This is a genomic window from Streptosporangium sp. G12 (assembly GCF_052983175.1).
Genome location: NZ_JBRIQO010000023.1, coordinates 1 through 183,552, shown reverse-complemented (window position 1 = coordinate 183,552; position 183,552 = coordinate 1). Strand labels below are relative to the sequence as shown.

158 protein-coding genes and 1 pseudogene are annotated in these 183,552 nt (G+C 72.3%); 71 read left to right on the top strand and 88 right to left on the bottom strand.

Features of this window, described 5'->3' with window-relative positions; translation table 11 throughout:
* Positions 1 to 929 precede the first annotated feature (929 nt).
* The 13 genes from ACVCAG_RS32400 (at position 930) to ACVCAG_RS32340 (ending at position 13,293) form a co-directional block, all read left to right on the top strand.
* Positions 930 to 1,844 carry an RNA polymerase sigma-70 factor gene (locus ACVCAG_RS32400; RefSeq protein ID WP_440086987.1) on the top strand — a complete coding sequence of 305 codons (915 nt, stop codon included), beginning with the start codon at positions 930 to 932 and terminating at the stop codon, positions 1,842 to 1,844.
* Positions 1,845 to 1,969: 125 nt separating this feature from the next.
* Positions 1,970 to 2,398: a pyridoxamine 5'-phosphate oxidase family protein gene (locus tag ACVCAG_RS32395; RefSeq protein WP_440086988.1), complete on the top strand. Its 429-nt coding sequence runs from the start codon at positions 1,970 to 1,972 to the stop codon at positions 2,396 to 2,398.
* Between the two features lie 423 nt (positions 2,399 to 2,821).
* A complete protein-coding gene (locus ACVCAG_RS32390; RefSeq protein ID WP_440086989.1) occupies positions 2,822 to 3,706 on the top strand; it encodes a Scr1 family TA system antitoxin-like transcriptional regulator in 885 nt (294 codons plus the stop codon).
* Positions 3,703 to 4,488, top strand: coding sequence for an SAM-dependent methyltransferase (locus tag ACVCAG_RS32385; protein ID WP_440086990.1), 786 nt, complete (start codon positions 3,703 to 3,705; stop codon positions 4,486 to 4,488). The genes ACVCAG_RS32390 and ACVCAG_RS32385 overlap by 4 nt, the downstream gene beginning before the upstream one ends.
* Before the next feature lie 218 nt (positions 4,489 to 4,706).
* Positions 4,707 to 4,835, top strand: coding sequence for a hypothetical protein (locus ACVCAG_RS32380; RefSeq protein WP_440086991.1), 129 nt, complete (start codon positions 4,707 to 4,709; stop codon positions 4,833 to 4,835).
* On the top strand, positions 4,832 to 5,614 hold the full coding sequence (locus ACVCAG_RS32375; protein ID WP_440086992.1) for a GDSL-type esterase/lipase family protein: 783 nt from the start codon (positions 4,832 to 4,834) through the stop codon (positions 5,612 to 5,614). The genes ACVCAG_RS32380 and ACVCAG_RS32375 overlap by 4 nt, the downstream gene beginning before the upstream one ends.
* Before the next feature lie 456 nt (positions 5,615 to 6,070).
* On the top strand, positions 6,071 to 7,741 hold the full coding sequence (gene mdcA / locus ACVCAG_RS32370) for a malonate decarboxylase subunit alpha (protein WP_447191016.1): 1,671 nt from the start codon (positions 6,071 to 6,073) through the stop codon (positions 7,739 to 7,741).
* Positions 7,742 to 7,748: 7 nt separating this feature from the next.
* Complete coding sequence (locus ACVCAG_RS32365; RefSeq protein ID WP_447191015.1) at positions 7,749 to 8,651, top strand: triphosphoribosyl-dephospho-CoA synthase; 903 nt, start codon at positions 7,749 to 7,751, stop codon at positions 8,649 to 8,651.
* Positions 8,639 to 8,932 (top strand): malonate decarboxylase subunit delta, encoded by a 294-nt coding sequence (locus ACVCAG_RS32360; protein ID WP_440086995.1) that lies wholly within the window; start codon positions 8,639 to 8,641, stop codon positions 8,930 to 8,932. The genes ACVCAG_RS32365 and ACVCAG_RS32360 overlap by 13 nt, the downstream gene beginning before the upstream one ends.
* Positions 8,929 to 10,686, top strand: coding sequence for a biotin-independent malonate decarboxylase subunit beta (locus ACVCAG_RS32355; RefSeq protein WP_447191014.1), 1,758 nt, complete (start codon positions 8,929 to 8,931; stop codon positions 10,684 to 10,686). Before ACVCAG_RS32360 ends, ACVCAG_RS32355 begins: the two co-directional genes overlap by 4 nt.
* A complete protein-coding gene (locus tag ACVCAG_RS32350) occupies positions 10,677 to 11,288 on the top strand; it encodes a malonate decarboxylase holo-ACP synthase (RefSeq protein ID WP_440086997.1) in 612 nt (203 codons plus the stop codon). Before ACVCAG_RS32355 ends, ACVCAG_RS32350 begins: the two co-directional genes overlap by 10 nt.
* Complete coding sequence (locus ACVCAG_RS32345) at positions 11,285 to 12,388, top strand: acyltransferase domain-containing protein (RefSeq protein WP_440086999.1); 1,104 nt, start codon at positions 11,285 to 11,287, stop codon at positions 12,386 to 12,388. Before ACVCAG_RS32350 ends, ACVCAG_RS32345 begins: the two co-directional genes overlap by 4 nt.
* Entirely contained in the window at positions 12,385 to 13,293 is a 909-nt protein-coding gene (locus tag ACVCAG_RS32340; protein WP_440087000.1) for an alpha/beta fold hydrolase, read from the top strand. The genes ACVCAG_RS32345 and ACVCAG_RS32340 overlap by 4 nt, the downstream gene beginning before the upstream one ends.
* Positions 13,294 to 13,385: 92 nt before the next feature.
* On the opposite strand, the gene ACVCAG_RS32335 is transcribed toward ACVCAG_RS32340, so the two are convergent.
* Complete coding sequence (locus tag ACVCAG_RS32335; protein WP_447191013.1) at positions 13,386 to 13,664, bottom strand: hypothetical protein; 279 nt, start codon at positions 13,662 to 13,664, stop codon at positions 13,386 to 13,388.
* Between the two features lie 110 nt (positions 13,665 to 13,774).
* Complete coding sequence (locus tag ACVCAG_RS32330; protein ID WP_440087001.1) at positions 13,775 to 14,674, bottom strand: LysR substrate-binding domain-containing protein; 900 nt, start codon at positions 14,672 to 14,674, stop codon at positions 13,775 to 13,777.
* A gap of 87 nt (positions 14,675 to 14,761) precedes the next feature.
* Between ACVCAG_RS32330 and ACVCAG_RS32325 the strand changes: the two genes are divergently transcribed.
* Positions 14,762 to 15,607, top strand: a complete 846-nt coding sequence (locus ACVCAG_RS32325; protein ID WP_447191012.1) for an LLM class flavin-dependent oxidoreductase — start codon at positions 14,762 to 14,764, stop codon at positions 15,605 to 15,607.
* Positions 15,608 to 15,662: 55 nt separating this feature from the next.
* Positions 15,663 to 16,511 (top strand): alpha/beta fold hydrolase, encoded by an 849-nt coding sequence (locus ACVCAG_RS32320; protein ID WP_447191011.1) that lies wholly within the window; start codon positions 15,663 to 15,665, stop codon positions 16,509 to 16,511.
* Between the two features lie 92 nt (positions 16,512 to 16,603).
* On the opposite strand, the gene ACVCAG_RS32315 is transcribed toward ACVCAG_RS32320, so the two are convergent.
* Positions 16,604 to 16,999, bottom strand: coding sequence for a RidA family protein (locus tag ACVCAG_RS32315; RefSeq protein WP_440087143.1), 396 nt, complete (start codon positions 16,997 to 16,999; stop codon positions 16,604 to 16,606).
* Positions 17,000 to 17,135: 136 nt separating this feature from the next.
* On the opposite strand from ACVCAG_RS32315, the gene ACVCAG_RS32310 reads away from it, so the two are divergent.
* Positions 17,136 to 18,110, top strand: coding sequence for an HTH domain-containing protein (locus ACVCAG_RS32310; RefSeq protein ID WP_440087005.1), 975 nt, complete (start codon positions 17,136 to 17,138; stop codon positions 18,108 to 18,110).
* 46 nt (positions 18,111 to 18,156) lie between these two features.
* Here ACVCAG_RS32310 and ACVCAG_RS32305 read toward each other — a convergent pair whose 3' ends face one another.
* Positions 18,157 to 18,693, bottom strand: coding sequence for a dihydrofolate reductase family protein (locus tag ACVCAG_RS32305; RefSeq protein ID WP_440087006.1), 537 nt, complete (start codon positions 18,691 to 18,693; stop codon positions 18,157 to 18,159).
* 200 nt (positions 18,694 to 18,893) lie between these two features.
* Positions 18,894 to 19,706 carry a phosphotransferase gene (locus tag ACVCAG_RS32300; RefSeq protein WP_447191010.1) on the bottom strand — a complete coding sequence of 271 codons (813 nt, stop codon included), beginning with the start codon at positions 19,704 to 19,706 and terminating at the stop codon, positions 18,894 to 18,896.
* A 219-nt stretch (positions 19,707 to 19,925) separates the two neighbouring features.
* Between ACVCAG_RS32300 and ACVCAG_RS32295 the strand changes: the two genes are divergently transcribed.
* The 3 genes from ACVCAG_RS32295 to ACVCAG_RS32285 all read left to right on the top strand — a co-directional run bounded on the left by ACVCAG_RS32295 (position 19,926) and on the right by ACVCAG_RS32285 (position 22,399).
* Entirely contained in the window at positions 19,926 to 20,504 is a 579-nt protein-coding gene (locus ACVCAG_RS32295; RefSeq protein WP_440087008.1) for a thioredoxin domain-containing protein, read from the top strand.
* A 102-nt stretch (positions 20,505 to 20,606) separates the two neighbouring features.
* Positions 20,607 to 21,515: a LysR family transcriptional regulator gene (locus ACVCAG_RS32290; RefSeq protein WP_447191009.1), complete on the top strand. Its 909-nt coding sequence runs from the start codon at positions 20,607 to 20,609 to the stop codon at positions 21,513 to 21,515.
* Complete coding sequence (locus tag ACVCAG_RS32285; protein WP_440087144.1) at positions 21,497 to 22,399, top strand: serine hydrolase; 903 nt, start codon at positions 21,497 to 21,499, stop codon at positions 22,397 to 22,399. The genes ACVCAG_RS32290 and ACVCAG_RS32285 overlap by 19 nt, the downstream gene beginning before the upstream one ends.
* Positions 22,400 to 22,455: 56 nt before the next feature.
* On the opposite strand, the gene ACVCAG_RS32280 is transcribed toward ACVCAG_RS32285, so the two are convergent.
* From ACVCAG_RS32280 to ACVCAG_RS32270, 3 genes are all read right to left on the bottom strand, one after another.
* Positions 22,456 to 23,400 (bottom strand): hypothetical protein, encoded by a 945-nt coding sequence (locus tag ACVCAG_RS32280; RefSeq protein WP_447191008.1) that lies wholly within the window; start codon positions 23,398 to 23,400, stop codon positions 22,456 to 22,458.
* Between the two features lie 23 nt (positions 23,401 to 23,423).
* Positions 23,424 to 23,945 carry a SigE family RNA polymerase sigma factor gene (locus ACVCAG_RS32275; protein ID WP_440087011.1) on the bottom strand — a complete coding sequence of 174 codons (522 nt, stop codon included), beginning with the start codon at positions 23,943 to 23,945 and terminating at the stop codon, positions 23,424 to 23,426.
* Between the two features lie 218 nt (positions 23,946 to 24,163).
* The gene (locus tag ACVCAG_RS32270) at positions 24,164 to 25,669 is read right to left on the bottom strand and encodes a condensation domain-containing protein (RefSeq protein ID WP_447191007.1); all 1,506 of its coding nucleotides are present in this window, start codon (positions 25,667 to 25,669) and stop codon (positions 24,164 to 24,166) included.
* A gap of 367 nt (positions 25,670 to 26,036) precedes the next feature.
* Between ACVCAG_RS32270 and cseB the strand changes: the two genes are divergently transcribed.
* The 6 genes from cseB (at position 26,037) to ACVCAG_RS32240 (ending at position 31,618) form a co-directional block, all read left to right on the top strand.
* Positions 26,037 to 26,759, top strand: a complete 723-nt coding sequence (gene cseB / locus ACVCAG_RS32265; protein WP_440087014.1) for a two-component system response regulator CseB — start codon at positions 26,037 to 26,039, stop codon at positions 26,757 to 26,759.
* Position 26,760: 1 nt separating this feature from the next.
* Positions 26,761 to 28,029, top strand: coding sequence for a sensor histidine kinase (locus ACVCAG_RS32260; RefSeq protein ID WP_447191006.1), 1,269 nt, complete (start codon positions 26,761 to 26,763; stop codon positions 28,027 to 28,029).
* Positions 28,030 to 28,299: 270 nt separating this feature from the next.
* A complete protein-coding gene (locus ACVCAG_RS32255) occupies positions 28,300 to 29,397 on the top strand; it encodes an acyltransferase family protein (protein ID WP_447191005.1) in 1,098 nt (365 codons plus the stop codon).
* On the top strand, positions 29,394 to 29,675 hold the full coding sequence (locus ACVCAG_RS32250; protein ID WP_440087018.1) for a zinc-binding dehydrogenase: 282 nt from the start codon (positions 29,394 to 29,396) through the stop codon (positions 29,673 to 29,675). Before ACVCAG_RS32255 ends, ACVCAG_RS32250 begins: the two co-directional genes overlap by 4 nt.
* Positions 29,676 to 30,238: 563 nt before the next feature.
* On the top strand, positions 30,239 to 31,390 hold the full coding sequence (locus ACVCAG_RS32245; RefSeq protein ID WP_440087019.1) for an RNA-guided endonuclease TnpB family protein: 1,152 nt from the start codon (positions 30,239 to 30,241) through the stop codon (positions 31,388 to 31,390).
* A 12-nt stretch (positions 31,391 to 31,402) separates the two neighbouring features.
* Complete coding sequence (locus tag ACVCAG_RS32240; protein ID WP_447191018.1) at positions 31,403 to 31,618, top strand: zinc-binding dehydrogenase; 216 nt, start codon at positions 31,403 to 31,405, stop codon at positions 31,616 to 31,618.
* A 71-nt stretch (positions 31,619 to 31,689) separates the two neighbouring features.
* Here ACVCAG_RS32240 and ACVCAG_RS32235 read toward each other — a convergent pair whose 3' ends face one another.
* From ACVCAG_RS32235 to ACVCAG_RS32215, 5 genes are all read right to left on the bottom strand, one after another.
* Positions 31,690 to 32,085 (bottom strand): hypothetical protein, encoded by a 396-nt coding sequence (locus ACVCAG_RS32235; RefSeq protein WP_440106259.1) that lies wholly within the window; start codon positions 32,083 to 32,085, stop codon positions 31,690 to 31,692.
* A 114-nt stretch (positions 32,086 to 32,199) separates the two neighbouring features.
* Positions 32,200 to 33,522 carry a hypothetical protein gene (locus ACVCAG_RS32230; RefSeq protein ID WP_447191004.1) on the bottom strand — a complete coding sequence of 441 codons (1,323 nt, stop codon included), beginning with the start codon at positions 33,520 to 33,522 and terminating at the stop codon, positions 32,200 to 32,202.
* A 157-nt stretch (positions 33,523 to 33,679) separates the two neighbouring features.
* Entirely contained in the window at positions 33,680 to 34,642 is a 963-nt protein-coding gene (locus ACVCAG_RS32225; protein WP_447191003.1) for an alpha/beta fold hydrolase, read from the bottom strand.
* Positions 34,639 to 35,073 carry a helix-turn-helix domain-containing protein gene (locus ACVCAG_RS32220; protein WP_440087023.1) on the bottom strand — a complete coding sequence of 145 codons (435 nt, stop codon included), beginning with the start codon at positions 35,071 to 35,073 and terminating at the stop codon, positions 34,639 to 34,641. The genes ACVCAG_RS32225 and ACVCAG_RS32220 overlap by 4 nt, the downstream gene beginning before the upstream one ends.
* A gap of 96 nt (positions 35,074 to 35,169) precedes the next feature.
* Positions 35,170 to 35,880, bottom strand: coding sequence for a TetR/AcrR family transcriptional regulator C-terminal domain-containing protein (locus ACVCAG_RS32215; protein ID WP_440087024.1), 711 nt, complete (start codon positions 35,878 to 35,880; stop codon positions 35,170 to 35,172).
* Between the two features lie 145 nt (positions 35,881 to 36,025).
* On the opposite strand from ACVCAG_RS32215, the gene ACVCAG_RS32210 reads away from it, so the two are divergent.
* Together ACVCAG_RS32210 and ACVCAG_RS32205 are read left to right on the top strand one after the other, a co-directional pair.
* On the top strand, positions 36,026 to 37,684 hold the full coding sequence (locus ACVCAG_RS32210; RefSeq protein ID WP_440087025.1) for an ATP-binding cassette domain-containing protein: 1,659 nt from the start codon (positions 36,026 to 36,028) through the stop codon (positions 37,682 to 37,684).
* Positions 37,685 to 37,747: 63 nt separating this feature from the next.
* Positions 37,748 to 38,623: a hypothetical protein gene (locus ACVCAG_RS32205; protein WP_440087026.1), complete on the top strand. Its 876-nt coding sequence runs from the start codon at positions 37,748 to 37,750 to the stop codon at positions 38,621 to 38,623.
* Positions 38,624 to 38,724: 101 nt separating this feature from the next.
* Here ACVCAG_RS32205 and ACVCAG_RS32200 read toward each other — a convergent pair whose 3' ends face one another.
* Positions 38,725 to 39,231, bottom strand: a complete 507-nt coding sequence (locus tag ACVCAG_RS32200; protein WP_440087027.1) for a hypothetical protein — start codon at positions 39,229 to 39,231, stop codon at positions 38,725 to 38,727.
* Between the two features lie 110 nt (positions 39,232 to 39,341).
* Positions 39,342 to 39,788, bottom strand: coding sequence for a MarR family transcriptional regulator (locus tag ACVCAG_RS32195; protein WP_440087028.1), 447 nt, complete (start codon positions 39,786 to 39,788; stop codon positions 39,342 to 39,344).
* A gap of 206 nt (positions 39,789 to 39,994) precedes the next feature.
* On the opposite strand from ACVCAG_RS32195, the gene ACVCAG_RS32190 reads away from it, so the two are divergent.
* Both ACVCAG_RS32190 and ACVCAG_RS32185 read left to right on the top strand, forming a co-directional pair.
* Positions 39,995 to 40,582 carry a DinB family protein gene (locus ACVCAG_RS32190; RefSeq protein ID WP_440087029.1) on the top strand — a complete coding sequence of 196 codons (588 nt, stop codon included), beginning with the start codon at positions 39,995 to 39,997 and terminating at the stop codon, positions 40,580 to 40,582.
* 9 nt (positions 40,583 to 40,591) lie between these two features.
* Positions 40,592 to 41,608, top strand: a complete 1,017-nt coding sequence (locus tag ACVCAG_RS32185) for an NAD-dependent epimerase/dehydratase family protein (protein WP_440087030.1) — start codon at positions 40,592 to 40,594, stop codon at positions 41,606 to 41,608.
* Between the two features lie 118 nt (positions 41,609 to 41,726).
* On the opposite strand, the gene ACVCAG_RS32180 is transcribed toward ACVCAG_RS32185, so the two are convergent.
* Positions 41,727 to 43,082 (bottom strand): hypothetical protein, encoded by a 1,356-nt coding sequence (locus tag ACVCAG_RS32180; RefSeq protein WP_447191002.1) that lies wholly within the window; start codon positions 43,080 to 43,082, stop codon positions 41,727 to 41,729.
* A gap of 91 nt (positions 43,083 to 43,173) precedes the next feature.
* Here ACVCAG_RS32180 and ACVCAG_RS32175 point away from each other — a divergent pair, with 91 nt between their 5' ends.
* The 4 genes from ACVCAG_RS32175 to ACVCAG_RS32160 are packed head-to-tail and all read left to right on the top strand — an operon-like array spanning position 43,174 to position 45,480.
* Positions 43,174 to 43,374 carry a hypothetical protein gene (locus ACVCAG_RS32175; RefSeq protein ID WP_440087032.1) on the top strand — a complete coding sequence of 67 codons (201 nt, stop codon included), beginning with the start codon at positions 43,174 to 43,176 and terminating at the stop codon, positions 43,372 to 43,374.
* Entirely contained in the window at positions 43,371 to 43,982 is a 612-nt protein-coding gene (locus ACVCAG_RS32170; protein WP_440087033.1) for a methyltransferase domain-containing protein, read from the top strand. Before ACVCAG_RS32175 ends, ACVCAG_RS32170 begins: the two co-directional genes overlap by 4 nt.
* The gene (locus ACVCAG_RS32165) at positions 43,961 to 45,061 is read left to right on the top strand and encodes a molybdopterin-dependent oxidoreductase (protein ID WP_447191001.1); all 1,101 of its coding nucleotides are present in this window, start codon (positions 43,961 to 43,963) and stop codon (positions 45,059 to 45,061) included. Before ACVCAG_RS32170 ends, ACVCAG_RS32165 begins: the two co-directional genes overlap by 22 nt.
* Positions 45,058 to 45,480, top strand: coding sequence for a hypothetical protein (locus ACVCAG_RS32160; RefSeq protein WP_447191000.1), 423 nt, complete (start codon positions 45,058 to 45,060; stop codon positions 45,478 to 45,480). The genes ACVCAG_RS32165 and ACVCAG_RS32160 overlap by 4 nt, the downstream gene beginning before the upstream one ends.
* Positions 45,481 to 45,540: 60 nt before the next feature.
* On the opposite strand, the gene ACVCAG_RS32155 is transcribed toward ACVCAG_RS32160, so the two are convergent.
* The 4 genes from ACVCAG_RS32155 to ACVCAG_RS32140 form a co-directional block, all read right to left on the bottom strand.
* Positions 45,541 to 46,305 (bottom strand): SDR family oxidoreductase, encoded by a 765-nt coding sequence (locus ACVCAG_RS32155; protein WP_440087036.1) that lies wholly within the window; start codon positions 46,303 to 46,305, stop codon positions 45,541 to 45,543.
* A 77-nt stretch (positions 46,306 to 46,382) separates the two neighbouring features.
* Positions 46,383 to 49,511, bottom strand: coding sequence for a BTAD domain-containing putative transcriptional regulator (locus tag ACVCAG_RS32150; RefSeq protein ID WP_447190999.1), 3,129 nt, complete (start codon positions 49,509 to 49,511; stop codon positions 46,383 to 46,385).
* Positions 49,512 to 49,712: 201 nt separating this feature from the next.
* Complete coding sequence (locus ACVCAG_RS32145) at positions 49,713 to 50,270, bottom strand: Ig-like domain-containing protein (RefSeq protein ID WP_447190998.1); 558 nt, start codon at positions 50,268 to 50,270, stop codon at positions 49,713 to 49,715.
* A gap of 332 nt (positions 50,271 to 50,602) precedes the next feature.
* Positions 50,603 to 51,319: a polyprenol monophosphomannose synthase gene (locus ACVCAG_RS32140; protein WP_447190997.1), complete on the bottom strand. Its 717-nt coding sequence runs from the start codon at positions 51,317 to 51,319 to the stop codon at positions 50,603 to 50,605.
* Positions 51,320 to 51,641: 322 nt separating this feature from the next.
* Between ACVCAG_RS32140 and ACVCAG_RS32135 the strand changes: the two genes are divergently transcribed.
* On the top strand, positions 51,642 to 52,667 hold the full coding sequence (locus ACVCAG_RS32135) for a DUF3800 domain-containing protein (RefSeq protein WP_440087041.1): 1,026 nt from the start codon (positions 51,642 to 51,644) through the stop codon (positions 52,665 to 52,667).
* 177 nt (positions 52,668 to 52,844) lie between these two features.
* On the opposite strand, the gene ACVCAG_RS32130 is transcribed toward ACVCAG_RS32135, so the two are convergent.
* Positions 52,845 to 54,341, bottom strand: a complete 1,497-nt coding sequence (locus ACVCAG_RS32130) for an aldehyde dehydrogenase family protein (protein ID WP_440087042.1) — start codon at positions 54,339 to 54,341, stop codon at positions 52,845 to 52,847.
* Positions 54,342 to 54,606: 265 nt separating this feature from the next.
* Here ACVCAG_RS32130 and ACVCAG_RS32125 point away from each other — a divergent pair, with 265 nt between their 5' ends.
* Positions 54,607 to 55,152, top strand: coding sequence for a DoxX family protein (locus tag ACVCAG_RS32125; protein WP_440087043.1), 546 nt, complete (start codon positions 54,607 to 54,609; stop codon positions 55,150 to 55,152).
* Positions 55,153 to 55,251: 99 nt separating this feature from the next.
* Here the strand turns inward: ACVCAG_RS32125 and ACVCAG_RS32120 are convergent, their stop codons facing one another.
* The 4 genes from ACVCAG_RS32120 to ACVCAG_RS32105 form a co-directional block, all read right to left on the bottom strand.
* Positions 55,252 to 56,055, bottom strand: coding sequence for a (2Fe-2S)-binding protein (locus ACVCAG_RS32120; protein ID WP_447190996.1), 804 nt, complete (start codon positions 56,053 to 56,055; stop codon positions 55,252 to 55,254).
* Positions 56,056 to 56,304: 249 nt separating this feature from the next.
* On the bottom strand, positions 56,305 to 57,669 hold the full coding sequence (locus ACVCAG_RS32115; RefSeq protein WP_440087045.1) for an FtsX-like permease family protein: 1,365 nt from the start codon (positions 57,667 to 57,669) through the stop codon (positions 56,305 to 56,307).
* Positions 57,666 to 58,328, bottom strand: a complete 663-nt coding sequence (locus tag ACVCAG_RS32110) for an ATP-binding cassette domain-containing protein (protein WP_440087046.1) — start codon at positions 58,326 to 58,328, stop codon at positions 57,666 to 57,668. Before ACVCAG_RS32110 ends, ACVCAG_RS32115 begins: the two co-directional genes overlap by 4 nt.
* On the bottom strand, positions 58,321 to 58,845 hold the full coding sequence (locus ACVCAG_RS32105; protein ID WP_440087047.1) for a helix-turn-helix transcriptional regulator: 525 nt from the start codon (positions 58,843 to 58,845) through the stop codon (positions 58,321 to 58,323). The genes ACVCAG_RS32110 and ACVCAG_RS32105 overlap by 8 nt, the downstream gene beginning before the upstream one ends.
* Before the next feature lie 509 nt (positions 58,846 to 59,354).
* Between ACVCAG_RS32105 and ACVCAG_RS32100 the strand changes: the two genes are divergently transcribed.
* The gene (locus tag ACVCAG_RS32100) at positions 59,355 to 60,182 is read left to right on the top strand and encodes a nitroreductase/quinone reductase family protein (protein WP_447190995.1); all 828 of its coding nucleotides are present in this window, start codon (positions 59,355 to 59,357) and stop codon (positions 60,180 to 60,182) included.
* A 42-nt stretch (positions 60,183 to 60,224) separates the two neighbouring features.
* On the opposite strand, the gene ACVCAG_RS32095 is transcribed toward ACVCAG_RS32100, so the two are convergent.
* Positions 60,225 to 60,815, bottom strand: a complete 591-nt coding sequence (locus tag ACVCAG_RS32095; RefSeq protein WP_440087049.1) for a helix-turn-helix domain-containing protein — start codon at positions 60,813 to 60,815, stop codon at positions 60,225 to 60,227.
* An 83-nt stretch (positions 60,816 to 60,898) separates the two neighbouring features.
* Between ACVCAG_RS32095 and ACVCAG_RS32090 the strand changes: the two genes are divergently transcribed.
* The 3 genes from ACVCAG_RS32090 (at position 60,899) to ACVCAG_RS32080 (ending at position 64,327) form a co-directional block, all read left to right on the top strand.
* Positions 60,899 to 62,563 carry an FAD-dependent oxidoreductase gene (locus ACVCAG_RS32090; RefSeq protein WP_447190994.1) on the top strand — a complete coding sequence of 555 codons (1,665 nt, stop codon included), beginning with the start codon at positions 60,899 to 60,901 and terminating at the stop codon, positions 62,561 to 62,563.
* Between the two features lie 200 nt (positions 62,564 to 62,763).
* Positions 62,764 to 63,678: an alpha/beta hydrolase gene (locus ACVCAG_RS32085; RefSeq protein WP_447190993.1), complete on the top strand. Its 915-nt coding sequence runs from the start codon at positions 62,764 to 62,766 to the stop codon at positions 63,676 to 63,678.
* Between the two features lie 259 nt (positions 63,679 to 63,937).
* The gene (locus ACVCAG_RS32080) at positions 63,938 to 64,327 is read left to right on the top strand and encodes a hypothetical protein (RefSeq protein WP_447190992.1); all 390 of its coding nucleotides are present in this window, start codon (positions 63,938 to 63,940) and stop codon (positions 64,325 to 64,327) included.
* Positions 64,328 to 64,445: 118 nt separating this feature from the next.
* On the opposite strand, the gene crcB is transcribed toward ACVCAG_RS32080, so the two are convergent.
* The 4 genes from crcB to ACVCAG_RS32060 form a co-directional block, all read right to left on the bottom strand.
* Positions 64,446 to 64,832, bottom strand: a complete 387-nt coding sequence (crcB, locus tag ACVCAG_RS32075; protein WP_440087054.1) for a fluoride efflux transporter CrcB — start codon at positions 64,830 to 64,832, stop codon at positions 64,446 to 64,448.
* On the bottom strand, positions 64,829 to 65,170 hold the full coding sequence (locus ACVCAG_RS32070) for a DUF190 domain-containing protein (RefSeq protein ID WP_440072199.1): 342 nt from the start codon (positions 65,168 to 65,170) through the stop codon (positions 64,829 to 64,831). The genes crcB and ACVCAG_RS32070 overlap by 4 nt, the downstream gene beginning before the upstream one ends.
* A complete protein-coding gene (locus ACVCAG_RS32065) occupies positions 65,167 to 65,796 on the bottom strand; it encodes a fluoride efflux transporter FluC (RefSeq protein ID WP_447190991.1) in 630 nt (209 codons plus the stop codon). Before ACVCAG_RS32065 ends, ACVCAG_RS32070 begins: the two co-directional genes overlap by 4 nt.
* Before the next feature lie 324 nt (positions 65,797 to 66,120).
* Positions 66,121 to 67,689, bottom strand: a complete 1,569-nt coding sequence (locus ACVCAG_RS32060; protein WP_440087056.1) for an acetyl-CoA acetyltransferase — start codon at positions 67,687 to 67,689, stop codon at positions 66,121 to 66,123.
* 486 nt (positions 67,690 to 68,175) lie between these two features.
* On the opposite strand from ACVCAG_RS32060, the gene ACVCAG_RS32055 reads away from it, so the two are divergent.
* Positions 68,176 to 71,937, top strand: a complete 3,762-nt coding sequence (locus ACVCAG_RS32055) for a S8 family serine peptidase (RefSeq protein WP_440087057.1) — start codon at positions 68,176 to 68,178, stop codon at positions 71,935 to 71,937.
* A 121-nt stretch (positions 71,938 to 72,058) separates the two neighbouring features.
* Here the strand turns inward: ACVCAG_RS32055 and ACVCAG_RS32050 are convergent, their stop codons facing one another.
* A complete protein-coding gene (locus ACVCAG_RS32050) occupies positions 72,059 to 72,898 on the bottom strand; it encodes an NmrA family NAD(P)-binding protein (protein WP_440087058.1) in 840 nt (279 codons plus the stop codon).
* 62 nt (positions 72,899 to 72,960) lie between these two features.
* Between ACVCAG_RS32050 and ACVCAG_RS32045 the strand changes: the two genes are divergently transcribed.
* The gene (locus ACVCAG_RS32045) at positions 72,961 to 73,938 is read left to right on the top strand and encodes a WYL domain-containing protein (protein ID WP_440087059.1); all 978 of its coding nucleotides are present in this window, start codon (positions 72,961 to 72,963) and stop codon (positions 73,936 to 73,938) included.
* A 342-nt stretch (positions 73,939 to 74,280) separates the two neighbouring features.
* Positions 74,281 to 76,434: an RICIN domain-containing protein gene (locus ACVCAG_RS32040; RefSeq protein ID WP_440087061.1), complete on the top strand. Its 2,154-nt coding sequence runs from the start codon at positions 74,281 to 74,283 to the stop codon at positions 76,432 to 76,434.
* A gap of 109 nt (positions 76,435 to 76,543) precedes the next feature.
* Here ACVCAG_RS32040 and ACVCAG_RS32035 read toward each other — a convergent pair whose 3' ends face one another.
* On the bottom strand, positions 76,544 to 77,278 hold the full coding sequence (locus ACVCAG_RS32035; RefSeq protein WP_440087062.1) for a helix-turn-helix domain-containing protein: 735 nt from the start codon (positions 77,276 to 77,278) through the stop codon (positions 76,544 to 76,546).
* A 278-nt stretch (positions 77,279 to 77,556) separates the two neighbouring features.
* Between ACVCAG_RS32035 and ACVCAG_RS32030 the strand changes: the two genes are divergently transcribed.
* Positions 77,557 to 78,741 carry a globin domain-containing protein gene (locus ACVCAG_RS32030; RefSeq protein ID WP_440072190.1) on the top strand — a complete coding sequence of 395 codons (1,185 nt, stop codon included), beginning with the start codon at positions 77,557 to 77,559 and terminating at the stop codon, positions 78,739 to 78,741.
* A 104-nt stretch (positions 78,742 to 78,845) separates the two neighbouring features.
* On the opposite strand, the gene ACVCAG_RS32025 is transcribed toward ACVCAG_RS32030, so the two are convergent.
* Together ACVCAG_RS32025 and ACVCAG_RS32020 are read right to left on the bottom strand one after the other, a co-directional pair.
* Complete coding sequence (locus ACVCAG_RS32025; RefSeq protein ID WP_440087063.1) at positions 78,846 to 79,196, bottom strand: PRC-barrel domain-containing protein; 351 nt, start codon at positions 79,194 to 79,196, stop codon at positions 78,846 to 78,848.
* 168 nt (positions 79,197 to 79,364) lie between these two features.
* Positions 79,365 to 79,850, bottom strand: a complete 486-nt coding sequence (locus ACVCAG_RS32020) for an NUDIX domain-containing protein (protein ID WP_440087146.1) — start codon at positions 79,848 to 79,850, stop codon at positions 79,365 to 79,367.
* A 123-nt stretch (positions 79,851 to 79,973) separates the two neighbouring features.
* Between ACVCAG_RS32020 and cobF the strand changes: the two genes are divergently transcribed.
* The 3 genes from cobF (at position 79,974) to ACVCAG_RS32005 (ending at position 82,907) form a co-directional block, all read left to right on the top strand.
* Complete coding sequence (gene cobF, locus ACVCAG_RS32015) at positions 79,974 to 80,759, top strand: precorrin-6A synthase (deacetylating) (protein ID WP_440087064.1); 786 nt, start codon at positions 79,974 to 79,976, stop codon at positions 80,757 to 80,759.
* A gap of 320 nt (positions 80,760 to 81,079) precedes the next feature.
* Complete coding sequence (locus ACVCAG_RS32010; protein WP_440087065.1) at positions 81,080 to 81,985, top strand: putative protein N(5)-glutamine methyltransferase; 906 nt, start codon at positions 81,080 to 81,082, stop codon at positions 81,983 to 81,985.
* A gap of 82 nt (positions 81,986 to 82,067) precedes the next feature.
* Complete coding sequence (locus ACVCAG_RS32005) at positions 82,068 to 82,907, top strand: pentapeptide repeat-containing protein (RefSeq protein ID WP_440087066.1); 840 nt, start codon at positions 82,068 to 82,070, stop codon at positions 82,905 to 82,907.
* 39 nt (positions 82,908 to 82,946) lie between these two features.
* On the opposite strand, the gene ACVCAG_RS32000 is transcribed toward ACVCAG_RS32005, so the two are convergent.
* From ACVCAG_RS32000 to ACVCAG_RS31985, 4 genes are all read right to left on the bottom strand, one after another.
* Positions 82,947 to 85,067 carry an MMPL family transporter gene (locus ACVCAG_RS32000; RefSeq protein WP_440087067.1) on the bottom strand — a complete coding sequence of 707 codons (2,121 nt, stop codon included), beginning with the start codon at positions 85,065 to 85,067 and terminating at the stop codon, positions 82,947 to 82,949.
* Positions 85,068 to 85,300: 233 nt separating this feature from the next.
* Positions 85,301 to 85,963, bottom strand: coding sequence for a response regulator (locus ACVCAG_RS31995; RefSeq protein WP_440087147.1), 663 nt, complete (start codon positions 85,961 to 85,963; stop codon positions 85,301 to 85,303).
* The gene (locus tag ACVCAG_RS31990; protein ID WP_440087068.1) at positions 85,960 to 87,159 is read right to left on the bottom strand and encodes a histidine kinase; all 1,200 of its coding nucleotides are present in this window, start codon (positions 87,157 to 87,159) and stop codon (positions 85,960 to 85,962) included. Before ACVCAG_RS31990 ends, ACVCAG_RS31995 begins: the two co-directional genes overlap by 4 nt.
* Before the next feature lie 239 nt (positions 87,160 to 87,398).
* Complete coding sequence (locus ACVCAG_RS31985; protein WP_440087069.1) at positions 87,399 to 88,337, bottom strand: alcohol dehydrogenase catalytic domain-containing protein; 939 nt, start codon at positions 88,335 to 88,337, stop codon at positions 87,399 to 87,401.
* 190 nt (positions 88,338 to 88,527) lie between these two features.
* Here ACVCAG_RS31985 and ACVCAG_RS31980 point away from each other — a divergent pair, with 190 nt between their 5' ends.
* Positions 88,528 to 89,436, top strand: a complete 909-nt coding sequence (locus tag ACVCAG_RS31980; RefSeq protein WP_440087070.1) for an alpha/beta fold hydrolase — start codon at positions 88,528 to 88,530, stop codon at positions 89,434 to 89,436.
* A 17-nt stretch (positions 89,437 to 89,453) separates the two neighbouring features.
* Here ACVCAG_RS31980 and ACVCAG_RS31975 read toward each other — a convergent pair whose 3' ends face one another.
* Together ACVCAG_RS31975 and ACVCAG_RS31970 are read right to left on the bottom strand one after the other, a co-directional pair.
* Positions 89,454 to 89,879, bottom strand: coding sequence for a deaminase (locus ACVCAG_RS31975; RefSeq protein ID WP_440087071.1), 426 nt, complete (start codon positions 89,877 to 89,879; stop codon positions 89,454 to 89,456).
* An 11-nt stretch (positions 89,880 to 89,890) separates the two neighbouring features.
* The gene (locus tag ACVCAG_RS31970) at positions 89,891 to 90,727 is read right to left on the bottom strand and encodes an LLM class flavin-dependent oxidoreductase (protein WP_440087072.1); all 837 of its coding nucleotides are present in this window, start codon (positions 90,725 to 90,727) and stop codon (positions 89,891 to 89,893) included.
* 111 nt (positions 90,728 to 90,838) lie between these two features.
* Between ACVCAG_RS31970 and ACVCAG_RS31965 the strand changes: the two genes are divergently transcribed.
* Positions 90,839 to 91,294, top strand: a complete 456-nt coding sequence (locus ACVCAG_RS31965; RefSeq protein ID WP_440087073.1) for an AsnC family transcriptional regulator — start codon at positions 90,839 to 90,841, stop codon at positions 91,292 to 91,294.
* A gap of 157 nt (positions 91,295 to 91,451) precedes the next feature.
* Here ACVCAG_RS31965 and ACVCAG_RS31960 read toward each other — a convergent pair whose 3' ends face one another.
* The 7 genes from ACVCAG_RS31960 to ACVCAG_RS31930 form a co-directional block, all read right to left on the bottom strand.
* The gene (locus tag ACVCAG_RS31960) at positions 91,452 to 92,615 is read right to left on the bottom strand and encodes an ice-binding family protein (RefSeq protein ID WP_447190990.1); all 1,164 of its coding nucleotides are present in this window, start codon (positions 92,613 to 92,615) and stop codon (positions 91,452 to 91,454) included.
* Positions 92,616 to 92,907: 292 nt separating this feature from the next.
* On the bottom strand, positions 92,908 to 95,211 hold the full coding sequence (locus ACVCAG_RS31955; protein ID WP_440087075.1) for a hypothetical protein: 2,304 nt from the start codon (positions 95,209 to 95,211) through the stop codon (positions 92,908 to 92,910).
* A gap of 4 nt (positions 95,212 to 95,215) precedes the next feature.
* Positions 95,216 to 97,543 carry an AAA family ATPase gene (locus ACVCAG_RS31950; protein ID WP_440087076.1) on the bottom strand — a complete coding sequence of 776 codons (2,328 nt, stop codon included), beginning with the start codon at positions 97,541 to 97,543 and terminating at the stop codon, positions 95,216 to 95,218.
* Between the two features lie 101 nt (positions 97,544 to 97,644).
* The gene (locus ACVCAG_RS31945) at positions 97,645 to 99,267 is read right to left on the bottom strand and encodes a hypothetical protein (protein WP_440087077.1); all 1,623 of its coding nucleotides are present in this window, start codon (positions 99,265 to 99,267) and stop codon (positions 97,645 to 97,647) included.
* Positions 99,248 to 102,709, bottom strand: a complete 3,462-nt coding sequence (locus ACVCAG_RS31940; protein ID WP_440087078.1) for an AAA domain-containing protein — start codon at positions 102,707 to 102,709, stop codon at positions 99,248 to 99,250. Before ACVCAG_RS31940 ends, ACVCAG_RS31945 begins: the two co-directional genes overlap by 20 nt.
* Positions 102,706 to 104,076 carry a protein kinase domain-containing protein gene (locus tag ACVCAG_RS31935; protein WP_440087079.1) on the bottom strand — a complete coding sequence of 457 codons (1,371 nt, stop codon included), beginning with the start codon at positions 104,074 to 104,076 and terminating at the stop codon, positions 102,706 to 102,708. Before ACVCAG_RS31935 ends, ACVCAG_RS31940 begins: the two co-directional genes overlap by 4 nt.
* Positions 104,073 to 104,738, bottom strand: coding sequence for a vWA domain-containing protein (locus ACVCAG_RS31930; protein ID WP_440087080.1), 666 nt, complete (start codon positions 104,736 to 104,738; stop codon positions 104,073 to 104,075). The genes ACVCAG_RS31935 and ACVCAG_RS31930 overlap by 4 nt, the downstream gene beginning before the upstream one ends.
* Before the next feature lie 527 nt (positions 104,739 to 105,265).
* On the opposite strand from ACVCAG_RS31930, the gene ACVCAG_RS31925 reads away from it, so the two are divergent.
* The gene (locus ACVCAG_RS31925) at positions 105,266 to 106,900 is read left to right on the top strand and encodes an alpha/beta fold hydrolase (protein ID WP_440087081.1); all 1,635 of its coding nucleotides are present in this window, start codon (positions 105,266 to 105,268) and stop codon (positions 106,898 to 106,900) included.
* A gap of 174 nt (positions 106,901 to 107,074) precedes the next feature.
* Here ACVCAG_RS31925 and ACVCAG_RS31920 read toward each other — a convergent pair whose 3' ends face one another.
* From ACVCAG_RS31920 to ACVCAG_RS31895, 6 genes are all read right to left on the bottom strand, one after another.
* Positions 107,075 to 108,232: a DNA glycosylase AlkZ-like family protein gene (locus tag ACVCAG_RS31920; protein ID WP_440087082.1), complete on the bottom strand. Its 1,158-nt coding sequence runs from the start codon at positions 108,230 to 108,232 to the stop codon at positions 107,075 to 107,077.
* Positions 108,233 to 108,392: 160 nt separating this feature from the next.
* Complete coding sequence (locus ACVCAG_RS31915; RefSeq protein ID WP_440087083.1) at positions 108,393 to 108,701, bottom strand: transcriptional regulator; 309 nt, start codon at positions 108,699 to 108,701, stop codon at positions 108,393 to 108,395.
* Positions 108,698 to 109,183, bottom strand: a complete 486-nt coding sequence (locus ACVCAG_RS31910; protein ID WP_440087084.1) for a hypothetical protein — start codon at positions 109,181 to 109,183, stop codon at positions 108,698 to 108,700. The genes ACVCAG_RS31915 and ACVCAG_RS31910 overlap by 4 nt, the downstream gene beginning before the upstream one ends.
* Positions 109,184 to 109,256: 73 nt before the next feature.
* A complete protein-coding gene (locus ACVCAG_RS31905) occupies positions 109,257 to 110,072 on the bottom strand; it encodes an MmyB family transcriptional regulator (protein WP_440087085.1) in 816 nt (271 codons plus the stop codon).
* Between the two features lie 104 nt (positions 110,073 to 110,176).
* Positions 110,177 to 111,541: an ATP-binding protein gene (locus tag ACVCAG_RS31900; RefSeq protein ID WP_440087086.1), complete on the bottom strand. Its 1,365-nt coding sequence runs from the start codon at positions 111,539 to 111,541 to the stop codon at positions 110,177 to 110,179.
* A complete protein-coding gene (locus tag ACVCAG_RS31895; RefSeq protein WP_440087087.1) occupies positions 111,535 to 112,458 on the bottom strand; it encodes an MmyB family transcriptional regulator in 924 nt (307 codons plus the stop codon). Before ACVCAG_RS31895 ends, ACVCAG_RS31900 begins: the two co-directional genes overlap by 7 nt.
* 285 nt (positions 112,459 to 112,743) lie before the next feature.
* Between ACVCAG_RS31895 and ACVCAG_RS31890 the strand changes: the two genes are divergently transcribed.
* Both ACVCAG_RS31890 and ACVCAG_RS31885 read left to right on the top strand, forming a co-directional pair.
* The gene (locus ACVCAG_RS31890; protein WP_447190989.1) at positions 112,744 to 113,748 is read left to right on the top strand and encodes a sensor histidine kinase; all 1,005 of its coding nucleotides are present in this window, start codon (positions 112,744 to 112,746) and stop codon (positions 113,746 to 113,748) included.
* A 17-nt stretch (positions 113,749 to 113,765) separates the two neighbouring features.
* The gene (locus ACVCAG_RS31885; protein WP_440087089.1) at positions 113,766 to 114,653 is read left to right on the top strand and encodes an MmyB family transcriptional regulator; all 888 of its coding nucleotides are present in this window, start codon (positions 113,766 to 113,768) and stop codon (positions 114,651 to 114,653) included.
* Positions 114,654 to 114,769: 116 nt separating this feature from the next.
* Here ACVCAG_RS31885 and ACVCAG_RS31880 read toward each other — a convergent pair whose 3' ends face one another.
* Positions 114,770 to 116,077 carry a DUF2716 domain-containing protein gene (locus tag ACVCAG_RS31880; RefSeq protein WP_447190988.1) on the bottom strand — a complete coding sequence of 436 codons (1,308 nt, stop codon included), beginning with the start codon at positions 116,075 to 116,077 and terminating at the stop codon, positions 114,770 to 114,772.
* A gap of 438 nt (positions 116,078 to 116,515) precedes the next feature.
* Complete coding sequence (locus ACVCAG_RS31875; RefSeq protein ID WP_440087091.1) at positions 116,516 to 116,809, bottom strand: hypothetical protein; 294 nt, start codon at positions 116,807 to 116,809, stop codon at positions 116,516 to 116,518.
* A gap of 203 nt (positions 116,810 to 117,012) precedes the next feature.
* Between ACVCAG_RS31875 and ACVCAG_RS31870 the strand changes: the two genes are divergently transcribed.
* Positions 117,013 to 117,666, top strand: coding sequence for a hypothetical protein (locus ACVCAG_RS31870; RefSeq protein ID WP_440087092.1), 654 nt, complete (start codon positions 117,013 to 117,015; stop codon positions 117,664 to 117,666).
* Between the two features lie 12 nt (positions 117,667 to 117,678).
* On the opposite strand, the gene ACVCAG_RS31865 is transcribed toward ACVCAG_RS31870, so the two are convergent.
* Positions 117,679 to 117,867 carry a DUF6203 family protein gene (locus ACVCAG_RS31865; protein ID WP_440087093.1) on the bottom strand — a complete coding sequence of 63 codons (189 nt, stop codon included), beginning with the start codon at positions 117,865 to 117,867 and terminating at the stop codon, positions 117,679 to 117,681.
* 176 nt (positions 117,868 to 118,043) lie between these two features.
* Here ACVCAG_RS31865 and ACVCAG_RS31860 point away from each other — a divergent pair, with 176 nt between their 5' ends.
* Positions 118,044 to 118,529 (top strand): hypothetical protein, encoded by a 486-nt coding sequence (locus tag ACVCAG_RS31860; protein ID WP_440087094.1) that lies wholly within the window; start codon positions 118,044 to 118,046, stop codon positions 118,527 to 118,529.
* Positions 118,530 to 118,556: 27 nt separating this feature from the next.
* Here ACVCAG_RS31860 and ACVCAG_RS31855 read toward each other — a convergent pair whose 3' ends face one another.
* Positions 118,557 to 119,348: a TetR/AcrR family transcriptional regulator gene (locus ACVCAG_RS31855; RefSeq protein WP_447190987.1), complete on the bottom strand. Its 792-nt coding sequence runs from the start codon at positions 119,346 to 119,348 to the stop codon at positions 118,557 to 118,559.
* A 76-nt stretch (positions 119,349 to 119,424) separates the two neighbouring features.
* Between ACVCAG_RS31855 and ACVCAG_RS31850 the strand changes: the two genes are divergently transcribed.
* The 3 genes and pseudogenes from ACVCAG_RS31850 (at position 119,425) to ACVCAG_RS31840 (ending at position 123,098) form a co-directional block, all read left to right on the top strand.
* Complete coding sequence (locus ACVCAG_RS31850; RefSeq protein ID WP_447191017.1) at positions 119,425 to 121,821, top strand: ATP-binding cassette domain-containing protein; 2,397 nt, start codon at positions 119,425 to 119,427, stop codon at positions 121,819 to 121,821.
* Between the two features lie 145 nt (positions 121,822 to 121,966).
* Positions 121,967 to 122,047, top strand: a pseudogene (locus tag ACVCAG_RS31845) (IS5/IS1182 family transposase); the annotation flags it as partial.
* 559 nt (positions 122,048 to 122,606) lie between these two features.
* Positions 122,607 to 123,098 carry a hypothetical protein gene (locus ACVCAG_RS31840; RefSeq protein ID WP_440087096.1) on the top strand — a complete coding sequence of 164 codons (492 nt, stop codon included), beginning with the start codon at positions 122,607 to 122,609 and terminating at the stop codon, positions 123,096 to 123,098.
* A 248-nt stretch (positions 123,099 to 123,346) separates the two neighbouring features.
* Here ACVCAG_RS31840 and ACVCAG_RS31835 read toward each other — a convergent pair whose 3' ends face one another.
* On the bottom strand, positions 123,347 to 124,093 hold the full coding sequence (locus ACVCAG_RS31835) for a DUF6069 family protein (protein ID WP_447190986.1): 747 nt from the start codon (positions 124,091 to 124,093) through the stop codon (positions 123,347 to 123,349).
* A 5-nt stretch (positions 124,094 to 124,098) separates the two neighbouring features.
* Positions 124,099 to 125,097 carry an RNA polymerase subunit sigma-70 gene (locus ACVCAG_RS31830; protein ID WP_447190985.1) on the bottom strand — a complete coding sequence of 333 codons (999 nt, stop codon included), beginning with the start codon at positions 125,095 to 125,097 and terminating at the stop codon, positions 124,099 to 124,101.
* A gap of 298 nt (positions 125,098 to 125,395) precedes the next feature.
* Here ACVCAG_RS31830 and ACVCAG_RS31825 point away from each other — a divergent pair, with 298 nt between their 5' ends.
* From ACVCAG_RS31825 to ACVCAG_RS31795, 7 genes are all read left to right on the top strand, one after another.
* Positions 125,396 to 126,157: a Mut7-C RNAse domain-containing protein gene (locus ACVCAG_RS31825; protein ID WP_440087099.1), complete on the top strand. Its 762-nt coding sequence runs from the start codon at positions 125,396 to 125,398 to the stop codon at positions 126,155 to 126,157.
* Between the two features lie 461 nt (positions 126,158 to 126,618).
* Positions 126,619 to 127,401 carry an SAM-dependent methyltransferase gene (locus ACVCAG_RS31820; protein WP_440087100.1) on the top strand — a complete coding sequence of 261 codons (783 nt, stop codon included), beginning with the start codon at positions 126,619 to 126,621 and terminating at the stop codon, positions 127,399 to 127,401.
* A gap of 42 nt (positions 127,402 to 127,443) precedes the next feature.
* Positions 127,444 to 128,661, top strand: a complete 1,218-nt coding sequence (locus tag ACVCAG_RS31815; protein WP_440087149.1) for a BTAD domain-containing putative transcriptional regulator — start codon at positions 127,444 to 127,446, stop codon at positions 128,659 to 128,661.
* A 500-nt stretch (positions 128,662 to 129,161) separates the two neighbouring features.
* Positions 129,162 to 129,809 carry a glycosyltransferase gene (locus ACVCAG_RS31810; protein ID WP_440087101.1) on the top strand — a complete coding sequence of 216 codons (648 nt, stop codon included), beginning with the start codon at positions 129,162 to 129,164 and terminating at the stop codon, positions 129,807 to 129,809.
* Positions 129,806 to 130,462 (top strand): TIGR04282 family arsenosugar biosynthesis glycosyltransferase, encoded by a 657-nt coding sequence (locus ACVCAG_RS31805; protein ID WP_440087102.1) that lies wholly within the window; start codon positions 129,806 to 129,808, stop codon positions 130,460 to 130,462. Before ACVCAG_RS31810 ends, ACVCAG_RS31805 begins: the two co-directional genes overlap by 4 nt.
* A 164-nt stretch (positions 130,463 to 130,626) precedes the next feature.
* Positions 130,627 to 130,827, top strand: coding sequence for a hypothetical protein (locus tag ACVCAG_RS31800; RefSeq protein ID WP_440087103.1), 201 nt, complete (start codon positions 130,627 to 130,629; stop codon positions 130,825 to 130,827).
* 30 nt (positions 130,828 to 130,857) lie between these two features.
* Positions 130,858 to 131,529, top strand: coding sequence for a haloacid dehalogenase type II (locus ACVCAG_RS31795; RefSeq protein ID WP_440087104.1), 672 nt, complete (start codon positions 130,858 to 130,860; stop codon positions 131,527 to 131,529).
* Between the two features lie 240 nt (positions 131,530 to 131,769).
* Here the strand turns inward: ACVCAG_RS31795 and ACVCAG_RS31790 are convergent, their stop codons facing one another.
* Positions 131,770 to 132,825 (bottom strand): DUF3466 family protein, encoded by a 1,056-nt coding sequence (locus ACVCAG_RS31790; protein ID WP_440087105.1) that lies wholly within the window; start codon positions 132,823 to 132,825, stop codon positions 131,770 to 131,772.
* A gap of 295 nt (positions 132,826 to 133,120) precedes the next feature.
* Between ACVCAG_RS31790 and ACVCAG_RS31785 the strand changes: the two genes are divergently transcribed.
* Positions 133,121 to 134,074 (top strand): cyclase family protein, encoded by a 954-nt coding sequence (locus ACVCAG_RS31785; RefSeq protein ID WP_440087106.1) that lies wholly within the window; start codon positions 133,121 to 133,123, stop codon positions 134,072 to 134,074.
* Positions 134,075 to 134,417: 343 nt separating this feature from the next.
* Here ACVCAG_RS31785 and efeB read toward each other — a convergent pair whose 3' ends face one another.
* From efeB to ACVCAG_RS31710, 15 genes are all read right to left on the bottom strand, one after another.
* Positions 134,418 to 135,677 carry an iron uptake transporter deferrochelatase/peroxidase subunit gene (gene efeB / locus ACVCAG_RS31780; protein ID WP_440087107.1) on the bottom strand — a complete coding sequence of 420 codons (1,260 nt, stop codon included), beginning with the start codon at positions 135,675 to 135,677 and terminating at the stop codon, positions 134,418 to 134,420.
* Between the two features lie 35 nt (positions 135,678 to 135,712).
* Positions 135,713 to 136,873 (bottom strand): iron uptake system protein EfeO, encoded by a 1,161-nt coding sequence (gene efeO, locus ACVCAG_RS31775; RefSeq protein WP_440087108.1) that lies wholly within the window; start codon positions 136,871 to 136,873, stop codon positions 135,713 to 135,715.
* Between the two features lie 21 nt (positions 136,874 to 136,894).
* The gene (efeU, locus tag ACVCAG_RS31770; RefSeq protein ID WP_440087109.1) at positions 136,895 to 137,773 is read right to left on the bottom strand and encodes an iron uptake transporter permease EfeU; all 879 of its coding nucleotides are present in this window, start codon (positions 137,771 to 137,773) and stop codon (positions 136,895 to 136,897) included.
* A gap of 342 nt (positions 137,774 to 138,115) precedes the next feature.
* Entirely contained in the window at positions 138,116 to 138,694 is a 579-nt protein-coding gene (locus ACVCAG_RS31765; protein WP_440087110.1) for an OmpA family protein, read from the bottom strand.
* Positions 138,678 to 139,100, bottom strand: coding sequence for a hypothetical protein (locus ACVCAG_RS31760; RefSeq protein WP_440087111.1), 423 nt, complete (start codon positions 139,098 to 139,100; stop codon positions 138,678 to 138,680). Before ACVCAG_RS31760 ends, ACVCAG_RS31765 begins: the two co-directional genes overlap by 17 nt.
* A 326-nt stretch (positions 139,101 to 139,426) precedes the next feature.
* The gene (locus ACVCAG_RS31755) at positions 139,427 to 140,071 is read right to left on the bottom strand and encodes a TetR family transcriptional regulator (RefSeq protein WP_440087113.1); all 645 of its coding nucleotides are present in this window, start codon (positions 140,069 to 140,071) and stop codon (positions 139,427 to 139,429) included.
* Positions 140,061 to 140,846: an SDR family NAD(P)-dependent oxidoreductase gene (locus ACVCAG_RS31750; RefSeq protein WP_440087114.1), complete on the bottom strand. Its 786-nt coding sequence runs from the start codon at positions 140,844 to 140,846 to the stop codon at positions 140,061 to 140,063. The genes ACVCAG_RS31755 and ACVCAG_RS31750 overlap by 11 nt, the downstream gene beginning before the upstream one ends.
* A 52-nt stretch (positions 140,847 to 140,898) precedes the next feature.
* Positions 140,899 to 141,102 (bottom strand): hypothetical protein, encoded by a 204-nt coding sequence (locus ACVCAG_RS31745; RefSeq protein ID WP_440087115.1) that lies wholly within the window; start codon positions 141,100 to 141,102, stop codon positions 140,899 to 140,901.
* Complete coding sequence (locus tag ACVCAG_RS31740) at positions 141,099 to 142,253, bottom strand: inorganic phosphate transporter (protein ID WP_440087116.1); 1,155 nt, start codon at positions 142,251 to 142,253, stop codon at positions 141,099 to 141,101. The genes ACVCAG_RS31745 and ACVCAG_RS31740 overlap by 4 nt, the downstream gene beginning before the upstream one ends.
* Before the next feature lie 175 nt (positions 142,254 to 142,428).
* A complete protein-coding gene (locus ACVCAG_RS31735) occupies positions 142,429 to 143,298 on the bottom strand; it encodes a sulfotransferase (protein ID WP_440087117.1) in 870 nt (289 codons plus the stop codon).
* Positions 143,299 to 143,408: 110 nt separating this feature from the next.
* Positions 143,409 to 144,566, bottom strand: a complete 1,158-nt coding sequence (locus tag ACVCAG_RS31730; protein ID WP_440087118.1) for an alkaline phosphatase PhoX — start codon at positions 144,564 to 144,566, stop codon at positions 143,409 to 143,411.
* A 449-nt stretch (positions 144,567 to 145,015) separates the two neighbouring features.
* The gene (locus tag ACVCAG_RS31725) at positions 145,016 to 145,321 is read right to left on the bottom strand and encodes a hypothetical protein (protein ID WP_362691486.1); all 306 of its coding nucleotides are present in this window, start codon (positions 145,319 to 145,321) and stop codon (positions 145,016 to 145,018) included.
* Positions 145,322 to 145,450: 129 nt separating this feature from the next.
* Positions 145,451 to 146,725, bottom strand: a complete 1,275-nt coding sequence (locus tag ACVCAG_RS31720) for a SidA/IucD/PvdA family monooxygenase (RefSeq protein ID WP_440087119.1) — start codon at positions 146,723 to 146,725, stop codon at positions 145,451 to 145,453.
* Positions 146,726 to 146,824: 99 nt separating this feature from the next.
* Complete coding sequence (locus ACVCAG_RS31715) at positions 146,825 to 147,856, bottom strand: ABC transporter substrate-binding protein (RefSeq protein WP_440087120.1); 1,032 nt, start codon at positions 147,854 to 147,856, stop codon at positions 146,825 to 146,827.
* A gap of 91 nt (positions 147,857 to 147,947) precedes the next feature.
* Positions 147,948 to 160,103, bottom strand: a complete 12,156-nt coding sequence (locus tag ACVCAG_RS31710) for an amino acid adenylation domain-containing protein (RefSeq protein WP_447190984.1) — start codon at positions 160,101 to 160,103, stop codon at positions 147,948 to 147,950.
* Between the two features lie 139 nt (positions 160,104 to 160,242).
* Here ACVCAG_RS31710 and ACVCAG_RS31705 point away from each other — a divergent pair, with 139 nt between their 5' ends.
* Positions 160,243 to 161,643, top strand: a complete 1,401-nt coding sequence (locus ACVCAG_RS31705; protein ID WP_447190983.1) for a salicylate synthase — start codon at positions 160,243 to 160,245, stop codon at positions 161,641 to 161,643.
* Between the two features lie 101 nt (positions 161,644 to 161,744).
* Here the strand turns inward: ACVCAG_RS31705 and ACVCAG_RS31700 are convergent, their stop codons facing one another.
* Positions 161,745 to 163,376 carry an AMP-binding protein gene (locus tag ACVCAG_RS31700; RefSeq protein ID WP_440087124.1) on the bottom strand — a complete coding sequence of 544 codons (1,632 nt, stop codon included), beginning with the start codon at positions 163,374 to 163,376 and terminating at the stop codon, positions 161,745 to 161,747.
* A 3-nt stretch (positions 163,377 to 163,379) separates the two neighbouring features.
* Entirely contained in the window at positions 163,380 to 163,787 is a 408-nt protein-coding gene (gene panD, locus ACVCAG_RS31695) for an aspartate 1-decarboxylase (RefSeq protein ID WP_440087125.1), read from the bottom strand.
* Between the two features lie 78 nt (positions 163,788 to 163,865).
* Between panD and entS the strand changes: the two genes are divergently transcribed.
* Entirely contained in the window at positions 163,866 to 165,107 is a 1,242-nt protein-coding gene (gene entS / locus ACVCAG_RS31690; RefSeq protein WP_440087126.1) for an enterobactin transporter EntS, read from the top strand.
* A gap of 45 nt (positions 165,108 to 165,152) precedes the next feature.
* Here entS and ACVCAG_RS31685 read toward each other — a convergent pair whose 3' ends face one another.
* The 3 genes from ACVCAG_RS31685 to ACVCAG_RS31675 all read right to left on the bottom strand — a co-directional run bounded on the left by ACVCAG_RS31685 (position 165,153) and on the right by ACVCAG_RS31675 (position 167,736).
* Entirely contained in the window at positions 165,153 to 165,854 is a 702-nt protein-coding gene (locus ACVCAG_RS31685) for a hypothetical protein (RefSeq protein ID WP_440087127.1), read from the bottom strand.
* A 71-nt stretch (positions 165,855 to 165,925) separates the two neighbouring features.
* Positions 165,926 to 166,576 (bottom strand): response regulator, encoded by a 651-nt coding sequence (locus ACVCAG_RS31680; protein WP_440087128.1) that lies wholly within the window; start codon positions 166,574 to 166,576, stop codon positions 165,926 to 165,928.
* Positions 166,567 to 167,736, bottom strand: a complete 1,170-nt coding sequence (locus ACVCAG_RS31675; protein WP_440087129.1) for a histidine kinase — start codon at positions 167,734 to 167,736, stop codon at positions 166,567 to 166,569. The genes ACVCAG_RS31680 and ACVCAG_RS31675 overlap by 10 nt, the downstream gene beginning before the upstream one ends.
* A gap of 311 nt (positions 167,737 to 168,047) precedes the next feature.
* Here ACVCAG_RS31675 and ACVCAG_RS31670 point away from each other — a divergent pair, with 311 nt between their 5' ends.
* Together ACVCAG_RS31670 and ACVCAG_RS31665 are read left to right on the top strand one after the other, a co-directional pair.
* Positions 168,048 to 168,272: a hypothetical protein gene (locus ACVCAG_RS31670; RefSeq protein ID WP_440087130.1), complete on the top strand. Its 225-nt coding sequence runs from the start codon at positions 168,048 to 168,050 to the stop codon at positions 168,270 to 168,272.
* Between the two features lie 1,216 nt (positions 168,273 to 169,488).
* Positions 169,489 to 169,917, top strand: coding sequence for a hypothetical protein (locus ACVCAG_RS31665; RefSeq protein WP_440087131.1), 429 nt, complete (start codon positions 169,489 to 169,491; stop codon positions 169,915 to 169,917).
* A 533-nt stretch (positions 169,918 to 170,450) separates the two neighbouring features.
* On the opposite strand, the gene ACVCAG_RS31660 is transcribed toward ACVCAG_RS31665, so the two are convergent.
* From ACVCAG_RS31660 to ACVCAG_RS31630, 7 genes are all read right to left on the bottom strand, one after another.
* Positions 170,451 to 171,863 (bottom strand): FGGY-family carbohydrate kinase, encoded by a 1,413-nt coding sequence (locus tag ACVCAG_RS31660; RefSeq protein WP_440087132.1) that lies wholly within the window; start codon positions 171,861 to 171,863, stop codon positions 170,451 to 170,453.
* A 381-nt stretch (positions 171,864 to 172,244) separates the two neighbouring features.
* The gene (locus ACVCAG_RS31655; RefSeq protein WP_440087133.1) at positions 172,245 to 172,919 is read right to left on the bottom strand and encodes a hypothetical protein; all 675 of its coding nucleotides are present in this window, start codon (positions 172,917 to 172,919) and stop codon (positions 172,245 to 172,247) included.
* On the bottom strand, positions 172,916 to 173,461 hold the full coding sequence (locus ACVCAG_RS31650) for a sigma-70 family RNA polymerase sigma factor (protein ID WP_440087134.1): 546 nt from the start codon (positions 173,459 to 173,461) through the stop codon (positions 172,916 to 172,918). The genes ACVCAG_RS31655 and ACVCAG_RS31650 overlap by 4 nt, the downstream gene beginning before the upstream one ends.
* 594 nt (positions 173,462 to 174,055) lie before the next feature.
* Complete coding sequence (locus ACVCAG_RS31645; RefSeq protein WP_440087135.1) at positions 174,056 to 174,217, bottom strand: hypothetical protein; 162 nt, start codon at positions 174,215 to 174,217, stop codon at positions 174,056 to 174,058.
* A 38-nt stretch (positions 174,218 to 174,255) separates the two neighbouring features.
* A complete protein-coding gene (locus ACVCAG_RS31640; protein ID WP_447190982.1) occupies positions 174,256 to 177,708 on the bottom strand; it encodes a non-ribosomal peptide synthetase in 3,453 nt (1,150 codons plus the stop codon).
* A 156-nt stretch (positions 177,709 to 177,864) separates the two neighbouring features.
* A complete protein-coding gene (locus ACVCAG_RS31635) occupies positions 177,865 to 178,887 on the bottom strand; it encodes an iron chelate uptake ABC transporter family permease subunit (RefSeq protein WP_440087150.1) in 1,023 nt (340 codons plus the stop codon).
* A gap of 2 nt (positions 178,888 to 178,889) precedes the next feature.
* A complete protein-coding gene (locus ACVCAG_RS31630) occupies positions 178,890 to 179,909 on the bottom strand; it encodes an iron chelate uptake ABC transporter family permease subunit (protein ID WP_440087137.1) in 1,020 nt (339 codons plus the stop codon).
* A gap of 355 nt (positions 179,910 to 180,264) precedes the next feature.
* On the opposite strand from ACVCAG_RS31630, the gene ACVCAG_RS31625 reads away from it, so the two are divergent.
* From ACVCAG_RS31625 to ACVCAG_RS31615, 3 genes are all read left to right on the top strand, one after another.
* Positions 180,265 to 180,729: a nuclear transport factor 2 family protein gene (locus tag ACVCAG_RS31625; RefSeq protein ID WP_447190981.1), complete on the top strand. Its 465-nt coding sequence runs from the start codon at positions 180,265 to 180,267 to the stop codon at positions 180,727 to 180,729.
* Positions 180,730 to 180,897: 168 nt separating this feature from the next.
* Complete coding sequence (locus ACVCAG_RS31620; protein ID WP_440087140.1) at positions 180,898 to 181,572, top strand: pyridoxamine 5'-phosphate oxidase family protein; 675 nt, start codon at positions 180,898 to 180,900, stop codon at positions 181,570 to 181,572.
* 79 nt (positions 181,573 to 181,651) lie between these two features.
* Entirely contained in the window at positions 181,652 to 182,293 is a 642-nt protein-coding gene (locus ACVCAG_RS31615; protein WP_440087141.1) for a response regulator, read from the top strand.
* A gap of 113 nt (positions 182,294 to 182,406) precedes the next feature.
* Here ACVCAG_RS31615 and ACVCAG_RS31610 read toward each other — a convergent pair.
* The coding region (locus tag ACVCAG_RS31610; protein ID WP_440087142.1) for a GAF domain-containing protein at positions 182,407 to 183,552 on the bottom strand (1,146 nt) is incomplete at its 5' end.

The following is a 183,552-nucleotide window of genomic DNA, read 5'->3' as shown; positions in this document are numbered from 1 at the left end:
GATCTTGCCGTCGTCGGCGACCTTGCCACTGTCGGTGCCGGTGGCCGGCGTGCTCGTGCTACCGCAACCCGTCATCGCCGTGGCGATGACGCCCGCCAGGACGAACGCTGAGACTTTTCGGAACATGGGGGGTGTCCTTTATGTGAGCGTTAACATTTTGGGCGGAAAACCGTGAATTGTGCTGGTCGTCCGATTTGACGGCTACCTCGGCCGAGTGCCGTTCTCCCGCAGGGTGAGCGAGGGCGTGCGCGAGATGTTCACCTGGCGCGCCCTCCGCGCGGACCCGCCACGGCAGTGCGCAGGCACTGCGTCGCCGCGCGGCTTCGCGGTTTCCGGACGCCCGTTCCGCGCGCGCCCGGAGACTTGTCGAGCATCCGGGCGACCGTCCGGCGTGACACGCTCGCCGACCCGGACGCCTTGGCAGCCACCGGCGGGTGGAGCCCCACACTTGTCTGCACGGCCGCTCCTCATCTTGCGTTGGACAAGACTGTGAACGCTAACAACCATGCCGTCAAGCGATCGCCTTATTACGGTCTAATCACACCGGAAACGTGAAGCCGTGAGCCACCGCGGTCCTCGCGGTCGCCGGCGGCGGCCGGGCGAGGGTGTTCGGCGTGGCCACGCCCGCCGGGGCACACCGAACACCCCGGGCCGGCCGGCGGAAATCCACGCCCACCAGATCGCGAAGAAGACCTGGAGGAAGGGGAGGAGCCCGGCAGAGCCGTGACCGTCGGCGATGCCGTGCACGAGCCGGCCTGTGACACCCCGGCGCCGGGAATTCGCGACCGGGAGGATCTCCGAGGGCGAGGTCGCGGGCCCGGCCGGCACCGGGCACGCACGCGAGGCAGGCCGTGGACACCCGGCACGGGAAGCCGGCGGGGAGGGTCGTCAGCCCGGGACGTGGTCCCCGATAAGGTGAGAAAGGGGCGATGACCATGGCGGATACCGCGCCGACGAACGAACCCGGTGAATCAATAGATCTCGAACAGGCCGCGATGATCTTCGCGGACATGCGGCCGCGCCTGTTCGGGATCGCGTACCGGATGCTGGGCAGCGCCGGGGAGGCCGAGGACCTGGTGCAGGACGTCTGGCTGCGCTGGCAGACCTGTGACCGCCGCGCGGTGGTCAACCCGGCCGCGTTCCTGGCGACGGTGACCACGCGGCTGGCCATCAACGCCGCCCGGTCCGCGCGGGTCCGCCGCGAGACCTACATCGGCCCGTGGCTTCCGGAACCCGTCGACACCAGCACGGATCCGTATCTCGGCGCCGAGCGGGACGAGGCCCTGGGGTTCGCGGTCCTGCTCCTCCTGGAGAGACTTTCGCCCAGCGAACGCGCCGCGTACGTGCTGCGGGAGGCGTTCGACTACCCGTACCGGCAGATCGCCGAGATCATCCGGCTCAGCGAGGCGGCGGCCCGCCAGCTGGTCAGCAGGGCCCGCAAACACGTGGTCGCCGAACGTCGCGCGCCGGTGACCGGCGCCGAGCAGCACAGGCTCCTGAGGGCCTTCGTCGCCGCCGCCCGTTCCGGCGACCTGGCCACGCTGGAGGAACTCTTCGCGGCGGACGTGATCAGTTACTCCGACGGCGGTGGCGCCGTCCGGGCCTCTCGCATCCCCGTGGTGGGCGCCTTCCGGGTGGCCAAGTACCACAGGGCGTTCGCGAACCGGTTCTGGGCCGGTGTCGAGGTGGAGTGGGCGAGCCTGAACGGGCAGGCGTCCGCTCTGCTGAGCCGCGACGGCGTGGTGTTCGCGGTGGCCACCGTCAACGCCTCGGCCCAGGGCATCGACCAGGTGCTGTGGATGATGAACCCGGCCAAGATCGCCGCGGTGTCCGCCGCGGGCTGACCCGCCGCCGCGCGCCGCCGGCCACGGGTCGCGGCCATGGCCGCCCGCCTGAGGGCAGATCGGCGGGGATGCAGGGGACTTTCGTCCCTAACGTCGTCGTAGAGCGAACGGGCAGCCTGGAGGGTATGAAGCTCGACTCGGCAGGTCTGCAGATCCTCTCGCGCCAGGAGTGCGTCGCGCTCCTGGCGTCGGCCTCGATCGGGCGCATCGTGTTCACCGACCGGGCCCTGCCCGCGGTGCAGCCGGTCAACTTCGTCCTCGACGGCGAGGACATCGTGATCCGCACGGGCATCGGCTCCAAGCTCGCCGCCGCGGCCGGCGACGCGATCGTCGCCTTCGAGGCCGACGAGTTCGACCACATCACCCGCACCGGCTGGTCGGTCACCACCGTCGGACCCGCACGCGCCGTACGCGAACCGGACGAGATCGAACGCCTGTCCGCACTCCCCCTGCGCACCTGGGCACCGGGCAGCCACGACCACTACATCGTGGTACGCACCGAGCAGATCACCGGCCGCCGCCTCGCCTCCGGACACGACGGGCAGGAGAGCTGACCGCCCGGGGCTCTCGGCCCCGGAGCCGTCCCGCACGGACCTTCCGTCCCATCCCGGCGAGCCGGTCGTCATCAAGGACGCCGAGGTGCGCCGGCGACCTGCGGTGGACGTCAACCGCATCGTCCTCGGCGTGACATGCCGGCACGCGTCCGGCCCGTGGACGCCCGCCGTCCCTCTTCGCCGCGCGGCCGGCCCGCACCGCCTCGACCGGCCGGCCGAGGGGGCGGGCAGGCCTTGACCGGACGCACCTTTCGCAAGTTTTGTGATCTTGAAATTTCGCGGAACGGTATCCCGAATTCCTGGACAGCCGGAGAAAACAAGCAATAGCCTCAATTCCACTTTCCAGGTGATCTTGCCATGGCAAGTCGACGGGGGCGGGGGTTCCCACTGATCATCCGGCGGGCGGAGACACTCGGAGGGGATGTGGGCGCTCAAGCGGAGGCCGGCGACATGGCGCGCCAGATCGTCGGCGCCCGGCTCCGGCAGCTCCGGCTCCAGTGCAACCTGACCGCCGCCGAGGCCGGCAAGGCCATCCGTGCCAGCGAGTCGAAGATCAGCCGTATGGAGACCGGTCAGCGAGGCTTCCGCAGGGACGACCTGCGTGACCTCTTCACGCTGTACGGAGTCACCGACCCGTACCAGCGGGAGATGCTGCTGTCCGTGGCGTTCGGCGAGCGCAGGCCGGGCTGGTGGGACAGCAAGGAGCTTCCGCTGGACGCGGCGGTGGTGATGCGCCTGGAGCAGACCGCGGACCTCATCCGCACCTACCAGCCGTTCGTCGTCCCGCCGCTCCTGCAGACCCCGGAGTACGCGGCGGCCGCCTACCGGATGAGCCGGTACCCGGTCCCGCCTCGCCACGTCGAGAGAAGCGTCGAGCAGTTGCTGCGCCGCCAGAAGGTGCTCGCCGGCGCCGACCGGCCCGTGCTGTGGGCCGTGATCGAGGAGCCCGTGCTGTGGCGGCCGATCGCGGGAGTGGAGGCGCACATCCGCCAGCTCATCGCGCTGACCGCCTCGGCCCAGATGAAGGGCATCAGCATCCAGGTGAATCCGATGGGTTCACGGTTCATCCCCGGGCACGGGCCTTTCACGATCTTTCGCCGCGGTTACGGCCGGCCCCAGATGATCGCCGTCCACGGTGAGAGGGAGGAGGTCGCCGAGCGATCCCTTCGGGAGGAGCACGCCATCACGTTCGACCGGCTCTCGGTCGCGGCCTGCGAGAGCGGCGACACGACAGCGCTTCTGATGAGGATCTGTGACCGCATTCACGTAATGGACGACCACACACCTTCACCGAAAGGCGCCCAGTGACCCATCCCAGTGACGCATCGCAGGCGAGTGCGGCCCGCATGTACGACGTCATGCTCGGCGGCCAGGAGAACTTCGCGGCGGACCGGGAAGCCGTCAAGATGCTGGTGGCTCATTTCCCGACGGTCCCCGACGCGTGCCGGGCCAACCGCGGGTTCCTGCTGCGAGCCGCCAAGACCATGGCCGACGCCGGTATCGACCAGTTCCTGGACATCGGCTGCGGTCTGCCCACTCCCCCGAACCTCCACCAGGTCGTGCGGAGCGTCCACCCGGATGCCCGCGTGGTGTACGTCGACAACGACCAGACGGTCGTCACGCACAATCAGTCGACGGTGGACCACTCCGGCGTGTTGACGATCCACGGGGACCTGCGCCGGCCGCAGGAGATCCTCGACCACCCCCGGGTGCGGGCCACGCTCGACTTCACCCGGCCGATCGGCGTGTTCACCGTCGCGGTGTGGCATTTCGTCACCGGCGACACCGCGCACGACCTCATGGCCCGGTTGCGTGACGCCCTCGCGCCGGGCAGCTACCTGGGGCTGACCCACGCCTGTTCCGACACGATGCCGGAGGACGAGGCGTCCGCCGGGCTGGCGGTGTACGGGCAGACCCGCAACCCGGTCAGGCTCCGCACCATGCGCGAGGTCGGCGAGCTGTTCGAGGGGTTCGAACTCCTCGAGCCGGGACTGGTCCTGGCGGCGGACTGGCGTCCCGTCGACGACGACCCGTTCCCCGAGCGCGCGTTCGAGGTCGTCGCCGGTCTCGGCAGGATCCCGCCGCGCTGAACCACCCGTGGGCGAACGCCGGATCCCGCCGCGCCGAACCGCCCTTCGGGCCGGTAGGCACCTGCGGAAACCAGCCGTCGACCGGCCGTCCGACCACGAACTCGGCTCACGTGCGCGAGGCGCGTCCTCACATGCGCGAGGCACGTCCGGAACGGCCCGATCGGTCCGGCCGCTCCCCGCTCCGAGACGAGGTCGCCGCCGCTCCTAGGATGAGCCGCATGCACATTCTCGAACTCGAGCGGCGGGCGAGCGACGCCTCGGGGAAGGTCACCGCCACCACCGACGGCGCACCGGTCCGCCGGCCGCCGGTCGCCCACCTCGGACGTGACGCGCGGTGGACCCCATGACGGACTTCGGCTTCGTCGCGCTCGGCGACAGCTTCACCGAAGGGGTCGGCGACCCTCTTCCCGACGGCACGTTGCGCGGGTGGGCGGATCTCGTGGCGGCGGATCTCGACGCGCCCGGCTTCGGCTACGCGAACCTGGCCATCCGGGGGCGCAGGTTCGACGACGTCGTCGCGCAGCAGGTCGACGTGGCGATCGCGATGAACCCGTCACTCGTCAGCATCGCCGCGGGCGGCAACGACGCGCTGTGGCGCGGCTTCGACCTGACCACGATGCGCGACCGCTTCGACCAGGTGGTCGCCCGCCTGCGCGCGTCGGGCGCGGACGTGCTGCTCTTCACCTTCCCCGACCTGAGCGTCCGGCTCCCGCTGCCCCACGTGCTGCGGCCCCGCATCGTCGCGATGAACGACCTCGTCACAGAGGTGGCCGAGCGGCACGGGGCCCACCTGGTCGACCTGTTCGGCGACCGGGCGTTCGACGACCACAGGCTGTGGAGCGCCGATCGCCTGCACCTCAACCCGCTGGGCCACCGCCGGGTCGCCGACCAGGTCCTGGCCGCGCTCGGCCGCGCCGCCGCCCCTCCCCCGCCCCCTCCCGGCCCGCCCGCGGCCGGACCGGCGCTGCTCGCCGACCTCCGCTGGGCCTCGGCGCACCTCACCCCCTGGCTGCGCCGCCGCCTGACGGGCCGCTCCTCGGGTGACGGGATCCTGCCCAAGCGTCCCGTCCTGACGGGCGGGTTCGAGTCGCCGTCCGGCCCGCCCCCGGACCCGCGGTCCGGCTGAGCGGCCCGCCGAGAGCCGCGCACGATCGGCCGGGGGCGGGCCGGGGATGGCGTGGCCCGGCGAGATTCGGAGTCCTGTGCCCGCTTTCCGTGTGGGGCGCCGACGGGCGCCCCACACCGGGCCCTCGGAACGGCCGAGGCGTTGCTCGCCCGCCGCGTTCCCGGCAAGGTCGTCCTCGACCTGTGAGGGGGGTCGCTCCTTTTCCCCGGGAGATCTCCTCGCTTTCCCTGGAAGTCTCCCCCCGCTCGGGAGATCTCCCCCGCCGGCTTTCCCGGGAGAGCTTCCCGCTCGGCGGGGACGCCGTATGCCCTTCCCCGCGTCGGCTCACCCACGGCGGCGAAGACTGCCGGATCGATACCGAACCCCGATCACCGACTGTAACGCTTTAACGTAATTTGAGTTAATTCTTATATTTCGCGAGGTATTAGCCCCAAAGACCTTAATTGGGGGCAGGCGATGGCACTCACGAAGGTGGCAACCCGGGACTGGACACGGCGGCGGACCGCGAAACGCGAGCGGCTGGAGGCGGTGAGACCCTTCACCTCCGGCACCTCGGGCACCTCGGGCCGGGTCCTGGACACCGGGCGCACGCGCGACGCCCTGCAGGCGCTGTTGCGGCCGGGCGACCGGGTGGCTCTGGAGGGCGACAACCAGAAGCAGGCGGACTTCCTCGCCGAGGCACTGGCCGGGTGCGACCCGAAGGTGGTGCACGACCTCCATCTGCTGATCTCCTCGATCAGCCTGCGTGAGCATCTGGACGTCTTCGAGCGCGGTGTGGCCCGCCGTCTCGACTTCTCCTACGCCGGCCCGCAGAGCGTGCGCATGGCGCGGCTGCTCGCCGACGGCACGGTCGAGGTCGGGGCGATCCACACCTATGTCGAGCTGTACGCGCGGATGTTCGTCGACCTCACCCCCGACGTCGCGCTGCTCTGCGCCGAGCAGGCCGACCGCGAGGGAAACCTCTACACCGGACCCGGCACCGAGGACACCCCGACCATCGCCGAGGCGACGGCGTTCCACGACGGCGTGGTCCTGGTCCAGGTCAACGAGCTGGTGGACAGGGTTCCCCGGGTGGACATCCCCGGCGACTGGGTGGACCTGGTCGTGGAGAGCCCCCGGCCGTTCGCGCTGGAGCCGCTGTTCACCCGGGACCCCCGCCAGATCGGCCAGGTGGAGATCCTGATGGCCATGCTGGCGCTGCGCGGGATCTACGAGCGGCACGGCGTGACCACGCTGAACCACGGGATCGGCTTCGACACCGCGGCGATCGAGCTCATCCTGCCCACGTACGGCGAGGAGCTGGGCCTGCGCGGGAAGATCTGCAAGCACTGGACGCTCAACCCGCACCCGACGCTCATCCCCGCCATCGAGAGCGGCTGGGTCGAGTCGGTGCACTGCTTCGGCGGGGAGCCCGGCACGGAGCGCTACGTCGCCGCCCGCCCGGACGTGTTCTTCACCGGCAGGGACGGGTCGCTCCGGTCGAACCGGGTGCTGTGCCAGCTCGCGGGCCAGTACGCCGTGGACATGTTCATCGGGTCGTCGCTGCAGATCGACGCCCGCGCCAACTCCTCGACGGTCACCGAGAGCCGGCTGACCGGTTTCGGCGGAGCGCCCAACATGGGACACGACCCGCACGGCCGCAGGCACGCCTCCCCCGCCTGGCTGAGCCTGCTCACCGGCAGGGCGTCCGCGCCCCGGGGGCGCAAGCTCGTCGTGCAGATCACGCAGACCTTCCGTTCCGGCGGCGTCCCGGCGTTCGTGGAGTCGCTGGACGCCGTCCAGGTGGGCAAGGACGCCGGAATGCCCATCCCGCCGGTCATGATCTACGGCGACGACGTCAGCCACGTGGTGACCGAGGAGGGGGTGGCCTACCTCTACAGGGCCGTCTGCCTGGCCGAGCGGCGCGAGGCGGTGGCCGCGGTCGCGGGGGCCACCCCGGTCGGCCGCGACATCGCCGAGCGGCGCGTGGACGAGCTGCGCCGCGACGGTCTGGTCGCGCTGCCGGAGGACCTCAAGGTCGACGTCCGCAAGGCGGACCGGTCCCTGCTGGCGGCCCGCAGCATCGAGGATCTCGTCGCCTGGTCCGGGGGCCTGTACGATCCGCCCGCGCGGTTCCGGACCTGGTGACCGGCCGATGACCGTCACCGGCGGCGCGCTCGCGGCGGGGGAACGGACGGCGAGGCCCTCCGCGGCCCTGCTCGCCGACCTGGCCGTCCGCGCGCTGTGCCAGGAGGCGTGCCTGAGCCCCAAGCCGGGCCTGGCCGACCGCCGTGGGCGCGGCGCGCACGACGACATGGACCTGCCGCTTCTCCTGGCCTCCGCCCGGGCGCTGCGCCCCATGTTCCGCTCCCTCGCCGAGGCGGCGGAGCGGACGCCCGCCGGGATCGAACGCCGGGAGGAACTGGGCCGGCTCAGCCGCGAGGGCGAGGCGGCCATGCTGCGGACCACCGGGGGGGTGAACACGCACCGCGGGGCGGTGTGGGCGCTCGGGCTGCTCGTCGTCACCGCCGCGGGCGCCGCCGACGAGCGGGAGGCCGCCGGCCGGGCGGCCCGGCTCGCCGCCCTCCCCGACCGGTACCTCCCCGCGAGGGCGCCCTCCCACGGCGAGCGGGCCCGGCGGCGGTACGGGGTGCGCGGCGCCCGCGGCGAGGCCGAGGCCGCCTTCCCGCACGTCGTCGAGGTCGCCCTGCCGCGGCTGCGCCGGGCCAGGGCGGCCGGGCTCCCCGAGGAGGCGGCCCGGCTGGACGCGTTGCTGGCGGTGATGAGCCTCCTGGACGACACCTGCGTCCTGCACCGCGGCGGCCCCGAGGGCCTGCGCGTCGTACGGTCCGGTGCCGGGCGCGTCCTGGCCGGGGGAGGCGCGGGCACGGCCCGCGGCCACGCCGCCCTCGCCGAACTGGACGAGCGGTGCGTCGCACGGCGGCTGTCGCCGGGCGGGAGCGCCGACCTGCTGGCCGCCGCGCTCTTCCTCGACATGGTGCCGTGGCCGGAGCCCGTCACCCGGGCCGGACGGAAGGTGCTCACGTGCAGACGCTGAACTACGAGTTCCCCGCCGACCGTCCGGCCGCCCGGCGAGCGCACGTCGGGGTGGTCGGTTCGGGGGATCTGGAGGTCCTGATGACCCCGGAGCGGGCCGCCGTCGCCCGGGTGCGCGTACGCACCAGCGTCGACGGGTTCGACACGGTGTGGCGGACCGTGCTGGAGCGGTTCTTCGCCCGCCACGGGGTCGCGGGGAGTTTCGAGCTCAACGACTTCGGGGCGACCCCCGGCGTGGTCACCCTGCGCCTGCGGCAGGCCGTCGAGGAGGGCAGGGCATGACGTCACAGGACACACGAACGGACTGGACGGACTGGAACGCGCTGCTCGCCCGTACCGGCTTCATAGAGCTGGGCGCCCGGGCGCGCGCCGTCGCGCTGCTCGACACCGCCACCGCCCGCGAGCTGTGCGGCCCCTTCGACCGGATCGAGTCGCCCTGGCTGGAACCCCAGGGCGTCGTCCCGGAGTCCGACGACGGCGTCGTCGTGGTCAAGGGGAGACTCGGCGGGCGGCCCGCGGTCGTGATCGGTGTCGAGCAGGCCTTCCAGGGCGGCGGCATCGGCGAGGTCTCCGGCGCGAAGATCGCCGCCGCGCTCTCCCTCGCCGCCGCCGACAACCGCGCCGGCACCCCGACGGCCGCGATCCTGCTGCTGGAGACCGGAGGCGTACGCCTGCAGGAGGCCAATCTGGGCCTGGCCACGATCGCGGAGGTGTGCTCAGCGCTGCTGGAGCTGCGCGCCCTCCAGCCCGTCGTCGGCGTCATCGCCGGAGCGCTGGGCTGCTTCGGCGGCATGAGCATCGCCGCCGGGCTGTGCACCTCCCTGATCATGACCAGGGAGGGCCGTCTCGGGCTCGACGGTCCCGAGGTGATCGAGTCCGAGGCCGGCGTCGCCGAGTTCGACGCCTCCGACCACACGCTGATCTGGTCGATCGACGGCGGCACGCGGCGCACCGAGACCGCGCTGGCCGACGCGCTCGTCCTCGACGACGTCACCGCCGTGCGAACCGCCGTGATCGACGCGGTGGGGCGCGGCGTGCCCGGCGAGCACCGCTCCCGGCGAATCGGCGAGCTGCGGGCCCGTCTCCAGGCCGTCGACCCGGCCCATCCGCCGGAGCCGGCCGATCTCGCGGCCGTCTGGGCGAAGGCCGTACCGCGGAAGGCCGCACCGCCGGAAGACCGCGCCACAGCAGCCCGTACCGCGGGAGCCCGCGCCGAGGGGAGACAGGTGACGAGCCGGGGCCGGAACTGGACGCGGGCGCTCGCCGACGGCGACGTGAGCGACACGGTCCCGTCGGTGATCACGGCGGACGCCACCCTGGGCGGCGACGTCGCCCGCCTGATCGCCGTCGTGCCGGACCCGCGGAGCCCCTACCACCGGGCCCGCCACGGCGAGGTCGGCCTCCGCGAGGGGCTCGCCCTCGCCGAGGCGGTGACCGAGGTCGTCACCGGGGACGCGCACCTGCCCGACGACCGCCGCCGCCCGATCGTCGCCGTCGTCGACGTGCCCAGCCAGGCCTACGGGCGCGTCGAGGAGGTGCTCGGCATCCACCACGCCCTGGCCGTCGCGGTGGACGCCTACGCCCGCGCCCGCACCGCGGGGCACCCCCTGATCACCCTCATCGTCGGAACGGCGCTGTCCGGCGGATTCCTGGCGCACGGCGCGCAGGCCGGCCAGATCCTGGCGCTCGACGACCCCGGCGTGGTGGTGCACGCCATGCACAGGAAGGCCGCCGCGAGAGTGACCCGCCGGACCGTCGACGAGCTCGACGAGCTGGCCCGGCGCATCCCCCCGCTGTCCTACGACGTCACCGACTGGGCGAAGCTCGGCCTGTGCGACGAGCTCCTGGACGTCGAGAACGCCGGCGACCCGACCGGCGAGGACGCGGGAAAGGTGAGGGAGGCGCTCACCGCCGCCGTCGAACGGGCCCGCCGCGGCCCCCGCGACCTGGGCAACCGGCTCACCTCGCCCGCCGCCCGGCGAACCCGGGCCGCCTCCCGGCGCGTCCGCGAGGCGCTCGCCGCCCAATGGCCGTGACCGCGCGCCCGCACGACCTGCTGCGGCTCTCCGGAGCCGCGGCGCTCGGCGACACGCCCCCGGGGTGGGTACCCGCGTCGATCGCCGCCTGCCCCTGGTGTGTCGTACGGCGGGCGCCGCGCCCGCCCGGCCTCGTCCCGGTCGGCATCCGCGGGACCGAGCGATGGCAGCGCCACGCCGCCCTGGTCCCCCGCGACGCGGTCATCCGCTCCGTACCGCCCGAGGAGCTGAGGGGGCGGCCCTGGCTCCCCCTGCTCGCCGTCACCCTCTCCGCCGTCACCCTCCTGCTCGCCGGCGAGCTGGAGGCCGACACCACCTGGGGCCCGATCGGCGGGGTCGGCTTCGAACTGGCCACCGGGCAGCCGGTCACCCACCCCGGAAGCGACCTGGACCTGCTGATCCGGGCACCGCGCAGGCTGGACCGCACCCTGACCACCCGGCTGGCGGCCTTTTTCGTCGCCCTCCCCGGTAGGGTCGACTGCCAGCTGGAGACACCCGGAGGCGGGATCGCCCTCGCCGAGTGGGTCCGCACCGGCGGCCCCGTCATGGCCCGTACCGACCACGGCCCGCGCCTGGTGGACGACCCGTGGGCCCCCGCATGAGCGTCGCGTTCCTCTACCCGGGCCAGGGCACCCAGCGGCCCGGGATGCTCCACGACCTGCCCTGCCATCCGGCCGTCACCGCGACCCGCGCCGAGGCCGAGCGGATCCTGCCCGGCTCGTCCCTGCGGGACACCGCCGAGGCGCTGGAGTCCACCGTCACCGCGCAGGTCGCGCTCTGCGTCGCCGGAGTCGCCGCGACCCGCGCCCTCGCCGGCGAGGGCGCCGTTCCCGACGCCGTGGCCGGGCACTCCGCCGGAGCGTTCCCGGCCGCCGTCGCGGCCGGCGCCCTGACCTTCGCCGAAGCCCTCACGGCCGTGCGCCACCGCGGCGAGCTGATGCGCGACGCCTACCCTCGCGGGTACGGCATGGCCGCCGTTCTCGGGCTGACCGTGCCCCAGGTCCGGCGAGTGGTCGAGTCGACCTGCACCGGCGACGACCCGGCCTACCTGGCCGTCGTCGACACCGACCAGCAGGTCGTGGTCGCCGGCAGCGACCGCGCCCTGGAACGCCTCGCCGCGGCGGCCGCCCGGGCCGGCGCCCGGCGCGTGCGGCGCCTGGACATCGCCGTCCCCTCACACTGCCCGCTGCTCGGCCACGTCGCCGACGCCATGGCGGACCACCTCGCCGCGATCCCCCGGCGTCACCTCGCCGTCCCCTATCTCGGCGACGCCACGGGCCGCCTGCTGCGCGACTCCGCCGCCGTCCTCGACGACCTCGCCCGTGGCGTCGCCACCACGGTGAGATGGCGCGACGTCATCGCCGTGCTCGGTGAGCTCGGCACGACCCTGTTCGTCCAGACACCCCCGGGGGACGTCCTCGCCAGGATCGCCCGGGCCGCGCACCCCCGTACCCGCGTCATCAGCCTCGCCGACACCGGCGTCGCCGACGCGGCGCTGCTCACCCGCCGCGCCCGGGGGGACGGAGCCGATCGACACGCGACCGCCCGGAGAACGGACGCCTCGACGAGACCGGCTCCCCGACGAGACCGGTTCTCCGACAAGACCGGTTCTCCGGCGAGACCGGCGACCGGCCGCGAAGACGCCGGGCACCACTCACCGGAACCCGAAGATCGCCCATCACGTCAAGGGGGAGAAAGATGAGATCCGCACGCACCTGCCGGCGGCTCCGGGGGATCGCACCCGCGGTGGCACTCGCCGCGGTCGCCGCCTCCGCGGTGGCGTCGCCGGCGACCGGCACCCAGACGGCCACGGCCGTCAGGGCGTCCACGGCGGCGCACGGGTCGCCGGCGCTCACGGCCGAGCCGTTGCCCTGCCGGTCGCCGGGCCGCGTCAAGCCCACGGTCGTCCTGGTGCACGGCGCCTGGGCCGACACCTCCAGCTGGAACGGCGAGGTGAGCTCCCTGCAACGAGCGGGCTACGTCGCGCGGGCCATCGCCAACCCGCTGCGGAACCTCAACGGCGACGCCGCGTCCGTCGCCGACTTCCTGAGAACCGTTTCCGGCCCGATCGTGCTCGTCGGGCACTCGTACGGAGGCTCGGTGATCACGAACGCCGCCGCGGACGTCCCGAACGTCAAGGCCCTGGTGTACGTCGACGCGGCGGCGCCCGACGTCGGGGAGACCACCGGCGGGCTCAGCGGCCGCCGCTCCGCCCTCTCCGCCGATCCCGCCTCCCTCTACGACATGGTGTCCTACCCGGACGCGCCCCGGGGAGCGACGGACCTGTACCTCAAGCAGGACGTCTTCGTCCGCTCGTTCGCCTCCGACCTGCCCCGGGACACCGCGGTGCGTCTGTGGGCCACCCAGCGGCCCGCCTCCACCAGCGCGTTCACGACGCCGTCGAAGGCCGCGGCGTGGAAGACGATCCCCTCCTGGTACTTCATCAGCACCGGCGACCGGATCATCACCCCGTCCTCGGAACGGTTCATGGCCCACCGGGCGCGCTCGAAGGTCACCGAGTTCCCCGGCGGCTCGCACCTGACCCTGGTGTCGCACCCGGACGCGGTGACGGCGGTGATCGGGTCGGCGATCTGCTCCGTCCGCTGAGCGGTGACCTCCGATCAGGCCGCGAGTCCGATCCGAAGCCTGAGCGGGCAGGATGGCCAGAGGCCCGGCGGCGACGGCCTGACGCAGCGAGCTCAGCTTCGCCTCCACGACGCTTCGAGCCGTCGAGCCGTCGGGCCCTCGGCGGGGCGGAGCGACGGATGTGGGATGAACTCGTCCCCGTTCCGCTCCACCAGCCCGGCCGCCTCCAGCACGGCGGTCCGTTGCGGAGCGGCGGCCAGCACGTCGGCCAGCGGGGCCGTCAACGCGTCGCGCGTCGTCCCGATCACGTCGGCCAGCGCCCAGGAGGCGGCCTCCGGCGCGGCCACCGGATCGTCGTCGAAGACCGGATCGACCTTGCCATCGAAGGACATAAAGCCCACAAAAGAGCATTTATGGGCACCAAGAGGGGGAAATAGTACAGGAACTTCTTGGCGTGTCCCGGCGAGCGATCCGTCTGCCGGTGGCACGAGGGAAGGCCGCCTCACCGGCCGCGTTCGAGGTCGCCGGCGATCTCGGCGGCCAGCCGCGCGGCGCGGGCGGCGAGAGGCGAGGGAGTGCGGTGGGCCTGGCGCACCAGATAGATCTTTCGCGGGGCTATCGGCGGCCGTAGCGCGTGGACGCTCAGCGCCTCGTCTGCCGCGGCGCCGGCGGCGTGAACGACGAGCCAGGGGAGGATCACCGAGCCGAGGCCGGCCCGGACCATGGAGAGCACGGTTTCGTTGCCGGCGGCGCGGAAGACGATCTCGGGGTGGACGCCGTTGCCGGCGAGGGCCTCCTCGAGCGCCGGCTGCGCGCAGTCGGGTGGCCAGGCGACCATCGGCGCCCCGTCGAGCTCCACCAGGTCGACATGCCCGTCGGGAAAGCGCCCGCGGGGGGACACCAGGTGGTACGGGTCATGGAGGAGTTCGAGGTGCTCGACGTCGGTGCCGGCGATGCGGTGGTCGTGGAAGAGCAGGTCGACCTCCGACAGGTCCGGAGACCCCGGCTCTTCCTCGGAGAGCCGGATGTCGCAGCCGGGGAACTCCTCGCGGAGCCTGCGGACCAGAACCGGCAGGAGCGTGGTGGACACGCTCTGGAAGGTGCCGATCGTGAGGCGGCCTTCGCCGGCCTTGAACCGCTCGATGGCGGTGCGCATCGCGTCGGCCCTGGCGAGCAACTCCGCGGCGTGGGTCAGCGTCACCTCGCCGAGCGGCGTGAGCCGGACCCTGCGCGGGCCGCCCGGACGGTCGAAGAGGAGACCGCCGACCGCGCGCTCGAGGGCGGCGACGTGCTGGCTGACGGTGGACTGGGTGTAGCCGAGCCGCGATGCCGCCCTGCCGAAGGAACCCTCGTCGGCGACAGCGGTGAGGGTGACCAGATGTCGAAGCTCCACGTTCGCCACACCGGCCACGGTACTTCGCCAAATCCGATCATAAGCATCGAAAATCATCGCTTTTCACGATGGAGAAGGAGACCTAGCGTCGGTGGCATGCCTGCTAATCACCGATCGGCGTTGTGGGTCCCGCTCTTCGACGAGCTGGCCGACCCTCTTGTGGTGGCACGACTCGCGGCCGAGGCCGAGGAGGCCGGCTGGCACGGGTTCTTCGTGTGGGACAGGCTCACCTGGCCCGCACCGGTCCAGCGGGTCGCCGACCCGTGGATCTCGCTGGCGGCGGTGGCGACGGCGACCGGCTCGCTGCGGCTGGGCCCGATGGTCACGCCGGTCGCGCGCCGCCGGCCCGCGAAGCTGGCCCGGGAGACCGTCTCGCTGGATCGGCTCAGCGGGGGCCGGCTGACGCTGGGCGTGGGGCTGGGCGGCGACGTCTACGGCGCGGAGTTCGCACGCACCGGGGAGCAGGTCGACGACCGGGTCCGGGCGGAGATGCTGGACGAGGCGTTGGGCATCCTCACGTCCGCCTGGTCAGGGCGCCCCGTGCGCCACTGCGGACCGCACTACGTGATCGACGATCTCGCGTTCCTGCCCGCGCCGGTCCAGCGGCCGCGCGTGCCGATCTGGGCCGCGGGCTACGCGGGTCGCCGCAGACCGCTGCACCGGGCGGCGCGTGCCGACGGGTTCTTCCCGGTCGAGCTGCGGCACCCCGACCAGCTCGCGGAGATCGACGAGACGATCCGCGGCCTGCGCCCCGATCCCACGGCGCCCTACGACATCGCGGTGCCCCTGCCACCCGGCGCCGATCCCGCCGCGTACGTCGCCGCCGGCGCCACCTGGTGCCTGACGGAATTCGAACCGGAGGCGATGGCGCTCGACCACGTGCGCGGAGTGCTCAGGGACGGCCCCGCCGTCCCGGCCCCGGAGGAGGTCGCATCCTCATGACCACCGCGACGCGAACGGCGGCCCCCAGGGCGCGCGGCACGGGAAGGGACCCGTCGTGACCGAACGCATGATCACGGTACGAGGGGTGCGGCTGTGCGCCGAGTCCTTCGGCGACCCGGGCCGGCCGCCGGTGCTGCTGATCATGGGGACCGGCGCCTCGATGCTGTGGTGGGAGGACGGCTTCTGCCGCGAGCTCTGCGAGGGTGGAAGGTTCGTCATCCGTTACGACCATCGCGACACCGGCCGGTCCGTCACCTACCCGCCCGGGCATCCGGGCTACGACTCAGGCGACCTCGTCGAGGACGCGGTCGGTGTGCTCGACGCCTTCGGAATCCAGGCGGCGCACCTCGTGGGGGTTTCCGCGGGAGGCGCCCTGGCGCAACTGGTGGCGCTCGATCATCCCGGCCGGACCGGCACCCTCACCTTGATCAGCACCACGTTCGCCCTGCCCACCCCTCGCGGTCGCGATCTGCCCGGGCCGGCCCGCGAGTTCGCCGGGTTCCCGCGGGCGGCACGGCCCGGCCGGACGGACCACGAGTCGGCGATCGACCACCTGGTGAGCCACGCGAAGATGCTCACCGGTGGCCGTCGGCCGTTCCCCGAACAGCAGGTCCGGGAACTGGTGCGAGCCGACACCGGCCGCGCGCGCGACCCCGCCTCGGCGCGGAACCACGACCTCCTCGAGGACGCGCCGCGGGAGCGTCCGCCACTCGCGAGCATCCGGGTGCCGACGCTGGTGGTGCACGGTGCCGCGGACCCGATGTTCCCGCTTCCGCACGGACACGCGCTGGCCGAGGAGATACCGGGCGGCCGGTTACTGGTCCTGCCGGACTCCGGCCACGGCGTGGAACGCGCCGACTGGCCCGTCCTCGCCTCGGCGATCCTCGAGCACACCGCCGGTTAGTCCCGATGCCGGTTAGTCCCGATGCCGGTTGGTCGAGGGCCGTGGGCGGGTGTCGAACCCGGGCCGGTCAGGACGGTGTTCGCGAGGCCGCGTCACGCGACGGCGGTCCCCTCCAGCTCGACCATCAGGTCGGGGATCGCCAGCCGTACCACCCCGAGCATCGTGGTGGACGGTGCCACCCCGGCGGCGCCCAGCCGCGACGCCAGCACGCCGTAGTGCTCGAAGAGCCGATCGACGTCGGTGGTGTGGACGTTGAGCCGGACGAGGTTCGCGAGGGACATGCCGGCCTCGCCGAGCACGGCCTCCAGGTTGTCGAGGCTCAGCGCCAGCTGCGCCGCCATGTCACCGGCATGCTGGGGTTTGCCGTCGCCGCTCATCGCGGTCTGCCCGGCGCAGTACAGGGTCCGGGTGTGCCCGGAGACGATCTCACCCTGGTTGTAGCCCAGCTCCACCGACCACGCCCACGGGTTGACCGCCGTTCGCTCCATCGCCACATCAGCTCCATTCGATTCGTCGACATCACGTACGTCGCCCGGCCCGGTAGCCACCGTCTTCGTCGTGATGTCGACAAGCCTCCCGGCAAATCACGACATCCTGTGTCGTGTATTTCTGTAGGGTTTTCGTATGCGTGCCGACCGGTTGGTCTCGCTGGTGCTGCTGCTGCGGCAGCACGGTCGGCTGTCCGCGGCCGCGCTGTCCCGCGAGCTGGAGGTTTCCACCCGCACCGTGCTGCGCGACATCGAGGCGCTGTCCGCGGCCGGCGTCCCGGTCTACGCCGAACGCGGCCGGCACGGCGGTTTCGCGTTGTTGCCCGGTTTCCGGACCGAGCTCACCGGGCTGAACCACGACGAGGCCCTCGCCCTGCTGGTCGCCGGATCGCGGCGCGGCGCACAGGCGTTCGGCCTCGGCTCGGCACTCGCTTCGGCGATGCTCAAGGTGGTCGACGCGCTGCCGGAAAGCTATCGGGACACCGCGGCCGGCGCGGCCGGGCGATTGCTCGTCGACCCGGAGACCGACCTGCTCTCACGCCGGCTGGCCGACGAGGAGGTGTCCGACGCCATAGCGGCCGAGGTCCTGCGCGCGGTGTTCGCCGGACACAAGCTGCGCATCCACTACGCGGCCGTGGACCAGACCCCGCGGTGGCGCACGGTGGACCCGATCGGCCTGGTCACCGTACGCGACCGGGGCTACCTGCTGGCCACGAGGTCCGGCGCGGACCGCACCTACCGGCTGTCCCGGATCCTGGCGGCCGAGGAACTCGACGAACCCGCACAGCGACCGGACCGGGTCGACCTGGACCGGGCCTGGCAGGAACGCGGCACCCGGTTCCGGACCGGCGGCGACCAGGTCACCGTGCTGGTACGGGTGGACCCCGCGCGGCGGGAGGACCTGGTGGGCACCGCGCTGGCCGTCCTCTCCGAAGAAGCCGGTCCGGACGGCCGGCTGCGGCTGGAGGTGACCTTCCAGGATCCGAGACACGCCGAATGGGCGCTGTGGCAGCTCACCACGAACGCGGAGGCCCTGGCCCCGCAGTGGCTGCGCGACTCCCTGCGCGACCGCGCCACCGCGATCGCCACCCGCTACGGAGTGCCGTCCTGAGAGGTGAGGTGGAGAAGCAGCCGGTCCCGCGCCCCGGAAGCGACGGTCAGTCGGCCGGGCGGTAGTCCAGGACGATGGCGCCGGAGCTGAAGGCCGCGGTGCCGGCCAGCTTCCAGGCGGAGGTGGTGACGCCGTCGGGGAACAGCCGCTTGCCGGAGCCGACCACGACCGGGTGCAGGAAGAGCTTCAGCTCGTCGATGAGCTTGTGCTCGATCAGGTAGGCGACCAGCTCGCCGCTGCCGTAGATCAGCAGGTCCTGGCCCTGCTCGGCCTTGAGCTTGGCGACCTCCTCGGCGACGTCCCCCTCGATCACGGTGGCGTTCCACTCGGGGTCGCGCAGGGTGGTCGAGGCGACGTACTTGGGCAGGCCGTTCATCTGCTCGGCCCCCGGCGTGCCCTCCATCTTCGGCCAGGCCTGCGACATGCCGTCGTAGGTCTTGCGTCCCAGCAGCAGCGCCCGGCTGGCGTGCAGCTGACCGCTCTGGAACCTGGCGTGCTCGTCGTTCCAGTACGGGCCGGTCCAGGCGGGCTCCTCCACGACGCCGTCCATCGAGATGTAGATGACTGCGACGACCTTGCTCATGATCTGCTCCTCGGAGGTGGCGGCCCGTCCGGCCCGCTGTTTCGATGTGCCTTCAGCGTGGCGGAACCCGTTTACGGATTGTTTACGGCTTCCGCTCCACCGGTCGCGCGGATCCGGCGACCCCGGCCCCCGGGCGGCGGAACCCGCACGAGCGTGGCCGCCGTGCCGGGCGCTCGCCGGGCGATCCGGGCCGGGGCCGGTCAGGCCATGTCCCAGAGCAGGCGGTAGTAGGCGATGCGCTCCGGGTCGGGAGCGATCCCGTACGCGTCGTACACGACGCCGTCGTAGCCCGGCTCGTAGTTCCACTCCATGCTCCACACCGCGACCGCGAGGTCCGCCCACCGGTCGGCCACGCCGAGCGAACCCAGGTCGACGTGCGCGGCGAACGTGCCGTCGTCGTGCAGCAGGGTGTTGGGGACGCACGCGTCCCCGTGGCAGACGACGAGGCGGTCGACGGCGGGCGGCTCGCCGATGCGCGCCCGGGCCTCCGCGAGGTCCAGGTGCCGATGCTCGGGAAACCGGTCGGCCGGCCCCTCGCCGCCGGCGATGCGCTCGTCGGCACGGACGAGCCGCCGGTCGACGCTCCAGTCGTACGGGCACAGGTCGACGGGCAGGGCGTCGTGGAGCAGGCGCAGCCCCCGGCCGATCGCGGCCGCCGCGGTCACCGGGTCGACGCTCCACCGGGGATCCACCGCCGAGAGGCCGGGAACCGCCTCCGTGACCAGCCACGCGCCGTCGGCGTCCGTACCGTGCTCGACGACCCGCGGGACGGTCACCCATCGCCGCGCCCAGGTCAGCCGCTCCGCCTCGCCGGAGAGGTCGATCTCCGGGGTGCCCGCGGAGACCCACTTGACGTATCTGGTGGCACCGTGCCCGCCTTCGAGGCGGAACGTCAGGCCGCCGAGCTCGTTGCGCCACACCGGGGTGACGGTGTCATCGCCGGCGAGCGCCGCGACGACGCCGGGGACGGCCACGGGGCCGGTCGGGATCTCTGAGATGACAGGACGGCTCATGAGAACCTGATCCTCCTGGCAGAGCGGTGCCGGTGACAAACGGGTTTCCGAACCGGTGAAGGCCCCCGGAGAAGCCGGTGCCGGGAGCGGCGCGAAGCCCGTTCCATGATTCCGGCTTTGACCGCTCTTAAGCTGCGGCGCCCCGGGGGTGGGTAGGAAGAGGGGAGTTCTCGGGCGCACGGGTCCGGGTCTCTCCCCGAACATCGCGAGGAGGACCTCATGAGCACGCGACCACAGCGGGCGACGGCGCCCGTCCGGGTGCCGGCCGGTGCCTCCGCCGAGGGGGACGGCATCGTCGTCGGTGCGGGCCCGGTCACCGTTGACGTCTACGTCGATTTCCTGTGCCCGTTCTGCAAGACGTTCGAGCAGACGTCCGGGCCGGCACTGAACGGGATGGTGAGGGAGCGGGCGATCAGCCTGGTGTGTCACCCGATGGGCTTTCTGGACAGGTTGTCGACCACCCGGTACTCCTCCCGCGCGTCGGCGGCCTCCGGCTGCGCCTCGGACGGCGGGAGATTCGTCGAGTACACTCGCGCGCTCTTCGCCGGCCAGCCCCCCGAGGAAGGACCGGGACTCACCGACGACGAGCTGATCGAGCTCGGCGGCCCGGCCGGGCTCACCGGCCCGGCGTTCGGCGAGTGTGTGCGCGACGGCGCCTACCTCGACTGGACCGCCTACGTGACGCGGAAGGCCATCGAGCGGGGGGTGAGCGCCACGCCGACCGTCCTTGTCGAGGGCACACCCGTGCCGGCGACCCCCGAGGCGATCGTGGCCGCCGTGACCGCCGCCGCCCGCTGACCCCGCCCCTGGAGGGGCCGGCCCTCGCCCCCGATCACCGGGGCTCGATGCCATCCAGGATGGAAAAGGCGATTCAATGCTGAAATAGCATAAACTTGCTTCGTGGACGTCCTTGGCGCCTGGAGAGCGTTCGTCAACGTGAGCGATCGAGGAAGCTTCACGGAGGGTGCGGCGGCCACGCGCGTGCCGCAGTCGGTCGCGAGCCGCCGGATCGCCGCCCTGGAGAAGCACCTCGGGGAACGGTTGTTCGATCGGTCGTCACGCGGGGCGATGCTCACGCAGTTCGGCCGCGACATGCTTCCGTCGGCGAAGCGTCTCGTCCGCCTGGCCGACGACATGGAGCACGAGGCGGAACGGGCCAGGCTCAATCCCCTGCGTCTCGCCGTTCCCGACATCTGCACCGTTCGCGACCTCGCGCACCTCGGCGCGGAGGCCCGCGGCAACGACATCCACCTCGACTTCCATGCCGCCGCCCCGGCCGAACGGGCGGAACTCGTCCGATCTCGCGAGGTTCGCGCCGCCCTCACGGTGACACCGCCCGGCGACGCGACCTGGTCCGTACGGCTGGGCCTCGCCGGCGCCACGGATCTCCCGGTGGCAGCCGTCTACGTCGAGACCCTCCGGGCCGGCCGCGCCGCGCGGTCGTCGCGAAGAAGCCGGATCTGGATCCAGCCCGAGGACGACGTCCCTCACATCCGCGACCGGATGTTCCGGATCCGGGACGCCGTCGGCCTCCAGCCCGCGCAGGTCGTCGTCGCGGCCACGCTCGCCTCCGCCGCGGCGGAGGTCTTCGGCTCGGCGGATCTCCTCCTGTGCTCGGTCCGGCAGGCCGAGGAGCTCGGACTACACTGGCGCCCGATCGGCGAGGTCCACCTCGCCCGCGGCTTCGAGGTGTCGGCCGCCGTCGGGGACGACGCGGAGCGCATCAGGACCCGGCTGTGGCACGCGATCGCCCGCTGTCTCGGCGCGCGCGAACAGGACGGAGGGACGCCATCAAGGTCGAGAGCCTGATCCGCGAACTCCGGCGAACGCTCGACGACGCCGGGCTGCGCGGATCGTTCCTCGTCCGGGACCTGCACTCCGGTGACGAGGTCGGCATCGAGCCGGACCTCGAGTTCCCGATCGCCTCGCTCGTCAAGATTCCGCTCGCCATCGCGACGCTCGAACGCATCCGGAGGGGCGAGCTCGACGCCTCCACGCAGATCCTCGTGCGGCCGGGCGGGATCGTCACTCCGGGGCCGACCGGGCTGAGCAGGTTCCGGCATCCGGCCAGGATCGCCGTCGACGACCTGCTCTACCTCAGCACCTCCCTGAGCGACAACACCGCGGCGGACGCGCTGTTCGCCCTCACCCCGCCCGCCGAGGTCTCGGCGGTGCTGCACGGGCTGGGGCTGCGCGGCATCACGGTCCGCCACACCATCCAGGAACTCGTCGAGACCCCGATGGAACGCCTCGACCCGGCCGACGCCCACCTCGCCCACTTCCTCGCCATCGAAGCGGGGACGGCCGGGCGGGGGCATCGGATCCCGCAGCTCGACGTGACGCGCGCGAGCTCGGGATCCGCGCGAGCGTTCATCGACCTCCTGCGGGCGCTGTGGACGCCGTCCGCGATCGACCCGGGCGTCGCCGAGCGCGTGCGGGGCCTCATGGCCGACAACATCCTGCGGCACCGGCTGGCACCCGATTTCACCTCCGACGCGTCGAAGTGGTCCTCCAAGACCGGGACGCTTCTCAACCTCCGCCACGAGGTCGGCGTCGTCGAGCACGCCGACGGCCAGGTCTTCGGCGTCGCCGTCCTCACCGAGTCCCGCGTGCCGGCCGCCAGCCAGCCCGGAGCCGAGGCGCTCATGGCACAGGTCGCGCGCGCACTCCGCGATCGGTTACGCCACATGTGAGCCGCCGGACCCCGTGTGCCCGGGCACACGGGGTCCGGCGGATGCCGGACGGCCGGTCAGGGGTTCTTGACGATCGGCTCCTCGGCCGGCTTGTGGTCCGGCGCGCCCGCCGGTCCCTGGTCCGGCTTGACGATCGACTCCTCGGCCGGCTTACGGTCCGGCGCGCCCGCCGGTACCCGGTCCGCCTTGTGGTCCTGCTTGCCGGCCGGTAGCTGCTCCACCTGGTCGGCGGGCGGGGCCGTGACCGTCACCGGGGTGCCGAAGTCCCCGAAGTCCAGGACGTTTCGCTGGCCGGTGTCGCCGAAGACGACCTCCAGACGCCGGACCCGCCCCTGGTCGTCCACGTTCACGGCTCCGGTGATCTCCACCGGCCCGCCGGCGACCCCCTTGAGACCGGGATCGTCCGCGCCCTCCAGCGAGAACGTGAACCTCTGGCCGGTCCAGCCCTGGCCGGAGGCGGAGCCGTCCTCACGGACCTCGGTGGCCGAACGGAGTCGTTGCAGGGCCGCCTGGGGGTCCAGCGGAGCGAGCTTGACCAGGGCGACGGCCTGCGGAGCGCTCCTCAGCTCCGCTTCGACGCGCGGAGAGACCATCCACTTCGCATCGCGCTGCTGCCGGACGTACATCAGGTCGCCGACGAACCGGGTTTCCGCCCCGTCGCCGGCCCTCGTGATGACACCCACGCGCTGGGCGGGGTCGAAGGCACCGTCGAACGTCTTGGCACCGCTGGTGCTGTGAATCCGGTAGCTCTCCCGGCCGGTGTTCTCGGCCGCGGCGGCCACCTGGGCCTGCGCCGAGGACTGGCTCGCGGGCAGGAGCAGCGCGACCATCCCCACCGCCGCCGCGGCGGCCAGCGAGGCGATCGGGGCCAGGACCCGGGCCGGGCCGCGCCTCGGCGCCGCCGGTGCCGGTATCGCCGGCATCGCCGGCATGAGGTCGATGCCCGCCGGCCGATCCTCGGTGGCCCTGACGAGCAGTGCGCGGAGTTCCTTCTCGTTCATGAACGGCTCCTCGTGTCGGTGTCTCACCGGATCCCACTCCCCTCCGCCTCGGTTCGGTTGACCATCGTGTCCGGCGAGATCATCCGGCGCATCGCCCGCAGACCGCGGTGCGTGTGGGTTTTGACCGTTCCCGCCGAGCAGCCCATCAGCTCGGCGACCTCCGTCTCCGGCAGGTCCACGAAGAAGCGCAGCACCAGAGCCGTCCGCTGCCTGACCGGCAGCCTCGCCAGCGCGTTCCGGACCTCCTCGGCCACCGCCCGATCCTCCCCCACGTCCCCGGGGCCGGGCAGATCGGGCAGTTCGGCGCGCGGGATCTCACGGCGCCATCGGGCACGCCACCAGGATCGATAGGTGTTGACCATGATGCGGCGCAGATAGGCGTCCGGTTCGCTGCTGGTGTCCAGCCGGTGCCACACCCGGTACAGCTTGCCGAGGCAGGACTGCACCAGGTCCTCGGCCGTGTGCCAGTCGCCGGTGAGCAGGACCGCCGTTCTCAGATGGTGGTCTCCCCGATGTCGCACGAAGTCCGCGAAATCCGCGTCCACCCGGTCTCCTCTCGTCGGTGAAAGCCACCCCTGACACTCCCTGAGCCACACCCCGGGTTGACCGGAAGGTCATGGAGTATCCAGAAATTTCCGCTAGGCGCGGCAATCACCCCGAGCAAGCGGCCCGGCGAGCGCCGGCATCGCTCCCCCGGCGACAGCGAAACCGCCCCGGCGGGACGGTTTCGCCGTCGCCCCTCAGGCTCGGAAGGACCCTCGGTTCACCCGCCGGCCGTCCCGGCCACGACGGGTGCGGACGCGTCCGGCGCCTTCGCCGGGTCCTCGGCGGTACCGCCGTGGGAACGTTCCCGGCCGGGGGAACGCTCGGCCGGGGTGATGCCGCACAGGTCGGCGACGGTGTCGAGGGGGACGTCGGCGGCGACCGCGCGGACCAGCAGGGTCTCCATCCCGCGCAGCAGCGCGTACACCGTGGTGCGGGGCAGGTAGGCGGTGTCGGCCAGCAGGTGGAGCTCGCAGGCGTCCCTGGCCTGACCGGTGATGAACTGGACCGTGGTGGCGTCCACGTGCTCCCAGGAGCCGGCCGGGGAGAAGGTGGTCCGCGCGGTGAGGGCGGCGATCGCGGCGGGATCTCCCGGCGGCTCCACCGCGGGCAGGTCGGGCCAGTCGCCGCCGCCCCGCGTGTCGTTGAAGTAGGCCGACAGGTCGATGGGCCCGCCCCGTTCGCGGCCGAGATCCTCGCGCATCGCCATCAGCCTCAGCGGTTCGTAGAGCGCGTGGCGGTAGGCGGTCAGTGCCTGCCGGTGCCCGGCCCGGGTGGCCCCGGCCAACGTGCCGCCGGGCGGCACGTCCAGCGTGAAGATCCCGTCTTGCGCGGCCGGGCCCACCAGCACACCGATCCGCGGATCATGCCGGTTGGCCGCGATGAGCTGCATCACCACCCGCCGATGCCCGGTCAGCGCCGACAGCAGCACCGCGCTCGCCGTGGTCAGCACACTGGCCGAACTCACCCGCCAGCGCGCCGCCAGCGCCTCCGCGGCCACCCCCAGCGCCACCGACTCCATCCGCACCCGGATGAACCGCGGCTTCTCCGCCACCGCCGGCGGATAGTCGAACATCGACCGCGGCGCCTCCTCCAGCACCGCCCGCCAGTGCCGAAACGCCCGCTCCCCCCGCTCGGCCCCCGCCCCCTCCCGCTCGAAGAACGCCTGATCCATCGGCTGCCACCCCGGATCAGATCCCTCGGTCCCGGCCAGCAGCGCACGCCAATCGGCCGCCAGCAGATCCAGCGCACCCCCATCGGCCGCCAGGTGCGACACCCCGAACGCCACCGCCCGAGGCCGCCCCTCCACCGTCACCACCGCGCACCGCACCGGCAGCCCACCCGCGTAGTCGAACACCTCCGCCGCCAACCCATCGGCCACCTCCCTGGCCACCGCCATCGGCCGGACCCGCCCGCCCACCTCGACGATCTCGACCACCAGCCGCCCGCAACGCGCCACATGCTGCACCACGCCGTCGACGCCCGGCCGGAAATTCGTCCGCAACGTCTCGTGCCGCTCGAACAGCCGCCGCACCGCCCCCAGCACCACATCAAGATCACGCCTGCCGTACACCGGCAACGCCCAGGGCATGTTGAAATAGGGATCATCGTCACCCCGCCACGTGGTCAGCCGCCAGATCGACGCCTGCCCCCAGGTCAGCGGAGCCACCCCACCCCGCGCACCGGCGAACTCCACCACGACCGCACGCCGCGGCAGCTCGGCCACCACCACTCCCGGCCCGTCCGGCGGCCCTACCCGTGCCGCCGGGGCCGGATCGTCGATCCCGGCCCGGGCCAGTTCAAGATCAGATCGCGGAGAAATCACGCCGTCGGAATCCACGCCACAAGGCTGATCTTCCCGAACCATGGTGTCAACAGGTGTTTCGGCAGCTGGACCGCCGTTTTGCCCCTGCGGGACCCGGGTCTTCGCGCGGGCCCGAGGGTGCCCGGCCATCCGGCGCGAGAGGCGATCGATCCGTCCCGCGCGGTGTTCCCGCGACCGGCGCGAGAGGCGGCCGATCCGTCCCGCGCGGCATCGCTGTGAAGAGAGATTATGGTGTCCTGGGTGAGCCATCCGCCGCATTTGGGGAGATATGTCCGATTTAAAGGTCGACAGCGCACCGGCCGCTCCTGTCACCGTGCTGCTCGTCGAGGACGACGCGGTGATCCGCAAGACGGTCTCGATGGCACTGGAGCGCTACGGCTACGAGGTGTCCGTGGCCGGCGACGGCCTGACCGGCCTGGAACTCTTCCGGGACGGGCGGCACGATCTCCTGCTGCTGGATGTGATGCTGCCGAGCCTGGACGGCATCGGGCTGTGCCGCAGGATCAGGGAGTCCAGCACGGTCCCGATCCTGATGATGTCCGCGCGGGGTGACGCACTGGATGTGGTGTCGGGCCTGGAGGCCGGGGCCGATGACTACGTCGTCAAGCCGGTCGACACGTCCGTGCTGGTGGCCAGGATCCGCTCGCTGCTGCGCCGGGCCACCTTCGCCCCGGCTGCCGGGCACGCGCCGGAGCCCGTCTCCGGCGGTGACTTGGTCTTCGGCGATCTGACCATCGACACCGGCGGCCTGGAGGTGCTCCTGGCCGGTGAGCCGGTCACGCTGGCCCCCACCGAGCTGCGGCTGCTGCTGGAGTTCGCGGCGCATCCGGGAATCGTGCTGGACCGGCACACGCTGTTGCGCGACGTCTGGGACTACGGGTGGGACGGTGACAGCCGCGTGGTCGACCTGTGCGTGCAGCGGCTGCGCAAGAAGATCGGCGCCGATCGGATCGAGACGGTCCGCGGGTTCGGCTACAAGCTGCGGCGCTGAGATGGGACACGCCGCCGCCCGGCCGGCACGCGGGCTGCCGAGCTGGAGGTCGCTGCGCTGGAAGATCGCCGCGCTGGTGACCGTGGCGTCCTGCGCGGTGGCGCTGGCCGTCGGGGTGCTGGTGCATCGGAGCACCCTCGATCGTTCCATGGACCTGGGCAGGGAGCAGGCCCTGACCGCGCTGGTGTCCGCGGTGGAGAACCACCGGCGCCCGGGCGGCGCGTGGAGCGGCGAGCCCGACCCGTCGCGCGTCCCGCCCGCGCTGCTCCAGCAGGTCAGGAGCACCGGGAAGGCCGGCACCTGGTACGACGACCGTAACCCGGACATCCCCTGGATGTGGGCGGCCGAGCCCGTCGGCGACCAGGTGGTGGCCGTACAGATCGACATGGGCGTCGAACTGCGCAGCAGGCAGGCGCTCGACCGGCACATCGTGATGGCCGCGCTGGCCACGCTCGGGGTCGTCGTACCCTCCGCGGCGCTGGCCGCCGAGCTGCCCAGCCGGCGGCTGAGACGGGTGGCCAGGACCGCGCGACGTATCGCGGACGGCGACCTGGACGCCCGGACCGCGGAGGGCGGCCGGGACGGTGACGAGATCACCGAGATCTCGGCCACCGTCGACTCGATGGCCGACAGCCTGCAGGAGCGGCTGCTGAGCGAGCAGCGCTTCACCGCCGACGTCGCCCACGAGCTGCGCACCCCGCTGATGGGCCTGGTCACCTCCGCCGAGTTGCTGCCGGAGGGTGAGGTCACCGACCTGGTCAGGGACCGGGTGCGGGTACTGCGGGCCCTGGTGGAGGACCTGCTGGAGATATCCCGCCTCGACGCGGGCACGGAACACGCCGATCCCCGGCCCGTGGCGCTGGGCGACGTCGTCGAGGACTGCCTGGCCAGGACCGGGCTCCAGGCGCGGCTCACGGTCACCGGGGCCGCCGGGGACACCGGGGCCGAGACCGACCCGCGCCGCCTCGACCGGATCCTCGCCAACCTCGTCGCCAACGCCCACCGCCACGGCCGCGCGCCGGTCGAGGTCACCGTGGACGGCACGACGATCGTCGTGCGCGACCACGGTCCCGGATTCCCCGGCGTCCTCCTGGCGGAGGGACCGCAGCGCTTTCGCACCGGCACGGCCGAACGCGGTCGCGGCCACGGCCTGGGACTCACCATCGCCCTGGGCCAGGCCCAGGTGATCGGCGCCACCCTCACCCTGGCCAACGCCGCGGACGGCGGCGCGGTCGCCACGCTCCGCCTTCGAGACCCCGAAGGCTCCTGAGGTCTCCGCGTTTCCCGCGGCCTCTACGGCTTCCGAGGCGATGGGCGGCCTCCGGGCTGATACACACCCGATGCACAGCTGAGCGGCCCCGGATACGCGGTCCCGGCGGCACGGACATCTGCACCGCGCAAGGTGGCCGGTGCGCGCGACCGTCGCGCGCCCGTCCCCCGGAGGTGCCGCCCCATGCGCTCTGCCCGTACCCGCGGTGTCCCGGAAGAAGCCCATGGTCTGCCGGGAGAAGCCCGCAGCACGGCGGGAGAGGCCCGCGGTGTGCCGGGAGACGAAAGGCCGGAGCGCGCGCTCTGGGCCGACGTGGCCAAGGGCGTGTGCATCCTGCTCGTGGTGCTCTGGCACGTCGTCGTGAAGCACTACCTGCGGATCGACTGGGGGGTGTCGCCGCCGATCCCGGGGGCCTGGGGCGCCCTGACCGAGCAGTTGCTGCCGCTGCGCATGCCGCTCTTCTTCACCATCTCCGGCATGTTCGCCGCCGGAGCGGTGGCCCGGCCGTGGCGGGTCGTACGCCGCTCGAAGGTGGGCCGCTTCCTCTACCTCTACGCGGTGTGGCTGCTGATCCACACCGCGGTCCTGGCGCTCGTGCCGTCCTTCGACACCGCCCGCGCCGACGACGTCGCCGACCTGCTGGCCCAGCTCACGATCACCCCGTCCAACCTGTGGTACCTCTACGCGCTCGCCCTGTACTTCGCCCTCGCCAAAGCCGCGCGCCGCGTCCCGGTCGCCCTGGTGCTGGGGGGAGCGCTGGCGCTGTCGGCCGTGGCGTCGACCGGGCTGCTGGAGGCACCGGGCAACCGTGCCGGCCTGTACCAGAACCTCGTCTTCTTCCTCGCCGGGCTGTACTTCCGGCCGTACGTCGAGCGGCTGGCCGCCACCGCGGGCTGGGGACGACTGGCCCTGACCGGCGCCTGCTACGCCGGGTGCCTGGCGGTGGTCGCGATGACCGGCTCCCGGGCCTGGCCCGGTGTCTGGCCGGTGGTCTGCGCCGTCGCGACGGTCTTCGGCGTGACGGCCGCGGCGCTGCTCGGCCGCCGCGCCACGCTCGGGAACGCGCTGGCGAGGTTGGGACGCCGCACCCTGCCCGTCTACGTCATCCACATGCCCCTGCTCGCGCTGCTGCACCTGGCTCTCGTGCCGCTGCTGTCGACCGGCATGGACGGCGGGCTGCGGATCGTGCTCGCCGTCGTCGAACCGGTCGCCCTGACCGCCCTCGTGATGTGGCTGTGCCTGACCCTCCACCGGCTGCTGCTGAGGCTGGGCGCCACCTGGCTGTTCGATCTCCCCGGCCGCGGCTCGCGAGCGGCGGGGTCGGCAGCGTCGCCGTCCAGCTCGGACGGGCGTACGGCGCGCACGTGACCGCACTCGCCGGCGCCGGGAACCTCGACTTCGTGAGAGACCTCGGCGCCCACGAGATCTTCGACTACGCAACCACCAGCCCGGCCGACCTCGACCCCTTCGACGTCGTTCTCGACACCGCGATCGGCACCGAACTCAGCGCCTTCCACCGGCTCCTGGCGCCGAGAGAACGGATGGTGACGATCACCTTCGATTCCCGGCACATGCTCTCGTCACTGTCGTACATCCTCACGTCCACCGTGTTCGGCTCGCGGCGCGTGAGGTTCAGCGTTGTCTAGCGAGGAACCCTGGGCGTTCACGCCCGGGAGGAATCGCTTCCCGGTCCCGGGGTTGTGAACGTCTGGTCGTTGGTCCGGGCGTTTCTGGTTTTCGATGTACTTCTTGATGATGCTCAAGGGTGCACCGCCACAAGGGGGGCGGCGCAGGAGGACGGCGACCGGAAATGGCCGCCCCACGGGGGCGTGTGGACGTGGGCGGAGTACTCCTTGCACGGCAGGCGGGCACAGAGGCCCCCTGAGGGGGAGTTGACCAGGGTCGAGAGGGCGACCTTGGGCGGGGGTGGGGGTGGACGAGCAGGTGCACCCGGTCGGGCACCTGGTCGTGATCAGTGTTGAAGGCGACGAGCGGGGTGCCGAAGCCATCGCACACCCCGATCATGATTTCCGCGCAGGGGCGCAGGGGCGTAGTGGTTCGTCGGTGAAGACGTCGCGCCGGTATCTGCCGATAGGTGGGGATGCAGGCCGGATGCGCGTGCGGTGCGCGGACAACGGTTCGCCCCCGGGTGAATGCCGGAGTCGGGTTCTCAGGTCGCTGACATGGACCGAACGTTATTGTGGGCGAGGTGAAGCTGGTGGTGCAGGTGAGACTCCTGCCGACGCCCGAGCAGGCGGCGGCGCTGGAGGCGACCCTGCGCGCGGTCAACGAGGCCGCGAACCTGGTCTCTGCGGCGGCGTTCGCCGGCGGCGTCAGAGGCGAGTACGCGCTGCGTAAGATCACCTATGGTGAGCTGAAGGCCGCCGGGCTGGGAGCGCAGGCCGCCCAGCATGTGATCAAGAAGGTCGTCCACGCCTACGCCACGCTGCACGCCAACGTCCGCGCCGGGAACCTGGGAGCACCAGGGTCACCGCGCCGCCTGCGCGCGCAGTCCAAACCGATCGTCTTTCGCCCCGGCGCGGCGCAGCCGTTCGACGACCGCTGCCTGTCCTGGCAGCTCGACGCGCGCACGGTGAGCATCTGGACGACCGCCGGGCGGTTGCGGGGGGTGGCGTTCACCGGGTCCGCCGAGCAGATCATGACCCTTGCCGCGTATCGGCGGGGCGAGTCGGACCTGCTCACGCGTGACGGGATGTGGTTTCTGATCGCCACCTGCGACCTCCCCGACCGGCCGCTCACCGTTCCGAACGGATTTGTGGGGGTGGATCTGGGGATCGTCAACCTCGCGACCACCAGCGGCGGGACTCGTCACAGCGGCAAGGGCTTGAACGCGGTCCGCCATCGCCACCGCGAGCTGCGCCGCCGCCTGCAGGCCAAGCAGACCAAGTCCGCCAAGCGGCTGCTGAAGCGGCGCCGCCGGGCCGAGGCCCGCTTCGCCGCCAACACCAACCACACCATCGCCAAGCAGATCGTGACCGAGGCAGAACGCACCGGATGCGGGATCGCCCTGGAAGATCTCCGGGGTATCCGTGAGCGGGTACGGCTTCGCAAGCCCCAGCGGGTCACGCTGCATGCGTGGAGCTTCCACCAGTTGGGGAGCTTCATCGCCTACAAGGCCGCCCGTCAGGGCGTCGCAGTTGTTCACGTCGATCCGGCCTACACCTCGCAGGCCTGTTCCTGCTGCGGGCATGTGGACAAGAACAACCGGCCTGATCAGGCGACCTTCTTTTGTACGTCGTGCGGTTTCGCTGAGCACGCCGACGTCAACGCGGCCCGCAACATCGCCTCGCGCGGTGTGGCGGGCTGGGCAGTGAGTCACGCTGCCGACGACGCGGCCTGAACCGTCGAACCCATCGACGGCGAGGAGCTGCAAGCTCGATCGTTTAAGACCGAGAAGCTGACCGGCAACCCCACCCACCGGCTCTTCGCCGACCTGACCCGGCTGGTGGAGAGCGGGGACCTGCGGCCGGTCGTCGACACGATCCATCCCCTCGCCGACATCGCCGAGGCCCACCGGGCACTGGAGGCCGGCGGCGTACGCGGCAAACACGTCATCCGCATCGGGTGAGCGGAAAGGCCCCGCCGCCGGTGCCGGGCGCGGCGGGGACCTTCGACGACGGGACCTCCGGCGACGCGCGGTCAGGCGCGGCGCAACCCGACGTACTGGAGCTCGGCGAAGGCGCCGACCAGGAGAGCCTGGGCGAGGACGAACGCGACGCCCAGCGGATTGGGATCCACCCAGCCGGTGAACAGCAGCAGGACGCTGTCCACGGCCCACAGCGCGTTGACGGCGATCAGCGTCCAGACGCCTCCCCTGGGCGGCACCGGACGGCCGGCGAGGTAGGCGACGAACGCGGTGAACGGCAGCAGCCCGATCCCGGCCCAGCGGAGCAGCGGCTCGGGCAGGGCGAGCAGATCGGCCAGCGGGGCCGCCGCGACGGCCAGGCCGAGCGCGAACCCTCCGGTGAGGAGGGCGTCCGTCCACAGCACGCGGGTGAGCAGAGGGGTACGGGAGGTGAGCGTGGTCGTGCTCATCGATGTCTCCTTCGCCGAGGATGCGGGCTTCCGGCTTCGCGGAAGGCGTCGGGGCTTCCGACACGCTCAGCACACCGCCTCACCCGCTGCCATCTGCAGACATGGCACTGCCATTCACTGCCAGTTCTCCCGGCGAAGATCATCCGCGACGAGTTTGGCCGCCGCGTTCTGCCAGTTGTAGAGCGTGCGTTCGGGAACCTCCCGGACGAACCAGTCGAACGCCTGCCGCTCGGCGGCGGCGAGCCCGCCGCGGCCGGCCCCGCGCCGGTAGGGACGCAGCCCCCGGACGTACGGGAAGTACAGGACGTTGTAGAACCGCCACTCCTCGCTGGTGCCGAATTCCCCTTCGCGGGGCTTGAGCCGCTGGATGCTCTCCAGCAGCAGGTGCTTCAGCTCTGCGGCCCGCTCCAGCGGGCTGTCACCGGTGACCCGCGCCCCGATCACCGGCAGGTTCGCGAGCGGGCTGCTGGCGAGCTTGCCCAGATCCCCGTAATTGGCCAGGGCACGCCGCGTCAGCCGTACGAACTCGGCCTCGTCCGGCGGCGGCGGACCCTGCTCGCGACGCGGCAGCGCCTCGGACGTCTCGCGCAGCTCGGCCCGCTCGCGGCGGATCCGCGGATCACCGGGAAAGGCGATCCGGTCCAGCGCCCGGTGCACCGGACCGGCCAGCGTCTGTACGGCGACGGCCACCGCGATCACGCCGAACAGCAGCGCCGAGAGGGCGGGCGCGGGCCCGCCGAGCGCGACGGCCAGCGCGACCTGGCCGCCGGACGCGACGGCCACGACCGCCGCCCCCAGCAGGGACCGCAGCATGTCGCGCCAGAGCGCCTCGCCCGCCTGGAACGCGCTGGACATCGCGATGGCCACGCCCAGCAGGACCATGTCCACGTCGACGGCGATGACGGAGAGCAGGCCGGGCGGGCCGAACAGCGGGAACATGAGCAACGCGGCCCCCAGCCCGAAGAACAGCGTGGCGACCGCCGCCAGCCACCCGGCCCGCGGCGGCCTGGCCCGCACGAGCAGCACCAGCACCCCGGCCAGCGGCCCCAGCAGCAACACCCCGCTCACCACCCGCGCCGCGAGGTCCCCTCCCGATCCCGGTCCGGACGCCACCAGCCACGCGAACGCCACGAGCGTGAGCGGGACGAGCCCCCTGGACCAGGCCCGGTCCAGCCGTTCGCCGCGGGGAACGAGGGTCAGCACGGCCCCCGTCCAGAGCAGCGCCGGCAGGTGGACCAGCGTGGTCTCGACCGCGCCCAGGACCTCGGCCGCGGGCCCGGGTACCGCGGTGAGCACCTGGGCGATCGCGAGCGCGGCACCGTAGGCCAGCAGCCCCAGCCCGGCCCGCCGCGGCCCGCGCTCCCGGGGATCCCGCGCGATCACGTAACACCCGAGCCACCAGGTGAGCCCGAACACGGCCGCGACAGCGAAGAGCATCCCGCCCCCCTTTCCGGCCGCGAGCGTATCGGCCGCGCGTTCCGGCCCTGTCACCAGGTGAACCGGAATCCGCGCGGGATCGCCGGCGAGGGATGGCGGGTCAGGCGTCCGCCCGCCTGAACGGTTTCGAACCCGGCGGACGCCTTTACATTGTAGATTAAAAACTTTCCGGAGCGGTGGGCCCTTCCTCCCGGGAGCTCAGGAAGTCCAGGATCGGCAGGGTCTGCCCTCGCAGGAGGTGCCCGGCGCCGGGCAGCAGCCGGACCGTCGCGTGCGGCACGGCGGCCTCCAGCCGCCGCCGGGTGTCGCGGGAGTCCAGGAGCGCGTCGCGCCCGCCGACCGTCACCAGCACCGGCATGCTCAGGCGGCGCAGGGTGTCGTCGTCGAACACCGGGATTCTCTCGCGGCGGGGCCGGAAGTGCCCGTGCACGAGCATCGCGTGCTCGCCGTACGCCCGCATCGGCTCCGCCGAGGGCGGCGGAGGTTCCGGGGACGTCGCAAACGCCGAAGACACAGCAGACGCCGAAGATACAGCAGACGCCGGGGACGCCGGGGACGCTGCCGGGCCAAGGACCAGTCTCATCGTCCTGCCCCTCCCCCACCGGCCGAACGGCATCAGCAGCAGCGCCAGGAGAAGCACCCCGTACTTCTGCTTGCCGATGCCGCTGGGGCACAGCAGCGCCAGGCGGGCGACTCGTCCGGGGCGCCGCGTCGCGTAGTCCACCGCCAACCAGCCGCCGAGCGAGGTTCCCACGATGGAGACGCGCCGGACGGCGAGGGCGGCCAGCACGTCGTCGAGCCACAGCGCGTGGGCGTCGGAGTCCAGGGCGGGCCGCGAGGGGGCGCTCAGGCCGGGCTCGCCGATCGTGTCGACGGCGTACAGGCGCAGGTGCCGCGACCAGGCGGCCACGTCCTCCATCCACATCGCGCTGCTGGCGCCGGAACCGTGCAGCAGCAGCACCGGCGGGGCGTCCCGGGGCCCGCAGGCCACGACGAAGGTCTCGCCCTGCCGGGTCGGCACGCGCAGGTGCTCGGCGGGCACCGGCCAGCGCTCCAGCAGCGCGCGGCAGCTTCGCCCGACGGCACGGGCGCCTTCCTCGGAGGTGTAGACGCCGTTCACGGCCTCTCCTTGGCGAGCATGTCGATGACCTTGAGCAGCTCCGCGGTGCCGTCCAGACCGCCCAGCACGATGATCTTCATGCTGGCCCTCTCCTCGTCGTAGACGACCTCCACGCGCAGGCGCCCCTCGTCGGGGGCACCGCCCGCGGCGAGGGCCATGAGCGTGTTGCTCAGACGGCTCATCGCCTCGAAACCGATCGCGTCGATCTGCACGATGCTGGACACCTCGACGTGCCGCCGGCGCCCGGCCGTCTCACCGGCGGGCGGTGTCACCGGGTGGCCGGTGAAGGCCTCCAGGTCCTCGCGCGCGATCCGGTACTGCTTGCCGATGCGGACGGCCTTCAGCCGCCCGTCGCGCACGTAGGTGCGCACCGTCTTGGCGTGCAGGCCCAGCAGGTTCGCCACCTGTTCGACCGAGTAGGGCTGAGACACCAATTCCCCCGGAAATCCTTTGATTTCCTCTAAAGTACCTCACCATGGGACAGAATAGGGAGTGATAGGGAATGAAAGGGAAGTTCAGGCTTCGTCTCACCGGATCCGCGACTCGATGCCGTCCAGCAGGCAGTCCAGCCCGGCGGTGAACACCGGGTCCCAGTCGTTGCCGATCGGGGACCCGTGCGCGGCGAGGGTCGGATACAGCTCGCGGCGCGCCAGCACGTGCAGGTCGGCGGCCCGCTTCCACTCGGCCTCGCCGTACCCGGCCCCGGCGACCTGCATCGTCACGGAACCGATGACGTAGTTGGCCAGGGCGTACGCGGCGGCGGTCAGACGCGGGCCGGTGAGACCCGCCCCCGCCAGCACGGCGTGCAGGTGTTCGGTGCGGGCCAGGACGTTGGGGCCCAGCAGGGGGCGGTCCAGCGCCCTCACCGACCACGGGTGGCGCAGCATGGTGGCGCGCCACTCGGCGATCAGAGCGGTGACGTCGTCACGCCACGCGCCCTGTGGCCCCGGCGGGACGGGCACCTCGCCGAACACGGCGTCGAGCGCGAGGTCCAGCACGTCGTCCTTGGTCTCGACGTGCAGGTAGAGCGTGGTGGCGGCGGTTCCCAGCCGCTCGGCGAGCCGGCGCATGGTCAGCCGGTCGGCCCCCTCCTCGTCCAGCAGCTCCACGGCCGCCGCCACGATCCGCCCGAGGGTGACCACCGGCTCGGCCCGGCCCGCGCGCGGGGGGCGCAGCCACACCCCCGGCGCCGCCTCACCGCTCTGGCGCCGCGTTCTCCTGCCCGGCGTAGCGCTCACGCTCCTCCGATCCCCGCCTCGTCCACTCCGGAGATCTTAATGGCTTGAGAAGCGGGTCAATCAATGTTCATAGTGTATGACCAATGTTCTAACTGCGGTTTCTCTCCACCACCAGGGAGACTGCCGCCTTCGAGAGGACGCGACCGTGGGACATGTCGAGGCCGACGAGCTGACCTACGTGCTGCCGGACGGGCGGCTGCTGCTCAACGAGGTGTCCTTCCGCGTCGGCGACGGCGTCACCGCGGCACTGGTCGGTCCCAACGGCGCGGGCAAGACCACCCTGATACGGCTGATCGCCGGCGACCTCACCCCCTCCGCCGGGCGGATCACCGCGTCCGGCGGGCTCGGCGTGATGCGCCAGTTCATCGGAGGCCTCCGCGGCGGCCTGACGGTACGCGAGCTGCTGCTGGCGGTGGCCCCGGAACGCGTGCGCGCCGCGACCGCCGAGCTGGAGCGGGCCGAGCGCGCGCTGGAGGAACGCGACCTGGAGGAGACCCAGCTCGCCTACGCCCGCGCCCTCGGCGACTACGCCGACGCCGGCGGCTACGACCTCGAGGTCACCTGGAGCGCCTGCACCACCTCGGCCATGGGCGCCGGCTACGAGCGGGTGGCGGGCCGCGACGTCGGCACGCTGTCGGGCGGCGAGCAGAAAAGGCTCGCGCTGGAGGCGCTCCTGCGCGGCCCCGACCAGGTCCTGCTGCTCGACGAACCCGACAACTACCTGGACGTCTCCGGCAAGCAGTGGCTGGAGGAGCAGCTGGGGGCCACCCGGAAGACCGTCCTGCTCGTCTCCCACGACCGCCGGCTGATCGCCAACACGGCCACCCGCGTCATCACCGTGGAGTCACGCGGGGTGTGGACCCACGGCGGGAACTTCGCCACCTACGCCCAGGCCCGCCTCGACCGCAACGAGCGCCTGCACGAGCGCCGCCGCCGCTGGGACGAGGAGCACGCCCGCCTCAGGAAACTGGTCCACACCCTTCGCCAGAGGGCGACCAACAACGACTCCGTCGCCTCCGCCTACCGGGCCGCCCAGACCCGGCTGGGCAGGTTCGAGGAGGCGGGCCCGCCCGAGAGCGCGCCCAGGGAGCAGAACGTCCGGATGCGCCTGAGCGGCGGCCGTACCGGCAAGCGCGCGCTCACCTGCACCCGCCTGGAGCTGACCGGCCTGACGGAGCCGTTCGACATCGAGATCCACTACGGGGAGCGGGTGGCGATCCTCGGCCCGAACGGCTCCGGCAAGTCCCACTTCCTGCAGCTGCTGGCCGAAACGGGGAGCGGCGCGCCCCCCCGGGTGCCGGCGTCGCCCGCCCCGGCACCCCCGCCGGTACGCCACCGGGGCACCGTGGAACTCGGGGCCAGGGTCGTGCCCGGCCACTTCGTCCAGACGCACGCCCGGCCCGACCTCGCCGGGCGGACTCCCGCCGACATCGTCACGACCGCCGGGTCGCTGACGCTCAACGACGCCATGGCCGCCCTCGCCCGCTACGAGCTCGCCCCCGCCGGCCGGCAGCCCTTCGAGACCCTCTCCGGCGGCCAGCAGGCACGCCTGCAGATCCTGCTGCTCGAACTGTCGGGAGCCACCCTGCTGCTGCTCGACGAGCCGACCGACAACCTCGACCTGGCCAGCGCGCAGGCGCTCCAGGACGGGCTCGCCTCCTTCTCCGGCACCGTCCTCGCCGTCACCCACGACCGGTGGTTCGCCGACGACTTCGACCGGTTCCTGATCTTCGGCGCCGGCGGGGAGGTCCGGGAGTCCGCCGAGCCCCTCTGGCAGCCGGAGCGGACCCGCCGCGCGCGGTGACGGACGGGCGGCGTCCGATTCCTACAAGACGGCCGGGCCGGTCACCCGGCAGCATGGGACACCATGAGTGACAGCATCCTCGACACCGCTCGGGCCTTCGTCCTCCGCGAGGGGCGCCTGCTCGAACGCCGCCTGTTCGCCACCCTCTTCCAGGGGGCGCCCGCCACCGGGGTGGTGGACGCCCTGCGCGGCCACCGGAACGCGGACGGCGGCTTCGGCCACGGTCTCGAACCCGACAAGCGCTGCCCCGACAGCCTGCCCATCGACGTGGAGATCGCGTTCCAGACACTGCTGGCGGCCGGTGTGCCGGCGACCGGCCCGCTGGTGCCGGAGGCGTGCGACTGGCTGGCGACGGTCGCCGCGCCCGACGGGGCGGTTCCCCTGTCCCTGCCGGTCATGGAGGCCTATCCGAGGGCCGTGCACTGGTCGGAGTGGACCTACACGCCGGGGCTGAACCCCACCGCCGGGCTGGCCGGGCTGCTGCACCGGATGGGCGTGGAGCATCCGTGGCTCACCCGGGCCACCGACTGGTGCTGGTCGGCACTGGAGAAGGGCTTCCCCGAGGACGCGCACGCCATGTCCGAGACGCTCGTCTTCCTCGAACACGTCCCGGACCGCGATCGGGCCGAACGCCTCGCCGAGCGGGTGCCCGAGTGGCTTCCCGAGCTGAAGTGGTACCGGAGCGATCCCGCGGACCCGGAGTACGGGGTCACCCCCCTGCACCTCGCCCCCCACCCCGGCAGCCGCTGGCGCCGGCTGTTCACCGACGAGGTGATCGAGGGCCACCTCGACCGGCTGGCGGCCGACCAGCAGCCCGACGGAGGGTGGGCCATCACCTGGGAGCCTCCCGGCGCGGCCGCCACCCTGGAGTACCGGGGGGTCGAGACCCTGCGGGCCCTCCAGGTGCTCAGCGCCTACCGGAGGGTGCCGTCGAGCTGACGGGGCGGCGGGCGGTGGCGAGACGACGGGCCTGCGGGACGTCCCCGCGGCCCGTCACCCGGGGACGTGCTCACGAACCGGCCCGTCGCCCGAGGGCACGCTCACGGATAGGCCCCCGGGCGGGCGATCATCAGGACGACGACGCCCGCCCACAGCAGGTTGTAGATCCCGGCGACCATGGACAGCCCGCGCAGGCGCCCGCCGTCGTCGGGCACGGCGAGCGCGTCGCGTTGCTCCGGATATATCCGCAGAGCCAGCAGGCCGCCCGCGAGCGCGGTGAGGGCGATGGAGACGAGGATCCACCCCTCGCCCATCCGGCCCTGGACGAGGGCCAGGACGATCCCGACGACGGGCACGACGACGCCGAAGACGCCGTAGACCCGGGTGATGCGGTGCAGCGCGACGGCCACGGCCCGGTTCCGCTCCCCGGAGCCCTCCGGGGGCGCCGGGGCTTCCGGGGGGAAGCCGGCCTCGGCCCCCATGGCCGGACCCGCGGGAACGCCGGCGGCGACCGGCGCGTAGCGGGGGAACAGGCTCGTCGCGACGGCCGAACCCCCGACGAACACGATGCCGGCGAGCACATGGATCGACAGCAACACGGCTTCCACGGGTTCTCCCTTCCTCACGACCTTCAGGCAGGCTGAAGCCTAACACGGAAGCTTCAGCCAGACTGAAGCTGAAGGGAGGGGACGTGACGCACGGGCGCCGGGCGGGTGGATCAGGGCGTGGCGGGACCCCCGAACGCGGCGCGTACGGCACCGGCGACCTGCCGCTGGATCGGATCCGCGGCGGGGCCGAACAGCAGGTCGTCGACCTCGGCTATCGCGCCCGCCGCCGCGTCGAGGAGGCGCGCCCCGTCGGGCGTGATCTCGATGGCCGACGCGGAGCCGGCGCGGGCGGTGTTGTCGCGCACCAGCCCGGCGCCGGCGAGCACCTTCACCGCGCTGTGGACACTCTGGACCGTCGTGCCGGACATGCGTGCCAGGTCGCTGAACGACACTCCGGGCACGCCGGCGATGTGACCGAGCAGACCGAGCCTGCTGACCGTGAGATCGAGCGGCGCGAGGGCGGCGTTGAGCTCGGTCTCGATCCGGCGCGCCAGCGTGAGCAACACGATGGAGACGCTGGTCGCGGGCGGACCGGGACGGCTGTTCTCGATGGTCACCTCCCCAGTCTCCCGCACCGCGGAAGTACCGGGCCGTCACCGGCGGCGCGCGGCGCGTACGGCGGGCGGGCGCCACCGGTGACGGCCCGGCGAGATCCGCCCGTGCCCGGCCCGCGTCGGCCCGCACACCGCCCGGCCCGCACGCCGCCCTTCCGGCCGGTGAAAACAGGTGGCAGGCCGGCCGGGAGCGGTGCCAGAGTGCCCGGGTGACCGTACCTCGCGTTGATCTACTGATCCGGCAGCTCGACATCGCATGGGCGCTGTTCGAGTACCACCTGAAGGACCTCGACGACCAGGCCTGCCTCTGGGAGCCCGCGGCGGGCTGCTGGACCGTCCGGCCGGACGGTCAGGGCCGCTGGGTGGCCGACTGGGAGGTGCCGGAGCCCGATCCCGCGCCGGTCGTCTCCATCGGGTGGCTGACCTGGCACATCGGCTTCTGGTGGACGACCACCCTCGGACACTGCTTCGGATCCGGGGCACCCGCGCGCGAGGAGATCACCTGGCCGGGCGGCACCGCGGCCGCGGCCGACTGGTTGCGCGGGTTGAGGGACGACTGGCGGGCGGCCCTGCTGCCGCTCACCGACGCCGACCTCGACTCCACCGACAGGACCGCCGGCCTGCCGTGGGGACGGGAACAGAGGCTGGTGGACATAGCGGGCTGGGTCACCGTCGAGCTGACCAAGAACGTTTCCGAGATCGGCCTCGTCCGCCACCTTCACGCAGCGCGGGACATGTCCTTACGAGATGCGAACGTCGTCGCCGCGCCTCCTTCGCGCGAGCGGGGACGGGGATAGCGTCGCCGCATGAGGACACTGGTCACCGGCTCGGCCGGGTTCATCGGAAGCCACGTGGTCGAGGCCCTGGAGAGGGCCGGGCACGAGGTCGTCGGTTTCGACTCGCGGGCGGGCGGCGGGGATGTGCGCGACGGCGCGGCGCTGGACCGCGCGCTGGGCGGCGTCGACGCCGTGGTGCACCAGGCGGCGAAGGTGGGGCTGGGAGTGGACGTGTCCGATCTCCCCGACTACGCCTCGGTGAACGTGCTGGGCACCGCCACGCTGCTGGCCGCCATGGCGCGGCACGGTGTCGGGCGGCTGGTGCTGGCCTCGTCGATGGTGGTGTACGGCGAGGGCGCCTACGACTGCGAGGCCCACGGCAGGGTGCGGCCGGGGCCCAGGAGCCGCGACGACCTCGACCGGGGAGAGTTCGAGCCCCGGTGCCCGCGCTGCGGGCTTCCCGTGACGTCCGCCGTCATCGGCGAGGACGCCCCGGCCGACCCGCGCAACGCCTATGCCACGACCAAGCTCGCCCAGGAGCACCTGGCGGCGAACTGGGCGCGCGAGACGCGCGGCGCCGCCGTCGCGTTGCGCTACCACAACGTGTACGGGCCCCGGATGCCGCGCGACACCCCGTACGCGGGGGTGGCGGCCATCTTCCGGTCGGCGCTGGAGGCGGGCCGGGCCCCGCGCGTGTTCGAGGACGGCCGGCAGCGCCGGGACTTCGTGCACGTGCGCGACGTGGCCGCGGCCAACCTCGCGGCACTCGGCGCCCTCGGCACGCTCGGCGCCCTCGGCGCCTCGGCCCCGGGAACGCTCACCGCCTACAACATCGCCAGCGGGGAGCCGCGCACGGTCGGGGAGATGGCCGCGGCGCTCGCGGACGAGCGCGGCGGCCCGGCGCCCGTGACCACCGGCGAGTACCGGCTGGGCGACGTGCGCCACATCGTCGCCGGCTCGGAGCGCGCGCGGACCGGACTGGGTTTTCGCGCCACGATCCCGTTCGCGGACGGGATGAAGGAGTTCTCCACCGCCCCGCTCGGCTGACGGTGAGACTGACGGTGAGGATGCGGACGAACGCCTCCAGGTGAGGCCCGGCTCATCGTCCGGCCGACCGCGGCGCACCGCCTTCGGCGAGGAGCGGCGCCGCGCCGGTGGCGCCCGGTCACCACGGGGAGATGACGAGTCCCTGCAGCAGGAGTCCCGTCAGTGCCTGGGCGGCGAGCCATCGCCGGCCGGGGGACCGGACGGCGGCCAGGACGATCCAGACGGCATAGGGAACCCAGATGCGTTCGACCTCTCCCCTGGTCACCCCGCTGACGTCGAGGGCGAGCACGGCCACGATCGCCGCCGCGACCAGGGCGCGCACGCCGCCGGGGGTCGTCCGCACCAGGCCCGCGGCGGTGGCCGGGCCGGTCAGCAGCGCCAGCACGGCCAGATTCGCGACCAGGAAGTAGAGGTAGGGCCGGGCCGCGCCGGGGTCGGCGGCCCACTCCGCGTGAGTGGCGAGCACCCCCGAAGGCCACAGGAAGCCGCCCGCGGCGAACGCGGCCGTGACCGCCGCCACCCCCGCCAGGCAGGCGATCGCGGCCGCGCGGGAGATCCGCGTGACGACCGCGGCGACCACCGGGATCAGCAGGTAGGGCACGAGGCCGTAGCTGAGGTACGGCAGCGCCCCCAGCAGCACTCCCGCCGCCGCCCCGCAAAGGACGCGTGCCCTGCTCCCCGCGCTCCCCGCGCTCCCCGCGCTCCCCGCGCCCCCGGACACCAGCAGGGCCACGCCCCAGGCGCCCACCCCCGCGAAGAGGGCGTCCATGCTCGTGGCGATCCAGACCGCGGCCGGGCTCAGCGCGAGGTACGGCAGCGCGAGCCGGGCCGTCTCCTCCCCCGCGAGCCGCCGGACGGTGACCGCGACGGCCACGACCGCCGAGCAGCCGACCAGCACGACCAGCACCGCCGCCCAGAACGGACCGGGCAGCCCCACCCTCGCCAGAGCCCAGAGCACCAGCACGGGCAACGGCGGGTGCCCCCGCACATGGGTGGGATAACCGGGAAGCCGTTCGGTGAAGGAGGCCAGCCAGCCCAGCGGGTCGTCCCCCACGGCGGGCAGCACGGCCGCGTACTCGTACGGACCGGTGAACGGCCTGGCCAGCCCCTCCCCGGAGACGGCCAGCAGCACCGTCCACGCCAGGGCCGTGCCGTACGCCACGAGCAGGGCCGCGCCGAAACGCGCCCGCGCGGTCAGGGCGGGCAGCACGGCGACCGCGAGAACACCGAGGAGCAGGGGCGGCAGGAGCGAGATCGACGGCGTGCGGAAGTGCCCGTGCAGCGGCGGCAGGTGGTCGATGGGCAGCATGCCCAGCGCGTGCAGAACGGCTCCGGCGGCGAACGCCGCGGCGATGAGCGAGCCCCACAGGACGAGCGCCGGCCCGCTCCGGCGACCGCCCGGACCGGCGGCCGCCCGCGACGGCCCGTCCGCCGCACGCGAAGCCCTGGTCTGCTGCCGGAAGTGCTTGATCACCCTCCTACATTAGGTACGAGCGGCGTTCTTCCCGGGACACGTCACTACTCCGTAAGGGTTGGCGGGCCCCGCCGACTTTAACGTCGCATGCATGAAGATCGATGTGGTGCTCCCGAGCCTGGGCGGGGAGACGGCCCTGCCGCGGGCACCGGAGCGCATGCCTGACGGTTGCCGGCCGATCGTGGTGGACGACGGGTCCACGGACGGATCACCGCGCGCGGCCGGGACGGGGGCGGTCCGGCGGCCGGGCGACACGCCGCCCGCCGCCCGCCGGGAACGGGCGATCCGATGATCGGGCAGCTCTACGAGAGATCCCTGGCGGGAGCCGCGATCGAGATGGAGTACGCCGACGGCCGGATCGCGCCGCTCGACGCGGTCCGCTGGCTCGCCCCGATCGACGGGGACGAGGCCATGCTGTCGCGGTGCGCCGCCCCCACGCTGGACGTCGGCTCCGGTCCCGGCCGCCTCACCGTCGCACTCGCGCGGCGCGGCGTCCCCGCGCTGGGCGTCGACGTCGCCCCCTACGCCGTCCGGCTCACCCGGCGCGCGGGAGGCCGGGCGATCTGCCGGAACGTCTTCGACGAGTTGCCCGGCCCCGGCCGCTGGGCCACCGTGCTGCTGGCCGACGGCAACATCGGCATCGGCGGCGACCCCGACGCCCTGCTCCGCCGGATCCGCGAGCTGCTACGGCCCGGAGGCGAGGTCGTCGCCGAGGTCCAGCCGCCGAGCGCGGCGGGCCGCGTCGAGCACCTGCGGCTGCGCGGCCGCGGGCTCGCCGGCCCGTGGTTCGGCTGGGCCACCGTATCCGTCTCCGACCTGGGAACCCTCGCCGGGCGCAACGGTTTCTCCCGCGTGGAGTCATGGAAGGAGGCCGGGCGATGGTTCGCAAGCCTGCGCTGATGGAGAAGGTGGCGTTCACCAGCGCGCTGCGCTCGGAGGGCGTGGCCGCCCGGCTCGGCGTGCTGCTGGGGATCAGCTTCACCGTCGCCCTGGCCACCGGCCTGTTCAGCCACTTCCTGCAGCATCCGCCTCCCTGGCTGAACTGGCCGTCACGACCCGTCTGGCTGTACCGCGTCACCCAGGGCGTGCACGTCATCGGCGGGCTCGCCACGATCCCGCTGCTGCTGGCCAAGCTGTGGACGGTATACCCGAAGCTGTGGCAGTGGCCGCCGCTGCGTTCCGCCGCGCACGCGGCCGAGCGCGCGTTCGTCCTCCTGCTGGTCGCCGGTTCGCTGTTCCAGCTCTTCACCGGGCTGCTGAACGTCGCCTACACCTACCCGTGGTCGTTCTTCTTCACGACCGCGCACTACTGGACCGCGTTCGTCGTCTACGGCGCTTTGATCATCCATGTCGCCACCGAATGGTCCAAGGTCCGCCGCTCCATCCCCGTCCCGCTGGAACCGGACCGCCGCCGGTTCCTGCTCACCGCCGGCGCCGCCTCCGGCCTGACCGCGCTGCTCACCGTCGGCGAGACCTTCACGCCGCTCGAGCGGCTCGCCGTGCTCGCGCCGAGGAACCCGGGGATCGGGCCGCAGGGCCTGCCCGTCAACAGAACCGCCGAGGAGGCCGGAGTCGGACCGGCGGGCGCCGAGTACCGGCTGGTCGTCGACGGCGCGATCCGGGCGGAGTACTCCTACGAGGAGCTGCTGCGGCTGCCGCAGCACACGGTCGAGCTGCCGATCTCCTGCGTCGAGGGCTGGAGCGCCTCCGCGCACTGGACCGGCGTGCGGATGAGGGACCTGGTGGCCGGTGCCGCGCCGGACGCCGTGGTCACGGTGGAGTCGTCCGAGCGTCCCTCCGGCGCCTACCGGGTCAGCGAGCTGCGACCGCCCCACTGGAACGACCCGCTGACCCTGCTCGCGCTGCGGGTCGACGGTGAGACGCTCCACCTGGAGCACGGCTACCCGGCCAGGCTCATCGCGCCGAACCGGCCCGGTGTCATGCAGACCAAATGGGTGAAGAGGGTGACGGTCTCATGAAGGTGGCCGGTTACGTCGCCGGGATCGGGCTGATCCTGCTGGGGTTCACCGGTCTCCTCGCCGACGCCGGCCAGACCCGGCCGTTGAGCTGGGCGATGTGGTTCGGCGGCCTGGTGATCGCACACGATCTGCTGCTCGTGCCGCTGATGCTCGCGGCGGGGCTCCTGGTACGCCGGATGCGGTGGCCGTACCGGGCCGCGACGGTGATCGGCGCGCTGATCACCGTCGTCGCCCTGCCCGTGGTCCTGGGCTTCGGCCGGCGGCCCGGCAACCCCTCCCTGCTGCCACTGGACTACGGGGTGAACCTCCTCGGTGTGCTCGCCGTGATCGCGGCCGGCGGACTGCTCGCCGACCTGCTCACCCGTGTCCGTGAGAGGCGCGTCCGTGAAGCGCGCCGGGCGCCCCGCCCGCGCGGCTGAGGAGCCGATGGGAGCGCCCCCTCACGACCGCGTCCCCGCGTCGCCGGGACCGGGGGGCGCTCAGGTGCGAGGGCCGAGATACATCCCGCCGCTGACGTCGAGCACGTGGCCGGTGACCCAGCGGCCGTCGTGGGAGGCCAGGAACGCGACCGCGTCGGCGATGTCGGCGGGCAGGCCGATCCGGCCCAGCGCCGTCAGGCCGCTCATGAACTCCTCGACGCCGGGATCCTCCAGCAGCGAGGCGTTCAGGTCGGTGAGGGTGGCGCCCGGCGTGACGGTGTTCACCGTGATCCCCCGCGCCCCCAGCGCGTTCGCCAGGGTGAAGCCCATGGTCTCGACGGCTCCCTTGGTCATGGCGTAGGAGGTCTGGAAGGGCGTGGCCACCCGGGTGCTGGCGGAGGAGACGGTGATGACGCGCCCGCCGTCGCGCATCAGCGGGAGGGCCCGCTGGATGATGAAGAACGGCGCCTTCACGTTGACGGCGAACAGATGGTCGAACCCCTCGGGGGTGGTCTCCTCGATCGGCCCGGCCGGCGGTCCGGCCGCGTTGTTGACCAGGATGTCGAGCGGCTGTCCCGCCAGGCCCTCGCCCAGCCCGGCGAACAGGGTGTCCACGTCGCCGTCGACGCCGAGTTCGGCCCGGATCGGGAAGGCCCGCCCACCGGCCTTCCCGATCTCGGCCACCGTGTCGTTCGCCGCGCTCTCGTTACTGCCGTAGTGCACGGCGGTCAGCGCGCCGTCGGCGGCGAGCCGCCGGGCGATGGCCCGGCCGATGCCGCGTGAGGCTCCCGTCACCAGTGCCGTCTTGCCGGTCAGGCTTCCCATGCGAAGGCTCCCTCGTCGGTGTTGGTGCGGCCAGCCTCCCCGGCGGCGCTGACCGTCCGCGCACCGAACACCGGCCGTCACGCACCGGGTGGTGCCGGCCGGAGCAGGGCGAGGACGTCCTCGCAGGTCATCGCCGCCCCCCGTTCGAAGGCCGCGGCGTACCCGTCCGATCCGATCCGGTCCCGGGCTCCGGCCGCCACCTCGGGTCTCGCCACGTCGCCGGCGCCGCGTACCGCCACGGGTCGGGCGCCGCGTACCGCCGCGGCCGCGCCCAGCAGCAACGCGGCGCGCTCGGCGTCGCCTTCGAGCAGGGCGAGACCGGCGGCGCCCGCGACCGCCTCGGCCGCCACCGGACGGTCGCGGTGGCGGGCCGCGACCTCCAGCGCCCGGGACAACCGGGATCGCGCCCCGGCGATGTCCCCCTCGGCCTCGGCGATCCGGCCCAGCCCGATCAGGGCTCGCGACCGCGCCTGCCCGGCACCCGCCGTCGTGGCGGCGTCCCCGTCCGGTGCCGGTTCGAAGTCCAGTGCCAGCTCGAAGAGACGCCGGGCGCCGGGCAGGTCGCCGCGCAGCCGCGCGACCTCGCCGAGCCCGCAGCGCGCCCCGGCCACCGTTTCCGCGGTGCCCGCCGTACGGGCCAGTTCCGCGGCGCGTTCGTAGTCGAGGTACGCGGCGGCGAGGTCGCCGCCCGCGCGGATCGCCCCGTACGCGCGCCGGCACAGCAGGTCCGCGGCGGCCCCGGCGGCGCCGAGCTCGCCGAGCAGCGCGAGCGCCTCGTCGCTCAGGGCCGACGCCCCGGCCCGATCCCCCCGCCAGCCGGCGATCTCGGCCAGCCGGTCCAGCGCGTTGGCGGCCCCCCACCGGTCGCCGATCGACCGGAAGCCGTCGAGTGCGCGCAGGAACGCCCCCTCGGCCTCGGCCGGCTCGCCGCCGAACAGCCGCCGGTGCCCCTCGCTCAGCCGTCCCAGCGCCTGCGACCACGGGTCGGGGCCGAGCAGCTCCCGCGGGATGGGGACGGGGGCGTCCGCGGGCACCATGGCCATGGAGTACAGGAGGAGAAGGTGCGGGCGCCGGAGCGGGCACCCGCGGGAGAGGATGATCGACTGTGCTCGTTCCAGACCGGGGGAGCCGGTCGGCGCGGTGTGGACGACGCACAGGACGTACTCCTCCACCAGCTCGGGCAGCACCGAGGTGCCGGGCGCCTCGACGAGCGCGGCGGCCGGCGGGGCGCCCTCGTCACGCAGGCCGCTGAGCCACCAGTGCCACGACAGCGCGGCGACCAGCCGCACCCCGAGGACGGGGTCGGCGCGGACCGCCCAGCGCAGCGCGGCGTGGAGGTCGGCGTGCTCGGCGGTCAGCGTGGCCGTCCACTCCAGCTGCGAGGCGCCGCGCAGGTGGGCGTCGGCGGTCTCGGCGAGGTCGTGGAAGTAGGTGGCGTGCGCCCGCCGTACCGCCTCCCGCTCGCCGGCCTCGGCCAGCCGTTCGGCACAGAACTCCCGTACGGTGTCCAGCATGTGGTAACGACCGCCGTGGGCCTCCACCAGGGACTTTTCCACCAGGCTGGTCATCACGCCGGTGGTGTCGGGCACACCGCAGACGCCGGCGGCCGTCTCCAGGGTCGCGCCCCCGGCGAAGACCGTGAGGCGCCTGGCCAGCAGCCGCTCCCGGGCGTCGAGCAGGTCCCAGCTCCACTCGATCATCGCGCGCAGCGTCCGGTGCCGCGGCACGGCCGTACGGTCGCCCCGCGACAGCAGCCGGAACCGGTCGTCCAGCCGGTCTGCGGCCTCCTCGACCGTGAGCGAGCGCAGCCGCGCGGCGGCCAGCTCGATGGCCAGGGGCAGGCCGTCGAGAGCCGCGCAGATCCGCGACACCGTCCCGACGTTGCCCGCGTCCACCACGAACCCCGGACGCACCGCGGCGACCCGGTCGGCGAACAGCCGCACGGCGGCGTGACCGAGTGCCTCCTCGGGTCCCGCCGCGGGCCCGGGGAGCGCGAGTGGCGAGACCGGGCACAGCGACTCGCCCGTGATGCCCAGCGCCTCCCTGCCGGTGGCCAGCACCCGCAGCTCCGGGCACGCGGCCAGCAGCCGGTGGACCAGCCGGGCCACCTCGTCGAGAAGGTGTTCGCAGTTGTCGGCGACGAGCAGCATCCGGCGGCCCTCCAGCTCCGCGACCAGGCGGCCGAAGGGGTCGGCCGAGCCGGGGAGCAGCCCGTACTCGCGCAGTCCCAGCGCCAGGCCCACCGCCTGCGGGACCCGCGTGCCGTCGCCGAGCGGGGCCAGGTCCACGAAGCACACCTCGCCCGGCTGCCGCCGGGCCACCTCGATGGCCAGCCTGGTCTTGCCCACCCCGCCGGGCCCGGTGAGCGTGACCAGGCGCGCCTTCTCCAGGAGCTCGCCGATCGTGGCGCGCTCCCGCTCGCGTCCCACGAAGCCGGTGAGCTGGGCGGGCAGGCTCGTGAGGGGCGGGCGGGCGTCTCGCAGCACGGCCAGGTGGATGTTCCCGAGTTCGGTGGACGGGTCCGCGCCCAGTTCCTCGGCCAGGGTGCGCCGGGCGTCCTCGAACACCCCGAGCGCCTCGGCCTGCCGGCCCGAGCCGTGCAGCGCCCGCATGAGCTGGCCGCGCAGCCGTTCCCGCAGCGGGTGCGCGTCCACCATTCTCCGCAGCTCCGCCACCATCCCGCGATGTTCGCCCAGGGCGAGTTCGGCCTCGGCCCTGTCCTCGAAGGCGGTGACCCGCGACTCCTCCAGGCGAGCCGCCTGGCCCTCGGCGAACGGCGCGCCGGACACATCCGCCAGGGCCGTGCCCCGCCACAGCCCCAGGCCCTCGCGCAGCAGGGCGGCCGCGCGAGGGTGGTCACCGGCGGTCAGCGCGCGACGGCCCTCGCGGGCGAGCCGCTCGAACCGGTGCGCGTCGACGCTCTCGGGATCGGCGACGAGGCGGTAGCCCGCCGGATGGAACTCGACCCGCGCGCCGACGGCCCTCAGCCCGCGGCGCAGCCGTGACACCTGGGACTGCAGGGCGTTCGCCGCACCGGGCGGTGGCGCCTTCCCGTACAGACCGTCGATCATCCGTTCCACGGTGACCACCCGGTCCGCGTCCATCAGCAGCAGGGCGAGCAGCGCGCGCAGGCTCGGCCCGCCGACGGAGACCAGGTCTCCCGCGTCGGACCGCACTTCCACCGGGCCGAGGACACCGAACAGCACACCGCAGATTGTCCCCCACTCGTCTCCCCCCGGGGATCGGCCGGATTCGAGTCTCAACGCCGTGGCGGCCGTGGACGAGGGACCCGCGCCACCCTGGACCGGCGCGTCCTGCACCGATCAGGACGGGAGGCCGATCGGCGGCGAGTCCGGGAGGGGGGTCGCCGCCGCTCGGTGTACGGGCCGCAGGTGCCGGTCGCGCGGCTACGCGCTTTTGCCGAACACGATCCGGGTGCGGATCCTCTGCCCGGGGGCCGGGCTCCTGGTCTCCCCGTTGACCCGCACCCGGACCTGACCCACCTGGCTCCCCGGCGTGCACGGGCAGCCGAGGCCGACACGCTGGATCAGCAGCGGCGTGTTGCTGGGATCGAACCGGGCCGTACCCGGGTAGTAGGCGACGACGCGGTACACACCCGTGGAGAGGCTCGACATCGTCAGGGTGGCGACGCCGTCCACGAGCAGGGCCCTGCCCAGGGTGACCCCGTCGGTGGCGAAGGTGACCCTGCCCGTGGGGACGCTCCCGTCCGCCGCCGTCACCGTCGCGGTGAAGGTGATCGGGCCGCTGTCGTTCCCCGCGCCGCAGGTCGAGACCATTCCGCTCGTGGTGGCCGTTCCGCACACCGCGGACGCGGGCGAGACGACCGTGCCGGGATCGGGACTCGGGCCGGCGTCGCTGTAGGCGACGGCCGCGGCGCCGGGGACGGCGGCGACCCCCATCGAGACCAGGGTCGCGAGGATCCCGGCCAGCCCAGAACGCACCATGTTCCGCACCGCCACACGAGATCGATTGGCATATATCATAATATCGTTCTTTTCTTTGGGTATTATGCCGTCCAGACGCATTGGGATGATGCGCCACGCCTTTCGACATTACTGATCCGCGGCACAACACTCTCCATATGACATACCGACAGATCCCAGCGGAGAAAATTCATCCACGACGAATAACAAATCGCCCGGTGAAGCAGGATGATTGCGAATGAAGGCGACGTCCAATGCGTTCCCCGGCCCGGCGGCGCGCTCTTCGCGCCCGCCGCGGGGGCCCGGCCCCCGGGGACGGGATACGCGCGGAACCGGTGCGCCGCGCGGGTCCCTCAACGCTTGAAGATCAACCGCCACGGCATCAGGGCCGACTCCAGTTGCACCCGGAGGCTCATCTTCGAACTGCCCGCACGGCGGTCGGAGAAATGGATCGGGATCTCGACGATCGTCATCCCCGCCCTGGCCGCCCGGTAGTGCATCTCCACCTGGAAGCTGTAGCCCCCCGAGGAGATCGCGCCGAGGTCCAGAGCGGCGAGACTCTCCGCCCGCCAGATCTTGAACCCCGCGGTCACGTCCCGCAACCCGACGCGCAGGATGGTACGGACGTAGAGGTTCGCCCACCTCGACAGGGCCCGCCGCCGCAGGCCCCACTCGGCGGCCAGCGTCCCGCCCGGCACGTACCGGCTGCCGATCACGCACGCCGCCCCCGTCGCCAGCGCGGTGTCGAGCAGGCGCGGCACGGCGTCGACGGGATGCGAGAAGTCGGCGTCCATCTGCACCACGAAGTCCGTCCCGGCCGCGAGGGCGGTCTCCATGCCGTCGACATAGGCGCGCCCGAGCCCTTCCCTGACCCGCCGGTGCACCACGCCGACCCGGCCGGGATGCGCGGCGGCCAGCTCGTCGGCCGCCTTCCCCGTGCCGTCCGGGGAGCCGTCGTCGACGACCAGGACCCGCAGGCCGTCAAGCGGCAACGCGAGCAGCGCCTCCGTGATCGGCGGAAGGTTGTCCACCTCGTTGAACGTCGGGATCACGACGGTGACGGTGGCCATGTTCGAGGTCAGGGCCTTCCGGGTTCGATGGTCGGATGTTCTCACCGCGGAACGGCGCGGCGTCCCCGTCCGGTGATCTCGAACACCGGAAGCGGCAAAGATCACCCCATGCTAGCGGCCGGCGGGGCGGCCGCGCCGGTCTCCTCCGAGATGGAGGAGACCGGCGCGGCACGGCGTACCGACGGCGGTACGAAGGGAAAAATCCGTTGCACGAGTATCAGGGTGACGTATCCTAAAGAATCGTCCATTAGTCATGGAACCGGGCAGTGACCGATATCGCAAGGACATCATGCGGGCACAATCCGTATCGGCCGATCAACCCGTGGAAATCAGCTGCGACGAGTCCGGCTCGGAGGGCGAGAAACTCATCGGCGGGAACACCGATGTCTTCACCCACGCCGGCCTGTGCCTGGACGTCGAGTCGGCGGCGCGCTGTATTCAGGGAATACGGGACAGGGGCCCCTCTCCGACAACGGAATACAAGGCGAACGTCCTGCTCCGCGAGAAGAACAGGCCCGCCCTCACGTGGTTTCTCGGGCCGTCGGGGCCGATCCACGGGAAAGCCCACGTGCATCTGACCGACAAGACGTTCCTCGTCATCGGCAGACTCGCCGGACTGCTCGCCGGGGAGACCGCTCACGCGCCGGACCCGGGCCCGCGACGGGACCGGCAGGCCGGTGCCATGGCCGCCGTCCTGTACCGCGAGGGCCGGCGCACGTTCGGGCACGAACGGTGGCAGACCTTCCTGGAGTCGTTCAACGACCTGATGCGCGCCGGGAACGGCCGGGGAGCGGGGACGTCGGCCGACGCGTTCTTCGACATGGTCGACGTCCTGTGCCTCACCGGCGCGGGGAGCGAGACCGGCGAGATCATGGGACTGCTCCGGCGGGCCAGACCCCGGGTGGAATCGTTCCTGACGCGGCTTCTCGACGATCCGCGGGTGATCCCGACGCTCGATCCCCTGATCCCGGCCATCGTCCGGGCCGTCGACTTCTGGGGTGAGGGCACCAGGCCCGTCTCGATCGTCCACGACCGGCAGACCACGCTGACGGAGGAGCGCGTCGCGCGGATCAGGGAGATGCTGGGCGAGCCACGGCCCGACGGTCTCCCCTGGTCGCCGAGGAGCCGGCTGGCAGGCCTGAGGTTCGTCGCCTCGCACTCGGACGCGCGGATCCAGGTCGCCGACCTCCTCGCCGGAGCGGCGAGGAAGATAGCGTCGGACGAACTCAACGGCCGGGGCGACGCGGAGCTCACCGCCCTGTTGCGACCGTACGTGGACGCGTTCTCGATCTGGGGAGACGACCGGAGCTGGTCCCTGCTGGAGTCCGCGTCCGGCACCCGGTCATGAGCCCTCGCGGGCTGCCCCGCACCACCCCTCGCGAACCGACGTCACCCGGCGCGCGGAGCGCGGACGGCACGGAAACGGAAAAGGTCCGGCCGTTCCGCCGGGGACGCGCGGCGGAACGGCCGGACCCGCGCCCGCTCACCTGTCGTACGGTGCGGGCACCTGCCCGGTGCGGCGTGGTCAGGTCTGCAGCTGGGTGCAGACGGACTTCACCTCGGTGTAGGCGTCGAGGGCCTGGTGGCCCATCTCGCGGCCCCAGCCCGACTGCTTGTAGCCGCCGAAGGGCAGGGCGGCGTCGAAGACGTTGTAGCAGTTGATCCAGACGGTGCCCGCGCGGATCTTACCGGCGAGGGCGTGCGCCTTGGAGATGTCACGGGTCCAGATGCCGGCCCCCAGCCCGTAGTCGGTGGCGTTGGCCTGCGCGGCGATCTCGTCCAGGTCGGAGAACGGTGAGGCGACCACCACCGGCCCGAAGATCTCCTCCCGGACGACCTTCATCTCCGGGCGTACGTCGGTGAGCACGGTGGGCTGGACGAAGTAGCCCCGCTCCCCGTGCCGGTTGCCGCCGGCCAGCGTCTGGACGCCCTCCTCGCGCCCCGAGTCCAGGTAACCGGTCACCCGGCGCAGCTGCTCGTCGGAGACCAGGGGACCCATCTGCGTGTCGGGTTCCAGGCCCGGACCGAGCCTGATGCCCCGGGCGATCTCGGCGACGCCTTCCACCACCTGGTCGAACCGGTCGCGCTGGACGAACAGCCTGGATCCGGCCACGCAGCACTGGCCGTGGTTGAAGAAGATCGCGTTGGCCGCGCCCTGGATGGCGATGTCGGGGTCGGCGTCGTCGAAGACGATGTTGGGGCTCTTGCCGCCGAGCTCCAGGGTGACCTTCTTCAGGTTGCCCGCCGCGGCGTGCACGATCAGCTTGCCGACCTCGGTGGAACCGGTGAAGGCGATCTTGTCCACGCCGTCGTGCGCGGCGAGCGCCGCACCGGCGGTCTCGCCGTACCCGGGCAGGACGTTGACCACGCCGTCGGGCATCCCGGCCTCGGCGATCAGCTCCGCCAGCCGCAGGGCGGACAGCGGGGTCTGCTCTGCGGGCTTGAGGATCACCACGTTCCCGGTCGCCAGCGCGGGCCCGAGTTTCCAGGCGGCCATCAGCAGCGGGAAGTTCCACGGGATGATCTGGCCGACCACACCGACCGGCTCGCGCAGGGTGTAGGCGTGGAACGCGGCGCCCGGCATGTACGGCACCGACAGCGCGATCGTGTTGCCCTCGATCTTGGTCGCCCAGCCCGCCATGTAGTGGAACAGGTCGGCCGCCAGCGGAACGTCCGCGGCCCGTGCCACGGCCACCGGCTTGCCGTTGTCCAGCGATTCGAGCTGGGCCAGTTCCTCGGCGTGCTCCAGGATCAGGTCACCGATCCTCCAGATGATCCGGCCCCGCTCGGAGGCGGTCATCCGTGACCAGGGCCCCTGCTCGAAGGCCTTGCGAGCGGCACGCACCGCCCGGTCGATGTCCTCGGCGTCGGCTTCGGCGACGTGCGACAGGGTCTGCCCGGTAGCGGGGTCGGGAGTCGCGAAGGTCCTGCCGGACGCCGCGTCCACCCACTGCCCGCCGATGAACAACTTGTGGGGGGTGGTGATGAAGTCCTCGACGCTCTTTTCCAGGGTCACCGTCATCAGCGTCGGCTCCCTTCCTGTTCAGAGACGCTGTGCCGGGCCGTGCACCCGCCCGCACCGCGGAACCGTCCGGGGTACGCCGACGCTCGGCCCGATGAACAATTCCTCCCAATCAGACTACGGACGAAGTGAGAGCACAAGGACCGTCCTCCGCACGCCGTCGTCTTCTCACCACGATCCCGGCCGCCCGTGCCGGCGAGCGGCTTTGGATAGCGGCAGTATCCAACAATAGGATAGTGTCACTATCCAAATAAGGGATACGCCGATGTCCGCATTCGTCGTTGAAATCGTTCTCGTGGTCGCCACGCTGGGCTTCCGCGCCCTGGGCGCGTTCGGCGTCCGCCGGTTCGCCACCTGGCCCGCGAGCGCGGCGCACGGGATGGCCGTCATGCTCGTCGTCACCGCCGCCGCGCATTTCGTCCCGGCGGGGGTGACCGTCATGCCCAACCACGCCGACCTGGTGCGCATGGTGCCGCCGATCGTGCCGTTCCCCGGCGCCGTGGTCTACGCGACCGGCGTGCTGGAACTCCTCGGCGCCGTGGGACTCGTGGTCGCCACGACGCGCCGGGCCGCCGGAATCAGCCTGACCGCCCTGTACGTGCTGCTGCTTCCGGCCAACGTCTACGCGGCCGTCGCCGGCGTCCCCTTCGGGGGCGGCGAGGCGACGCCCCTGTGGATCAGGATCCCGGAGCAGATCCTGTACATCGCGGTCGCGCTCTGGGCGGCCGGCTCGGCCGGCACGACCCTGGCGCGCCGCGCCCGGACCTCGCCGCGCTCCCGCGCCGGGAGCTCGGAGCCGGCGCTCCGCTGAGAGTCCGGCGTCCCTCCCGGGTACGGGGCCCGGCGAGGGCCGTACCCGAGCGGGAACCCGGGCCCGTGCCCGAGCGGGCAGAGGCCGGGAGCGACACGGTCATCGGCCGGACTCCCGTGCGGCTCGCGCCCACCGCTCGCGGCGGATCCCGGGATCGACCAGAACGCAGTCGCCGCACATGCCGCCGCCGGGCAGGCGGTAGAACAGGCAGCAGCTACGCCGGGCGAAGGCGGGATGGCCGGGAGCGGGTTCGGCCAGCTCGCCGGTGCCGCGCAGCAGGCCGGTGTCCAGCAGTTCGCGGCCCAGCGCCACGGCCTTGGCGGCGAGTCCGGGGCGGCGGCGGCCCAGTTCGAGGAGGGTGCCCGCCAGCGCGGAGGCCGCGTTGCCCCACAGCAGGCCGGGGGCTGTCGGCACGACCCGCCGGACCGTCTCGGCGAGCGGCTCCAGCAACCCGGTCACCACGGTGCGGTACAGCGGCCCGGCGATCCGCGCGGGGCCGCGGACCTCCCACCCTTCCAGGCGGGCGGCCCGCAGCGGCAGCGGGCCTTCGGCCACCGACCGCCAGTGCACGTACCGGGGAGCCAGGTCGACGAGCAGGTCGTGGGCGACCGCGGCGCCGAGGGGCGGCGACCAGAAACGGGCGGCCAGGCCCTGGAAGAGGATGGAGGCGGCCACCCGGGTCTCCGCGGTGCCGAGCCGCCCGGCCGTGTCCGTGATCCGGGCCTCCACGGTGGCGAGGTCGGCGAGCAGGTCGGTGAGCGGCCGCCAGCCGGGCTCGCGGGGAACCGGCCCGAGATCGAGACCGAAGTAGCCCCCGGCGGCGGCCACGTCCGCGACCGCCGCGGCGACCACGGCCGGGGAGGCGGGAAACGGTCCCGGCGCCCCGGGCCGGACGGACGGCACGGCGACCACGTCCTCTCTGGAAGAGCTGGAAGAGCCCGGGGAGACCCGGGGCGGCTCAGGACGACTCGTGAACCCAAAACCCGTGAACCCAAAACCCGTGAGACCAAGGCTCACGAACCCAAGGCTCACGAACCCGAGACTCACGAACCCGAGACTCGTGAAGTAAGGGCTCGTGAATCCGGGAAGAGCCGGGGAAGCTCAGGGAGAGCCACCCTCACTCCCATGTTCACACAACAACCCCGCTCCCCCTCACTCGTCGCGGAGTTCCTCCGTCCGCAGCGTCCGGCGCAGGATCGGCCGGGCGGCCCGCGCCACCAGCGTCGCGGCCAGCACCCCGATCCCCACCATGAGCACCGCCCGGGCGGCGGCGACGGCGAACGCCTCCGGCATCTCGCGGTAGGTGTCCCACAGCGACGAGACGAAGACTCCCACCCCCGCGACGGCGGCCACGACGCACACCGGCAGCGCCGCGATGAGCGCCTGCCGGGTGAGGACCCGGCCCAGCGCGGGACCGGGCACGCCCGAGGCGGCCAGGGCCGCGAACGAGTGCCGGTGGTCCAGCAGGTCCTCCGCCTGGTGCACCACGAGGGCGGCGGCCGAGGTGACCAGGGCGACCAGCAGGGCGAGGTCCACGAGCAGATAGGCCACGACCCGGGAAGGATCGAGATCGCCCCGGACAAAAGCGGGCCCCTGCTGGACTCCGACCACGGAGCCGAAGAACACGGTCAGCCCCACCACCGACAGCGCGCGGGCCCATCCCCGGGGGTCGGCCTCGACCATCCGGGCGGCCAGCAGGGTCTCCGCCGACCCGGTACGGCCGCCGACCCGCCGGGCGGCGGCCCTGATCAGCCACGCGGCGCCGAGGACCAGGCCGAACAGCAGGAGCACCATGCCTGCCGTTATGGACAGCACCGCGGCGTACGGCCCGCCGGGGAACTTTCCCTTGCCGACGAGCCCGGCGACGAGCAGCCCGGCACCCACCGCGACCAGCACCAGGTCGCGCGCCCGGGGACCGGCCGGGGGCGTCCGCCGGACCACGCCCAGCGGGGAGGTCACCACGTGCCGCCCCGCCATCAGCCCGGACAGCGTCCCGGCGAGCGTCACCGCGACGAGGATCGCCACGATCTGCGCCGCCGGGACCAGGGGCACCGCGCCCTCCAGCGCCCCCGCCAACGCCAGGTTCGCCACCAGGTACAGCGCGATGCCGGACACCCCGCCCAGCAGGGCCCGCCACCCGCTCTCGTAGGCCCCGAGCAGGCGCACCTCGCGCGGCGTGGCCCCGGCCAGCCGGAGCGCGGCCAGCCGCCGCTCCCGCGTCGCGGTGGCCAGGCGGCTCACCTGGTGGACGAAGGCCATCGTGGGCACGACCAGCAGGGCCAGCGCCAGCGCGGTGAGCAGCCGCGCGTCCCGGCCGGAGAAGAAGCCCAGGTATTCGATCCGCGTCTCGACCAGGAAGCCCTCGGGGTGTATCGAAAGGCCGAGGCCGAACGCCAGCAGGTTCGCCGCCACGCACAGCAGGAAGGTCGCGAGCGCCGCCCCCGCGGCCATCAGACGCCCCCGTACCCGCTCGCGCCGCGACCCGCCCCTGGCGAGCATCCGCATCACGGCGATCACACGGTCACCCCGGACAGCCTGCCGTCGCGCAGCGCGACCTCCCGGTCGGCGTAGGCGGCCACCCGGTTGTCGTGGGTGACGATCACCAGCGTGGTGCCGTCCGCGCGCGCCGTGCCGACGAGCTCGTCCATCACCCGCTCACCGGCCAGCGAGTCGAGCGCGCCGGTCGGCTCGTCGGCGAAGACCACCCGCGGGCCGGTGACCAGAGCGCGGGCCACGGCGACCCGCTGCAGCTGGCCGCCGGACAGCTCGCCGGGCCGCCGGGCCGCGCAGCCGGCCACGTCCAGCCTCTCCAGCCGGGACCGGGCGGCCAGCATCGACTCCTGGCGTCCGTGCCGGTTGAACAGCAGCGGCAGCGCCACGTTCTCCTCGGCGGTCAGCTCGGGAACCAGCCTGCTCGACTGGAAGACGACACCGAAGCTCTGCCTGCGCAGCTTCGTGCGGTCGGCGTCGTCGAGAGTGTCGACGCGCCGCCCGTCGAAGTGGACCTCCCCCGACTCGGGACGGATGATCCCGGCCAGGCAGTACAAAAGCGTCGACTTGCCCGAGCCGCTCGGCCCGGTGATCGCGACGATCTCCCCGTCACCGATCTCCGCGGACACGCCGTCCAGCGCGACGGTCCCGGCGAAGGTCTTGCGCAACGCGCGTGCCTCAAGCATCCATCTCCTCCTTAAGATCCGCGAGTCGTTCCATGGCCGTCTCGATCCAGCGCAGGTCGGCGTCGAGGTGCTGGAGCGCGTAGTCGGCGGCGAGCACCTGCGCGGGCGACCCCGAGGCCCGCTCCGCGGTGAGCTCGCGCATCCGCGCCAGATGGGCGGCGCGCTGCCTGACCAGGTACCCGTCGGCGGCGCCACCGGCGACGATCGCCACCACCACGCGCGAGACGAGCGCGCTGGAGACGTGCGGCGCGGGCGCCTCCACCTGTTCCAGCCACCGGGCCAGTTCGGCCAGGCCCTCCTCGGTGATCGCGTACACCGTGCGTTCGGGGCCGCCCTCCCGCACGGTCTCCGCCACCTCGGCGAACCCGTCCCGCTGCAGGCGCTGCAACGTCGCGTAGACCTGTCCGTACGCGAGCGGCCTGGCACCCGGCAGGCGCTGGTCATGCTCGCGTTTGAGCTCGTACCCATGCTTGGACCGCTCGGCGAGCAGCCCGAGCATGACGTGTCCGGTAGACATGATCGCGACTATACATCCGATATATACACCAAGTGAATAGTCGGACGTCGATCACCCGGCGTCGCGGGCGCGGCGTTGCCTTGGCGCGTCGGTGGCACTACGGTTGACCTCGTGACTGCCGGGTCGGCCTTTGGCCAACAGCGAGTAGGGCACCCGGCCGAGGCGTGAGCCCCGGGCGGGCCAGAGGCCCACCCTTTCCTTCCTTCCGCGCGTTCAGCGCGACGTTTCCCGTGGCCCCCCATGGTCTCCCGTGGTCTTCGTTCCACGGTCTTCGCGTTTCCTGTGGCCGCCACGTTCCGCGTGACACCCACGTGCTCTCCCGGTGCCGGTCGTCGACGACCGTCGCCGATCCAGCGCCACCCGCGAACCGGCACCGGCCGGTCGTCCGGCGCGCCTTCCCTCCTTTCCCGCACCACTTTCCCGCACCACGGTCGCGGTCGCCCCGTGGTGATGTCGTCATGCCCGCGAACAGCCCGCGGGACCATCGATCCTGGAGAAGAAAACAGAGAATGCCGATCGAATTCAACCAGCAGGTCATCGAGGAGTTCCGCGCCAACGGCGGGAAGGTCGGTGGTCCCTTCGAGGGAGCCCGGTTGCTCCTGCTGACCACCGTCGGGGCGCGATCCGGCGCCCGGCACACGACCCCGCTCGGCTACCTTCCCGACGGCGGCGAGCGGGTCCTGGTCATCGCCTCGGCCGGTGGCGCGCCGAACCACCCCGCCTGGTTCCACAACCTGGTGGCCGACCCTCTCGTCACGGTCGAGGACGGCCTCTTCACCTACGAGGCACGAGCCGTCGTCCTGGAGGGCGCCGAACGCGACCGCCTCTTCGCCCGCGCGGCCGAGGCCGACCCCGGGTGGGCCGACTACCAGGCCAGGACGACGCGCGTCATCCCCGTGGTCGCCCTTCAGGGGGTCGACAGCGGGCCGCCGAAAGCGTCGTCGGCGGGCGAGACTCTCAAGCTGGTCCACGACATGTTCCGGCGGGAGCTCTCCCTGATCCGCAAGGAGGTCACCGAGTCGGGTGCCGGCCTGGGCGCCCAGCTGCGGGTGAACTGCCTCACCCTCTGCCAGGGGCTGCACAACCACCACACCGGCGAGGACATCGCGATGTTCCCCTTCCTCGCCGGACACCACCCCGAACTCGCCCCGACCCTGAAGCGGCTGGGCCGGGAACACGAGAGGATCGCGGTCCTCATCGAGGAGTTGCGGGAGATCCTCTCCACCGAGGGCGCGGACCCCCCGCTCGTGCTCGCCGAGGTCGAGCGGCTCACCGACGAGCTCGAAAGGCACCTGACCTACGAGGAGGAGCAGTTGCTCCCGGTCCTCGGCACGTAGGCCCCGCCGCCCGCGTACCGGCCACCGCCACCGGTACGCGGGTCACCTGCCGACGGGACTGGCCCGCACGTGCATTCGCTCGCCCTGCAGCCCGAACAGGCCGAGGAGCTCGACCGGCTCAGGACCTGCGGCGGCCCACCCGTGCGGGGTGCGGGTGTCGAACTCGGCCACCTCGCCGGCGCTGAGGACGAGGTCGTGCTCGCCCAGGAGCAGCCGCAACCGGCCGGACAGGGTGTAGAGCCACCCGTAGCCCTCGTGCGCCCGCTGTTCCAGCGGCGCGTTCCCGTGCGGCCTGCCCGGGATTATCTGCTTGTAGGAGCGCAGGCCGCCGAGATGGCGGGCGAGCGGCACGAAGGTCATGCCGTGCCGGGTGAAGGAACGCATGTGCACGCGGGGGTCACCGGTCGCCGGCGCGCCGACCAGCTCGTCCAGCTGCACGCCGTACGCCTTCGCCAGGGGCAGCAGGAGCTCCAGGGTCGGTTTGCGCTGCCCGCCCTCCAGGCGCGAGAGGGTGCTGAGCGAGATCCCGGTCGTCTCGCTCAGCTGGGCGAGGGTGGTGCCGCGGGCACGGCGCAGCGCCCGCAGCCGCGGGCCCACGGCGGTCAGCACGCTCGCGAAGGTGTCGTCTGCCATGCCTCTATTTGCTGTTCCGGCAAGGAATTTTGTCAACTTCCGGGATGGGGGCGGACTATTTGCGGTGAACGGAGGTATCACACATGACCGAACGAACGGAACAGACGGTGACCGCCCCCTCGAACGGGGAACGGCGCTACGAGGTGGTGGTCGTCGGCGGTGGCGCCGCCGGATTGAGCGGGGCGCTGACCCTGGCACGGGCACGACGCTCGGTGCTGGTGATCGACGCGGGCCGGCCGCGCAACGCCCCGGCGGCCCACGTGCGTTCCTACCTGACGCGCGACGGCGTGCCCCCCGCGGAACTGCTGGCCACGGGACGCGCGGAGGTGACCGGCTACGGCGGCGAGGTCGTGAAGGGCGACGTCGTGGCGGCCGAGCGGCTGGAAGGCGGGGACTTCCGCGTCGTCCTCGAAGACGGGTCCTCGGTCGTGGCGGACCGGCTGCTGGTGACCACCGGCCTGGTCGACGAGCTGCCCCGGGTGCCGGGGCTCGCGGAACGATGGGGGCTCGACGTCCTGCACTGCCCGTACTGCCACGGCTGGGAGGTGCGCGACCAGGCGATCGGCGTCCTGGCCACCGGACCGTTCGCGGTCCACCAGGCCCTGCTGTGGCGGCAGTGGAGCGAGGACGTCACCCTCTTCCTGCACACCGCGCCCGAATTCGGCGCCGAGGAGCACGAGCGGCTCGCCGCCCGCGGCATCGCCGTGGTGGAGGGACGGGTGGCGGCGCTGGAGGTGACGGACGACCGGCTCACCGGCGTACGCCTGGCCGACGGCCGGGTGATCTCCCGCCAGGCCGTCGTGGTGACCCCGCGCTTCACCGCCCGCTCCGGCCTCCTCACCGGCCTGGGTCTCGAGACGACCGACCAGGAGATGGGCGGGCACGTGGTCGGCAGCCACATCGCGGCCGACCCTTCCGGGGCGACGGCACTGCCGGGGGTGTGGGTGGCCGGAAACGTCGCCGCCCTGACCGAGCAGGTCATCGGCGCCGCCGCCGCGGGCGTGCGCGCCGGCGCGGCGATCAACGCCGACCTGATCGCCGAGGAGACCCGCCGGGCCGTGGCCGCCCGCCGCGCCGCCGACCGGCACGGGCACACGCGGGAGGGCACCCCCACGAAGGACGACGCCATCCCGGAGGAGGAGTTCTGGGACCTTCGCTACGGTGAGAGCGACCGGATCTGGAGCGGGAACCCCAACGTCATCCTGGTCCGCGAGATCACCGGCGTGGAGCCGGGCAGCGCCCTGGACCTGGGATGCGGCGAGGGAGCCGACGCGATCTGGCTCGCACAACGGGGATGGCGCGTCACCGCCACCGACATCTCCGGCGTCGCCCTGGAGCGCGCCGCCCGGCACGCCGCGGCGGCGGACGTCGCCGGCCTCGTCGACTGGCAACGGCACGATCTGGGATCCTCCTTCCCCGACGGCGTCTTCGATCTCGTCTCCGCCCATTTCCTGCACTCCCCCGGCGACATGCCGCGAGAGAAGATCCTGCGGACCGCCGCCTCGGCGGTCGCGCCCGGCGGGACGCTCCTCGTCGTCGGGCACGCGGGGTTCCCCGCCTGGGAGCACAATCCCCATCCCGACGTGCACCTGCCCACCCCGGAGGAGGTCCTGGAAAGCCTGGAACTCCCGGACGGGGAGTGGGAGGTACTGCTCTGCGAGGAACACGACCGGATCCAGAACGACCCCGACGGGCGGCCCACCACCCGCAGGGACAACGTCCTCAAGGTCCGGCGGATGAAAGGCTGAACGGCCGGGCCCGCCGGGCCGGGTTCCGTACAGTGAGTACGAGCCCCCGGAACCCACCTAGATCGTGACTTGTGACGGCACGCGGAATTCTCCAGGGAAATCTTGCGCGAGGATGTCGAGAAGGCGGCCGCGGCTCCGACACCTCGGTGACCGGCCGAACCGAGACCGGCAAGCACCGAGGAGACACGAGCATGCGGCCCATGAAGACGAGCACCCTGAAGGTGCCCGGCGCGACCCTTCACCACGAGATCCGCGGCTCGGGCCCGACTCTTCTGCTGATCTGCGGCGGGGTCTACGACGCCGCCGGATACGCCGAGCTGGCCCGGCGGCTCGCCGACCGCTACACGGTGGTGACCTACGACCGGCGCGGCAACTCGCGCAGCCCCCTGGACGGGCCGCCGGAGCCGCAGAGCATCGAGACGCACGCCGACGACGCGCACCGCGTGCTGGTGGAGGCGGGCGTCACCGCCGACGATCCCGCGTACGTCTTCGGCAACAGCTCTGGGGCGATCATCGGCCTGGAGCTGGCCGCCCGCCACCCCGAGCAGGTGCGCGTCCTGGTCTCCCACGAGCCGCCGCTCTTCGAGCTGCTGCCCGACCGCGACCGCTGGCGCGGCGTCGTCCGGGACGTGGAGGACGCGTTCGCCAAGGAGGGCGCCGGGGCCGCCATGCAGGCCCTCTCCGCCGCGTTCGCGGCGAGCGACGGCGAGCGGGCGGAGGATGCGCGGGTGGAGAGCGAGCGGGCGGAGGGTGACCCGGCGGCCGAGGGGCCGGAACGCATCCCGGGAGGCGCGCAGGCACCGCAGGGGGCACCGGACCCGGAAACGATGGAGATGCTGGCGCGGCTGGAGAGGAACGCGGAGTTCTTCATCGGCTACGAGGTGCCGCCGTTCTCCCGGTACACCCTCGACGGCGCGGCGCTCAGGGCGTCCTCGGTGCGCGTCGTGGCCGCGGTGGGCGAGAAGGCGGAGGGCGAGCCGCCGTACCGGGCCGCCGCCGCCGTGGCCGGCCTGCTCGGCACGCGGCCCGCGGCGTTCCCCGGCGACCACGGGGGCTTCGGCTCCGAGCCCGAGGCGTTCGCCGCCAGGCTCCACCAGGTGCTCTCGACCACCTGAGAAGTCCCGCGCGGCGGTCGCGTCGCCGTCGTGCCCGGCCCTTCGACGGCGACGACCGGCCCGCACGGCAGGACGCCTGGCGCGACGGCACGGCCGGCACCGGCAGGCACAGCCGATGCGGCCGATCGTGGCAGTTCGGCCACTCGATCGCGGCTGATATCGGCCGAACAGCCGATGCACTGGATTCCGCCGCCGGGAAATCCTCGGGAAGCGCGCCGGACGGCGCGCTCACGCCCCCGGCCCATCCCTGGAGGATCCGTTGACATCGCCCGTCACGACGCGCGTTCTGGTCTGCTGTGCGATCACCACGCTGATCGGCGGCCTGACCGCCTGTTCGGTGAACGCCGGGAACGCGCCCCCCGAGGAGAAGACCTTCGCCTTCAGCGGCAGGACGCTGAACGTGAAGTCGCACGAGATCCCGACGGACCTGGTCGCCGCCGACCGCGAGGACGTCAAGGTCACCCGCTGGTTCGACGCCAGGGCGGGCAGCTCGAAAACGCTCCGGTGGGATCTCAGGGGCGGCGTCCTCGATCTGGAGGCGGGCTGCACCGGGCTCGCGCTCTGCGACGCCCGGTTCAGGGTGGAGGTGCCGCGCGGAGTCAAGGTGCTGCGCGACGGTCGCAAAACGGATCTTCGAGGGGGTGGTTGACGGCGTCCGCCCGCGCGACCCCGGGCACCGCGAGCCCGAGGTGACGTCGCACGGTTCTCCCCGCCCCCGGGACCGGGCGTCTTCCGGACCTTCGCTTCCGGACCTCCGTGGAAGAAGGTCACGCGAAGATCGCCTGAGCGAGGGCGAGACCGAGGAACACCGCCCCCAGACCGGCGACGACGGAGGCGACGACGTTGGTCACCGCGAAGAGGATCGCGCCGCTCTCGGCCAGCCGCAGCGTCTCGTAGGAGAACGTCGAGTACGTGGTCAGCGCCCCGCAGAACCCGGTGCCGAGCAGCAGTTGCACGCCGGTGCCCACCGCGCCGGACAGCGCCGCCCCGGTCAGGACGCCCAGGACCAGCGAGCCGGCCACGTTGACGGTGAAGGTCCCCCAGGGGAAGACCGTGTCGTGGCGGGCCTGCACGGCCCGGTCGGTCAGATAGCGCAGCGGTGCCCCGACGGCACCGCCGAGCAGCACCGGAAGCCAGTTCTGCGGCCCGCTCACGCCGGCCGCCCGCCCCGGTGGCGAACGACCTCGACCTCGTCCAGGATGGCCAGCCCCTCGGTGAGGAGGTCGTCCAGCTGTGGCAGGAAGGCGCGGATCCGCTCCTCGGTGTCGACGATCGTGATGGCCACCGGCAGTTCGTCGGCCATCGACAACAGCCGGCTGGTGTGCACGATCGAGGTGGTGCCGAAGCCCTCGAGGCCGTGGAAGACCGACGCCCCGGCCAGCCCGGCGGCGTGGGCACGGTGCACGATCTCGGTGTACAGGGGTCGGTGGTGCCAGGTGTCGGTGTCGTCGACGAAGATCGTCAACCGCAGCGCCCGTCCGGCTGGAATCATCGCGCTCTCCTCCTCGCGCTCCTCGTTCTCGCTGTCCTGGTCGTCCTCGTCGTCCTCGTCGTCCTGGTCGTCCTCGTCGTCCTCGTCGTCCTGGTCGTCCTCGTCGTCCTCGTCGTCCTCGTCGTCCTCGTCGTCCTCGCCAGGAGCCGGCGGGTGGTCCACGTGCCGGCCACCACCGCGGCCAGCGCCGCCAGGACCGTCGCCGCCAGGTAACCGAACGCCAGACCGGGCCGGCCGGCGGAGACCAGGCGCTCGATGTCCAGGCAGTAGGTGGAGAAGGTGGTGAAACCCCCCAGCACGCCGGTGGCCAGGAACGGGCGTACCCAGGTCGGCGCGGCCCACGCCTCGGTGAGCACGACCAGGAGAACACCGATGAGCAGGCAACCGGCCGCGTTCACCGCCAGCGTGGTCCACGGGAAGGAGCCGGCCGCGGCCGGCCACAGCAGGATGGCGCCGTAGCGTGCCCCCGTACCGATCGCGCCACCGGCGGCGATCACCGCCAGGACCACGCGATGGGAGCGACGCGACGCGCCGCGCGCACCGGCCGCACCGGCCGGACCGGGTGGATCCGCGTCGGGGTCGATGGGCTCGATCGCCACCGTGAACCTCGCCTGGTTCGTACGCATGCCTCTCCCCACACGTGGTGGGTGCCCGGAACGGCTGGGCGGGCACGACCTGTCACGGGTAGGGACCGTTGGCGGCAGCGGGTGCCGCGGTCGAGTGCGGCGGGCCCCACCGCCGCAAGGACCCCGGCATCGGCGGGACCCTCGCCACCCAGCCTAGCGCGGCCGCTTCACGACCACCTGTGCGGCCACTCTCCGGAACCCGTGACCGCGGGAAACGTGGCGGACGCGCGGTTCCGGGAAACGCGCCTCGATGGAGCCTGTCTCCGATCATGAGCCCGTCCCACGCTCCCGGCGGCCGCGTGACGGCGGCGATCGTGTCCGATGTCAGCCGCCCGTCCCGGCGTCGCCGGCGGTCACCCGGTTGCCGAACTCGAAGGAGCGGGCGTGGACGCGCCGGCCGATGGGCTCGCCGTCGCCGAGCAGGGCGAGCGCCTCCTCGTCACCGCCGGCGGTCGTCGCCAGGAAGCGGCGGCCGTCGGCGTCGAGCCGCCCGATCACGATGCCGACGCGGGTGCCGTCACGCCGGTGCCTGACGGTGTAGGTCTCGATCGTGCCCCGGCCGTCGGCCCGGACGGCCTGCCGGACGGCGGGCCAGACGTCGATCTCGGCCTGCAGCGCGGCGCTGCGGTCCTGGCGCCACCCGGCGGGGGTGGTCGAGTAGACGCCGACCGAGTACTTGCTCAGCATCCCGCCGTTGGCCCCCACCATGCCGTACGAGCCGGGCCTGGCGCGGAGCCGCTGGACGATCTCGGCTATCGCGTGCGCCGAGTAGTTGTTGCCTGCTCCGCCGAAGAAGGGCAGGCCGCCGGTGACCGTCAGCCCGCGCGGGTCGTCGGCGGCCAGGCCGAGGCCGTCGCAGATGTTGGAGACGGCGATCGGGAAGCAGCTGTACAGGTCGATGGCGTGCAGGTCCTCCGCCCCGATGCCGGCCAGGTCCAGGGCGTGTCCGGCGGCCATGACGGAGGCCGGCCCCGCACCGAGGTCCGCACGGTCCATCAGGTCGCGCTCGCGCAGATCGGCGTGGCCGTGCAGGAAGACCCGTCTCTCCTCGGGGACGCCGAGACGCCGGGCGTCGGCCACGGACATCAGCAGGACGGCCGCCCCCTGGTTGACCTTCTCGCGCGCGACGAGGTAGCGGGTGTAGGGCTCGGCGATGAGCCGGTTGCCCTCGGTCGGGGTGACCAGTTCCTCGGGGCCGCGCTCGACGGGGGCGGCGGCGTGCGGGTTGGCGGCGGCGACCTTGGTGAAGGGGGCGAACAGCGCCCCCATCCCGGCCGCGTACTCCTGCCTCGTCTGCCCGAGGCGGGCCCGGCGCGCGTTGTCGAGCAGCGCGTACTGGCTCGGCGCGCCCGCCAGCCCGTGCGCGGCCAGGAACGGGGAGACCATGCCCTCGAGCCCGTAGCCCCGGTCCTCCAGATCACCTTCGGCCGTCTCCGCGAAATCGGGCCTGTCCTCGGCCCCTGCCAGGTGCCGCACCGTCGAGATGGCCTCGGACCCGACGACGAGGGCCACCCGCGAGGATCCCGCCGCGATCGTCGCGGCGAGCTCGTTGACCAGGTGCTGGGGCGCCTGCCCGCCCGCCACCTCCAGGATCGCCCGGCCGGGGTCCGCTCCCACCCGGGCGGCGACGGAGCGGGGGTAGTTGGTTGACCTGCCCAGCGGCGCCGGGACGCCGGGCGCGGAGATCTCGAACTGGCGCACCCCCGCCACGGTGTCGACGGCGGCGGCGACCCGTGCGGGGTCCGCGCCGGTGTCGGCGAGAGCCTCGCGGACCGCGGCCGCCGCGAGCTCGACGGGCGACAGCCGCCGGTAGCCGGGCTCGCCGATCCGCTCGGACGACTGCCCGACGCCCACGAGCACCGGCGTGCGGGGGTCGAGGCCCTCGAAGGTCATCTTCACGCTCCAGCGGATTCGGGAATGGGGTCCGTCACCGCCCCGGACGGATGATCGTCCTGGTCACCCGCGAAAACCGATGTGAACAGGCGAGATTTATAGATAAATATCGTCCTTAAACAGGATGGAGCGTATCCCCGCGTTCCGAGGCCGGGCAAACACCGGAACAGCCCCCGCGGCCGGCGTTCACCCCCCTCCCGAAGCGGCCCGCCGTCCGCGTGAACATCTCGCCCAGGCCCGCCATCCGCACGCGAAGTTCCTCGGCGGTCACCGTACTCGACATACGGCCAGGCCACTCGACCACGAAATGGTGTTGCGGTACCGGGCGGGACGGCGCCAGACATGGAACAACTGTCCGATATATGACCATATGACCGAAAAGTAAAGAAAATACGTGTTTCAGTAACAATATAGTAATAACAAGTGCTTTACAGCGCCTGTCCAGAGGTGATCGTATTCGTCCCGATCGCCAACTACGGAGGCAATGTGAGGCTCCCTACCCCCTGGAGCACTGCGGCATCGTTCGCCGCAGCCCTGGTCGCTGTCATGGTCACCCCGGTGGTGGCCTACAGCGCCGCTTCACCCCCCACGGTGACACCGGCCCCGGCCGGCGGCGCGCGACCCGCGCCCGTCACGGTAACGCTGATCACCGGCGACAAGGTGAAGGTGACACGGAGATCCGACGGCCCCCCCTTGGTGGACGTCGTACGCGCACCGGGCGCCACCGGCTCGGTGCGCGTCGCCACCGAACGCGGGCACACTTACGTGTATCCCGACGAGGCCGTCGCCTACGTCGCGACCGGCCGGCTCGACAGGCAACTCTTCGACGTGACCCAGCTCATAGACCTGGGCTACGACGACGCGCGCAGCAGTGAACTCCCTTTGATCGTCACCCACACGAAAGACTCGGCTGCCCTCAGGGCCGACCGCCCGCCGCTGCCGGGAGCCGAGACCACTCTGAGCCTTCCCTCCGTACGCGGCGCGGCGGTCCGCGCCCGCCGGGCGGAGGCCACGACCTTCTGGTCGGCCCTCACCGGCGCCGGGCAGCCGCCTTCGGCCCGGGCCGAAGGCACGCCGAAGGCCGCGGTGACGCCCCGGTTCACCGCCGGCATCGACAAGGTGTGGCTTGACGGCAAGGCGAAGGCGACCCTCGCCGACACCACGGCACAGATCGGCGCCCCCGCGGCCTGGGCCGCGGGGGGCACGGGCGCCGGGGTCCGGGTCGCCGTCCTGGACAGCGGGGTCGACCCCACCCATCCGGACCTGGCGGACCGCGTCGTGGCCTCCCAGAGCTTCGTCCCCGGCGAGGAGGTCGTCGACCGGAACGGGCACGGCACCCACACCGCCTCCACCCTGTCCGGCACGGGCGCCGCGTCCGGCGGCAAGGAGCGGGGCGTCGCCCCCGGCGCCGACCTGGTGGTGGGCAAGGTCCTCGACGACACCAACTCCGGGCCGATATCCGGCATCATCGCGGGCATGGAGTGGGCGGCGCGCACCCAGCGCGCCAAGGTGATCAGCATGAGCCTGGGGGTCGGCGTCTGGCACACCCAGGACGATCCGCTGAGCCAGGCCGTGAACCTGCTGAGCGCCGAGACGGGCGCGCTCTTCGTCATCGCCGCGGGCAACAGCGGGCAGAGTCCCTACAGCGTCAGCGCGCCCGGAACGGCGGACGCCGCGCTCACCGTCGGCGCGGTGGACGCCTCCGACCATCTCGCCGGCTTCTCCAGCGCCGGCCCGCGCACGGGCGACGACGGGCTCAAGCCCGACCTGACAGCTCCCGGCGTGGACGTACTGGCGGCGCGCTCGCAGTACATGAACGGAGGCGAGGGCTACTACCGCGTGGAGAGCGGTACCTCCATGGCGACGCCGCACGTCGCCGGGGCGGCGGTGCTGCTGGCCCAGAAGCACCCGGAGTGGACCGGGCGGCAGATCAAGGACGCTCTGATGAGCACCAGCGTGCCGACCCCCGACTACACCCCCTACCAGGCCGGCACCGGCCGGCTGGACGTGGCCGCCGCCTACCTGCGGGACCAGATCGTCGCGACCGGATCGGTGGACGCGGGACTCGTCCCGTGGTCGCCCGGTACGCAGCGGCAGCCGATCAAGCGGGAGATCACCTACACCAACACCACGGGCAGCCCCCTCACCCTGGAGCTCACCGTCGCCCCCGGCGGTTCCCCCGCGCGGGCGTTCACGCTCGCCGCCGACCACGTCACGGTGCCCGCCCGCGGGACCTCGACGGTCGGCGTCACGGTGGACCCGGACGGGCTCGCGGCGGGTCAGTACGCCGCCCAGGTCAGGGCCCGGCACGCATCCGGTGACGTGCACACGGCCGTGGGCGTCGCCGTCGAATCCGAGAAGTACGACCTCACCGTGCGCCTGAAGGACCGCGCCGGCCGGCTCGTGAACGGCGATGTCGAGATCAGGGGCGCCGACGGGACCAGCGCCTTCATGTGGGTCCAGGACGGGACGCTCACCAGCCGCTTCGCCCCCGGCTCCTACACGGTCCTGTCCTTCCCGGACGTGACAGGTCTGCACGGACCGAACTCCCTCGGTCTCGCGGTGCTGGCCGCTCCCGAGGTCGACCTGACGACCGATCGGGAGGTGGTGCTCGACGCCTCGCGGGCACGCCAGGTGAAGGTGGCGACATCCCGGCCGAGCGCCGTGGTCGACAGCCGGCTCGACATCTACCGCTCCTTCACCTCGAAGGAGCCCACGCCCCAAGATTGGGGCGCCCTGCGAGAGACGATCATGCCGTCCGCCACGTATGACAGCCTGTGGGCCCTCCCCACGCAGGAGAAGGTGAAGCAGGGCAGCTTCGTCCTCACCACCAGGATCCGCGCCGAGCAGACCCCGCTGCGGATCACCTACCCCGGCCACCACCTCGACGGCACCCTCGTCCAGCCCGGTTCCCGTCCGCTGCCGGACGGCACCTCACGGCTGGACGCCGTCTTCGCCGGCACCGGCTCACCGGCCGACTACGCCGGCCTGTCCGCCCGCGGCAAGGCCGTGGTCATCCGCGGCGGCGCCGTGGCCCCGGCGGATCAGGCAGCGGCGGCGCACGCCGCCGGCGCGGCGCTGCTCCTGGTGGTCAACGACGGCGCCGGCCGCGGGAGCGACTGGTACGGCGCCCCCGACGCCGTCTCGACCGGCCCGCTCCCGGTCGCCTCGCTGACCATGGACGAGGGGAAGGCGCTGATCGACGAGCTCGCCGCGGGCAGGCCCGGGGTCCGGCTGACGGTCGAGGCCCACCCCGCGCCGAAGTACCTGTACGACCTGGTCGACTACCACATCGGGCAGGTGCCCGAGGACCCCTCCGCCAAGACGGGTCCGCGTGACCTCGCCCGGATCGATCTCGACTTCACCCCGCCGCCGGGGAATCAGGTCACCGAGTCGCGGGTGGACTACCCGCCCTACGAGTACTACTCTGCCTTTCCCTTCGCCCTGAAGCCGGTCGCGCCGGGGCGGCGTACCGACTGGGTCTCCGCCGGGGACGGGGTCAAATGGCAGCAGAACACCGTTCTGGACGGCTGGGGAACGTCGAAGACCGACATTCTGTCCTACCGGCCGGGCAGCGTCCAGCAGGACCGCTGGTACGGCCCCATCTACCGGCCACGCATGATCGGCAGCGACATCCCGTACCGCGGCGAGAACGGGCTCAGCGCCTACATCCAGGGGTTCGGCGACGCGGGAGCCGCGCACAGCGGCGGGTCCGGCCAGTCGCAGAGGGCCACGATGTACCAGGGCGACAGGCAACTGGTCCGGGTCGAAGGCTGGCCCAGGCTCAACGTCGGTGAGCTGGCACCGCAGCAGCTGCCGTACCGGCTGGTGGTCGAGACCGAGAACGACGGCAGGATCAACCCCTACTCCACCGCCACCCGGACCGAGTGGCGCTTCACCTCCGGCGCCCCCGAGGAGGGGGTGCGGGCCGTCCCCCTGGTCCAGCTTGACTACGGGACGGACCTGGACGCCGCAGGCCGGGCGAAGCGCAGAACGGACCTCTCCATCACACCGGTGGTACTCGGCGGCGACCCCGCCCGGGACACGGTCTCCACGGTCGAGCTCGAGGTCTCCTACGACGACGGCGCCGGCTGGCGGCGGCAGAGCCTGAAGGAGAGGAAGGGCACCTGGCGGGCGTCCCTGGACGCACCGCACCGAGCCGAACACGTATCCATCCGCGTCACCGCCGAGCAGCGCAACGGCGGTGGCGTCACCCAGACCATCACCCGCGCCTTCGGTCTCGAGTAGTCCCGGCCGCAGGATGGGGCGCCGCCGGCAACCGACCGGCGGCGCCCGGGTCATGAAGGATCCCGGGGACCGGTCGCGCCGTATCACGAGTGGAACCGGTCCCCGTTCGGTACGAACGGCATCAGCCGAAGGCGGCGGCGTTCTCCCGTACCCACTCGGCGAAGGTCCTGGCCGGTTTCCCGGTGACCTTCTCCACGGTGGGGAGCACGGTGTAGCCCGCCTCGGGCGGGTTGGTCCGCATGGTCAGGAAGAACTCGACGTCCTCGTCGGAGTAGCCGGTCCGGCGCCACTCCGCGACGACCTCGTCCCCGGTGAGCTCGATGTAGCGCACCTCACGGCCGAGGACGTCGCCGATCACGCGTACCTTCTCCGGCGGGGTCAGCGCCTGCGGACCGGTCAGCCAGTACTCCTGACCCGCGTGGCCGTCGGCGGTCAGCGCGGTCGCGGCGACCGCGGCGATGTCCGCCTCGTGGATCATGGCGCTCCTGGCGCCGGCGAACGCCTCGCGGACGACGCCCTCGTCCCGCACGGACTCCGCCCACTCCAGGGTGTTGGACATGAACTCCACCGGCGCCAGGTGGGTCCACTCCAGGCCGCCGGCCTCGACGGCCTCCTCCAGCGGGCTCTTCGTCACGTCCCCCTTGAGCACCGTCACCTTGCGTACGCCGCCCTTCCTCGCCAGGTCCACGATCTCGGCGCCGTTGGTCAGCGGCGCGAAGTCCTCCCCGCTGAAGCCGATCAGGTGCGCGGCGTCGACACCGGAGAAGGCCCCGGGCAGGGTCGCGGTGTCGGCCAGGTCGCCCGCCACCACCTCGGCGCCCGCGGGGAGGTTCGCCTTCGCCGGGTTCCGGGTGAGGGCGCGGACCCGGTGTCCCGCGGCCAGCAGCTGCTCGACGAGGGGGCGGCCGACGGTGCCGGTGGCGCCGGTCACGAGAACGGTCATCGGATTTTCTGTGGTCATGGCGCAGACGTTAGGAGCATTCGCGGTCAACTCCTGTCCGCGATAGATGGAAAAATCACCTTATGTTGGGAACTTCGGCTCGGCTGCTCCGCCTGCTGGCGCTGTTGCAGGCCCACCGGGACTGGTCGGGCGCGGAGCTGGCCGGGCGGCTGGGGGTGAGCCCGCGGACCGTGCGCCGCGACGTCGACAAGTTGCGGCTCCTGGGGTATCCGATCAACGCGACCGGTGGCGTCGGCGGCGGCTACCAGCTGGCCGCGGGCGCCTCGCTGCCCCCGCTGCTGCTCGACGACGAGGAGGCGGTCGCGGTGGCGGTCGGGCTGCGGACGGCGACCGCGGGCGCGGTCACCGGCATCGCCGAGACCTCCGTACGGGCGCTGGCCAAGCTGGACCAGGTGCTGCCCCCGCGGCTGCGCTACCGGGTCAGCACGCTGAGCTCGGCCATGGTGACCATGCCGATGCCGGGCCCCACCGTCGATCCCTCGACGCTGACCGCGATCGCCTCGGCGGTGCGCGACCACCGGCGGCTGCGGTTCGACTACGTCTCCCACGACGGTTCGGAGAGCGTGCGGGACGTGGAGCCCTACCGCCTGGTCAACGGCGGGCGGCGATGGTACCTCTTCGCCTGGGACGCCGAGAGGTCGGACTGGCGCAGGTTCCGCGTCGACAGGTTGTCCCCGCGCGTCCCCACCGGCCCCCGCTTCGCTCCGAGGCCGCTTCCCGCCGACGACCTGGCCGGGTACTTCGCCAGGGGCATGACCACGGACCGCCACCGCTACCGGGCCGTGCTCACCATGCACGGCTCGGCCAGGGCGGTGGCCGAGGAGGTTCCCCCCACCATCGGCGTGGTGGAACCCGTGGACGACGACACCTGCGTCCTGCGCATCGGCTCCGACAGCCTCGACCATCTCGCGGTCTGGGTGGCCGCGTTCGGCTTCGAGTTCGAGGTCCACGAGCCGCCCGAGCTGGTGGAGCATCTGCGGACGCTGACCGCCCGCCTGCACCGGGCCGCGTGGCGGGACTCGTCCGGGACGCCCGCGTAACTACTGTTTGTAAACTTTCCTATTGACAAGCCTCCTGCCCCCCGTGTTTGATCCGATTTAATTTAAGAGCTGAAGTTATCGGGGCGCTCCTTCGAGCCGATGGAAAGGATCCCGGGTCCGTCACCTCGCGTACGGGCCGGCGGTGCCCGGCGCCAGGGCGCACGCACCGCGGCACAGGAAGAGAACACCACAGAGAAGAGCCACCGTGACCTCGCAGCACCCCCCACCGCCGCTCCCGGGCGCGGTCGCCGCGCCGGCACCCGCCACCACCGGTTCCGCCGGGGCACCGCCCCGGCGAGCCCGTATCTCACCCGCGTCACGGCGGGACTCCAGGAGGACCGGATGAGGCACATCCTCATGGCGCTCGCCGTGGTCGCGGCGTTCCTGGTCGTGCTGCCCGGCACGGCGCAGGCCGCCCCGCCGGCCGGGCTCACCACCGTGATCAGCCGCAACAGCGGCAAGTGCGTGGACGCGCGGGCCGCCGCGACCGCCAACGGCACCGTCGTCCAGCAGTACGCGTGCAACGGCACGACCGCCCAGCTCTGGCGGTTCCAGCCGACCAGCGGCGGGTTCCACCGGGTCAACAACGGCAACAACGACGCCCAGGCGTGGGACGTCACGAACGTCTCCACCGCCGACAGCGCCCCCGTCCAGCTCTGGTCGTACTCCGGCGGCAACAACCAGCAGTGGCAGGCCGTGGAGGAACCCGGCGGCTTCTACCACTTCGTCAACCGGCACAGCGGCAAGTGCCTCGACGTGCCGGGCGCCTCGACAGGGGACAGCGTGCAGCTCCAGCAGTACACGTGCAACGGCACGACCGCCCAGTCCTTCAGCCTGGGCAGTCCGCCGCCGACCGGGAACAACCCCGACCTCGGCCCGAACGTGAGCATCTTCGACCCGTCGACGCCCACCGCGACCATCCAGGCCAGGCTGAACTCGGTCTTCAGCCAGCAGCAGACCAACCAGTTCGGCGGCAACCGCTTCGCCCTGCTGTTCAAGCCCGGCTCGTACTCGGTGGACGCCAACATCGGCTTCTACACGCAGATCGCCGGCCTCGGCCTGTCCCCCGACAACGTCACCATCAACGGCGCCGTGCACGCCGAGGCCGACTGGTTCCAGGGCAACGCGACCCACAACTTCTGGCGCGGCGCCGAGAACCTGTCGGTCACCCCGCCCTCGGGCACCGACCGCTGGGCGGTCTCGCAGGCCGCCTCGTACCGGCGGATGCACCTGCGCGGCAACCTGCAGCTCGACGACGGCGGCTGGTCGAGCGGCGGCTTCATCGCCGACTCGAAGATCGACGGCCAGGTCAGGTCGGGCTCGCAGCAGCAGTGGCTGTCGCGCAACGCCGAGTGGGGCGGTTGGACCGGTTCCAACTGGAACATGGTGTTCGTGGGCGTCGACAACCCGCCCGCGGGCAACTTCCCGGACCCGCCGTACACCAGGGTGGCGACCACGCCGGTCGTGCGGGAGAAGCCGTTCCTGTACGTCGACCAGGCCGGCGCCTACCAGGTGTTCGTGCCGGCGCTGCGGACGAACTCCGTCGGCACCACGTGGACCGGCGGCAACCCGGCGGGCACCTCGATCCCGATCGATCAGTTCTTCGTCGTCAAGCCCGGCCACACCGCGGCGGACATCAACGCGGCGCTCGCGCAGGGGCTGAACCTGCTGTTCACCCCCGCCGTCTACCACCTCAACGACACGATCAGGGTGACCCGGGCCAACACCGTCGTGCTCGGCCTGGGCCTGGCCACGCTGATCCCCGACAACGGCGTGACCGCGATGACCGTCGCCGACGTGGACGGCGTCAAGGTGGCCGGGCTGCTCATCGACGCGGGCACGACCAACTCAGCCATGCTGATGCAGGTCGGCCCCGCGGGATCGTCGGCGAGCCACGCCGCCAACCCGACGTCGCTGCACGACGTGTACTTCCGGGTCGGCGGCGCGGCCGTCGGCAAGGCCACCCAGAGCCTCGTCGTCAACAGTGACAACGTGATCGGCGACCACCTGTGGATCTGGCGCGGCGACCACGGCAGCGGCATCGGATGGAACAGCAACACCGCGGCCAACGGGCTGACCGTCAACGGTGACGACGTCACGATGTACGGCCTGTTCGTCGAGCACTACCAGCAGCACCAGACCGTCTGGAACGGCAACGGCGGCCGGACGTACTTCTACCAGAACGAGATGCCCTACGACCCGCCCAACCAGGCCGCCTGGATGAACGGGAGCACGCAGGGCTACGCCGCGTACAAGGTGGCCGACTCGGTCACCACGCACGAGGCGTGGGGTCTGGGCAGCTACTGCTACTTCAACGTCAACCCGGGCGTCGTGGCGGCCCGCGCGTTCGAGGTGCCGAACACGCCGGGCGTCCGTTTCCACAACATGGTGACGGTGTCACTCGGCGGCGTCGGCACGATCCGCAACATCATCAACACGACGGGCGGCCCGTCCAACTCCGGCACCAACGAGGCCAACCTGGTCAACTACCCCTGACCGGATCTCCTGCCGCGTTCCGGGACCGCTTCGAGGTCCCGGAACGCGGTGTCCGGTCCCGCGGGGAGATGGCCCCAGGACCCGACCGGTCACTCAATGTCATTAAATGTCACGACTCGTCACGGACCGCCGCGAGGTGCGCGAGGCACAGGTCGGGCTCGGCGAACGGTTCGAGCCGGTCCACGGTCACCGGGGAGCCGAGTGCCGTCATCGTCCCCCGCATGAGCCCGAGGTGCAGCGGGCAGATGACCTTGCCCTGGGTCTCGACGAGATCGAGGAACGGGCAGTGCCGCAACCCGATCTGCTCGCCGTCACCCGCTGATCGCTCCTCGGGGGCGAACCCGATGTCGTCGAGCAGGCTCACCAGCTCGCGCACCGCCTCCTCCCGCGTGGGATCGGCCGCCGGAGCCGGCCGGCCCGCCGCCAGGGCGACCCCCCACGCCCGTCCGGCCTCGATCGCCCTGGCGGCGGGTTCCGGGCCGGAGGCCAGGCTGCCCGCCAGGATCTCGGCCAGCACGCGATAGTTGCGCGGCCCGGCGAGATCCATCCCCGGCCGCGCCCGGAACACCAGCGGCGGCCGGCCGGGACCGGCCGGCGCCGCGTGAACCCGCTCGATCCGGCCGGTGTCGGCCAGGGCGTCGAGATGGAACCGCACCGTGTTGGGATGGACGTCGAGCCGCTCGGCGATCTCGACCACGCCCAGCGGCGCCTCGGACTCGCGAAGCATCGCCAGGATGAGCCGCCGGCGGCCGGCCGGCGGCGGCGTGGGCTGTTCGGCGGCCCGCGCGGACGCCGCACCGCCCGTGACGTCATCGGTCCCGCGCGGCTTCCCTGGCTCGGCCATGGCCGGCTCACCTCCCCTGCGGCAGTGCCGCGACGCGTTCGTCCGGGTGGACGCGAAGACTCCGGCCGCCATCGTAGACGCGGCCGGCCGGGCACTCCCGCGCGAACACCCGGTCCCGGGGGCCCGCGCGAGGGAGCCCTATCTCACACTCCCCGAGGTTGAGTTTACACAAAAAGTACTTGTATAAATAGAGGCGACGAGAGGGAAACCGCGTCTGACCAGGAGCTGGGCGCATCCGCCCACACCCACTTGAAGATCATCTAGTAGTTGGAGGACCTGTGCTTTCCCCAGATTCGGCCGTGATCGTCCGTGCCACCCTGCCGGCGGTCGGGGGCGCCATCCAGGACATCTCCGCGCGCTTCTACAAGATGATGTTCACCGACCACCCCGAGCTGCTGCGCGAACTGTTCAATCGCGGCAACCAGGCCAACGGCGAGCAGCAGAGCGCGCTCGCCGGGTCGATCGCCGCCTTCGCCACCATCCTGGTGCAGCGCCCCGACGACCGGCCGGACGCGATGCTCGCCAGGATCGCCAACAAGCACGCCTCGCTCGGCATCGCCCCCGAGCAGTACGAGGTGGTCCACAAATACCTCTTCGCCGCCATCGCCGAGGTGCTCGGCGACGCCGCCACCCCCGAGGTGGTGGCGGCCTGGGACGAGGTCTACTGGCTGATGGCGAACGCGCTCATCGCCCTGGAGGCGGCTCTCTACCGCGACTCCGCGGCGGAGGGCTGGCTGCCGGCCACGGTGCTCGAACGGCGGCGCGAGACCCCGGACTCGGTCTCCTTCACCCTGCGGCCGCGGATCCCCCTGTCCTTCAAGCCCGGCCAGTACGTCAGCGTCGCGGTCACCCTGCCCGACGGCGCGCGGCAGATCCGGCAGTACAGCCTGTCGTGCGCCCCCGAGCGGGACGACTGGCGGATCACCGTCAAACGGGTACGCGGCGGCGACACCCCCGAGGGAGAGGTGTCCAACTGGCTGCACGCCAACGTCCGGGCCGGGGACGTGCTGACGGTCTCGGCGCCGTTCGGCGACCTGACCCTGCCCACCGACGGCCCCCCGCTGCTGCTGGCCTCGGCGGGGATCGGCGCCACCCCCATCCTGTCGATGGTCGAGCACCTCGCGGCGAACGGCTCCACCCGCCAGGTCACCGTCGTCCACGCCGACCGCAGCCCCGCCGACCACGCCCACCGGGAGGAGCTCGGGCAGCTGGTCGCCGCCCTGCCGGGCGCCACCCTGCACCGGTGGTACGAGGAGGTGGGCGACTGCTCCTGCCGGCCGGCGCCGAACGTCGGCCAGGTCGACCTGAGCGGGATCGACCTTCCCGACCCCGTGGTCGCCTACCTGTGCGGGCCGCTGCCGTTCATGCGCGGCGTGCGCACCGAGCTGCTCCGGCGCGGGGTGCCCGCCTCCGACATCCACTACGAGGTGTTCGGGCCCGACCTCTGGCTCGGCCAGAACTGATCGGAGGCCTCGGCTCGCCGGGCGCGGTGTCCGGACCGGTTTCCTCCCGCACATGACGAACGAGCCCCTCCCCGGGCGGGGAGGGGCTCGTCGACGATCAACGGTTACCGCGCGCCGGGGCCGTAGTAGCCGCCCAGCTTGTCGCGGTAGTCGGGCTCCCTGTAGGTCGCCTCGTCGAACTCCGGCGCGTCCTTGATCTCCTGCTTGGTGCGCGAGACATAGATCTTGCGCTCCTGCGGATCAATCTGGTGTACGGTGCCGGCCGGCAGTACGACCTTCTTGCCGAAAATCCAGAATCCGGTGTCGACGACGATGTAGCTTTCACCCACCGCGTTGCTCTCCTCGTCCACCGAACCGATCTTGCCGTCGGTGGCCTCCACGTCGAACCCCACGAGATCCAGCGTCTGCTCGCCACTGTAGGCCTCGGGGCGGTAGCTCCACACGTTCTCCGTCATGGCGTTTCTCCTCGTCAGCGAAGGTAGGACACCTGCCTCCTACCCGTCGCCTCCGGGCTAAACGGGCCGCGGGGGAAGGGCGGCCGTCCCGGGGAGGGCCCTCGGCGGTCGCGTCGCGCCTCCCGCCGAGGTCGGAGGCCGGACCGCTACCGCCGACGATCACCGTAATCATTTCCCGGCGAAGTACTCCGCCACGATCCGGGTGTGCAGCGGGAACGCCAGCTCTCGCGGCCCGTCGATCAGCAGCCACTCCGTCGTCTCGGCCGTCGGCACGACCGGCGGGAGGTCCGCCTCTCCGGTCCGCGGCCCCAGGGCGAAGACCAGCACGGTGCCGTCGGGAGCGCTGAGCACGTCGAGGAGCCGCACGCCGTCCGCGTCGACGACGACGCCCGTCTCCTCGCGAAGCTCCCGTACGGCCGCCTGCTGCCAGGACTCGCCCATGTCGACGAAGCCGCCGGGCAGGGCGAGCCCGCCCCGGTGCGGTTCGACGTCACGACGGACCACCAGCAGGCGGTCGTCCACCGGCAGCACCATCACCGCGACCGGCAGCGGGTTGAGGTAGGAGGTGTTCTCACAACCGGAGCAGGTACGCGGCCAGGACTGGCCGGGGGCGAAGGCTTCGCCGCAGAAGGAGCAGTGCGAGTTCCTGATCATCACGATCGCGAGACTAGACCAGGACGATGCGTTACCTCATGCTTTCACCGCTCCTGCCGGGAATCGGGGTCAAGGCCCGGCCCGGCGCGGCGTCCCCTTCGCGCAGGGGGCAGACTTTCCCGCGTGAAGCGAATCCTCATCATCGGTATCGGCGCGGGAAACCCCGACCACCTCACCCTTCAGGCGGTCAAGGCCATCGCCGCGGCCGACGTGTTCTTCATCCTCGACAAGGGGGAGGTCAAGCACGACCTCGTCCAGCTCCGGCAGGACCTCGTCGACGCGCACGCCCGCGCTCCGTACCGGCTGGTCGAGGCCCGCGACCCCGACCGGGACCGGACCACCCCCGCGTACGCGGGCGCGGTGGAGGAATGGCGATCGCGCCGGGCCGACATCTACGAGCGGCTCGTCCGCGACGAACTCGGCGACGACGAGACCGGCGCGTTCCTCGTCTGGGGCGACCCCTCCCTCTACGACAGCACGCTGGCCATCGTCGAGGAGGTCCTCGATCGGGGCACGGTCCGGTTCGAGTACGACGTCGTGCCCGGTATCAGCAGCGTGTCCGCGCTGGCCGCCCGGCACCGCACCAGCCTGACCCAGGTCGCACGGCCCCTGCACGTCACCACGGGCCGCCGCCTGTCCGAGGAGGGGCCCGGCGGGTCCGACGACATCGTCGTCATGCTCGACGCCCGCCACGCCTTCACCTCCCTGCCCGACCCCACCGGCTTCGAGATCTACTGGGGCGCCTACCTCGGCACCCCCGACGAGATCCTGGTGGCCGGGCCGGTCGCGGAGGTCGCCGACCGGATCCGCGACGTCCGCGCCGAGGCCCGGGAACGCAAGGGCTGGATCATGGACACCTACCTGCTGAGGCGGGTTCCTCGCGCGGAGCGCCCCGGGCCTCCCTCCTGAGCCGGAGTTCCCGGCGTGCCGGGTTCTCGCGGGAACCGGCCGCCGTCGGAGGCCACCGTCGGAGGCCGCCGTCGGAGGCCGCCGCTCTCACGGGTGCCCCTCGGGGCGGTGGCACACCTCTGCTCCCGGCACTCCCGGCTCGCCGTGAACGTGTTCGCACCGGGCATCGGCTCGGGTAGTGTTGCCCTCCAGCAATGGACGTGATCGAGGAGGTGAGACCCATTACCGCTGTGTCAGGTCGGGTGCTCCCGTCTCACGGCCGCGTGGTCCTTCCGACCTAGGTGGCCGAGGGAGCCCCAGCGGCATCCCGAAAGGCTCCAATGTCGGCTTCACCGTCATCTCTCTCCCAACCCGTCATCGTCACCAGGCTGCGGGCCGCCGGCTGTGTCTTCGCCGAGGACGAGGCACGATTGATCATCTCCACGGCGCGGACGCCGTCCGACCTCGCCGCCATGCTGGACCGGCGGATCGCCGGTCTGCCCCTCGAACACGTTCTCGGCTGGGCGGAGTTCTGCGGGCTGCGGATAGCGGTGGACACCGGGGTCTTCGTTCCCCGCCGCCGTACCGAGTTCCTCGTCCATCAGGCCGTCGCCCTCGCCCGCCGGGCCGCCCCCTCCACTCCCCTCGGCCCCGAAGAGCTCACCGTCCCCGCCGGTCAGGTCCCCGACCGGCCACGGATCGTCGTCGATCTGTGCTGCGGTTCCGGCGCGGTGGGCGCCGCGCTTGTCGCGGCCCTGGGCCGGGTGGAGTTGCACTCCGTCGACATCGACCCCGCCGCGGTGCGCTGTGCCCGGCGCAACATCGACGCCGCCGACGGCCTGGTGTACGAGGGTGACCTCTACGGGCCGCTGCCCGCCACGCTGCGGGGCCGCGTCGACATCCTGACCGCCAACGCGCCCTACGTGCCCACCGGGGCGATCGGGCTGCTGCCCCCGGAGGCCCGCGAGCACGAACCGCGGGTGGCGCTCGACGGTGGCGCGGACGGGCTCGAGATCCAGCGGCGGGTGATCGCGGCGGCGGCACTGTGGCTGGCACCGGGCGGCCACCTGCTGATCGAGACGAGCGAGCGCCAGGCGCCCGAGACCGCGGCGGCCTTCGCCCGCAACGGGTTGATCCCGCGGGTGGTCGAGTCCGGCGAGCTGGACGCCACCGTCGTCGTCGGCACCATGCCCGCCCTCTGTCCGCCCGGTCCGGCCCGCGATCAGGGGATGGGCGGGTTCGGGTAGGGTTCACTGGTGAAATCGCTGTTCACAGCCATTTTTACCGGCTGTGGACAGCGCGGCCGCCCGGCACAGGAGGTCCCGCGCATTGTCCGAGAGACGCGAACACGCAGCCGCCTCCCCCGCGGGGGAGCGCGCCGATCTGCGCGCCGACTGCGAGAGCTGCTTCGCGCTGTGCTGTGTCGTGCCCGCCTTCTCGGCCTCGTCGGACTTCGCGATCGACAAGAAGGCCGGGCAGGCCTGCCCCAACCTGCGGACGGACTTCCGCTGCGGCATTCACACGCGCCTCAGGGACAGGGGCTTCCGGGGCTGCACCGTCTACGACTGCTTCGGCGCCGGGCAGAAGGTCTCCCAGGTCACCTTCGGCGGGCAGGACTGGCGGCAGGCGCCGCGGACCGCCGCGCGGATGTTCGAGGTGTTCCCCATCATGCGGGATCTCCACGAGCTGCTCCGGTACCTGACCGAGGCGCTGACACTGCCGCAGGCCCTCCCCATCCACGGTGAGCTCGGCCTCGCCCTGGAGGAGACCGAACGCCTCACCCGCGACACCCCCGACGCTCTCGTACGGCTGGACGTGGCGGCGCACCGGCAAAAGGTCAACGCCCTGCTGCTGCGTACGAGCGAGCTCGTCCGCGCCGGAGCCGGGCGCGGGAGGAAGGACCGCAGGGGCGCCGACCTCATCGGGGCCAAGCTGAGAGGCGCCGACCTGCGGGGTGCCAACCTGAGGGGGGCCTATCTCATCGGGGCCGACCTCAGGGGCGCCGACCTGAGGACGGCCGACCTCATCGGAGCCGACCTCAGGGGCGCCGACCTCTCGGGCGCCGACCTCACCGGGAGCATCTTCCTGATCCAGTCCCAGCTGGACGCGGCGAAGGGTGACGCCAGGACCACGCTGCCGCCGTCACTCACCCGCCCGGCTCACTGGTAGTCCCCGCACGCACCTCACCCGGCGGCGGCCGGCCGTCACTCACCCGGCCGGCTCACCGGTGACCGCCGTCGCTCCCCCGACCGTCCCGCCGGCGGCGCGCCGGCCGCCGGTTCCGGGGAACCACCAGTTGCGGTCGCCGAGCAGTTCCATCGCCGACGGCACCAGGACCAGGCGGACCACGGTGGCGTCGATGAGCACGGCGGCCGCCAGGCCGACGCCCAGGATCCGGAGCGGCCTGTCGTCGAACGTGCCGAACGCGGCGAACACGCAGAACATGATCGCGGCAGCCGCAGTGATCACGCGTGCCGTCGCCGCCAGCCCTTCGGTGACCGCGCGGCTGTTGTCACGGGTGCGGGCGTACTCCTCCTGGATCCTGGAGAGCAGGAACACCTCGTAGTCCATGGTCAGCCCGAACGTGATCACGAACAGCATCATCGGCACCCACGCGTCGATCGGCCCGCCGGTGCCCAGGCCGAGCACGTCCCACTGGAAGATCGCGACGACCGCGCCGTAGGAGGCGCCGATCGACAGCAGGTTCACCGCGATGGCCTTCACCGGCACGACCAGGCTGCGGAAGACCGGCACCAGCAGCGCGAACGAGGCGAGCAGCACCGCGCCGACCATCCAGGGCAGCCGGTCGAAGGAGTGCTCGGCGAAGTCGACGCCCGCCGCCGTGGCGCCGGTGACCAGGACGGGGGCGGGCAACCCGGCGCGCAGCGCGTGGACCAGGACGGTGGTGGCCTCCTCCTGCGGGCCCGTCTCCGGTACGACCAGGGCGGTCCGCTCGTCCAGCACGGTCACCCCGGCCACGCCGGGCGTGCTCGCGGCCTGGGCGACCGCCCGGCCCAGGGGCTCGGCGGAGACCAGTACGAGCGGGCCCGCCGCACCGGGACCGAAGCCGTCGGCGAGCAGTTCGTGGGCGCGGCGGGTGGTGTCGGAGACCGGCCGGTTGCCCGCGTCCGACCAGCCGAAGCGCAGGCTCGCCGCGGGTAGCGCGAGCCCGAGGAGCAGCCCGAGCGCGAGGGCACCGGCCACGAGGGGGCGGCGCTGCACGGCCCTGCTCCACCGGCGGGCCAGCGGGCCGGTCGTCCCGCCGCGGTGCGGCAGGGAGAGCCGGTCGACGCGGGTGCCGAGAAGGCCCAGCAGCGCGGGCAGCAGGGTGAGGGCGGTGAGCATCACCATGAGCACGCCGCACCCGGCGGCCAGCGCGATGCCGCCGCCCAGCGAGGGGCCGAGGAACAGGATGCCCGCGCCGGTGATGATCACCGTGATGCCGGCGAACAGCACGGACCGGCCCGCGGTGGTCATCGCCCGCACCACGGCGTCCTCGACGGTACGGCACTCCCCCAGCGAGGCGCGGAAGCGGGTGACGACGAGCAGCGCGTAGTCGATGCCCACGCCGAGGCCGAGCATGACGGTCACGTACACGGCGAATCCCGGCGTGGGGACGACGTTCCCCAGCAGCGAGAGCAGGGAGACGGCGCAGACCACCCCGGTCACGCCCATCAGCAGCGGCAGCGCCGTCGCGATCAGCGACCTGAACGCGAGGAGCAGGATCACCGCGGCGGCCAGCAACCCGATGCCCTCGGTGAGACCGCCGGGGGTGAAGTCGGCGAAGTCGTCACCGGACAGCTCGGCGGTGAGGACGGGGGCGCCGGGAGTCGCGGGGGCGGCGGGGGCGGCGGGGGCGGGGGCGGCGGGGGCACGGAAGGCGTCACGCAGTTCCTTGAGCTTCGCGGCGCTCTCCTGGCCGGTGTGACGAATCGGGACGGTCGCGACGGTGCCGTCCGCGGAGACCTGCTCGTAGGGGGCTTCCCGCGACGGCCGGGACCGCGAGCCCTCAGCCGGTGGGACGGCGACCGTCACGCCGGGGACGGTGTTCATACGGGCGATCAGGCCGTCCACCGCCCGCCGTACCTCGGGGGCGCGCACGCCCGCCGGCGCGGACACCACGAGCCTGCCCTGGGGCTCGGCGGGGCGGTCGCCGAGCAGGTCGGCGGCCCGCCGGCTCTCCGAGCCGGGCAGTGCGAAGTCCTCCGTCGTGGCGCCGGGCGCGCGGGCGGCGCCCACGACGAGGACGGCGGCCAGGGCCAGCCAGGCGAGCAGCACCAGCCATCCGTGGCGGGCACAGAAACGGGCCGGGGAGTTGAGGAATGTCATGGTCCGACGCTAGGAACGGGCACCGCCCGCGGTCGTCCACCCTGCGCGGGCGACGCCCTGCCGCACCGGCGGTAGGGCCGGAACCCGGCGGGACCACCCATGGAAGCGGGCCGTCACCGCTCGGCTCGCCGGCGTCCTGCCCCACGTCACCCGGCCTGGCGACACCCCGGCCCGGTGACCCCCCGGCTCGCCGGTACCTCGGCCTGGCGACCGCCCTGGCTTGCCGCCCTGGTCTACCGCTTCCTCGGCAGGCCGGGACGGACCAGGCCGCACTCGTAGCCCAGGACGACGAGCTGCGCCCTGTCATGCACGGCCAGCTTCGCCATCATGCGGTTGACGTGCGTCTTCACCGTGGCGGGACTCATGTGCAGGCGCTCGGCGATCTGAAGGTTGCTCAGCCCCTCGGCGACCCTGGCCAGCACCTCGCGCTCGCGATCGGTCAGCGGCGCCAGCCTGGCCCGGCCGGGCGCGGGATCGGGCCTGGCCGTGAACTCCTCGATGAGCCGCCGGGTGACGCCCGGAGACAGCAGCGCGTCTCCCCTGGCGGCGACGCGTACGGCGTGGCGCAGCTCGGCCGGTTCCGCGTCCTTGACCAGGAAGCCGCTCGCGCCCGAGCGGAGCGCCTCGTAGACGTACTCGTCGAGGTCGAAGGTGGTGACCACGACCACCTTGGCGCCGCCCGCCGCCACGATCCTGCGGGTGGCCTCCAGCCCGTCGATCCCCGGCATGCGGATGTCCATCAGCACGACGTCGGGACGGAGTTCGGCGGCCAGCCGCACGACTTCGCGGCCGTCGGCGGCCTCCCCGAGCACGGTGAGATCATCCTCCACGTCGAGCAGGGCGCGCAGGCCGGCGCGGACCAGCGGCTGGTCGTCGGCGAGCAGGATGGTGATCATGCCGGAAGCCACGCGGCGACCTGGAACCCGCCCTCCGGCCGGTCGCCGACGACGAGCCACCCGCCGACCGCGGCCACCCGCTCCGCCATCCCCGCCAGCCCGTGTCCCCCGCCGATCCCGTCGTCACCCGCCCGCCCGTATCCGGCACGGATCCCGTCGTCACTCGCCTGCCCGTGCCCGGGGCCCGGCGCGCGCGGGCCGCCCGGCGGGGGCGTGCCGCTGCCCTGGCCGTCGTCGTCCACCTGGACGGTCACGCCGCCGGTCTCGAAGCTCAACCGGACCCGCGCCGTGCTCGCCTTCGCGTGCCGCATGGTGTTGGTGAGCGCCTCCTGGACGATCCGGTACGTGGTCAGGTCCACCGCCGGGGCCAGCGCCCGGCGTTCCCCCACGATCTCGAACGCCACCGGCAGGCCCGCGGCCGCGACCAGTTCCTCCAGCTGACCGGCGCCCGGCATCGGCCGCCTTCTCTCGGGCCCGTCCTCGCGCAGGACGCCGAGGACGCCCTTCATCTCCGCCAGGGCCTCGCGGCTGGCCGTACGGATCACCGACAGCGCCTCCCGGGCCGCCTCGGGGCCGCCGGAGCGGTCGATCGCCTCCGCGGCGACGGCGGCGTGCAGCGCGATCAGCGACACGGTGTGGGAGGTGACGTCGTGCAACTCCCTGGCGACCTTGAGCCGCTCCTCCCGCCCCCGCCCGAGCGCCATCTCCTCGCGGGTCCGCTCGGCCTCGACCATCCGCCGCTCCACCTCGGCGGCGTGCGCGCGCCGGGACCTGGACACCTCGGCGAGCTGCCCGACCACCACCGTGATGAGCGCCCACAGCAGCAGGCCGGTGAGGTTGTCGAGGCTCCTGTCGAGGAGCACGGCACCCGAGGGGACCGCCACGAGGAAACCCGTACCCGCCCAGCCCTGCACCCGGCGTCCCGAGGAGATCGTCGCGAACACCGCGATCAGCGCGGGGATCGGCCACAGCGCGTAGGCGTAGCCGAGGGCGAAGACGGCCGCCGCCGAGGCCGCGCAGACGACCAGGCTGAGCTCGGGCCGCTCGCCCAGCCTGACCAGTCCGAGCACGGTCAGGGCCAGCAGCGTGCAGCCGAGGGCGTCGAGCGGCCGGGCGCCGGGCTGGTTGCCGTAGGCCATGACCGAGGAGAACCCGACGACCACGGCCATGGCGGCCACCAGCGCGAACCTGCTCACTCCCCCACAGTAATCCGGCCCGCGGGCCGGGACGTCCACCCGTGGCGGTAGTCGCCTACCGCGAGGGGTGCACAGCCGGATGGCCCGGCCGCCCGCTTTCCCATGACGGCGGGTCAGCTCCTCACGGTGTCGGGCACCGCCGCCACGTAGCGCTCCTGCGTGCCCGGATGCCCGGCGAACCCGAAGAAGGCCACCGCCCTGCCGCTGCTCGCCGGGGTCCGGCCCGGCGGGGCGCCCGGTCAGCCCGCCGAGACCCTGAGGACGATCTTTCCTCGCACGTGACCTGTCCGGCTCAGCCGGAAGGCCTCGGCGGCCTCGGACAGGTCCAGGACGGTGGTGACCTCGGGGACGGCCAGGCCGCTCTCGATCATCCGTCGCAGCTCGTCGAGGTCCTCGGCGCTCGGCCGGGCGAACACGAAGGTGCCGCCGTGCTCCAGCACGCCGTCGTTGGCCAGCGAGACGACCCGTCCCCGCGCGTCCTCGCGCAGCAGCCCGAGGGACGACACCAGGTCCTCGCCGCCGTACATGTCCATGATCGCGGTGACCCCGGCCGGGGCGAGCGAGCGCACCCGCTCTTCGAGGCCGGGGCCGTAGGTGACGGGCTCGGCGCCGAGCTCTCGCAGGTGGTCGTGGTTGCGGGCCGAGGCGGTGCCGATGACGCGCGCTCCGAGGGCGGTGGCGATCCGCACGGCGAACGATCCGACGCCGCCCGCCGCGGCCTGCACCAGCACGGTGTCACCGGCCCCCACCCGCAGCGCGTGGACGAGTGACTGGTAGGCGGTGAGGCCGGCGATCGGGACGGTGGCCGCCTGCTCCCAGCTCAGGCCGGCCGGCTTGCGGGCGACGGTGCGCACCGGCGCGGCCACCCGCTCGGCGTAGGTTCCCCTCCCGATGGAGTCCTCGCGCACGTACCCGATCACCTCGTCCCCCGCCGCGAAGCCGGTGACCGTCGGGCCGACCTCCGCGACCACCCCGGCGACGTCCCAGCCGGGGATGACGGGGAAGTGGACGTCGAAACGGCTGTCCAGACGCCCGGCGGCCGTCTGCCAGTCGACCGGGTTGACCGACACCGCCCGCACGTCGATGAGAACGGACTCCGGGCCGAGTTTCGGCTCGGGGACGTCCGTCATCTCCAGGACCTCCGGCCCGCCGTAGCGCCGGTAAACGATCGCCTTCATCCCCTGGCCTTCCGAAGCGCGCGCCGGCCCGTGAGCAGCACGGCACCGTGGGTCGTTCTACAGCATCGAACAGCTCCTTTCAACGGCCCGGGTCCCAGGCCTGATCAGGGTATGCAGACAGGGGACGGACCGGGAGCCGCGAGGCGACCGGCCGATCCCGCGGACCCGTCGCGCCCATCGGAGACACCACGTGAGCATCCCCTTGCCCGCCTCGTTCGCCCACCATGTGATCGACGCCGACGGCGTGCGCGTCAACACGTACGTCGCCGGCGAGGGGCCCCCGGTCCTGCTGCTGCACGGCTACCCGCAGACGCATCTCATCTGGCATCGGGTGGCGCCCGTGCTCGCCCGCGAGCACACCGTGGTCCTCACCGACCTGCGGGGGTACGGGGACAGCGACAAGCCCCCCTCCACGCCGGACCACGCCCCCTACTCCAAGCGGGCGATGGCGCGCGACCAGCTGCTGGTCATGCGCTCGCTCGGCTTCGACCGCTTCGCGGTGGCGGGCCACGACCGCGGGGCGCGGGTCGGCCACCGCCTGGCCCTGGACGAGCCCCGGGCGGTGACCAGGCTGGCCGTGCTGGACATCGTGCCCACCCGCCACGCGTTCCGGCACGCCGACGCCGCGTTCGCGCTCGGCTACTACCACTGGTTCTTCCTCGCCGCGGGCGACGGCGTCCCCGAGCGCATGATCGGCGCCGATCCCGGCCACTGGGTCCGCTCCCACATGAAGGTCCAGCACGGCGGGACCTCGTTCGACCCGGCGGCCCAGGACGAGTACGTCCGTTGCTTCTCCGATCCGGCTGCCGTCCACGCCTCCTGCGAGGACTACCGGGCCGCCGCGAGCGTCGACCTGCGCCACGACGACGCCGACGCGGACGCGGGCCGGCGCGTGACCTGCCCCGTGCTGGCCCTGTGGGGCGAGCGCGGCTTCGTCGGGCGTAGCTACGACGTCCTGGACGTCTGGCGGCGGTACGCGAACGACGTGCGCGGCCAGGCGGTGCCCAGCGGGCACTACGTCCCCGAGGAGGTTCCCGAGATGACGGCGGAACTGCTCGGCTCGTTCCTCTCCGAGAGCCCGGTCACACCGGCGCGGTAGCGATGGGGGCGGATCGGTCAGACGTAGTAGCCCTCGACCGGGACGCGCGCCTCGTCGAACAGCGCGGGGCCCTCCTGGGGCACGTGCGGCCAGCCGCCTCCCGGCTTGAGGCCCGCGAACTGTTCGTTGGAGAGCGCGAACACGACGCGGCCGAGACCGGACCGTTCGATGGCGCCCGTGCACATGGGGCAGGGCTGGCAGCTGGTGTACATGGTCGTGGCCGCCGCGACGCCGGGGGCGAGCTCGCGGGCCGCCCACCTCGCCAGCTTCAGCTCGGGGTGGGCGCTGATGTCGCCGTCGCTGAGGACCGTGTTGTGCTCCTCGGCGAGGACCGTGCCGTCCGGCCCCACCAGCAGCGACCCGAACGGGGCGTCTCCGGTCGCCCGCGCCTTGGCGGCGAGCTCGATGGCCCTGCGGAGATGGTTCTCGTCATTGTTCGTCATGATTGTCCTGTTCATGATTGTTGGGTGCGCAGATCCCAGCGGGCGGCCACGGTCGCGAGCGCCTGCCAGGCTACCTCCGGGTGGCGCGTCTCCTCCGGGTCGCCGTCGAACGGGTCGAGCACGACGGTGCCGGCGCCGAGCAGGCGCAGCCGTTCGAGGTCGTCGAGGACCTGGTCGATCGTGCCCTCACCGGCGAGCCGTCCGGGAGCGGTGATCGGGGACTCGGTGAGCCGCAGGGCGATGCGAGGCGCGAAACCGGGCGCCGGCCGGCTCTCCTCGTCCGCGATGGCCTTCAGCCGGTCCAGTCCCTCGCGCATCCGGTCGAGGGTGAGGCGCAGCGGGTGCCAGGCCTCGCCGAGGCGCACCGCCCGGCGCAGGCCGGCGTCGCTGTTGCCGCCGACCCAGACCGGTATCCGCCCGGCCCCGTAGTCCTCCTCGTCGTCCCAGGCGGCGCGCATCACCCGGAGGTGGTCGTCGGTCAGCGCCCCGCGCCGCTCGAACGGGACCCCGAGCGCCTCGAACTCCTGCCGCGCCCAGCCGACGCCCACGCCGAGGACGAGCCGCCCGCCGCTGAGCCCGTTGAGGTTGGCGGCCATCCGGGCGACGAGCAGCGGGTGGCGGTACGGCACGATGAGCACCGTGGTGCCGAGCCGGATCCCGTCGGTGACCCCGGCCAGCCAGGCGAGGGTGGTGAAGGGCTCGTAGAACGGCGCCGGATACTGCTCGGCGACATCGGGGGTGATCACGACGTGGTCCGAGACCATGAGCAGGTCGAAGCCCAGGCCCTCCACCGTCCGCGCCCAGCCGCGCAGCATCCCGGGATCGGCGCCAGGTCCAAAATTAAGCATGTTAACGCCTATTTTCACCTTTTCAGACTATCGAGTGATGATCCACGGCCGGAAGGGATTCCTCGCGGCGTACAGCGCCGTATACCGTTGATATGCCGGTATCTTTGCCGGATGGCCGAGAATCTCGACGCGACCGACTGGTCGATCCTGGTCGAGGTCCAGCGGGACGGTCGCATCCCGATCACCGAGCTGGGGCGGCGGGTGAACCTCAGCGCCTCCGCCACGACCGAGCGGGTCAGGCGGCTGGAGGCGACGGGCGTCATCACCGGCTACCACGCGAACGTCGACCTGGAGAAGGCCGGTTTCCCCGTGCTGGCCGTCGTGCGCCTGAAGTATCCGGGCAGCCGGCACCAGCCACTGCACCGGCTGCTCGACGAGCGTCCCGAGATCCTGGAGTGCCTGCGGACCACCGGCGACGACTGCTACACGCTGAAGGTGGCCGCGACCTCCATGGGCCACCTCGAAGAGCTCGTCAACGAGCTGGCCCTGCTGGGCAGCACCACCACCAACCTCGTCTACAGCCAGACGCTGCCCTACCGTGGCCCGCGGGACCCCCAGCCGGGCTGACCAGGACGCCGGTGCCGCCGGCCTCCTCCCCCTCCCGCGCGGGAGACTCCCGCGGTCGCCCGTGCCGGTTCCCGCGTCACCGCCGCCCACCCGCCGCGAGGGCTAGGAACGGCGGGCGCCGCAGCCGGTCGCGACGGCCGTGATCCGGGTGCGGCCCCTACCTTTCCGCCGCGGGACCGGCGTGGTCGTCGCGGCGGGCGCCGTCTCGCTCACCGCTTCCCACCGGCAGGGGTCCCAGAAAGGGACATCCGAGGTCCGCGCGCCGGATCAGCACCGGTGAGTTGCTGGGGTCGAGCTGGGCCGTGCCCGCGTAGGTGGCGACGACGCGACTCACCCCCGCGGGCAGGTCCGAGACGGTCAGGGTGGCGAGGCCGTCCGCGTCGAGCTGGGCCGCGCCCAGCCTCACCCCGTCGGTGGCGAAGCCGACCTGCCCGGTGGGAACGGTCGCGTCCGAGGCGGTCACCCTCGCGGTGAAGGTGATCGGGCCGCCGTCTCCCGAGGGACACGCGGAGGTCAGCGTGGTCGTGGTCGTCGCCGTTCCGCAGAGCTGCGCGAAGGGCCGCACGACGGTGTTCGTGTCCAGGGTGATCGCGCCACGGCTCAGCAGGCGGCCGACCACGGTCGCACCGGTGGTCGCGGTGATCGCGCTCAGCGCGAGGACGTTCCCGGAGAAGGCGGAACCGGTTCCCAGCGTGGCCGAGGTGCCGACCTGCCAGAAGACGTTGGCCGCCCGGGCGCCGTTGACGAGGGTCACCGTGCTGGCGGGCGCGGTGACGAGGGTGGAGGCGGCCTTGAAGACGAAGACGGCGTCCGGGTCGCCCTGCGCGTCGAGGGTCAGGGTGCCGGTGAGCCGGAAGGCCCCGGTGGCGGAGTCGTAGACGCCGGGCGTCACGGTGGTCCCGCCGAGCTCCGCCGGGACGGTGGCGCCGGCGGGCCGGCCCGCGGCGTCGTCGTAGGCGGCGGTCAGATCCGTCTGGGCCTGCTGGGCGGTGGCGCCGGTCTGCAGGACGGTGCCGGACGGGAAGCCGCTCGGCGTCGCGCCCGGCCACGCCCCGAGGCCCCCGGTGACGAGGGTGGGACCGGTGTTCTTGACGACGTCCCGGCCCAGGACCACGAAGTTCGCGGCCGTGCCGAGCGGCACCGGCGTCGCCGCGCTCGCGGTCGCCGGGGCAGGGGCCACCGCACCCGCGACCACCGGGGCCACGGCCGCCGCGCTCCCGGTCGCCACGCTCGCGGCCGCCGGGGTCACGGTCACGGCTCCCAGCGCGGCCACGGCCGTGAGGAGCGCCGCCAGCCGGGAACGGACGGTGTTTCGCGGCACCACACGAGGTCGAACGGCCTCCATCATGATGTTTTCCTTTTCTTGTGAAACTGCCCCGTCGAGGCGCATTTCCAGCGATGCACCACTCCTTCCGACCTTACCGATCGACGAAGCCGCACTCGTTATACGACATACATACGAGTCTCATTGACACCGGCCCGCCTTCAACCAGCAGGAATGGCCTTTTTAACCGGAAATGAAAACGTTTGGTGCATCTATATGAAACTACAGCTGTAAATCATTTCCCGATTTCGAAGCACCGGGCGGCCGTGGACATTCTCCGTACACGTGATCAGGACTCCGCCGCCCGGCCGGTCGCGACGTCCCGCCCTTCGGGACAGCACCTTCGGCACCCGCTCCCTTTCCCGTCGAAGGCCACTCCACAGGTACCGCACGACGGGCAGAGGAAGACGGAGGGGCGCAGCCGGCAGGGCATCGAGACGACGTGGCTGCCGAGCAGCCGGTCGACGCCGTCACCGTCGAATTCGACGCCCTCCGGCACAGGCGCGGCGTTGATGACGGGATAGGTCCGGGTGCACGACGCGCACCGCCGCAGTTCCCAGCGGGCGTGGCCCTGCGGGCACTCGCACGAGTAGGTGCCGTCCGGCCTGGACCGGTACGCCCGCCAGGGATCCGGCCTCCGCTGCAGGCAGACCGGGCATCTCGTGTACTCGGCGAGGGTCTCGGCGTTCGCGGCCAGCTCGTCCGCCACCCGATCCAGGAGTTCCGCCTCTCCGGCGCCGTCCGGACGACCGGCGACCCGGGCCCTCAGCGACTGCAGCCTCGCGCGGGCTGCGGCCAGCTCGCCGGGCGCGGGGGGCCGGGTGACCAGGAGTCCGGTCTGCTCGGCCCGAAGCCAGTCCGCGCCGTCACCGACCTCCCGCGCGTACGCCTGGCGGCACCGTATGGAGAGCGGATGGTCGCGGTGCCGCTCCCGGGCGAGAACGCTGTACAGGCTCCGGGCGAGCCGGACCACACTGTCGATCTCCATCGGCGAGATCGGCAGCAGCCCCACGCCGCCGCGCCTCCAGGGCACAGGCGAGTCGCAGCCGGAGAAGACCTCGAGGCGCAGCCGTTCCGGCAGCGCCTGCCGCTCCTCGAACGTACCCGGATAGACGATCAGGGTGGGGATCACGGGTTTCTCGGTGATCAGCCGCTCCGTCTCGTCCCGGGTGGCCGACGTCCGGCCGTGACCGGTGAGGGCGTGCGGAAGAGCCAGGACGCGGAGCACCGCTCGCCCGCCGACGGCGACCTCGAAAACCTCTGTTGGCAGCCACGCGAGGGTCACAGCCGCGCCCGTGGCCGCGACGTCCCCGGCGCCCAGCCGGATCGGCGGTCCGCCGCGGGTGAACGGTGACGCTCCCCCCGCCCCCGCGGGTTCACCTGACCCGCCCGACGTGCCGAGCAGGCCGAGGTGGTCGAGCGCGTGGAGGAGCAGCAGACCGGTGTAGACGGTGAACCCCCGGCACCAGTCCTGGATCCGGGCCGAGGGGGCGTCCTCACGATCTCTCCCGGTACGGTCGTTCACCCACGCCTGCCACAGGTCGCGCACCCGGCGGTAGCGCCCCTCGTTGACGAAGAGGTTCGTGGCCCGAAGCGCGGTCCCGATCTCGGCCTGCCGGTTGACTCCCGGCAGGACGCCGCCGCCTCTCAGCGCGACGAGGGCGTCCCTGACCGCGCCGAGCTCCTTGCGTCTCACCGCGGCCAGGTCCTTCCACGTCTCGTTCGCCACGACCCCCTCGATCAGGTCGAACAGCTTGCCCTGCTGCCGCCATGGCCGATCGACGGCGTCCGCGACGTAACGGTCAAGGTCGCTGAACATCTCGTCGATACGCGCCACGGCGTTCAGCCGGGCCACGACGTCACCCCAGAGGTGGTCGACCAGCCGGGCGGCGACGCGGTTCTCGTAGAAATCCAGGTTCTGCTCACGCGAGGACGCGAGGACCACTTTCGGCTCGACGCCGTCCGGCCGCAGCCGGTTCCAGTCCTCGCTGTGCCCGGCCAGCCGGGTGATCGTCGCGGGCGTGATCCGCCGCGCCAGGCCCACCGGCACCAGCCGGTTCACGACCCGCAGCCGGTCGGCCGGGTCATGGCACACCGCGCGCAGCGCGTCGAGATGCTCGGCGATCTCGTCGTCCATCCTGCGCCGCCGCAGCCGCGGCCCGATCTCGGTGTCGCCGAGCAACGGGCTTTCCCGCAGCCACCGACCGGCCGGTTCGACGCCGAGCCGCTCGAGCCCGGCCGCCACGCCGAGGACGGCGCGTTCGGTCACCTCGTCGGGCAGCGCGCACGGGTCGCAGGCACCGTGCGTGGCCTGCCGCCGGTCCTCGTCCCACAGCGTCCAGTCGCCGATCGCGACGAGATGGTCGCCGGACCGGACGCGACGGCCCGCCAGGGACAGGTCGCGTCCGCCGGAGGGACCGCGCGGGCCGAAAACGCCTCGCCCGCCGGAAGGCCTGCGCCTGCCCGAGGCGCTCCTGCCGCCCGGCGCGCCCTGCTCGGCGTCGACGAAGACGTACCGCCCGATCGGCACCGGTCCCGAGGGCGGCGGATCGGCCTCGCGGTCGAGGAGCCGGTCCCAGAGCCTGACTCGCATGGCGTCACGCCTCCCCTCGGTGGTGCAGCTCGTCGTTGAGCAGTTCGACGGCCCGGATCGGGCGGTCGGAGTCGCCCTCCGCGGCGGGCAGTTCGGCCCAGAACTTCGGAAGGTCGTCGCGGAGCGCCCTGATGGTGTCGCTGCGGAACTCGTAACGGCCGCGGACCTTCCGCAGCACCTTCATCGCCAGCGCGTGGTCCGCGGCCTCCCGGACGGTCCCCCCGGCGTCGACGACCACGGGGACGAACCACGAGAGCTGCTTGACGCTCCGCGGCCCGGTGGAGATCCGGAAGTCCCGCCGCAGCCGATCACCCAGGTCGCCGCCCAGGAAGGCGCGCACCAGATGGGCGGACCGCTCGTGCCGTTTCCGTGCCGCGGCGAAGGCCCGGTTCAGCGCTCTGAACGAGAACGGCGGGAACGGCTCGGTCCGCTCGTACTCGAAGTGTTCCGGTTGCGCGGGCAGCTCGATGACGTTGGACCGGTCGAGCGTCTTCTCCGCGAAGCCCACCGTGGTCTCGTCCTGGTTGGCCGTGCCGACGAACCAGACGTTCCGCGGCAGGGGCAGCCTGATCCCGTCGACCAACCCGCGCGGCGCTGGCTCGACCCTCGCCGTCATCAGGTCGAGCCCGATCTGCCCGCCGGCCGTCCGCGGCCTGAGCTCGAGCACGTGCAGCACATCACTGAAGTACTGCTCGGGGTGGGACAGGTTCATCTCGTCGAGGACGATGAGGAACGGCTGGGACCGGTGCTCCGGGCAGTTGGCCCGGTAGAGCGCCTTGGTGAACTTCGACTCGTAGAACCGCCGTTCGAAGGCGTTGTAGTAGCCGGTCAGGTCCTGTGGTGTGCGCCAGTCGGCACCGACCGGCACGGTCTCGGCGTGCGTCTGCAGGGCCTTGGCGAACGCCAGCGGAAGTTGCGTCTTGCCGATGCCGCTGGCGCCCTGCAGCAGGTGCAGGCGGGTGGCGGCGAGCCCGGCGAGGAAGATCCGCAGGTCGGACTCCGCGTAGAACAACCTCTCCTGCTGGGCGATGACGTGCCGCAGCCGGTGGACGAACTCGTCGATCGGCGGCAGCTCCTCCACCAGGTCGTCGCGTTCCCCGGCATGGCGCGCGTCCATCTCGGCGCACGCGGGAAAGGGGGACTCGCTCTCCTTGCTCCGCCTGAGCCCTTCGGCGTTCTCCTTCAGCCGTACGACCTCGTCCTTGTAGGCCTCGACGTCGGCGGCCAGCGCCTGCTTGACCAGTTCCTGCCGCTCCAGCTCCATCGCGGTGATCTGGTACGCGGAGAGCTGCCGCTGCAGGCGGGAGTTCTCCTGCATGAAGAAGGCGTGGTCCTCCTGCCAGCGTTGCTCGGCCTCGCGCAGCCGGTTCAGCTCGGCCTTGACCTCGGCGGGCGGCCGGTGGCCGCGGAGGGTGGTGTTCTCCTCCTGCAGCCGCTGAAGGTCCGCGACGACGTGTTCGGGCTCGCGGCCACCGAGCGCCAGGCGCAACCGTTCATGGCCGGCCAGCCGCTGCTCCAGCAGCTTGTAGTCCGCGACCATGTCGTCGTGTCGTCGCTGCAGCGCCTGGAGCCTCAGCCGGTCCTGCTCGGCGAGCTGCTCGGCGGACCGTTCGATCCGCTGCTCGACGAGCTGCCTGGAGTCCTCGAGGTCCTCTCGCTCGATCTTCAGGCGCCGTTCCTCGGCGCGCAGCTCGCCGCGCTTCTCGTCGAGTCGCGCGCCTTCTCTGGCGAGTTCGGCGCGGGCGTCGGCCAGCGCGGCGCGGACGGCGGCCCCGGCCTTGCTCCGAGCCTCCTCGTCCTGCCGCGCCGCCCGCAGTTCGAGCTCGGCCAGGTGTTCCTCGCGCTCACCGCACTCGGCCAGCCGCCGGCGCAGCTCCTCGGTCATCCTGGCGGTCCTGGCGGCCCCCGCCTCCTCGCGGCCGGCGATGTCGCGTTCCCGTTCGTCGAGTTCGCGACCGCGTTCACCGATCGCCTTCTCGGCCGCCCGGATCCCGTCCCGCGCGTCCTCAAGGTCCCGCTCGGCCTCCTCGAGCGCGTGTCGCGCGTTCTCGGCCCGGCCGGTGGCGGCCTCGTACGCCCTCTTGACCTGGTCGATCTGCCGCCACAGCCTGTCGACGGCGAGGTAGTCGGCGTCGGCGGGCGGTTCGGCCGGCTCCGGCAGGTTCTCGGCACCGCCCACCGCTTCAGCCGCTTCGGCAGTCGCCTCGGGCAGGGCCTCGGCCAGTTCCCTCCGGTTGACCGGCCCGGCGGGCCTGCGGGTGGTGTTCGCCCGGCCGCCGGCCGCCGTCCCCGCGCGCTGCGCCTGTGCCTTCGGCCCTCTGCCCTTGCCCATTCAATGCCCCTTCGTGAAGTCTTTCGAGCCGTACGGGTGCTGTGCGGCCCGCGAGTGCTGCCGGTACGTGCGTCCTGGGTGCCGCCGGCCCGGCGCGCCGGTCACGAGACGGGAGGGAGCCCCAACAGCTCCGAGGCCGCCTGCTCCCCGAGTTCCTTGCACCACTTCAGGTCTTCGGCGACCGACTGCCTCCCGAGCCGGTGCAGCTGGCCGTTGCGCATCTGGCGCAGCTGGTCGTAACCGAAGAGCAGGTCGCCCCGGCGTGCGAGCATGCGGCGCATCGGGTGGTCGTCGCGCGCCTCCGCGCTGATCAGGGTGGCCGCGATGAGCACGCCGATCTTCGTTCCGTCCGGTGGCCTCGGTTCACCGGCCAGCTCTCCAAGGGCGTCCGCCCCGGTGTTCAGCACGGAGTAGGGGACCTCGAAGGCCCCCATCCGTTCGGCGGCCTTCCTGATCGTCTCCCTCGCCACCTGAGCGGTCCACAGCGGATCGGGGCCGTCACGCCGGCGACGCCGCCGCTCCGCCGCCCGCCTCCGAAGCGGCTCGGCGTGGTGCGCCGGCATCGGATACGCGATCGTCAACCGGTGGAACAGTTCCTCGAAGAGCGAGAACGCCGCCCACACCGCCATGCGCAGCGCCTGATCGGTCTCGCCGTCGTAGGACGCGGTCCGCAGGTCGACGAGTTTCTCCAGCACACCGGCGTCCTCGCGGACCCTCGCGCCGAACTCCATGGCCAGCTCCGCCCTGGCCTGCGCGCGGGCCCGCTTGGTGGCACTCTTCAGGTTCGCGCCGGCCGCCTCTCCCTGCGCCTTGAACAGCCGGTCCAGCCGTTCCGCCAGTTCCGGGCGGCCGGCGGCCCAGTGCTCGACGAGCCGGCCGAACATCGCGTTGGCGGTGACGCCGAACGGGTCGTGTGCGACCCAGACCTCGCCGGGCAGGTCGGGGCCGGCGGCCTCGATGACGCCGAGGATCTCGACCGGCTCCGGTTCTCCGATGAGGGCGACACGGGTGAGTTCGGCGAGCGGCTCTCCGGTGGCGACGCGGCCGCCGTAGACCGTCTGCTCCTCCTCCATGTCCTGGAGCGCGGCCAGGCGGTGTTCACGCGCGAACTCCTGGGAGCGGGCGTTGATCCGGGCCAGCCGGTCGCGGCGCACGACTTCCATGATCTGTTCCGGGTGCGGCGGCCCGGGACGTTCGCCGTCGGCCCTCATCCGCAGTGCCGGCACCTTGGCGGGCCGCCCGGCCGTCCCGAGATCCATGATCACTTCGTCGGTCTCCCGGTGGACGACGTACACGTCCGGCAGCCGCTCGGCGGTGCGCGGCCACAGGTCTCCGGTCGCCGGGTCGTGGAAGACGTAGCGCACCGCCCACTCGGTGTCCTCGTCGACGGCGCCGGTGCGTAGCGCCGCCCGTCCCCGCTCGGTGGGCTCGCCGCCGCGGTCCAGCAGGCCGTCCCGCTTGGCGGTGTCGATGATGTACGCGCACAGCCGCGTGTGCAGCCCTGTCAGCTCGCTCACCCCCTGGGGGGTGCGCACGCCGGTCTCGCACAGTCCGAGGACGACCCGCTGGAAGAGGTCGAGACCGCGGCGCGGGACGAGAGGGGCGGTGACCCGGTAGGCCCAGGCGGGAACGGCGACATGGATCCGCCTGTCCTTGTCCTGGCGGATCAGCGGGCCGTCGCCGATGAACGACAGGAACCTGGGGTTACGAAACGAACCGGCCATGGTCTCCTCCCTCACGGCACAGCAGCAGGAAGTCGGTGAGCGGCGCCACCCCGTCCGGTGCGCGCGGTTTCTCGAACATGGCCGCGTCACCGACCACCACCAGCAGCCGGCGCTGCCGGCTCATCGCCACGCAGAGCCGGTTGGTCAACGTGAGGTGGCCGTAGCGGCGGCCCACCCAGCGCCGGTGCGTCGCCGGATCCGCGGGCGGGGTGTCGTCGCCGGGCGGCGCCGATCTGGTGGCGGAGAGCAGGACGATGTCGAACTGCTTGCCCTGGAAGGAGTCGACACTGCCGATGTGCAGCCGGTTCAGCGGCTTGCCCCGGCTGTCGTGGCGGTACCGATCGGCCGCCTCGTAGTGGCCCTTGTCGTTGCGGACGGCCACGCCGAGGTGCTGCAGGGCGTCGCCGATCTCCTGCACCTGACGGGTGTAGAACGACATGACTCCGATCCTGAGGTCCGGAGCGGCCTCGAGCAGCGCGGGAATCCGCTTCACCAGCCAGTCCTTCTCGGCGGGGCGGTGGATGCTGCGGACCCGGAACTCGCCGCCCCTGTCGGCGGGGACGTCCGCCCATACGGCGACCGCCTCGCCGTACTCCGGCAGGCCGTGCGCGAAACCCTCGGTGCCGCGCGGAGACCCCAGGGTGTTCCTGTAGAAGTTGCGGCTGACGAAATCACCCAGGACGCTGTGCATCCGGAACTGCGCGTTGAGGGTGACGACCCGCCGGACCGGTGAGCCCTTGTTGTCGTGCGCGCGAAACAGCCGCTCGAAGAGGCTCTGCCGCAACACCTCCTGGGTCGACCCGTCCTGCCGTACGAGCGCCCGTTCGACGTCGGGCTCCAGCAGGGGCGGGAGCTGGAGATGGTCCCCGACCAGGACGATGCGGCGGGCCGCCAGCGCCATGGGGATCATCAGGTCGAGCGGGTTGGCGCGGGCCGCCTCGTCGATGATGACGGTGTCGAAGACGACGTCCTCGTCGGTGTCCACCTGCTTGGCCTCGACCACCTTCCGGGAGGCCGCCTGCTGGCAGGTCGTGGCGTACGAGGCGGTGTAGGCCCGCAGCGTCCACTCGACGGCCGGCGGGTCACCCTGCAGGGCCTCGTAGTAGTCGGCCAGGGCCAGCGTCACCCCCATGTCGGGGGTGCGCCGCAGAGACTCCTCCATCTCCGCCACGGCCTGGTTGAGCAGGTCGTTGACCGCCGGATCGGCGGCGCGCACCGGTTCGGGCCCGGCCTGCGGCAGCAGGCGGTCGATCAGGCGGTCGCGCAGCGCGGCCAGCTCCTCCCGCGGCACCGGCGGGTGGTCGGGATCGCTGTCCGCGACCCGTTCGAGAAGCGCGAGATCCGCCGCGGCGAGACCGCCGTTCGCGTCACCGCCCGCGGTCGTGATCGCGCGTAGCCGGCGCAGCGCCTTGGCCGCCGCCTGCGGGCCGTCGTCGGCGAAGGCCTCCGGCGTCGTGCGCAAGGCGCGTGCGGCCATCAGCGCGAGCTCGTGGGCCTCGTCCACCGGCCCGCTCCACCCGCCCGGCGGCGCGGTCGCCAGGGTGATCCGCAGCTCGTCGCGGGCCGCCCGCAGGCGCTCGGCCAGCGCGACGGAGATGTGCGCGCGGGCCCGCTCGTGCACCTCCGTCAGCAGTTCCACGGTGCCGTCGGGAGCCGGTGGCGTGAGCCAGTAGCCGGCGACGAGGCCGCTGAGCCGGCGCAGCGTCAGCACCGCCTCGCCCGGCTCGCCCAGCCGCTCGGGGAGGTGCGCGGCCGCCGTGTCCCGCAGCCGGTCGCGGAGCACGGCCGCACCCCGGTCGGCTCGGTCGATCTTGTTGGCCGGGATCCCGAAGACCATGGACCGCTCGGCCATCTCCTCGACGGCGGCGTGCTGGAAGCTGGCCAGCAGGATGCTGCCGCGCACGTGGGCGTACGACCTGCCGGACTCGGCCAGCCGGGTCTGGATCGCCGATATGACCTCCGTCTTCCCGGTGCCCGGCGGCCCCTGGATGATCGCGATGTCCGGGGTGTTGAGCGCCACGTCGATCGCCTGCTGCTGGCGCTCGGTCGGGTCGCCCCCGAAGATGGCCCAGGTCGCCTCGGAGTGCGGCTCGATCCGCTCCGGAGGATTCGCCACGACCTGCTCGCCCTCGAGGAGTGCGAGCAGGTTGGGGATGTTCGTACCTCCACGCAGGATCCGTTCGTACGCCGTCCTGCGCCGGACCAGTTGCCTGCGGTCACCGCGGAACGAGCGGAACAGGAATCCCTCCTGCCCCGGCTGGACGGCCTCGTCGCCTCCGACTCCCGCCGGGCCTCGGCGCTGCAACTCGGTCCGCTTGATGTCGATCGTGCCGTCGGCGACGTCCACCGCGACGACGGTGCCGCTGAACAGATGCTTCTCAAGCCGCTGCCGGACCACCTCCCAGTCGTCGGCCTCCGTGGCCTCCTCGTCGTCGGCCACGTCGGTGCCGGGGTTGGCCAGGACGGGTGGCAATCGCCTGGACGCCTCCAGTTCCAGGGTCTCGCCGCCCTTGAGCGCCTGCTGTGCCTGCTCCAGCAGGGAGCGCCGGTGACCCGCGGGATCGTCGGTGGCGACGACCTGGAACCGGTGGACCTCACCCGCGAGCCGGCTCCAGCTCCGGTAGGTGATGTACCCCGTCTCCTCCACCCGCCGCAGCAGATGGCGCGCCTCCAGCCGGTTGTACTGGTTCCACAGCGCCAGGAGACCCTTGCCCTCGGTGAGCCGTTCGATCCATCGCTCCATGTCGGCACGCATCTCGGCGACATGGGAGACGTCCTTGAAGTCGACGTTCGTGGTGACGAGCCGCAGCCGGCGGCCCAGGTCGGCGTTGGCGGTACGCCTGATCCGGTGCATGTGGAGGCGGCCGTCCCTGGTTCGGACGTCGGCGACGAAGCCCCTGCCGTGGAGGCGGTAGCCGGTCGGCGCGCCGTGCTCCCCGACCACCGTCGAGATGATCACACGTCCGGGCGTGTCCGCCGACGCGCGCGGTACCGCGGGCAGCAGGAAGCGCTCTCTCAGCCAGCCGATCGTCCGATCGGTCCGCGTCGCGTAGGCCTGGCTGCCCTCCCACGTGGCCACCGTCCGCGCGATGTCATGGTCGACGGCGATCTCCTGCGCCGGCAGCGTCCCGCCCGCGTCGTACCGGTGGAACGTCACTCCGAGCTGTGCCGCCCGAGGCCTTTGCCCGGTCAGTTCGCGTGACTCCACAACGATCGCGACGTAGTGCGCTCCACCGCGTCTGACCGACTCCAGCTTCTCCGCGTCCTCACGCTGTACGGGCGCCACCGGGGCCTCGGCGGCGCGTGTCCGAGCGAACGCCTGGTGGTTCGGCGACCACCACAGCCTTATCTCGTCCTCGCACCTCGGGCGGTCGGCGCTCTGCCACTTGAGCCAGACGAGGGCCTCGGCGCCCGGCAGCGGAGCCGTCTGCGGCCGCTTCACGACCGGGCCGCCGATCGCCGTACGCGGGCGAACCGCAGCATCCGGTGCGGACTTCCCGGCGGGCCGAACCGGATGATCCAGCGCGGCGCGGCCTGATCCGCCGGTACGGCCAGCTCGTCCGAGGGTTCGATGACCAGGCCTTCGTCCTGGTCGATCGCCGATGTCAGCCAGAGAGGCACCGGCCCCGGGTTCCTGATCGTCAGCCGGTGTCCCGGCTGCCAGTGCAGCCATGCCACCGGCGCGGTGTCGTACTCCACCGCGTCCATGCGCGAGGTGCGCCCGGTGATCGGGAGCCATGACCCCGGCGGTACCGCCAGCGTCTCACCGGCGGGCGCGGGCTTCGGCATCCCCGAGCGGACGAACTCCACCACGGCGACGAGGGGATCGGGGGCCTGGAGGCCGCACCAGGGACAGGCCGGCGCCCGCATGTCGACCGACTGCGGGCAACCGGCGCAGGCCAGGGTCAGATCGGCGGCCGAGCGCAGCGCCGTACGCCACTCGGCGACCGTGGGGCGCGCCCTGACGTCGCTCAGCCCGTCCTGGAACGCCCGGCGGGCGAGCTCTCCCAGCTTCGGTGTCAGCAACCGCTCGCGCGGCAGGCCGTACCGGGTACGGTTCGACCGGTCGTCCGGGTGGTCGATCCACGGCAGTTTCCCGCTGAAGGCGTGTTCGAGAAGTTCCGGGCCGCCTTCCTGGACGGCGTCGCCGAGGAACGGGTGCGTCAGGGTGAGGACCTCGAAGGCGATCACGGCGAAGGCGTAGGCGTCGGTGGCACCGCTCACCCCGGACCGCCCGTCCAGCACCTCGGGCGCCGCGTACCCCGGGGTCGCGACGGTGTCCGGCACGACGGACTCCGACCGCACGAAGTCGACGTCGACCAGGCGGACCTCCTCGTGCCGCGGGGTGTCGGAGACCATCACGTTGGCCGGGGACGGGTCGGCGTAGACGACGCCCTTGGCGTGCAGCGCGGCGAAGGCGTCCGCGGCGCGGCTGAGCAGCCGGAGCCGACGCCGCAGTCCCCCCGTTTCCGCGTACCAGCCGAGCAGGTCACGGTCGTCGGGCGCCGACACCAGCGTCTGGACCGCGACCATGTCGTCGAGGAGTTCCATCGAGTACCCGACGTGCGGCGCGGCCAGCATGGCCAGCGGGCGGGCGATCGGCACGCCGCCGAGATCGAGCCGTCTGATCACACCGATCCGGCTCCGCAGCCGCTGCGCGACCCGGGGCGTCCGGGCGTGCATCATTTTGACCGCCACCCTGCCCTCCGAGGCCCACACCTCGGCCTGGCCTCCCACCCCGATCCGGCGCAGCAGCGCAAGCGGCCGTCCCTGCTCGTCGCGGACGACCGGACGCCCGGCGTCGTTCATGCCAGGAACTCGTCGAGTTCGTCGAAATCGATCTCCGCGGAGGACTGCCGGCCCACGCGTGCCTGCCTGCTGACGCTCATGGTGAGCCAGGAGAAGTAGCGGCTCAGAAGATGCACCTGGTCGGCGCGTTGCGGCTCGATCGACGGGTCGGCGATGAACGCGCGCAACACCTGGAAGTCGTCGTCGTCCATGTCCTGGCCGATGCCGACGGCCAGCCTGATCGCCTTGGCTCCGCGCGGCGAGGCGAGCAACCGTCGAAGCGGCTCCTCCCACTTGTCGGTCGGTTTTCCGTCGGACACGAGGATCAGCGTCGGCATGAACGCGTTCCGCGGGATCACCTTCTCATCGGCGAGCAGCTCCGTGAGCAGGTCGAGCGCGGCGCCGAAGGGGGTGCGGCCGCCGGCTCGGAGATCGCTCCACTCCAGGTCGGCGGCGGGAACAGGCGGTTGGTGCAGCACTGCGCCCTGCCCGCCGAAGGCCACGACGCCGACCTGGATCTCGCCCCGGACGGGCCGCTCGGCGGCGAAGCTCCGGATCATCGTGGCGATGGACTCGTTGAGCGTCTCGAGCTTGCGCAGCTGCGTCATGCTGCCGCTGACGTCGGCGAGCACGATGACGGGCAGGGCCCGGGGTGGGGCGGCGCTGGGACGTGAGAGAGGCACATCGGAGGGTGTTGCCTGGGCCAAGGCTACCTCGCCAATTCATATTGATCAGCCGAAAAAGCAGAGCCTTACAGGCTGTCGACGTTCATACCGAAAGTCAAGATCTAACCAATAAACAAAAATGGACATTCTCTCTAAAATCCGACTTTCGCTTATTTTTGTCGCATATGCCTTGGTCAATACGTGACCGGAAACGGTTGATCTTTGGTATCTCACCCTTGTGATTCAAGCGCCCGCCCGGCAGGCGACACGCACCCCCGACCTGGCCCGGCCCGTACGGCGCGGCGGCCCGGACGGCTCGCGCGTCACTCCGCCCCCGCGAATCAGCCGAGAGGTCACTTCCGCTCCTGCCGACAGCCGTCCGTCAAGCACTACGAAAGCGGCCTGCAACTTGAAATGCCTACAAAGGTAGATAGAAGCGGAAGGATCTTCATTTTCTTACCCGAAGTTCTTTCCGGCCGTCCGGTGATCCTCGACTCCACCCGCAGGTGGGGCGGACCGATCAGGACCGACCCGAAGGAGAGAACATGAACGGCGAGAAGCCGACGAGAACGGCGAGGACCGGCGGTACCCGGCGCCGATGGACCGAGGCCGTGGCGGCGCTGGCCACCGCGGTGGCCGTGGCGGGCCTCGGGGCCGGTCCCGCCTTCGCCGGCGTACCGAACGGCGCGGCGAACACGCCCGGCGCCAGGACCCTCGCCACGGCTCCCGGCGCCCCGTCCGGCACCCCGTCCGGCACCCCGTCCGGCACAACGGCCCTCGCCACGGCTCCCGGCCCCGCGTCCGACGCCCGCCTGGAACGTTTCATCCGGAAGGCGCCGAAGTGGAGGAAGTGCGGCCTGTTCAGATGCGCGACCCTCACCGTGCCCGTCGACTACGCCGACCCCGGCAACGGCAGGACCTTCACCCTTCCCCTAATCAAGGCCCCGGCGAGCAGGCCCGACCAGCGGATCGGGACGCTCGTCGCCGCGGCCGGAGGTCCGGGACAGTCCGGCACCTGGATGGTGCGCACCTTCCACGAGACCTGGCCCGCGCAGATCCGCGAACGCTTCGACGTCGTCGGCTTCGATCCCCGCGGGGTGGGCGGCAGCAGGCCCGCCATCGACTGCAGCCTGCGGGCGGGTGACAAACCCATCGGAAAGCCACGTGCCGACCTGCCGCTGGTCGGTGAGGTCGCACCGTACTACCGGCTCATCGTCCAGGCCTGCGCCCGCGGCACCGGCAAGGACGTCCTGCCCCACGTCGGTACCGCCAATGTCGTCACCGACCTGGAACTGCTGCGCGCGGCGCTGCGCCAGGACACGATCAGCTTCCTCGGTTACTCCTACGGCACGAACATCGGCCAGCGCTACGCCGACCGCTTCCCGCGCCGCGTCCGCGCCATGGTGCTCGACGGCATCGACACCGCGCACCTGAACTGGGACACCGACTCCCTCCACGGCGCCAGGGCCCACACCGCGGCGCTGCACTCCTTCGCCCGCGCGTGCGCCCGCGACCCCCGGATGGCCTGCCCGGCCGGCAGCGCGAAGGGCGTTCTCGCCGCCATCGACAAGGTGATCGCGCGGGCGAAGGCCAGGCCCCTGCGCGGGGGCAGGTACGACCTCGACGCCGACACCGTACGAGCGGTGATCGGCGGCACCCTCATCGACCCCTCCTCCTGGCGGGAGCTGTCCACCGCGCTGGGCGCGGCGGCCGACGGGGACGGAGCCCCGCTCGCGGACCTGCGGGTCCGGCTCGGCGCCCCCTCGGTGTCCCTGCCCGTCGACGAGGTGACGAGCGTAGTCAACTGCCTCGACCGGCCCCACTCCGGGAACCTGAGGGACTACGAACGGCTCGCCGGGCAGATCCGCCGTATCGACCGTCTCTCCGACGGTACCAACCTGACCTGTGCCTTCCTGCCCTCACCCGCGGTCGCGCCCACCCCTGCCCGCGCCAGGGGCGCCGGGCCCATCGTGCTGATCAGCCACACCCGGGACGCGCGCACACCGTACCGCTGGGCCAGAGAGGTCGCCGGGAACATGCCCTCGGCCGTGCTGCTGACCTACGACGCCGACGGGCACACCGTTTACGCCACCGGCGTCTCCTCCTGCGTCGACGACACCGTCACCCGCTACCTCGTCGACCTGACCCCGCCCAGGAACGGAGCACGCTGCACCCGGTGAGCGGGAACGCGGCGAACCCGGGATCGCGCGGTGCCGGCACCGCGCCGCGCCGGACGGCGAGGGACACCCGAGCGTATCCCCGGCCGTGCGGTCCACCCGCGCCGGGCGCGGTCTCCTCGCCCCGGCCCTCCCCGCGCGTCACCCGGCGGACGTGCGCGGTGGCGCCTGAGGAGCTCAGCGCCTCCCGCCGGTGAGCCTGCCCGTGGACAGGGTGGCCTCGGCGCCGTAGAAGCGGCCGACGCGCTCGACCTCCCTCTCCAGCTCCCTGGTCCGGCCGGAGTCGAGCTTGACGAACGACTCCAGCCTGATCTCGACCCTGCCGCCCTTCTCCCTGCGCTCCCACATCCCGGAGACGACCCCGTCGACCAGCATGATCTGGTGGGCGACCGCGCCCTCGTACCTGCCCCGGCCGTGCTCGAAGACGCGCGCGGCGGTGTCCTTGGGCACGACGACCTCCTTGGGACCGCTGCCGAGGACGTACGCCTCGTACTGCGGCAGCAGCCGCAGGCAGCTCGGGCCGGACGGCCAGCGGTCGTCGTCGGCGGCCAGGACGTACGCCTCGCGCCCCTCGACCTCGACCCGGGCGACCTCGTCGCCGAGCGACTCCAGCGCCTCACGCGCCTCGGGCGGCCTGAGCGCGAACCAGCGGGCCAGGTCCTGGTGGGTGGCGGGGCCGTACGCGCGCAGGTAGCGGCGCACGATCTCCATCGCCGACTCCTCGGGGTCGGGCTGGTCCCCGACCTCGGTCTTCAGCCCCGCCCACCGGTCGGGCCTGGCATAGGTCACCTTGGCGCCCCGTACCGGCCCGAAGCAGAGCACGCCGAGGTAGGCGACGGGACGCAGCAGCTCGCCCCAGTTGGAGGCGAGCTTGTCCTTGGCCCACGCGCCGACGCGCCCGGAGACCTCCCCGGCCAGCTCCTCGCGGGTCAGGCACTCGCCGTCCAGCGCCTCGCGGACCGCGTCGACGAACGTCTCGCCCTGCTTGGCGGTGAGGCCGTGGTAAGCGTGCCAGCTGTCCTTGGCGCGCCAGTAGGGCTTCCAGCGCATCGCCGCCATCCACAGCGCCAGCTCGTCGGCGGCGTGCACGTGCAGGGTGCCGCGCAGGCTGTACGTCTTGACGAGGCGCTTGCTGTCGTACAGCTCCGCGCGGACCCGCTCCCGCGTGGCGCCCTTCACCCGCGACCCGATGGACAGCTCGGCCGCGGCGGCGACCTGCGACTGCACCCCGCACACGTCGCGCACGGGTTCGCGCGGGTCGCCGGAGACGGGTTCCACGAGATGGTGGCGAGCCAGCCGCCGCGCGTGGACCTGATCCCAGGTGAGTGCGTTCATGGTCCCCGTCTCTACCCCGTGGGGTGGAGGCGAACCTGGACGCGCCGGACGCCCACCCGCACTCGGCCACGCGGGCGGCCGTCACCCGCGGGCGCCTCGCCCGGCTCCTCGACGGGGGCCCCGATGTATCCCGGGGGGCCGTGTTCCGGCGGGTTCCGTCTCAGCCGGGGAAGACCGAGAGGCCGGACCGGGCGACGATGGCCTGGAGCGCGGCGACGTGGCCGGTGTAGGCCGCCCGCCCCTCGCGGGTGAGGCTGAACCACGTTCTCGGGCGCTTGCCGACGTGCCCCTTGCGGATCTTCACGTAACCGGCCGCCTCCAGAGCGCTCGCGTGCTTGGACAGCACCGAGTCGCTGACGCCCAGGTTGTCGCGGACGAAGGCGAACTCGGCCTCGTCGGCGGCGGCCAGCAGCGAGACGATCTGCAGCCGGGTCGGCGCGTGGATCGCCGGGTCGAGTCGCGGGGTCATCGCTTCGCCATCTCCGCCCGCCTCGCGGTCCGTCCCGACATCCATCTGGCCAGCAGCGGCGAGGTGATCGCCACGATCGTAGTCATGATCACACCCATGAGGGTGCGCGGGTAGGCGAGGCCCAGCTCGGTGAACCACAGCGCCAGCGGGGCTGACGCGGCGACCGTGACGAGCACCCAGCCGGTGAAGCCGGCCCATGCCCACGGATCCACCACGGAGGAGTGCGGGCGCAGCTTCGCGTCCCTGACGTCTCTCACGAACTTGAGAACGGCGAGGACGAGACCGGCCGACAGGGCCGGCACGGCGATCCCGAGCCACCAGGCGGGCGGGATCTCGGTGACGAACTGTATGGCGGTGACGAAGGCCCAGACCGCCACCGGATACCAGGCGGGGAACATCGGCGGCGCGGCGCGCAACACCTTTCGCTGCGTCTCGTGGACCTGGGCCAGCGTCCGCGCGGCCTCTTCGGGGGTGATGTCCATGCCCGCTCCTTTTGTTTTCCTAGTTGGAAAGTACTTTCTCCTTTCCGTATCGTCAAGTACTTTCCAGGACTGGTCAGCCCGCGTCGAGACCGGTCAGGAAGGTGAGGGACTCCTCGGAGGGGCTGCCGGGCTCGGCCTGCAGGAGGAGGAGCCGCTGCCCGGAGGCATGGCCGACGTCGTAGGTGGCGCCGGTCACGTCCAGCTCGCCCACCATGGCGTGCCGGACGCCCCGGGGCGTGCAGGTCAGGTCATCGGCGTCCCGGCGGGCCCAGAGCCTGCGGAACTCCGCGCTTTTCAGCGACAGCTCGCCGACGAGCTCGGTGAGGTGGGGGTGCTCCGGGTCCGCGGCGGCCACCAGGTGCAGCGACGCGACCCGCGCCCTGGCCAGCCGCTCCCAGTCGAGGTAGAAGCTCTGCGCCGCGGGGTCGAGGAAGACCATGCGCAGTAGGTTGTCGCGGTAGTCCATGCCGTCGTACAGCACGTCACCCGGCCGGTTCGTCGCGAGCACGTCCAGGAAGCGCCCGCACACGAGCGCGGGGGTGGCCGGCCAGCTCCGGATCAGCGTGACGAGCCCGGGGCTGACCGTTTCCGTGGTGCCGCCACGCCGGATCGGGCGCCGCTGCGCCAGCTCGTACAGGTGCCGGGAGGCGTCCGGCCCAAGGGCGAGCACCCGGACCAGCGCGTCGAGCACCCGTCCCGACGGATCCCGCTCGCGCCCCTCTTCCAGCCGCGTGTAGAAGTCGATGCCGACACCGGCCAGCATCGCCACCTCCTCGCGGCTCAGCCCCGGCTCCGGCCGGGAAGCGGAGTCCGGCGGCCCCACCTGGCGAGGAGGGGCAGCCTCACGCCGTTCGCGAAGAAAGTCACCAAACAGAGGAATATCGTCCATAAAATCACCGTATTTCGGGAATATGAGGTCAGGGGGACCGGGTGACTACCACCCATCAAGTCCCCGCCGCCCCCGCCATCGCACCGGCGCCGCAGGGGAACGGTTCATCCCGTCCGGGCGGGCGGACAGGCGTCGCGCGCGGGAAGGCGCAGGACGAAGCGCGCGCCCCGCTCGCTGTCCTCGACGGTCAGCGTGCCTCCGTGGGCTTCGGCGATCTCCCTGGCGATCGCCAGCCCCAGCCCGGTCCCTCCCGCGTCCCGGTTGCGCGCGGCGTCCAACCGGGCGAAGCGGTCGAAGACCGTCTCCCGGTGTTCGGCGGGGATCCCGGCGCCGTCGTCGGCAACCTCCAGGATCACCGACGCCCCCTCGCCCCGAACGCTCACGGTGATCCGCGAGACGGCGTGGCGTTCGGCGTTGTCGAGCAGGTTGCCCAGCAGCCGGGTGATCCGCAGCCGATCGCACTCGACCCAGGCGCTCTCGGCCAGATCCTCGACGATCTTGTTTCGGTGCGTCCGGCGCTTCAGTTCCGCCTTGACCAGCCGGCGCAGATCGGTCGGATCGCAGCGCAGGAGCGGGCGCGCGTCCAAACGGGTCAGGGTCAGCAGGTCGGCCGCGGTCGCCTGGAGCAGGTCCACCCCGGCGAGCACGGCGTGGGTCATCTCGGGCCAGTCGGTGTCATGCGGGTGCAGCAGCGCCCCCTCCAGGTGGGTGCGCATGGCGGTGATGGGGGTGCGCAGCTCGTGGGAGGCGTCCGCCGTGAAACGCCGTAGCCGGGTGTAGGCGCTTTCGAGACGGTCCAGGGTGTCGTTCACGGTTTCCGCCAGGAGCCTGATCTCCTGGTAGTCCGCGGGGACCGGGACCCGCCGGTCGAGGGCGGTGAGGGTGATCTCGCCGAGTTCGGCCCGGATGGCGTTCACCGGGGCCATGGCCTTGGTGAGGTCGCGGAAGGACCACGCGGTCATCATGGTGGTCACGACCAGGGACGCGCCGACGACCAGCAGGAGGTCCGCGGTCGCGCCGTACCAGGGCACCTCCGGGGTCACCACGTAGAGCAGCCAGACCCCCTGCGGCTGGTAGACCTTGTAGGAGGTGACGGTCATACAGCCTTCCAGCCCCCGCGGCGGGCACAGCACCCGGGTGGTGCGCACGTTCCGGGCGTCGGCACGGAAGGTCGCGATCGGCGGCCTGCCCGCGAGTTCCGGGGTCGACGCGACCACCCGGCCATGGGCGTCCAGCACCTGGATCGCCTCGACCCCGCCCCTGGGCAGGACGGACGGGAGCGGGCCCTGCCGGATGAGGGGCACCACCAGGTTCCAGGCGTCCGTGACGCGAGCCTGGGTGAAATCCGCCTCCCTGCCGCCGGCGAACAGCAGGAAGAGCAGGCCGACGCCGACGCACACACACGCCGCGACGGCGGCGGTCGCCGCTGTCCGGCGGGCCCGGAACGACGGCAGACACCGGCTCAGCATGACGCTTCCCCGGAGGCCGGGCGCTCGTTCCCGGGGTCGGAGCGCCGCGCGGGAGGGCCGGAGGCGGGATCGCGTTCGCGGGCCTGCCGGCAGAGCACGGCGAGCGCGCGCGCCGAGGGGCTGCCGGGCGCGGCCTGGAGGGTGACCAGTTGCTGGCCGGGCGCCTCGGCGACGGAGAACATGTCGCAGTCGACCGTCAGCTCCCCGACAAGATCATGGCGGAAGCGCACGACATGGCTGATCCTGGTCTGCACGTCGTGCCGGGCCCACAGGCGGCGGAAGTCGTCGCTGCGATCGGACAGTTCGTCGACCAGCTCGGCCAGGCGGGGGTCGCCGAGGTCCCTGCCGACGGTGGCGCGCAGGTGGGCGACCGCGTTGTGCGCGGTGGACTCCCAGTCGGGGTAGAACGTCCGCGCGGCGGCGTCGAGGAAGATCGTGCCGAGTACGTTGTCGCCCGCCTTCAGCCCCGCGCGCAGCCCCTGCCGGTAGAAGGCCACGGCCAGCGGGTTGATGGCCAGCACGTCCATGCATCGGCTCATCACGAAGGCCGGTGCCCGCCAGGTGCGCATCAACCGGATCAAATGCGGGCCGACCCGTGCCGTGGCGTCGGCCGGCACGTGTGGCCCCCGGTGGACCGGCATGTCCGTGCGCGCCAACGCGTACAGGTGAGCCGTGGCGTCCGCGCCGAGGCCGAACACCTCCGCCAGGGCGCCGATCACCTGGTCGGACGGGTGGCGTTCGCGTCCCTGTTCCAGACGGATGTAGTAGTCGGTGCTGACGTCGGCCAGCATCGCGACCTCCTGCCGTCGCAGACCCGGGGTCCGGCGGAGCCCGGAGTCCGGCAGTCCGATCTGGGCGGGAGTGGTGATCGCGCGCCGGGCACGAAGGAACTCGCCGAGCAGGCTTTCACTGGCCATTGCAGAATCATATGTCCGATTTATCCAGTTTGACTGGGTGTGTCACTACCAGTCAATCCACCCCGGGAAGCGGCGCGGCGAGCGGGGCGGGCGCGCTCGACGAGGACGCCGGTCCGCTCGCATCACTCGTGACCCGGCTCTGATCAGGGCGGATGCATGGGAGTGCCACGGTCAGCCTGGGTGAGCAATCCCGATTTATGGTGACGGCATGAACAGCAGTAGGCATCTCAGTGACCTCCTCCGGGCCCGGACCGAGGCGCTCGTCCTCCTCCCGCCGGAGAGACCATGATCATCGCTCGACGTCCCCGATCCATCCGCGGGCGTTGCACCGCGTCCACGTCCCTGCTGGTGCTGATCGCCCTGACCACGCTCGGCGCGAGCGCCCGTCCGTCCGTCCGCCACGCCCTGGAGTCCGAGGCCCGCACCCGGGGCGGGAAGGTGGCCGACCTGGGCATGCCGTGGCTGCTCCAGGAGTACGGGTTCGAATACCTCATGGCCGTCCTCGTCGTGGTCCTGACCGGCGGCACGGGCATGGCCACCTGGTGGGTGATCGGCCGCGCGCTGCGTCCCGTCCAGGCCATCCGCACCCATCTGGACGAGGTCACCGTGAACGATCTCGGTCGCCGCGTGCGAGTCCCGCCGGGAGACGACGAGATCGCCGAGCTGGCCCGTACCACCAACCACGCCCTCGCCCGCCTCGACGAGGCCCTCGCCCGGCAACGCCGCGTCGTCGCCACCACCTCCCGCGAGCTGCGTAACCCGATCACCAGGTTGCGCGCCGAACTCAAAAACGCCCTCGACCACCCCGAGGACACCGACTTCCACCACACCTTGCGTACGGCGCTGACCATCGCCGACCGCCTCGACACCATCGTCAACGGCCTGCTCTCCCAGGCCCGCACGGACGCCGCCCGCGGCACGAGTTCCCCGACCCCGCCGAGTTCCTCACCCGGAAAGGCGTCCGCCGGCGCGTCCTCGGACGCCTCACCCGCCTCGACGCCGCCCGTCGTCCCGACGGCGGCGGCGACCTCGGCGATCACCCGCGACGCCGCCCGCCGGCACCGCTGCGGCCTCACCCTTGAGGACTCCCCCGTCGGCGCCCGCCTCGTCTCGTGCATCCCGCGGCTCGGCGCTCCGGCCGCCTTCCCCCGCGAACCGGTACGCCCCGCCGTCGCCCCGAAGCAGTCCAGGGAAAGCCGGCCAGGCCGCACGGCGGAAGGTGACGGTCCTGAGGTAAAAAACTGCCACCGATCAGCACAGGAACGTCACACTAGGCCAATCGGACAATAGCGACATATCATCATTAAATGGACAACGGCCCCCGCAACCTGCTCGGCGAGTTCCTGCGCGCCCGGCGCGAAGCCACCAGTCCGGCACAGGCGGGCTTCCTGCACTCCCCCTCCTCCCGCACCCCGGGACTGCGGCGCGAGGAGGTCGCCATGCTCGCCGGGGTCAGCGCCTCCTACTACATCCGGCTGGAGCAGGGACGGGAACGCAACCCCTCCCCCCAGGTGCTGAGCGCCCTGGCACGGGTGCTGCGCCTGGAGCCCGACGCCACCGGCTACCTCTACTCGCTCGCCCACCCCTGGGTCCGTCCCCGGGTCGAGACCGGCGCCGTGGAGCGGGTCAGCCCCAGCATGCTCCGGCTCGTCCAGCTCTGCCCGCAGGCTCCCGCGATGGTGATCGGCCGGCGCCTGGACATCCTGGCCGTCAATCCGATGATCAAGGCCCTGTACGAGGGTATGACCAACATCGACAACTGCCTGCGCATGATCTACCTCGATCCGCGAGCGGCCGATTTCTACCCCGACTGGGAGAAAGCCGCCCGCGCCAAGACGGCGCAGCTACGCTCCGCCGTGGCGGCCGACCCCGACGACCCGTACCTGCACGGGCTGGTGGAGGAGCTCACCGCCCGCAGCGAGGATTTCCGCCACATCTGGGCCCGCCACGAGGTGCAGACGCGCGGCAACGAGGCCAAGGAGTTGCGCCACCCGACGTTGGGCGACCTCACCCTTTCCTGGGAGGTGCTCTCCGTCAGTGGCACCGGCCAGAAATTCGTCGCCCTGGCCGCCGAGCCGGGAAGCGACTCCGAACGGGCCCTGAAAGAACTGGCCGGCATGGTCGCCCGGCAGACCTCCCACCGGCCCGCGACAGGTACCGTACGATCGCCGGACCGGCAGAAGACCCGGTTGTAGCGGGACGTTCGCGTCCACCCCGGACGGACCACCTCCGCGGACGCCGGGTTCCCTGCCCTCGTCCGCGCGCCTTCACCCGCGGCCTCGACCAGAACCGCGATGCCGGTGGCATGTCCTCAGGGACCGAAGCTCCAGACGTTGCCGACGGGGCGCCCGCCGCGCCGCAGCACGGTGCCGAGGAGGTCGGTGAGCTCCTCGTCCACGCGGGCGAGGAGCTCGTCGCCGAAGACACACAGGGAGGATTCCCGCCAGTTGCCGAACGTGCCCATCCGCAGGTCCTCGGTGACTTGGATGACGTGTTCGTCGACGAGGTACGTGTAGCTCGCCCAGTGGGGCTGCCCTGGCCCGCCGACACGGGCCGGGTCGATACGGGAGCCGCTGACGCACCACTTGAGGCGGTAGAGCCGGTCACCGGGCCGTGCGCCGGCGCGCAGTCCACGCGCGACGATCGCCTCCACCTCGGCGAGCAGCGGGTCGTTCTGACGCTCAACGGCGTCGAGATGCCAGGTGGCGGAGGCCGGGGGTTCGGCGATTCCCCGGTCGGCCGTCTCGTAGGTCACGTCGAACCGGGTCTCGAACCGCTTCCAGATCTCGTCATGCTCGGGATCGGACAGGAGTTGCTTCGCGGGACGCTCCCGAGCCGGCTCACCGGCGGGCACCCAGCGGTAGGTGCTCACCCGCGCGATCTCGTGGAAGCCCGCCGCGACGTGGGCGGGAACCAGGGCGTCGGGCGCCTCGGCGACGAGATGACGCGGCGTACGAGGTGAAAGCGCGGGCGGGATGTAGTGCCGTTCCGCCCAGGCACCCGCGGCGTGGAACAGTTCGGGGCTGGGGCCGGTGATCCCGCCGATCGCCGCGAAGTCGGTGCCGTCCACTCGTTCGACCCAGAGCGCGTCCAGGATCCGCCCGTCGTGCACCATCGCCAGGATCTTCATCTCCGATTCAGCCCTGCGGGCCGTCCCGTCTGCCTCCAGCTCCGCCAGTGGCCTTCGCTGCTCGGGCGCGGCCGCGGCCATGCGGCGCAGCCGCTCCTCTTCCCCGTCAAGCGGCTGTATGCGTATGCCAGGTCGCAGGGCTTCGGGTGACGGGATGCCGTCGATGTCGGCCGCCAGGAGAGCGCGCTCCGGCCCCGGGACGAACCCCGCGGCTCGCAGCGACTCGGCGAGCGGTGGTGCGTCGTGGGAGTGGACCTTCCACTCGATCGGTTCACGGCGTGCGGCGAAGACCTCCTGTTGCCGGCGGATCAGTCCCGCCAGGTCACCGCGGGCCAGAGCAGCGTGATCGACGGTCCCGTGGGTGCCGTAGTGGGTTCGCACCAGCGGTCCGTCCCGCTCGACCACGGTCCCCCATGGCAGGTCCCGCGGTACCAACCCCCGCAGCTGGCTCTCGTACGCGGCCAGCAGCTTCTCAGCCACTCCGGTCACGCCGTCCACCTCCCGGTCGATCCCGACCCGGCCTTATGCCGGAGGGCTTGATCACTCCAACTGACGCGCATCCACGTTCACACGGCCGCCGTCAGATCGTCGGCGGGCCATCACGGTTGGCTGGCGATGAGCGACCCCCTGTCAAGACAGGAGTCTCCACGCCTGACCGTGCGCGCCGACCCCGCTCCCCGATCGGTCGGACGCCGTCGTCCACGTGCCCGGAACAACCCGAGCGTGTGCAAATCCTGTCACCCGCAACGGGCACGGGCGGCTTCTTCGCAGATCTGCCCGCCACCGACGCCATCACCATGGTGATCACCCATCTGCGCCCGGCCGGATGGACTTCCTCACGGCGGTGAATCACGTCGCCGAGGTGGCGGCGGTCCTGCCCCGACCCGGGTCCGCCGACCCTCTCACTCTGAGAGCTGTCGCCGCGTCCTACCGCCGCGACATCCTGGAGCGCGGCCGGTTCGCCGATCCCGCCTGGCCGGCCGCCTCTGTCGAGGACCGGGCCGCGGGCCGGCGGGCGAGCCGGTGCGGCCCGGCCGCCGGGGTGACGTAGCCGAGCACGGTGCCGCCGTGCGTGGGGGTTCGCGGGTAGGTCTGCACGCCGTTCGTCTCCGACCGGTTCTCCGCCTGGACGGTCGTGTCGCCCCCGGTCGCGCCGAGTTCCTCGATCCTGATGTTGCGGAAAGACATGTCGTCCCCGGCGCCGTGGTTCTGGATGCCCATGTACCCCTGCTGGAGCGGGCGCGCGGGGTCGGTGTTCCACTGCCCCGGCGGGTTGAGCTAGGCGTCCCCCGGACAAAAAACTCACTAAATGCCATATTTACCATCAAAACCGGCTTGCAGGATTATGCGGAACGGCCGGGCCCGCAAGGAGCGGAGCGTCCTACGCCGCCCGTGACAGCGACCACCAGCTACCGGGGAGTCACATGATCTCGAACGAGACACCGCTGCTGCCGGACGCGGTCCGGGCCTACCCGTTCTCCTGGGGCTCGGGCTTCGTCTGGCCACCGGAGACAGAGGAGCGCGAGGAGAACCTGGCCTACGCGCGGGCCGTGCTCGAAGCGTGCCTGCCCCGGACCGTGCTCGCCTCGCCCGAGCCCCCGGAGGAGCCGGCCGTCTGGGAACGCGAGGACGACGAGTACCCCGAGTGGACCGGGATCCGGGCCGTCCTGCGCGGACACATGCCCTACGCCCGGCACGTCACCGCCGGGCGCATGGCCGGCGCCAGGGCCGAGTGCGCCCGCCTCGGCGTCGACACCACGGACTTCGAGGAGATCTGGACCCGGCGCATCACCGCCTGGATCGCCGAGCAGACCCTGATCTGGTGCGGCCTCATGGTCGATGACGAAAAGGCGCTCACGCCCTGGCTCATGGACCTCGCGGAGCTGTACGCGCGGCGGGGAACGGCCGTCGAGAAGGCCGTGTGGGCACTCCGCCACACCAGGGCCGTACCCGAGAGCCGTGCGGCTCTGACGCGGCTGGCCGCGTGCGAGGAACTGCCGGACGAGATCCGTGCGCGGATCGCGGACGAACTCCGCTCACGCCCCGGCCACCGGTCCCCGCCGTCCCCCCGCCCGTGAGGGCGGCGGGGTTCAGCGCCGGCCGGAGCGGGGCGGGCGTCCGCTCCCCCGCGTCACGTATCCCCGCCCACCTCGCCCGGCCTGCTCCTGCTCACGCCGCCTGCGCCGCCGCCCCAGGAACCAGCCCGCCCCCAGGATCGCCAGCCCGAACGGCGTACGGGCCAGCCAGCGTGCCACCACGACCTTGAAGAACTTTTTCATGAGATTGTTCCTGCCCCGCGGCGGTCCGGTTAGGCACACTTGCGTCGAGGCCGGGCGCGGCCCCTCGGGACGCTCACCGCCGAGACGCCCGGCGCCGGGCAGGACGGAACCCGGGGAGCCTCCCGCCCGTTTTCGAACCGGGGCCCTCATCACCGGCGCGGACGGGAGCCTGCGGCATGAAGGACACGGAGGAGAGGAACGGCTGCGGCGCGGGCTGCCTGGTGATCCTGATCGTGGCCCTGCTGCCGCCGGCACTGCTGCTGGCGACGCTCCTCGGGGTGACGACCTTCGACGGCGCCCTGCTGGAGATACGTGCCGCCAAACGCGAGGGCACCATGGGCGTCTTCACCGCCGAGGAGGTGAGGTGCCAGGGCCGCGGCCCCTGCCGCTGGTGGGGCTCCTACCTTCCCGACGACGGCCTGTCGGGCCGACAGGAGGTGTGGATCCACGGCTACGAGACGCACGAGCGGGAGCTGTCCGTGGGGGACGGGGTACCGGCCCTGGACGCGGGTCACGAGTTCAAGGTGCACAGACCGGGCTACTTCGACCCCCTCGGCCCGCTGCTCCTCGGCACGTCCGCCCTCCTCCTGCTGCTCGGTCCCGGCTATCTGGTACGGCGCGCGCTCTGGAGACGCCGGCCGTCCGCCTCGCCTCCGGCGTGAACGAGTCCGGTGACGCCGCCGGGCCCTTCAGGCTCCGGCCCTGCTCACCGTCGCCTCGATCCCGTCCAGGAGGATGGCGAGCCCGGCGGCGAAGGTGTCCCTCCCCTCCTGTTCCATGTAGGGGACGGTCTCGTCCTGGGGCTCGTAGGCGCCCTCACCGGCGAGCCAGGCCGTCGTCGGGAAACGCTCGGCGAAGTCGGGCGCGACCTCCGTCAGCAGGGCCGAGCGGGCGTACCACCACTCCTCGTCCGACATTCCGGTCGCCGCCGGGGCCTGCCTCGACTCCGCGACCGTCTGCGCCGCCCCGCGCACGAAGTAGAACAGCGTCCCGACGACGTACCGCAGCGTCCCGGCCTTCAGCCCGGTCTCGCGGAGGATCCGCAGCGCCTCCTCGATCATGACGTACTCGTTGGGGCCCAGCACGGGGCGCGCCTGCGACACCTGCAGCACCCACGGATGCCGTACGTAGAACTCCCAGGTCTCCCGCGCCCAGGAGGTCACGGCCGCCCGCCAGCCGCCCGCCAGGTCGTGGCGGGTGGACAGCTCGGCGAGGGCCCGGTCGTACATCAGGTCGACCAGCTCGCTCTTGCTGGGGACGTAGGTGTAGAGGGCCATGGCCGTGCGCCCGAGCCGCTCGCCCACCGCGCGCATGGAGAGCGCGGCCATCCCCTCCGCGTCGGCGACGGCGATGGCCGCGTCCACGATCAGGTCCACGCTCAGGGCGGGCTTGGGCCCGGGACGCGCCTCTCCCCGCCCCGTGGTGCGCCACAGCAGCGCCATCGAACGGCGCGCGTCGCCCTGTCCGGCGAAGACGACCACTTGCAACTCCTTACGGCACAAACTAACTTGGCCGGGCCAACTCTTTACAGCATAAGGATATCAAGTGAGAAGGTTCGTGTTCCCATCCGCCCCACCGGCCGGTGATCGCGGCCCGCGGCATGGCCAGGCCGTCGCGGACAGCCACGACGTGATCGAGGTACGCGGCGCCAGGGAGAACAACCTGGCCGACATCTCGCTGGACATTCCCAAGCGGCGGCTCACCGTCTTCACCGGGGTCTCCGGCTCGGGGAAGTCCTCCCTCGTCTTCGGCACCATCGCGGCGGAGTCACAGCGCCTGATCAACGAGACCTACACGGCCTTCGTCCAGTCGTTCATGCCGAGCCAGGGACGTCCCGACGTCGACGCCCTGCGCAACCTGAGCGCGGCGATCGTCGTCGACCAGGAGCGGATGGGCGCCAACTCCCGCTCCACGGTCGGCACGGCGACCGACGCGCAGACGATGCTGCGGATCGTCTTCAGCCGGATCGGCACCCCCCACGTCGGCACCTCGACCGCCTTCAGCTTCAACAGCGCCGAGGGCATGTGCCCGGAGTGCGAGGGGCTCGGCCGGGTGTCGGACATCGACGTCTCCCAGCTCGTCGACGTCGACCGCTCGCTCAACGAGGGCGCGATCACCATCCCGAACTTCACCGTGGACTCGTGGTACTGGCAGGGCCTGGCCCACGCCGGATTCTTCGACCCCGACGCCAAGCTGAGGGACTACACCCCGTCCCAGTGGGAGGACTTCCTCCACAAGCCCGCCACCAAAATCAAAATCGGCACGATGAACACCACCTACGAGGGGCTCCTGGTCAAGGTACGGCGGCTCTATCTCGCCAAGGACCGGGAGTCGCTGCAGCCCCACATCCGGGCGTTCGTGGACCGGGCCGTGACGTTCACGAGCTGCCGCGCGTGCGGCGGCAGCAGGCTCAACTCCGCCGCGCTGGCCTCGAAGATCGACGGCCGCAACATCGCCGACTGCGCGGCCATGCAGATCAGCGACCTGGCCGAGTTCGTCCGGGGCATCGAGGACCCGTCGGTGGGACCGCTGGTCTCCACCCTGCGCAACACGCTGGAGTCGCTGGTCGAGATCGGCCTGGGCTACCTGAGCCTGGACCGCGAGTCCTCCAGCCTGTCCGGGGGCGAGGCCCAGCGGGTGAAGATGGTCCGCCACCTCGGCTCCAGCCTGACCGACGTCACCTACGTCTTCGACGAGCCCACGGTGGGGCTGCACCCGCACGACATCGAGCGGATGAACAACCTGCTGCTGCTCCTGCGCGACAAGGGAAACACGGTCCTGGTCGTCGAGCACAAGCCGGAGACGATCGAGATCGCCGACCACGTGGTCGACCTGGGCCCGGGGGCGGGTTCGTCCGGCGGGCGGGTGTGCTTCACCGGTGACGTGGCCGGGCTCCGGCGCTCGGACTCCCTGACGGGCCGCCACCTGGACCACCGGGCCCGGCTGCGCGAGAAGGTACGGCCGGCTCGCGGGCAGCTGTCGATCACGGGCGCCACCCTGCACAACCTCAAGGACGTGAGCGTCGACATCCCGCTGGGCGTGCTCACCGTCGTCACCGGCGTCGCCGGGTCCGGCAAGAGCTCGCTGATCCACGGCTCGCTCCCCCGCAGGGAGGGCGTCGCCGTGGTCGACCAGACCGCGATCCGCGGGTCCCGCCGCAGCAACCCGGCCACCTACACCGGGCTGCTCGACCCGATCCGCACCGCCTTCGCCAAGGCCAACGGGGTCAGGGCGGCCCTGTTCAGCGCGAACTCCGAGGGCGCCTGCCCCAACTGCAAGGGCATCGGCCTGGTCTACACCGACCTCGCCATGATGGCCGGGGTGGCGTCGGTGTGCGAGCAGTGCGAGGGCAGGCGGTTCACGCCCGAGGTGCTCACCCACAAGCTGCGCGGCAAGGACATCAGCGAGGTGCTGGGCATGTCGGTGACCGAGGCCCGCGACTTCTTCGGTCCGGGTACGGGTTCTGCGGACGCGGCCTCGAAGGCGAGCTTCGGCGCGGCGCGGGCCGTCCTCGACCGGCTCGCCGACGTGGGCCTGGGCTACCTCGGCCTGGGCCAGCCGCTCACCACCCTGTCCGGGGGCGAGCGGCAGCGGCTCAAGCTGGCCATCCGGATGGCGGAGAAGGCCACGACGTACGTGCTCGACGAGCCGACCACCGGCCTGCACCTCGCCGACGTGGACCAGCTCCTGGCCCTGCTGGACCGGATCGTCGACGACGGCAACACGGTGATCGTCATCGAGCACCACCAGGCCGTGATGGCCCACGCCGACTGGATCATCGACCTCGGCCCCGGAGCCGGACACGACGGCGGCCGGATCGTCTTCACCGGCACCCCCGCCGACCTCGTCTCGGAAGGAAACTCCCTCACCGCCCGGCACCTGCGCGCCTACCTGGGAAAGAACGCCGACCGGCAGGACCTCACCGGAGCAGGGGACACCATGGCGAACGTCTGAGCCCGAAGCGGCCGAACGGTGACGCTCGTGGCGAGCACCCGCGAACGGGTGAGAGCCCCCAACGCGACGGGGACTCTCACCTCAGGCGATCACCGGGCGGGATCGGCGGACCTCAGATGTCGAACTCGCCGCCCTTGACGGCGCCCTGGCCGCCGGCTTCGCCATCGGCACCACCACGGCCCGGCGCTACATCCGCGAAAGCGTCGATCTTCTGGCCACTCTGGCCGGCTCGTGCGGGCGATCCTCGTCCTGCAACTCGCCGAAGAGGTCCGCTACCCGGGATGAAAAGGCTCACTTCGACGAGTACGGCGGGTCGCCCGCGCACGCCTCCGAAAAGCGCGTTCGATCGGAAGCGTTCGATCAGGCGCGAAAATCGGCCGGTGACACCGTCACATCGCCCGTTTCTGCGACCCGGTAGTGGGGTCATGCGGTCACCGTAGCCGATCATGGCTTAGTGGTGAACGTTCGATTCGCCAGAACCCGGAGTCCGGTTCAACGTGACAGTTCGATGCCGAGCCTCCTTTAATCTTTTAATCTTTGTATGGAGCAAGTAAGCCGTCGGGAGGTCGCCGAGCTGATCTAGGCTGATGAGAATGAAACTTTCAGCGCCACGTCGGATTTCTGTGCACTGCGTCTCCCCATATTCCCTGGTCGCCACAAGAACGGCGCGACCGATGATACGTAAGACGCTTTTGGGGCCGGCCCTAAAATCGCCGTGCTGGACGGTTCAAGACCCGCTATATAACCTCCGGGTGTTCCCGCACTTTTTAATGATGAGGTGTGAATTGACCGAACGCTCGTGGGGACGTCGCCTGACGACGTCGATCACACTCGCCGTCACGGCATTGGCCGCGACCTTCCTGCCCGTCACCCCCGCCCACGCCGCGTACGGCCCGGATCAGCAGGTCTACGTGCAGGTGACCGCCAACGACGGATCCGGGATGCAGCTGGCCCGCCTGGAAGGGACCGTCGCGTTCGACGATTCCAACACGAAGTACCGCTACTCGCTGAACCTTTGCTGGCAGAGCGGCGCCTACCCCCAGCCGTCCTTCCTCATCAAGGTGAACGGCTCGACCACGAACTACCCGGTCTGGACCGGTTCCACCTCGGCTACCGGGTGCCAGCAGGTGTCCCTGTACAGCGCCGAGGTCGATCTCGGCAGCGCCGTCCACAACCTCCGCTTCGACGTGACCGCCGGCTGGTTCAGCAGCAGCAACGGGTATCAGTACATGATGCGCACCAAGAGCAGTGGCACCTACGACAATCCCTTCAACTGAGCCGGCGCCGCCGCGACCGCCATGGAGACCGACGAGCGGACGGCGTGGCCGGCAACGGCGGAAGATGGGGACGCAGCACTCGTCCCGGCTGACCGATGAGCCTTTCCGACCTCCCATGTCACAAACAGCGCTCTCTGCCACTCCGGCCACGGCGTGCCGGCCTCCGGCACGCGTAGGTGTCAGTGCCCGGCTGCGAGCGCGTCCTGGCGCGGTTTGAGCCTGACGTCGACCCGGCAGTTGCGGGATCGTCAATCGGTCCGGTTGCGGAGGCTCCGCGCCAGGGTGGGGATCATCACCGCCGCAGGGACGAGGTGCAGCCCGAGGAGGGTGGTGACGGTGGCGGTGTTCGCCCCGCAGAGGAGGGGCGGGACCAGCGAGATCGCGGTCAGAGACACCGCCGTCCACACGAATCGCTCGGCGGGGCGAGCGCTCCAACGGAGAAGAGCGACGGCGATGACGATGCCCACGACCGAGAAGAAGCCGGTCACCACGGCGACCCCGGGCAACGGGATCGTCTCGCCGCCGTCGGGGACCTCGAAGTCGACGCCGGCGGCCTGGGCAAGCGCGGCGGCGAGGGTGGTGGCCGCCATCGCCGCGAGCGTGGCGACGAAGCCGGTGCCGGCGAGCCCGCGGAGCCGGTGGGCGCGGCTGGTCCGGCCCGATGCCGGGCCTGCGACGATCCCGGTGTCATTCATGCTGTTCATGTCCTCCTCCATCATTCGGTGACCGGCGTAGGGGTGTGGTGACTGGCAGGTGACGGTCCTGGCCCCGGGGGTGAGGATGCGTACCCTCGCCGTGCGACGGCCGGGGTTCCGCAGGGCGCGGACGCCGGTGCTGCGGAGCCAGAACCCGGCGTCGCGTCCGAGGACCGGCCCGGGCTCGCCGTCGCGCAGCTCCAGCTGCACCCGCCCGCGGGTGACGACGCCGAACGCGTCGCACCACTCGGCCGCGACCACCGCGACACGCGTGCCACCTCGCAGTGCGAGCGTCCGCACCGGGACTACTCCGTGCCGTCCGCCGGCAGGCGCTCCGGCAGCCCGAGCCGCGGGAACCGGTCCTCGTGGAACGTGACGATCTCGGTGATCGCCCCGCCGGTGACGCGCAGGACGTCGATCGTCAGCGGCAGGTACGCACCCTCCCGCTTCCGCCAGAGGTAGAAGGCGACGGCGGGCTGCCGGTTCACGGAGGTGAGGACGGCGCGCAGGTGCTTCATGCTCTCGAAGCCGCTCTCGACCCAGTCGTTCACCACCGTGTCGCGGCCCACGTACAGGCCCGGCGTGGGCGGCATCGAGCAGCGGACGTCGTCGCGCAGCAGCGCGGCGAGCCCGGCGACGTCCGTGGCCACGCTGGCGTCGGTATAGCGGCGTACCAGCTCTCGCGTCCTGGCGTCCTCCTCGCCGCCGGTCCAGTCCTGCCGCTCGGCGGGCAGGTGCTCCCGCATGCCGGCGCGGGCCCGCTGCAGCGCGCTGTTCACGGAGTTGACGGAGTCCCCGAGAAGCTCCGCGACGTCCTTCGCCGGCCAGCCGAGCACGTCCCGCAGGATCAGCACGGCCCGCGGGCGCGGCGCGAGGTGCTGGACCGCGACCAGGTACGCCAGCTCGATCGTCTCCCGCGCGACGGCGACGGTCTCCGGCTCGTCCGCGTCGCCCGCGGGCAGCTCGTCGAGCAGCCGGTCCGGGTAGGGCTGCAGCCACAGCACCTCGCCGCCGGTCGCAGGCTCCGGGCGGCACTTGGCGAGCAGGTCCAGGCAGGCGTTGGTGGCGATCCGGTACAGCCAGGCCCGGAACGTCGACCGCCCCTCGAAGGTCTCCCGCCGCCGCCAGGCACGGAGGAACGTCTCCTGCACGGTGTCCTCGGCGTCCTCGAACGACCCGAGCATCCGGTAGCAGTGCACGTGCAGCTCCCGCCGGTGCCGCTCCGCCAGCCCCGAGAACGCCGGCTCGTCGACCTCGTCCAGACCGCTCACGCCCAGCTCCTCCAGCCGCGTGTCCGCACTCATCTCGTCATCCTTCCGCCTTGTCGTGTCCCGTCGTAGGTGTGACGGGTACGGGCGCGACAACTCATCACCGGAGTCGGCCGGCATGGCCGATCCGGTGGCGGAGCACGACGCGCGGTACGGCGAGGAGGGCGCGGGTCCGCCGGAGTGGGCGCGGGTGCGCGACCGCCTGGCGCGTTCCGGGGTCGCCTGGTTCACGACGACGCGGCGGGCGGGGACGCACGGGCACGGCACGGGGTCCACCGAAAAGGATGGACTTGATCTTGAAGCCGAGACCCGGCTCACCTGGCATGCTGAAGGTGTGAGCGAATCCGATGTCAGCCTGCACATCGCCGCCGAGTTGCTGCTGTTCCTGCCCGCGCGGCGGCGGCGTGAGTGGCAGCGGGTGGCGCCCGACGGAACATCGACGCTGGGCCATGTCGTGGAGTCGCTCGGGGTTCCGCTGCCCGAGGTGGGGCCCCTGACCGTCGAGGGCACGGAGGTCGGCAGGTCCTATCAGCCCGTCGCCGGTGACGTGGTCCACGTTCACGCCGTGCCCCGCCCCCAGCGGGTGCCGCTCGAACCCGGGCAGGGCGCGCCCCGGTTCCTGCTCGACGTCCACCTGGGCACCCTCGCGCGGCGGCTCCGGCTGCTGGGCGTGGACGCGACCTACCACAACGACATGGACGACCCCTCGCTGGTCGTCGAGGCGAACAGGGAACGCCGCGTGCTGCTGACCCAGGACCATGGCCTGCTGTGCCGCCGGGCGCTCTGGTTCGGCGCCTACGTGCGAGGCACCAAGGCGGACGACCAGCTGCGCGACCTGCTGGAACGGTTCGCGCCACCGCTGCGGCCGTGGACCCGCTGCACGACCTGCAACGGGGAGCTGGCCCCCGTCGACAAAGCCGAGGTCGACCGCCTGCTGGAGGCCGGGACCAAGCGCTCCTACGACGTCTACGGCCGATGCCCGGAGTGCGGCCAGATCTACTGGCGTGGCGCGCACAGCGCGCACCTGGAGGAGATCGTACGGTCGGCCATGCGCGCGGCCCGCCCGGAGTCACAGATCGGCGGGGGTCCGCGCTGAGGCAGGCCGGTCCCGTTTCGGGAGTACCGCGAGGTGAGGCACCTCCGGCGGTCACGGGGACGGGGAGAGCCGTCCGAAGGTGACAGCCTGCTCGGCCACGGTCCGCGCGCCGATGACAGTGCCGGTCCGGATACCGGGAAAGGCGGTCACGCGTACCGGGCCGGCGAGAACCCGTCCCTTGAGGGTGCCGCCGTGGGCCGGCGGATCCGGGAGGACTTCCTGGCCGAGCGGGTTCTCCGGGACCGGTGATCCGTGCTGGTCACGCCGGGTATCACCGCCCGGCGGGCCCCGCGGGCGGCCGGACACCGCGGAAACAAGATCATGTAATCCGGGGCCAGGGTCCATGTATGGGCGTAATCTCCCTGCAAGGACACCGGAAGGCAGGAGATCCCCCCATGGCCGACGAGCCGACCGTCTCGAACCCGTCATCCCGTTCGTCAGAGGACGGGCGGAGACCCGGGATGGAACGGATCGACGCCGAGGTGCCGCACTCGGCTCGCATCTGGAACTACCTGCTGGGCGGGAAGGACAACTTCGCCGTCGACCGTGAGGCGGGCGAGAGGGTGTCCGCCGTCTTCCCCGGCATGGTGGACGTCGCCCGCCACTCCCGGTACATGCTCGCCCGCGTGGTGCGTCACCTGGCCGGCGAGGCGGGTATCCGCCAGTTCCTGGACATCGGCACCGGACTGCCCACCGTCGACAACACCCACGAGGTCGCCCAGCGGGTGGCGCCGGACTCGCGCGTCGTCTACGTGGACAACGACCCCCTGGTGCTGGTGCACGCCCGGGCGCTGCTCACCAGCACGCCCGAGGGTGCCACCGACTACATCGAGTCGGACGTGCGCGACCCCGAGCACATCCTGCGGACAGCGGCGAAGACGCTGGACTTCGGCAGGCCCACCGCGCTGATGCTGATGGGCATCATGGGCCTGATCGGCGACCACGACGAGGCGCTCTCGATCGTGCGCCGGTTGATGCGGGACCTGCCCTCGGGCAGCTACCTGGCGCTCTACGACGGCGTCGACACCGACCCCGCGTACGTCGAGGCGATGCGGCGCCACAACTCGGGGAGCGGCGTGGTCGCCTACACGCCGCGCAGCCCCGAGCTGATCGCCCGCTACTTCGACGGTCTGACGCTGCTGGAGCCGGGCGTCGTGCCGGTGCAGCGGTGGCGGCCGGATCCCGCCCCCTGGGGAGACGTTCCCGAGGTGGCGTGCGCCGGCGGCGTCGCGCGCAAACCCTGACCGCGTCACCACGCGCCCCGCCCGCCCGGGAACCGGACCCGCCTGGCAGAGACCGGCGCCTACGAAGAGGCGCTGCGGCTGTGGCGCGGCACGCCGTACGAGGAATTCGAGGACACCGGTTGGCTGCGCCCGGAGATCGAGCGGCTGCGGGAGGCGCATCTCTCGACGATGGAACGGCACCTGGCACGCCGTCTCGACGAGGGGCGTCCGCACGTCGTCGGCGAGCTCGAGACTCTCGTGCGGGCCGGCCCGCTGCGGGAGGGGCTCTGGGAGCTGCTCGCCCTCGCGCTGTACCGGCTCGGGCGGCAGGCCGAGGCGCTGCGGGCGCTGCGGTCGGCGCGGGCGCACCTGGCCGAGGAACTCGGCCTCGACCCCGGGCCCGGGCTCCAGCGGCTGGAGGCGGCGATCCTCACGCAGGACCCCGCGCTGACCCCTGCCCCGCTCCCCGTCACTCCCGATCCGCCGGCCGTCCAGGCACCTCCCGCCGTTCCCGCGCCCCCGGCCTCGCCGCCGGCGCTCTTGACCGCGCGTCCCGCACGGGACGTTCCCGCGCCCGCGCGGCGGCTGGTCGTGGGCAGGGCGGGCCGGCTCGAACGCCTGCGCGCCCTGGCCGGTGAGGTCGAGCGCGGCCGTCCCGGCATCGCCGTCATCTCCGGCGAGCCCGGCATCGGCAAGACCTGGCTGGCCGAGGCGTTCGCGAACGACCGTTCGGCGGCGGGATGGCTGGTGGCCTGGGGGCGTTGCCACGAGACCTCCGGCGCCCCCGCGCTGTGGCCGTGGCGGCAGGTGGTCCGGTGTCTGGGCGCCGAGGTCCCGCCCGAGGACGCGGGGGCGAGCTCCCTGCGCGTCCTGCTCAGGGAGGGCGGGCCCGACGAGACCTCCGAACGCCCGGCGGAGACCGGGGAGGCCAGGTTCCGGCTGCACCGGGCCACAGCGGCCTACCTCGGCCTGGCCGTACGCGACCGGCCCGTGCTCGTGGTGATCGACGACCTGCAGTGGGCGGACTCCGCGTCACTCGGCCTGCTGTCCGACCTGGCGGTCCTGCTCGGGGACGGGGACGGGGTCGGCGTCGTCATCACGATGCGCTCGGGAGAGGGCCCGGCGGAGATGTACGACACGCTGGGCATGCTGAGCCGCCACGACGCGCTCCGGCTGCCGCTCGCGGGGCTGGATGCCGGCGCCGTTGCGGAACTCGCGGGAGTCGCCGGGCTCGGTGGCGTCGGCGACCCCGGCGACCCCTCCTGGCGACCGCCCCTTTGATCATGCGGGTCCTCTACCGGCTGTCCTGGTGCCGCGCCTACCGGCGCCGCGTCGACCAGATCTTCGGGTGACCCCGTCCCGCCCCTCGGCGTGATCGCTCCATGTCGCGGAGGAGCGGGGCGGCGCCCCCTCCGGGCACGGCGCCCCCTCCGGGCGCGGCGATCCGGCCGGGCACGGCGATCCGGCCGGGTACGGCGGGGGCGCCGCCATGATCTCGGCGACGGGTTCGCTCGCGATCCTCACCCGGTGTCCCGCCGCCCCCGCCTCCTTCGGGGCCTCGTTCACGCGGCACGGCGGGCACCGTGGACCACCGGCCACGGTGCCCGTTCTGCGAACGGTACGAACGGGGCGGTTCTCGCTCATTCGACTCGCCGCCCCGAGTCGTGAACCACTTTCCCGAGGTAAAGGCGAGCCGACCATTTGCTGGACATACGTCTTGCTGGACATACGTCACCGCTTCGTAAGAGGTGAGCGTCGCCTCCTGGCCTAGCCTCGACCTCATGAAGATCGACGTGGTGTTGCCGTGTCTCAACGAGGAGGCCGCGCTCTCCTGGGTGCTCGACCGGATGCCGCACGGCTATCGCCCCATCGTGGTCGACAACGGCTCCACCGACGGCTCGGCCGGTGTCGCCGCCGCGTACGGCGCGACGGTGGTGAGCGAGCCGCGCCGCGGGTTCGGCGCCGCCTGCCACGCCGGGCTGCTGGCCGCGACCGCCGAGGTCGTGTGCTTCATGGACGCCGACGCCTCGCTCGACCCGGGCCAGCTGCCCCGGGTGACCGGCCCGGTCCTGGCGGGCGAGGGCGACCTCGTACTCGGTCGCCGGAGGCCGCACGCCGGGCCCGTGCACGCCCGGGTCGCCAACGCCGTGCTGGCCGCACGCCTGCGGCGCCGCACCGGCGCCCCGCTGCGCGACCTGGGTCCGATGCGCGCCTGCAGACGCGCCGAACTGGTCGAGCTGGGACTGACCGACCGCCGGTTCGGCTACCCCCTGGAGATGGTGCTGCGCGCGGCCGCGGCCGGCTGGCGGATCACCGAGGCCGATGTCGACTACCTGCCGCGCGTCGGACGCTCCAAGGTGACCGGCACCGTGCGCGGCACCCTTCGGGCGATCGCCGACATGCGCCGTGTCATGGGAGAGACGACATGAGCGCCGCGCAGATCGTGGTCATCGCCAAGGAGCCGGTGGCCGGGCGGGTGAAAACCCGGCTGACCCCGCCGTTCACCCCCGCCCAGGCCGCTCACCTGGCGGCGGCCGCCCTGCGGGACACGCTGCACGCCGTGGCCGCGGCACGGGCCGGCCGGCGGGTGCTCGCGCTCGAAGGGCTGCCCGGGACCTGGCTCCCGGACGGCTTCACCGTGATCCCGCAGCGCGGCGACGGCCTCGACCAGCGCCTGGCCGCCGCCTTCGACGACGCCCACCGGCTGTACCGGCTGCCGGTGGTCCTGATCGGCATGGACACCCCCCAGGTGACCCCGGAACTGCTGAACACCGCCGTCACCCTGCTGGCCGGTCACGACGCGGTGTACGGACCGGCGGCCGACGGAGGCTTCTGGCTGCTCGGGCTGTGCCGCCCCGACCCGTCCCTGCTGCTCGGCGTGGCGATGTCGCGGCCCGACACCGGCGCCACCCAGCTGCGGCGCCTGCACGAGGCCGGGCTGAACGTGGCCCGCATGCCGGAGCTGAACGACGTCGACACCGCCGCCGACGCCTTCCGCGTCGCGGCGCAGGCGCCCCGATCCCGCTTCGCCGAGGCCCTGGCGGCCGTCGGGGCGGCGTCGGCCGCCGTCGACTCGGGATGAGGGCGCCGGCGTCCACCTCGCGATCTTCGAGACCACGGGCGCCGTCTCCGTCCTGCCACCCCCTCCGGCCACACCACCGCCCCCCGGAGGGAGGGGTGGCACGGGCCTTTGGCCACACCGCTGACAACGCACGAACCTGGTGAAAAACGGGAAGGACTGGGATTTTGACAGCGGCGTCTTCCGGTCAGGACCACCCGCGGGCGACGAAGCGGTCGTCCCACGCCGGCACCGGCTTCGTTCTCGACCCGGACGGCCACGTCGTCGGCGTTTACGCCGGTGGCGCCATCGGAAGACTCATGCCGGAGGACTCCACCGGTTTGATCCGCTACCTGCGTGAACACGACGCCATCGGTGAAACCCTGTAAAGATCGCGTACTGATCGGGAGGAGATTTCCATGACGAGGGTCGTCGCGTTCGACGTCAACGAGACGCTGCTGGACCTGCGAGCGCTCGACGCCGCCTTCGAGGAGTTGCTCGGCTCGGCCGAGCTGCGCGGGCCCTGGTTCGCGCAGGTGCTTCAGCTCTCCTTCGTCGGCGGCCTGACCGGCGAATACGTGGACTTCAGCACGGCGCAGCACGCCGCCCTGTCAATGCTGGCCGAGCGGCACGGCCGCGGCCTCACCTCCGACGACATAACCGGAATCGTGAACCGGATGAGCTCGTTGCCGGCCCACCCGGAGGTGGCGGGGGCCCTTCGGCGGCTGCGCTCGACCTCGCTGGCCGTGGTGGCGCTGACGAACTCCCCTGCGACGGTCGCCGAGGCGCAGCTCGTCAACAGCGGCATCCGGGATCACTTCGACGGCGTCATCTCGGCTGACTCCGTCAAGCGACTCAAACCCGCCGGGGAGCCCTACCTCGCCGTGGCGAAGGCCTTCGACGTCGACATCGCGGAGGTGCGGCTGGTGGCCGCGCACTGGTGGGACACCGCCGGTGCGCTCGCGACGGGCTGCAAGGCCGCGTTCGTCGCGCGTCCCGGTATGGTCCTGAACCCGATCGGCCCGCGACCTGACATCGTCGGTGCCGACCTCGACGCCGTCGTTGACCAGATCATGGCTCTCGACGCCTAGTGTCATGCGCTTGAAAGCCGTGAAACCGTCGGCTCAGCCTGCGCAAGTTCGGACCTTGACCTGCCACACCAGCGGGAAGAGGCCCGTCACCAGCGGAAACGTGATGACGGGCCTCTCGTGTGTCCGGCCATCTGCGGCGATCGTCGGAGCCCTACGGCTGCTCACGGCTCATGCTCGGCTGGGTTTTTCGGAGGGCACAGCCGCGTCCGAAGCGCGGCGGCTCCACTCCGGGACACCGGGTCAGCGCCAGATCACGGCCTGGGTGTGGCGACCGGTGGTCCAGTCGTAGGTGACGGAGCCGACGATCCAGCCCTGGTTGTTGATGTCGTGAGCTTGGGCGCTGGTTACCTTCGCGTCTGTGGGCAGCGGCAGGGTACGGGGCTGGGTGGTGGGGGTGTCCCACAGGGCGGTGAAGCCGTACGGGTTGCCAACCTTGCTGTAGCTGCCGACGATCTGGCCGCGGTCGTTGATGGCGACGGCGCCGGCGTTGGAGACGTCGGCGGGCAGGGGAAGGGCCGTCATGGAGGAGCCGTTCCAGAAGAAGCCGCGACGGTGGCCGTCGGCCGTATCGGAGTTGCCGACCACCTGGCCGAGGTTGTTGATCGAGTCGGGCCTGCTCATCCCGCCGAACGTGCCAAGCTCGCGGCCGGTGCCGTTGTGCCACAGGTACGCCCGGTAGATCGGCAGCGGGAGACCGTTCTCGTTGACGACGTAGTTCTCGGCGCCCACCACCTGGCCTTTGTCGTTGACGGCGTTGGCGGTCAGGCCGGGGCGGCGGTCGATGACGGTTTTGACGTCACCGGACAGCAGGATGGCGCGAAGCTCGGCGAAGCCGGGAGTGGGCGCGAAAGTGACGACGATGTGCCCGTTGGCGACCTCTGCGCCGCAGTAGCCGGGGGCTCCGTGTGCTCCGAGGTCCTCCATCTTGCCCTCGTGCCAGAGGAAGGGAGTCCACTGGCCCGAGGGCAGCTCGCTGCAGCCGACGACGCGGCCGTCGTCGTCGATGCCGGAGGCGAAGCTGGTCTCGCCGCCGAGCGTGCCGAGGTCGGTCATCGTGCCGTTCTTCCACAGGAACGCATGGCTGAGCCCGGACTCCAGCGGGCTGTCGCCGACGACGTGGCCGTGATTGTTGATGCCTCGGGCGATGCTCCATATGCCGCCGAGGGTGCCGAGGTGGACGACGCGGAGACGCTCCTGACTCGCTGCGGCGGCCGGCGGCGAGGCAAGCGGGGCCAGCGACATGGTCGCGATCATGGCGATGGCCGTGGCCATGGCACGGCGGAGGGATCGGTGCATGATGAGGATTCCCTTCGAAGGCACGCACGGGGGATGTCATGATCACCGTAAGCGCCACCCAGGCCGACATTTCTCACGTAATCCTTACGTCCGGCAGACACCGCGGCGCGCCGCACGGGCGAGGCTGTCGTGGTGTTCGTGCTTGCCCGGCCGATACAGGGCGGCGCCTCTCCGGGGGTTGGATCGAGGTTGCTCACACCGTCTCTCCCGCCCCGGCGAGGTCATGTCGAAGGAGGGGGCGGGATACCCTGCCTGCGGTGCCTCGAACCACGTGACCGGAGGAGTCGATGCTGAGATGACGGCAGGACGACCGATACCCACACAGGAAGACGTGCTCGGGTACTTCGACACGCTGTCGAACTGGGGACGGTGGGGCGACGACGACGAGCTCGGCACCCTGAACCACATCACCGACGACGTCCGGCTGGCGGCGGCGCGGGCCGTGCGCCACGGCAGGAGCGTGTCGTGCGCATGGGAGGTAGCCGTACCCGAGGACATGGAGCGGTCGACGACGACGTGCCCGTGCGCCGCCGACATGCCGGGGGCCGAGAACATGCCGGAGCCGTTCCACAACGACCGGCGCTGGGGCTTTTCTTCCGAGCGGCTCGGCGTCACGTTCCACGGCAACACCCTCACCCACCTCGACTCGCCGTGCCACATCTTCTGGGACGGCACGATGTACAACGGGCGGTCGCACTCGCTGGTCGACGCCGCGACGGGATCGGCGTGGGCGGCCGTCACGGCGGCGGCGAACGGGATCGTCACGCGTGGTGTCCTGCTGGACATCGCGAGGGTCCGCGATGTGCCGTGGCTGGAACCGGGGCAGGGGGTGTTTCCCGACGATCTCGAGGAGGCCGAGCGTCGCCAGGGTGTGCGGGTGCGACCCGGCGATGCGGTACTCCTGCGGACCGGCCACGGCCGTGTCCGGCACGAGAGCGGTGTGGTCAGCGGTTTCACGCAGGCCGGCTGGCACGCGTCCTGCCTGCCGTGGCTGCGTGAACGGGAGGTCGCGCTGATCGGCGCCGACACCCCCCAGGACGTTCAGCCGTCGGGGTACGAGGACGTGTTGATGCCGGTCCACGCCGTGAGCCTCGTCGCGATGGGTCTGTGGATGCTCGACAACTGCGACCTGGAGGCGTGCGCGGGGACGGCTGCCGAGCTCGGCCAGTGGGACTTCCACCTCGCGGTCGCGCCGGTCCGCTTCGCCGGTACGTCCGGCAGCCCGGTCAACCCGATCGCCACGTTCTGACCGCCATCGAGCTACGTGCCGCCAAGCGGCGGGCGCCGGCGGTCGGCCGCCCCAGCGGATGCCTTCCCGCTTCGGATGCGGGCGCGTTCGCGGTGTCGGGCGGCCGGACCGCCGCGGCAAGCGGTCCGTGATCATGCGAACTGGATGAAGATAACAGCGGAAATCAGGGTCCGTCGCTTTTTGGAAATTTGGACGGTTCCATATGCGCACAGCCCTTTATCGGGGCCTTTGGCGAAATTCTCGCCCCCGCCGGTCAGGTTTTCTTCGAGCCGCGGGTGACGTCCCCCGTCCGGGTGGTACGAGGGTCGAAACCCCAGGAGAATCCAGCAGAACCCGGCAGAACTCAGGAGAACAGGGCACGGCCCCAGTAGTCGCCCGCGTCGCGCACGCCCGGCGGGCAGGCGAACAGGCCGCTGGAGACGTGCTTGATGTACTCGTTGAGGGAGTCCTTGCCCGCCAGGGACCTCTGCACGGCGACGAACTGCCGGTGGGGGTCGCGCTGGTAGGCGATGAAGAACAGCCCGGCGTCCAGGCGGCCCAGCCCGTCGGAGCCGTCCACGTAGTTGTAGCCGCGGCGCAGCAGGCGCGCGCCGCCGTTGTGGGAGGGGTGCGCCAGCCGTACGTGCGCGTCGTCCTTGATCAGGGCTTCCCCGTCGGGGCCCTTGGCGTCGAAGTCGATCGCGTCGAACTCGGCCTTCCCTCCCAGCGGGGCCCCCTCCCCCTTGTTCCGGCCGAAGATCTGCTCCTGCTCGGCCAGCGGCGCCCGGTCCCACGTCTCGACCAGCATCCGGATCTTGCGGGTCACCAGGTAGCTGCCCCCGGTCATCCAGTCGGCGCCGTCGCCGGCTCCCACCCAGAGCTGCTCCTTCAGCAGCGCCACGTCCTCCAGCTTGAGGTTGGCGGTGCCGTCCTTGAAACCCATCAGGTTGCGCGGCGTCGCCTGCGCGCGCGAGGTCGACGACGTACGGCCGAAGCCGAGCTGGGACCAGCGCACCGAGACTCGGCCGAAGCCGATGCGCGCCAGGTTGCGGATGGCGTGCACCGCCACCTGCGGGTCGTGCGCGCACGCCTGCACGCACAGATCGCCGCCCGAGATCTCCGGCAGCAGCGCGTCACCGGGCAGGTGCGGCAGGTCGGCCAGCGCGGCCGGCCTGCGGGAGGCCAGCCCGAACCGGTCGTCGAACAGCGACCCGCCGAAGCCGACGGTGAGCGTCAGCCCGGAGGCGGGCAGGCCGAGGGCCTCGCCGGTGTCGTCGGGCGGCGCCTCGGGCTGACCGCCGACCGCGCCGAACGCGCCCGCCTCCTGGCCCTGCGTCATCCGGGCCGCGGCGGCGGTCCACTCCTGCATCAGCTCGGCGAGCTCAGCCTTCTTCCCGGTCGTCACGTCGAAGGAGACGAAGTGCAGCCGGTCCTGGGCCGGGGTGACGATGCCCGCCTGGTGCTCGCCGTAGAAGGGGACGGGGTCGGAGGCGGAGGCGGTTCGGGCGGGCGCGGGCGGGGGCTCGCCGCCCGTCCCGCGCACCGCGATGGCACCCGCGCCGGCGGCCGCCACGCCCGCGGCACCCATCCCGAACAGCTTCCTGCGGCTGATTCTCCCGCTCATCGGACCCCTCCCCTACGGTGACGGCGCGTCATCCGCTACTTGGCCACCACTGCGGCGATCTTGCTGATCGGCTCGGCGAGCGCGTTGATCGCGTCCGACAGCTTCTTGAGGTCGTCCTTGGACAACTCGGTGTGCAGCTTCCAGCCGTCGCCCTTGCGGTGGGCGCCGAGCGCGGCCTCGGCTCCGGCGAACTTCTCGTCCAGCGTCTTCACCAGCTCGGGGACGCGCTCCTCCAGGACGGGCCGGAGCGCCTGCACCGCGGCCTTCGAGCCCTGCAGGTTGGCGTCGAAGTCCCACAGGTCGGTGTGCGAGTAGCGGTCCTCCTCGCCGGTGATCTTGCCGGAGGCGACCTCGTCGAGCAGGCCCTTGGCCCCGTTGGCGAGCAGCACGGGCGACAGCTCGGCCGCGTTGGACTGTTCCACGATGGTCTTGATGTCGGCCATCAGCTTGTCGGCGACCGGCCCGTCCTCGCTGACGTCCTTGGTGACCCAGAGATCCTTTTCGATCTTGTGGAAGCCGGTCCACTCCTCGCCCTCGGCCACGTCGTTCTCGCGGGCGTCGATGGCCGGGTCGAGGTCGCCGAAGATCTCCGCGACCGGCTCGATCCGCTCCCAGTAGGTGCGGGAGACGGGGAAGAGCTCCTTGGCCCTGGCGATGTCCTCGGCCTTGACCGCGTCGACGAACTCCTGCGTCTTGGTCAGCAGCGTGTCGCTCTGCGACCTGATGTAGCGCTTGTAGCCGGCGGTCGCGGCGGAGAGCCGGGCGTCGTCGCTGAGCGGCTTGTGTTCGCCCGTCACCTTGAGCGGGCCGCGGACGCCCTTGCCGATCATGCCGGGCTTGCAGGCGGTCTGGTAGCTGCCGGCCGGCAGCTCCACGATCACCTCGCGGGTCAGGCCGGGCACGATGTTCTCCACCTCGCCCATGACCCGGTCACCGGCGGCGTAGACGTAGAACTCGGTCACCTTGGTGCCGTCGTTGGTGATCGAGAACGTCGAGGTGCCCGCGGCCACCTCGGTGACGGCGACCTTGCACTCGGTGTCGGTGGCGGTCACCGCGACGGGGCCGCCCTTGGCGGGGGCGGCGGACGCCCCGGCACCCGCGCCCGCACCCGCGGTGGACGCGGTGGGCTCGGAGGAACAGGCGGCGAGGCCGGCGAGGGCGAGAGCACCCGCGGCGATGGCAAGGGAAGTACGCATGGTCGTCCTGTTCGAGCGGTTTCAGCCCGCGGGCTGCGGGTTGGTCGAGGAAGCCGGGGGATTCCGGGCCGCCGGGGAATCGGTGGGCGAGGCGGTGGGGCGGCTGCGACGCGGCCTCAGGAAGAGGGCGAGCGTCGGCACCGCGTAGGCGACCCACGCCACCGTCTCCAGCACGCTCGGCTGCGGGGTGATGTTGAACAGCCCGGCCAGCAGGGCGCCGTACCAGGAGTCGGCGGGCATCACGCCGCTGATGTCGAAGGCGTGGGTGGACAGGCCCGGCAGGACACCGGCCTCCTGCAGGTCGTGCACGCCGTACTTGAAGATGCCGGCGGCGACCAGGATCAGCAGCAGGCCCGTCCAGGTGAAGAACCTGGTCAGGTTGATCCGCATCGCGCTGCGGTAGATGGCCCAGCCCAGCGCGACCGCGGTGAGCAGGCCCAGGGTGATCCCGACCAGCGGGACGGCGGTGGTGGTGGCCCCCTGCACGGAGGCGAAGAACAGCAGCGCGGTCTCCAGGCCCTCGCGCGCCACGGCGAGGAAGGCCATCACGACCACCGCGGTCGCGCCGACCTCCAGGGCCTGGCTCAGCCTGGCGCGCAGCTCGCCGGAGAGGGTACGGGAGGCGCGACGCATCCAGAAGATCATCCAGGTGACGAACGCGGTGGCGAGCAGCGAGGTGATCGCCTCGAACAGCTCCTGCTGCCGGTATTCCAGGCGGGCGACGGTGAAGGTGAGCAGCGCGCCGAACGCGACCGACAGAACGAGCGCGGCGCCGACCCCGGCCCACACGAGGGGCAATCGGTCGCGCCGGTCGCTCTTGACGAGGAGCGCGACGAGCACGGAGACGACGAGCGTGGCCTCCAGGCCTTCGCGCAATCCGATGAGGTAGCTGGCGAACACCGTCACTCCATGGAAGGAAGCCTTACCTAAATTAGGGCAGGGCAACCTTACCCTTCACAAAAGGACGCACACCCACAGGGGGTATAACTCTGGGCAGGAATGATGATCGCGACGAGGGAGGTGGCGGTCTCGGCCCGGGAACGCCGTCATGTCAGCGAGGGGTTGACAGAGTGGTGAACGCCCGCAGGCATGATCACTCTCATGGTCGATGACGCGTTGTCCCTCTGACGTCATCGACGATTCGCCAACGAGGTCGTTCATCCGAGGCGGATACCGAAGGCTCCTTCGTCCGCTCCGGAACGTCCTGCCCGGTGAGGCCGCGTCGAAGGGTGGTGATGCCGGTCAGCGGGAGAATGTGATCTCCACGCGCCGGTTCTTCGCGCGTCCCTTCGGGTTGTCGACCACCTGGCCGTGCTCGTTGGTCACCGTGTTGGGCGCCACGGGCGCCGTGGCACCGCGTCCATCGACGGCGAAGGTGATGCCGGCCCCCTCCAGCAGCGGAGTGAGCGCCCGCTCGACCGCTTCCGCGCGCCTCAGGGAAAGGGCGCGGTTGTAGGCGTCGCCGCCCTTGGCGTCGGTGTGTCCGTCGATCCGCACCCGCTTGCCACCGGCCTCCTGCTTGAGCATGGCGGCGGCCTGGGTCAGCCGCCGCTCGGCCTTGGCGGTGATCGTGGCCTTGTCAAAGGCGAACAGGACGTCGGCCGCCATCGTGATCTTGTTGCTGGTGGGGGTGTCCGCATCGATGATCGACTCGTCCAGGGTGCCGATGCGCAGCTCGATGTCGATCACGCGCGCCTGCACATCGACGATGGGCGCCCGCGCCAGGGGCCCGGGCGTGGGATGAGGACCCTGGGTGGGTGCTGGAGACGGCGTGTGAACGGCCAGCCCGACGGCCAGCGCGACGCTAACCGAGCGGAACATTTTCGAACGTCCCCGCCAGCGGGATGAACACGTCCATGGCGTTCACGTCGGCCGGTGGAGCGGCGAACGTGGCCGAGAAGACAACGCTGCGATCCCGGTCGATCGTCACCATGCCGGAACTGCACAGGCATCTGCCGTCCGCGTCCGTGGCCACCAGATGCTTCTTGGCGTTCTTGGTGTCCACGAGGTGGACACCGTCCACCGTAGGGGTGTCGGAGGGAACGGCGGAGAACGCGCCGCGCACGTCCCAGCCGCCGGCGCGGTCGTGTTCCAGCACGGTCGCCGCGAAGTTGACCGTGACCAGCTTGTCCTGCCGGTGGAGCGCGTACAGGTCGATGCGGACCTTGTACCAGTTGTTACCTGTGACCTCCCGGCTACCGATCACCTGGTCGGCCGGCAGACTCACGGCCGCCGACGGCGAGACGGCAGGCGGCTTCGACGTCGTCGCGGAAGATGGGCCGGGTGAGCCGGGCGGAGCGCTCGAGCCCAACTGGCAGCCGGCCGTCAGCAGTGCCCCCGCGATCAGAACCGCGATCCTCTTCATACGATCGCGAGTGTAAACGTACCGGTTCACCCAAACCCAGTGTTTTCGATCCGACCGTTGCCGCAAATCTCGATATGGACCGGCCGCAAATCGCGGAAGGCGCCTGGGGTACAGATCGGTACGCGAAAAGGGACAGGGAGCCGTTTCGCGTTCGCCCACCGGCAGTGGCTCGATCAAGGGGGACGGCGTCACGGTGGGACGACGGCCCGCAGGGATCGCCAGATCCGCTCGGGAAGCAGCCTGCACGCCTCGTCCAGGTCGATGCCGGGAGCACCGGCCAGCCACCGGCGGGCCGTCTCCGCCACCGGGCCGACGACCAGCATCTCCGTCAGCGCGTCCGGCAGCTCCACGACCAGCCCCGCCTCGGCGTACGGCCGCAGCCAGCCCAGGATCCCGGCCAGTCTGGGCTCCTTCTCCCGCGCGACCAGGGCTGCGTGCGCGGGAAGGAAGGCGGCGTAGGCGGAGGCGTGGACGAAGTGCGCGGCGGCCCGGTGCTCGCGGGTGAAGCCCAGGTATCCGGTGACCACGGCCTCGATCCCGGCGGCGGCCCGCGCCTCGGCGTCCTCGCAGGACCCCGCCCCCTCCCCCGGCGGCACCGCGCCGAGCGCGGCGATGACGGCGTCGAGCAGGCCGGACAGGCAGCGGGCGTAGAGTGCCGCCGCCAGCCCGTCGAAGCTGCCGAAGTGGTGGTAGAGGCTGCCGACGCTGACACCGCTCGCGCCGGTCACCGCCGTCATGGTGAAGCCGTCCGCGCCCTCCCTCTCGTAGAGGTCCAGCGCCGCGGCGAGCAGCCGCTCCCTGGTCTCCTCGCCACGCCGGTGCCTAGGCGACACCGGTCAGCTCCGCGGCCTGCGCCCACAGCCTCACCGCCCGCGCCGGGTCGGCGGCCGCGGGGGCGAGGGGCGTCTCGCGGTCGACGTCGAAGTAACGCCCGGTGCCGGTGCGGTCGAGTGCCAGCCGCACGACGGGGGCCGCGCCGTCCGCCGGCGCCTTCCACAGCAGCTTCGCGGCCTTCAGCAGCAGTCCCACCGGGCCGCCCCGGTCGCCGAGCCCGGTCCTGATCACCCCGGGGTGCACGGCGTCGATCGTGACGTCCCGCCGTTTCCAGCGTTCGGCCCACAGCGGCATCAGCGCCAGGTTGCAGAGCTTGGTGTCGGCGTAGGTGCGCACGGCGGAGAAGTCGTCGCCGGCCGGGGTGCGCGCGAGGTCGGCCCTGCCCTTGACGTACAGGCCCGCGGTGACCTGGACGACCCTGGCCAGGCGGTCCTCCAGCAGGTGGTTGAGCAGGAAGGGCGCCAGGTGGTTGACGGCGAAGGACTCCTCGAACCCGTCCTCGGTGAGCCGTCGCGCCGACGGCCAGATCCCGGCGTTGTGCACCAGCACGTCGAGCCGCGGGCAGGTTCCGGCCAGCGCCTCGGCGACGGCCCGGATGCCCTTCAGGGTCGAGAGGTCACCGGTGACCAGCTCGGCGCCGAGCCGGGCGGCCTCGTTCGCCGCGGCGGGATTCCTCGCCACGAGCACCACCCGGTGGCCGCGGCGGGCGAACTCCTCGGCCGTGGCCAGGCCGATCCCGCGGTTGGCTCCGGTGATGACGGCGGTGGTTCTCATCCTGGGAGCATAGCCGATTCTAGAGAGTCTCTCTAGAATCCCGGGCGGGTGGTTACCTGGCGAGCATGACGTACAGGCCGAGGGCGATGCCGGCGGCCACCACCAGGAAGCAGAGCCCGGCCCCCACGCGACCGGCCGTCCGCCCGCTGGACAGGCCGACCAGGGCCAGGGAGAAGACGGCGACCAGGCCGGCGCCCGCCAGCAGCGAGGCGAGCAGGACCCTCCACAGCGCGTCCAGGTCGATGTAGTCGTTCACGCGGCGTGCTCCCTCGTCCCGGCGGCCGGGGCGAGCCGGCCGGTCCATTCGTCGTTGACGTTGCCGGCGTTGACCGGCCGGCGCCGCGAGGCCAGATACAGCGCCGCCGACAGGGCCAGGGCGACGCCGAAGACGACGGCGACGCCCAGCGCGCCGCCGATCACGTTGGCGCCCGCCCAGGCCAGCGCGCCGACCACGGCGGCGGCCGGCAGGGTGATCAGCCACGCGGCCCCCATCCTGGCCGCGAGGCTCCAGCGGACCTCGGCCAGGTGCTTGCCGATGCCCGATCCGATCACCGAGCCCGCGCACACGTGGGTGGTCGACAGCGGGAAGCCGAAGTGCGAGGAGGCGAAGATGACGGCCGCCGAGGAGCCCTCGGCGGCGAAACCCTGCGGGGTCTCGATGTCGGTCAGCCCCTTGCCGAGGGTACGGATCACCCGCCAGCCCCCCAGGTAGGTGCCCAGCGCGATCGCGGTCGCACTGGCCACGATCACCCACGTCGGGGTCCCGTCGTCCTTGCCGACGGCACCGGCGGCGATCATCGCGAGGGTGATGATGCCCATCGTCTTCTGCGCGTCGTTGGTGCCGTGGGCCAGGGAGACCAGCGAGGCCGAGCCGATCTGGCCGTATTTGAACCCGCGCTTCTTGGTGTTCTCGGGGACGTTGCGGGTGATGACGTAGACCAGGTAGGTGCCGATCGTGGCCACCAGGATCGCCGCCAGCGGCGCCAGCACGGCCGGGACCAGCACCTTGGACACGATCTCGGCGCCCTTGACGGCCGAGGCGCCCGCCGCGATCAGCGTGGCCCCGACCACGCCGCCGATCAACGCGTGCGAGGAGCTGGAGGGGATGCCGAAGTACCAGGTCAGCAGGTTCCAGGCCAGGCCGCCGATCAGCCCGGCGAAGACGACCGTCAAGGTGATGGCGCCGGCCTCGACGATGCCGGTCGCGATGGTGGCCGCGACCTTCAACGACAGGAACGCCCCTGCGAAGTTCAGCACCGCCGACAACGCGACCGCGACCTTGGGACGCAACGCGCCGGTGGCGATCGAGGTCGCCATCGCGTTGGCGGTGTCGTGGAAGCCGTTGGTGAAGTCGAAGGACAACGCGGTGACGATCACGATGGCGAGCAACACGAAGTTCGCATCCATGCCCCCGGATATGACACCTCAGACAACATATATGCAGGTCATGGGATTTCATGCACAGAATTCATCCTCCCGTCGACCGCGTGTCACCTTGGGCGACGAAGGTCATCGGGAGTCACGCCCTCCGCACCCGGGTTCCCGTGAGGGCGGGAGGCCGTCCCCCGGGGCGATCGATCGGTCAGAGGTATCCCCACTCGGCGCAGATCTCGCGCAGTTCCTCCGGGATCTCCTCGGGGGCGGGCAGCGGCCTGCCCGGCTGGACCCTGCCGCTCCTGATCTTGTCGCGCCAGTCCCCGATGCCCTTCACGAACTCCCCGTGCCCGTGGTCACCGTATGTGATCATGCCGGCCTCGTAGCCGACCCCCAGGTAGCCGCAGACCCGCCGCATCTCCTCCTCCGGATCGGCGACGAGCGCCTCGTAGGTCAGGGTGAGCCCGTCGAGCGTCCGCCTGGCCTCGGTGAGGTGGCGCATGTACTGCAGGGTGTGCCGGATCGCCTCCGCCCAGGGGCGCTCCAGCGGAGCGGCCTCGTGCCACGACAGGGCGATCGAGGCGGGGTGGCGCATCAGGAAGATGTAGCGCGCGTCGGGCCAGCAGGTCGCGAGGCGCCGGTGGGCGAAGACGTTGCTGGGCGTCTTGTCGACGATGATCTGCTTGCCGCTCCCGGCCAGCTCGCGGTGGAGCATGCGGTCCCACAGGATGTGCTCGATGTCGCTGGCGGACAGGCCGAGCGCCTCCATCGCCTGGCGCAGCGGGTCGGTGGTCAGCGTGACCGCCAGGCGCCGCACGTGCAGCTCGTGCGGCGCGTGGATCCGGGAGTGGCTGTTCAGCATGACGCGCAGCAGGGTGGAGCCGGACCGCACCGGCGACAGCACGAACACCGGTTCGCGCAGCAGCCGGTCGGTCTCCGGATCGGCCGGGGGCCGTGGAACGTCCACGGGCGGCGGCGGGGGTGGGGGCGGTGGGGGTGCGACCTTACGCCGCACCCTGGTGATGTTGTAGCCCGTCATCCCTTCGAGAGCCGTGTTGACTCTGGTCTTCCACGCCATGACCAGCACCGTAGGGATCCAAGGCGTCCGGAAAGTGAACGTGACCTGTGCGTTGGGATGCCGCGCCGTGCGACCGCCGCCGCACGGCGCGGTCCTCCCCCGGTCACGGATCAGGTACGGAACGGGCCGGTCACGCAGTAGGTGATGCCCCCGGAGGAGGAACCGGACGTGCCGCGCTGGGAGGAGAAGTACAGGCGGTCGCCGGCGGGGGTGAAGGCCGGGCCGGTGATCTCCGAGGACCCCTGGCCGCCGACGCGCAGGAACGGGGAGACGGTGTCGTCGGCGGTGATCAGGCAGATTTCCATGGTGCCGCCGTCCTCGGCGACGTAGAGGTCGCCGAAGGTCGAGCCGGTGACGTTGTCCACGCCGGTCAGCGGGGCGGTACCGGGGCTGACGAGACTGTCGTCGTAGGCGAGCTCGTAGGTGCCGGCGGCGACGTTGACCTGCCAGACCCGGTTGTCGCCCTTGGTGGTGAACCACACCGTGTCGTCGGCGTAGTAGCACCCCTCGCCACCGTTGAAGGACTTCGATCCGGAGACCTGGCTGCGGGTCGCGGTCGGGGAGCCGTCGGGATCCGGGACGTTCGCCCAGGTGAACGAACCCGAGGTGGCGGAGCCCGCGCGCAGCACCTGCAACGTGCCGGAGGACAGGTCCCCCCAGGTGGTGGGGACGAACCGGTAGAACCGCCCGTTGGTCTCGTCCTCGGTGAGATAGATGACCTTACGGACCGGGTCGGCCGCCGCCGCCTCGTGCTTGAAACGGCCCATGGCCGGGCGCTGTGTCGCCGTACCCCCGAAGGGGCGGGTCTCGTAGACGAAGCCGCGGTCGACCTCCTCGCACGACAGCCAGGTGTTCCACGGCGTCGCGCCGCCCGCGCAGTTCTGCCGGGTGCCCGACAGGATCGAGGAGGCGGAGACCACGTTGCCCGCGGAGTCGAAGCGGATCGCCGAGGCGCCGCCGCCGGGGTTGATCTCCGAGTTGGACACGTAGATCCAGCCGCTGCCGTCGGCGAAGCAGGCGCCGCCGTCGGGGGCGCTGTGCCAGGTGTAGGAGGTGCCGGGAACCACCTGGCCCGATCGGGCGATCACCCGGCTGGTGAACCCCGCCGGGAGCTGGATGCCGTTGGCGTCGGCGGCCAGCAGGGGGCCGTAGGGACCAGGGGCGTTCTGGGCCGGGGCCGCGAGGGCGGCGTCCTGCCAGAGACTTCCGGTGAGGGCCAGGGTGCTCGTACCGAGCACCGAGGCACGAAGGAATGTACGGCGTTCCATCGGCGAACCTCCAGGGCGAGGATCAGCAGAACCACTCTCCTGAGCGATCCCAACGGTAGGAGCACCGGTGAACACCTGGCGGTTAATACGGTTAACGGCATATGGCCTGTATGTGCTGATTGCAGTGGGATAGGGGGACACATCCCTTGTGTCCTACGTCAGGCGCCATTCCCGATGGGGCGGACGTAAAGGACTGCCGGGGGCACGCTCCCGGCCGGGAAACCCAAGACCCGGTCAGAAGCGTGGCCGGGCAGGGTGAGGGCGGGGCCGGCCGCCCGGCCGTCGGCGCCGGGGGGAGCGGGCCGGGTCGAGGAGGGCCTCGTCGCGTCGGGTCAGGACTTCCTCGGTGCGGGGGGAGCACCGGCGCTCTCTCTCGGAGCCAGCGGGAGGTGGCGAGCAACGCTCCCCCCACCGGCTCCGGAGAACGAACCCTCACGGCTTCACGTAGGTCAGGGCCTCTCGATCTGGGCGGGCGGTGTCCCTTCGGGCTTGGGAACGCGGATCGTGTCGGAAGGCCGGTCTCCCCTGTTGCGCGCGAGCGCGGTGGGATAGCAGTCGTAATAGCAGTAGTAGCGGTCGCAGTAGCGCAGGAAGCAGATCCAGCCGGCCTCGGCCGTCCGCTCGCAGACGGCCGCCGGAGCCGCCCGGGACGACGCGGCGTGGGCACCGGCCGCGGGGAGGCCGACGAGCAGACCGGCACCGGCCAGGACCGCGCCGGCCAGGACGACGCCGGCGTCGCGAATGAAGATGTTCATGATTCTCCTCGTCACGTGCGGAACACGACAAGGACGAACGTAATCATTCAGATACACAGAGTCACGTAGCCGGTCGGCACGTGTCGGGCGTCCCCGGCCGGCGGCGAACGCCGGACCGAGGCGGGTGGGTCACATCTCCGCGACCTGGGGGACCGACACCGAGCGCCGGGCGATGGAGCGCACGATCTCGCCGGTGCGGACGGCGGTCATGGACAGCAGCGACGAGGCGATCCCGTGGCTGCCCTCGGTGGCCCCCTGGAGGTAGACGCCCCAGGCCTGCCCGGGGTCGGTGGCGATCCGGTAGTCGCGCTCCACGAGCAGCTCGCCCGCCTCGCCCGTATGGCAGTGTTTGCGCGCCTCGCCGAGCAGGTCGAGGGGGTTGCGCTCACGGTAGCCGGTCGCGCAGACGACCGCGTCGGCCTCGATCGTGCTCACCTCGCCCGTGGGCAGGAAGCACATCCGGATTCGGGCGGTGTCACCGTCGTCGTGCACGTCGAGCAGGCGGGAGGCGTTCAGCATGCGCAGCCGCTGGACCCCGGCGACCTTCTCGGCGTAGGAGCGCCGGTAGAGCTCGTCGATGAGGTCGAGGTCCACCACCGAGTAGTTGGTGTTGCGGGAGTAGGCGAACAGCATGCGCTTCACGTCTTCGGGCGCGGTGAAGAAGTGGTCGACGGCCTCCGGGTCGAAGATGCGGTTGGCGAAGGGGCTGTCGTCGGCCGGCGAGTAGCCGTACCGGGTGAAGACGGCACAGACCTCCGCGGAGGGATAGGTGCGGTGCAGGTGCTCGACGGTCTCGGCCGCGCTCTGCCCGGCGCCGACCACGACGAACCGGGCGGGCTCGCGCCCGCCGAGGGTTTCGAGCCGGGCCAGCAGTTCCTCGGTGTGCCAGACGCGCTCGCCCTGCCGCACGCCGTCGGGGAGCACGGGCTCGAGGCCGACCGCGATCACGAGGTTGCGGGTCAGGCAGGTGTGCAGCTCGTCGCCGTGCTGCACGACGACCTCGAGGGTCTCGTCGTCGTGCGGGCGCACCGCGACGACCTCGGAGTCGTAGCGCACCAGGTCGGTGAAGGAGGAGGCGACCCACTCCAGATAGTCGTGGAACTCCAGCCTGGTGGGGAACATGGTCTTGTGGTTGATGAAATCGACCAGCCTCCCCTTCTCCTGCAGATAGGACAGGAAGGAGTAGGAGCTGGTGGGATTGCGCAGGGTGACCAGGTCCTTGAGGAAGTGGACCTGCATCGTGGCGCCCTCGATGAGCATGTTGCGGTGCCAGCCGAACCTCGGTTGCCTCTCGAAGAAGACCGCGTTCACGCCGGCGCCGTACTCCTCCTCCAGGGCCACCGCGAGCGCGAGGTTGGACGGGCCGAAACCGATGCCCACGACGTCATAGACCGGGCTCGACATGTTCGCCTCTCACGTACTGAAGGGATGGTCCCCCCGCGGCCGGGCGGCGGCGGGGGGCAGCATGGAACAGGATGGAACGGGATCGAACAGGGCGGGTCGTCAGGCCCCGCCGGCGGCCTTGGCGGCCTTGGCGACCTGGGGCACGACCTGGTCGATCACGTACGGGACGGCCAGCGGCGTCGGCGTGCGCAGCGGCCAGAACGCCTTGAGGTCGAGCGGCACGTAGGAGCCGCGCTTGACCACGTCGAGGCCGGCGAACAGCTGGTTGGCCTCGATCTTCTTCTGGGTGGCCGCGTCGTCGTTGTAGTGGCTGAGCAGCAGGTCGACGTCGAGGACCCCGACCTTCTCCATGCTCAGCTCGGCCGCGAAGCCCTCGCCGGGAAGCGCCTTGATCTCCTCGGGCAGCTCGAGTCCGAACTGGCCGAAGAGCTGGACGCTGGTGTCGGTGTCGGACTTCATCACGCCGATGTTGCCGGAGGGGAAGACGCTGGTCAGCGCGAACTTCTTGCCGTCCAGCTCGGGGTGGGTGGTCTTGACCGAGGCGATCTTCGCCTCGACGTCGCCGACGAGCTTCTCCCCCTCGTCGGCCTTGCCGACCGCCTTGGCGACCTGGCGGGCCACCACCTGCCACGAGTCCTGCGCGGGGCCGGTCTCGTAGGCGGTCGTCGGCGCGAGCTGGGAGAGGTTGGCGTACTCCTTGTCGATGTAGTAGTCGCCGCCCGCGAGGATCAGGTCGGGCTTGAGCGCGGCGATCTGCTCCAGCGAGAAGCCCGCCTCTCCGGCCTTCAGCAGCGTCGGCTTGGTGCCGGAGATCTTCGGGGCGGTCCAGGGGGCGAGCCCGTCGGCCTGGACTCCGGTCAGCTCCGCCATGGCGACCGGCTGCACGCCCAGGGCGAGCAGGGTGTCCTGGTCGACCTCGCCGAGGGCGACGATGCGCTGGGGCGCGGACTCGATCGTGGTGGTGCCGAGCTTGTGCGTGATGGTGACCGGGAATCCGGAGGCGGCCTGGGTCGCGGGGGCGTTCGCGGCGGCCTGTTCGGCTCCGCCGCTCTCACCGGCGCACGCGCCCACCAGGCCGAGGCCCAGCAGCAGCGTTCCGGTCGCGGCCAGGCGGCGCATCGTGTCGCGCATGAGTATGGGTTCCTTCCAAAGCCCGGAAGGGCTCTCAGTTTTAGGTTAGCCTTCCCTAACCTAACAATCTTTGACGGTTGTGTGAAGCGCCTCATTCCAGGCGGTTCATGAGTTCTGCCACGGTTTGGGCTGTCATGAGCGTCGCGACCTTCACTCCGGCGCAGCCCGGCTCCCGCCGGATGCGGCGCACCAGCTGCATGACGAGCAGCGAGTGCCCGCCCAGGTCGAAGAAATTGTCGTGCGGGCCGACCGCGTCCACCTCCAGGACCTCGGCGAACGCCCGGCACAGCATCGCCTCGCGGTCGTCGTCGCGCCGGATCGCGCCGCCGCGGCCCTCACCGGTCCCGGCGCCAGCCCCGGTGACCGTACGGGCCGTGAGCGTGACGGGCAGCTCGCCCAGGCGCGCCTCGGGGTCGGCCGCGACGGCCTCCAGCACGCCGACGAGCGCCCCGATCATCGTGTCGATCGTGGCCGGGTCGAACAGGTCGGCCGAGTAGTCGACGACGAGATGGAGCTCCTCCCCCCTCTCCCGGAAGATGAAGTCGAGGTCGAACTTCGCCGCGGGCGGGCTGAAGAGCGCCTCCCGCTGCCGCAGCCCGGGGAAGCGGACGTCGCCCATGGCCTGGTTCTCGTAGCCGACCATCACCTGGAACAGCGGGTTCCTGCCGGGCACCCGGGAGGGCCGCAGCGCCTCGACGAGCGCCTCGAACGGCAGGTCCTGGTTGGCGAGCCCGGCCAGGTCGGTGTCACGGACGCGGGCGAGCAACCCGGCGAAGGAGGGGTCTCCCGAGGTGTCGGCGCGCAGCACGAGCGTGTTGACGAAGAAGCCGACCAGGTCACCGGCCGCCTCGTCGGTACGGCCCGCGACGGGGCTGCCCAGCGGGATGTCCTCCCCCGCGCCCGTACGGTGCAGCAGCGCGGCGACCGCGCTCTGGCAGACCATGAACATGCTGGCCTGGGCTCCGCGCGCCAGCTCGCGGAGCCGCCCGACCAGCGAGGCGGGCAGCCGCCTGGTCGTGGTCCCGCCGCGCTGGCCGACGGTGGCGGGCCTGGGCCGGTCCACCGGCAGCGGGATCTCCTCCGGCATGCCCGACAGCGCCTTGGCCCAGTAGGCGAGCTGGCGGGCGTGCAGGCTGCCCGGGTCGACGGGGTCGCCGAGCAGTTCACGCTGCCAGAGCGTGTAGTCGGCGTACTGCACGGCGGGCGGCTTCCACCCCGGCACGCCCTCGGGTGCCGTCCCGTCCAGCCGCGCGGCGTAGGCGCGGGCCACGTCCCCGGCGAACGGCCCGAAGGACCACTCGTCGAACGCGATGTGGTGGAACACGGCGAGCAGCAGATGCTCGTCCTCCCCCTCCGGGATGAGCGCGACCCGCAGCGGGATCTCGGTGGCGAGGTCGAACGGCCGCGCGATCACCTCCTCGGGCGGGCAGGTGGTGATCTCCAGGACCGGCCGCGCCTGCTCCGGCGGCAGGATCCGCTGGTAGGGCACGCCCTCGTGCTCGGCGAAGACGGTGCGCAGGCTCTCGTGCCTGGCCGTCACGTCGCCGATCGCGGCCCGCAGCGCGTCCACGTCCAGCTCGCCGCGCAGGTGCACGGCTAGCGGCAGGTGGTACGCCTCGCGGGGGCCGTCGTCCTCGCGCAGGATCTGGTCGATCAGCCAGAGCCTGCGCTGCGCGTACGACAGCGGGACGCGCTCGGGCCGTTCCCTGGGCGCCAGCGGGGGCCTGAGCGTGGCACCGGCCCGGTCGTGCAGCCGGGTGGCCAGCTCGGCGACGTTCGGCGCCTCGAACAGGTCGCGGATCGCGAGCTCGGTGCGCAGCACCGCGCGCACCCTGCCGACCAGCCGGGTCGCCAGCAGCGAGTGCCCGCCCAGGTCGAAGAAGTTGTCGTCGATGCCGACGCCCGAGACGTCGAGCACCTCGCCGAACAGGGTGCACAGCAGGTGTTCCACCGCGGTCCTGGCGGCGCGGCCCGACCCGCGCGGGCCCTGCCGGTCGGGGGCGGGCAGCGCCCGCCGGTCCAGCTTGCCGTTGACGGTCAGCGGCAGCGCGTCCAGCGTGACCACCGCGCTCGGCACCATGTAGCCGGGCAGCCGCCTCTTGAGCCCCTCGCGCACCCGCGCGGCGAGCGCCCCGTGGTCGCGGGCCGCCGCCGGGTTGTTCGCGTACGACGCGGGCCTGCGGTCCGGGTCCGCCGGCAGGAAGGCGGCCCCTCCGCCGAAGACGGCGTCGTAATGGCCGACCTCGTCCGAGGGGGTGGTCACCACGCCGGGGTCGAGCGCGTACAGCAGCTCGGGCTCGATCCCCTCCGCCGGTGCCCGCAGCAGCTCGCGGGCCTCCCGGTGGGAGGCGCCGCCCTCCAGCGCGCGCAGCGCGGCGAGCTCGGCCGACAGCCTGGGGTCGGGGATGGCGCGCACCCGGAGCGGCCCGGAGCGGGCGGACAGGCGGGCCGCCAGGTCCTCCGGTCCCGCCCAGTCCACGACCGGGGTCTCGGCGGGCTGCGCGACGGGCGACTTCCAGAGGGTCACGTCGTAGCGGTGCCTGCTGAGCTCGTTGTGGTGGACGCCCCGCTTGGTCCGGACCTCCACCCGCGCGGCCAGGCCGAGGGAGGCGAAGAACGCGGGGTCGAGGAGGAGCTCCTTCTCCATCCGCACGGCCCGGTCGATCGCCGCCGTGCCGGTGCCGTCGCCGTCACCGTTCCCGCCTCTGCCGAGCTGGATCGCCGCGTGCAGGCAGCGCACCGACCGCAGGTCGCGCACGTCGCCGACGAACAGCGCGCCGCCGGGGGCGAGCAGGTCCATCGCGGCGGCGATCACGTCGGCGAGGTATCCGGCGCTCGGGAAGTACTGGACCACCGAGTTGACGACGATCGTGTCGAAGTGGCCGGCGGGCAGGCCGGTGGTGTCGTGCGCGGCCTGGCAGCTCAGGCGCACCGGCGAGTCGGGGCCGAGGTCGGCGGCGAGCTTGGCGATGACGGGGGCCGCGAAGTCGGTGCCCCAGTACTCGTCGCGGCCGGGGGCGAGCCGCGACAGCAGCAGGCCGGTGCCGACACCGATCTCCAGCACCCGCCGGGGCCCGAGGGCCTCGATGCGGGCCACGGTGGTCTCGCGCCACTCGCGCATGTGCTCCAGCGGGATGGGCGAGCCGTCGTAGCTGCTGTCCCAGCCCGCGAAGTCCTCGGTGTGGACGGCCGTGCCGATCTCGGTGTACTCGGCGTCGTAGATCTGCCGCCACTCGGCCAGGTGCTCGCGCTCGGCGTCGGGGCGCGCGGAGCCGTCGGGCACCACGTAGCCGATGAGGCGCTTCACCCCGGGCACCTCGGTGCCGGCGGCGATGACGGCGGCCTGCCCGACACCGGGCTCGGCGGCCAGCGCGGTCTCGACCTCCTCCAGCTCGACCCGGTAACCGCGGATCTTCACCTGCTCGTCGGTACGGCCGAGGAAGTCGATGTTGCCGTCCGGGCGCACCCGTACGAGGTCGCCGGTGCGGTACATCCGGCCGCCGCCGAACGGGTCGGCGACGAAGCGTTCCGCGGTCAGGCCCGGCCGGTCGAGGTAGCCCCGGGCCAGGCCGGCCCCGGCGATGTAGAGCTCTCCCGGCGCGCCGGGCGGGACCGGGCGCAGCCAGCCGTCGAGCACGTAGCCCCGGGTGTTCCAGATCGGCTTGCCGACCGTGGGCGTGGCGCTGTCCTCGGTGCCGCCGCCCAGCGTGTTGATGGTGTACTCGGTCGGGCCGTAGAGGTTGTAGCCCAGCACCCCCTCGGCCTCGGCGAGCCGGTCCCACACGGCCGCCGGGACGGCCTCGCCGCCCAGCAGCACGAGCGGCGGGCGGTGCTCGCCGTCGAGCAGTCCCTCCTCCAGCAGCTGCTGCGCGTAGGTCGGCGTCACGTTGATGACGTCGATCCGGTGGCGCCGCAGGTACTCGGTGAGCGCCTCGGCGTCGCGCCGCAGCTCCTCGTCGCAGACGTGCACCTCGTGGCCCTCGATGAGCCAGAGCAGCTCCTCCCACGACATGTCGAAGGAGAACGACACGGTGTGCGCGATCCGCAGCCGCCGCCCGGCGGACGCCACCACCGGGTCGAAGATGTTGGCCCGGTGGTTGAACTGCATGTTGGTCAGGCCCCGGTAGGGGGTGACCACGCCCTTGGGCCGCCCGGTCGACCCGGAGGTGTAGATCACGTACGCCGGGTGCTCCAGCCGTCCGGGCACGTCCCTGCCGAAGCCCGGCAGTTCCTCGGCCGTCAGCCCGGTGCCGGGCAGGCCCGCCAGCGTCTCCCGCACGGCGGGGTCGTCGAGCAGGATCGAGGCGCCCGGGTTCGCCAGCCCGGCGGCGATGTCGCGGTGCGAGACCAGGCAGGCGGGGGCGGCGTCGGCCAGCATGAAGTCGAGCCGGTCGGCCGGGTAGTCCAGCTCCAGGGGAAGGTAGGCGGCGCCCGTCTTGAGCACCGCGAACAGCGCGACGACCATCTCGGCGGATCGGGGCAGCGCGAGGGCGACCACCCGTTCGGGTCCCGCGCCGTGCGCCTTCAGCAGCCGGGCCAGGCGGTTGGCCGCCGCGTCCAGCTCGGCGTAGGTGAGCCGCGTGTCGGGCTGGGAGACCAGGGCGAGCTCGTCCGGGGCGCGGGCGGCCTGCTCGGCGAGCAGCTCGGCGATGGTGAGGTCGGGGACGAACCGCTCGGCCTCGGCCCAGTCGCGGCGCAGCCCGTCGTGCTCGTCGGGCAGGAGCAGGTCGAGCCGGTGGCAGGGGGTGTCGGGCGCGGTGGCGAGGGTCTCCAGGACGTGCACGTACCGGTCGGTGAGACGTTCGGCCTCGGCCTCGGTGAAGGCGTCACCCCGGTACATGACGCGCAGGCCCGCGCCGGGCTCGACGACCATGGTGACCGGGTAGTGGGTGGCGTCGCGGACCTGGCGGCCGGTCACCCGCACGTCGCCGCCGGGGCCGAAGCCGCGCCCGGTGGGCATGCCGGGGAAGTTCTGGAACACGAAGAGGGTGTCGAACAGGGTGCCCAGTCCCGTCACCCGCTGCACGTCGGCGAGCGCGACGTAGGAGTGGTCGAACAGCTCGGACTGGAACGTCTGCACCCGCTCCAGAACGGTGCGCAGCGGGTCGGCCGCCGAGGCGCGCACCCGGACGGGAACGGTGTTGAACAGCAGGCCGACGACGGACTCGACGCCGTCGACGTCGGGGTGCCGGCCGGACACCGAGACGCCGAAGACCACGTCGTCGCGGCCGGTGAGACCGGCCAGGAGCAGTCCCCAGGCGCTCTCGTACAGGGTGCCGAGAGTGAGGCCCGACTCGCGGGCGAGGGCGCCGAGCCGGGTGGCGAGGTCCTCGGGCAGCGCGCGGTGGATCTCCCCCGCGGTGGCGAGGTCGGCGGGGCGGTCGGCCAGCTCCGGCCGCAGCAGGGTCGGCTCGTCGAGCCCCTCCAGGCTGCGGCCCCACGTCTTGATCGTGGCCTGCCGGTCCTGGCCGTTCACCCAGTCGAGATAGGCGTGGAAGGGGACGGCGGGCCGGGCCCACTCGGCGGCGGAGTCGGTGTAGAACTCCAGCAGCGAGGTGACCAGCAGGCCGCCCGACCAGCCGTCCAGCAGGATCAGCTCGGAGGTGAGCACCAGCCGGAAGTCGTCCTCGCCCACCCTGGCCAGCGCGAAGCGGATCAGCGGCGGCTCGTCGGGGACGAACGGCCGTGCGCGCTGGGCCTCGACGAACGCCTCCAGCGCGTGCGGGTCACCGGTCTCGGCGTAGGTCCAGTCGACCTCGAAGTGCTCGGGGACGAACTGCACGGTACGGCCGCCGTCGGTGCGGAACCCGGCCCGCAGGTTGGGGAACTTCAGCAGCACCTCGCGCGCGGCCCCGGCCAGCCGGTCGGGGTCGACGGGCCCGGCCAGGGTCACCACGGCCTGCTGGACGTAGATGTCGCGGTCCTCACCGGCGAGCATCAGGTGGAACAGCAGGCCTTCCTGCAGCGGCGACAGCGGCAGCTCGGCCCGCCCCTCCACCGGCCCGCCCGCCACGACCTCGCCGGACGGGACCGCACCGGAACCGGACGGGACCGCGTCGGAAAGGGCCTCGCCCTCACCGGGCGGGGTCGCACCGGACGGGGCCGCGACCCTGGCCAGGGCCTCGACGGTACGCAGCCGGAAGACGTCGCGGACGGTGAAGGGGAGGCCCGCGCGGCGGGCGCGTCCCACCAGCAGGGCCGCGCTGATGCTGTCGCCGCCGGTGCGGAAGAAGTCGTCGTCGGCGTTGACGCCGTCCCGCCCGAGGGTCTCGGCGACGAGCCCGGCGATGGCGCACTCGGCGCCGGTCCGCGGCGCCCGGCCCTCGCGGGCGGCGGGCTCGGGCAGCGCGCGCCGGTCGAGCTTGCCGTTGGGGGTGCGCGGCAGCTCGTCGAGGCCGACGAGCACGGAGGGGACGAGATAGCCGGGCAGGATCTCGCCGAGCCCGGCCCGCAGCGCGTCGAGGTCGAGACCCGGCTCGCCCACGACGTAGCCGACGAGGCGCGGTCCCGAGCGGGCCGCCACGGCCGCCTGGCGCACGCCCGGCCGCGCGGCGAGCACCGCCTCGACCTCTCCCGGCTCGATGCGGAAGCCTCGGATCTTGACCTGGTCGTCGGCCCGGCCCAGGAACTCCAGCGAGCCGTCGCGGCGGCGGCGCACCCGGTCGCCGGTGCGGTAGAGCCGCGACCCCGGCGGGCCGAAGGGGCTGGCCACGAACCGTTCGGCGGTGCGGGCCGGGTCGCCGAGGTACCCGCGCGCCAGGCCGTCCCCGGCGAGGTAGAGCTCGCCGACCGGGACCTCGCGGAGCCCGGCGTCCAGGACGTACGCCGCGGTGTTGGCGATCGGGACGAGCCCGCCGGCGCCCTCGGCGATCAGGCTGTCGCCGGCCGCCTCCGAGCAGCCGTACAGGTTGACCAGCCGGGCGGGGACCCGCGCGGCCAGGGCCGCGGGCAGGGCCTCGCCGCTGCTCACCCACGTGGTGACCGAACCGAGCTTCCCGCGTTCCCCCGGTTTCCCGGCCCCCCCGGCCCGCGCGGCCTCCCCCGCTTCCTCCGTCTCCATGAGCGCGGCCAGCAGGCTCGGCACGACCGTCACCAGGTTCACGTCGTGGCGGCGGATCAGCTCGGCCAGGGCGAGCGCGTCGGTGGCGGTGTCGTCGTCCGCGACGACGACGGTGTCACCGGCGACGAGGCCGCCGAGCAGCTCGGTGCTGCCGTCGATGAAGGCCGGTGAGCTCTTGGCGACCCGCACGCCGGTGGGGGCGAGGTCCGCGCCCCAGGCGAGCCGGTTGGCCAGCGCCCGCTGGGTGCCGACGACGGCCTTGGGAGTCCCGGTGGACCCCGAGGTGAAGATCACGTACGCGGGGTGGTCGGGGCGGACCTCGACCCCGGCACGGGGCGGGGCGTCCCGCGGCGGCTCGTCGGCGCCGAGGACCAGCAGCGGCCTGGCGGTGTCGAGCATCAGGTCGATCCTGGAGCGCGGGTAGGTCGTGTCGATCGGCAGGTAGGCCGCGCCGGTCTTGAGCACGGCGAGCAGGGCCACGACGAACTCGGCCGAGCGGGGCAGCGCGATCGCGACGATCTCCTCGGGGCCCGCCCCCGCCGCGGCGAGCCGGTCGGCGAGGGCCTCGGCGCGCTCGTCCAGCTCGGCGTAGCTGAGGGTCGCCGCGCCGCCGGAGACGCCGCCGGTGACGACGGCCGTGGCGTGCGGGGTGCGCGCCACCTGCGCCTCGATCCGCTGGGCGACGGTGAGCGGGGCGAACTCGCGGGCGGTGTCGGGCCGCGCGAGCCCCTGGAGCGGGGTGCCGAGCGACGACAGGCGCCGCGCCGGGTCCTCGGTGACCTGGTCGAGCAGCGCGCCGAGCTCGGCGAGCATGCCGGTGACGGTCTCGGCGTCGAAGAGGTCCGTGGCGTAGGCGACGAAGCCCTCGATCAGCTCCTCGCCCTCGGCGAAGTAGATGTCCAGGTCGAACTTGACGCCGCCGGTCTCGGGCAGGAACGGCTCGGCGCGCACGCCGGGCAGCCGCAGCCGCACGTCCTCCAGCCGCTGGTGGACGATCATCACCTGGAACAGCGGGCTGCGGGCGAGCGAGCGCTCCGGGGCGAGGCGCTCCACGACCTGCTCGAACGGTACGTCCGCGTTGGAGAACGCGGCCAGGTCGGTGTGGCGGACCCGTTCCAGGAGCTCGGTGAAGGTGGGGTCGCCGGTCAGGTCGGTGCGCAGCACGACGAGGTTGACGAACACGCCGACCAGGTCCGCGAGGTCCTCGTCGGGCCTGCCCGCGATGGGCGAGCCGAGCGCCACGTCGTCGCCGGCGCCGGCCCGGTGCAGGAGCGCGGCCACGGCTGCGTGCAGGACCATGAAGACGCTGGTGCCGGTCTCCAGGGCGAGCCGTCGCGCCCCGGCCAGCGGCAGCCGGAACGGCGCCAGCCCGCCCCGGTGGCTCGCCTCGGCGGGACGGGGCCGGTCGGCCGGCGGCGCGCTCTCCTCGGGCAGCCCGCGCAGCGTCCGCTCCCAGAAGTCGAGCTGGCCGGCGGGGGCCGGGGACTCGCTCCGCCAGACGGCGTAGTCGGCGTACTGCACGGGCAGCGGCGCCCAGTCCGGCGCGGTGCCCGTGGTGCGGGCGGTGTAGGCGCGTGACAGGTCGGCGAGCAGCGGGGTGAACGACCACTCGTCGGCGGCGGCGTGGTGCTGGAGCACGACGAGCACGGACTCCTCGGCGGAGACCCGCAGCAGGGTCGCCCGGACGGGCAGGTCGGTCCCGAGGTCGAAGACGTGCGAGGCGGCCCTGGTCTCGGCCGCGCGCAGCCGCTCCTCGGACCAGCCGCGCGCGTCCACCACGTCGAAGGCCGCCTCGCCGGTGTCGAGGACGCGCTGGACCGGCAGCCCGTCGGGGCCCTCCTCCAGCAGGGTGCGCAGCGCCTCGTGCCGGGCGACGACGTCGCCGAACGCGGCGCGCAGCGCGTCGACGTCGACCGGTCCGTGCAGCCGCAGGCCGAGCGGCAGCGCGTCGGCGGCCGAGGGGCCGCGCAGGCGTTCCTCGAACCAGAAGCCGCGCTGGGCGGGCGAGGCGGGGACGAGTTCGGGCCGGGTCACGTCGCGGACCCTCGGCCGGGTGCCCCGTACCAGCCTGGGCGCCAGCGCGGCGACCGTGGGCGCCTCGAAGACGTCGGCGATGGTGAGCTCGGCGTCGAGCGCGGCGCGCACCCGCCCGGCGAGGCGGGTGGCCAGCAGGGAGTGGCCGCCCAGGGCGAAGAAGTCGTCGTCGATGCCCACCGCGTCCAGGCCGAGGGTCTCGGCGAAGACCGCGCACAGCGCCGCCTCGCGGTCGTCGCGCGGTCCCCGGCTCGACACCTGAACCTCCGGCGCGGGCAGCGCGGCCCGGTCGAGCTTGCCGTTGACGGTGCGCGGCAGCGCCTCGAGCAGGACCGTCGCCGCGGGAAGCATGTACTCGGGCAGCGCTCCGGCCGCCGCCGCCCGCAGGTCCGCCTCGTCGAGGTCGCCGTCCGGCACGACGTACGCGACCAGCCGCTTCTCGCCCGGCGTGTCCTCGCGGACCACGACGGCGACCTGGGCGACGCCGGGGTGGGCGGCGAGCACGGCCTGCACCTCGGCGGGCTCGATGCGGAAGCCGCGGATCTTCACCTGGTCGTCGGTGCGTCCCAGGTACTCCAGCGTCCCGTCGCGGCCCCACCGGGCCAGGTCGCCGGTGCGGTACATGCGCTCGCCCGGCGGGCCGAAGGGGTCGGCGACGAAGCGTTCCGCGGTCAGGCCCGGCCTGCCCGCGTAGCCGCGGGCCAGCTGCGTCCCCGCGAGGTAGAGCTCGCCGGGGACGCCGACCGGGGCGGGGCGCAGCGCGGCGTCCAGGACGTACGCGCGGGTGTTGGGGAACGGCCTGCCGATCCCGGACGACGGCAGCTCGGCGGAGGTCGCCCAGATCGTCGCCTCGGTCGGCCCGTACACGTTGACGGCCGACGCCGCCGACGCGTGCAGGGTCTCGGCGAGCGCGGCCGGAAGGGCCTCCCCGCCGACGAGCACCCGCAGCCCGCGCAGCGCGGCCGGGTCCAGCGAGCCCAGCAGCGACGGGGTGCCCTGGACGACGGTCGCCCCGGCGAGCAGCGCGCCCAGCGCCGCCGGTTCGCGCACGGTCTCGCGTCCGGCCAGCACGACGGTCGCGCCGCTGATCAGCGGCACGTACAGCTCCAGCGCGGCGATGTCGAACGCGATCGTGGTCACCGCGACCAGCCGGTCGCCGGCGTCCAGGGCCAGGCGCTCCCTCATGGTGAGGAGGAAGGCGGTGAGCGCGGAGTGCGGGACGGCCACGCCCTTGGGCCGGCCGGTGGAGCCCGAGGTGTAGATGACGTACGCCAGGTCGCCGCCCCGGACCGGAAACGACGGCTCGCTCGTGCCGGGGGACGCGTCGCCCGGGGTCAGCGTCTCGGTCCCCGGCGGGAGGAGGGCGGCGGTCTCCGGGGTCGCGATCACGCAGAGCGGGGCCGCGTCCCGGAGCATGTAGGCGAGCCGGTCGGCCGGGTGGTCCAGGTCCAGCGGCAGGTAGGCGGCGCCCGACTTCAGCACGGCCAGCAGCGCGACCACCAGGTCGGGGGTGCGGGGCAGGGCCAGCGCGACGACCTCGCCGGGTCCCGCGCCGCGCTCGCGCAGCGTCCGGGCGAGGGCCGAGGCCCGCAGGTCCAGCTCGGCGTAGGTGAGGGTGGTCCCGCCGGCGCCGTCGACGGCGACCGCGCCGGGGGTGCGGGCGGCCTGCTCCTCGAACAGGGAGGTCACCGTCGTGTCCGGGACGGGGCGCGAGGTGTCGTTCCACTCCGCGAGCAGGGCCGACTCGGCCGCGCCGAGCAGCTCCAGGTCGGCGATCCGCTGGTCAGGACGGCTCACCGCGTCGCCGAGCAGCGTCTCCAGGTGGGCGAGGAGGGCGTCGACGCGCTCGTCGTCGAACAGCTCGCGCCGGAAGGTGGCCTCGACGGTCATCCCGCCGGACCGGACGAAGGCCTCCAGCGACAGGTCGAAATGGGTGGTGCCGTTGTGGATGTGCGTCCAGCTCGTGGTGACGCCGGGCAGGTCCAGCTCGCCGATCTCCTGGGCGAGGAACAGCAACATGGTGTCGAAGAACGGCGAGCCGCCGCGCCTGCGGGCGGGCCGCAGCTCCTGCACGATCGTGTCGTAGGGCAGCGTCCGGTTCGCGAACCCCTCGGTGCAGGTGTCGCGGACCCGGTGCAGGACCTCGCGGAAGGTGGGCGCGCCGGACAGGTCGGTGCGCAGCACGAGGGTGTTGCCGAAGTTCCCGGCCAGCCGCTCGATCTCGGTGTGCTCGCGGTTCATCACGGCCGAGCCGATCGCGACGTCGGTCGCGCCGGTGTAGCGGTGCAGCAGTACCGCGTGCGCGGCGAGCATCACCATGTACGGGGTGAGGTTCTCCCTGACGGCCAGCTCCCGCATCCCGGCGGTGACGGCGTCGTCGAAGCGGCGTGCCCTGCGCCCGCCCCGCTCGGACGCGGTGGCGCCGCGCGGGCGGTCGGCGGGCAGGTCGAGGGGCGCGGGCGGCGGGTCGAGGCGCCGCCGCCAGTAGTCCATCTCCTCCGCCGAGTGCGGGCGGTCCTGCTCCCAGACGGCGAAGTCGGGATAGTGCACGGTCAGCGTGGGCAGGCCGTGCGGCTCACCGGAGACGGCGGCGCGGTACAGGGCCGACAGGTCGCGTGACAGCGATCCCCAGGTCATGCCGTCCCAGGCGATGTGGTGCACCACCAGGACCAGACCGTACCTGTCGCCGCCGAACCGGAGCAGCTCCAGCCGGATCGGCCGGTCGGCGCGCAGGTCGAAGGGGAGCGCCGCGAGCCGCGCGGCGTGCGCCTCGGCGTCGGCCTCTGCGTGGTCGCGCACCGGCAGGTCGAGGGAGTCGTCGGCGACGACGTGCTGGAACGGCGTCCCCTCGTCGTTCTCGTCGTAGACGGTGCGCAGCACCGCGTGCCTGCGCAGGAGGGCGCGCAGCGCCTCACGGAGCGCGTCGGTGTCGAGCGCGCCCGACATGCGTACCAGCAGGCACACGTTGTAGGCGGGGCTGGAGGGGAACGTCCGGTGGTGCAGCCACATGCTCTGCTGCGCGTAGGACAGCGGGGCGGGGCCACCGGAGCGGCGTGGAGTGATGCGGTCCTTGTCGAGGCCGAGCCCCGCTTCGGCCATCATCCGCCGCATCAGTTCGCGCCGCCGTGCAACGTCCTGCTGCTGTTCCCGCACGCTCAACTCTTCCTTCGGGGCCGGGTCGGGCACGCTGTCCCGTATTAACACTTAGGTTAGCCTTGCCTCTTAAATCGACACAAGGTTAGCCTTACCTAAATTGATCGGTGTTGCCCGGTTTCGCAGAGGGGTGGGTTCGTTGTCCTTTGGTGTCCGCACGGACGAGAAACGCGCGGAAATAGTGGTCGAGAGCGCGACCGACCCGTTGCGTCTGGTCACCCGCCTGGCCGGGTCCGGACTGTTCGACGACTACACCGTGTACGAGCGACCGGGCCTGTGGACTTTCGCGGGCGGGGTGGCGGGCGAGGTGATCCTCGAACCCGGGGTCGTGCGCAGCCGCTGGCTGGACGGGCCCTCCCTGACCTCCGCGACCTCGATGGACCCGCTGGAGTCGCTCGTCTCGCTCGGCTCGCTCGACTCGGTGAACTCGGCGGACTCGGTGGACGAGCCGTGGTCCGGCCGTCCGGCCGCGGCGCTGGAGGCGGCGTTGCGGGCCGCCCCGTGGCCGGTCTGGAACGCCTACGGCTGGATCGCGTTCGAGTTCGCCGCGCTCACCCCGGCGGGCAGGCTCGCCCACCTGGTCGTGCCGCGCACCGAGGTGCGCATCGAGGCGGGACGCGCGCTGGTGGTGAGCGTGGACCCCGACGAGGCGGAGCGGGTCGCCGAGCTGCTGTCCGGCCGGGGCGGTGTGCCCAGGCCACCGGCACCGGCGCCGTCCCCGGTCGACGTGCGCCCCGGCGGCGACGTGTACCGGTCGCGGGTCGCCCAGGCGATCTCCGAGATCGACGCCGGGCTCTACGAGAAGGTCATCGTCTCCCGGCGGCTGCCGATCCCGTTCCCCGTCGACGTCGTCGCGACGTACGCGTGCGGCCGCGCCGCCAACACCCCGGCCCGCTCCTTCCTCCTCGACCTGGACGGCTTCCAGTCCGCCGGGTTCAGTCCCGAGGTGCTGGTGAGCGTCGACGGGCACGGCACGGTGATGACCCAGCCGCTGGCCGGCACGCGGGCCTTCGGCCGGGGCGAGGACGTGGACTCGGAGACCCGCCGCGAGCTGGAGAACGACCCCAAGGAGATCTTCGAGCACGCGGTGTCCGTACGCGCCTCGCAGGACGAGCTGTACCGGGTGTGCGCGCCCGGCACGGTCCGGGTCACCGGTTTCATGACGGTGAAGGAGCGCGGCAGCGTGCAGCACCTGGGATCGAGTGTCAGCGGCGAGCTGCCCCTCGGCCGCACCGGCTGGGACGCGCTCGACGCGCTGTTCCCCGGCGTGACCGCCTCCGGCATCCCCAAGACGGGGGCGATCGACGCGATCGCCAGGCTGGAGGAGCCCAGGGGCCTGTACGCCGGAGCCGTCCTGGCCGTCTCCCAGGACGGCGCGATGGACGCCGCCCTGGTGCTGCGCGCCGTCTACAGCGAGAACGGCCGGGCCTGGCTGCGGGCCGGCGCCGGCATCGTGTCCGGTTCGACGCCCGAGCGGGAGTACGAGGAGACCTGCGAGAAGCTCTCCAGCATCGCCCCGTACGTGGTCCCGCGCGCCTGAGGGAACGCCACCCCGGCGTTTCCCGCACACCGTCCACTGTCCGCCGTCCGCCCTCACGCGCCTTCCCCGCACGTGAGGGCGGATCTCCCGCGTGAAGGGGCTCAGCGCAGGCTCGCGGCGAGCTCCTTCTTGCTGATCTTGCCGACCGGGGTGCGGGGGAAGGTCTCGACCAGCTCGACGCGGTCGGGCCACTTGTATCCCGCCACGCCGCGCTCCTTGAGGAACTGCTTGATCTCCCGGAGGGTCGGCGCCTGGTCCCGGACGATCAGGAAGGCGCAGGTCCGCTCCCCCATCACCGGATCCGGGGTGCCGACCACGGCGGCGTCGTGCACCGCGGGGTGGGCCAGCAGGTGGTTCTCCAGCTCCTCGGCGGAGATCTTGTCACCGCCCCGGTTGATCTGGTCCTTATCGCGGCCCTCCACGACGAGGTGGCCGGAGGGGAGCACCCGCACCAGGTCTCCGGTCCGGTAGAAGCCGTCGGGGGTGAAGGACCGCGCGTTGTGCTCCGGCGCGCGGTAGTAACCGCGCAGGGTGTACGGGCCGCGGGTGAGCAGCTCGCCGACCTCGCCGGGGGCGACCTCGGCGCCGTCGGAGTCGACCACGAGGATCTCGTCGGCCGGGGACAGCGGCCTGCCCTGCGTGGTGTCGACCAGCTCGCGGGGGTCGTCCAGCCGGGTGTAGTTGAGCAGCCCCTCGGCCATGCCCAGCACCTGCTGCACCGCGCAGCCCAGCACGCCGGGGACCTGCGCGGCCCGCTCGGCGGCGAACTTGGCCCCGCCCACCTGCAGCAGCCGGAGCGACGACAGGTCCTCGCTCGACCAGGGCGCCTCCTCCAGCCAGAGCAGCGCGATGGGGGGCACCACCGCGCACACCGTCGCCCGCTCCCGCTCGATGAGCGGGAACGCCTCGTCGGGTGACCCCGAGGGTGCCAGGACGACGGTGCCTCCCTTGGCGAAGACTCCCAGCACACCCGGGCAGGCGAGCGCGAAGTTGTGCGCGACCGGGAGCACCACGAGGTAGACCGTCTCGCGGGTGAAGCCGCAGACCTCGGCGCTGGCCTCCAGGTTGTAGACGTAGTCGCGGTGGGTGCGCGGGATCAGCTTCGGCAGCCCGGTGGTGCCGCCGGAGAGCAGGAACACCCCCACGTCGGCCGGATCGGGCCGCTCGTACGACACGGGGCCTGCGCCGGCCCCGTGACCGGAGTCGAGCGCGGGATCGGAACCGGGATCGAGGCCTGGATCGAGGCCTCGATCGAGGTCGGCCAGGGCGGTGAACTCCTGGGCGTCCCCGTCCACCACGACGTGCTCCACGGCCAGCGAGCGGGCCAGCTCGCGGTAGTCGAACCCGCCGTGCACGTCGGGGATGACGTACGCCCTGGCCTCGCTCAGCTCGCACAGGTAGCCGATCTCGCTGCTGCGGTGCGCGGGCAGGGCGAGCACCGGGGCGGCGCCGATCCTGACCAGGGCGAGGAAGACGACGACGAAGGAGGCGGTGTTGGGCAGCTGCACCACGACACGGTCACCGCGCCGGACGCCCAGCCGCGCGAAACCGGCCGCGGCGCGTTCGGCGCGGCGGTCCAGCTCGGCGTAGGTCAGCCGTTCCTTCCCGGCCACGAGCGCGGTCCGTTCGGGGTCGCCACCGCGCAGCACGTCGCCGAGCAACCGGTCGCTCCAGTAGCCCTCGGCCAGGTAGCGCGCCGCGAACTCCTCCGGCCAGGGGGTGAATCCTTCCACGGGTCACCGCCCCGCGATCTGGGCCACCGCGCCCGCGACCGGCTCGGCCGGGTCGGTTCCGAGCGCGACGATGCGGTTGGCGCCGTCCACGTGGACGACCCTGGGCCGGTGCGCCCGCACCTCCGCGTCGTCGAAGTTCCCGTACGAGATGACGATGACCAGGTGCCCGGGGTGGACCAGGTGGGCCGCCGCGCCGTTGACGCCGATGACCCCGCTGCCCGCCTCGCCGGTGATGGCGTAGGTGACCAGGCGGGCGCCGTTGTCGATGTCGACGACATGGACCTGCTCGCCCTCGACGATGTCGGCGGCGGCCATCAGCTCGGCGTCGATCGTCAGGGAACCCACGTAGTGCAAATCCGCCTGGGTCACGGTGGCACGGTGGATTTTTCCGTTCATAAGGACCCGTTGCACTGGTCTGTCCTCTTTCCCTAAGGTCAACTAAGGTAAGCCTCACCTTATCCACTCTGCCCGTCGAGGAGAACCCCGAAGATGCTGCGCCGTCTGGCCATGGACATCAGCCCGCTCCGGACCAGCAGAGCCTTCCGCGACGTGTTCGTGGCGCGCACCGTGTCGGTTTTCGGCATCGGCATGCTGATGGTCGCGGTGCCCGTGCAGGTCTACGCGATGACCGGCTCGACCGTGCACGTCGGCGCGGTCTCCTCGGCCGAGGGCTTCGCGCTGCTCGCGGGCTTCCTGTGGGGCGGCGTGCTGGCCGACCGGCACGACCGGCGCCGGTTGATGCTGGTCGCGCGCACCGCGGCCGGCATCGGCTTCGCGCTGCTAACGCTGAACGCCTTCCTGCCCTCCCCCTCGCTGGCGGCGATCTACGTGCTCGCCGCCTGGGACGGGCTGGCGACCGGCGTGAGCGTCACCGCGCTGCTGGCCGCGACCCCCGCCCTGGTCCCCCCGGACAAGCTGGTCGCGGCGGGCGCGCTCAACGCGCTGACCGTACGGCTCGGCTCGATGCTCTCCCCCGCGCTCGGCGGCCTGACCGTGTCGGCGTTCGGCGTCGGCTGGAACTACGCGGCCGCGGCCGCGGGAACGCTGGCCACCCTCGGCCTGCTGACGAGGTTGCCCGCCCTGAAACCGGTCGCCGAGGTCACGGAGAACCCGCTGAGGGCGATCGCCTCGGGGCTGCGGTTCGTGGCCTCGCACCGCGTGGTCGGCTCGCTCATGCTGCTCGGCCTGCTGTTCATGGTGGCGGGCGGCATCCCGGTGCTCATGCCCGCGTTCGCGACCCTGCAGCTGGGCGGCGGCCCGGCCACGATCGGCCTGCTCTACGCCGCGCCCGCCTGCGGCGCGGTGCTCGGCTCGGTCACCAGCGGCTGGGCCGGGCGGTCGCGCGCGCCGGGCAGGGCGCTGCTCGTCGCGTCGGTCTGCGGCTTCGCGCTCCTCGCCTGCCTCGGGCTGGCGACCCATCCCGCGCTCGCCGTCGCGATCCTCTTCGGGTACGGCCTGGTCGCGTCCATCGAGGAGATCCTCCGCTACGGCCTCATCCAGGCGCACACCCCCGACGGCTACCTCGGCCGGGTGAACGCGCTGTGGGCCGCCCAGGAGACCGGCGGCGAGGCCGTCGGCGCGCTCGGCGCGGGCGCGCTCGGCCGCTACCTGGCGCCCGGCACCGCGATCGTCGTGTACGGCGCGGCCAGCGCCGCCCTGGCCCTCGCCCTCGCCCTCACGCTCACCGGCCTGCGCGGCGCGACCCTGGACGCCGAACCGCGGGAGGTCTAGGGCCTGTTCCGTAATCCGGAGAAGTGGTCGCGTCGATCCCGGCCGTCAACCGGCCATGCCGAGGAGCACGGCCGCGGTGCCCATGCCCAGCGCGAGCGGATAGGCCCACCACCTGGGCGCGGGCCCGTCCTTCAGGATGCGGGCCCCCAGCGGCACCAGCGCGACGCACAGGCCGAGAGTGGCGACGATCGACATCGGACCCGTGCCCTTGAGCACGCCGATCGGCAGCGCGCTCATCGATGCCAGGGCGACGGACCTGACGGTCCCCAGCACGCCTGCCCGCCATACGCCGACGGCCAGCACGACCCAGCCGAGGAGGATCGCGATCGACAACGGTTGGAGCACGTGGAACGCACCGTAGTAGCCGTCGACCGCCTGCCGCCCCGCCTCCACCCCCTGGGCGCCGGTGACCTGGAAGATCAAGTGATTGATCCCGGTGTGGAAGGCGCGGGCGAACAGCCCGAGCACGACCATCACACCGCCCCACAGCGCCCACCGCGGCTGGGTCGCCCACGCGCGCCGGACCAGGGCGATGACGGCAGGCCACAGCAGGACGTTCCCCGCGGCGAAGGCACTGTAGGAGGCGGTCATCCTGCCGGGGTCCGCGGCGAACGCCACGAGTTGCCCGGGGAAAAAGTCGTCGACGTCGACGCGGAGCAGCACTCCGGCGAGCATCAGAACCGGGCCGAGGACGAGCCCGGCACCCTCGGCCCAGCGGCCGGGGAATTCGAAAGAGGTGGTTGCCATGCCGTCGATCCAACCGGTGCGGCGCCCGCCGCACATTGGCGCGGGGACCAAGACCCGGGGTAGACCTGGCACTACCTCGGCTCGGCCTGCAAGTAGGCCAGGACGGCCAGGACGCGGCGGTGGCCGTCGGCGGCGGGAGGGAGATCGAGCTTGTCGAAGATGCTCGCGATGTGCTTGGCGACCGCCGCGCCGGTGACGGAAAGAGCCCGGGCTATCGAGGCGTTGGCCCGTCCCTCGGCGATCAGGGTGAGGACCTCCAGCTCCCGCGGAGTGAGGCGCCGCAGCGGATCGCGCCGCCCGCTGAGCAATTGCCGCACCACCTCGGGGTCGATGACCGTGCCGCCCTCCGCGACCCGGACGAGCGCGTCGACGAACTCGCCGACGTCCCCGATCCGTTCTTTGAGCAGGTAACCGATGCCCGTGCCGCGACCGGAGCCGAGCAGCTCGGCGGCGTAGGTCCGCTCGACGTACTGGCTGAGCACCAGCACGGCCAGTTCCGGGTGCGCCGTGCGCAGTGCGAGCGCGGCGCGCAGCCCCTCGTCGGTGAAGCCGGGCGGCATCCGCACGTCGACCACCACGATGTCGGGCCGGTGCTCCTCCACCGCGGTGACGAGGGAGACGGCGTCGCCGACCGAGGCGGCGACCGTGTGCCCGAAGCGCTCCAGCAGGCCGGCCAAGCCCTCACGGAGAAGAACGGCGTCCTCGGCGATCACTACCCGCACGGAATCTCCACTCGCATCGTCGTCGGCCCGCCGGCCGGACTGGACAGGGACAGCCTGCCGTCGACCACGGCCACCCTGTCGGCCAGCCCGATCAGGCCGGTTCCGCCGGCCGGATCGGCACCACCGGCCCCGTCGTCGCGGATCTCCATGATCAGCGTATCGTCGACCAGCAGGCCGAGCACCCGGGCCCTGCCCGCCCCGCTGTGCTTGGCGATGTTCGCCAGAGCCTCGGAGACGACGTAGTAGGCGGTCACCTCCACCGCCTCGGGCAGCCGCCGCGGCAGGGAGACGTTCACCTCCACCGGGATCGGAGAGCGCCCGGCCGCGTCACGGGCGGCGGCGGCCAGACCGCGGTCGGTGAGCACCTGCGGATGCACGCCGCGAATCAGCTCTCGCAGTTCGGCCAGGGCCCGCCTGGCCTCCTCGTGGGCCTGCTCGATCTGCTCGGCGATCGGCGAGTCCGGCGGCAGGTCGAGCCGGGCCAGTCCCAGCCTCATGCTCAGCGCGACAAGCCGTTGCTGGGCGCCGTCGTGCAGGTCTCGCTCGATCCGGCGGCGTTCCATCTCGAACGCGTCCACCAGCCGGGCGCGTGAGCGCACCACCTCGGCCAGCTCGGTTTCGTGTGGGGCGAGCAGCGCCCTGGTCATGGCTCCGCGCGCCCCCGCCCAGGCGGTGAAGGCGTAGGCGGCCACCGGAAGCAGGAGGAATCCGGCGGCCGAGGCCGTCAGCGCGGCGGTGAGCGCCCACGTCTCCTCCACCGGCTGGAGGACGGGCGACAGGATCAACACGACAGGGCCCCCGACGGTGAAGCAGACCACCACCAGGTCGATCCACCAGAGCGCGAGGAGCGAGGCCACCGTCAGGCCGACCCCGCGCCACGGCTCGTCAGGCGCGCGGGCGGGCGGGGCGAGGCCGATCAGCCGCAGTCGCCACCGCTCGAACCCCGTCACCGGTAAAACGAGCAGACCGGCGGCGGCCAGCCCGGCGGCGACCATGAGCGGGACGGATTCCAGAAAGGAGATCGACACCGCGACGATGACGACGGTGACGCCGAGCACGGCACTCGACGACAGGTACGCCAGTGATCGCCACGGCCACCGGGACCGCAGGAAGGACAGCGGATGCCGGGTGAGTGCCTGCAGAGCGGTCCGGGTGCGCACCGTCAGAGGCTAACCACTGGAAGCCGTCCGTCGCGGACTCGCCGAAGGCCTTGTGCGAACACCGGCCGAGGCGTCGCCCATGAGCTCCTGCCGATCAGCGCGAGCTCTTACCGGAGATGCCGTCGATCCACAACGTCACCCCGGCCGCCTCCGGCCCGATCACGCTCCGCTACTTTTTCCCGCCTTTTCCCGCCGATCGTTTGGCGCCGGACGCCGAATTTCAAAGATGGTCTTGCATATTGGTAATCGCTGGTTGAAGATCAATGGGCAGCGGCAATTCCCTGCGGGGGTCTATCAGGAAGGTCCAAAGCATGAGTCTCGTGAAAAGAGTGGTCGTCGGCGTCGCCGGCTTCGCCATCGCCGGAACGGTTCTCTCCTTTGGTGGTGTAGCCCACGCCGAAAGCAGGTTCTACGGTGGTTACTCGGACGCGGGTACCTGCAACTACTGGAGGTACGCGGTCAGGGATTCGGGATACCAGGTGACAGCCTGTACCTGGTCGCAGCCCAACAAGTGGCACTTCACGGCGTGGCGGTAGCACCCGTGGCGGACCCGGTGTGAACCACGAACCGGTCCAAGGGCCCGGCCCTTTGAGGGGCCGGGCCCTTCACGCGTCCCGGGCCGGCGCGCGGCGGTCCTTCCGGCTTCCGCCGCGTCGATCCGGGGGGGCGGTCCGGTCGCCACGCGCCGGGCGGTGTCGTACGCCGGGAAGGCCCGGCCGCCGGAGGAGGACGAGACGCCCGCCGGCGGGCCCGCCCTCCCGGACGTCGCGGCCGGAGCGGTCCATCGATGGCGATGCGCAAGCCTGCCCAGGTCACAGGCCAGATCGGTCCGGGAGATGCCGGGAAGAACGGTCCAGGACGTGCCCCCGGCCGCCAGGTGGCGGAGCGTGGTCGGCCCGGGGTGACACGGCGCCCGGTCCCTGCCACGAGGCCCTCGTCGCGTCCGCCGGGCAGGCCTCGCCGCCCCGGCCGTCCGCCCGTCCGCTCGTCCGCCCCGACGGGATCGGCGTCCCGGCGACCGCGCCGCGATCCGGCGGCGGGCCCCGCGGACGCCCGCCCTCGTCGTCGCCGGCGCCCTCGGCCATCACCGCGAGACCACCGCCCGTCTCCCCGGGAAAGGCGGTGGAGGCCGCACCACCGGGGAACCCGGAGAACACGGATCGTAACCGTCGGGCCTCACGGGAACGGCGACCCGCGAAACTCGGATAAGCGGTCTTACCAGTACCGGAACGGATCGGCCCGGACTTTTACCGAGCCTCTCCGGCGATCATATTGAGTTGTTCGCCATTTGGCCATGATTTCGGGAGCACTGAATTAACCTTGGCCATGACTTCGGAAGCACTGGATTCACCAGGGCGAATTCCGCTCGTCAATGTTTTCCGGCGGAAGCGACACCGGCGGCCTCGTGTGACCGGGCGTCGTCCATTCGGCACGCCTGACGAGGAGTCACCGGAAGCGGCCGTCTCAGCGTGAGGAACAGGCCCCGAAGGGCCCGGCCTGCTTCGAGGAACGTCGCACCGGTCCAGGACTCCTGGCCGCGCCGGGCCGACGAAAACCGGAGCCCGGGTGAGCCCGGCGAAACCGGCGAAGGCGATGTGAGGGAACGGCTGGAAAAACGGCCGACTCTGTCAGATGGTGAGGAGTGACAGCAAACCCGTCATATCCATGTCAACGTACGACCACCGGCGACGCCCGGCCGGCGAGCCACCGCCCATCCCGGGAGGAGTCCGGCGGAAAGACGAGAGGAAGAGCATGGCTCAGACGACCGTCGCCCTCCTGCTGGTCGCCGCCCTGACCGGCGGCACCGCACCGGCGCACTCCGGCCTGACACCGGCGGACACACGAGCGGCCGTCCTCGCGCCGGTCGCGGCCGCCGCCCCGGCGACGGGCGCCGCCGCGCGGGGGAAGACCGCCGCTCCGAATCTCCGCGCGTGCTACGACGGGAAGTGCAACCTCACCCTTTCGAAGGCGGTGCGCTTCCGGGTCAGCCCCCGGTTCGGCGTCACCCGGCTGTCCATCTCCTTCGGCCGGACCTCCGTGCGGGTGCGGGCCACCGGGCCCGGGGTGACCTCGCAGGCGGTGCTCGGCCTCCGCTCGACGGGGTCGGTCAACGGCATCGGAATACGGGTGGTGTCTCTCTCCCGCGGCAAAGCGGTGCTGAGGCTCTCCCCCAGACGCTGACTCGGGAAGGTGGCGCGAGCGAGGCGCAGGTATGCGATCCCGCTGTCCCAGTACACCCGTTCGACGGCGCCGTCCCTGGATCGGCCACTCCAAGTTTTCGCCGCCGCTTCGTGTTGACCCGCGAGGAGGGTGACTGAAGGACGAGGCAAGGCTCTCGACCGGAGGGGTGACGGGGGATGCGGTGGTGGCCTGAACGCCGGCGACGACGTGCGGCCGAATCCGACTCCTTCGCCGACCTCTTGCCGGCGGCGGCGCGGAAACAGGGTGTCCCCACTGCGCGGCGCCCAGCACGCGTACCGGATGGCCGTGAACTCTCCCAATCCCGAGGCGGCATTCGAGCGGGTCATCGCGACACGGCACCCGGAGTTCGCGCCCATGGCACACACATGCCTGATGGACTCACGCCGCCAACGGGGCTGATTTCCATCTCCGCTCGCGCGTTGTCGTCAGCCATGGCGACACCTTCCGAAGTCGGGGATCGTCCTGGCTCTGACCGTACGCCGCGCTTGGCTCGTCGAATCGCCGGATTGTCCTCATGGGATATCGAGGATGTTCGCGCAGGCCACGGCGTACCGTTCGCGGATCGCCGGCACGGCGTCCGCCTCGTGCGTCTCGACCTGCCCGACCGTCCACGACGGCGGTCGCTGCCCGCCCGACAACACCCAGGCCGCCTGACGGGCGGCGCCGTCGGCGACGTACTCCCCCAGTGGTGGGACGAGCACGGGGCGGCCGAAGACTGTGGGAGCGATCCGGCGCACCGCCTCCGAGCGGGCGCCGCCTCCGACCAGGATGACCCGGTTGACCGTCATGCCCTGCTCGATCATTGCGTCCAGCCCGTCGGCGAGGGCGCACAGCATGCCCTCCACCGCCGCGCGGGCCAGGTGTGCGGGGGTCGAGGTCCGCAGGGTCAGGCCGTGCACGGCTCCGGTGGCGTGCGGGCGGTTCGGTGTGCGCTCGCCCTCCAGGTAGGGCACCAGGACCAGCCCGTCGGCGCCCGGCGGTGCGGACAGCGCCAGCGCCGACAGCCCCGCGTGGTCCACTCCCAGCATGGTCGCGGCCGCGTCCAGCACCCGGGCGGCGTTGAGCGTGCACACCAGCGGCAGGAACCGGCCGGTCATGTCGGCGTACCCGGCCACGATCCCGCTCGGGTCCGCGGCCGGCACCTCGGAAACGGTGGACACTATGCCGGAGGTGCCGATCGACACGATCACGTCGCCAGGCTCGGCACCGACACCCAGCGCCGCCGCGGCACAGTCGCCGGCGCCGGGGCCCAGCGGCGCGCCGGTGCGCAGGTGCCCGGCCTGACCGGTCGGCCCGAGCACCTGCGGCAGCAGCACGTCGTCGCGGCCGAACGCCAACCGGAGCAGGTCCAGGCGGTACTCATCGGTCGCGGCCGACCAGTATCCGGTCCCGCTGGCCTCGCTGCGGTCGGTGCGCAGCGCATCGAGGCCCGGTGCGCCGGACAGCCGCCAGGTCAGCCAGTCGTGCGGCAGACACACCGCGGCTGTACGGGCGGCGTTGCCCGGCTCCGCCGAGGCCAGCCAGCGCAGCTTGGTGACGGTGAAACTGGCCACCGGTACCAGGCCGACCGCCTCCGCCCATGCTCGCTGTCCCGCCTCGCCACCGCCGAGATCCGAGATCAGGTCGGCGGCGGCGCCGGCCGAGCGGGTGTCGTTCCACAGCACGGCGTCCCGGACCACCGCGCCACCCTCGTCCAGGCACACCATGCCCTGCTGCTGCCCGGCGATCGAGGCAGCCGCCACGTCGTCCAGTCCGCCGGCCTGTGCGACCGCGTCGGACAGTGCGGCCTCCCACGCGGCCGGCGGCACGGCGGTGCCGACGGGGTGCGGTGCGCGACCTTCGCGCACCAGCTTCCCGGTCTCTGCGTCGCGGATGACGACCTTGCACGACTGGGTCGACGAGTCGACCCCGGCGACGAGGGGCATCGTTCCTCCGGGGGTTGTCGGGTGAGGGTCAGGTGGCGCGGTTGGTCGGCAGGGGGCGCGACCAGATGGCCGGCGGCGAGCTGGTCGCGCAGATGAATCCGAGGCCCTCGGCACCGGCCGTGTCCGGGGGCGAAGCTCTAGAATGCTTGGTTTATTTGTCGGGCGGCTGAATTATCTCGGTTGCGCCAGGTGTGTTGTCAAGATCATGGCGCAGCTCGCAGCGGGTTACCCAGGCTGGTCATCGGTGACGTCAACAACTGCCCCGAAGAACGGCAAGCTCAAGGGCAAGCAACCCAAACTGCCCGAACCCGCCCGGGACATCGGAGCACGCGGCCCGGCGGCCCCTCGTCGCTCGGGGGCCGCCGGGCCGTGCATGAGGCGTCACCCGGTCTTGCTGTCCAGGCTCGGGCCCTGGTCCTGCTTCTCCGTGCCCGTGTCGAAGCTGGGCCCCTGGTCCGGCTTCCCCGTGGTACCGCCGTCAGCCGGCACCGGCATCGAGGTGGGCTCGCACTGCGACACCGCACCCTGGACGATCTGCAGCGTGGTCGCGAACGGAGGCCTGTCGTCGCCGTCCTCGCTCTTCGAGACGGTCAGCACCAGCGTGGATCCCGCTGGCACCTGCCCCTTCTCGATCTTGAAGCTGATCCCGTCGCCCTGCCGCCCGATGCTCGCGGCGAACCGCCCGGAGCCGCCACCTCGCGTGCCCCGCGGCTGCTTGCAGGTCTGCCCCTGCGGCAGGTAGTCCACCACCGCCTTGACCCCTGCCCCGGCCAGCTCGGCCTCCAGCCCGTCGGGATCGGTGAACGCGTGGATCTCCACGCTGACCCCGCCGTCGGCGCCCCTGGTCACCGCGTAGGCCGGGCCGCCGACGACGCCGGTCGCCACCACCACCGCGGTGGTGGCCGCCGCGACCCCCGTCACCGCGGCGGACAACCTCACCGATCGCCGCCGGAAGCCGTCCCGGGCCGGCGCCACAGTCGTCATCTTGTCCTCCGCCTTCCTGCTCGTGATCTCTTCCTTGAGTGCACCGAGAAGACGATCTTCGAAGTTGCTCATGCCCGTCCTTCCGAATACACAGCCGATGGCGAGGTGAAGTGTTCGAGGGCACGCCTGGCCCTGTGCAGCCGGACTCGCGCGGTGACCTGCCTGATGCCCAACGCCTCGGCGGCCTCGGTGACGGTGAGCTGATCGATCGCCATGAGCTCCAGCACCGCGCGCTCGCCCTCGGACAGGCCCCTCATGGCCTCCAGAGCGCTGCGCATCTGACGCTCGGCGTCGATCCGCTCCTCCATCCGCGCGAGGTCGTCGTCGTCCATCAGGCGGCGCCCCGCCAGGCGACCGGTCGCCCGCGCCTCCCGCGTGGCCCTGCGAAACTGGGCCGACACGACATTGCGCGCGATGCCGTACAGCCAGGCGATCTCGCTGCCACGCCCCGGCGTGTACGTGTCCGCGGAATCCAGAACCGCCAAGAAGATGTCCGCCGTCAGATCGGCGGCGAGGTGAGGATCGCTCACCCGCCGGACCACGAACTTCAGCACGGCATCGATGTGGCGGCGATAGAAGGCCTCAAAGGCCGCAGGGTCTTCGTTGAGGCGCACCAGCCTCGCTCCCTTCGTCGTTCGCCCTTACACCCGTACTTGGACCGGGCGACACGAAGCGTTTCCTCGCGGGTCACAGGGCCGAGGAACGCGGAGCCGGCGGCCATGCTTCGGGCCGCGACGACCACGCCCCGACCCACGCCCGCACAGAAGGCTCCGAAAGCTCCACCATGTCCGCCCCTGCGCTCACATGCGCAGCCCCCGGTCGGGGCCCTTGGTGGTGGGTGGGAGGGTGTCCGGTCGGCCACGCCCTGCTCGATCCAGGCGCGGGCCATGCCGGCGACCCGGTGTACGAGCTGCTCCTCCTTTGCGCACCAGCCGGCGGGGCCGGCCTCGTCGTCGTAGCCGGCTCTGTTTCCGCCTTCCAGGCTGCTGGAGAACGAGGGCCGCCTGGACCAGCTCGAGGTGTTCGTGGTGCCGTTGAGGGTCCAGGCGGAGATGACGCGGGCGGCCGCGATGCCCGACCCGAGGTTGTCGCCACGCAGCCGGCCGTTGGGACCGCCGGACTTGCAGTTCCATACCAACAGGTCCGCGTCCACCACGGCCCGGCGATCCAGCACCGGGTGGAGGCTGAGCCGTAGCAAGGACCGCCGGTCAGTGGGTGCGGGTGGCCGAGACGGTGACGTTGTGGGTCCACCACGCGCTGCCGGGCGCGGAGTAGACCGGTGACCACGTCGTGGCGTGGCCCGTGCACGCCCGGTCCGCCGCCAGGAACACCACGCAGGCAGTCTGCGAGCCGTTCTCGACGGCGAACATGGGCGCGTGCCGCCCCGGCCCGAGGCGGTAACCAGGTCCTACCGGCCGGGCTCTCCGGCGCCCAGGCGCTCGGTGAGCTCGTCCTCGGACATGCCCTCGACCATGAGCCAGATCTCGGCGACCGCCTCCAGCCTGCCGGGGGTCTCCTCGAGCTCGGTGAACCGCTGGGCGACGCGTGACACGGTCCGCTCGGTGAACAGCGCGCGCAGCGGGAGCGAGGAGGCGTCGAGCGCCTCGCGCAGCCGCGCGATGACGGTGGTGGCCAGCACCGAGTCGCCGCCGAGCGCGAAGATGTCGTCGTGCGCGCCGACCCTCGGCACGCCGAGCACCTGGCCGACGATCCGGGCCAGCACCCGCTCCAGCGCGCTGCCCGGGGCGGTGTAGGGCGCGCCCGTCTCCCCGGCCGCCGCGGTGACGAGGGCGGCGAGCGCCCTGCGGTCCACCTTGTTGTTCGCGGTGAGCGGCAGCGCGTCCAGGGTCACCAGCAGGTCCGGGACCATGTGCGGGGGCAGCAGCTCCCGTACGTGGGCGAGCAGTTCCTCGGTCCCGGTCTCCCCCGCCTCCTCGGCGAGCACGACCGCGGCGGCCAGCCGCGAGTCGGCGAGCAGGCCGACGGCGCGGCGTACCCGGGGGTGGTTCTCCAGCGCGGTCTCGACCTCGCCGAGCTCGATCCGGAACCCGCGCACCTTCACCTGGTGGTCGCGTCGCCCGAGGAACTCCAGCGTGCCGTCGGGCCGGTAGCGGGCCATGTCCCCGGTCCGGTACCAGCGGGTGCCCTCGTGGACGACGAAACGGTCGGCGGTGCGCTCGGCGTCGCCGCTGTAGCCGTCCGCGACGCCCGCGCCGCCGATCCACAGCTCGCCCTGCGCCCAGTCGGGGCGGTCGCGCCCGGCCTCGTCCACGACCCGGCAGGCCACCCCGCGCAGCGGCACGCCGTACGGGATCGCCGTCCAGTCGGCGGGCACCTCGCCGTCGACCTCGATCACGGTCGAGTGGATGGCGGTCTCCGTCGTGCCGCCGAGTGCGACGAACCTGGCCCCCGGCGAGCGTTCCCGCAGCAGCGCGGGCAGGTGCGTGCCGACCCAGTCGCCGCCGAGCAGGACCAGCCGCAGGCTGGGCGCGGGGCCGGTCTGCAGCAGCATCTCCAGCACCGACGGCACGCAGTTCAGCACGGTCACCGACCACCGCCCGACCAGTTCGGCCCAGCGGGTGGCGTCACGGCGGTCGTCCTCCAGGGGGATCGCCACGGCGCCCCCGCGGGACCAGAGGGCGAACAGGTCGAACACCGACAGGTCGAAGTCGAGCGCCGACACGGCGAGCGACACGTCCGCCTCACCGATCGAGAACCGCTCGACCAGGTCGCCGATCGTGTTCATCGCGGCCCGGTGCGAGACCTCGACGCCCTTGGGCTCCCCGGTCGAGCCCGAGGTGAACAGCACGTAGCCGACCTGGTCGGGGGGGACGGGCACCGGCCCGTCCAGCGGGGCGGGGTGCGTCACGGCCGAGGTGAGCGAGACCGCGACCCCGGCCGTCTTGAGGATCCTCTCCCGCCGGGCGGCGGGCTGCCCCGCCCCGACGGGCACGTACGCGGCCCCGGCCGCCAGCGTGCCGAGCACCGCCACCGCCTGGTCGGGCCCCTTGGGCAGCTCGACGGAGACCCGGTCTCCCGGCCGCACCCCCCGCTCCACGAGATGGGCGGCGACGCGCAGGGCGCGGTCGGCCAGCTCGCCGTACGTGAGCGTGCCGCCGGCGTCACCGGTGCCCCAGTGCAGCGCCGCGAGGCCGGGGGTGCGGCGCGCCCGCGCGAAGAACTCCTCGTGCAGCGTCCGCGCGGGCAGCGCCGGCTGGGCGTTGAGCTCGTGCCGCAGGCGCAGCTGGTCCGGCGAGGCGCCGATCCGCAGCGGCTCGGCCCAGTCGGCGTCCGGCGCGCCGAGGCGGGTGATCGCGCCCGTGTAGGCGGCGAACATCGCGTCGGCGACGCCGTCGGGGAAGGCGGGGTCGCGCACGTCCCAGTTCAGCAGCAGCCCGCCGGAGACCTCGGTGACCTGGGCGTCGAGGAGCACCTGCGGCCCCTGGGAGATGATCCACTCCGGCTCTCCGAAGCTGCGCCGCGCCCGGTCGCCGAACAGCTCGCCGAGGTTGAGCGCGCTGGTGTAGACGATCGGCGCGAGCACCTGCTCGCCCCGCGCCCGCGACAGGTCGCGCAGCACCTCCAGGCCGGAGTAGTCGCTGTGCTCGCCGGCCGTGTGCAGCAGCGCCTGCAGCTCGCGGGCGCGCTCGGTGAACGGCAGCTCCCGCGACAGGTCGGCCTCGAGCAGGATGGAGCCGGTGAAGTCGCCGACCAGGGCGTCCACGTCGGGGTGGATCGGCTCGCGGTGGAACAGCGGCAGGTTCAGCAGGAAGCGCGGGGTCGCCGACCAGGCGCCCATCACCTCGGCGAAGACGGCGGCGAGCGCCATCGCGGGGGTGACGCCCTCCCGGTGGGCGCGGGCGATCAGCCGCTGCCTGTCCTCGGGGGCGAGCCAGTGGTGTTTGCGGACGACCCGGTCGCCCGGCTGCGGCACGACCGGCAGTTCCGGTGGCCCGGGCAGCTCGCCGAGCCGCTCGCCCCACCAGCGCCGGTCACGGGCGCGGGCCTCGGCGCGCGGGTCGGCGGCGAGGTAGCGCGCGTAGCTGTAGCCGATCGGCGGCAGGCTCTCGCCCTCGTACAGCGCCGCGAGGTCGGCCAGCAGGGTGCGGTAGCTCATCGCGTCGGCGGCGACCATGTCGACGTCCAGGTGCAGCCGCGCCGTGCCGGACGGCAGCAGGCTCAGCCGCGCGTCGAAGACGCGGCCCGTCTCGATGGGGAGCCGCTGGGTGGACATCTCGGCGCGCAGCCGTTCCAGCTCCTCACCGGGATCCGGCACGGCGCGCAGGTCGTGCACCGTGACGGCGGGTCCAGGCCGCTCCGGCAGGACGCGCTGGGTCCCGTCGTCGGAGATCGCGGCCCGCAGCATCGGATGCCGCTCGACGAGCGCCACGACGGCCGCCTCCAGCCGGGCGGGGTCGATCTCACGTCCGTCGAGTTCCACGTAGAGGTGCGCGGCGACGGAGCCGAGCGACTGGCCGGAGTCGCGGCCGATCCAGTAGGCGTGCTGCATGAGCGCGAGGGGGAACGGCCCGTCGTCCGGCTCCGCGGCTTCCCGCCGCGTGCCGAGGCCGGCGCCGGAAGCGCCGTCGAGGACGGAGCCGGGGACGGGGACGGGGGTGGGGGCCGGAAGCGGATGCGGTGCGATGGCGCCGCGCTCGTCGAGCAGTTCCCACCACTCGGCCAGCGTGGGCCGCCGCGCGAGTTCGGCGAAGCCGACCTCGACGCCGAGGCGGCGCAGGCGGCCGGTCAGCCCCATCAGCTGGATCGAGTCCATGCCCAGCTCGATGAGGTTGTCGTGTGCCTCTACCTGCTCTCCCAGCAGTTCTGTCAGCGAACGGTGCAGTTCTTCCCTGGTCAGCACGGAACTCCCCTTAAGTCAGGTAAGGCTAACCTAATTTAGGAGGGTTCACTCGTCAACGCGCGTCTCATGACAACCCAGACGATCCCGGACACGCGATCTCTCGCCCCTCGGCCGGCCAGGACGTCCGGCACGCCGTCACCGCGAAACGCGAGTCCCTCACGCCCGCCCTCTCATCCCCTCGGTCGACAGCAGCCAGACCAGGTAGACGCCGCCGAGCACCCCGGTGACCACGCCGACCGGCACCGCGACCGGCAGGTGCAACGTCACCAGGTCACTGAACACGAGCAGCGCGGCGCCCATCAGCGCGGCCGGTACGAGCTGCGTGCCGGGCCTGCCGGTGAGCCCGCGCGCCAGCTGCGGCGCGGCCAGCGCGACGAACGGGACGGGCCCCACCGCCGCGGTCGCCACCGCCACCAGCCCCACCCCGACCACCACGAGCACGGCGCGCGTCCGCTGGACCGGCACGCCGAGCGCCTGCGCCGCGTCGTCCCCGAGCTCGCCCATCCGCAGCCGCCTCCCGAGGGCCAGCACGACCGGTACGAGCACCGCCACGGCCACGGCGAGCGGCCACGCATGCTGCCAGCCCCTGCCGTTCAGGCTGCCGGTGAGCCAGAACGCCGCCTCGTACGCCTCGCGCAACTCGGCGCGGGTGACGAGGTAGGCGTTGAGCGCCTCGAGCATCGCGGCCGCGGCGACCCCCACCAGGACCAGCCGGTAGCCGTGCACCCCGCCCCGGTAGGCGACCAGGTAGACGGCGAGCGCGGTCAGCACCGCGCCGAGGACGGAACTGGCCGCGATGGCGACGGCGCCGCCGCCGACGACGAGGATCTGCAGCAGCGCGCCGGTGGCCGACCCCGTGGTGAACCCGATGATGTCGGGGCTGCCCAGCGGGTTGCGCGTGATGCTCTGGAAGACGGCCCCGCTCAGGCCGAGCGCCGCACCGGCGAGCAGGCCGGTGATCGCCCTGGGCAGGCGCAGCGTGAGCACGATGAACTCCGTGGCCCGGTCCCCCTGCCCGGTCAGCACCCCCACCACCTCGGTGAAGGAGATGGGGAACTCACCGCTGCCGACCACGGACACGGCCGCCCCCAGGGTGGCGGCCACCAGCACGGCGCACACCACGACGACGCGCGGCTCCCACCGCAGGGACACCGTCCCGACCCGCAGGACACGACTCATGCTCACAGCTGGGGAACCCTTCCGCGACGGACCATCAGTGCCAGGAGGGGAGCGCCCAGGAACGCGGTGACGATGCCCGTCTCCAGCTCACCGGGCGCCGCGACCACACGTCCCGCGATGTCGGCGGCGAGCATCAGCACCGGCGCCAGCAGCAGCGAGTACGGCAGCACCCAGCGCTGGTCGGGACCGACCAGCGCCCGGACCACGAAGGGCACCGCCAGCCCGACGAACGCGATCGGCCCCACCGCCGCCGTGGCGGCACCGCACAGCACCACGACCGCCAGCGCCCCCAGCGCCCGTGTCCGGCCCGGCCGGGCACCCAGCGCCCGCCCCGTGTCCTCCCCGAGGGCCAGGGCGTTGAGCGGGCGCGCCAGGCAGAGCGCCAGCACCGTCCCCGCCAGCAGGAACGGGCCGATCTGGACGAAGACGGCGAGGTCGCGCCCGGACAGCGAGCCCACCTGCCAGAAACGGAAGCTGTTGAAACTGCGCGGGCTGAGCAGCATCATCCCCGCCGTCAGCGAGCTGAACACCGCGTTGATCCCGGCGCCCGCCAGGACCAGCCGCGCGGGGGTGGCGCCGGAACGGCCGCGCGACCCGACCAGGTAGACCAGCAGCGCGGCTCCGGCGGCCCCGAGGAACGCCGCCCACACGTAGACGAGGACGTCGTCCACCCGGAACAGGCCGATCACCGTCACGACCGCCACCGCGGCACCGCCGTTGACGCCGAGCAGGCCGGGTTCGGCGAGGGGGTTGCGGGTCAGTGCCTGCATGAGCGCGCCCGCCAGTCCGAGCGCCGCCCCGACGGCCACCCCCAGCAGCGTGCGCGGCAGCCGCAGCTCCTGGATGATCAGGGCGCCCTCCGAACCGTCCGGGGAGAACACTCCGGACAGGGCCTGGTCGAGCGGGATCTGCTTGGCGCCGATCACGATACTGCCCAGCACGGCGAGCAGCAGCAGGCCGCCGAGCAGGCACAGACCGGCCAGCCGTTTGGGGAGATACGCGCTCTTTACGGGAGGAGGCACACGCTTCAAGTTAGCCTAACCTAACTGAGGTGTCGACGAACGGGCCGGGCGACACGCACGACTCCCCCCGGCCTCCGGAGCCGGGAAGCACGGTCACGCCCGCTCCGGGAAGCACGGTCACGCCCACCCCGCGACGGGCCACGGGAAGGGCACCGCGACACCAAGAAGCCCCCGGACACGCGCACCGGAACCCGTACGCGACCCGCGGGTTCCGTACCGTGCACGAAGGTGGCCACGCCGGATCGGGCGGCGGCACCCGCGTCCGGAACGAACCGAGGTGGTGCGGCCCTCCGGAATGGAGGCACGCTTTTTCGGGTGCCTCCGTCGCACGAAGCACGACCATGGAGATGGTGACATGACACGTCCGCCGGTCCCGCCCTTCACCCTCGAAACCGCCGTCCTGAAGGTCCGGCTGGCGGAGGACGGGTGGAACACCCGCGACCCGGAGAAGGTCGCCCTGGCCTACACCCCGGACTCCCGCTGGAGGAACCGCGCGGAGTTCGTCGACGGGCGGGACGCGATCGTCGCGTTTCTCCGGCGCAAATGGACCAGGGAGCTGGAGTACCGGCTCGTCAAGGAACTGTGGGCCTTCGACGGGAGCCGCATCGCCGTGCGTTTCGCCTACGAGTGCCACGACGACTCCGGCAACTGGTTCCGCTCCTACGGCAACGAGAACTGGGAGTTCGACGAGGAGGGGCTGATGCGCGCGAGGCACGCGTCCATCAACGACCTTCCGATCGCGGAGGCGGACCGCAGGTACCACTGGCCTCTGGGACGCCGCCCGGACGACCATCCGGGACTGAGCGACCTGGGTTTCTAGGGAAAGCTCGCGGAGCCGCGGGCGGGATCGCGCTCCGGCGTGTTCCCGCGCTCCCGGCCGTGGACGAAAGACCCGCTTTCCAGGGACCTCGGCCCCTGCCTCGGGACCCGCCGTCGCGATGGAATGGGACCACTCGCCACCGTCCTCACCTTCTCGTTGGGAGATGTCATGACCGAACGCATAGCGACCCCCGGTGACCTGGGCAGGCGGGTGGCCCGGCTGCGTGACTCCCTGGGTCTGAGCCGCGAGCAGCTGGCCGACCGGGCCGGGGTCGACATCGGGTACGTGGGCTACCTGGAGGAGAGCGCGGCCTCGCCGGCGGCGGAGACCGTGAGCCGGCTGGCGTCCGCCCTGGAGGTCGGCGTCGAGGAGTTGCTGGGCGCGGCGGCGAACCTGCCGCCCGGTCGCGGCCGTCCCGCCGCCGGGTCCCTGCTGGAGAGGCTGACGGAGGAGGAGTGCCTGCGGCTGCTCTCCCCCGGCGGGGTGGGCCGGGTGGCCTTCAACGATCCGGGAGGACCGGCGATCCTGCCGGTCAACTACGTGATGCGCGAGGGCTCGATCATCTTCCGTACCGCCTTCGGCGGGCCGCTCGACGACAACCTGCGCACGGGTGTCCGGGGCGTGGAGCTCAAGATCGGTTTCGAGGTCGACCGGATCGACGAGGCCGGTCGCGCGGGCTGGAGCGTGCTCGTCCGGGGCGGCGCCCACCACGTCTCCTCCGCCGAGGAGCATGCCGCCGCGGAGGCCTCCGGTGTCCGGGCCTGGGCGGGCGGCGACCGCGAGCTGTACGTCACGATAGTCCCCGCCGAGATCACCGGCCGCCGCATCCGGCACGCCCCCTGAGCGCGTACGGCCGCGCGGGGGCGACACCAGGGACCTTGGTCCCTACCTGTGAGGTCACGAGGGGACTAGCGTTCGAGTCATGATTCGTGTGTTCCTGGTCGACGATCACGAAGTGGTACGGCGGGGCGTGGCCGCGCTGCTGGAGTCCGAAGGCGACATCGAGGTGATCGGCGAGGCGGGGACCGCCGAGTCCGCGGTGGCCCGCATCCCGGCGCTGCGGCCGGACGTCGCCGTCCTGGACGTGCGCCTGCCCGACGGCAGCGGGGTGGACGTGTGCCGCGAGGTCCGCTCCAGGGTGCCGGGGCTGGCCTGCCTGATGCTGACCTCGTTCGCCGACGACGAGGCCCTGTTCAACGCGGTGATGGCCGGCGCGTCCGGCTACGTGCTCAAGCAGATCCACGGCTCGGACCTGGTCGGCGCCGTGCGCACGGTGGCGGGCGGCCAGTCGCTGCTGGACCCGCAGACGACCTCGGCCATGCTGGCGCGGTTGCGCGAGCAGGCCACCCGCAAGGACCCCCTGGAGGCGCTGACGGATCAGGAGCGGCAGATCCTGGAGCTGATCGGCGAGGGCCTGACCAACCGGCAGATCGGCGAGCGGATGCATCTCGCCGAGAAGACCGTCAAGAACTACGTCTCCAACCTGCTGGCCAAGCTCAGCATGGACCGCCGCACCCAGGCGGCCGCCCTGTCGGCCCGGTTGAAGGCCCATCGGCGGAACTGACGGCGCCTCCGTCCCCGACCGGCGACGGCTCCTTCCTGAACGGCGGAGGTTCCGTCCCTGAGCGGCGACGGCTCCGCGCCCGACCGGCGGGGGGGGAGCCGGTGCCCCGGGGGTCACCCGGTGTCCCGCGAACCGTCACCCTTCCGCTCGAGCGGGACGCTCCACACCAGCCGGGTGCCGCCCCCCTCCGGTGTCCCGGTGCCGAGGAACCCGCCGAGGTCCTCGGCCCGTGTCTGGAGGTTGCGCAGCCCGCTGCGCCTGCCGTCGGCGGGAAGGCCGGCGCCGTCGTCCGTCACGGTGAGGACGAGCCGCTCCTCGCCGAGTTCCACCGACACGTCCACCTCGGAGGCCCTGGCGTGCCGCACCACATTGGACAGCGCCTCGCGCAGTACCGCCGGCAGGTGCTCGGCGATCTCCGGGGGAACCCCGGTGTCCAGCCGTCCTTCCATGATCAGGCCCGGCATGAAGCCGAGGTGGCCGCGCGCGCCCTCCACCAGGGCGACGATCTGGGCGCGCAGGCCGGCGTCGTCGTCGCCGGGGGTCTGCAGGGCGAAGATGGTCGAGCGGATCTGCCGGATGGTCTCGTCCAGCTCGTCGATCGCGTTACGCAGCCGCTCTGAGGCCTCGGGCCGATCGACGAGCCGTACCGTGCTCATCAGCGTCATGGCCACCGCGAACAGCCGCTGGATCACCACGTCGTGCAGGTCCTTGGCGATCCGGTCGCGGTCCTCCAGCAGTCCCAGCCGCTCGGCGTCCATCCGCCTCTCCGCCAGTTCCAGGGCGATCGCGGCCTGGCCCGCGAAGGAATGCAGGGTGCGTATCTCCGCCCGGTTGAAAGGGACGCGGCCCTGACGCTTGCCCAGCGACAGCACGCCCCGAACCCCTCCCGCCGCGCCGAACGGCACCGCGGCCACCGGGCCGAGCGAGACGTACTCGGCGATCACGATCGAGACCTCGGTCTCGGCCGGGTCGGTGACCGTGACCGGCTCACCGCCGGTGAACGCCAGGCCCGCCAGGGACCCGGCGATCGGGGCCTCCGCGTCCACCACCCGCCCGTGGTTCTCGCCGTCGGCGACAACGACCCGCAGGACCCGCCCGGTCTCGTCCGGCAGCAGGACCGCCGCGATGTCGGCTCCGGCCATCTGCCGAGCCCGCCGCGCGATCAGCGTGAGCACCCGGCTGGGTTCGGCGCCCGACAGCAGGCTGGTGGTGACCTCCGCCGAGGCCTGCAGCCACATCTCCCTGCGCCGGCTCTCCTC

What these genes read in the sequence shown, in the direction of transcription:
- ACVCAG_RS32045 (WP_440087059.1), top strand. Translation starts at nt 72,961, where the DNA reads ATGTTGGGAACTTCGGCTCGGCTGCTCCGCCTGCTGGCGCTGTTGCAG.
- entS (WP_440087126.1), top strand. Translation starts at nt 163,866, where the DNA reads ATGCTGCGCCGTCTGGCCATGGACATCAGCCCGCTCCGGACCAGCAGA.
- ACVCAG_RS31945 (WP_440087077.1), bottom strand. Translation starts at nt 99,267, where the DNA reads ATGGCCGGTTCGTTTCGTAACCCCAGGTTCCTGTCGTTCATCGGCGAC.
- ACVCAG_RS32165 (WP_447191001.1), top strand. Translation starts at nt 43,961, where the DNA reads ATGGTTCGCAAGCCTGCGCTGATGGAGAAGGTGGCGTTCACCAGCGCG.
- ACVCAG_RS32010 (WP_440087065.1), top strand. Translation starts at nt 81,080, where the DNA reads ATGTCGGCTTCACCGTCATCTCTCTCCCAACCCGTCATCGTCACCAGG.
- ACVCAG_RS32205 (WP_440087026.1), top strand. Translation starts at nt 37,748, where the DNA reads ATGAGTGACAGCATCCTCGACACCGCTCGGGCCTTCGTCCTCCGCGAG.
- ACVCAG_RS31795 (WP_440087104.1), top strand. Translation starts at nt 130,858, where the DNA reads ATGACGAGGGTCGTCGCGTTCGACGTCAACGAGACGCTGCTGGACCTG.
- ACVCAG_RS31635 (WP_440087150.1), bottom strand. Translation starts at nt 178,887, where the DNA reads ATGAGTCGTGTCCTGCGGGTCGGGACGGTGTCCCTGCGGTGGGAGCCG.
- ACVCAG_RS31885 (WP_440087089.1), top strand. Translation starts at nt 113,766, where the DNA reads ATGGACAACGGCCCCCGCAACCTGCTCGGCGAGTTCCTGCGCGCCCGG.
- ACVCAG_RS31625 (WP_447190981.1), top strand. Translation starts at nt 180,265, where the DNA reads ATGACACGTCCGCCGGTCCCGCCCTTCACCCTCGAAACCGCCGTCCTG.
- ACVCAG_RS32235 (WP_440106259.1), bottom strand. Translation starts at nt 32,085, where the DNA reads ATGAGCACGACCACGCTCACCTCCCGTACCCCTCTGCTCACCCGCGTG.
- ACVCAG_RS31995 (WP_440087147.1), bottom strand. Translation starts at nt 85,963, where the DNA reads ATGATCACCATCCTGCTCGCCGACGACCAGCCGCTGGTCCGCGCCGGC.
- ACVCAG_RS31685 (WP_440087127.1), bottom strand. Translation starts at nt 165,854, where the DNA reads ATGGCAACCACCTCTTTCGAATTCCCCGGCCGCTGGGCCGAGGGTGCC.
- ACVCAG_RS31830 (WP_447190985.1), bottom strand. Translation starts at nt 125,097, where the DNA reads ATGAGTGCGGACACGCGGCTGGAGGAGCTGGGCGTGAGCGGTCTGGAC.
- ACVCAG_RS31895 (WP_440087087.1), bottom strand. Translation starts at nt 112,458, where the DNA reads ATGGCCAGTGAAAGCCTGCTCGGCGAGTTCCTTCGTGCCCGGCGCGCG.
- ACVCAG_RS32065 (WP_447190991.1), bottom strand. Translation starts at nt 65,796, where the DNA reads ATGCGTACGAACCAGGCGAGGTTCACGGTGGCGATCGAGCCCATCGAC.
- ACVCAG_RS32315 (WP_440087143.1), bottom strand. Translation starts at nt 16,999, where the DNA reads ATGGAGCGAACGGCGGTCAACCCGTGGGCGTGGTCGGTGGAGCTGGGC.
- ACVCAG_RS31720 (WP_440087119.1), bottom strand. Translation starts at nt 146,725, where the DNA reads ATGTCGAGCCCGGTCTATGACGTCGTGGGCATCGGTTTCGGCCCGTCC.
- ACVCAG_RS31620 (WP_440087140.1), top strand. Translation starts at nt 180,898, where the DNA reads ATGACCGAACGCATAGCGACCCCCGGTGACCTGGGCAGGCGGGTGGCC.
- ACVCAG_RS32230 (WP_447191004.1), bottom strand. Translation starts at nt 33,522, where the DNA reads ATGCTCTTCGCTGTCGCGGCCGTGTTCGGGCTCACCTGGTGGCTCGGG.
- ACVCAG_RS32305 (WP_440087006.1), bottom strand. Translation starts at nt 18,693, where the DNA reads ATGAGCAAGGTCGTCGCAGTCATCTACATCTCGATGGACGGCGTCGTG.
- ACVCAG_RS31790 (WP_440087105.1), bottom strand. Translation starts at nt 132,825, where the DNA reads ATGCACCGATCCCTCCGCCGTGCCATGGCCACGGCCATCGCCATGATC.
- ACVCAG_RS31890 (WP_447190989.1), top strand. Translation starts at nt 112,744, where the DNA reads ATGATCATCGCTCGACGTCCCCGATCCATCCGCGGGCGTTGCACCGCG.
- ACVCAG_RS32110 (WP_440087046.1), bottom strand. Translation starts at nt 58,328, where the DNA reads ATGCTTGAGGCACGCGCGTTGCGCAAGACCTTCGCCGGGACCGTCGCG.
- ACVCAG_RS32040 (WP_440087061.1), top strand. Translation starts at nt 74,281, where the DNA reads ATGAGGCACATCCTCATGGCGCTCGCCGTGGTCGCGGCGTTCCTGGTC.
- cseB (WP_440087014.1), top strand. Translation starts at nt 26,037, where the DNA reads ATGTCCGATTTAAAGGTCGACAGCGCACCGGCCGCTCCTGTCACCGTG.
- ACVCAG_RS31965 (WP_440087073.1), top strand. Translation starts at nt 90,839, where the DNA reads ATGGCCGAGAATCTCGACGCGACCGACTGGTCGATCCTGGTCGAGGTC.
- efeB (WP_440087107.1), bottom strand. Translation starts at nt 135,677, where the DNA reads ATGAGCGGGAGAATCAGCCGCAGGAAGCTGTTCGGGATGGGTGCCGCG.
- ACVCAG_RS31910 (WP_440087084.1), bottom strand. Translation starts at nt 109,183, where the DNA reads ATGGACATCACCCCCGAAGAGGCCGCGCGGACGCTGGCCCAGGTCCAC.
- ACVCAG_RS31955 (WP_440087075.1), bottom strand. Translation starts at nt 95,211, where the DNA reads ATGCGAGTCAGGCTCTGGGACCGGCTCCTCGACCGCGAGGCCGATCCG.
- ACVCAG_RS32025 (WP_440087063.1), bottom strand. Translation starts at nt 79,196, where the DNA reads ATGACGGAGAACGTGTGGAGCTACCGCCCCGAGGCCTACAGTGGCGAG.
- ACVCAG_RS32070 (WP_440072199.1), bottom strand. Translation starts at nt 65,170, where the DNA reads ATGATTCCAGCCGGACGGGCGCTGCGGTTGACGATCTTCGTCGACGAC.
- ACVCAG_RS32280 (WP_447191008.1), bottom strand. Translation starts at nt 23,400, where the DNA reads ATGAACGAGAAGGAACTCCGCGCACTGCTCGTCAGGGCCACCGAGGAT.
- ACVCAG_RS32340 (WP_440087000.1), top strand. Translation starts at nt 12,385, where the DNA reads ATGAGATCCGCACGCACCTGCCGGCGGCTCCGGGGGATCGCACCCGCG.
- ACVCAG_RS32125 (WP_440087043.1), top strand. Translation starts at nt 54,607, where the DNA reads ATGTCCGCATTCGTCGTTGAAATCGTTCTCGTGGTCGCCACGCTGGGC.
- ACVCAG_RS31920 (WP_440087082.1), bottom strand. Translation starts at nt 108,232, where the DNA reads ATGAACGCACTCACCTGGGATCAGGTCCACGCGCGGCGGCTGGCTCGC.
- ACVCAG_RS31925 (WP_440087081.1), top strand. Translation starts at nt 105,266, where the DNA reads ATGAACGGCGAGAAGCCGACGAGAACGGCGAGGACCGGCGGTACCCGG.
- ACVCAG_RS32160 (WP_447191000.1), top strand. Translation starts at nt 45,058, where the DNA reads ATGAAGGTGGCCGGTTACGTCGCCGGGATCGGGCTGATCCTGCTGGGG.
- ACVCAG_RS32140 (WP_447190997.1), bottom strand. Translation starts at nt 51,319, where the DNA reads ATGGCCACCGTCACCGTCGTGATCCCGACGTTCAACGAGGTGGACAAC.
- ACVCAG_RS31725 (WP_362691486.1), bottom strand. Translation starts at nt 145,321, where the DNA reads ATGAACATCTTCATTCGCGACGCCGGCGTCGTCCTGGCCGGCGCGGTC.
- ACVCAG_RS31860 (WP_440087094.1), top strand. Translation starts at nt 118,044, where the DNA reads ATGAAGGACACGGAGGAGAGGAACGGCTGCGGCGCGGGCTGCCTGGTG.
- ACVCAG_RS32300 (WP_447191010.1), bottom strand. Translation starts at nt 19,706, where the DNA reads ATGAGCCGTCCTGTCATCTCAGAGATCCCGACCGGCCCCGTGGCCGTC.
- ACVCAG_RS32050 (WP_440087058.1), bottom strand. Translation starts at nt 72,898, where the DNA reads ATGACCACAGAAAATCCGATGACCGTTCTCGTGACCGGCGCCACCGGC.
- ACVCAG_RS31765 (WP_440087110.1), bottom strand. Translation starts at nt 138,694, where the DNA reads ATGTTCCGCTCGGTTAGCGTCGCGCTGGCCGTCGGGCTGGCCGTTCAC.
- ACVCAG_RS32035 (WP_440087062.1), bottom strand. Translation starts at nt 77,278, where the DNA reads ATGGCCGAGCCAGGGAAGCCGCGCGGGACCGATGACGTCACGGGCGGT.
- ACVCAG_RS32175 (WP_440087032.1), top strand. Translation starts at nt 43,174, where the DNA reads ATGAAGATCGATGTGGTGCTCCCGAGCCTGGGCGGGGAGACGGCCCTG.
- ACVCAG_RS32355 (WP_447191014.1), top strand. Translation starts at nt 8,929, where the DNA reads ATGACGTCACAGGACACACGAACGGACTGGACGGACTGGAACGCGCTG.
- ACVCAG_RS32105 (WP_440087047.1), bottom strand. Translation starts at nt 58,845, where the DNA reads ATGTCTACCGGACACGTCATGCTCGGGCTGCTCGCCGAGCGGTCCAAG.
- ACVCAG_RS32345 (WP_440086999.1), top strand. Translation starts at nt 11,285, where the DNA reads ATGAGCGTCGCGTTCCTCTACCCGGGCCAGGGCACCCAGCGGCCCGGG.
- ACVCAG_RS32095 (WP_440087049.1), bottom strand. Translation starts at nt 60,815, where the DNA reads ATGGCAGACGACACCTTCGCGAGCGTGCTGACCGCCGTGGGCCCGCGG.
- ACVCAG_RS32130 (WP_440087042.1), bottom strand. Translation starts at nt 54,341, where the DNA reads ATGACGGTGACCCTGGAAAAGAGCGTCGAGGACTTCATCACCACCCCC.
- ACVCAG_RS32085 (WP_447190993.1), top strand. Translation starts at nt 62,764, where the DNA reads ATGAAGACGAGCACCCTGAAGGTGCCCGGCGCGACCCTTCACCACGAG.
- ACVCAG_RS32020 (WP_440087146.1), bottom strand. Translation starts at nt 79,850, where the DNA reads ATGATCAGGAACTCGCACTGCTCCTTCTGCGGCGAAGCCTTCGCCCCC.
- ACVCAG_RS32375 (WP_440086992.1), top strand. Translation starts at nt 4,832, where the DNA reads ATGACGGACTTCGGCTTCGTCGCGCTCGGCGACAGCTTCACCGAAGGG.
- ACVCAG_RS31730 (WP_440087118.1), bottom strand. Translation starts at nt 144,566, where the DNA reads ATGGAACGCCGTACATTCCTTCGTGCCTCGGTGCTCGGTACGAGCACC.
- ACVCAG_RS31655 (WP_440087133.1), bottom strand. Translation starts at nt 172,919, where the DNA reads ATGAGCAACTTCGAAGATCGTCTTCTCGGTGCACTCAAGGAAGAGATC.
- ACVCAG_RS31915 (WP_440087083.1), bottom strand. Translation starts at nt 108,701, where the DNA reads ATGACCCCGCGACTCGACCCGGCGATCCACGCGCCGACCCGGCTGCAG.
- ACVCAG_RS31805 (WP_440087102.1), top strand. Translation starts at nt 129,806, where the DNA reads ATGAGCGCCGCGCAGATCGTGGTCATCGCCAAGGAGCCGGTGGCCGGG.
- ACVCAG_RS31615 (WP_440087141.1), top strand. Translation starts at nt 181,652, where the DNA reads ATGATTCGTGTGTTCCTGGTCGACGATCACGAAGTGGTACGGCGGGGC.
- ACVCAG_RS31785 (WP_440087106.1), top strand. Translation starts at nt 133,121, where the DNA reads ATGACGGCAGGACGACCGATACCCACACAGGAAGACGTGCTCGGGTAC.
- ACVCAG_RS32350 (WP_440086997.1), top strand. Translation starts at nt 10,677, where the DNA reads ATGGCCGTGACCGCGCGCCCGCACGACCTGCTGCGGCTCTCCGGAGCC.
- ACVCAG_RS32060 (WP_440087056.1), bottom strand. Translation starts at nt 67,689, where the DNA reads ATGACCTTCGAGGGCCTCGACCCCCGCACGCCGGTGCTCGTGGGCGTC.
- ACVCAG_RS32185 (WP_440087030.1), top strand. Translation starts at nt 40,592, where the DNA reads ATGAGGACACTGGTCACCGGCTCGGCCGGGTTCATCGGAAGCCACGTG.
- ACVCAG_RS31735 (WP_440087117.1), bottom strand. Translation starts at nt 143,298, where the DNA reads ATGGCGTGGAAGACCAGAGTCAACACGGCTCTCGAAGGGATGACGGGC.
- ACVCAG_RS31935 (WP_440087079.1), bottom strand. Translation starts at nt 104,076, where the DNA reads ATGAACGACGCCGGGCGTCCGGTCGTCCGCGACGAGCAGGGACGGCCG.
- ACVCAG_RS32380 (WP_440086991.1), top strand. Translation starts at nt 4,707, where the DNA reads ATGCACATTCTCGAACTCGAGCGGCGGGCGAGCGACGCCTCGGGGAAG.
- ACVCAG_RS31660 (WP_440087132.1), bottom strand. Translation starts at nt 171,863, where the DNA reads ATGCCCCTCGTCGCCGGGGTCGACTCGTCGACCCAGTCGTGCAAGGTC.
- ACVCAG_RS32155 (WP_440087036.1), bottom strand. Translation starts at nt 46,305, where the DNA reads ATGGGAAGCCTGACCGGCAAGACGGCACTGGTGACGGGAGCCTCACGC.
- ACVCAG_RS32145 (WP_447190998.1), bottom strand. Translation starts at nt 50,270, where the DNA reads ATGGTGCGTTCTGGGCTGGCCGGGATCCTCGCGACCCTGGTCTCGATG.
- ACVCAG_RS31870 (WP_440087092.1), top strand. Translation starts at nt 117,013, where the DNA reads ATGATCTCGAACGAGACACCGCTGCTGCCGGACGCGGTCCGGGCCTAC.
- ACVCAG_RS32170 (WP_440087033.1), top strand. Translation starts at nt 43,371, where the DNA reads ATGATCGGGCAGCTCTACGAGAGATCCCTGGCGGGAGCCGCGATCGAG.
- ACVCAG_RS31750 (WP_440087114.1), bottom strand. Translation starts at nt 140,846, where the DNA reads ATGAGAACCACCGCCGTCATCACCGGAGCCAACCGCGGGATCGGCCTG.
- ACVCAG_RS31810 (WP_440087101.1), top strand. Translation starts at nt 129,162, where the DNA reads ATGAAGATCGACGTGGTGTTGCCGTGTCTCAACGAGGAGGCCGCGCTC.
- ACVCAG_RS31900 (WP_440087086.1), bottom strand. Translation starts at nt 111,541, where the DNA reads ATGCTGAGCCGGTGTCTGCCGTCGTTCCGGGCCCGCCGGACAGCGGCG.
- ACVCAG_RS32400 (WP_440086987.1), top strand. Translation starts at nt 930, where the DNA reads ATGACCATGGCGGATACCGCGCCGACGAACGAACCCGGTGAATCAATA.
- ACVCAG_RS31665 (WP_440087131.1), top strand. Translation starts at nt 169,489, where the DNA reads ATGGCTCAGACGACCGTCGCCCTCCTGCTGGTCGCCGCCCTGACCGGC.
- ACVCAG_RS31970 (WP_440087072.1), bottom strand. Translation starts at nt 90,727, where the DNA reads ATGCTTAATTTTGGACCTGGCGCCGATCCCGGGATGCTGCGCGGCTGG.
- mdcA (WP_447191016.1), top strand. Translation starts at nt 6,071, where the DNA reads ATGGCACTCACGAAGGTGGCAACCCGGGACTGGACACGGCGGCGGACC.
- ACVCAG_RS32100 (WP_447190995.1), top strand. Translation starts at nt 59,355, where the DNA reads ATGCCGATCGAATTCAACCAGCAGGTCATCGAGGAGTTCCGCGCCAAC.
- ACVCAG_RS32365 (WP_447191015.1), top strand. Translation starts at nt 7,749, where the DNA reads ATGACCGTCACCGGCGGCGCGCTCGCGGCGGGGGAACGGACGGCGAGG.
- ACVCAG_RS31865 (WP_440087093.1), bottom strand. Translation starts at nt 117,867, where the DNA reads ATGAAAAAGTTCTTCAAGGTCGTGGTGGCACGCTGGCTGGCCCGTACG.
- ACVCAG_RS31715 (WP_440087120.1), bottom strand. Translation starts at nt 147,856, where the DNA reads ATGCGCGACACGATGCGCCGCCTGGCCGCGACCGGAACGCTGCTGCTG.
- ACVCAG_RS31985 (WP_440087069.1), bottom strand. Translation starts at nt 88,337, where the DNA reads ATGAAGGCGATCGTTTACCGGCGCTACGGCGGGCCGGAGGTCCTGGAG.
- ACVCAG_RS31875 (WP_440087091.1), bottom strand. Translation starts at nt 116,809, where the DNA reads ATGGGCATCCAGAACCACGGCGCCGGGGACGACATGTCTTTCCGCAAC.
- efeO (WP_440087108.1), bottom strand. Translation starts at nt 136,873, where the DNA reads ATGCGTACTTCCCTTGCCATCGCCGCGGGTGCTCTCGCCCTCGCCGGC.
- ACVCAG_RS32335 (WP_447191013.1), bottom strand. Translation starts at nt 13,664, where the DNA reads ATGTCCTTCGATGGCAAGGTCGATCCGGTCTTCGACGACGATCCGGTG.
- ACVCAG_RS31975 (WP_440087071.1), bottom strand. Translation starts at nt 89,879, where the DNA reads ATGACGAACAATGACGAGAACCATCTCCGCAGGGCCATCGAGCTCGCC.
- ACVCAG_RS32395 (WP_440086988.1), top strand. Translation starts at nt 1,970, where the DNA reads ATGAAGCTCGACTCGGCAGGTCTGCAGATCCTCTCGCGCCAGGAGTGC.
- ACVCAG_RS31950 (WP_440087076.1), bottom strand. Translation starts at nt 97,543, where the DNA reads ATGGGCAAGGGCAGAGGGCCGAAGGCACAGGCGCAGCGCGCGGGGACG.
- ACVCAG_RS31670 (WP_440087130.1), top strand. Translation starts at nt 168,048, where the DNA reads ATGAGTCTCGTGAAAAGAGTGGTCGTCGGCGTCGCCGGCTTCGCCATC.
- ACVCAG_RS32325 (WP_447191012.1), top strand. Translation starts at nt 14,762, where the DNA reads ATGCCTGCTAATCACCGATCGGCGTTGTGGGTCCCGCTCTTCGACGAG.
- ACVCAG_RS31645 (WP_440087135.1), bottom strand. Translation starts at nt 174,217, where the DNA reads ATGTTCGCCGTCGAGAACGGCTCGCAGACTGCCTGCGTGGTGTTCCTG.
- ACVCAG_RS32260 (WP_447191006.1), top strand. Translation starts at nt 26,761, where the DNA reads ATGGGACACGCCGCCGCCCGGCCGGCACGCGGGCTGCCGAGCTGGAGG.
- ACVCAG_RS32000 (WP_440087067.1), bottom strand. Translation starts at nt 85,067, where the DNA reads ATGACATTCCTCAACTCCCCGGCCCGTTTCTGTGCCCGCCACGGATGG.
- ACVCAG_RS32090 (WP_447190994.1), top strand. Translation starts at nt 60,899, where the DNA reads ATGACCGAACGAACGGAACAGACGGTGACCGCCCCCTCGAACGGGGAA.
- ACVCAG_RS32310 (WP_440087005.1), top strand. Translation starts at nt 17,136, where the DNA reads ATGCGTGCCGACCGGTTGGTCTCGCTGGTGCTGCTGCTGCGGCAGCAC.
- ACVCAG_RS32295 (WP_440087008.1), top strand. Translation starts at nt 19,926, where the DNA reads ATGAGCACGCGACCACAGCGGGCGACGGCGCCCGTCCGGGTGCCGGCC.
- ACVCAG_RS31905 (WP_440087085.1), bottom strand. Translation starts at nt 110,072, where the DNA reads ATGGACGATATTCCTCTGTTTGGTGACTTTCTTCGCGAACGGCGTGAG.
- ACVCAG_RS31820 (WP_440087100.1), top strand. Translation starts at nt 126,619, where the DNA reads ATGGAACGGATCGACGCCGAGGTGCCGCACTCGGCTCGCATCTGGAAC.
- ACVCAG_RS31740 (WP_440087116.1), bottom strand. Translation starts at nt 142,253, where the DNA reads ATGGATGCGAACTTCGTGTTGCTCGCCATCGTGATCGTCACCGCGTTG.